The organism is Arthrobacter pasteuri (assembly GCF_054510955.1).
On sequence record NZ_JBTNDO010000002.1, the window covers coordinates 57,672 to 285,350 of the forward strand.

General features: G+C 67.6%; 212 protein-coding genes, 1 tRNA gene and 3 pseudogenes (1 of these 216 cut by a window edge). 103 read left to right on the forward strand and 113 right to left on the reverse strand.

Annotated elements, in window-relative coordinates; genetic code table 11:
* On the forward strand, positions 1-319 hold the 3' portion of the coding sequence (locus ACX80H_RS11315; RefSeq protein ID WP_459313460.1) for a hypothetical protein. It extends 443 nt beyond the left edge of the window; only the last 319 of its 762 coding nucleotides appear in the window; the start codon falls outside the window, past its left edge; the stop codon is at positions 317-319.
* Between the two features lie 52 nt (positions 320-371).
* On the opposite strand, the gene phoH2 is transcribed toward ACX80H_RS11315, so the two are convergent.
* On the reverse strand, positions 372-1,754 hold the full coding sequence (phoH2, locus tag ACX80H_RS11320; protein WP_459313461.1) for an RNA 5'-3' helicase PhoH2: 1,383 nt from the start codon (positions 1,752-1,754) through the stop codon (positions 372-374).
* Between the two features lie 236 nt (positions 1,755-1,990).
* Positions 1,991-2,758 (reverse strand): isoprenyl transferase, encoded by a 768-nt coding sequence (locus tag ACX80H_RS11325; protein ID WP_459313462.1) that lies wholly within the window; start codon positions 2,756-2,758, stop codon positions 1,991-1,993.
* Between the two features lie 372 nt (positions 2,759-3,130).
* On the opposite strand from ACX80H_RS11325, the gene trhA reads away from it, so the two are divergent.
* The gene (gene trhA / locus ACX80H_RS11330) at positions 3,131-3,772 is read left to right on the forward strand and encodes a PAQR family membrane homeostasis protein TrhA (RefSeq protein WP_459313828.1); all 642 of its coding nucleotides are present in this window, start codon (positions 3,131-3,133) and stop codon (positions 3,770-3,772) included.
* Between the two features lie 147 nt (positions 3,773-3,919).
* On the opposite strand, the gene ACX80H_RS11335 is transcribed toward trhA, so the two are convergent.
* Both ACX80H_RS11335 and mca read right to left on the reverse strand, forming a co-directional pair.
* Positions 3,920-4,285, reverse strand: a complete 366-nt coding sequence (locus ACX80H_RS11335) for a hypothetical protein (RefSeq protein WP_459313463.1) — start codon at positions 4,283-4,285, stop codon at positions 3,920-3,922.
* A 65-nt stretch (positions 4,286-4,350) separates the two neighbouring features.
* Positions 4,351-5,268 (reverse strand): mycothiol conjugate amidase Mca, encoded by a 918-nt coding sequence (mca, locus tag ACX80H_RS11340; protein WP_459313464.1) that lies wholly within the window; start codon positions 5,266-5,268, stop codon positions 4,351-4,353.
* 73 nt (positions 5,269-5,341) lie between these two features.
* Here mca and ACX80H_RS11345 point away from each other — a divergent pair, with 73 nt between their 5' ends.
* Both ACX80H_RS11345 and greA read left to right on the forward strand, forming a co-directional pair.
* Positions 5,342-5,776 carry a DUF4307 domain-containing protein gene (locus ACX80H_RS11345; RefSeq protein ID WP_459313465.1) on the forward strand — a complete coding sequence of 145 codons (435 nt, stop codon included), beginning with the start codon at positions 5,342-5,344 and terminating at the stop codon, positions 5,774-5,776.
* 205 nt (positions 5,777-5,981) lie between these two features.
* Positions 5,982-6,473, forward strand: coding sequence for a transcription elongation factor GreA (greA, locus tag ACX80H_RS11350; protein ID WP_459313466.1), 492 nt, complete (start codon positions 5,982-5,984; stop codon positions 6,471-6,473).
* A 3-nt stretch (positions 6,474-6,476) separates the two neighbouring features.
* On the opposite strand, the gene ACX80H_RS11355 is transcribed toward greA, so the two are convergent.
* Genes ACX80H_RS11355 through ACX80H_RS11370 form a run of 4 tightly spaced genes read right to left on the reverse strand, consistent with a single transcriptional unit; the run spans position 6,477 to position 10,673 of the window.
* Complete coding sequence (locus ACX80H_RS11355; protein ID WP_459313467.1) at positions 6,477-7,076, reverse strand: rhomboid family intramembrane serine protease; 600 nt, start codon at positions 7,074-7,076, stop codon at positions 6,477-6,479.
* Between the two features lie 10 nt (positions 7,077-7,086).
* The gene (gene ilvA / locus ACX80H_RS11360) at positions 7,087-8,373 is read right to left on the reverse strand and encodes a threonine ammonia-lyase (RefSeq protein ID WP_459313829.1); all 1,287 of its coding nucleotides are present in this window, start codon (positions 8,371-8,373) and stop codon (positions 7,087-7,089) included.
* A gap of 23 nt (positions 8,374-8,396) precedes the next feature.
* Positions 8,397-9,722 (reverse strand): AI-2E family transporter, encoded by a 1,326-nt coding sequence (locus tag ACX80H_RS11365; RefSeq protein ID WP_459313468.1) that lies wholly within the window; start codon positions 9,720-9,722, stop codon positions 8,397-8,399.
* A gap of 33 nt (positions 9,723-9,755) precedes the next feature.
* Positions 9,756-10,673 carry an aldose 1-epimerase family protein gene (locus tag ACX80H_RS11370; RefSeq protein ID WP_459313469.1) on the reverse strand — a complete coding sequence of 306 codons (918 nt, stop codon included), beginning with the start codon at positions 10,671-10,673 and terminating at the stop codon, positions 9,756-9,758.
* A gap of 139 nt (positions 10,674-10,812) precedes the next feature.
* Between ACX80H_RS11370 and ACX80H_RS11375 the strand changes: the two genes are divergently transcribed.
* The 3 genes from ACX80H_RS11375 to galK are packed head-to-tail and all read left to right on the forward strand — an operon-like array spanning position 10,813 to position 13,888.
* Positions 10,813-11,613, forward strand: a complete 801-nt coding sequence (locus tag ACX80H_RS11375; RefSeq protein ID WP_459313470.1) for a DeoR/GlpR family DNA-binding transcription regulator — start codon at positions 10,813-10,815, stop codon at positions 11,611-11,613.
* Positions 11,610-12,737 (forward strand): galactose-1-phosphate uridylyltransferase, encoded by a 1,128-nt coding sequence (gene galT, locus ACX80H_RS11380; RefSeq protein WP_459313471.1) that lies wholly within the window; start codon positions 11,610-11,612, stop codon positions 12,735-12,737. Before ACX80H_RS11375 ends, galT begins: the two co-directional genes overlap by 4 nt.
* Positions 12,734-13,888 carry a galactokinase gene (gene galK / locus ACX80H_RS11385; protein ID WP_459313472.1) on the forward strand — a complete coding sequence of 385 codons (1,155 nt, stop codon included), beginning with the start codon at positions 12,734-12,736 and terminating at the stop codon, positions 13,886-13,888. Before galT ends, galK begins: the two co-directional genes overlap by 4 nt.
* A gap of 124 nt (positions 13,889-14,012) precedes the next feature.
* Here the strand turns inward: galK and ACX80H_RS11390 are convergent, their stop codons facing one another.
* Positions 14,013-14,867, reverse strand: coding sequence for a Bax inhibitor-1/YccA family protein (locus ACX80H_RS11390; RefSeq protein WP_459313473.1), 855 nt, complete (start codon positions 14,865-14,867; stop codon positions 14,013-14,015).
* 294 nt (positions 14,868-15,161) lie between these two features.
* Here ACX80H_RS11390 and ACX80H_RS11395 point away from each other — a divergent pair, with 294 nt between their 5' ends.
* The 5 genes from ACX80H_RS11395 (at position 15,162) to ACX80H_RS11415 (ending at position 20,218) form a co-directional block, all read left to right on the forward strand.
* Positions 15,162-16,502 (forward strand): branched-chain amino acid ABC transporter permease, encoded by a 1,341-nt coding sequence (locus tag ACX80H_RS11395; RefSeq protein ID WP_459313474.1) that lies wholly within the window; start codon positions 15,162-15,164, stop codon positions 16,500-16,502.
* A 9-nt stretch (positions 16,503-16,511) separates the two neighbouring features.
* Positions 16,512-17,492, forward strand: coding sequence for a branched-chain amino acid ABC transporter permease (locus tag ACX80H_RS11400; protein ID WP_459313475.1), 981 nt, complete (start codon positions 16,512-16,514; stop codon positions 17,490-17,492).
* 164 nt (positions 17,493-17,656) lie between these two features.
* Positions 17,657-18,640, forward strand: coding sequence for an ABC transporter ATP-binding protein (locus ACX80H_RS11405; protein WP_459313830.1), 984 nt, complete (start codon positions 17,657-17,659; stop codon positions 18,638-18,640).
* Positions 18,637-19,380 carry an ABC transporter ATP-binding protein gene (locus ACX80H_RS11410; protein WP_459313476.1) on the forward strand — a complete coding sequence of 248 codons (744 nt, stop codon included), beginning with the start codon at positions 18,637-18,639 and terminating at the stop codon, positions 19,378-19,380. The genes ACX80H_RS11405 and ACX80H_RS11410 overlap by 4 nt, the downstream gene beginning before the upstream one ends.
* Before the next feature lie 130 nt (positions 19,381-19,510).
* The gene (locus tag ACX80H_RS11415) at positions 19,511-20,218 is read left to right on the forward strand and encodes a hypothetical protein (RefSeq protein WP_459313477.1); all 708 of its coding nucleotides are present in this window, start codon (positions 19,511-19,513) and stop codon (positions 20,216-20,218) included.
* Positions 20,219-20,395: 177 nt separating this feature from the next.
* Here ACX80H_RS11415 and ACX80H_RS11420 read toward each other — a convergent pair whose 3' ends face one another.
* From ACX80H_RS11420 to ACX80H_RS11510, 19 genes are all read right to left on the reverse strand, one after another.
* Positions 20,396-21,793 carry an ABC transporter substrate-binding protein gene (locus ACX80H_RS11420; RefSeq protein WP_459313478.1) on the reverse strand — a complete coding sequence of 466 codons (1,398 nt, stop codon included), beginning with the start codon at positions 21,791-21,793 and terminating at the stop codon, positions 20,396-20,398.
* 234 nt (positions 21,794-22,027) lie between these two features.
* Positions 22,028-22,100, reverse strand: a tRNA-Leu gene (locus ACX80H_RS11425).
* Positions 22,101-22,232: 132 nt separating this feature from the next.
* Positions 22,233-23,672, reverse strand: coding sequence for an NAD(P)/FAD-dependent oxidoreductase (locus ACX80H_RS11430; RefSeq protein ID WP_459313479.1), 1,440 nt, complete (start codon positions 23,670-23,672; stop codon positions 22,233-22,235).
* A gap of 63 nt (positions 23,673-23,735) precedes the next feature.
* Positions 23,736-25,133 carry a S8 family serine peptidase gene (locus tag ACX80H_RS11435; protein ID WP_459313480.1) on the reverse strand — a complete coding sequence of 466 codons (1,398 nt, stop codon included), beginning with the start codon at positions 25,131-25,133 and terminating at the stop codon, positions 23,736-23,738.
* Between the two features lie 4 nt (positions 25,134-25,137).
* Positions 25,138-26,082 (reverse strand): Ppx/GppA phosphatase family protein, encoded by a 945-nt coding sequence (locus ACX80H_RS11440; RefSeq protein WP_459313481.1) that lies wholly within the window; start codon positions 26,080-26,082, stop codon positions 25,138-25,140.
* Positions 26,082-26,774, reverse strand: a complete 693-nt coding sequence (locus ACX80H_RS11445) for a DUF501 domain-containing protein (RefSeq protein ID WP_459313831.1) — start codon at positions 26,772-26,774, stop codon at positions 26,082-26,084. The genes ACX80H_RS11440 and ACX80H_RS11445 overlap by 1 nt, the downstream gene beginning before the upstream one ends.
* A gap of 151 nt (positions 26,775-26,925) precedes the next feature.
* Positions 26,926-27,795: an FtsB family cell division protein gene (locus ACX80H_RS11450; RefSeq protein ID WP_459313482.1), complete on the reverse strand. Its 870-nt coding sequence runs from the start codon at positions 27,793-27,795 to the stop codon at positions 26,926-26,928.
* 97 nt (positions 27,796-27,892) lie between these two features.
* The gene (gene eno, locus ACX80H_RS11455; RefSeq protein WP_459313483.1) at positions 27,893-29,173 is read right to left on the reverse strand and encodes a phosphopyruvate hydratase; all 1,281 of its coding nucleotides are present in this window, start codon (positions 29,171-29,173) and stop codon (positions 27,893-27,895) included.
* A gap of 115 nt (positions 29,174-29,288) precedes the next feature.
* Positions 29,289-30,062, reverse strand: coding sequence for a MazG nucleotide pyrophosphohydrolase domain-containing protein (locus ACX80H_RS11460; RefSeq protein WP_459313484.1), 774 nt, complete (start codon positions 30,060-30,062; stop codon positions 29,289-29,291).
* Positions 30,062-31,216, reverse strand: a complete 1,155-nt coding sequence (locus tag ACX80H_RS11465) for an adenosine deaminase (protein WP_459313485.1) — start codon at positions 31,214-31,216, stop codon at positions 30,062-30,064. Before ACX80H_RS11465 ends, ACX80H_RS11460 begins: the two co-directional genes overlap by 1 nt.
* A gap of 24 nt (positions 31,217-31,240) precedes the next feature.
* Complete coding sequence (locus ACX80H_RS11470; protein ID WP_459313486.1) at positions 31,241-31,924, reverse strand: DedA family protein; 684 nt, start codon at positions 31,922-31,924, stop codon at positions 31,241-31,243.
* A 251-nt stretch (positions 31,925-32,175) separates the two neighbouring features.
* Positions 32,176-33,462 carry a thymidine phosphorylase gene (locus ACX80H_RS11475; RefSeq protein ID WP_459313487.1) on the reverse strand — a complete coding sequence of 429 codons (1,287 nt, stop codon included), beginning with the start codon at positions 33,460-33,462 and terminating at the stop codon, positions 32,176-32,178.
* An 85-nt stretch (positions 33,463-33,547) separates the two neighbouring features.
* Complete coding sequence (locus ACX80H_RS11480) at positions 33,548-33,943, reverse strand: cytidine deaminase (protein ID WP_459313488.1); 396 nt, start codon at positions 33,941-33,943, stop codon at positions 33,548-33,550.
* 7 nt (positions 33,944-33,950) lie between these two features.
* Positions 33,951-35,234: an ABC transporter permease gene (locus ACX80H_RS11485; RefSeq protein WP_459313489.1), complete on the reverse strand. Its 1,284-nt coding sequence runs from the start codon at positions 35,232-35,234 to the stop codon at positions 33,951-33,953.
* Positions 35,231-36,619 carry an ABC transporter permease gene (locus tag ACX80H_RS11490; RefSeq protein ID WP_459313490.1) on the reverse strand — a complete coding sequence of 463 codons (1,389 nt, stop codon included), beginning with the start codon at positions 36,617-36,619 and terminating at the stop codon, positions 35,231-35,233. Before ACX80H_RS11490 ends, ACX80H_RS11485 begins: the two co-directional genes overlap by 4 nt.
* A complete protein-coding gene (locus ACX80H_RS11495) occupies positions 36,616-38,160 on the reverse strand; it encodes an ABC transporter ATP-binding protein (RefSeq protein WP_459313491.1) in 1,545 nt (514 codons plus the stop codon). Before ACX80H_RS11495 ends, ACX80H_RS11490 begins: the two co-directional genes overlap by 4 nt.
* Before the next feature lie 150 nt (positions 38,161-38,310).
* Positions 38,311-39,423: a BMP family lipoprotein gene (locus ACX80H_RS11500; RefSeq protein WP_459313492.1), complete on the reverse strand. Its 1,113-nt coding sequence runs from the start codon at positions 39,421-39,423 to the stop codon at positions 38,311-38,313.
* Between the two features lie 260 nt (positions 39,424-39,683).
* Complete coding sequence (locus ACX80H_RS11505) at positions 39,684-40,889, reverse strand: amidohydrolase (RefSeq protein WP_459313493.1); 1,206 nt, start codon at positions 40,887-40,889, stop codon at positions 39,684-39,686.
* A 75-nt stretch (positions 40,890-40,964) separates the two neighbouring features.
* On the reverse strand, positions 40,965-42,104 hold the full coding sequence (locus ACX80H_RS11510; RefSeq protein WP_459313494.1) for a mannose-1-phosphate guanylyltransferase: 1,140 nt from the start codon (positions 42,102-42,104) through the stop codon (positions 40,965-40,967).
* Positions 42,105-42,485: 381 nt separating this feature from the next.
* Here ACX80H_RS11510 and sdhC point away from each other — a divergent pair, with 381 nt between their 5' ends.
* The 4 genes from sdhC to ACX80H_RS11530 all read left to right on the forward strand — a co-directional run bounded on the left by sdhC (position 42,486) and on the right by ACX80H_RS11530 (position 45,992).
* On the forward strand, positions 42,486-42,869 hold the full coding sequence (gene sdhC / locus ACX80H_RS11515; protein ID WP_459313495.1) for a succinate dehydrogenase, cytochrome b556 subunit: 384 nt from the start codon (positions 42,486-42,488) through the stop codon (positions 42,867-42,869).
* 4 nt (positions 42,870-42,873) lie between these two features.
* Positions 42,874-43,341, forward strand: a complete 468-nt coding sequence (locus ACX80H_RS11520; RefSeq protein ID WP_459313496.1) for a succinate dehydrogenase hydrophobic membrane anchor subunit — start codon at positions 42,874-42,876, stop codon at positions 43,339-43,341.
* Positions 43,342-43,428: 87 nt separating this feature from the next.
* A complete protein-coding gene (gene sdhA, locus ACX80H_RS11525) occupies positions 43,429-45,207 on the forward strand; it encodes a succinate dehydrogenase flavoprotein subunit (protein WP_459313497.1) in 1,779 nt (592 codons plus the stop codon).
* The gene (locus tag ACX80H_RS11530) at positions 45,207-45,992 is read left to right on the forward strand and encodes a succinate dehydrogenase iron-sulfur subunit (RefSeq protein WP_459313498.1); all 786 of its coding nucleotides are present in this window, start codon (positions 45,207-45,209) and stop codon (positions 45,990-45,992) included. The genes sdhA and ACX80H_RS11530 overlap by 1 nt, the downstream gene beginning before the upstream one ends.
* A gap of 128 nt (positions 45,993-46,120) precedes the next feature.
* Here ACX80H_RS11530 and ACX80H_RS11535 read toward each other — a convergent pair whose 3' ends face one another.
* The 5 genes from ACX80H_RS11535 to ACX80H_RS11555 form a co-directional block, all read right to left on the reverse strand.
* The gene (locus ACX80H_RS11535; RefSeq protein WP_459313499.1) at positions 46,121-47,224 is read right to left on the reverse strand and encodes a YihY/virulence factor BrkB family protein; all 1,104 of its coding nucleotides are present in this window, start codon (positions 47,222-47,224) and stop codon (positions 46,121-46,123) included.
* Entirely contained in the window at positions 47,184-47,711 is a 528-nt protein-coding gene (locus ACX80H_RS11540; protein WP_459313500.1) for a 2'-5' RNA ligase family protein, read from the reverse strand. The genes ACX80H_RS11535 and ACX80H_RS11540 overlap by 41 nt, the downstream gene beginning before the upstream one ends.
* A gap of 75 nt (positions 47,712-47,786) precedes the next feature.
* Positions 47,787-48,827 (reverse strand): tryptophan--tRNA ligase, encoded by a 1,041-nt coding sequence (gene trpS / locus ACX80H_RS11545; protein ID WP_459313501.1) that lies wholly within the window; start codon positions 48,825-48,827, stop codon positions 47,787-47,789.
* Between the two features lie 17 nt (positions 48,828-48,844).
* Complete coding sequence (locus ACX80H_RS11550) at positions 48,845-49,678, reverse strand: exodeoxyribonuclease III (protein ID WP_459313502.1); 834 nt, start codon at positions 49,676-49,678, stop codon at positions 48,845-48,847.
* Between the two features lie 43 nt (positions 49,679-49,721).
* Positions 49,722-50,207: a hypothetical protein gene (locus tag ACX80H_RS11555; RefSeq protein WP_459313503.1), complete on the reverse strand. Its 486-nt coding sequence runs from the start codon at positions 50,205-50,207 to the stop codon at positions 49,722-49,724.
* A gap of 169 nt (positions 50,208-50,376) precedes the next feature.
* Between ACX80H_RS11555 and ACX80H_RS11560 the strand changes: the two genes are divergently transcribed.
* Together ACX80H_RS11560 and ACX80H_RS11565 are read left to right on the forward strand one after the other, a co-directional pair.
* On the forward strand, positions 50,377-51,153 hold the full coding sequence (locus ACX80H_RS11560; RefSeq protein ID WP_459313504.1) for a hypothetical protein: 777 nt from the start codon (positions 50,377-50,379) through the stop codon (positions 51,151-51,153).
* A gap of 10 nt (positions 51,154-51,163) precedes the next feature.
* Positions 51,164-51,886, forward strand: a complete 723-nt coding sequence (locus ACX80H_RS11565) for a class F sortase (protein ID WP_459313505.1) — start codon at positions 51,164-51,166, stop codon at positions 51,884-51,886.
* Between the two features lie 3 nt (positions 51,887-51,889).
* On the opposite strand, the gene ACX80H_RS11570 is transcribed toward ACX80H_RS11565, so the two are convergent.
* The 6 genes from ACX80H_RS11570 to glyA all read right to left on the reverse strand — a co-directional run bounded on the left by ACX80H_RS11570 (position 51,890) and on the right by glyA (position 56,945).
* The gene (locus tag ACX80H_RS11570; RefSeq protein ID WP_459313506.1) at positions 51,890-52,723 is read right to left on the reverse strand and encodes an ABC transporter permease; all 834 of its coding nucleotides are present in this window, start codon (positions 52,721-52,723) and stop codon (positions 51,890-51,892) included.
* Complete coding sequence (locus ACX80H_RS11575; protein WP_459313832.1) at positions 52,720-53,538, reverse strand: ABC transporter permease; 819 nt, start codon at positions 53,536-53,538, stop codon at positions 52,720-52,722. The genes ACX80H_RS11570 and ACX80H_RS11575 overlap by 4 nt, the downstream gene beginning before the upstream one ends.
* A gap of 43 nt (positions 53,539-53,581) precedes the next feature.
* Entirely contained in the window at positions 53,582-54,523 is a 942-nt protein-coding gene (locus tag ACX80H_RS11580) for an ABC transporter ATP-binding protein (RefSeq protein WP_459313507.1), read from the reverse strand.
* Between the two features lie 64 nt (positions 54,524-54,587).
* A complete protein-coding gene (locus ACX80H_RS11585) occupies positions 54,588-55,475 on the reverse strand; it encodes a bifunctional methylenetetrahydrofolate dehydrogenase/methenyltetrahydrofolate cyclohydrolase (protein ID WP_459313833.1) in 888 nt (295 codons plus the stop codon).
* Entirely contained in the window at positions 55,456-55,632 is a 177-nt protein-coding gene (locus ACX80H_RS11590) for a hypothetical protein (protein ID WP_459313508.1), read from the reverse strand. Before ACX80H_RS11590 ends, ACX80H_RS11585 begins: the two co-directional genes overlap by 20 nt.
* Positions 55,633-55,637: 5 nt before the next feature.
* Positions 55,638-56,945 carry a serine hydroxymethyltransferase gene (glyA, locus tag ACX80H_RS11595; RefSeq protein ID WP_459313509.1) on the reverse strand — a complete coding sequence of 436 codons (1,308 nt, stop codon included), beginning with the start codon at positions 56,943-56,945 and terminating at the stop codon, positions 55,638-55,640.
* A 395-nt stretch (positions 56,946-57,340) separates the two neighbouring features.
* On the opposite strand from glyA, the gene ACX80H_RS11600 reads away from it, so the two are divergent.
* The 8 genes from ACX80H_RS11600 to ACX80H_RS11635 all read left to right on the forward strand — a co-directional run bounded on the left by ACX80H_RS11600 (position 57,341) and on the right by ACX80H_RS11635 (position 66,625).
* Entirely contained in the window at positions 57,341-58,546 is a 1,206-nt protein-coding gene (locus ACX80H_RS11600) for an NAD(P)-binding domain-containing protein (protein ID WP_459313510.1), read from the forward strand.
* The gene (gene purU / locus ACX80H_RS11605) at positions 58,543-59,403 is read left to right on the forward strand and encodes a formyltetrahydrofolate deformylase (protein ID WP_459313511.1); all 861 of its coding nucleotides are present in this window, start codon (positions 58,543-58,545) and stop codon (positions 59,401-59,403) included. Before ACX80H_RS11600 ends, purU begins: the two co-directional genes overlap by 4 nt.
* 62 nt (positions 59,404-59,465) lie before the next feature.
* Positions 59,466-59,987, forward strand: a complete 522-nt coding sequence (locus tag ACX80H_RS11610) for a gamma carbonic anhydrase family protein (RefSeq protein WP_459313512.1) — start codon at positions 59,466-59,468, stop codon at positions 59,985-59,987.
* Between the two features lie 32 nt (positions 59,988-60,019).
* Complete coding sequence (locus ACX80H_RS11615) at positions 60,020-61,243, forward strand: ROK family transcriptional regulator (protein WP_459313513.1); 1,224 nt, start codon at positions 60,020-60,022, stop codon at positions 61,241-61,243.
* 125 nt (positions 61,244-61,368) lie between these two features.
* A complete protein-coding gene (gene mmsA, locus ACX80H_RS11620) occupies positions 61,369-62,907 on the forward strand; it encodes a multiple monosaccharide ABC transporter ATP-binding protein (protein WP_459313514.1) in 1,539 nt (512 codons plus the stop codon).
* Between the two features lie 24 nt (positions 62,908-62,931).
* A complete protein-coding gene (gene mmsB, locus ACX80H_RS11625) occupies positions 62,932-64,233 on the forward strand; it encodes a multiple monosaccharide ABC transporter permease (RefSeq protein ID WP_459313515.1) in 1,302 nt (433 codons plus the stop codon).
* Positions 64,234-64,301: 68 nt separating this feature from the next.
* A complete protein-coding gene (locus ACX80H_RS11630) occupies positions 64,302-65,399 on the forward strand; it encodes a substrate-binding domain-containing protein (RefSeq protein WP_459313516.1) in 1,098 nt (365 codons plus the stop codon).
* A 140-nt stretch (positions 65,400-65,539) separates the two neighbouring features.
* The gene (locus ACX80H_RS11635) at positions 65,540-66,625 is read left to right on the forward strand and encodes a Gfo/Idh/MocA family protein (RefSeq protein ID WP_459313517.1); all 1,086 of its coding nucleotides are present in this window, start codon (positions 65,540-65,542) and stop codon (positions 66,623-66,625) included.
* A 127-nt stretch (positions 66,626-66,752) separates the two neighbouring features.
* Here the strand turns inward: ACX80H_RS11635 and ACX80H_RS11640 are convergent, their stop codons facing one another.
* From ACX80H_RS11640 to purH, 4 genes are all read right to left on the reverse strand, one after another.
* A complete protein-coding gene (locus ACX80H_RS11640) occupies positions 66,753-68,963 on the reverse strand; it encodes a hypothetical protein (RefSeq protein WP_459313518.1) in 2,211 nt (736 codons plus the stop codon).
* A gap of 87 nt (positions 68,964-69,050) precedes the next feature.
* Positions 69,051-70,127, reverse strand: coding sequence for a hypothetical protein (locus ACX80H_RS11645; RefSeq protein ID WP_459313519.1), 1,077 nt, complete (start codon positions 70,125-70,127; stop codon positions 69,051-69,053).
* A 167-nt stretch (positions 70,128-70,294) separates the two neighbouring features.
* Complete coding sequence (locus ACX80H_RS11650; protein ID WP_459313520.1) at positions 70,295-72,517, reverse strand: NADP-dependent isocitrate dehydrogenase; 2,223 nt, start codon at positions 72,515-72,517, stop codon at positions 70,295-70,297.
* 179 nt (positions 72,518-72,696) lie between these two features.
* The gene (purH, locus tag ACX80H_RS11655) at positions 72,697-74,301 is read right to left on the reverse strand and encodes a bifunctional phosphoribosylaminoimidazolecarboxamide formyltransferase/IMP cyclohydrolase (RefSeq protein ID WP_459313521.1); all 1,605 of its coding nucleotides are present in this window, start codon (positions 74,299-74,301) and stop codon (positions 72,697-72,699) included.
* Between the two features lie 150 nt (positions 74,302-74,451).
* Between purH and ACX80H_RS11660 the strand changes: the two genes are divergently transcribed.
* Complete coding sequence (locus tag ACX80H_RS11660) at positions 74,452-75,804, forward strand: MFS transporter (protein ID WP_459313522.1); 1,353 nt, start codon at positions 74,452-74,454, stop codon at positions 75,802-75,804.
* Positions 75,805-75,892: 88 nt separating this feature from the next.
* Here the strand turns inward: ACX80H_RS11660 and ACX80H_RS11665 are convergent, their stop codons facing one another.
* From ACX80H_RS11665 to purN, 3 genes are all read right to left on the reverse strand, one after another.
* Positions 75,893-76,489 carry a DUF6318 family protein gene (locus tag ACX80H_RS11665; RefSeq protein WP_459313523.1) on the reverse strand — a complete coding sequence of 199 codons (597 nt, stop codon included), beginning with the start codon at positions 76,487-76,489 and terminating at the stop codon, positions 75,893-75,895.
* 77 nt (positions 76,490-76,566) lie between these two features.
* A complete protein-coding gene (gene corA, locus ACX80H_RS11670) occupies positions 76,567-77,580 on the reverse strand; it encodes a magnesium/cobalt transporter CorA (protein WP_459313524.1) in 1,014 nt (337 codons plus the stop codon).
* Position 77,581: 1 nt separating this feature from the next.
* Positions 77,582-78,160, reverse strand: a complete 579-nt coding sequence (gene purN, locus ACX80H_RS11675; protein WP_459313525.1) for a phosphoribosylglycinamide formyltransferase — start codon at positions 78,158-78,160, stop codon at positions 77,582-77,584.
* 56 nt (positions 78,161-78,216) lie between these two features.
* On the opposite strand from purN, the gene ACX80H_RS11680 reads away from it, so the two are divergent.
* A complete protein-coding gene (locus ACX80H_RS11680; protein ID WP_459313526.1) occupies positions 78,217-78,672 on the forward strand; it encodes a hypothetical protein in 456 nt (151 codons plus the stop codon).
* Between the two features lie 51 nt (positions 78,673-78,723).
* Here ACX80H_RS11680 and ACX80H_RS11685 read toward each other — a convergent pair whose 3' ends face one another.
* Positions 78,724-80,004, reverse strand: a complete 1,281-nt coding sequence (locus ACX80H_RS11685) for a cell division protein PerM (protein ID WP_459313527.1) — start codon at positions 80,002-80,004, stop codon at positions 78,724-78,726.
* 80 nt (positions 80,005-80,084) lie between these two features.
* Positions 80,085-80,855, reverse strand: a complete 771-nt coding sequence (locus ACX80H_RS11690; RefSeq protein ID WP_459313528.1) for a TSUP family transporter — start codon at positions 80,853-80,855, stop codon at positions 80,085-80,087.
* A gap of 55 nt (positions 80,856-80,910) precedes the next feature.
* Between ACX80H_RS11690 and ACX80H_RS11695 the strand changes: the two genes are divergently transcribed.
* The 4 genes from ACX80H_RS11695 to ACX80H_RS11710 all read left to right on the forward strand — a co-directional run bounded on the left by ACX80H_RS11695 (position 80,911) and on the right by ACX80H_RS11710 (position 85,016).
* On the forward strand, positions 80,911-81,546 hold the full coding sequence (locus ACX80H_RS11695; protein ID WP_459313529.1) for a DUF1684 domain-containing protein: 636 nt from the start codon (positions 80,911-80,913) through the stop codon (positions 81,544-81,546).
* 46 nt (positions 81,547-81,592) lie between these two features.
* On the forward strand, positions 81,593-82,342 hold the full coding sequence (locus tag ACX80H_RS11700) for a potassium channel family protein (RefSeq protein WP_459313530.1): 750 nt from the start codon (positions 81,593-81,595) through the stop codon (positions 82,340-82,342).
* A 199-nt stretch (positions 82,343-82,541) separates the two neighbouring features.
* Complete coding sequence (locus ACX80H_RS11705; RefSeq protein WP_459313531.1) at positions 82,542-84,173, forward strand: stealth family protein; 1,632 nt, start codon at positions 82,542-82,544, stop codon at positions 84,171-84,173.
* Positions 84,174-84,215: 42 nt separating this feature from the next.
* Positions 84,216-85,016, forward strand: a complete 801-nt coding sequence (locus tag ACX80H_RS11710) for an MSMEG_6728 family protein (protein WP_459313532.1) — start codon at positions 84,216-84,218, stop codon at positions 85,014-85,016.
* A 12-nt stretch (positions 85,017-85,028) separates the two neighbouring features.
* Here ACX80H_RS11710 and ACX80H_RS11715 read toward each other — a convergent pair whose 3' ends face one another.
* A complete protein-coding gene (locus ACX80H_RS11715) occupies positions 85,029-85,967 on the reverse strand; it encodes a metallophosphoesterase (protein WP_459313533.1) in 939 nt (312 codons plus the stop codon).
* A gap of 264 nt (positions 85,968-86,231) precedes the next feature.
* On the opposite strand from ACX80H_RS11715, the gene ACX80H_RS11720 reads away from it, so the two are divergent.
* Together ACX80H_RS11720 and ACX80H_RS11725 are read left to right on the forward strand one after the other, a co-directional pair.
* Positions 86,232-86,642: a hypothetical protein gene (locus ACX80H_RS11720; protein WP_459313534.1), complete on the forward strand. Its 411-nt coding sequence runs from the start codon at positions 86,232-86,234 to the stop codon at positions 86,640-86,642.
* A 67-nt stretch (positions 86,643-86,709) separates the two neighbouring features.
* Entirely contained in the window at positions 86,710-87,465 is a 756-nt protein-coding gene (locus ACX80H_RS11725; protein WP_459313535.1) for an SOS response-associated peptidase, read from the forward strand.
* Positions 87,466-87,570: 105 nt separating this feature from the next.
* Here ACX80H_RS11725 and ACX80H_RS11730 read toward each other — a convergent pair whose 3' ends face one another.
* Positions 87,571-87,852 (reverse strand): hypothetical protein, encoded by a 282-nt coding sequence (locus tag ACX80H_RS11730; protein ID WP_459313536.1) that lies wholly within the window; start codon positions 87,850-87,852, stop codon positions 87,571-87,573.
* 181 nt (positions 87,853-88,033) lie between these two features.
* On the opposite strand from ACX80H_RS11730, the gene ACX80H_RS11735 reads away from it, so the two are divergent.
* Together ACX80H_RS11735 and ACX80H_RS11740 are read left to right on the forward strand one after the other, a co-directional pair.
* Positions 88,034-88,777, forward strand: coding sequence for an MBL fold metallo-hydrolase (locus tag ACX80H_RS11735; RefSeq protein ID WP_459313537.1), 744 nt, complete (start codon positions 88,034-88,036; stop codon positions 88,775-88,777).
* Between the two features lie 79 nt (positions 88,778-88,856).
* The gene (locus ACX80H_RS11740) at positions 88,857-90,086 is read left to right on the forward strand and encodes a phospholipase D-like domain-containing protein (protein WP_459313538.1); all 1,230 of its coding nucleotides are present in this window, start codon (positions 88,857-88,859) and stop codon (positions 90,084-90,086) included.
* Here ACX80H_RS11740 and ACX80H_RS11745 read toward each other — a convergent pair.
* The 6 genes from ACX80H_RS11745 to ACX80H_RS11770 are packed head-to-tail and all read right to left on the reverse strand — an operon-like array spanning position 90,055 to position 97,753.
* Positions 90,055-90,810: a GntR family transcriptional regulator gene (locus ACX80H_RS11745; protein ID WP_459313539.1), complete on the reverse strand. Its 756-nt coding sequence runs from the start codon at positions 90,808-90,810 to the stop codon at positions 90,055-90,057. The genes ACX80H_RS11740 and ACX80H_RS11745 overlap by 32 nt on opposite strands.
* A complete protein-coding gene (locus ACX80H_RS11750) occupies positions 90,776-92,431 on the reverse strand; it encodes a dipeptide ABC transporter ATP-binding protein (RefSeq protein ID WP_459313540.1) in 1,656 nt (551 codons plus the stop codon). The genes ACX80H_RS11745 and ACX80H_RS11750 overlap by 35 nt, the downstream gene beginning before the upstream one ends.
* Complete coding sequence (locus ACX80H_RS11755; protein WP_459313541.1) at positions 92,415-94,223, reverse strand: gamma-glutamyltransferase family protein; 1,809 nt, start codon at positions 94,221-94,223, stop codon at positions 92,415-92,417. Before ACX80H_RS11755 ends, ACX80H_RS11750 begins: the two co-directional genes overlap by 17 nt.
* Positions 94,220-95,119: an ABC transporter permease gene (locus ACX80H_RS11760; protein WP_459313542.1), complete on the reverse strand. Its 900-nt coding sequence runs from the start codon at positions 95,117-95,119 to the stop codon at positions 94,220-94,222. The genes ACX80H_RS11755 and ACX80H_RS11760 overlap by 4 nt, the downstream gene beginning before the upstream one ends.
* Entirely contained in the window at positions 95,119-96,072 is a 954-nt protein-coding gene (locus tag ACX80H_RS11765; protein WP_459313543.1) for an ABC transporter permease, read from the reverse strand. The genes ACX80H_RS11760 and ACX80H_RS11765 overlap by 1 nt, the downstream gene beginning before the upstream one ends.
* A 1-nt stretch (position 96,073) precedes the next feature.
* On the reverse strand, positions 96,074-97,753 hold the full coding sequence (locus ACX80H_RS11770) for an ABC transporter substrate-binding protein (protein ID WP_459313544.1): 1,680 nt from the start codon (positions 97,751-97,753) through the stop codon (positions 96,074-96,076).
* 127 nt (positions 97,754-97,880) lie between these two features.
* Here ACX80H_RS11770 and ACX80H_RS11775 point away from each other — a divergent pair, with 127 nt between their 5' ends.
* The 3 genes from ACX80H_RS11775 (at position 97,881) to ACX80H_RS11785 (ending at position 100,720) form a co-directional block, all read left to right on the forward strand.
* Entirely contained in the window at positions 97,881-98,600 is a 720-nt protein-coding gene (locus ACX80H_RS11775; protein ID WP_459313545.1) for a YoaK family protein, read from the forward strand.
* Positions 98,601-98,604: 4 nt separating this feature from the next.
* Complete coding sequence (locus ACX80H_RS11780; protein ID WP_459313546.1) at positions 98,605-100,086, forward strand: CPBP family glutamic-type intramembrane protease; 1,482 nt, start codon at positions 98,605-98,607, stop codon at positions 100,084-100,086.
* A gap of 175 nt (positions 100,087-100,261) precedes the next feature.
* Entirely contained in the window at positions 100,262-100,720 is a 459-nt protein-coding gene (locus tag ACX80H_RS11785; RefSeq protein ID WP_459313547.1) for a Fur family transcriptional regulator, read from the forward strand.
* Between the two features lie 387 nt (positions 100,721-101,107).
* Here the strand turns inward: ACX80H_RS11785 and ACX80H_RS11790 are convergent, their stop codons facing one another.
* Positions 101,108-101,779, reverse strand: coding sequence for a pentapeptide repeat-containing protein (locus tag ACX80H_RS11790; protein ID WP_459313548.1), 672 nt, complete (start codon positions 101,777-101,779; stop codon positions 101,108-101,110).
* A 166-nt stretch (positions 101,780-101,945) separates the two neighbouring features.
* Between ACX80H_RS11790 and ACX80H_RS11795 the strand changes: the two genes are divergently transcribed.
* The 3 genes from ACX80H_RS11795 to ACX80H_RS11805 all read left to right on the forward strand — a co-directional run bounded on the left by ACX80H_RS11795 (position 101,946) and on the right by ACX80H_RS11805 (position 104,598).
* Positions 101,946-102,413: a hypothetical protein gene (locus tag ACX80H_RS11795; protein ID WP_459313549.1), complete on the forward strand. Its 468-nt coding sequence runs from the start codon at positions 101,946-101,948 to the stop codon at positions 102,411-102,413.
* Between the two features lie 48 nt (positions 102,414-102,461).
* Positions 102,462-104,276, forward strand: a complete 1,815-nt coding sequence (glsA, locus tag ACX80H_RS11800; RefSeq protein ID WP_459313550.1) for a glutaminase A — start codon at positions 102,462-102,464, stop codon at positions 104,274-104,276.
* A 106-nt stretch (positions 104,277-104,382) separates the two neighbouring features.
* A complete protein-coding gene (locus ACX80H_RS11805) occupies positions 104,383-104,598 on the forward strand; it encodes an AsnC family protein (protein ID WP_301229453.1) in 216 nt (71 codons plus the stop codon).
* A gap of 78 nt (positions 104,599-104,676) precedes the next feature.
* Here the strand turns inward: ACX80H_RS11805 and ACX80H_RS11810 are convergent, their stop codons facing one another.
* Positions 104,677-104,994, reverse strand: a complete 318-nt coding sequence (locus ACX80H_RS11810) for an efflux permease Rv1217c-related protein (RefSeq protein ID WP_459313551.1) — start codon at positions 104,992-104,994, stop codon at positions 104,677-104,679.
* Positions 104,995-105,065: 71 nt separating this feature from the next.
* Between ACX80H_RS11810 and ACX80H_RS16480 the strand changes: the two are divergent.
* Positions 105,066-105,152 (forward strand): annotated as a pseudogene (locus ACX80H_RS16480) (hypothetical protein); the annotation flags it as partial.
* Positions 105,153-105,200: 48 nt separating this feature from the next.
* On the opposite strand, the pseudogene ACX80H_RS11815 reads toward ACX80H_RS16480, so the two are convergent.
* A pseudogene (locus tag ACX80H_RS11815) lies at positions 105,201-105,311 on the reverse strand (ABC transporter); the annotation flags it as partial.
* Between the two features lie 584 nt (positions 105,312-105,895).
* On the opposite strand from ACX80H_RS11815, the gene ACX80H_RS11820 reads away from it, so the two are divergent.
* Positions 105,896-108,130 (forward strand): DNRLRE domain-containing protein, encoded by a 2,235-nt coding sequence (locus tag ACX80H_RS11820; RefSeq protein WP_459313552.1) that lies wholly within the window; start codon positions 105,896-105,898, stop codon positions 108,128-108,130.
* 325 nt (positions 108,131-108,455) lie between these two features.
* On the opposite strand, the gene ACX80H_RS11825 is transcribed toward ACX80H_RS11820, so the two are convergent.
* Positions 108,456-108,677, reverse strand: a complete 222-nt coding sequence (locus ACX80H_RS11825) for a hypothetical protein (protein WP_459313553.1) — start codon at positions 108,675-108,677, stop codon at positions 108,456-108,458.
* Between the two features lie 68 nt (positions 108,678-108,745).
* Here ACX80H_RS11825 and ACX80H_RS11830 point away from each other — a divergent pair, with 68 nt between their 5' ends.
* Positions 108,746-109,591 (forward strand): SDR family oxidoreductase, encoded by an 846-nt coding sequence (locus tag ACX80H_RS11830; protein WP_459313554.1) that lies wholly within the window; start codon positions 108,746-108,748, stop codon positions 109,589-109,591.
* A gap of 27 nt (positions 109,592-109,618) precedes the next feature.
* On the opposite strand, the gene ACX80H_RS11835 is transcribed toward ACX80H_RS11830, so the two are convergent.
* Positions 109,619-110,878: a glycosyltransferase 87 family protein gene (locus ACX80H_RS11835; protein ID WP_459313555.1), complete on the reverse strand. Its 1,260-nt coding sequence runs from the start codon at positions 110,876-110,878 to the stop codon at positions 109,619-109,621.
* A gap of 61 nt (positions 110,879-110,939) precedes the next feature.
* A pseudogene (locus tag ACX80H_RS11840) lies at positions 110,940-111,577 on the reverse strand (TetR/AcrR family transcriptional regulator).
* Between ACX80H_RS11840 and ACX80H_RS11845 the strand changes: the two are divergent.
* Positions 111,578-111,991 (forward strand): Rossmann-fold NAD(P)-binding domain-containing protein, encoded by a 414-nt coding sequence (locus tag ACX80H_RS11845; RefSeq protein ID WP_459313556.1) that lies wholly within the window; start codon positions 111,578-111,580, stop codon positions 111,989-111,991.
* Here the strand turns inward: ACX80H_RS11845 and ACX80H_RS11850 are convergent.
* Together ACX80H_RS11850 and ACX80H_RS11855 are read right to left on the reverse strand one after the other, a co-directional pair.
* Entirely contained in the window at positions 111,988-112,974 is a 987-nt protein-coding gene (locus ACX80H_RS11850; RefSeq protein WP_459313557.1) for a D-2-hydroxyacid dehydrogenase, read from the reverse strand. The genes ACX80H_RS11845 and ACX80H_RS11850 overlap by 4 nt on opposite strands.
* Entirely contained in the window at positions 112,967-114,274 is a 1,308-nt protein-coding gene (locus tag ACX80H_RS11855; protein ID WP_459313558.1) for an AI-2E family transporter, read from the reverse strand. Before ACX80H_RS11855 ends, ACX80H_RS11850 begins: the two co-directional genes overlap by 8 nt.
* 271 nt (positions 114,275-114,545) lie before the next feature.
* Between ACX80H_RS11855 and ACX80H_RS11860 the strand changes: the two genes are divergently transcribed.
* From ACX80H_RS11860 to ACX80H_RS11895, 8 genes are all read left to right on the forward strand, one after another.
* Positions 114,546-115,187: a ScbR family autoregulator-binding transcription factor gene (locus tag ACX80H_RS11860; RefSeq protein ID WP_459313559.1), complete on the forward strand. Its 642-nt coding sequence runs from the start codon at positions 114,546-114,548 to the stop codon at positions 115,185-115,187.
* Between the two features lie 253 nt (positions 115,188-115,440).
* The gene (locus ACX80H_RS11865; protein ID WP_459313560.1) at positions 115,441-116,415 is read left to right on the forward strand and encodes an aldo/keto reductase; all 975 of its coding nucleotides are present in this window, start codon (positions 115,441-115,443) and stop codon (positions 116,413-116,415) included.
* A gap of 37 nt (positions 116,416-116,452) precedes the next feature.
* Positions 116,453-116,584, forward strand: a complete 132-nt coding sequence (locus tag ACX80H_RS11870; protein ID WP_459313561.1) for a hypothetical protein — start codon at positions 116,453-116,455, stop codon at positions 116,582-116,584.
* Positions 116,585-116,692: 108 nt separating this feature from the next.
* Positions 116,693-118,000 (forward strand): ABC transporter substrate-binding protein, encoded by a 1,308-nt coding sequence (locus ACX80H_RS11875; protein WP_459313562.1) that lies wholly within the window; start codon positions 116,693-116,695, stop codon positions 117,998-118,000.
* Positions 118,000-118,968, forward strand: coding sequence for a carbohydrate ABC transporter permease (locus tag ACX80H_RS11880; RefSeq protein WP_459313563.1), 969 nt, complete (start codon positions 118,000-118,002; stop codon positions 118,966-118,968). The genes ACX80H_RS11875 and ACX80H_RS11880 overlap by 1 nt, the downstream gene beginning before the upstream one ends.
* A 32-nt stretch (positions 118,969-119,000) precedes the next feature.
* Positions 119,001-119,876: a carbohydrate ABC transporter permease gene (locus ACX80H_RS11885; RefSeq protein ID WP_459313564.1), complete on the forward strand. Its 876-nt coding sequence runs from the start codon at positions 119,001-119,003 to the stop codon at positions 119,874-119,876.
* Between the two features lie 85 nt (positions 119,877-119,961).
* A complete protein-coding gene (locus ACX80H_RS11890; RefSeq protein ID WP_459313565.1) occupies positions 119,962-120,405 on the forward strand; it encodes a hypothetical protein in 444 nt (147 codons plus the stop codon).
* A gap of 137 nt (positions 120,406-120,542) precedes the next feature.
* A complete protein-coding gene (locus ACX80H_RS11895) occupies positions 120,543-120,776 on the forward strand; it encodes a hypothetical protein (RefSeq protein WP_459313566.1) in 234 nt (77 codons plus the stop codon).
* Positions 120,777-120,786: 10 nt separating this feature from the next.
* Here ACX80H_RS11895 and ACX80H_RS11900 read toward each other — a convergent pair whose 3' ends face one another.
* Positions 120,787-120,942: a hypothetical protein gene (locus ACX80H_RS11900; RefSeq protein ID WP_459313567.1), complete on the reverse strand. Its 156-nt coding sequence runs from the start codon at positions 120,940-120,942 to the stop codon at positions 120,787-120,789.
* Between the two features lie 129 nt (positions 120,943-121,071).
* Positions 121,072-121,881, reverse strand: coding sequence for a hemerythrin domain-containing protein (locus ACX80H_RS11905; protein WP_459313568.1), 810 nt, complete (start codon positions 121,879-121,881; stop codon positions 121,072-121,074).
* A 150-nt stretch (positions 121,882-122,031) separates the two neighbouring features.
* On the opposite strand from ACX80H_RS11905, the gene ACX80H_RS11910 reads away from it, so the two are divergent.
* The gene (locus tag ACX80H_RS11910) at positions 122,032-122,925 is read left to right on the forward strand and encodes a transposase (protein ID WP_459313569.1); all 894 of its coding nucleotides are present in this window, start codon (positions 122,032-122,034) and stop codon (positions 122,923-122,925) included.
* A 38-nt stretch (positions 122,926-122,963) separates the two neighbouring features.
* Positions 122,964-123,170, forward strand: a complete 207-nt coding sequence (locus ACX80H_RS11915; RefSeq protein ID WP_459313570.1) for an ANTAR domain-containing protein — start codon at positions 122,964-122,966, stop codon at positions 123,168-123,170.
* A 168-nt stretch (positions 123,171-123,338) separates the two neighbouring features.
* Here the strand turns inward: ACX80H_RS11915 and ACX80H_RS11920 are convergent, their stop codons facing one another.
* Both ACX80H_RS11920 and ACX80H_RS11925 read right to left on the reverse strand, forming a co-directional pair.
* Complete coding sequence (locus ACX80H_RS11920; protein ID WP_459313571.1) at positions 123,339-124,358, reverse strand: LLM class flavin-dependent oxidoreductase; 1,020 nt, start codon at positions 124,356-124,358, stop codon at positions 123,339-123,341.
* 57 nt (positions 124,359-124,415) lie between these two features.
* Entirely contained in the window at positions 124,416-125,114 is a 699-nt protein-coding gene (locus ACX80H_RS11925; RefSeq protein WP_459313834.1) for an ABC transporter permease, read from the reverse strand.
* Between the two features lie 166 nt (positions 125,115-125,280).
* On the opposite strand from ACX80H_RS11925, the gene ACX80H_RS11930 reads away from it, so the two are divergent.
* Positions 125,281-125,697, forward strand: a complete 417-nt coding sequence (locus ACX80H_RS11930) for a VOC family protein (RefSeq protein ID WP_459313572.1) — start codon at positions 125,281-125,283, stop codon at positions 125,695-125,697.
* Between the two features lie 192 nt (positions 125,698-125,889).
* Positions 125,890-127,266, forward strand: a complete 1,377-nt coding sequence (locus ACX80H_RS11935; protein WP_459313835.1) for an HNH endonuclease — start codon at positions 125,890-125,892, stop codon at positions 127,264-127,266.
* Between the two features lie 227 nt (positions 127,267-127,493).
* Here the strand turns inward: ACX80H_RS11935 and ACX80H_RS11940 are convergent, their stop codons facing one another.
* The 4 genes from ACX80H_RS11940 to ACX80H_RS11955 are packed head-to-tail and all read right to left on the reverse strand — an operon-like array spanning position 127,494 to position 131,093.
* A complete protein-coding gene (locus ACX80H_RS11940) occupies positions 127,494-127,889 on the reverse strand; it encodes a universal stress protein (RefSeq protein ID WP_459313573.1) in 396 nt (131 codons plus the stop codon).
* Positions 127,886-129,547, reverse strand: a complete 1,662-nt coding sequence (locus ACX80H_RS11945; RefSeq protein WP_459313836.1) for a tripartite tricarboxylate transporter permease — start codon at positions 129,545-129,547, stop codon at positions 127,886-127,888. Before ACX80H_RS11945 ends, ACX80H_RS11940 begins: the two co-directional genes overlap by 4 nt.
* Complete coding sequence (locus tag ACX80H_RS11950; protein WP_459313574.1) at positions 129,540-130,082, reverse strand: tripartite tricarboxylate transporter TctB family protein; 543 nt, start codon at positions 130,080-130,082, stop codon at positions 129,540-129,542. Before ACX80H_RS11950 ends, ACX80H_RS11945 begins: the two co-directional genes overlap by 8 nt.
* A gap of 3 nt (positions 130,083-130,085) precedes the next feature.
* Positions 130,086-131,093 carry a Bug family tripartite tricarboxylate transporter substrate binding protein gene (locus ACX80H_RS11955; protein WP_459313575.1) on the reverse strand — a complete coding sequence of 336 codons (1,008 nt, stop codon included), beginning with the start codon at positions 131,091-131,093 and terminating at the stop codon, positions 130,086-130,088.
* 191 nt (positions 131,094-131,284) lie between these two features.
* Here ACX80H_RS11955 and ACX80H_RS11960 point away from each other — a divergent pair, with 191 nt between their 5' ends.
* From ACX80H_RS11960 to ACX80H_RS11985, 6 genes are all read left to right on the forward strand, one after another.
* Positions 131,285-132,874 carry an ATP-binding protein gene (locus ACX80H_RS11960; protein ID WP_459313576.1) on the forward strand — a complete coding sequence of 530 codons (1,590 nt, stop codon included), beginning with the start codon at positions 131,285-131,287 and terminating at the stop codon, positions 132,872-132,874.
* Between the two features lie 28 nt (positions 132,875-132,902).
* Positions 132,903-133,679, forward strand: coding sequence for a response regulator (locus tag ACX80H_RS11965; RefSeq protein ID WP_459313577.1), 777 nt, complete (start codon positions 132,903-132,905; stop codon positions 133,677-133,679).
* Positions 133,680-133,904: 225 nt separating this feature from the next.
* Positions 133,905-135,974, forward strand: a complete 2,070-nt coding sequence (locus ACX80H_RS11970; RefSeq protein WP_459313578.1) for a glycosyltransferase — start codon at positions 133,905-133,907, stop codon at positions 135,972-135,974.
* Positions 135,971-138,550, forward strand: a complete 2,580-nt coding sequence (opgC, locus tag ACX80H_RS11975; RefSeq protein ID WP_459313579.1) for an OpgC domain-containing protein — start codon at positions 135,971-135,973, stop codon at positions 138,548-138,550. Before ACX80H_RS11970 ends, opgC begins: the two co-directional genes overlap by 4 nt.
* 297 nt (positions 138,551-138,847) lie before the next feature.
* Positions 138,848-139,642, forward strand: a complete 795-nt coding sequence (locus tag ACX80H_RS11980; protein WP_459313837.1) for an HAD family hydrolase — start codon at positions 138,848-138,850, stop codon at positions 139,640-139,642.
* A complete protein-coding gene (locus tag ACX80H_RS11985; RefSeq protein ID WP_459313580.1) occupies positions 139,639-142,119 on the forward strand; it encodes a glycoside hydrolase family 65 protein in 2,481 nt (826 codons plus the stop codon). The genes ACX80H_RS11980 and ACX80H_RS11985 overlap by 4 nt, the downstream gene beginning before the upstream one ends.
* 40 nt (positions 142,120-142,159) lie before the next feature.
* Here the strand turns inward: ACX80H_RS11985 and ACX80H_RS11990 are convergent, their stop codons facing one another.
* A complete protein-coding gene (locus ACX80H_RS11990; RefSeq protein ID WP_459313581.1) occupies positions 142,160-142,888 on the reverse strand; it encodes a DnaJ family domain-containing protein in 729 nt (242 codons plus the stop codon).
* A 216-nt stretch (positions 142,889-143,104) separates the two neighbouring features.
* Entirely contained in the window at positions 143,105-144,763 is a 1,659-nt protein-coding gene (locus ACX80H_RS11995) for a glycoside hydrolase family 13 protein (protein ID WP_459313838.1), read from the reverse strand.
* A gap of 203 nt (positions 144,764-144,966) precedes the next feature.
* Here ACX80H_RS11995 and ACX80H_RS12000 point away from each other — a divergent pair, with 203 nt between their 5' ends.
* Together ACX80H_RS12000 and ACX80H_RS12005 are read left to right on the forward strand one after the other, a co-directional pair.
* Positions 144,967-146,136: an ROK family protein gene (locus ACX80H_RS12000; protein WP_459313582.1), complete on the forward strand. Its 1,170-nt coding sequence runs from the start codon at positions 144,967-144,969 to the stop codon at positions 146,134-146,136.
* Between the two features lie 49 nt (positions 146,137-146,185).
* On the forward strand, positions 146,186-146,851 hold the full coding sequence (locus tag ACX80H_RS12005; protein WP_459313583.1) for an SDR family NAD(P)-dependent oxidoreductase: 666 nt from the start codon (positions 146,186-146,188) through the stop codon (positions 146,849-146,851).
* A gap of 120 nt (positions 146,852-146,971) precedes the next feature.
* Here the strand turns inward: ACX80H_RS12005 and ACX80H_RS12010 are convergent, their stop codons facing one another.
* The 3 genes from ACX80H_RS12010 to ACX80H_RS12020 are packed head-to-tail and all read right to left on the reverse strand — an operon-like array spanning position 146,972 to position 150,049.
* Positions 146,972-147,808: a carbohydrate ABC transporter permease gene (locus ACX80H_RS12010; protein WP_459313584.1), complete on the reverse strand. Its 837-nt coding sequence runs from the start codon at positions 147,806-147,808 to the stop codon at positions 146,972-146,974.
* Positions 147,802-148,764: a carbohydrate ABC transporter permease gene (locus ACX80H_RS12015; protein ID WP_459313585.1), complete on the reverse strand. Its 963-nt coding sequence runs from the start codon at positions 148,762-148,764 to the stop codon at positions 147,802-147,804. The genes ACX80H_RS12010 and ACX80H_RS12015 overlap by 7 nt, the downstream gene beginning before the upstream one ends.
* Positions 148,733-150,049 carry an ABC transporter substrate-binding protein gene (locus ACX80H_RS12020; RefSeq protein WP_459313586.1) on the reverse strand — a complete coding sequence of 439 codons (1,317 nt, stop codon included), beginning with the start codon at positions 150,047-150,049 and terminating at the stop codon, positions 148,733-148,735. The genes ACX80H_RS12015 and ACX80H_RS12020 overlap by 32 nt, the downstream gene beginning before the upstream one ends.
* Before the next feature lie 270 nt (positions 150,050-150,319).
* On the opposite strand from ACX80H_RS12020, the gene ACX80H_RS12025 reads away from it, so the two are divergent.
* From ACX80H_RS12025 to ACX80H_RS12035, 3 genes are all read left to right on the forward strand, one after another.
* On the forward strand, positions 150,320-151,315 hold the full coding sequence (locus ACX80H_RS12025; RefSeq protein WP_459313587.1) for an SIS domain-containing protein: 996 nt from the start codon (positions 150,320-150,322) through the stop codon (positions 151,313-151,315).
* Between the two features lie 79 nt (positions 151,316-151,394).
* Positions 151,395-152,324: a PfkB family carbohydrate kinase gene (locus ACX80H_RS12030; protein WP_459313588.1), complete on the forward strand. Its 930-nt coding sequence runs from the start codon at positions 151,395-151,397 to the stop codon at positions 152,322-152,324.
* Between the two features lie 3 nt (positions 152,325-152,327).
* The gene (locus ACX80H_RS12035) at positions 152,328-153,449 is read left to right on the forward strand and encodes a LacI family DNA-binding transcriptional regulator (RefSeq protein ID WP_459313589.1); all 1,122 of its coding nucleotides are present in this window, start codon (positions 152,328-152,330) and stop codon (positions 153,447-153,449) included.
* A gap of 40 nt (positions 153,450-153,489) precedes the next feature.
* On the opposite strand, the gene ACX80H_RS12040 is transcribed toward ACX80H_RS12035, so the two are convergent.
* The 5 genes from ACX80H_RS12040 to ACX80H_RS12060 are packed head-to-tail and all read right to left on the reverse strand — an operon-like array spanning position 153,490 to position 158,149.
* A complete protein-coding gene (locus ACX80H_RS12040) occupies positions 153,490-154,611 on the reverse strand; it encodes an NAD(P)/FAD-dependent oxidoreductase (RefSeq protein WP_459313590.1) in 1,122 nt (373 codons plus the stop codon).
* Positions 154,598-155,695: a Gfo/Idh/MocA family protein gene (locus tag ACX80H_RS12045; RefSeq protein WP_459313591.1), complete on the reverse strand. Its 1,098-nt coding sequence runs from the start codon at positions 155,693-155,695 to the stop codon at positions 154,598-154,600. The genes ACX80H_RS12040 and ACX80H_RS12045 overlap by 14 nt, the downstream gene beginning before the upstream one ends.
* Positions 155,695-156,462 carry an amino acid ABC transporter ATP-binding protein gene (locus tag ACX80H_RS12050; protein WP_459313592.1) on the reverse strand — a complete coding sequence of 256 codons (768 nt, stop codon included), beginning with the start codon at positions 156,460-156,462 and terminating at the stop codon, positions 155,695-155,697. The genes ACX80H_RS12045 and ACX80H_RS12050 overlap by 1 nt, the downstream gene beginning before the upstream one ends.
* Positions 156,459-157,247, reverse strand: coding sequence for an amino acid ABC transporter permease (locus ACX80H_RS12055; RefSeq protein WP_459313593.1), 789 nt, complete (start codon positions 157,245-157,247; stop codon positions 156,459-156,461). Before ACX80H_RS12055 ends, ACX80H_RS12050 begins: the two co-directional genes overlap by 4 nt.
* Positions 157,248-157,291: 44 nt before the next feature.
* Positions 157,292-158,149, reverse strand: coding sequence for an ABC transporter substrate-binding protein (locus ACX80H_RS12060; protein WP_459313594.1), 858 nt, complete (start codon positions 158,147-158,149; stop codon positions 157,292-157,294).
* Between the two features lie 178 nt (positions 158,150-158,327).
* Here ACX80H_RS12060 and ACX80H_RS12065 point away from each other — a divergent pair, with 178 nt between their 5' ends.
* The 5 genes from ACX80H_RS12065 to ACX80H_RS12085 all read left to right on the forward strand — a co-directional run bounded on the left by ACX80H_RS12065 (position 158,328) and on the right by ACX80H_RS12085 (position 163,705).
* Positions 158,328-159,413, forward strand: coding sequence for a LacI family DNA-binding transcriptional regulator (locus ACX80H_RS12065; RefSeq protein WP_459313595.1), 1,086 nt, complete (start codon positions 158,328-158,330; stop codon positions 159,411-159,413).
* A 95-nt stretch (positions 159,414-159,508) separates the two neighbouring features.
* A complete protein-coding gene (locus ACX80H_RS12070; protein WP_459313596.1) occupies positions 159,509-160,354 on the forward strand; it encodes an NAD(P)-dependent oxidoreductase in 846 nt (281 codons plus the stop codon).
* Between the two features lie 177 nt (positions 160,355-160,531).
* Positions 160,532-160,981 carry a hypothetical protein gene (locus tag ACX80H_RS12075; protein ID WP_459313597.1) on the forward strand — a complete coding sequence of 150 codons (450 nt, stop codon included), beginning with the start codon at positions 160,532-160,534 and terminating at the stop codon, positions 160,979-160,981.
* Between the two features lie 141 nt (positions 160,982-161,122).
* The gene (locus tag ACX80H_RS12080; protein ID WP_459313598.1) at positions 161,123-162,349 is read left to right on the forward strand and encodes a helix-turn-helix domain-containing protein; all 1,227 of its coding nucleotides are present in this window, start codon (positions 161,123-161,125) and stop codon (positions 162,347-162,349) included.
* 201 nt (positions 162,350-162,550) lie between these two features.
* Complete coding sequence (locus tag ACX80H_RS12085) at positions 162,551-163,705, forward strand: ScyD/ScyE family protein (RefSeq protein WP_459313599.1); 1,155 nt, start codon at positions 162,551-162,553, stop codon at positions 163,703-163,705.
* 72 nt (positions 163,706-163,777) lie between these two features.
* Here ACX80H_RS12085 and ACX80H_RS12090 read toward each other — a convergent pair whose 3' ends face one another.
* From ACX80H_RS12090 to ACX80H_RS12100, 3 genes are all read right to left on the reverse strand, one after another.
* Positions 163,778-164,464 carry an SRPBCC family protein gene (locus ACX80H_RS12090; protein WP_459313600.1) on the reverse strand — a complete coding sequence of 229 codons (687 nt, stop codon included), beginning with the start codon at positions 164,462-164,464 and terminating at the stop codon, positions 163,778-163,780.
* A complete protein-coding gene (locus ACX80H_RS12095) occupies positions 164,461-165,117 on the reverse strand; it encodes an ArsR/SmtB family transcription factor (RefSeq protein WP_459313601.1) in 657 nt (218 codons plus the stop codon). The genes ACX80H_RS12090 and ACX80H_RS12095 overlap by 4 nt, the downstream gene beginning before the upstream one ends.
* Before the next feature lie 129 nt (positions 165,118-165,246).
* Complete coding sequence (locus tag ACX80H_RS12100) at positions 165,247-165,690, reverse strand: PGPGW domain-containing protein (protein ID WP_459313602.1); 444 nt, start codon at positions 165,688-165,690, stop codon at positions 165,247-165,249.
* A gap of 250 nt (positions 165,691-165,940) precedes the next feature.
* Between ACX80H_RS12100 and ACX80H_RS12105 the strand changes: the two genes are divergently transcribed.
* The 4 genes from ACX80H_RS12105 (at position 165,941) to ACX80H_RS12120 (ending at position 169,481) form a co-directional block, all read left to right on the forward strand.
* Positions 165,941-166,201 (forward strand): GlsB/YeaQ/YmgE family stress response membrane protein, encoded by a 261-nt coding sequence (locus ACX80H_RS12105; RefSeq protein ID WP_133082632.1) that lies wholly within the window; start codon positions 165,941-165,943, stop codon positions 166,199-166,201.
* A gap of 208 nt (positions 166,202-166,409) precedes the next feature.
* Positions 166,410-167,624 carry a LolA family protein gene (locus tag ACX80H_RS12110; RefSeq protein ID WP_459313603.1) on the forward strand — a complete coding sequence of 405 codons (1,215 nt, stop codon included), beginning with the start codon at positions 166,410-166,412 and terminating at the stop codon, positions 167,622-167,624.
* Entirely contained in the window at positions 167,621-168,634 is a 1,014-nt protein-coding gene (locus ACX80H_RS12115) for an ABC transporter ATP-binding protein (RefSeq protein WP_459313604.1), read from the forward strand. Before ACX80H_RS12110 ends, ACX80H_RS12115 begins: the two co-directional genes overlap by 4 nt.
* Positions 168,624-169,481, forward strand: a complete 858-nt coding sequence (locus ACX80H_RS12120; protein ID WP_459313605.1) for an ABC transporter permease — start codon at positions 168,624-168,626, stop codon at positions 169,479-169,481. The genes ACX80H_RS12115 and ACX80H_RS12120 overlap by 11 nt, the downstream gene beginning before the upstream one ends.
* A 5-nt stretch (positions 169,482-169,486) precedes the next feature.
* Here the strand turns inward: ACX80H_RS12120 and ACX80H_RS12125 are convergent, their stop codons facing one another.
* Entirely contained in the window at positions 169,487-170,503 is a 1,017-nt protein-coding gene (locus tag ACX80H_RS12125; RefSeq protein WP_459313606.1) for an exonuclease domain-containing protein, read from the reverse strand.
* 240 nt (positions 170,504-170,743) lie between these two features.
* Between ACX80H_RS12125 and ACX80H_RS12130 the strand changes: the two genes are divergently transcribed.
* Entirely contained in the window at positions 170,744-171,568 is an 825-nt protein-coding gene (locus tag ACX80H_RS12130) for a nuclease-related domain-containing protein (protein WP_459313607.1), read from the forward strand.
* Positions 171,569-171,619: 51 nt separating this feature from the next.
* A complete protein-coding gene (locus ACX80H_RS12135) occupies positions 171,620-172,822 on the forward strand; it encodes a hypothetical protein (protein ID WP_459313608.1) in 1,203 nt (400 codons plus the stop codon).
* A 33-nt stretch (positions 172,823-172,855) separates the two neighbouring features.
* Here the strand turns inward: ACX80H_RS12135 and ACX80H_RS12140 are convergent, their stop codons facing one another.
* The 3 genes from ACX80H_RS12140 to ACX80H_RS12150 all read right to left on the reverse strand — a co-directional run bounded on the left by ACX80H_RS12140 (position 172,856) and on the right by ACX80H_RS12150 (position 175,819).
* Positions 172,856-173,083: a hypothetical protein gene (locus ACX80H_RS12140; RefSeq protein WP_459313609.1), complete on the reverse strand. Its 228-nt coding sequence runs from the start codon at positions 173,081-173,083 to the stop codon at positions 172,856-172,858.
* Positions 173,084-173,180: 97 nt separating this feature from the next.
* The gene (locus ACX80H_RS12145; RefSeq protein ID WP_459313610.1) at positions 173,181-174,590 is read right to left on the reverse strand and encodes an amidase; all 1,410 of its coding nucleotides are present in this window, start codon (positions 174,588-174,590) and stop codon (positions 173,181-173,183) included.
* Entirely contained in the window at positions 174,587-175,819 is a 1,233-nt protein-coding gene (locus ACX80H_RS12150) for an amidohydrolase (RefSeq protein ID WP_459313611.1), read from the reverse strand. The genes ACX80H_RS12145 and ACX80H_RS12150 overlap by 4 nt, the downstream gene beginning before the upstream one ends.
* A gap of 172 nt (positions 175,820-175,991) precedes the next feature.
* Here ACX80H_RS12150 and ACX80H_RS12155 point away from each other — a divergent pair, with 172 nt between their 5' ends.
* The 6 genes from ACX80H_RS12155 (at position 175,992) to ACX80H_RS12180 (ending at position 180,651) form a co-directional block, all read left to right on the forward strand.
* A complete protein-coding gene (locus tag ACX80H_RS12155) occupies positions 175,992-177,119 on the forward strand; it encodes a hypothetical protein (protein WP_459313612.1) in 1,128 nt (375 codons plus the stop codon).
* A 131-nt stretch (positions 177,120-177,250) separates the two neighbouring features.
* Positions 177,251-177,829: a GNAT family N-acetyltransferase gene (locus ACX80H_RS12160; protein ID WP_459313613.1), complete on the forward strand. Its 579-nt coding sequence runs from the start codon at positions 177,251-177,253 to the stop codon at positions 177,827-177,829.
* A 113-nt stretch (positions 177,830-177,942) separates the two neighbouring features.
* A complete protein-coding gene (locus ACX80H_RS12165) occupies positions 177,943-178,416 on the forward strand; it encodes a cupin domain-containing protein (RefSeq protein WP_459313614.1) in 474 nt (157 codons plus the stop codon).
* Positions 178,417-178,458: 42 nt separating this feature from the next.
* Positions 178,459-179,388 carry an NmrA family NAD(P)-binding protein gene (locus ACX80H_RS12170; protein ID WP_459313615.1) on the forward strand — a complete coding sequence of 310 codons (930 nt, stop codon included), beginning with the start codon at positions 178,459-178,461 and terminating at the stop codon, positions 179,386-179,388.
* 161 nt (positions 179,389-179,549) lie between these two features.
* A complete protein-coding gene (locus ACX80H_RS12175; RefSeq protein ID WP_459313616.1) occupies positions 179,550-179,963 on the forward strand; it encodes an excalibur calcium-binding domain-containing protein in 414 nt (137 codons plus the stop codon).
* A gap of 34 nt (positions 179,964-179,997) precedes the next feature.
* Positions 179,998-180,651, forward strand: a complete 654-nt coding sequence (locus tag ACX80H_RS12180; RefSeq protein WP_525929880.1) for a class F sortase — start codon at positions 179,998-180,000, stop codon at positions 180,649-180,651.
* Between the two features lie 74 nt (positions 180,652-180,725).
* On the opposite strand, the gene ACX80H_RS12185 is transcribed toward ACX80H_RS12180, so the two are convergent.
* On the reverse strand, positions 180,726-182,204 hold the full coding sequence (locus tag ACX80H_RS12185; protein WP_459313617.1) for an amidohydrolase: 1,479 nt from the start codon (positions 182,202-182,204) through the stop codon (positions 180,726-180,728).
* Positions 182,205-182,212: 8 nt separating this feature from the next.
* Positions 182,213-182,827, reverse strand: a complete 615-nt coding sequence (locus tag ACX80H_RS12190) for an FMN-binding negative transcriptional regulator (RefSeq protein WP_459313618.1) — start codon at positions 182,825-182,827, stop codon at positions 182,213-182,215.
* Between the two features lie 155 nt (positions 182,828-182,982).
* Here ACX80H_RS12190 and ACX80H_RS12195 point away from each other — a divergent pair, with 155 nt between their 5' ends.
* A complete protein-coding gene (locus ACX80H_RS12195) occupies positions 182,983-184,080 on the forward strand; it encodes a PQQ-dependent sugar dehydrogenase (protein ID WP_459313619.1) in 1,098 nt (365 codons plus the stop codon).
* A gap of 93 nt (positions 184,081-184,173) precedes the next feature.
* On the opposite strand, the gene ACX80H_RS12200 is transcribed toward ACX80H_RS12195, so the two are convergent.
* Positions 184,174-185,541 (reverse strand): GmrSD restriction endonuclease domain-containing protein, encoded by a 1,368-nt coding sequence (locus tag ACX80H_RS12200; RefSeq protein ID WP_459313620.1) that lies wholly within the window; start codon positions 185,539-185,541, stop codon positions 184,174-184,176.
* A gap of 692 nt (positions 185,542-186,233) precedes the next feature.
* Here ACX80H_RS12200 and ACX80H_RS12205 point away from each other — a divergent pair.
* From ACX80H_RS12205 to ACX80H_RS12215, 3 genes are all read left to right on the forward strand, one after another.
* On the forward strand, positions 186,234-187,292 hold the full coding sequence (locus ACX80H_RS12205) for a thermonuclease family protein (RefSeq protein WP_459313621.1): 1,059 nt from the start codon (positions 186,234-186,236) through the stop codon (positions 187,290-187,292).
* Between the two features lie 301 nt (positions 187,293-187,593).
* The gene (locus tag ACX80H_RS12210) at positions 187,594-188,361 is read left to right on the forward strand and encodes a VldE C-terminal domain-containing protein (protein WP_459313622.1); all 768 of its coding nucleotides are present in this window, start codon (positions 187,594-187,596) and stop codon (positions 188,359-188,361) included.
* Positions 188,362-188,570: 209 nt separating this feature from the next.
* Positions 188,571-189,854, forward strand: coding sequence for a hypothetical protein (locus tag ACX80H_RS12215; RefSeq protein WP_459313623.1), 1,284 nt, complete (start codon positions 188,571-188,573; stop codon positions 189,852-189,854).
* On the opposite strand, the gene ACX80H_RS12220 is transcribed toward ACX80H_RS12215, so the two are convergent.
* Complete coding sequence (locus ACX80H_RS12220; protein WP_459313624.1) at positions 189,829-190,929, reverse strand: type I restriction endonuclease; 1,101 nt, start codon at positions 190,927-190,929, stop codon at positions 189,829-189,831. The genes ACX80H_RS12215 and ACX80H_RS12220 overlap by 26 nt on opposite strands.
* Positions 190,930-191,094: 165 nt before the next feature.
* Entirely contained in the window at positions 191,095-191,679 is a 585-nt protein-coding gene (locus tag ACX80H_RS12225; protein ID WP_459313625.1) for a hypothetical protein, read from the reverse strand.
* A gap of 408 nt (positions 191,680-192,087) precedes the next feature.
* On the opposite strand from ACX80H_RS12225, the gene ACX80H_RS12230 reads away from it, so the two are divergent.
* Positions 192,088-192,813: a hemerythrin domain-containing protein gene (locus tag ACX80H_RS12230; protein ID WP_459313626.1), complete on the forward strand. Its 726-nt coding sequence runs from the start codon at positions 192,088-192,090 to the stop codon at positions 192,811-192,813.
* Positions 192,814-192,870: 57 nt separating this feature from the next.
* The gene (locus ACX80H_RS12235; protein WP_459313627.1) at positions 192,871-193,569 is read left to right on the forward strand and encodes a phosphoribosyltransferase; all 699 of its coding nucleotides are present in this window, start codon (positions 192,871-192,873) and stop codon (positions 193,567-193,569) included.
* Between the two features lie 48 nt (positions 193,570-193,617).
* On the opposite strand, the gene ACX80H_RS12240 is transcribed toward ACX80H_RS12235, so the two are convergent.
* The 5 genes from ACX80H_RS12240 to ACX80H_RS12260 all read right to left on the reverse strand — a co-directional run bounded on the left by ACX80H_RS12240 (position 193,618) and on the right by ACX80H_RS12260 (position 197,731).
* Positions 193,618-194,211, reverse strand: coding sequence for a hypothetical protein (locus ACX80H_RS12240; RefSeq protein WP_459313628.1), 594 nt, complete (start codon positions 194,209-194,211; stop codon positions 193,618-193,620).
* 173 nt (positions 194,212-194,384) lie between these two features.
* Positions 194,385-195,380 carry a dihydroxyacetone kinase subunit DhaK gene (gene dhaK, locus ACX80H_RS12245; protein ID WP_459313629.1) on the reverse strand — a complete coding sequence of 332 codons (996 nt, stop codon included), beginning with the start codon at positions 195,378-195,380 and terminating at the stop codon, positions 194,385-194,387.
* A 49-nt stretch (positions 195,381-195,429) separates the two neighbouring features.
* Complete coding sequence (dhaL, locus tag ACX80H_RS12250) at positions 195,430-196,062, reverse strand: dihydroxyacetone kinase subunit DhaL (protein WP_459313630.1); 633 nt, start codon at positions 196,060-196,062, stop codon at positions 195,430-195,432.
* Positions 196,059-196,865 carry an HAD-IA family hydrolase gene (locus ACX80H_RS12255; protein ID WP_459313631.1) on the reverse strand — a complete coding sequence of 269 codons (807 nt, stop codon included), beginning with the start codon at positions 196,863-196,865 and terminating at the stop codon, positions 196,059-196,061. Before ACX80H_RS12255 ends, dhaL begins: the two co-directional genes overlap by 4 nt.
* Positions 196,866-196,867: 2 nt before the next feature.
* Positions 196,868-197,731 (reverse strand): class II fructose-bisphosphate aldolase, encoded by an 864-nt coding sequence (locus ACX80H_RS12260; protein ID WP_459313632.1) that lies wholly within the window; start codon positions 197,729-197,731, stop codon positions 196,868-196,870.
* A 173-nt stretch (positions 197,732-197,904) separates the two neighbouring features.
* Here ACX80H_RS12260 and ACX80H_RS12265 point away from each other — a divergent pair, with 173 nt between their 5' ends.
* The gene (locus ACX80H_RS12265; RefSeq protein WP_459313633.1) at positions 197,905-198,324 is read left to right on the forward strand and encodes a GlcG/HbpS family heme-binding protein; all 420 of its coding nucleotides are present in this window, start codon (positions 197,905-197,907) and stop codon (positions 198,322-198,324) included.
* Between the two features lie 27 nt (positions 198,325-198,351).
* Here ACX80H_RS12265 and ACX80H_RS12270 read toward each other — a convergent pair whose 3' ends face one another.
* Positions 198,352-198,852 carry an SRPBCC family protein gene (locus ACX80H_RS12270; RefSeq protein ID WP_459313634.1) on the reverse strand — a complete coding sequence of 167 codons (501 nt, stop codon included), beginning with the start codon at positions 198,850-198,852 and terminating at the stop codon, positions 198,352-198,354.
* Positions 198,853-198,954: 102 nt separating this feature from the next.
* On the opposite strand from ACX80H_RS12270, the gene ACX80H_RS12275 reads away from it, so the two are divergent.
* Complete coding sequence (locus ACX80H_RS12275) at positions 198,955-199,746, forward strand: alpha/beta fold hydrolase (protein WP_459313635.1); 792 nt, start codon at positions 198,955-198,957, stop codon at positions 199,744-199,746.
* Between the two features lie 669 nt (positions 199,747-200,415).
* On the opposite strand, the gene ACX80H_RS12280 is transcribed toward ACX80H_RS12275, so the two are convergent.
* From ACX80H_RS12280 to ACX80H_RS12300, 5 genes are all read right to left on the reverse strand, one after another.
* Positions 200,416-200,724 (reverse strand): hypothetical protein, encoded by a 309-nt coding sequence (locus ACX80H_RS12280; protein WP_459313636.1) that lies wholly within the window; start codon positions 200,722-200,724, stop codon positions 200,416-200,418.
* A gap of 299 nt (positions 200,725-201,023) precedes the next feature.
* Positions 201,024-203,276: a hypothetical protein gene (locus tag ACX80H_RS12285; RefSeq protein WP_459313637.1), complete on the reverse strand. Its 2,253-nt coding sequence runs from the start codon at positions 203,274-203,276 to the stop codon at positions 201,024-201,026.
* 227 nt (positions 203,277-203,503) lie between these two features.
* Positions 203,504-205,333 (reverse strand): hybrid sensor histidine kinase/response regulator transcription factor, encoded by a 1,830-nt coding sequence (locus tag ACX80H_RS12290; RefSeq protein WP_459313638.1) that lies wholly within the window; start codon positions 205,331-205,333, stop codon positions 203,504-203,506.
* Positions 205,334-205,790: 457 nt separating this feature from the next.
* Positions 205,791-205,946 carry a hypothetical protein gene (locus ACX80H_RS12295; protein ID WP_459313639.1) on the reverse strand — a complete coding sequence of 52 codons (156 nt, stop codon included), beginning with the start codon at positions 205,944-205,946 and terminating at the stop codon, positions 205,791-205,793.
* A gap of 64 nt (positions 205,947-206,010) precedes the next feature.
* On the reverse strand, positions 206,011-206,748 hold the full coding sequence (locus ACX80H_RS12300; protein WP_459313640.1) for a DUF8548 family protein: 738 nt from the start codon (positions 206,746-206,748) through the stop codon (positions 206,011-206,013).
* Positions 206,749-207,064: 316 nt separating this feature from the next.
* Between ACX80H_RS12300 and ACX80H_RS12305 the strand changes: the two genes are divergently transcribed.
* Positions 207,065-208,858, forward strand: a complete 1,794-nt coding sequence (locus tag ACX80H_RS12305) for a DUF262 domain-containing protein (RefSeq protein WP_459313641.1) — start codon at positions 207,065-207,067, stop codon at positions 208,856-208,858.
* 837 nt (positions 208,859-209,695) lie between these two features.
* Positions 209,696-209,980, forward strand: a complete 285-nt coding sequence (locus ACX80H_RS12310) for a hypothetical protein (protein ID WP_459313642.1) — start codon at positions 209,696-209,698, stop codon at positions 209,978-209,980.
* A gap of 514 nt (positions 209,981-210,494) precedes the next feature.
* Here the strand turns inward: ACX80H_RS12310 and ACX80H_RS12315 are convergent.
* From ACX80H_RS12315 to ACX80H_RS12330, 4 genes are read right to left on the reverse strand one after another with little or no spacing between them, the layout of a single operon-like run.
* Positions 210,495-211,526 carry a PD-(D/E)XK motif protein gene (locus ACX80H_RS12315; protein ID WP_459313643.1) on the reverse strand — a complete coding sequence of 344 codons (1,032 nt, stop codon included), beginning with the start codon at positions 211,524-211,526 and terminating at the stop codon, positions 210,495-210,497.
* The gene (locus tag ACX80H_RS12320; protein ID WP_459313644.1) at positions 211,489-213,729 is read right to left on the reverse strand and encodes a Z1 domain-containing protein; all 2,241 of its coding nucleotides are present in this window, start codon (positions 213,727-213,729) and stop codon (positions 211,489-211,491) included. The genes ACX80H_RS12315 and ACX80H_RS12320 overlap by 38 nt, the downstream gene beginning before the upstream one ends.
* On the reverse strand, positions 213,726-215,303 hold the full coding sequence (locus tag ACX80H_RS12325) for an ATP-binding protein (protein ID WP_459313645.1): 1,578 nt from the start codon (positions 215,301-215,303) through the stop codon (positions 213,726-213,728). Before ACX80H_RS12325 ends, ACX80H_RS12320 begins: the two co-directional genes overlap by 4 nt.
* Positions 215,300-216,682, reverse strand: coding sequence for a DNA cytosine methyltransferase (locus tag ACX80H_RS12330; protein WP_459313646.1), 1,383 nt, complete (start codon positions 216,680-216,682; stop codon positions 215,300-215,302). The genes ACX80H_RS12325 and ACX80H_RS12330 overlap by 4 nt, the downstream gene beginning before the upstream one ends.
* 417 nt (positions 216,683-217,099) lie before the next feature.
* Here ACX80H_RS12330 and ACX80H_RS12335 point away from each other — a divergent pair, with 417 nt between their 5' ends.
* Positions 217,100-217,369, forward strand: coding sequence for a 2-keto-3-deoxygluconate permease (locus tag ACX80H_RS12335; protein ID WP_459313647.1), 270 nt, complete (start codon positions 217,100-217,102; stop codon positions 217,367-217,369).
* 343 nt (positions 217,370-217,712) lie between these two features.
* Here ACX80H_RS12335 and ACX80H_RS12340 read toward each other — a convergent pair whose 3' ends face one another.
* Positions 217,713-218,543 carry a glycosyltransferase family 8 protein gene (locus ACX80H_RS12340; RefSeq protein WP_459313648.1) on the reverse strand — a complete coding sequence of 277 codons (831 nt, stop codon included), beginning with the start codon at positions 218,541-218,543 and terminating at the stop codon, positions 217,713-217,715.
* Positions 218,544-218,588: 45 nt separating this feature from the next.
* Complete coding sequence (locus ACX80H_RS12345; protein WP_459313649.1) at positions 218,589-219,971, reverse strand: D-arabinono-1,4-lactone oxidase; 1,383 nt, start codon at positions 219,969-219,971, stop codon at positions 218,589-218,591.
* 184 nt (positions 219,972-220,155) lie between these two features.
* Between ACX80H_RS12345 and ACX80H_RS12350 the strand changes: the two genes are divergently transcribed.
* The gene (locus ACX80H_RS12350; RefSeq protein WP_459313650.1) at positions 220,156-221,055 is read left to right on the forward strand and encodes a 2-hydroxyacid dehydrogenase; all 900 of its coding nucleotides are present in this window, start codon (positions 220,156-220,158) and stop codon (positions 221,053-221,055) included.
* Positions 221,056-221,059: 4 nt separating this feature from the next.
* On the opposite strand, the gene ACX80H_RS12355 is transcribed toward ACX80H_RS12350, so the two are convergent.
* Both ACX80H_RS12355 and ACX80H_RS12360 read right to left on the reverse strand, forming a co-directional pair.
* Positions 221,060-222,085: a glycosyltransferase gene (locus tag ACX80H_RS12355; RefSeq protein ID WP_459313651.1), complete on the reverse strand. Its 1,026-nt coding sequence runs from the start codon at positions 222,083-222,085 to the stop codon at positions 221,060-221,062.
* Entirely contained in the window at positions 222,079-222,891 is an 813-nt protein-coding gene (locus ACX80H_RS12360) for a glycosyltransferase (protein WP_459313652.1), read from the reverse strand. Before ACX80H_RS12360 ends, ACX80H_RS12355 begins: the two co-directional genes overlap by 7 nt.
* 251 nt (positions 222,892-223,142) lie before the next feature.
* On the opposite strand from ACX80H_RS12360, the gene ACX80H_RS12365 reads away from it, so the two are divergent.
* The 5 genes from ACX80H_RS12365 to ACX80H_RS12385 are packed head-to-tail and all read left to right on the forward strand — an operon-like array spanning position 223,143 to position 227,628.
* The gene (locus tag ACX80H_RS12365; RefSeq protein WP_459313653.1) at positions 223,143-224,228 is read left to right on the forward strand and encodes a 2-keto-3-deoxygluconate permease; all 1,086 of its coding nucleotides are present in this window, start codon (positions 223,143-223,145) and stop codon (positions 224,226-224,228) included.
* Entirely contained in the window at positions 224,225-225,523 is a 1,299-nt protein-coding gene (locus ACX80H_RS12370) for a four-carbon acid sugar kinase family protein (RefSeq protein ID WP_459313654.1), read from the forward strand. Before ACX80H_RS12365 ends, ACX80H_RS12370 begins: the two co-directional genes overlap by 4 nt.
* Positions 225,520-226,545 (forward strand): 4-hydroxythreonine-4-phosphate dehydrogenase PdxA, encoded by a 1,026-nt coding sequence (gene pdxA / locus ACX80H_RS12375; RefSeq protein ID WP_459313655.1) that lies wholly within the window; start codon positions 225,520-225,522, stop codon positions 226,543-226,545. The genes ACX80H_RS12370 and pdxA overlap by 4 nt, the downstream gene beginning before the upstream one ends.
* Before the next feature lie 28 nt (positions 226,546-226,573).
* Positions 226,574-226,711 carry a hypothetical protein gene (locus ACX80H_RS12380; RefSeq protein WP_459313656.1) on the forward strand — a complete coding sequence of 46 codons (138 nt, stop codon included), beginning with the start codon at positions 226,574-226,576 and terminating at the stop codon, positions 226,709-226,711.
* Between the two features lie 35 nt (positions 226,712-226,746).
* Positions 226,747-227,628: a GntR family transcriptional regulator gene (locus ACX80H_RS12385; protein WP_459313657.1), complete on the forward strand. Its 882-nt coding sequence runs from the start codon at positions 226,747-226,749 to the stop codon at positions 227,626-227,628.
* Positions 227,629-227,679: the final 51 nt, after the last annotated feature.

Here is a 227,679-nt window from a genome sequence, read left to right on the forward strand (position 1 = left end):
GAACCGCGTCGAGGTGGAGGACCTCGCAGAGGAGACGTTCGCCGGCAGGCCCGTCCTCGCCGCCACCGTCCGCCCCAACGCGTCCTATACACCCACCGCGCCGGGCCGGCCGCTGGTGTGCGACGGACGGACCCGCGTGGTCATCGATGCGGGCACGGCGGTGTGCGTGTCGACGACGGCCCTCGACGGCCCGTCACGTGGTGCCGGGCACGACCTCTCCATCCTCGGCGTGGACGAGTACCTCACCGATGACTACTTCCGGGCTGCTCCTCCGGAACTGAGCGACGTCAGCAGGCACGTGCCCTGGGTCGTCGGCTGACCCTTCCGGGCACCAGCCGGAGGCCCCGCCGGAGCGGGGCCTCCGACGCCTCCTACAGCTCCGTCCCCTCCAGCAACTCCGTGACGAGGGCCGCTATGGGCGAGCGCTCCGAGCGGGTCAGCGTGACGTGGCCGAAGAGGGGGTGCCCCTTCAGGATCTCGACCACGGCCGCGATGCCGTCGTGGCGCCCCACGCGCAGGTTGTCCCGCTGGGCGACGTCGTGCGTGAGGACGATCCTGGAGTTCTGCCCGATGCGGCTCATGACGGTCAGGAGCACGTTCTTCTCGAGGGACTGCGCTTCGTCGACGATCACGAAGGAGTCGTGCAGGCTGCGCCCGCGGATATGGGTGAGCGGCAGTACCTCCAGCATGCCGCGGTCCATGACCTCCTCCATGACTTCCTGCGACACGAGGGCTCCGAGCGTGTCGAAGACCGCCTGGGCCCACGGGTTCATCTTCTCGTTCTCGCCCCCGGGCAGGTAGCCGAGTTCCTGGCCGCCCACGGCGTAGAGGGGGCGGAAGACGACGACCTTGCGGTGCTCACGCCGCTCGAGGACCGCCTCGAGGCCGGCGCACAGTGCCAGGGCCGACTTGCCGGTTCCCGCCCGCCCGCCGAGGGACACGATCCCCACGTCGGGGTCCATGAGGAGGTCGATCGCGAGCCGCTGCTCCGCCGAACGCCCGTGCAGTCCGAAGACATCGCGGTCGCCGCGCACCAGCCGGATCTGCTTGTCGGCGCCGACCCGGCCCAGCGCCGACCCCCGCGGGGAGAGCAGAATGACGCCCGTGTTGACGGGCTGCTCCGCCCCGGCCGGGGAGAAGACCGCCTGGTGGTCGTACAGGGCGTTGACCTCCTCGGTCGTGGCATCGAGCTCCGCCACTCCCGTCCAGCCCGAGTCCTTGACGAACTCGTTGCGGTACTCGTCGGCCTGCAGGCCCATCGCGGAAGCCTTCACGCGCATCGGCAGGTCCTTCGAGACGACCGTGACGTCGCATCCCTCGACGGCGAGGTTCTTGGCGACCGCAAGGATCCGGGAGTCGTTGTCTCCGCTCCGGAACCCCACGGGGAGCACCTCGGGCGACACGTGGTTCAGCTCGACACGCAGCGACCCGCCCTCGTCCCCGAGGGGAACGGCCCTGTCGAGTCCACCGTTCTCGACCCTGAGGTCGTCCAGCAGCCGGAGTGCCTTCCGCGCGAAGTAGCCGAGCTCCGGGTCGTGGCGCTTGCCCTCGAGTTCGGAGATGACGACGACGGGAAGGACCACTTCGTGTTCCGCGAAACGCAGGATGGCGCGGGGATCGGACAACAGCACCGAGGTGTCGATGACGTAGCTGCGGCGGGCCGCCGCTGCGTCGTGGTCCTCAGCCGACGCGGCACCAGCTGCGTCGGGGGTACCGGTGGTGGCGTCCTGCCGGGAGGTGTTCGTTGTAGCCACGTGGACTCCGCTCCGGGGTGAGCACACCCCGAATTCGTAGGGTTGGGGTGGATCGCTCCGGCCTGGAGGCCGGGCGCGGCCTCCCCGACTCGTATGAGATGCCTGTCAGCACCGTCGGCGTCATCAGCGGCCTTCCATCGACGGATTCGGACTCCCGTCGATGGATCGACCCTACGCCGTCGTGGGGCGCGACGCAGTCCTTTTTCCCGGCGTTATTGTTACGAACTGGTGAACTCTCAGGACCCGAACCGCCGCTGCCTGCGGCCGAAGTCGCGGAGGGCCCGCAGGAAGTCGACGCGCCTGAAATCGGGCCACAGGGCCTCGCAGAAATAGAACTCGCTGTACGCGCTCTGCCACATGAGGAAACCGGACAGCCGCTGCTCGCCGGAGGTCCGGATGACCAGGTCTGGGTCCTGCTGGCCGCGGGTGTAGAGGAAGGACGAGATGTGCCGGTCCGTCAGTTCCTCGGCCAGGGTCTCGAGCGACATGCCCTTCCCCGCGGCGTCGCGCATCAGTTCCTTGACGGCGTCGACGATCTCCCGCCGCCCCCCGTAGCCCACTGCCACGTTGACGTGGAGCCCGTCGATTTTCTCCGTGGACGCCGCGAGGCTGGTGAGCTTCTTGCTCAGGTCCCGCGGCAGCAGGTCGAGGGCGCCCACGGGCTGGACCCGCACCCGGTTGCTCTCGCCCAGCCTGTCCAGGGTGTTGGCGATGATGTCGAGGAGCTGGTCGATCTCCTCCTGGGGCCGGCCCATGTTGTCCGTGGACAGCATGTAGAGCGTCACGACGTCGACGCCGAGTTCCTCGCACCAGCCGAGGAACTCGTGGATCTTGTCGGCGCCCGCCTGGTGCCCGTGGCTCGTGGGCGCGCCCGCGAGCTTCGCCCAGCGACGGTTGCCGTCCACCATGACGCCGATGTGGTGCGGGATGCGCTCGGGCGCGAGATTCCGCTGCAACCTGCGCTCGTAGAAGCTGTAGCCGACTTCGGGGAACTTCCACGTCACGCCCGGCTGCCCTCCCCTGGTCCAGCTCCGGCCCCGCCGGAGGAATTCTCGATGCGGAACGCCTGCGCCCCGGATGCCTCTTCCTACCGTACCGGCAGTTGCCTGACAACAGGCTCTATTGACGGTACCGACCATCGTTCTCGGCCGCGTCGCAGCCCAGGCCCCGGCCCCGTCGGCGACCCCGCCTCCGGCGCTGTGAGCTCCCTCATCCTTCGCGGGAATCCGGCGGTGACCCTGGGGCGTCTGGGCTAGAATCCGGGCATGACCTCGCGCCATCCGATCCCCGGTCCGGGCCCCTCGGAACCCGCCGGCGGCCGTGACGGGACACTCGGGGATGCCGTCGGGTCGGTGGCGGGACCTCTGGCGGATGCGATGGCGACCAAGCCGCTGTGGCGCGGCTGGATCCACGCCGTCGCCACTCCGCTCGCGGTCGCTGCGGGGATCGTCCTGGTCGTCCTGGCACCGACTCCGGGACTCAGGATCGCGTCCGCCATCTACGCCCTGACCGGCGTCCTGCTCTTCGGCGTGAGCGCGGTCTACCACCGGGGCAACTGGAGCCCCCGCGTGAAGGTGGTCCTGAAGCGTCTGGATCACACGAACATCATGCTGGTCATCGCGGGTTCCTACACTCCGCTGGCGTGGGCCCTGCTGGAGCGCGGCAGGGCGGAGATCCTCCTCTGGATCATCTGGGGCGGGGCGATCGCCGGCGTGCTGTTCCGGAACCTGTGGGTCGACGCCCCGCGCTGGCTCTACGTACCGATCTACGTGGCACTGGGGCTCGGCTCCGTGTTCTACATGCCCGACTTCTTCAGGGCGAACGCCCTCGCCGCGACACTGATCTGCGTCGGCGGGATCTTCTACATCGCCGGCGCGGTGTTCTACGGGATCAAGCGTCCCAACTTCTCGCTGCGCGTGTTCGGCTTCCACGAGCTCTTCCACGCCTTCACGGTGGCCGCATTCGCCGCGCACTTCGTCGCGATCATGCTGGCCGTCCTTCATCCGGTCCACGCCTAGCGGCAGTAAGCCCTACCGGCCGGTCCCTGACCAGCGCCGCCTTCGCAGCCGACGGCCGCCCGACCGGCTGCTATCCCCTCCGTCGGCGGAATCGACGCCCCGGACCCGGGACCGGCTACGCTCCCCTGGGTCCGGGACTGCGTCCGATCAGCGGTTGTCCGGTCCGTGCTTTCCGCCGGGCATGGGCAGATCGCCTCCGTCCGGGTCCTGCGGGCGGCGCTGCCCGGCATCGCGGGCTCCTGCCGGCGGAACCGGCCCGCCGTCCGCGGCGCCGCGCTGCGCCCGGGTCTCCTGCACCTCGGCGGCGTAGCGGACCCTGCGGATGCGCTTGGTCATGTCCCGGATCAGGAAGATCACCACCACGACGACGAACAGTGTCGCCAGGAAGCCCAGGGTCCCGGGCGTCACGGACGACGGATCAAGGTCCGGACGCAGCGTCGGATCTCCCGACGGCGTCACAGTTGCAGCCAGGTTGAGGGTAAGCACCACGCATGCACCACTTTCGAAGCTCACGGCGGATTCCGATGGCCCGCCGCCTGTAATTCTACGCGGCATAGAAATCCCGCGGAGACCAGGGATCAGGGCGTGATGCCCGTGAAGAAGTCGTCCTCGGGCAGTGGCGACTCGACCCGCGACGTGATCAGGGAGTAGTCCTCCCACGGCCACACCTTCTGCTGCAGCTCGACGGACACGGCAAAGAAGAAGCCTTCGGGGTCGACCTGCGTCCGGTGCGCGAGGAGGGCCCGCTCACGGTGCCCGAAGTAGTCCCCGCAGTCGATCTGCGTGGTGGTGGGGTGGGCCGGGGGCGGGGGCTGGTGGCCTTCGGCGTCCGCCTCGAGCCACTGTGCCAGCCGCTCGGCGTAGGGAGACTGCAGGCCGGCCTCCTCGAGGGCGAAGTGCAGCGCGCGGAAGCGCTCCGGGTTGAACGCACGGTCGTAGTAGAGCTTCGACACGCTCCACGCCTCACCCGTTCCCGGATACCGCTCCGGGTCCGCTGCGGCGTCGAACGCTTCGACGGCGATGCGGTGCGCCATGATGTGGTCCGGGTGCGGGTACCCGCCGTTCTCGTCGTAGCTGACAATCACGTGCGGGCGGAACTCCCGCACGAGTTTCACGAGGGGGGCGGCCGCCCGCTCGAGGGGCTGGAGGGCGAAGCAGCCGAAGGGGAGATCCGGGAGCGGGTCGCCCTCGGGCAACCCGGAATCGGTGAAGCCGAGCCACCTCTGCTGCACCCCGAGTTCGGCGACCGCACGCCCCATCTCGATCCTTCGCAGACCCGGGAGGTCGCGCTTCGCATGGGAGTCGTCGTCCATGGCCGCGTTGAGGATGTCGCCGCGCTCACCTCCGGTGCAGGTCGCGACCATAACCTCTGCTCCCGCTGCGACATAGCTGGCCATGGTGGCAGCGCCCTTGCTCGACTCGTCGTCGGGGTGGGCGTGGACCGCGAGGAGGCGGAAGCCCTCACGGGACACACGGGGATGATCCTGGTTCGGCAACACGTGCTCCTGGCTCTGCGGGGAAGGACGGCGGCCGGAGGAGGCCGCGGCGGGCGGACGGTAAAATATCAGCGTGAGCTCCGCCTATACGCCAACACCAAGAGTAGCCAATCGCTACGGCGCCCCAAAGCCGAAGAAGCCGATCGGCCGGGTGCGGATGCTGCTGGTCGCAGTGCTCCTCGCTGCCGTGGCGGCGGTGGCAGCCGTCGCCCTGACCTCGGGAAGCCCCGACGTCTCCTCCAAGGACGTCGGGTTCTCGCTCACCTCCGACGGCCGGGCGAGCGTCGACTTCGAGGTGACGAAGGACCGCACGGCCACTGCCCAGTGTGCCGTGCAGGCGCTGAGCGAGAACTATGCGGTGGTCGGCTGGAAGGTCGTGACCATCGGACCGAACAGTGCCGGTGAAGGCGCGAACGACGGCGGCACCACGGCGCACCGCGCCGACATGCATACCGATTCGCCCGCCGTATCGGGTGGTGTGAACGCCTGCTGGATCGTCGAGGACTGAGCGGGGCCCGCGGAGGCTTCTTGGGTTATGGCCCTCCCCCCTCTAGACTTGGGGGATACGTATCGCCCCGCTTCACCGGCGACCGGCCTACCGGTCCCACGAGGCGGGGTGTTTGCTTGCCGGTGACAATGGCCCCGCCATTGCCCGGTCGAGTGACCATGAGCCCCGCCGTAGCCGGCGGCGGCCGTACCTAAGGAGTTATCCCGTGTCCACTAACAGTGCACCTGTCGCCTGGCTCACACAGGAGTCCTACAACCGGCTCAAGAGCGAGCTGGAGCACCTGTCGGGTCCCGGCCGCACCGAGATCGTCGCCCGTATCGAGCAGGCCCGCTCCGAGGGCGATCTCAAGGAGAACGGCGGGTACCACGCCGCCAAGGAGGAGCAGGGCAAGGCCGAGGCCCGTATCCGCCAGCTCACCCACCTGCTGAACAACGCGCACGTCGGTGAGGCTCCGGCGGACAACGGCGTCGTCGAGCCCGGCATGATGGTCTCCGCGAAGATCGCGGGCGACGTGGAGAACTTCCTGCTCGGCAGCCGCGAGGTCGCGGGCGATACGGACATCGACGTCTACAGCGAGAAGTCCCCGCTGGGCGCTGCCATCCAGGGCAAGAAGGCCGGCGACACCGTCACCTATGCCGCACCCAACGGCAAGCAGATCACCGTCGAGATCATCTCGGCCACGCCGTACGCCGGCTGAGCGCTAGGCGCCGAACCGGAAGCGGTCCGTCCCTCCGGGGACGGGCCGCTTCCGTTTGAGCAGGAAGGCGGCCAGGATCCCGCCGAGCGCCCCGAAGAGGTGTGCCTGCCAGGAGATGGAGGAACCGACGATCGGCAGGATCCCCCACAGGATGGACCCGTAGCCGGCGAACAGGACGACTGCGAGCAGGATCTGCTTCCAGTCCCGGTTGTAGAAGCCGCGGGTGATCAGGTAGGTGAAGAGGCCGAAGACCACGCCCGAGGCGCCGATGGTCAGTCCGCCGCCGAACAGCCAGGTCCCCAGGCCCGAGGCGACCCAGCTCGTGCCGACGGCCACCAGGAAGCGCCGTGCTCCCTCCAGAAAGGCGAGGAACCCGAGGACGAGCAGGGGCAGCGTGTTGCTGGCCAGGTGTCCGATCCCTCCGTGCAGGAGGGGGGCGAACACGACGCCGTCGAGCCCGTCCAGGCGTCGCGGCGCAATCCCGAACGTCCGGACGAGGACGTTCCCGAGGACGAGGTTCAGCAGGAACATCGCCCACATCAGGGCGACGATGCCGACGACGGTGGCGAGGCCCGCCTGCGCCCGGCGTGCGAGGGCCGTCACGGTGCGCTCCTCAGCCCTGGATGACCACCGGCTGGAAGCCCTCGGCGCGCAGGCTGCTGAGGACCTGCTCGCAGTGCTCGTGGCCCTTGGTCTCCATGTTGATGGTGATGGCGACGTCGCCCATGCTGATCGACCCGCCCACTCTCGTGTGGTCCACGCCGGTGACGTTCGCGTCGGATTCCGCGATGATCCGCGAGATGGTGGCGAGTGAACCGGGCCGGTCGTCGAGCAGCATGCGCACCACGAGGTAGCGGCCGGCTGCGGCGAGGCCGCGCTGGATGACCTTGAGCATGAGCATCGGATCGATGTTGCCGCCCGAGAGCACCACGACGGTGTTGCCCGGGTTCGCCCCGTTCTCCGTCAGCTTCCCGTCGAGGAGGGCCGCGACTCCCACGGCCCCGGCTGGTTCCACGACCATCTTCGAGCGCTCCAGCAGGAAGATGAGCGCCCGTGCGAGGGAATCCTCGCTGACGGTCACGACGTCGTCCACGAGTTCGCGGATGATCGAGAACGGCAGCTGGCCGGGGCGCCCGACGGCGATGCCGTCCGCGATGGTCGAGACCTTCGTCAGCGGTACGAGGGCGTCGGCGGCAAGGGACGGCGGGTACGCGGCGGCGTTCTCCGCCTGCACCCCGATGATGCGGATCTCCCGTCCAAGCTCCTTGGCCCGGGCCTTGACGGCCACGGCCACGCCCGCGAGGAGCCCGCCTCCACCCACTCCCATGAGGATGGTGTCGACATCCGGGACCTGCTCGAGGATCTCGAGGCCGATGGTTCCCTGGCCCGCCACCACGTCCACGTTGTCGAAGGGGTGGACGAACACCGCACCGGTCTCGTCGGCGTACCTCTTCGCCTCGGCGAGTGCCTCGTCGACGTTGTGGCCGTGCAGTACGACTTCTGCGCCGTGCCCGCGCGTCGCCGCGAGCTTGGGCAGCGCGACACCCAGGGGCATGTAGATGCGGGCGGCGATGCCGAGCCGGGCCGCGGCCACGGCCACGCCCTGCGCGTGGTTGCCTGCCGACGCCGCGACGACCCCGCGGGCACGCTCGGCCTCGCTGAGCTTCGCCATCCGGTTGTACGCGCCGCGGACCTTGAAGGACCCGGCGCGCTGCAGGTTCTCGCACTTGAAGGAGACCGTCGAGCCGGTGAGCCGCCCGAGGGCGCGCGACTGCTCGATGGGCGTGCGGGCGATGACGCCCTCGAGCGTCCGATGCGCGGCCTCGACGTCGGCGAGGGTCACCGGAAGATCGGTCGCGGGAGGAAAGTCCGGCACGGTGGTGGTCGCGGGATCGGTCATGGGGTTCGCTACGGATTGCTCGGTCACGGGGTGGTCTCTTCCTGAAGGGCTGGCGCCGGCTGCGCGGGGTAGGGGTCCGGGGTGCTGGCCGGCAACGCAGGATGTCCCGCAGCCGCCGGCCCGCTAATGCCGGGCCCTCCCTGATCGAACCGGTGCTCCTGCGCGACGACCGGGTCGTATTCCCAGGCCCGTTGCGCGATGTAGCGCACGGAGGTGTTGAGGACCGCCAGGAGCGGGACGGAGAAGAGGGCACCGGGGATGCCTGCGACCAGTGTTCCGCCGGCGACCGCGAGGACGACGGCGAGCGGGTGCAGAGCGACGGCCGGTCCCATGATGAGCGGCTGGAGGACGTGGCCCTCGAGCTGCTGGACCAGCAGCACGATCGCGAGCATCACGAGGGCGTTGACCCACCCGTTGGCGACGAGCGCGAGCAGGACCGCGACGGACCCCGTGGCCAGCGCGCCGACGATCGGGATGAAGGACCCGATGAAGACGAGGACGCCGAGGGGCAGGGCGAGCGGGACGCCGATGACCGCGGCGCCGACACCGATGCCGACGGCGTCGACGGCCGCGACGAGCATCTGCACGCGGACGTAGCTGGCCATCGACATCCAGCCCCTGCGGCCGGCGCCGTCCAGCGCCGCACGGGCCGGTAGCGGCGCGAGCCCGACGACGAAGCGCCAGATGCGTCCGCCGTCGAGCAGGAAGAAGATCAGGGCGAACACGGTGAGCAGGGTTCCGGCGCCCACATGGCCCGCCGTCGTCCCGAAGGACAGCGCTCCATTGAGGATCGAGGCGCTGTTGTTCTGGACCGCGTCCCCGATGTCCTGGAGGTACTGGTCGATCTGGGTCGCGGTGAGCTGCAGCGGCCCCTGGGCCAGCCAGTCGAGCATTTCCTGGATCCCGGCGCGGGCCTCTCTCCAGAGGCTGGACAGGCCGAGCGCGAGCTGGCTGCCGACCAGGAGGAGGGCGGCCGTGATGAGGCCGAAGAACCCGACGAGCGTAGCGGCGACCGCCAGCCCGTTCGGCACCCGCCGGCGTCGGAGCGCGTTCTTGACCGGCAGGAGCAGGGCGGCGAGCAGCCCGGCGACCATGAGCGGGATGACGAGGAGGGAGACCTGGCTGAGCAGGTAGATCAGCACGCCCCCCACGACGACGACGAGCCCCAGCCGCCAGGACCAGGACGCAGCGACGCGCAGCGCGAAGGGGACGTCGGAACGGTCATCGGATCGCGGCGGCTGCCGGGGGGCGGCGGGCTGCTGTGGCAACGGCTCCGGCAGCGCGGCGGCCCCGCGGCTCACGGCACGCTGGAGGGCGCGCTGGGGTTTCGCTCCGCGGAGACGCTGCATGGACCAATCTTTCCATAGAAGACTGGAGGGCCCCTATCCGAGGGCCGGCAGTATGCCCCACCTGGCGGAGAAGGAAGCCCCCGGTTCGAGCCAGCGGAGCCCCTCCCCCGAGTTGAGGGCGTTGGCGGGCGCGGTCATGGGTTCGATGGCCACCGCCCTGCTCACGCCGGGGTAACTCGTGCTCACGTAGACATGCGCGTACGCGAAGGGTTCCTCGGCCCAGAGGGTGACGCGTCGGCCGTCCGGCGCCGACAGGACATGCTCGTGCCGACCCTCGACGACCCCGAGCCCGGTGAACGCCGCATCCAGCCGGAGGTCGCCGATCAGCCGGCCGTTCCGGAGATCGTCCGGCCCGGACACCGGACGCTTGCCGGTGGGGATCGACCGGTCGTCCGACTCGAACACCTCGTCCGCGAGGACTCTCAGGGTGAGATCCTCGGTGGGGACGCCGGAGATCTTGAGGTACGGATGTGCACCCAGCGCGAAGGGAGCGGCCTCCGACGAGAGGTTCGTGAGCTCCTGGGTGACGGTGAGCTGCTCCTCGGTGAGGCTGTAGGTGGCCCGATGCAGCAGGTGGAAGGGGTACCCGTGCTGCGGGAACACCTCGGCCTCGAGGACGACGTGGGACGGTCCGGTGTCGACGGCCCGGTACCCGGTGTTGCGGAGGAGTCCGTGGCTGGCGTTGCCCTTGGACGGCTCGGTGATGTCGAGCTGCTGCTCCTTGCCGTGCAGGGTCCAGCGGCCGCCCGCCACGCGGTTGGGCCAGGGCGCCAGGAGGATGCCTCCGCCACCCGCAGGGATGTCGCCGTCCCCCCAGGTCTCGGTGAGGGCGACGCCGTCGCACTCGTAGGACCTCAGGGCCGCGGCGAGGCTGGCGACGACGACGGTCGAGGAATCGGCCCTCAGGGTGAAGTTGGTGCCACTAGCCGGACGGGGAGTCGACGGAGTCATGGAGCGATGCTACCGCCGCCGGTGCGCGGTCCTGGCCGTTCCGTTCCTGCGACGGTACCTCTATGATAGGTTTTGTTCGTTTTAGTGCGGACTCGTTCAGTTGGTGCAGCCTATCGCGTCCCGTCCCGTCAGGAGGATCATGCTCGCAGCAGAGCGCCACGCGGCCATCCTCGAGCGCCTCGTGCAGCAGTCCGCGGTCCGGGTCAGCGATGTGGCACTCGCGCTGGGGGTCTCGGAGATGACCGTGCGCCGCGACATCGACGTCCTCGAATCCCGGGGCGCCCTGGTGCGCGTGCACGGCGGAGCCGTGCGTCCGGGCAGTTTGAGTTCGGTGGAGCCCGGCTTCGACGCCAACCGGAGCCGGGGCGGCCGGGCGAAGCAGGGAATCGCGGCCGCGGCCGTCTCCCTCCTGGTTCCCGGCATGACGGTCTCCATCACGGGTGGCACCACGACCTACGCCCTGGCGCCCCTCCTGACGCGCGTGCGGGGATTGACCGTCATCACCAACTCCCTCCCCCTGGCGGACGAACTCCACCGCCTGAACGCCGCGTCGGCACCCGACGGCGCACCCCGGGTGCTGCTGTCGGGCGGTGAGCTCACGCCGTCGAAGGCGCTCGTCGGGCCCCTCGCCACGAGCACCATCGCCTCCCTCCGGGCGGACCTGTGCTTCATGGGTGCACACGGAGTGGATGCGGCCGCCGGGATTACCACTCCGAACCTGGCGGAAGCCGACACGAACCAGGCCTTCGCCCGCACCTGCGGCAAGCTCGTCATCCTCGCCGACGCGACGAAGATCGGCGTCGTGAGCCTCGCCCGGGTCGCCACGCTCGACGCCGCCGCAGCCCTTGTCACCGACGAGCAGCCCGACGCCCGGTACGCCGCGCTCACCCGCATCCTCCGCGACCCCGTCCCCGACCCCCACCTGGAAGAGCGCCCATGACCTTCATCACCCCGACCCGCCTGTCCGACGGGCGCGAGCTGATCTACTTCGACGCGAGCGAAGGCGGCGCGGCGCGGCACCGCGACGCAGCGGCGACCGCCGACGCCCGCGGCCTGCCGCCTCGCGGGCCGGCCGGTACGGCGCGGTACGACGCGCTGACCGGCGAGTGGATCGCCGTCGCGGCGCACCGCCAGTCGCGCACGCACCTTCCCCCTGCGGACCAGTGCCCGCTGTGCCCCACGACGCCCGCCAACCTCTCCGAGATCCCCGCGGCGGACTACGAGGTCGTGGTGTTCGAGAACCGCTTCTCCTCGTTCGGCCCGGATCTGGGCGACCTCCCCGGCGATCCGTCCTGGGGTACGACGGCGACGGCGTACGGGCGGTGCGAGGTGGTCGCATTCGACTCCGCCCACGAGGGCTCCTTCGGCTCCCTCAGCCCCCAGCGGGCCCGGACCGTCGTCGACGCCTGGGCCCAGCGCACCGAGGCCCTGTCCGCGATGCCCGGCATCAAGCAGGTCTTCTGCTTCGAGAACCGGGGCGCCGATATCGGCGTCACCCTGCTGCACCCGCACGGGCAGATCTACGCGTATCCGTTCATCCCGCCGCGCGCTGCGGTGCTCGCGGCGAGGGCGGCCGCGTTCTTCGAGGCCTCCGGGGGACAACAGACGCTGATGGGCCATGCCCTCTCCTCGGAGCGGAGTTCCGGTGAGCGCATGGTGATCGAGGGCGAGCACTTCAGCGCCTTCGTCCCCTTCGCGGCCCGCTGGCCCCTCGAGGTGCACCTGGTCCCCCACCGCCAGGTGGCCGACCTCGCCGGCCTGACGGACGCGGAACGCGACGAGCTCACCACCGTCTACCTCGATCTCCTCGGCAGGCTCGATGCCCTCTACCCGACTCCCACGCCGTACATCGCGGCCTGGCAGCAGGCTCCCGTCGATGACGTCCTGCGACCGGCGAGCTACCTGCACCTCCAGCTGACATCACCACGCAGGGCAGCCGACAAGCTGAAGTTCCTGGCCGGCTCGGAGGCCGCCATGGGGGCCTTCATCAACGACACCACCCCGGAGAAGGTCGCGGAGGCACTCCGCAACGCAACTCCCGCAGCCCGGAAGGACCCCGCATGACCACCCCCCTCGACCTCGCAGCCGCCTTCACCGATCGCTTCGGCAGCGAACCGGACGGCCTGTGGTCCGCCCCGGGACGCGTGAACGTCATCGGCGAGCACACCGACTACAACGGCGGCTTCGTCCTGCCGTTCGCCATCCGCCACTCGACGACGGTCGCCGCGGCCGTCCGTCCCGACCGGACCGTCCGGGTCGCGTCCACCTTCGCACCCGACGACGATCCCGTGACGGCGGACCTGGACGCCCTCGAGGAAGGAAGCGTGCAGGGCTGGGCGGCCTATCCCCTCGGCGTCCTCTGGGCCATGGAGCAGTCGGGGTACCGCTGCCCCGGGATGGACATCCTCGTCGATTCGTCCGTGCCCGTCGGTGCGGGCCTCTCCTCGTCCGCGGCCCTCGAATGCTCGGTCGCCGTCGCCGTGAACGAGCTCTCGGAGGCGGGCGTGTCCCGGCGGGAACTCGCGGCGATCGGGCAGCTCGCGGAGAACCGCATGGTCGGGGCGCCCACCGGCATCATGGACCAGTCGGCGTCCCTGCTCGGTGAGCCCGGGCACGCCGTGTTCCTCGACTGCCGGTCCGGTGATTCCCAGCTCGTCCCCCTCGACCTGGAGGCCGCCGGCCTGGAGCTGATGGTCATCGACACCCGCGTCAGCCACTCCCACGCGACCGGCGGGTATGCGGCGCGGCGCCGCTCCTGCGAACTCGGCGCCGAGCTGATGGGCGTGCCCTCGCTGCGCGACCTGTCGGTCGAGGACCTCGCCACAGCTGCCGGTGTGCTCGACGAGGAGACGTTCCGGCGCGTACGGCACGTCGTGACGGAGAACGCGCGCGTCGAGGACACCGTGCAGGTCCTCACGGCCAAGGGACCGGCGGACCTCGGATCCCTTCTCGTCGCCAGCCACGCATCGATGCGCGACGACTTCGAGATCTCCTGCGCCGAACTGGATACGGCGGTGGAGGCGGCGCTCGGCGCCGGCGCCCTCGGTGCCCGCATGACCGGCGGCGGTTTCGGCGGATCCGCCATCGCCCTGGCGCGGGTCGGCGACGTGCCTGCCATCCGCGAGGCCGTGCAGGACGCGTTCTCCGCCGCCGGATTCCGCGCACCGGTCATCTTCAGCGTCCTGCCCGGAGCGGGTGCAGCCCGGGTCGCCTGAGGACCACCCCACGCCGCATGACGGCCGGCGCCACATGCACGAAGGGCCCGCAACCCAGGTGGTTGCGGGCCCTTCGTTCTGCTCGGGGTTCGGGTCGGCTCCGGAAGGAACCGGTCCGGTTGTTCTAGTCGTCGCCGCGAAGGATCGCGAGCAGGCGGAGGATCTCGACGTAGAGCCAGACGAGCGTGACGGTGAGACCGAAGGCTGCCGTCCAGGAGTACTTCTGCGGAGCACCGTGGCGGACGCCGTCGCTGATCGACGTGAAGTCGATGATCAGCGAGAAGGCAGCCAGCCCGATGGCGAGGAGCCCGATGACCACTCCGAAGGGGATGTTGGTGCCGGGGATGTCCGCACTGCGGACTCCGAACATGCCGTCCGTGACACCGAACACCATGAGCCCGAGGTTGAGCAGGGAGAAGGCCGCGTAGCTGATGATCGCGATCATGAAGAACTTCATGGCCTTCGGGGTGGCCCGTACCTTGCCGCTCTTGAACAGGGCGAGGGTGACACCGAAGACGACGAGCGTTCCGGTCAGTGCCTGCAGGGCGATCCCCGGGAACATGGCCTCGAAGAACATGGTCAGGCCGCCGAGGAACAGGCCCTCGAGCCCGGCGTAGGCCAAGATCAGTGCGGGTGACGGCTCGCGCTTGAAGGAGTTGACGAGACCGAGCACGAAACCGCCGAGCGCGCCGACCACCATCAGGGGGACTGCGAGGCCCGGAACGAGGAATGCCGGAATCGCGGCGCCCAGCAGCACGACGCCCAGGCACAGCAGGGTCTTGACGATGACATCGTCGAAGGTCATGCGTCCCGTCTGCGCAGGCCCTGCGGACGGCTGGTTGTACATGTGCTCCAGCTGCTGCTGGTTGGCGAGAGTCTGGCCCGCGTATGTCGCTGTGCCGAATCCCGCCGCCTGGTTGCCCCGGGTAGCGGAACGGAAGTTCTGTCCGTTGAATACCGGATTACCGCCAAGTGCCATTTCTGTTAGTCCTCCATTTAGGGGGCCGAGTGTCCTACAACCCTATCAATTCCAACGCTTGGAGCGGGGTTTTGTTCCCGTACGGGCTCCGGCCGCACGTGACCCGGGAGCGGAATTACAACACCAAGGCGGCTGGGTAAAACTTTCGTTACCGAATTGCTACCTCCGGCGGATGCTTTTGCGAAATGCCGAAACATGCCGCTAGTAACATGAGCCCCACGCCCGTGACACTCGTCACAACTGTTGATCCCGGCGCCCGCCGCCGGGCCTGCCCCCACCGTGGAGGTTCCCATCTTGTTTCCCCTATTGACGCCTGCGCGGATCAGGAGACCCCTGCTGCTGGTGCTCGGCCTCCTGGCCACCGTGCTGCTCGGTGCCCCCGCGGCGCACGCGTCCCCCCAGCCGCCCGTCCCTGGAATCCACCAGCTCCAGGCCGCCTCGAGCATCCAGGCCCAGGAGTTCGACTATTCGATCGGCGGCGTGCTCCGCGGTGTCGACGGCCCCATCGCCGACGTGACGGTCACGGCGACAGGCAACGGCTTCGAGGGTGAGACCACCTCGGGCCCCAACGGCGCCTGGAGCATCGACGTCCCCGAGCAGGGCACCTACGAGGTGGCGATCGACGAGCAGACGCTCCCCGAGGGCGTCGCCCTCGCGGAAGGCCAGCAGAATCCGCGCGACGTGACGTTCGCCAACACGTCCAGCGCGACCACGCTCTTCCTCTTCGGCGAGGGCATCGTGTCCCAGCAGGCATCCTTCCTGGACACGCTCGCGGAGCGCGCACTCGCAGGATTCAGCTTCGGCCTGCTCCTGGCGCTGAGTGCCGTCGGCCTCTCCCTCATCTTTGGCACCACGGGCCTCACCAACTTCGCGCACGGCGAGATGGTGACCATCGGCGCCGTCCTGGCCTTCGCCTTCGCGGGCGCCGGACTCCCGATCGCGGTCTCGATCGTGCTCGCCGTCCTCGGTGGCGGCCTCCTCGGCTACGTGCAGGACGCCGGGCTGTGGAAGCCCCTGCGGCGCCGCGGCACGGGCCTTGTGCCGATGATGATTGTGAGCATCGGCTTCGCCCTCGCGCTGCGCTACATCATCCAGTTCTTCTTCGGCGGCGCGACGCAGCAGCTGCCCGGTTCGCAGAGCGCGATCATCGAGATCGGTTCCGTCTCGATCTCCCGCAACAACCTGACGTCGCTGATCGTGAGCCTCGTGATCATCCTGGTGGTCGCCTTCCTGCTCCTGCGCACGCGGATCGGCAAGGCCACCCGCGCCGTCGCCGACAACCCCGCACTCGCCGCCGCCTCCGGCATCGACGTGGACCGGGTCATCCGCATCGTCTGGGTCATCGGCGGCATGCTCGCCGCCCTGGGCGGCATCCTCTGGGCCTACTACCGCCCCGGCGTGTCGTACAACATGGGTCAGCAGATCCTGCTGCTCATCTTCGCCGGCGTCACGCTCGGCGGCCTGGGCACCGTGTTCGGCGCACTCGTCGGATCCATCATCGTCGGGCTCTTCGTGGAGATCTCCACGATCTGGCTCGAGGCAGACCTCAAATACGTGGGAGCGCTGCTGATCATGATTCTCGTGCTCCTGTTCCGGCCGCAGGGTATCCTCGGCCGCCGTGAGCGCATAGGTTAGGGGCTCGTCATGGACTTCGGAAACATCCTCATCAACGCATTCGGTGAACTGATCAGCCCGACGACGGCGGCCTACGCCCTCGCCGCCCTCGGCCTCGCCGTCCACTTCGGCTACTCGGGCCTCCTGAACTTCGGGCAGGCAGGCTTCATGGCCGTCGGAGCGTACGGCTACGCCATCTCCACCCTCAGTTTCAACGCCCCGCTGCCCGTCGCCGTCCTCGTGGCGCTGCTGTCCTCGGTGGTCTTCGCGATCGTGCTGGGCATCCCCACCCTCCGCCTCCGGGCCGACTACCTGGCCATCGTGACGATCGCTGCGGCAGAGATCGTCCGCTACATCGTGACGACCAACGGCCTCACGAACGTCACGGGTTCCGCGAACGGCCTCGCGGCCTTCGAGGGCGGTTTCTACGGGCTCAACCCGTTCCCTCCGGGCAGGTACAACATCGGCCCCCTGGGCATGAACGAACGCGACTTCTGGATCCGCATCGTCGGCTGGTCGGTCGTCATCATCGCGTGCCTCGTCGTCTGGCTCCTGATGCGCAGCCCCTGGGGCCGCGTGCTCAAGGGCATCCGCGAGGACGAGAACGCCGTGCGCTCGCTCGGCAAGAACGTCTACGCCTACAAGATGCAGGCCCTCGTGATCGGCGGTGTGCTCGGCTCCCTCGCGGGCATCATCTTCACGCTGCCCCGCGGTGCCGTGCAGCCTGCCAACTACGCGACCGAGCTGACGTTCTTCCTCTACACCTGCCTCCTCCTCGGCGGCCTGGCCACTGTCCTCGGACCGGTCATCGGGGCGATGATCTTCTGGGTGGTGCTCTCACTGACGCAGGGACTCCTGTACGGCGCGATCGAGGTCGGCGCCATCACGTTCCTGTCGAACTCGCAGGCGGGCCAGCTGCGCTACATCCTCGTGGGTGTGGCACTGATGCTGCTCATGGTCTTCAGGCCGCAGGGCGTCCTGGGTAACAAGAAGGAGTTGGCGTTCGCATGACCTCCAGCCACAGCGACAACACAGCCGGCACCGGCGGCACACCGGGCACCGGCGGTGCCCACGCGGCACAGACCCCGGTCGACGCCGCAGGAGGAGCCGCCCCCAGGGACACGGCTTCGCGCGACGCGGGATCGAGCGACACGGTCTCCCCCGGACGCGACCACATGACGGACTCCGAGCCCATCACGACCGACACGGTGGGACCGGGATGCCGCAAGCGCGACCCCATCGTCGTCGCCCGCAACGTCACGCGAAGCTTCGGCGGCATCAACGCCGTCGACGTCGAGCACCTCGAGATCCCCCGGCACAAGATCACCGCGCTGATCGGCCCCAACGGAGCCGGCAAGACCACGCTGTTCAACCTGCTGACCGGTTTCGACGTGCCCAACAGCGGGGACTGGGAATTCGACGGCAAGCCCCTCGCCAAGGTCGCCTCGCACAAGGTGGCGCGCATGGGTATGGTCCGCACGTTCCAGCTCACCAAGGTCATGGGCAAGCTCACCGTCATGGAGAACATGCGGCTGGGCGCCACGGACCAGCCCGGCGAGAGCCTGGCCCGCGCCCTCTTCAAGGGCATCTGGGGCGGGCGCGAGCGGGAGATCACCCAGCAGGCAGAGGTGCTGCTGGCGAAGTTCAAGCTCGACACCAAGCGCGACGACTACGCCGCCTCGCTCTCGGGCGGGCAGCGCAAGCTCCTCGAGATGGCTCGGGCACTCATGGTCCGGCCTCGGCTCGTGATGCTCGACGAGCCGATGGCGGGGGTCAACCCGGCGCTGACGCAGTCGCTTCTCGACCACATCAAGAACCTCAAGGCCGAGGGCATGACCGTCCTCTTCGTCGAGCACGACATGCACATGGTCCGCCACATCGCCGACTGGGTGGTGGTCATGGCGGAGGGCAAGGTCGTCGCGGAGGGACCACCGGACATCGTCATGAAGGACCAGGCCGTCATCGACGCCTACCTGGGCGCCCACCACGACGTCGACCTCGGGGACGAGACCGGGATCGAGCGCCTCGAGGAGGAGCTCGCCCATGACGACGCGTCGGTCGTCGGCACCGAGAACGAGGGCATCCTTGGCCACGGCGTCACCGAGGTCGGGGGCTCCCATGCCGCCGGCCGCCACCACAAGGATGAGGAGACGAAGTGAGAGAGGAATTCGAGGGAGACTCGGTGGTCAAGGTCACCGACCTCGTCGCGGGCTACATCCCCGGCGTGAACATCCTGAACGGCTGCAGCATCGAGGCCCGCCGTGGTGAACTCATCGGCATCATCGGCCCCAACGGAGCCGGCAAGTCGACGCTCCTGAAGGCGATGTTCGGCCTCGTCAAGGTCCACTCGGGGACCGTCGTGGTGCGCGGCCAGGACCTCACGGGCCTGAAGGCGAACCGGCTCGTGAGTCGCGGCGTCGGCTTCGTGCCGCAGAACAACAACGTCTTCAGCACGCTGACCATCGAGGAGAACCTCCAGATGGGCATGTACCAGCGGCCCAAGGACTTCAAGGAGCGCTTCGACTTCGTGACCAGCCTCTTCCCCGAACTGGGGAAGCGGAAGGCGCAGCGGGCGGGCTCGCTGTCCGGCGGTGAGCGCCAGATGGTCGCCATGGGCCGCGCGCTGATGATGGACCCCGCGGTGCTGCTGCTGGACGAGCCGTCCGCAGGGCTCTCCCCCGTGAAGCAGGACGAGACGTTCCTCCGCGTCCATGAGATCAACAGGGCCGGTGTCTCCGTGATCATGGTGGAGCAGAACGCCCGCCGCTGCCTGCAGATCTGCGACCGCGCGTACGTGCTCGACCAGGGCAAGGACGCGTACACGGGCACCGGGCGCGAGCTCATGAAGGACCCGAAGGTCATCCAGCTCTACCTCGGCACCCTCGCCGACACCGCCTGAGGCATCCGGACGGACCGTAGGCGCAGAATGCAAGGTGTGGGCGGAACCGGCAACGGTTCCGCCCACTTCCTTCTGATGGCCGCTACGTTGGGGAGGGCAGACGGAGCGAGGACCACGGGAGGACCGGCACATGGCAGGAGCGAGCGATGCGATCGGCAAGGGCTTCGAGATGGTGTTCCGCGGCATCAAGCACCTGCGGCGGCACCGCCCCATCCACTCCCGGGGGTTGAGGCTCGACGGTACGGCCGTGGTGCATGCCCACGGACTGAGGAGCGGGATCGCCTGGATCGACCGGCCGGGCGGGACTCCCGCCACCGCACGGGTCTCACGCTCCGTGGGCACCCCGGACGGGCTGCCCGACGTCGTGGGGCTCGCGGTGCGGATCCACCACCCCGGCTCCGGTCCCCTGGCGTCCACGTTCTCGGACATCCTGCTGTCCTCCACGGGCTGGTCCTTCCCGGGTCGCTTCGCCCTGGTTCCCCGGCTCCGTGCCTCGCGGGCTCCCCTGACCACGATGATGCCGTACCGCGGCAAGGACGGTCCCGTACTGCTCGGGGCGCGGACGCTCTCCCCTTCCGGGCTGCCGTCCTCCCTCGGGGGCTTCGAGCGGGTCCTGGGGACCTCTCCGTGGCAGCTCGGCCTGTACTTCGCCACTCCCCGGGGGGCCTGGCAGCACTTCGGCACCCTCACCCTGCGCCTGGACCCCGAGGGAGAGGAGAAGGACCTGCGCTTCGACGCCGTCCTGCACCCCCTGGCCGGCGCCCGGATCTACGACTGGACGCGCAGGGTCCGCGAGCCCTCCTACGCCGTGTCCAGGCGTCGGCCGGGCGACGCCTGAGCGCAGTCCCGGCCGTCCGGACCTCCAGGACAGCACGAACCGCCGGAACAGAACGTACCTCCGGGGACAGCACAAACGGGGACAGCACAAAGCCCCGGCCGCGCCTTCCATCGGAAGGGCGGCCGGGGCCTTGAACCACTGCGTGAAGCACTACCGGAGCTGGGCTCCGACGAGTCCCTAGAGCTCTCCGACCTCGGAACGGCTCGGCTGGGGCTTGTTGTCGGCGTCGTACTTGTAGATACCGATGGCGGCTTCGGTGGGATCACCGTTCTCGTCGAAGGACACGGGACCGGAGATGCCGTCGTAGTCGATGTCCTCGCCGTCGCGCAGCAGCGTGACGCAGCCTGCGAAGTCGAAGCACTTGGTGCCGTCCTTCGAGACCGACTCGAGCTGCTTGGCGATCTCCGTACCCTCGACGCTTCCCGCTGCCTCGGAGGCGAGCGAGATGAGGTTCACGGCGTCGTAGCTCTCGCCGGCGTAGGCGTAGCTGGTCAGATTCGGGTCGACGGTGGCGAGGGCTTCCTGGAAGCCGGTGCCGGTGAAGGGGCCGGGGATGGTGCCCTGCGCTCCTTCGAGGGTTCCGGGATCGAGGTCCGCGCTGTAGTCCGAGGTGTTGCCGTCGACCATGAACAGGGTGCTCGCGTCGATGCCCTTCGCGACCAGCAGCGGGACGATGCTCTTGGCCTCGTCGAAGCTGATGAGGACGATCGCGTCCGGCTTCGCGGCGGCGATGGCATCGACCTGGCTCGAGAACTGCGAGTCGCCGGTGTTGAACATCTCGTTGGCGACGACCTGGCCGCCCGCGGCTTCCACCGTTTCCTGGATATTGCTCTGCAGGCCGGTGCCGTAGGAGTCGTTCAGCGTGATCATGCCGACGGTCTGCGCGCCACACGTCATGATGTAGTTGCCCAGCGTGCGGCCCTGGAGGACGTCCGAGGGGGCTGTGCGCCAGTACAGGCCCTTGTCGTCCCAGGTCGTGAACTCGGGTGATGTGTTGGCGGGGGAGAACTGCACGACGCCTGCGCCGGTGATCTGGTTGATGACGGTCTTCGAGACACCGGACGATGCGGCGCCGATGATCGCGTTGACGTCCTGCGACAGCAGGTCGGACACCGACTGCGTCGCGATGTCCGTGGTGGTGTCGCCGGAGTCGCGGTGGGTGATCGAGACGTCCTGGCCGAGGACACCACCGGCTGCATTGACTTCCTCGACGGCGAGGTTGACGCCCGCGATCTCGGGCGGGCCGAGGAACGCGAGGGTTCCGGTGGTCGGCAGGATGGAACCGAGCTTCAGCGGTGCGGGGCTCGTGGTCTTGCTGGCGGGGACGGCGGCGGGATCACCCTTCTCGCCCTGCTCCTCGCCGGCGCCCCCCTCGCTCTCGGGGCATGCCAGAGCCGACGTGGCAGCGGCAGCAGTGGTCTCGGTGTCGCCGCTGTCGCTCTCGGAACCCGTGGTTCCGCCGCCGCCGCAGCCGGAGGCAAAGAGCGCGATCCCCAGACTCAGGGCAGCGACCTTTCCCGCGCGCGTGGCATTGTCCCCGATGCCGAGCAGCGCGGAGTTGCGTGTTGCAGTCATGAATTAGTCTCCTCGACCGAAAGGCTCTTGCTGCCTTTGATGCGATCACCAGGTGTTCCTGGCTTATGGAAAAGCTAATCGATAAATGTGTCTCAGATAAGGGAATCCGGTTACATCCTTGTAACACTCGTCACAGCCGTAACCGGGCACTCTTGACAGCAGGCTCTACTCAGTGGGCTGTCCATCCCCATCTGAAACGGCCGCACGGTAGCGGCACCACGTCGCGGAGGGAGGTGCCCCAGCAGGGACTCGAACCCTGACTGAACAGATTTTAAGTCTGCTGCCTCTGCCATTGGGCTACTGGGGCCGGCCAGCCTGTCCAGCGTACCGCGCACGGACCGGACCCGTTCACCGAGGGGCAGACGAAGAACGACGGCGACCCCGGGAGGTCGCCGTCGTTCGTCGGCTCGGTCGCTGTACGACCGATTTCAGCCTGGTCTCAGGCCGTCGTCTTCGCTGCTGCGGCCTGCCCTGCCGGCGTCGGCGGCTTGCTCTGCAGCGCGGTGTCCTTCTTCGGCGGCGGGGTCGCCGCTTCGCGGAACTGGCGCTGCGGGTTCTGCAGGTCCGAGAGCGGAGCGAGGTCGCGACCGAAGAGGAAGCTCATGCTCCAGTTGACGATCACGCGGGCCTTGCGCTCGTACATCGGCATCGCGAAGCCGTGGTAGCCACGGTGGGCAAGCCAGGCCGGGAAGCCCTTCATGCCGAAGCCCATGATGTTCGCGACACCCTTGAACTGGCCGAAGCCGGCCACGGCGCCGAGGTTGGTGTGACGGTATTCCTTGACCTCACCCACGCCGTAGCCGGCGGCGAGGATGTTGGCGGCGAGGAGCTTGGCCTGCCGCACGGCATGCTGGGCGTTGGGGACGCAGAAGCCTCCGACTCCACCACCGGTCAGGTCGGGGACGGCGGCGACGTCGCCCGCGGTCCAGGCGTTCTGGAGCGGTCCGTCGTCGCCCGTGATCCGGAGCTCGGCGTTGGCGCGCAGGCGACCGCGCTCGTCGACCGGGAAGTCCGTGGAACGGACCACCGGGTTGGCCTGGACGCCCGCGGTCCAGATCAGGGTGTCGGTCTCGAACTCGTCGGCCGGCGTCTTGTCCGGCATGTTGATGAGTTTCAGCGTGCCGTCGACGGCGCTGGACAGCGACGTGTTGAGCAGGACCTCGATCTGGCGTGAACGGAGGTGTCCGACGACCCACTCGGCCTGCTCGGCCGTGACCTCGGGCATGATGCGTCCCATGGCTTCGACGAGGACGAAGCGCAGGTCGGAACGGCTCAGGCGGGGGTTTGCCTTGACGGAGTCGCGGGCGGCGTCCTCCATCTCGGTGATGGTCTCGATACCGGCGAATCCGCCGCCGACGACGACGAAGGTCAGGGCGCGGTCGCGCTCGGGGCCCTCGGGCATGACGGAGGCCGTCTCGATCCGCTCGAGCATCTTGTTGCGGAGGGCCACCGCTTCCTCGATGGTCTTCAGACCGATGCCCTGGTCCTTGAGGCCCTCGATGGGGAAGGTGCGCGTGATGGAACCGGCGGCGACGACGACGTCGCTGTAGCCGAGCTCGAAGGACTCACCACCGCCCGTGGGCTCGATGGTGGCGGTCCGGCCGGCGTGGTTGATCGACGTGACCTTGCCGGAGATCAGCTCGGTCTTCCGCAGGTGCTTGCGGTGCGACACGATCGCGTGGCGTGCCTCGATGCTTCCGGCGGCGACCTCGGGGAGGAAGGGCTGGTAGGTCATGTAGGGCAGGGGATCCACCAGCGTGACGATTCCGCCGTGGTCCTTGACCTTCTTCTGCAGCCTGTGCGCGACGTACAGGCCTACGTAACCGCCGCCGACGACAAGGATGCGCGGGCGGTCAGAGAAATGTGGGTTCGATGCCATTCCTCGATGCTACCGGACTTTGTGAAAATCTTCACTAGCTCCGCGGAGGAGCCGGAGCCTTGATCACCACCGGTCGCGCCCGCCTCCCGGGACGTGCTCGACCCGTCCCGCGTCGACCTCGGAAGGCACCGGCGTACGCCTCCTGACGCGGGCCACATGCAGGGCCCCGCCCAGGAGCACCGCAAGCATCAGCCCGCTGAATCCGAGCACCACGACCGCGGGCACGTCGTGCACGGACGTGAGCGGATCCTCGGCCTGCGGCGCCGGCGGAACCGGGATCACCTCGGCCGGCGGGTGGCTCGGCAGGGCCGGAGCGGAGGCCGGGGTCTGCCCGCCGCGCCGGTAGGTCTGGATCCACTGGGCCATGCTGCCCAGCCGGTTCTCCGCGGGTACCGCGAGGTCGGCATCGACGGCGGCGGCGACGTCGAGTACCCCGTAGCCGTAGAGCGTGTCGAAACCGGGCTGTCCGGCGTCACGCGCGGTGTCCACGATGCGGTTGACGACCTGCGCGGCCGACAGCTCCGGATAGCGGGCGCGGATCAGGGCTGCGACGCCGGAGACCAGCGGTGCCGCGCCGGACGTGCCCGACCAGTCCGCGTAGAAGCCGCCGGGCAGTCCCCCCACGAGGTCCTCGGACGGCGCGGCGACCGCGATGCTGATGCCCTCGGAGGACGCTTCGGCGCTTGCCAGGCCCGAGCGGTCGAGCCCTGCGACGGCGAGGACGCCGGGTATCGTGGCCGGCGCCCCGACCTGGGTCAGTCCGCCGGCCCGGTTGCCGGCCGCGGCGACGATGACGACGTCGTTCTGCTCCGCGTAGAGGAAGGCCTGGTCCCAGCTCTCGGGCCAGGCCGTGCTCGTGCTCCCCAGCGACATGTTGATGACGTCCGCACCGTTGTCGACGGCCCAGCGGACCGCAGAGGGGACCTGCTCGTCGACCGACACGCCGGCCGGATTGGGACCGCTGTTCTGGCCCTCGATCCAGAGGGAGACGGCGAGCAGATCGGCCTTCGGTGCGACCCCGACGATGCCGTCCGGACCCTCCCCGTACTGGCTGAAGGGCTCCGGGGGCTGCGAAGGCCCCCTCCCGGGAACGGAGGGCCCCGGCGGAGCCGGGTCGGTGTGGCCGCGCCCTGCCAGGAGGGTACTGACCAGTGTTCCGTGGGCCGGCACTTCCCCGATGCCGCGCTGTCCGCCGGGATCGCCCGCACCCGAGGCGTCCGTGCCGCCGATCACGGCTCCGGCGAGGTCGGGGTGGGTCGCGTCGATCCCGCTGTCGATCACCGCCACCGTGACGCCCTCGCCCTGCGTACTCTGCCAGGCTTCCTCGATGCCGTAGTCCTCGAGCCAGTACTCCTTGCCACGGATGTCGTCCGCGGCGGCGGGGATGGCCGGCAGGAGGACGGCGAGGCACGCGACGACGGCAGCCCCCGCACGGACGGCGAGGCGCGCTCGGGTGAGCATCAGCTCACCGTTCCCGCTCCGCAACGCTCAGGGCTATCCCGTCGAGGATGTCGTGCTCGCTCGTGATCGCTGTGGTGACGCGGCCGTCCGTGACCGCCGCGATGCGCTCGAGGATCGATTTCCAGATCAGGGCGCCCGCCCCGATGACGTCGACGCGGCCGGGATGCATGTAGGGCAGGGCGGCCCGGGCCGTCCGCGGCAGGTGCAGGAGGTCCGATGCCGCCGCCGAGAGGACGGGAATGGGCAGCTCTGCACCGTGGATGCGATCGGCCTGGTAGGCCGGGAGCCCGAGTGCATGGGCGGTGACGGTGGTGATGCTTCCCGCGACGCCGACGATCTTCGTGATCCTGTCCAGGGGCACCTCGGCCGCGGCTTCGTCCATCATCCGGCCGACCTCGGCCTCCATCGCCTCGATCTGCCCGGCGGTGGGCGGATCGTCCATGAGGAACCGCTCGGTGTAGCGCACGCAGCCCATGTCCGTGCTCCGTGCAGCGATCAGGCCGTCCGCGGTGCCCGCGACGAACTCCGTGCTTCCGCCGCCGAGGTCGATGACCAGGACGGTCTCGTCGCGGTCCGTCTCCAGGACGCTCACGGCGCCGTCGAAGGACAGTCGCGCCTCCTCGGCGCCGGAGACGACCTCGGGCTCCACGCCCAGCCGGGCCCGGATGCCGTCGACGAAGTCCTGGCGGTTCTCGGCATCGCGCGACGCCGAGGTCGCCACGAACCGCACGGGCGGGTTGCCGTGCTTCTCGATGAGCGCTGCGTACTCTTCGGTCGCGGCGAACGTCCGGGCGAGCGCCGCCTCCGACAGGCGTCCGGTCGCGTCCACTCCCTCGCCGAGCCGCACCACGCGCATGAGCCGTTCGACGTCGGTCAGGACACCGTCCTCGATGTCGGCGATCAGCAGCCGGATGGAATTGGTGCCGCAGTCGATGGCAGCTGTGCGCATTACTTCTCCTCGTCGGACGCGGTGGATTCGGACGCGTCGGGTCCCAGAGAGGTTACCTGCGCCCCGCCGGTTCCGGCATCCCGGCGTCGTGCCGCCCGCTTGGCCTCGAGTTCCTCGGGGCTCAGGCCCTGGGTCCTGGTGTGCCGGCTGAGGTCGGCGTGCGGTGCCTGGCCCGTCGTGTCCCAGGCGCCCTCGCAGTAGCAGCGCTCGGGCGACCACCATTGCGCTATGCGTCCGATGGCCTCGTCGCCCAGCGGATTCACGCCCGGCCCCGCCGCGAGGGCGTGCCCGACCAGGACGTGCAGGCACTTCACGCGGGTCGGCATGCCTCCCGCCGAGACGCCGGCGATCTCCGGCACGGCTCCCGTGCCGGCGCGTTCGCCCACCGCATCCCGCGCGGCGAGGTAGGCCTCGTGGGCGGCGCGGTACCTCCCGGCGAGCGCCGCGTCGGTGGTCAGGCGATCGCTCATCTCGGTCATGACGCCCTCGGCCTCGAGCCGTGACACCGCGGCGGTGATCACCGGGTGGCTGAGGTAGTAGGTCGTCGGGAACGGGATGCCGTTGGAGAGGCGCGGAGCGGTGGTGGCGACGAGCGGGTTCCCGCAGACGCACCGCGCACCGATCTCGACGACGTCCCGCACGGGCCGGCCGAGCTGGCGGCTGAGGACGTCGAGGTCGCGTCCGTTCGGGATCCGAGGGTCCCGGTCGGGGTGATCGTACTGATCGTGCTGATCGTGCTGGTCGTGCTGGTCGTGCTGGGTCACGCTGTTCCTTCCTGGGACGCCGCTCCGGGCGTCCGGTTCGCGGCGGGCGGTCGCATTCCCTGCGGCGGCGCCCCGCCGCTTAATCTGTCGCTGCGCGGGCGACCGAGCTCCAGAGCGAGTCGACCCAGGGCAGGTCGGCGGGTTCGGTGACCGATCCCTCGCCGGTGCTCTCCTCGATCCCGTCGCCTCCCTTGACGAGGTAGCGGGTCTCCCCCGGCATGACAAGGAAGATGCGCTCGCGTGCCTGCTGCCGGACGAAGGCCGGGTCATCCCAGCGGGCGAGCTCCGACTGGTAGTCCGCCTGCTCCTGCTGCTGCCGGGCGATGTCCGCGCGCAGGGCATCGAGTTCCGCCTGCTGCTGCAGGTAGCGGCTCACCGACGGCGCCAGCAGCACGATCACGGCGATGAGCACGACGGCGAGGGCGAGCAGGCGGCCCGAGAAGGACTTCGCCGGGATGGGCGTGGCCTCCTCGGCCGGCTCGATCACCGATTCGGCACGCTTGGAACCGAGCCGTCCACGCCGGATGCTTCCCGCGAGCTGCGACCGCTCCGCGGCACGTGCCTCCGAGGGGGATGCCGGCGTCGACCGTCCGGACGCCGGGCGCGCTGTCCGCGGCGGCGTCGATCCTGCCGTCCCTGACGCTGCGCGCGGGTCCCTCGTCCCGGAAGGGCCCAGGGAGCGCGGGTCCTTCGTCGCGGAAGGGCCGGCCGCGCGGGGCGGGGACGGCTTGCGCTGGCCGGACCCGGCAGGGCGGGGCTGCGCGGGACGGGACGGGGCGGGGACGTGACCCGCTCCGCGGGTGCCCACGGTCGAACCGGTATCGGTCGGGGAACTGCCGGCCCGGGAGCCGGCAGGGGTCTGGCCCTTGGCCGCTCCGGGGGCCGGCCGTTCCTCCGCCGCAGGCGAAGGACGGCCGGCTCGCGGCACGTTAGGGCGGCGGGCAGTCATGAAGCTCCTCGTCAATGCTGTCGCGTCTGGTCGCGTCGGATTTCTTCCGAAACCCGTCTAACGAGGGTAACTGCCCGCCCGATCAACTGCTGACGTACTACGCCGTGAAACGCGGGAAGGCGCTGCGACCGGCGTAGCGTGCGGCGTCGTCGAGCTCCTCCTCGATGCGCAGCAGCTGGTTGTACTTGGCGACGCGCTCGCTGCGGGCAGGAGCACCGGTCTTGATCTGGCCGGCATTCGTGGCCACGCAGATATCGGCGATGGTGGTGTCCTCGGTCTCTCCGGAGCGGTGCGAGGTGATCGTCGTGTACCCGGCGCGCTGCGCCATCGAGATGGCATCGAGCGTCTCGGTCAGGGTGCCGATCTGGTTGACCTTCACCAGCAGCGAGTTCGCCGTCTGGCTGGAGATGCCCCTGGCCAGGCGCGTGGGGTTCGTGACGAACAGGTCGTCGCCGACGAGCTGGACCTTGTCGCCGATCGCGTCCGTGAGGTGCTTCCAGCCCTCCCAGTCGTCCTCGTCGAGGGGGTCCTCGATGGAGACCAGCGGGTAGTCGCGGACGAGCTCCTCGAAGTAGGCGCTCATCTCCTGGGTGCTGAGCGTGCGGCCCTCGAAGTGGTAAGAGCCGTCCTTGTAGAACTCCGACGCGGCGACGTCGAGAGCGAACGCGATGTCAGTGCCGGGCGTGTAGCCGGCGCGCTCGACGGCGGTGGTGATCAGGTCGAGTGCGTCGCGGTTGGAGGGCAGGTTCGGGGCGAAGCCGCCCTCGTCGCCGAGGCCGGTGGCCAGGCCCTTCTCCTTCAGCACGGACTTGAGCTCGTGGTAGACCTCGACGCCCCAGCGGAGGCCCTCGGAGTAGGACTGTGCGCCGAGCGGCACGATCATGAACTCCTGGATGTCGACGTCGGAGTCCGCGTGCGAACCGCCGTTGAGGATGTTCATGAGCGGCACCGGCAGGACGTGGGCGTTAGGGCCGCCCAGGTAGCGGTAGAGCGGCAGCGCGGCGGATTCGGCGGCCGCACGGGCGATCGCGAGCGAGACGCCGAGCATCGCGTTGGCGCCCAGGTTCGACTTGTTCTCGGTGCCGTCCAGGTCGATCATCGCCTGGTCGATGGCGCGCTGGTCCGCGGCGTCGAAGCCGAGGAGGGCCGGCTGGATCTGCTCGATGACGGCTTCGACTGCCTGGAGGACGCCCTTGCCGAGGTACCGGTCCTTCTCACCGTCGCGGCGCTCGTTGGCCTCGAATGCCCCCGTGGAGGCACCGGAGGGGACGGCCGCGCGGCCGAAGGTGTCGTCGTCGAGCAGGACCTCGACCTCGACCGTGGGGTTGCCGCGGGAATCGAGGATTTCCCTCGCGTGGATGGCATCGATGATGGCCATGGATTTGCTCCTCTTCGTTGGAGTGTAGGGGTTCACATCTTGTTGGGACGTCTTTGTCAGAGCAACGGAGGTGTTGCTCCCAGCCTAGTTCACGCGCGTCCGGACGTGCGCTGGATCACCCGGTTGTGACGCCGGCGTCCGGATCCCGTCGGCCGCCGAGGTCCCGCTGGTAGTCCCGCTGGTAGTCCAACACCGTACGGCGGAGGGCACGCTCGGGGTCCACCCCGGAAGCCAGCGCACGCCGGGTCAGCTGCAGCAGCTCCCTGCCGAACCGCGCTTCTTCGTCCGCAGTTCCCTCGGCGTCGCCTGTCTCGGCGGCGACGGGGGCGCCGGCGGGCTCGGCCGGGCCGCCCTCCCCCGCGCGCTTGAGGGTCTTGGCGGCCAGGGCGAGCGCGGGCAGGTGAGGCGGTATCCCCTCGAAGGGTGAGGTGCGCCCTGGACGCTCCTGCGCCTTCACCGCATGCCAGGTGGCCACGATCTCCTCCACCGAGGCGGGGAAGCTCCCCCGGAGGGCGCCGTCGGGCGAGAAGACGTGTGGATTGCGGCGGACCAGCTTGGCGGTCAGCCCGTCCGCCACCTCGGCGAGTCCGAAGGATCCGCGCTCCACCTGCAGCTGCGCGTGGAGCACCACCTGGAACAGGACGTCCCCGAGCTCGCCCCGCAGCGCGTCGACGAGGCCGGCGCCGGGGTGGTCCGTCCTCGCGATGTCGTCGACGGCCTCGTAGAGCTCGTAGGTCTCCTCCACGAGGTATTCGAGCAGGGCCGCGTGGTCCAGCGCCGCGGTCCAGGGACAGTGCCGGCGGAGGAGGCCGACGACCTCGACGAGGCGCTCGACCGCCGCGCCCGGGGGCCGGCCGGGTGCGGAGGGCCGCTGGGCGGGAGCGTCCACTAGGACGCCTGGCGGGCGACCCTGTCGAAGGTGGACGTGATGTGCTCGGCCAGGGCTTCGCGGTCCTCGAGCGGCAGGAAGGCGGCGTCGACCGCGTTGAGGGTGAGCTCGAGCAGGTCTCCGAGGTCGTAGCCGAACGTGTCGACGAGCAGCTCGAACTCGTCCGTCAGGGTCACACCGCTCATGAGCCGGTTGTCGGTGTTGACGGTGACCTTGAACCCCAGCTGGTACAGCAGGTCGAAGGGGTGGGCGTCGATGGTGTTCCCGAAGGACTCGATCGCCCCGGTCTGGAGGTTCGACGACGGGCACAGCTCGAGCGGGATGCCGCGGTCACGGACCCACGAGGCGATGCGGCCGAGGTTCGCGATGCCGATCTCCTCGCCGTCGGGAGATTCCTCGTCGGCGGACTCCTCGATCTCGATGTCCTCGGCGATGCGCACGCCGTGGCCGAGACGCAGGGCCCGGCCGGCGACGAGCGCGTCCTGGATGCTGTCCAGGCCGGCGGCCTCGCCCGCGTGGATCGTCACGGGGAACTGCTCGGAGGCGAGATAGGTGAACGCCTCCGTGAAGCGTGAGGGAGGGAAGCCGTTCTCCGCTCCGGCGATGTCGAAACCGACCGCGCCCCGGTCGCGGTGGCGTACGGCGAGCTCGGCGATCTCCTGGCCGCGGTCGGCGTGACGCATGGCGGTGATGAGCTGTCCCACCTGGACCACGCGGCCGGCGGCGATGGCCGCGGCAGCGCCCGCGTCGAGTCCCTCCTGCACGGCCTCGACGGCTTCGTCGAGCGACAGGCCCTTCTGCGTGTGCTGCTCCGGGGCCCAGCGGACCTCCCCGTACACGACGCCGTCGAGCGCGAGGTCCTCGACGAATTCCCTGGCGACCCGGATCAGGCCCTCGCGCGTCTGCATGACGGCGATGGTGTGGTCGAAGGTCTCGAGGTACCGCTCGAGCGAGGCGGAGTCCGCGGACTCGCGGAACCAGGCTCCGAGCGACTCGGGGTCGGACGCCGGCAGTTCGTGCCCGATCGCGGCCGCGAGTTCGAGGATGGTGGCCGGCCGCAGGCCGCCGTCGAGGTGGTCGTGGAGGGAGATCTTCGGCAGGGTCTGGATGTCGATGGCAGCGTCTGAAACGAGGTCGTTCGGGATCTGGGTCACGCTGCCAAGCCTACGCGATGCGCTTCAGGAGGGGTTCGTCCCGCGGGCCGGTTCGAGCTCGTCCCGGAGCTGCACGGCATGAGCCTCGAGCGGGGTGGATCCCCGGACGAAAGCGGTTCCACGGTCCACGAGAATGCCGATGCCGACCGCGATCCCGACGGCCACCGCGACGCCCAGCAGGTGGTTGTGCTGGAACCAGGTACCGGCGACAGCGCCGATGCCCACCGAGTAACCGGCCCACACCGTTCCGGAGAGTGCCGTCAGGGCGACGAAGCGGCGCCGGGGGTAGCCGGTGGCACCGGCGGTGAGGTTGACGGCCACGCGGCCGATCGGGATGAAACGGGCCACGAGGATGAGCGATGCCGCCCGTTTCGCGAGCTCGTCGCCTGCCCGTCCGAACGACCGCTGCATCCGGGGACGCCGCATCCACCGGAAGCGCGTGGTGCCGATACCCCTGCCGATGCCGTAGGCGATGTTGTCGCCGAGGAAGGCGCCGAGTGCCGCGACCAGGATCAGCAGCCAGGGGTTCAGCACACCCTGGGTGAGGACGAGGGACGCGAGGCCGACGACGACGGACTCGCTGGGGAACGGCGGGAAGAAACCGTCCACCACACAGCACAGGAGGACGAGGAGGTATACCCAGGGCTGCCCGGCGGCAGCGAGCACGAGGTCGCTGATGCCGTCGAGTGCACTGGTGATCGCGTCCATCCTGGGCTCCTCCGCCGTCGCTCCGTGCGCGCGGGCCACCGGGGTGGCGGGGGCCGGCACGGAGCCGGACGCGGGTGCTGCGGTTCGGATCGAGCCGCGATGCGCTGCCCAGCGTCTGCGTCCGACGCTACCGGCCGCCTGCACGGGAATCGTCGGCCCTGCGGGCGATCTGCGTCGCGGCCGGCGTCACCCCCAGGGATGAGGCCGGCCGCGGATCCCCTAGGGGTCGCCCCTGGGAAGGGCAGTGGCGCCTAGGCGATGCGGTCGATGATGAGCTGCTGCGCCGGGCGTGAGCCCTCGGGAGCGATGACGACGGCGTCTGCCAGGGCCTCCCGTGCGCGGTCGAACCTGTCCGGGGTATCGGTCAGCAGCGTCATCAGCGGCTCGCCCGCCCGCACCAGGGCGCCGGGCTTCGCATGCATCCGCACGCCGGCTCCCGCCTGCACCTGGTCCTCCTTGCGGGCGCGGCCCGCGCCGAGGCGCCACGCGGCGACACCGACCGAGAGGGCGTCGAGTCCCACGAGCACGCCGTCGGCCGGCGCGAGGAGGACCTCCGACTCCTGTGCGACGGGCAACGTGGCGCGGGGGTCCCCGCCCTGCGCCACGATCATCCGGTTCCACGCGTCCATCGCGCGGCCGTCCTTCAGGGCGGCAGCAGGGTCGGCGTCGTGCACGCCCGCACAGGCGAGCATCTCCTCCGCGAGACGGACGGTGAGCTCGACGACATCGGCCGGCCCGCCGCCCGCGAGGACCTCCACGGATTCCTCGACCTCGATCGCGTTGCCCGCCGTGAGGCCGAGCGGAGTGCTCATGTCGGTGAGCAGGGCCACGGTGTTCACGCCGGCGTCCTTGCCGAGCGCGACCATGGTCTCGGCGAGCTCCCGCGCCTGGTCGACATCCTTCATGAACGCGCCGCTGCCCACCTTCACGTCCAGGACGAGCGACCCGGTTCCCTCGGCGATCTTCTTGCTCATGATCGAGGACGCGATGAGCGGGATGGCCTCCACCGTGCCGGTCACGTCCCGCAGCGCGTAGAGCTTCTTGTCGGCGGGAGCCAATCCCGTGCCGGCGGCGCAGATCACGGCGCCGACCTCGGCGAGCTGGCGCAGCATGTCCTCGTTGCTGAGGTGCGCCTGCCAGCCCGGGATGGACTCCAGCTTGTCCAGCGTGCCCCCGGTGTGCCCGAGGCCGCGCCCGGAGAGCTGCGGCACGGCGACGCCGAACACGGCGACGAGCGGGGCCAGCGGCAGGGTGATCTTGTCCCCGACGCCGCCGGTGGAATGCTTGTCGCTCGTCGGACGCCCGAGGGACGAGAAGTCCATGCGCTCGCCGGATGCGATCATCGCGGCCGTCCAGCGGGAGATCTCCGCGCGGTCCATGCCGTTGAGCAGGATCGCCATGTTGAGGGCGGCCATCTGCTCGTCGGCGATGACGCCGCGCGTGTAGGCGTCGATGGTCCAGTCGATCTGCTCGGGCGAGAGGGTTCCCCTGTCGCGCTTGGTCCGGATGATGTCGACGGCGTCGAAGGCTTCGGTCATGGAGGATCCTCGGGTTGTTCGGATGGGGTGTCCGGATCCTTGGAGGAACCGGCCGGGAAGGCGCGGCGGGATGGGCCGCGCCGCGTCAGGTGAGGTGCTGCGGACCGAAGGCGTCCGGCAGGACCTCGTCCATCGTGCGGATGCCGCTGACGGTCATCAGCACCATGTCCGGCGCCCGGAACTCGTACAGCAGCTGGCGGCACCGGCCGCACGGCATGAGGGCGTTGCCCTCACCGTCGACGCAGGCGAAGGCACGGATGCGCCCGCCTCCGCTCATCGCCAGGGCGCTCACGAGGGCGCACTCGGCGCACAGCGTCAGCCCGTAGGAGGCGTTCTCGACGTTGCAGCCGGAGATGATCCGGCCGTCGTCGATCAGCGCCGCCGCCCCGACGGGGAACCTCGAATAGGGCACGTAGGCCTTGGTCATGGCCTCCCTCGCCGTGGCGGTGAGGTCGTCCCAGGGGATGTCGTTCTCGCTCATGGTGGTCCTAACCCTTGATGTACGGGATGCCGCTGGCTCCCGGCGCCCTCGACCTGCCCACGAGGCCGGCGACCGCGAAGACCGTCACCACGTAGGGCAGCATGCGCAGGAACTGGTCCGGCACCGGCGTCCCGAGGAGGCTCAGCACGTTCGAGAGGTTCGTCGCGAAGCCGAACAGCAGTGCCGCGAAGAACGCCCCGATGGGATTCCAGCGGCCGAAGATGAGTGCCGCCAGCGCGATGTAGCCCTGGCCCGCCGTCATGTCCCGGCCGAAGCCGGAGACGGCCACGAGCGTGAAGAAGGATCCCCCGACGCCCGCCACGACTCCGGCGAGGAGCACGTTCAGGAAGCGCATCCGGTTGACGTTCACGCCGAGGGTGTCCGCGGCCTTCGGGTGCTCGCCGACCGCACGGGTCCGCAGCCCCCAGCGCGAGTGGTACAGGGCCACGTAGATGACGGCGACCGCGATGTACATGAGGTAGCCCACGATGGTCTGCTGGAAGAGGATCGGGCCGATCACCGGGATGTCCGCGAGGAGCGGGATCTCGATCACGGGCAGGCGTGGCGGCGAGTTCCAGCGCTCGGCGTCCTCGCTGAGGACGGCGGAGAACAGGAAGCCCGTGAGGCCGGAGACCAGCACGTTGAGCACGACGCCGACGATCACCTGGTTCACGACGTAGCGGATGCTGAAGACGGCGAGGACGAGCGACACCAGGACACCCGCGACGGCGGCGGCGAGCAGGCCGACGAAGGCGCTGCCGGACAGCGACGCCGCGACGGCCGCGGCGAAGGCGCCGAAGAGGAGCTGGCCCTCGATGGCGATGTTGACGACGCCGGACCGCTCACAGAGGACGCCCGAGAGCGAACCGAAGATCAGCGGCACCGCCAGCGTGACGGAGCCCGCGAGCAGCCCGTAGAGGGCGACGTTCGGAGTGCGGGCGCTGCCCACGACCCAGGTCAGGAACGCGATGAGGAACAGGATCGCGAAGACGGCCGGCACCCAGGTGGGGACCTTCCGCCGGGCGCGGGTGCGCAGGATCGCGAGGACGGCGAGGGCGGTCATGGCGAGCGCCGCGAGCCACCCGATCAGCGGCGCGGACACCACGATCGACGGCAGGACGACCGGATCGTTCTCCTCGGACAGCCGGAAGGTGACGTCGTTGCCCGGTGCGCCGAGCGCGAACACGAGGAGTGCGAAGAGGGCGACTACGGAGAGGATGATCGGGGTCTTCCAGCTCCGCACGGTGGCGTCGCCGGTGCCGCGGGCGGGCGCGGTGGTTGCTGTGCTCATGCTGCTGCTCCGGTCGAGGCTGGCGTGCGGGTCGTGGTGCCGCCCTTGCCGGCGCGCGGGGCTCCGGGCGCCGGCAGGCGGAACAGCGCGCGGACGAGCGGTGGCGCTGCGATGAAGAGGACGATGAGCGACTGGACCACGAGGACGATGTCGATGCTCGTGCCCGTGGAGGCCTGCATGGCGACGCCCCCGGCGCGGAACGCGCCGAACAGGACGCCTGCCGCGAACGTGCCCCAGGGCGAGGAACGCCCGAGGAGCGCGACCGTGATGGCGTCGAAGCCGAAGCTCGCGGCAACGCCCGAGGTGAGGACCTTCTCGGTGCCCGACACCTGGGCGACCCCGGCGAGTCCGGCGAGCGCCCCGGCGATGGCCATGGCGAGGATGTAGCCCTTGCTGACGTTCACGCCCGCGGTGCGGGCCGCACTGGCGTTGGCGCCGACGGCCCGGAGTTCGAAGCCCACCGTCGAGCGGTTCAGCAGCCACCACACGAGGACGGTGGCCAGGACGGCGACGACGAAGCCCCAGTGCAGGCGGAAGCCGGACCCCAACAGCGGCGGATACAGGGCCGTCGCGTCGAGCTGGGGGCTGATCGGGTTCGTGGAACCCGGGCGCTGGAACGCCGGGGTGCTCAGGAAGTACAGCACCAGGTTCGTCGCGATGTAGTTGAACATGATCGTGAGGATGACCTCGTGGGCGCCGGTGCGGGCCTTGAGGAGTCCTACGAGTCCGGCCCACACGGCACCGCCCACCATGCCCGCGAGGATCACGAGCAGCAGGTGGATGCCGGCCGGGAGGTGCAGCGTGAAGCCGACCCAGCCGGCGAAGGTGGCACCGATCAGGATCTGACCCTGCGCACCGATGTTGAACAGGCCCGCACGGAAGGCCAGTGCCACGCCGAGCCCCGCGCAGATGAGCGGGGTCGCGACGGTCAGGGTCTGCGTCAGGGGGTAGATCATCTGCGAGAAGGAGTCCCCGCGGATGTTGAAGACGGAGCCCTGGAAGAGCGCGATGTACGCGCCCGACGCCGCCGTCCACGCAGCACCGAGCGTGTCCTGGGGGCGGCCGAAGAAGTACGACGACGCCCGCGCCACGTTCGGGTCGGTCAGGGCGATGAGCAGTCCGCCGAGGATCAGGGACAGCACCACGGACAGGAAGGCGACGAGCGCGTTCCCCGTCATGATGCGCTGCAGGAGCGTCGATTCCGGCGCGGGGCCGGCGGCGGCAGGGGCCGGAACGGCGGGCGGCGGGAGCTCCCCTCCGGCTGTCTCCACCGCGTTCTCGAGGCGTACCTCGTCCTGGCGCGCGGCGTCCTTCGCCTGCCGACGGGTCAGCGGAGCTGCGCCGTCGGGAGCCGGGGGTCCCGGCCGGTCGTCCTGCGGGGTCACAGGTTTCCTCCTTGAACGTCGTGGGCCTGCGCCAGCGCTTCGTCGGCGGGCATGCCGGCCATCATGAGGCCGAGGACATCACGGGAGACCGTGCCGGGCACGATGCCCATGAGGCGCCCGCGGTAGAGCACTGCGATGCGGTCGGCCAGTTCCAGGACCTCGTCGAGTTCCGTGGAGACGATGATGACCGGCGTTCCGCCGTCGCGCTCGGCGACGATGCGGCGGTGCAGGAATTCGATGGAGCCGACATCGACGCCGCGCGTGGGCTGCGACGCGATGAACAGCTTGAGCGGCCGCGAGAACTCGCGGGCCATGACGACCTTCTGCTGGTTGCCGCCCGACAGTGTGCCGGCGGCTGCGGAGGCCGACTGCGTGCGCACGTCGTACTCGGCGATCTTCTCGTCGGCGTTCTTCCCGATGGCCGCCGGGGACATCGAGAGGCCCCGGGCGAAGGGGGCGTTGTCGTAGCGGTTCAGGATGAGGTTCTCGGCCACGGAGAACGTGCCGACGAGGCCCTCGACGCTGCGGTCCTCGGGGACGAACCCGACACCGGCGCGGATGACGTCCTTGACCTTGCGGCCGACCAGCTCGTTCCCGCCCAGGGTGATCGATCCGGTCACGTGGTCCTGCAGTCCCATGATGGCTTCGGTGAGTTCGGTCTGCCCGTTGCCCTGCACGCCGGCGATGGCGAGGATCTCGCCTTCCGCGACGTCGAAACTCAGGCCGTCGACCACGCGCTGGCCGTTGTCCGCCTGCACTGTGAGGTCGCGGACCCGAAAGGTGACCTCACCGGGCGTCGCGGGCTTCTTGTCGAGCGTGAGGCTGACCGAGCGCCCCACCATGAGGGACGCGAGTTCGGTGGTGGAAGCGCCGGGATCGGCGGTCCCTACGACCTTGCCGCGGCGGATCACGGTGATGACGTCGGAGACGGCCTTGACCTCGCGCAGCTTGTGCGAGATGAAGACGATGGACTTGCCGTCCGCCGTGAGCTGCTCCATGATCCCGAGCAGTTCGTCGGTCTCCTTGGGCGTCAGCACGGCCGTCGGCTCGTCGAGGATCAGCACCTCGGCGTCGCGCACGAGGGCCTTGATGATCTCGACGCGCTGCTGCACACCGACCGGGAGGTCCTCGACCACGGCGTCGGGGTCGACGTCGAACCCGTACTGGTTCGAGATGCGGCGGATGCGGGTGCGGGTCTCCTGCAGGTTCAGCATGCCGCCCGCCTTCGTGGCTTCATTGCCGAGGGCGACGTTCTCCGCGACGGTGAAGACCGGCACGAGCATGAAGTGCTGGTGCACCATGCCGATCCCGGCGGCCATCGCGTCCCCCGGGCCCCGGAAGGTCACGGGCTTGTCGTTGACGCGGATCTCACCCTCGGTGGGGTCGTACAGTCCGTACAGCACGTTCATGAGGGTGGACTTGCCTGCCCCGTTCTCACCGAGCAGGCTGTGGACCTGTCCCGGTTCGACGACGAGGTCGATGGAGTCGTTGGCAACGAGCGATCCGAAGCGCTTCGTGATGCCGATCAGTTCGAGTTTCACAACCCAGCCTGTTCTGTTCTGTTGTCTTCGGTGGAAGTCCCCCGAAAGGATACCGGCTGCGGCTTCGGGGCACGCACCCGGAACGAACGCGAACCGCCTTCCTCCCGCGGGGATCCGCGGGAGGAAGGCGGTTCGGTGGTGCTGCCGCGCCTACTTGGGGCTGGCCGCGGACTCGACCGCGATCTCGCCGGCGATGATCTGTTCCTTCAGCTCGTCGAGCGTGCTCTGCAGGTCGGCGGGGACGTTGGCCTCCTGGTCGTGGAACGGAGCCAGTGCGACGCCGCCGTTCTCCAGGGTGCCGACGTACGGGGTGTTGTCGAAGGTTCCCTCGACGTCGGTGCTGATGACGTCCTCCACGGCGTCGCCCATGAGCTTCATGACGGAGGTGAGGATGAACTCCTCACCCTTGCCGGCGGTCTCGTATCCGTCGGAGTCGACCCAGATCGCCTTGACGTCCTTGCCCCCGGCATTCGCCTCGATGACGGCGTCGAGCGTTCCGGACCCGACCGGGCCGGCGACCGGCATGATGATGTCGGCGCCCTCGTTGATGAAGTTCTGGGTGTTGGTCTTGCCGGCGGCTGCGTCCTCGAAGTTGCCGACGAAGGTGCCGTTCTGGCTCTCCTTGTCCCAGCCGAGGAGCTGGACGTCGCCGCCGGTCTCCTCGTTGAAGTAGGCGACGCCCTCGGCGAAGCCGTCCATGAAGATGGTGACGGTCGGGATGTTGATGCCGCCGTAGGTGGCCACCTTGCCGGTCTCGCTGGTGGCCGCCGCTGCGTAGCCGGCGAGGAACGCGGCCTGGGCCGTGTCGTAGATGATCGGCTTGACGTTCGGCAGGTCGATCGAGTTGTCGTCGACGATCGCGAACTTGGCCTCCGTGTTCGCTTCCGCGGCGGCCTTCGTGGTGTCGGCGAGCAGGAAGCCGACGGTGATCGTCATGTTGCAGCCGCCCTTGACCATCGTGTCGACGTTCGGGCCGAAGTCGGTCTCGGCCTGCGACTCGGCCTGGTTGATCTTGATGCCGAGGTCCGCCTCGGCCTTCTTCAGGCCCTCGTAGCTGGACTGGTTGAACGAGCGGTCGTCGAATCCACCGGAGTCGGAGACGATGCAGCCCAGGTAGTCGCTGTTCGCCTCGGCGCTCGCGCCACTTCCGGCCGAATCCTCGGCCGGCGGCGCACCGCAGCCGGAGAGGACGAGAGCCGATACGCCGAGAACGGCGGCGGACAGGCCTGTTCCGCGCGAAAATTTGCGCAGTGAGTTCTTCAAAATGCCTCCAGGAGAGAAATGCGCCACGGGGACGAATGCCAGTGAGTGTCCGCCACGGGTCAGAGGGACCCGCGGCTCTGTTTTCACTGGAAGACCGTGGCGCCGCGACACCGTCGGTGCAGCACGTATGCGAACATCCTAGAGGTTAGGTGACGGGGAGCACTACACGGAGGTCCGGCCCGGCCCGATCGTTCGGATTCCGTTATCCTCGGGCGCACCCTCCCTGCGCCGCACCACCCTTTGGCAGCGGGCGGGCGGGCTCAGTGGTGGCGGCCGAGCAGGGCCTGCAGTGCGGCGGCTGCCATCACGCGGATCCCGCTCTCGATGGCGCGCTCGTCCGGCGCGTAGTCGCCGCGGTGGAGGTCGTACGTCTCCCCGCCGGGCGTGCGCGTCCCGAGCCGCATCATGGCGCCGGGCACCTCCTGCGTCATCCAGGCGAAGTCCTCGCCGCCCATCGACTGCGGGGTCAGGACCACGGCCTCCGACCCGAGTTCGGCGCGTGCGGCCGCCTCGAGGAGTCCCGTCTCGGCTTCCTGGTTCACCACCGGCGGCACCCCCCGGATGTGCTCCAGCTTCACGTCGACGCCGAAGGGGGCCGCGACCTCGCGCACGGCGCGGTCGAGCATCTCACCCGCCGATTCCCAGGCCTCCCCGTCCAGGCAGCGGAGTGTCCCCGACATGAAGCCATGGGCGGGGATGGCGTTGGGCGCGGAGCCGGAATGGATCTGCCCCCACACCACGGACACCGCGCTGCGGACGTCGATACGGCGTGAGAGGACGGCCGGGACGTTCACGGCGATGGAGGCGAGCGCGAACACGAGGTCCTCGGTCAGGTGCGGGCGCGAGGTATGGCCACCACGTCCGCTGAGCTCGACCCGGATGGTGTCCGATGCCGAGGTGATGGCTCCGATGCGCGTGCCGACCAGCCCGACGTCGATCCTCGGATCGCAGTGCAGCGCCAGGATCCTCGGGATGCCGGTCAGGACCCCCTGCGCGATGACGTCGATGGCGCCGCCCGGCATCATCTCCTCGGCGGGCTGGAAGATGATCCGCACCGTTCCGGGAAGCGTCAGGTCGGCGTTCAGGTCCGCGAGCACGAGCGCGACGCCGAGCATGACGGTCGTGTGGATGTCGTGTCCGCACGCGTGGGTGATGCCCGTCGACTCCGACGCGTAGGGAAGCCCCGTCTCCTCGATGATGGGCAGGGCGTCGATGTCGGCGCGCAGGCCGATCCGGAGGGGCCCTTGGCCGATGTCCACGAACGCACCGGTACCCTCGAGGCGCTTGGGGGCGAGGCCTGCACGCTCGAGCCTGTCGACGATCAGGTCCGTGGTGCGGTGTTCCTTGTAGGACAGTTCCGGGTGCCGGTGGATCTCGCGCCGGATCCCGGTCAGCTCGCCGAGCAGCGGCGCGAGGGCCACCCCGATACGGGAGACCGGCGGACTCTGGTTGCTGGACGTTTCCACTCCCTCAGCGTACCGACCGCGGGCCCGTCGCCTTTCCACCGCTTCTCCGACACGTCATTGTGCTGGCGATGCGCGCTAGAGGACGTCGGTGTCGCCGCTGGCGCGCAGCCGTTCCACGGCCTTCTTGACTTCCTGGGCGTGCTCCTTGGTCGTGACGAGCAGTGCGTCCGGGGTGTCGACGATGACGACGTCGTCGATGCCGATCAGTGCGATGACCCGCTTGGTGTCGGAGACGACGATGCCGGAGGCGTTCTCGGAAAACACGCGGGCGCCCTCCCCCATCACCTTGAGTTCGTTGTTCTCCTCCGCCGGGTTCAGGCGGCCGATGGCGGCGAAGTCCCCGACGTCGTCCCAGCTGAAGTCGCCGGGGATCATCGCGACGTCGCCGGACGCCGCAGCGGGTTCCGCGACGGCGTAGTCGATGGCGATCTTGGGCAGGGTGGGCCAGACGCGGCGGGCGACCTCGACGCGGTGGGGGGTGTCCCAGGCCTCCGCGATCTCCGTGAGGCCGCCGTAGAGCTCGGGCTCATTGATGGACAGGTGCTTCAGCATCAGGTCGACCGGGGCGACGAACATCCCGGCGTTCCACGAGTAGCTGCCGCCCTGGAGGTAACTGTCGGCGACCTCCTGCGAGGGCTTCTCCACGAACTCGACGACGGCGCGGGCGCTGGGCGCCCCGTAGACCGCGAGGGACTCGCCCGCACGGATGTAGCCGAATCCCGTGGAGGCGTGCGTCGGCTTGATGCCGATGGTCACGATGTAGCCCTGCGCGGCCGTGTGGATGGCCTCGCGCACCACGTCCTGGAACACCTCGACCGGCGCGATCACGTGGTCCGCGGCGAAGGACCCCATGATGATGCTCGGGTCCCGCTGGTGCAGAATCGCGGCGGCGAGTCCGATCGCGGCCCCGGAATCCTTCGGCTCGGCCTCGAGCACCAGGTTCAGGTCCTCGATCTCGGGAAGCTGCGCGAGGACGGCGCGCCTGTGCACGATGCCGGTGACGACCATGATGCGGCCGTCGCACAGCGGACGGAGGCGTTCGTAGGTCGCACGGATCAGGGTACTGCCCGAACCGGTGAGGTCGTGCAGGAACTTCGGCGCGGCCGCGCGCGAGAGGGGCCAGAGGCGCGTGCCCGTGCCTCCGGCGGGGATGACGGCATGGAAACGGTCCAGCACGTTGTCAGGGGTCCGGGCAGCCGCCCTCTCGGTACTCATCGCACCACGGTAACCGACGAGCGGTAGGAGACGGCATGCCCCGCACGCCCCGGATCCGCCCGGACCGGCGTCCTGCCCCGGCGCTCCCCTGCTGCCGCAGGTAGTGCGCCTCCCGGATTTCCCCGGCCTGCGGCCCGTTCCGGCCCGGAATCAGGGACATCCGCGAGTGTCGAGGCGGGTAGTCGCGGGAATCGACGCGGGTACCGACAGGGGCATCGAGCCTGGTGGGGGCGGGGTGTCGGAGGTCACATGTGAGGCGCCCCTAAATTGAACCGGAAGTGTCACCGGCCTAGATTATTCTTATCGGAAGAGTGCTGTCGCACCGGCGTAATCCCTGCGTATAACGCGCTAACGCCCATGCGATGCAGGGAGGTAATTTCAATGCCGAAGACACTGACACCAGCAGGCACCCTCTACCGTGGCCGGGAAGGCCAATGGTCCTGGGTGGCCCACCGCATCACCGGGGTAGTGATTTTCTTCTTCCTCCTCGTGCACGTCCTGGACACGTCCCTCGTCCGCGTTTCGCCCGAAGCCTACGACGCCGTCATCGCGTCGTACAAGAACCCGATCATGGGTCTCGGGGAACTCGGGCTCGTCGCCGCCATCATGTTCCACGCCTTCAACGGGATCCGCCTGATCCTTGTGGACTTCTGGAAGGACGGCCCCAAGTACCACCGCCAGATGCTCTGGGGCGTCGTAGGCCTCTGGGCTGTCGTCATGATCGCCTTCTCGATCCGCCATCTCTCGCACGTCTTCGGAGGTTAACACCATGGCTACCCCAACCATCGACAGCCCCCGTTCCGGTCGTGTCACCCCGGGCTACTCGCGCACGCCGGGATCGCGCGGCAACTTCGAGATGGTCGCGTGGCTGTTCATGCGCCTCTCGGGTGCCATCCTCCTGGTGATGATCACCGTCCACCTGTACGTGAACCTCGTCGCCGGGGACGGCATCAGCGGGGTGGACTTCGGCTTCGTCGCCGGCAAGTGGGCCAATCCGGTCTGGCAGGTCTGGGACCTGGTACTGCTGTGGCTGTCCATGCTCCACGGCACCAACGGCGTCCGCGTGATCATCAACGACTACGCCGACAAGAACAGCACGCGCATGTGGCTCAAGGGAGTCCTCTACGCGGCGACCGTCGTCATCGTGGTCCTCGGCACCCTCGTGATCTTCACCTTCGATCCGTGCCCCGTCATCGACGGAGTCGCGCACGTGGCGGATTACTGCCCCGCACCGTAAGCCCTGCCGGACTTCGGCAGTTCCCGCATGACCGGCCCCGCGGGGCCCCTTCATGCACGACCGGTTTCAACAGAAAGAGCGACCAGCATGCAGGTCCACAAGTACGACGTCGTCATCGTCGGCGCCGGTGGCGCAGGAATGCGCGCAGCCATCGAGTCAGGGCAGCGTGCCCACACCGCCGTCCTGACGAAGCTCTACCCCACCCGTTCGCACACGGGCGCGGCTCAGGGTGGCATGTGCGCTGCACTCGCCAACGTCGAAGAGGACAACTGGGAGTGGCACACCTTCGACACCGTCAAGGGTGGTGACTACCTCGTCGACCAGGACGCCGCCGAGGTCATGGCCAAGGAGGCCATCGAGGCGGTCCTCGACCTCGAGCGGATGGGCCTGCCGTTCAACCGCACCCCTGAGGGGCGCATCGACCAGCGGCGCTTCGGCGGCCACACCCGCGACCACGGCAAGGCACCTGTCCGCCGGTCCTGCTACGCAGCGGACCGCACCGGCCACATGATCCTGCAGACGCTGTACCAAAACTGCGTCAAGCACAACGTGGAGTTCTACAACGAGTACTACGTGCTCGACCTGCTGATGGTGGACCAGGAAGTCACCGTCGACGGCGTGACCCGCATCCAGAAGCGCGTGGCCGGCGTCGTCTCCTACGACCTCGCCTCGGGTGAACTGCACATTTTCCAGGCGAAGTCCGTCGTGTTCGCCTCGGGCGGTGTCGGCAAGGTCTACAAGACGACCTCGAACGCCCACACGCTGACGGGCGACGGCATGGGCATCGCCTTCCGCCGCGGCATCCCCCTCGAGGACATGGAGTTCTTCCAGTTCCACCCGACCGGCCTCGCCGGCCTGGGCATCCTGCTGTCCGAGGCGGCGCGCGGCGAAGGCGCGATCCTCCGGAACTCGGAGGGAGAGCGCTTCATGGAGCGCTACGCCCCCACTATCAAGGACCTCGCACCGCGTGACATCGTGGCGCGTTCCATGGCGAACGAGGTGCGGGAGGGCCGTGGCGCCGGGCCGAACAAGGACTACGTCCTCCTCGACCTGACGCACCTCGAGCCCGCGCACATCGACGCGAAGCTCCCGGACATCACCGAGTTCGCCCGCACCTACCTCGGTGTGGAGCCCTACACGGAGCCCGTCCCCGTCTTCCCGACGGCGCACTACGCCATGGGCGGCATCCCGACCAACATCAAGGCCGAGGTCCTGGCGGACAACGACACCGTCGTCCCCGGGCTGTACGCTGCAGGCGAGGTCGCGTGCGTCTCCGTGCACGGATCGAACCGCCTGGGCACCAACTCGCTCCTCGACATCAACGTCTTCGGCAAGCGCGCCGGCATCGCCGCCGCGCAGTACGCCCTGACGGCCGACTTCGTCGAGATCCCCGAGAACCCCGCGGCCGAGACCGAACTGCTCCTCAACCGGGCACGCAGCTCGGAAGGCGGAGAGCGCGTCGCGCAGATCCGCAAGGAGCTCCAGGACGTCATGGACGCGAATGTCCAGGTGTTCCGCACCGAGCAGACACTGCTCGAGGCGCTGCGCGTGATCGATACGCTGGAGGAGCGGTACACCCGCATCACCGTCCAGGACAAGGGCAAGCGATTCAACCTCGACCTGCTCGAGGCCGTCGAACTCGGATTCCTCCTCGACATGGCAAAGGTCATGACCGCGGCGGCCCTGCACCGTAAGGAATCCCGTGGGGGGCACTTCCGCGAGGACTATCCTGATCGGGACGACGAGAATTTCATGACCCATTCCATGGCCTACAAGGACCCGAGCGCCACCCTGACGAGCGGCGTCCGCCTTGAGACCAAACCGGTTATCTTCACCCGATACCAGCCCATGGAGCGTAAGTACTGATGAGCACCGAAACGATGGAGAAGGAGCCGGCCTCCAAGGTCGAGCTCAGCAAGGACGTAGCCGGGGGGGAGATCCCCACCTTCGACGTCACCCTCAAGGTACGGCGCTACAACCCGGAGGTCTCGGACGAGGCCCACTGGGACGAGTGGCAGCTGACCATGTACGGCACGGACCGCGTGCTGGACGCCCTGCACAAGGTCAAGTGGGAGCATGACGGCTCGGTCTCCTTCCGCCGGTCCTGCGCCCACGGTGTGTGCGGCTCCGATGCCATGCGCATCAACGGCCGCAACCGCCTGGCCTGCAAGACGCTGCTGAAGGATCTCGACACGTCCAAGCCCATCCTCGTGGAGCCCATCAAGGGCCTGCCGGTGGAGAAGGACCTGATCGTGGACATGGAGCCGTTCTTCCAGTCCTACCGCGAGATCATGCCGTTCCTGATCAGCAAGGGCCACGAGCCCGCGAAGGAGCGCCTGCAGTCCTCGGAGGAGCGCGACCGCTACGACGACACCACCAAGTGCATCCTGTGCGCCGCGTGCACGTCCTCCTGCCCCGTGTTCTGGACCGACGGCCAGTACTTCGGACCCGCCGCGATCGTGAACGCGCACCGCTTCATCTTCGACTCGCGCGACGATGCCGGTGACATGCGCCTCGAGATCCTCAATGACAAGGAAGGCGTCTGGCGCTGCCGGACCACCTTCAACTGCTCGGAGGCCTGCCCGCGAGGCATCCAGGTCACCAAGGCCATCTCCGAGGTCAAGCAGGCCATCCTGACCCGCAAGGTCTGATCGGCAGGAAACACCTCGCCGGACCAGCGTCCGGCCTTGCAAGGGCGGTCCGTCGTACGACGGACCGCCCTTGCTGTTCCTGGCACGCCTGCACGTCGTCGCCACGAGTGATCCGCAGCACGGGCAGGTCAGGTGGGAGGGTTGCCGGTGCCGGGCTTCCGGCGGCGCCGCTGGCGCAGGGTGCCGCCTTTCGCCTCATGGTCGCGCTCGGCCCGCCCGGCGGCGTCCGCGGACCCGATGGCGCACCAGGCCGTTGCCAGCAGGTAGATCTGGCTGAGCAGGAAGAACCAGATGAACAGAGCGAGGATCACGGCGAAGGACAGCAGGAGCGGATTGTTGCTGAAGCTGCCGAGGATCTGGGCCGAGAAGGTGCGCAGCAGGGTGGTTCCCAGTCCTGCGATGACCGCCCCCTGCAGCAGGACGGAGCGCGGCATCTCGATGGCTGAGGCAGAGTGGAACAGGACCACGGCCACGAGGATGTCGAGCAGGATCATGACGGCGAAACCTGCTCCCTGCGTCAGGATCTGACTCATGGCGGTCAAATGGAGGACCGAGAGGAGTGCGCCGAGGGTATTGGTGGCGATCACTCCGAGTCCCGTGGTCACGATCATGATGACTCCGAGCAGCGCGAGGGTTCCGAGATCCTTCACCCAGAGGACCACTGGATGGACCGCTACGGGCTGCAGCGCGAAGATGCCGCGCATCGCCTGCCGGACCCCGCCGATCCAGGCGAGGGCGGTCACGAGCATGACCGCAGAGGAGACTACGATCGCCCGGCCCAGGCCGCTGGTGGCTTCGAAGAGACGGTCGGACGTCACCAGCCCTCCCTCACCGTCCGCCGTGTCGATCAAGCCGGGCACCCCTCGGTCGAGTGCGCCCACCGAGAGCTCGCGCAGATCGTCATCGCCGGCGAGGACGATGCCGAGACCGGCGAATGCGACGACGAGCAGCGCCGCGATAGCGAAGAACAGGCGGTAGGCCAGCCCCGCCGCCATCAGAGGGCCGCGCCGCTCGACGTAGAGCAGGAACACCCGCACGGGTCGCAGCGTGTAGAACCGGCACAGGGCCAGCTCGAGGCGCGCGAGCAGGAGCTTCGTGCCGCTGGCCCCGGATCGGGTCAGGCGGCCCAACCGCACCTGCGCGTCGATGACCTTGCGGCGGAGGTCGGGCAGGCTGGCCGGGGACGGCTGCTCAACCTGCGGCGGCTTCGGAGCCGTCAGCGATCTGGCCAAAGTGCAGCTCCTCCCTCAGCTTCCAGAGCCCCGACGGCACGTGCTCGTACAGGCCCATGGACCGCACCTCGAACGAGGCCTCGAACGTGTGGAGCTCTTCGACCGCCGCGTCCATTCCGGCCTCGGAGACATCGTGCGCCACGGTGACGTGCGGATGGAAGGGGAAATCCAGGTCACGTTCGAGGGGGCCCCGCTGGAGCTTCGCGTGCAGGTCGACGCACTCGTCGAAGCCCTCGACGAGGTTCAGGAACACCACCGGTGACACCGGGCGGAAGGACCCGGTGCTGCGCAGGCGCACCTCGAAGGGCCGTTGCTGCCGGGCGACGGCCCGCACATGGTCGAGGGCCGCGTCCCAGTCCGACGCCGGCGTCGTCGTGATGAGGGTGATGTGGGGCGGGACGACCGCCGCCAGGGGGTCACCGAAGGACGCCCTCCACGCCTCCAGATCGCTGGCGAGGGGTTCCGGTATGGGTATGGTGATCCCCACGCAGCTTCCGCTCAGGCCGGAACGGGACGGCGCTGGTGCCGCTCCGCTGGTCTGACCGGTGGGTGCACACATGGGTCAGCGGGCTCCCGCGGCAGGGAGGAAACCCACGCGGGCATAGACGTCGGCGAGGGTGGGAGCCGCCAGCTCGCGCGCCTTCGCGGCGCCCTTCGCCAGCAGGCGGTCGAGCTCGGCGGGGTCGGACAGCAGTTCCTCCGCGCGGTTCCGGACCGGCGTGAGGGCCTCCACGACGACGTCGGCGAGATCCACCTTCAGGTGCCCGTACATGCGGCCCGCGTAGTCCGCCTCGAGTTCGGCGATGCCCTTGCCGGACAGGGCCGAGTAGATCACCAGCAGGTTCGAGATGCCCGGCTTCTCCGCCGTGTCGAAGCGGATCTCCGTGCCGGCGTCGGTGACCGCGGACTTGATGCGCTTGGCCGTGACCTTGGGGTCATCGAGCAGGTTGATCAGCCCGGCAGCCGACGAGGCGGATTTCGACATCTTCGCCGTCGGGTTCTGCAGGTCGTAGATCTTGGCGGACTCCTTCTGGATGAAGGGTTTCGGCACCACGAAGGTCTCGCCGAAACGCGAGTTGAAGCGCTGGGCCAGGTCACGGCTCAGTTCGACGTGCTGCCGCTGGTCCTCGCCGACGGGGACGCCGTCGGGCTGGTAGAGGAGGATGTCCGCGGCCTGGAGGACCGGGTAGGTGAAGAGGCCCACGCTGGCGGCGTCCGCGCCCTGCTTCGTCGCCTTGTCCTTGAACTGGGTCATGCGCGATGCTTCGCCGAAGCCGGTGAGGCAGTTGAGCACCCACGCGAGCTGGGCGTGCTCCGGGACGTGGGACTGCACGAAGAGGGTCGCCCTGTCGGGGTCGACGCCGCCCGCGATGTACTGGGCGGCCGTGATCCGCGTGCGGTGGGCCAGTTCCTGCGGGTCCTGGGGCACGGTGATCGCGTGCAGGTCCGGGATGAAGAAGACGGCGTCGTACGTGTCCTGCAGGCGTACCCAGTGCACCAGGGCGCCGAGGTAGTTGCCGAGGTGCAGGGAACCGGCGGACGGCTGCATCCCGGAGAGGATGCGCTGGCGCCGGTTCGAGCCCGGAGTCGGGGGAATTGTCATGGAAGCTGTCCTGCACTCTAGATCTGGTAGTCGACGACGAGCGGCGCATGGTCCGAGAACCGCGTGTCCCAGCTCGGCGCCCTGTCGACGTCGGCGGTCACCGCACTCTTCGCGAGGGCCTGCGTGGCCATCTGGTAGTCGATGCGCCAGCCGGTGTCGTTGTCGAACGCCTTGCCCCGCCAGGACCACCAGGTGTAGGGGCCGTCGATGTCGCCGGCGAGGAGGCGGGCCACGTCCAGGAAGCCGCACTCATCGGAGAAGAACCGGTCGAAATACGCCCGCTCCTCGGGCAGGAAGCCGGCGTTCGTGACGTTGCCCTTCCAGTTCCGGATATCGAGCTGGGTGTGGCCGACGTTCAGGTCGCCCACCACGACGGCGTGGTCTGCGCCGTCCCGGAGCTGCGGCAGCCGCGTGATCATGGCGTCGAGGAAGCGGTACTTGTCGTCCTGCTTCGGGGTGCCGACGTCGCCCGAATGGACGTACGCACTCACAACCGTCAGGGTCGAGCCGTCCACGGTGAAGTCGGCTTCCACCCAGCGGCCGGCCGTATCGAAGTAGCTGTCACCGATGGTCGTGCGCGTCGCCGCGGGCTCCTGGCGGGAGGCGATCGCCACACCCGCCCGGCCCTTCGCTTCCGCCTCGGTGTGCAGGATGTGCCAGCCATTGCCCAGCAGGCTGCGGACGACGGCATCGGGCGCCCGGACCTCCTGCAGGCAAAGGATGTCGACGTCCCGACCGTCCAGCCATTCCTGCATGCCGCGCTTGTAGGCGGCGCGGATTCCGTTGACGTTGACGGACGCGATGCGCAGCGATTTCTGCGGAGGATTCGATGCCGGACTCACTCGATCCACCTTACCCCGGAGGGTTTTCCGATTCATCCCGGGCGCGGGCGCGTCAGTCGACGACGGTGCCCTCGACGGGGCCTTCCGTCGAGCCCTTCATCATCGAGCGGGCGTTGTGCGAGGTGATCTCGATGGTCTCGAGTGCGCGCTCCACCATGCCCTCGTCCTTGCCGAGGTACTCCCGGACCACGCCGACCTGCACCTGAACGATCTTGAAGCTGTGGTCGAGCTTCATGTCCCGGGCGCGGTCGGCGGCGACGGGCGCGGTGGAGGACGGACCCGGCCCGCCGAACCCGCTGCCCTGAAGACGTGCGGCGGCCTTCCGGGCCGCCGAGCGGAGGCTGAAGACCACGAAGCTGAAGACCAGGAGCCAGCCGAGGGAGATGATCACCACCAGCCAGCCGACGACGTCGTTCTGGTTCGCCGCGAAGACGACGGCGACCAGGAACACGACGAGCATGATGGCCATCCCGGCGCTGCCCATGCGCATGCTCAGACCCCGGCCCGCCGGCCGCCCGTTACTTCCTAATGACTGCATCCGACCATTCTCCCGTATGACCCGGACTACCTCCGTTCCTTCCACCGCGGGCGAACTTCCAGGCTTCTCAAAAATTCCTTCCATCTTCTCCCATCCGTGACAGGGCTCACCCCGAAGTACTGTCACGCGCCCCACACGGCGCATCATTCGCACAATGGAGGAGTTTCCAATGAACAAGAAGATGCGTTTCCTCGCAGTACCGGCCCTCGCCATCAGCGCCGTCGCCCTCGCCGGCTCCCCCGCCATGGCAGCCGACGGCTCCTACTCATCCACCCTGGGCCAGCTCAACGGCACCACCGGTACCGGCACGATCACCGTCGACGTCACGGGCGACAAGGCCATGGTCAACCTCCAGGTGTCGGGCCTCGCCCAGACCTTCATGGACGCTCCGTACCCGCACGTCCAGCACATCCACGGCGGCGCCAAGGGTGTCTGCCCGACCCCCGCCGATGACGCCAATGGCGACGGCATCATCAACGTCGCCGAGGGTGTTCCGGGTTACGGCGATATCCAGACCACGCTCACCACCTCCGGTGCGACGACCCCTGCCGAGGGCCTGAACCTCCAGCTCGGCGGCCAGGGCGGAACCTACTCCATCCAGCGTGAAATCACCCTGGATGCCGCTACCAAGGCCTCCCTCGAAGCCGGCACCGCCGTCGTCGTCGTACACGGCCTGGATCCCGCCACCGCCGGTGTCTCCGAGGAAGTCTTCGCCGGCCCGTCGGAGATCGCTCCCGACCTGCCCCTCGGCGCGACCTCGCCCGCACTGTGTGGCACCCTCGTCGCGACGCAGATGGGCGCCATGCCGTCCGGCGGAGCCGACACCGGTGTCGCCATGGAGACCGGCTCCAACACGGCAGGCATGGTCGCCCTCGGCGGCGGCCTCGTCCTGGCAGCTGCAGCCGGTGGAACCTACGCAGTGCGCCGCCGCGCAACCAACGCATAATACTGATCCCATGATCAGTGAAGTAACCGGCCACCGCTGGGGCCTCACGGCTCCGGCGGTGGCCGCCCTTTTCCTCCTTGCCGGCTGCGGGGCATCCCCGTCGGCGACGCCGGACTCGTCGGCCGCTGCCGGCGCCAGTACCTCGGCCGCGGCCCCGACTTCTTCTGCCACCGCGGCCCCATCCTCTTCTGCCGCCGCCGCAGCCCCGACCACGGCTGCGCCGTCGGCGTCCGCCGCAACCCCCTCCACTCCCGCGGCCCCGGCACAGCCGGCAGTGCTTCCCGCATCGGCACCGGTCACGCTGGAGATTCCATCGATCGGCGTACGCACCGACCTGATCAGCCTGGGCCTGCGCGAGAACCGGAGCCTCGAGGTCCCGCCGGACGACCCCGGCGCACCCGCTAGCTGGTTCAACCAGTCCCCCACCCCGGGTGACCGCGGACCGGCCGTGATGCTCGGCCATGTCAATGCCACCGACGGCGGCAAGGGCGTCTTCGCCGACCTCCGCGCCCTCAAGGCCGGCGACCGCATGAATGTGACCCGCGAGGACGGCACGACGGCGGTGTTCGAGTTCCAGCGCGGCGAGGCCTACCGGAAAGACGGGTTCCCCACCCTGAGGGTGTACGGGAACACGCCCGGATCGGAACTGCGCCTCATCACCTGCGACGGCTACAACCCGGACACGGGGCTGTTCGACGACAACTACGTGGTCTACGCGACCCTGGTGCCCTGAGGCCTACCTGAGGAACAGCTTCCGCAAGCGCAGGGTCGTCAGCAGCATCCCTACAGCGATCATCACCAGGAAATAGCTGAGGTGGAGGGCGGCAGCCGGCGTGAACGAGGCGATGCTGATCTGGCGCAGCAGCTCGACCCCGTGCCACAGGGGCAGTGCCTGGATGAACCACTGGATGCCCTGCGGATAGACGCTGAGGGGGTAGAAGGTGGCGGAGAACAGGAACATCGGCAGCAGCACGAAGTTGACCCACTCCATCTGCTGGAACGTCTTCATGAAGCTCGTGATCCCCATGCCGAAGGACGCGAAGCCGAACGCGATCACCACCGACGCCGGGATAACGAGCAGGGCCACCGGGGTGGTGATGAGCCCCATCAGCGCCATCACCGCCGTGAAGCCCGTGGCGTACAGGGCGCCGCGCAGCAGTGCCAGGAAGATCTCCCCGATGGCGACGTCCAACGGGCCGAGCGAGGTGTAGAGCATGCCCTGGTACAGCTTCGCGAAGTTCATCTTGAAGAACACGTTCCACGTGCTGTCGTACACGGCGCCGTTCATGGCCGACACGGCGAGCAGTGCGGGAGCGATATAGGCCGCGTAGCTGATCTCCTCGCCGTTCGGTCCCGTGACCGTGCCGACCAGCGCACCGAGTCCCACTCCCATGGAGAGGAGATAGAGGACCGGTTCGAAGAACCCGGACACCATGATCAGCCAGTTGCTGCTGCGGGTGGCGAGGAGTCCGCGCGCTATGACGGCCTTCGCGTTGCGCGAGTACAGCGCGGCCATCGGGCGCTTCGATCCGCTGAGTGCGTAGTCCTTCGCGGTCAGCTGCGCGCTCATCGGCCCAGCCTCCTCGCGTAGACGGTGCGGGCCCTGCGCAGGCCGACGACGGCGAGGACCACCAGGAACAGCACGTGGACGACGGCGAGCACCGGCGGGACGTCGTGCCCGTAGGTCAGCGCGCGGCCGAGTTCGGTCCCGTGCCACAGCGGTGAGATCCAGCCGATCCAGCGCAGGAACAGCGGAAGGGTATCGAGCGGGAAGAAGGTCCCCGAGAAGAGGAACAGGGGCGTCACGAGAAAGCGCATCACGAGCGCGAACTGCCCCCTGTCCTCCTCGATGCCGGCCGAATAGGCCATCAGCGGGAGGCCGAAGGCGAGTCCGCTGAGCACGGCCACCGGGACCGCGACCACGCCGGTGGGCGACGGGGATGCGCCGAATGCCGCGACGATGAGGAAGTAGATCAGGGTGGTGGCCGTCAGCCGCACGGTGATGGCGAGGATGTGCCCGTGGACGATCTGGTCGGTGCCCAGCGGCGAGGCATGGGGGCCGTAGTAGACCCGCCGCCACTTGAAGCCGTCCATCACGGGGTAGGTGAACTCGGTCGCGGCGGTCATGATGGTCGCCGATGCCAGCAGGGCCGGGGCGATGAACGCGAGGTAGCTGACGCCGCCGAAGGCATCGGCGGAGTTCCGGTCGACGAGCGTGGCGAGGCCCACCCCCATGGCGAAGAGGTACATGACCGGAGTGCCGACGCTGGAGGCGAGCAGCGTCCAGCGGTAGCTGTTCATGGAGCGCAGGACGTGCTCGGCGTAGTACCAGGAGCCGAACCTCCGGGCGCGCCGTGCGGACACCTCGGGCCGGTGGGCGGACATGCGGTACGGCGGGGCGGACTCCTGCACCGGGGTGCCGGGATCGTCAGTCAACGAGGCTCCGTCCGGTCAGGCGCAGGAAGACGTCCTCGAGGGATGACCGCCGCACGAGGGACGTGACCGGCCGGAGCCCGCGGGAGTTGACCTCTTCCAGTGCAGCCTCACCGTCGTGCGCGTAGATCAGGACGCGGTCGGGCAGCGGTTCGAGGCGCTCCCCGATACCCTGCAGCTCGGCCGCGACGGTGGTGTTGCGCTCGGATCCGAAGCGGAGCTCGAGCACCTCGCGTGTCGAGTGTTCGCGGATGAGCTGGGCCGGCGACCCCTCGGCCATGATCCGGCCCTTGTCGACGACGACGAGGCGGTCGCAGAGCTGCTCCGCCTCGTCCATGTAGTGCGTCGTGAGGATGAGCGTCACGCCCGATTCCTTGAGGCGGAACAGGCGGTCCCACAGGATGTGGCGGGCCTGCGGATCGAGCCCGGTGGTGGGCTCGTCGAGCAGCAGGATCTTCGGCTCGTTGATGAGCGAGCGCGCGATGGTCAGGCGCCGCTTCATGCCGCCCGAGAGCGCATCCACCTTCGCCGCCGCCTTATCCGTGAGCTGCGCGAACTCGAGCAGCTCATCGGCCTTGGGCTTCAAATAGCTCATCGGCAGGCCGAAGTAGCGCCCGTAGACGAGGAGGTTGTCCCGCACCCGGAGCTCCTCGTCGAGGTTGTCCTGCTGCGGAACGACACCGAGGTGCGCACGCACCTCGGGGCCGTGCTGCTCCGGGTCGAGGCCCATGATGGTGAGCTCTCCGGAGGTGCGCTGCGAGACGCCACCGATCATGCGCATGGTCGTCGACTTGCCGGCGCCGTTCGGGCCCAGGAGTCCGAAGGACTCACCCGCCGGCACCTCGAAGGAGATTCCGTCGACAGCCCGGAAATCACCGTAGTGCTTGCTCAGCTGCCGGGCGGAGATCACCGGCGGTCCGGCGGGAAGTGTCGACACCCGCCCAGCCTAGGCGAGAACTCCCGGTGGGAGAATCCACCGGGAGCCCTCGGACACGGTCCGGCTAGGCGCGCTCCGCCTGGCGCTCGGCCGCCTCGACCACGTTGGCCAGGAGCATCGCGCGCGTCATCGGCCCCACTCCCCCGGGGTTGGGCGAGATCCAGCTCGCCACCGACGCGGCGCCCGGGTCGACGTCGCCCGTGAGCTTTGCCTTCCCGGTGTCCGGATTCTCGACCCGGCTCACGCCGACGTCGAGCACGATCGCACCGGGCTTGAGCTGCTCGCCCTTGATCATGTGCGCGATGCCGGCCGCGGCGACGACGACGTCGGCCCGGCCGAGGTGCTCGGCGAGGTCGACGGTCCCGGTGTGCGCGAGGGTCACGGTCGCGTTGATCTGCTTGCGCGTCAGCAGCAGGCTCAGCGGGCGTCCGACCGTCACGCCTCGTCCCACGACGAGCACGTTCCGGCCCTTGAGGTCGACATCGTGCCGGAGCAGGAGCTCCACGATGCCGTGCGGGGTGCAGGGCAGGGGCGAATCCATCGGCGCATTGACGTTCAGGACCAGCTTGCCCAGGTTGGTGGGGTGCAGGCCGTCGGCGTCCTTCGCCGGGTCGATGCGACCCAGGATGGCGTTCGTGTCGATATGCGCTGGAAGCGGGAGCTGCACGATGTACCCCGTGGTGGTGGCGTCGTCGTTCAGCTCGTCGAGGACCGCTTCGAGCTCCTCCTGCGTAATCGTGTCCGGAAGGTCCCGGCGCACGGACGTGATGCCGACCTCCGCGCAGTCGCGGTGCTTGCCGGCGACGTAGGAATGGCTGCCGGGATCGTCCCCGACGAGGACCGTCCCGAGGCCCGGTGTCACGCCCCGCTCGCGCAGTGCCGTCACACGTTCGGCGAGTTCGGCCTTGATCTGCGCGGCGGTTGCCTTCCCGTCAAGAATGCGGGCTGTCATCGTGCTCATGCGATTCGTCCTTCTCGGAGTGCTTGTCCAGTTGCTCGAGCAGGAATGCCTTGCCGCGGTCGCAGCAGCCGGTGAAGCAGCACTCCTCGGTGGGGATGTCGAAGCCGGTCGACGCCGCAGCCTTCGATCGAAGGGCGCCTGGCGGCAACGGCCCTACCACTCCTCCTGGCCCGGGTAGAGCGGGAAGTTCGTGGCGAGCGCGGACACGCGGGCGCGTAGCGCCTCCACATCGGGCGCCGGCTTGAGCGCTGCCGCGATGATCTCGCCGACCTCCGTGAACTCGGCGGCGCCGAAACCGCGGGTGGCGAGCGCCGGGGTGCCGATACGGAGGCCGGAGGTGACCATCGGCGGACGGGGGTCGAACGGCACGGCATTGCGGTTGACCGTGATCCCCACGGAGTGCAGGACGTCCTCGGCCTGCTGGCCGTCCAGCGACGAGTGGCGCAGGTCCACGAGGACGAGGTGCACGTCGGTGCCCCCGGTGAGGACCGAGACACCGTGCTCGGCAACGTCGGACGCGGTGAGGCGATCCGCGATGATGCGGGCACCCTCGAGGACGCGCTCCTGGCGTTCCTTGAACTCTGGCGACCCGGCGATCTTGAACGCCGTGGCCTTGCCCGCGATGACGTGCATCAGGGGGCCGCCCTGCTGGCCCGGGAAGACGCTCGAGTTGAGCTTCTTGGCCCACTCCTGCTTGGCGAGGATGACGCCCGATCGGGGTCCTGCGAGGGTCTTGTGCACGGTGGACGTGACGACGTCGGAGTGGGGCACGGGGCTGGGGTGGACGCCTGCGGCGACGAGGCCCGCGAAGTGGGCCATGTCCGTCCACAGCAGGGCGCCGACCTCGTCGGCGATGGACCGGAAGGCCGCGAAATCGAGCTGGCGCGGGTAGGCGGACCAGCCGGCGATGATGACCTGCGGCTTCTCGGCCAGGGCCTGCTCGCGCACGCGCTCCATGTCCAGGCGGTGCGTGTCCTCCTCGACGCCGTAGGCGGCGACCTCGTACAGCTTGCCGGAGAAGTTGAGCTTCATGCCGTGCGTCAGGTGTCCACCGTGCGCGAGGGACAGACCCATGATCTTGTCGCCCGGCTTGATCATGGCGGCGAGCGCCGCGGCGTTGGCCTGGGCGCCGGAGTGGGGCTGGACGTTCGCGAATTCGGCGCCGAACAGGGCCTTGACGCGCTCGATCGCGAGGTTCTCCGCGACGTCGACATGTTCGCACCCGCCGTAGTACCGGCGTCCGGGGTAGCCCTCGGCGTACTTGTTGGTCAGCACGCTGCCCTGCGCCTCGAGGACGGCGCGGGGTGCGAAGTTCTCCGAGGCGATCATCTCGAGGGTGTCGCGCTGCCGTGCGAGTTCGTCCCGGAGGACGGCGGCGATCTCCGGGTCCACCTCGGACAGCGGGGCGTTGGTGACGGAATCTGCGGCAGCGTGGGATGGAGCCATGGGCGACGTTGTCATCGGTTGATCCTTCTCTGGGTCTCGCGTCGAGGTCAGCTTGAGTCGCGGGCAGGATGCGGATCGACTGTCCGCGCCCGGCCGCTCGTGAAACGTGACCCGCGGCCCAGGCGTGCGATCCGTGGTCTGCACCGGAAGCACAGGACGTCTCGAAGGAGAGTCCTGGCCCCACGCCGCTTCCTGGTGGTTGCCCACCCTACGCCAGTCGCGACGCTCCCATGCTAGCCGTACCGCTGGCCGGGCCGCCACCGACGCCGCGGCACCCGGACCCGTGGACATCCCCGCCCTCCCCGGGCACCGGAGGACGGGACCGACGGAATACGGCGTTCCCCCGGGGTGTTCGGAACAGGTGGGCCGGAGCTCCGAGAGTCGGGATCAGGGCCGGGAGAGGTCGGGAGATGCGCGGGTCGTCAGCAGGGCAGACCGGACAGGTGCTGGACGGACCGGTCCGCCGGGTTCGCGCCGTCGTGATCGGCGCCGGCCAGGCGGGGCTGAGCAGCGCGTACCACCTGAGGCGCCGGGGGCTCGAGCCGCACCGCGACTTCGTGGTCCTCGATGCGAATCCCGCCCCCGGGGGTGCCTGGCTGCACCGGTGGCCCGCCCTCACCTTCGACGCCGCCCACGCACTGCACGACCTCCCGGGCTTCCCGCTCGGTACGCCGGACCCCAAGGAGCCCGCGTCCTCCGTGGTGAACCGCTACTACGGGGCCTTCGAACGGGAGTTCGACCTCCCGGTGGTCCGCCCGGTCTCCGTGGTCCGCGTCGACTCCGGACCTGAGGCACCCGGATCCGACGGAGCGCCGGACGGCGACGACATAGACGGGGACGACCTGCACGACGGGGACCGCGGCCCCCTGCACGTGACCACCACGGGAGGCACCTGGGTGGCGGACGTCGTCATCAACGCGACCGGGACGTGGGACCGCCCGTACTGGCCCTACTACCGCGGCCGCGACGTCTTCGCGGGCCGCCAGCTGCACACACGGAACTACCGCTCGGCCGACGAGTTCACGGACCAGAGCGTCCTCGTCGTCGGCGGCGGTACGTCCGCGGTGCAGTTCCTGCTCCAGCTCCACGCAGCGGGCGCCCGGCCCCTCTGGTCGACCCGGCGTCCTCCGGAATTCACCCGCCGGCCGTTCGACCCCGAATGGGGCAGGGAGGTCGAGGCGGAGGTGAATGCCCGGACGAGTGCGGGACTCCCGCCGGCCAGCGTTGTGTCGGTCACCGGCCTGTCCCTGACCGCGCAGTACCAGGCGGGCATCGACGCCGGCATCCTGGTGTCGCGGGGCCCCCTTGCCGAACTGCGCGAGCGGTCCGCGGTCTTCGCCGACGGCTCCGAGGAGCCTGTCGACGCGGTCCTGTGGGCCACCGGCTTCCGCGCAGCCCTGGACCATCTGGCTCCGTTGCACCTCCGCGAGCCGGGCGGCGGTATCCGCATGGACGGCGTGCGGGTGCTGAAGGAGCCGCGCCTCCTGCTCGTGGGCTACGGCGCGTCCGCCTCGACGCTCGGCGCATCCCGGGCCGGCCGCGCCGCCGCAACCGCAGCCCTCGGCAGACTCCGGAGCATCGCGGACAGCGGTGCTACCGGTAATCTTGCCGGGTGACTTCCCCCGATGCTCCCCGCTCCTATTCCCTGACGCTGTCCTGCCCCGACCGGCCCGGCATCGTCCACGGCGTGAGCGGAGCACTCGTCGCGGTGGGGGCCAACATCACCGAATCGCAGCAGTACGGCAGCCCGGACACGGGCTCGTTCTTCATGCGCGTGGCGCTGAGCACGGCCTCCCCGAAGCAGGCCCTGCACTCGGCACTCGAGCCCGTCGCTGCAGAGTATGGGATGGAGTGGTCGCTGGTCGAGTCCGAGCGTCGCACCCGGACGCTCATCATGGTCTCGAAGGCCGCGCACTGCCTCAACGACCTCCTGTTCCAGCACCGTTCGGGCACACTCGCCATCGACATCCCCGTCATCGTCTCCAACCATCGCGACCTCGAGGACCTCGCCGCCTTCTACGGCATCGAGTTCCACCACATCCCCGTGACCCCCGAGACCAAGGACGAAGCCGAGGAGGCGCTGCGCGCCCTCATGGACCAGCACGACATCGAACTGGTGGTGCTCGCCCGCTACATGCAGGTCCTCAGCGACACCCTGTGCGAGGACCTGCGGGGCCGGGCCATCAACATCCACCACTCGTTCCTGCCGTCCTTCAAGGGCGCCCGGCCGTACCACCAGGCCCACGCGCGTGGGGTCAAGCTGATCGGCGCGACCGCCCACTACGTCACGGCGGCCCTCGACGAGGGGCCGATCATCGAGCAGGAAGTCATCCGCGTGGACCACGCGCGCACCGCCGAGCAGCTGGCGTCGATCGGACGCGAGCTCGAGGGACGCGCCCTGGTGCAGGCCGTGCAGTGGTACGCGGAGCGCCGCGTCCTCCTCGACGGGCGTCGCACCATCGTCTTCAACTGACCGGTCCTCACCTTTCTGCACCGATCGCTCCCCTCCGACAGGGCGTCGCCTAGGCTGGCGCCATGGCACACCTGATCCCCTTCCGGGGCAATTCCCCTGACGTCAGCGATTCCGCATTCACGGCTCCGACGGCCTCCCTCATCGGTGAGTTGGTGCTGGGGCCCTTCGCCAGCGTCTTCTACGGCGCCACGGTCCGCGCGGACACCGCTCCCATCACCATCGGCGAGGGCACCAACCTGCAGGACAACGTGGTGGTGCACGCGGACCCGGGCCATCCGGCGAGGATCGGCGATCGCGTGAGCGTGGGGCACGGCGCCGTCGTCCACGGGTGCACCATCGAGGACGACTGCCTCATCGGCATGGGCGCGACGGTGCTCAACGGCGCCGTCATCGGTTCCGGCTCCCTCGTCGCCGCGGGCGCCGTGGTCCTCGAGGGCATGGTCGTCCCTCCCCGCTCACTCGTGGCGGGAGTACCCGCGAAAGTGCGCCGGGAACTGGATGACGACGAGGTCGCGGCGGTGAAGGCGAATGCCGATCGCTATCGGACCCTCGCGCAGGAACATCGTCAAGCGTTAACTTCTTGACTACAAGGGAGCCCTGCGGCACCCTAGAGATCATGCCCGCAGACTCCACCTCGACGGCGAGGACACGCTTGAGCGCCGCGCTCCCGAAGCCGGGTTCTCAATCCGCCCTGCGCGAGCAGAACCAGCAGCGGGTCATCGCGGCACTCATGAGCGGCGGCCCTCAGACGCAGGCCGAACTGTCACGGCAGACCGGGCTGTCGACCGCCACGGTCTCCAACATCGTCAAGGTCATGGCCGCCACGGGCATCGTCAGCACGGCGCCGACCACGAGCTCGGGCCGGCGCGCCCTCTCGGTGATCCTCAATGACAACGGACAGGTCGCGGCCGGCATCGATATCGGCCGCCGGCACCTCCGTGTCGTCCTCGCGAGCCCCAACTACCGGGTCGTCCAGGAGGCCTCCGTCGCCCTCCCCCTGGGACACAGTGCCGTCGAGGGACTGACAGCGGCCTCGGACCTCCTCGACAGGCTGCTCGAGAACGGCGGCATCAGCCGGCACGCCCTCCTGGGCGCCGGCATCGGCATCCCGGGCCCCATCGATCGACGGACCGGGACGGTGGTCCAGGGTGCCATCCTGCCCGAGTGGGTGGGCATCAACATCCACGAGACCTTCAGTGAACGGCTCCAGGTACCCGTCTTCATCGACAACGACGCCAATCTGGGGGCGCTGGCGCAGGTGACGTGGGGTCCGCACAGCTCGGTCGACAACCTGATGTTCATGAAGGTGGGCTCCGGCATCGGGTCCGGCCTCGTGCTCAACGGCGCGCTCTACTACGGGAACGTCGGCGTCACCGGGGAACTGGGCCACACGACCATCAACGAGCACGGAGTGGTCTGCCGGTGCGGAAACCGGGGCTGCCTCGAGACGGTCGCGTCGACGTCGACGATGATCGAGCTGCTCAGCCGCGGCAGCAGCGAGACCATCGACACCCAGCGCATCATCGACCGGGCCCTCGCCGGCGACAAAGCTACCCTGCGCGTGATCGACGACGCCGGCGTCGCAATCGGCCGGGCGCTGGCCCACATGGCCAACCTCATCAACCCGGAGACCATCGTCATCGGGGGCCCGCTCACCAACCTCGGGGACATCCTCCTCGAGCCCGTCCGCCGCGGATTGGCCCGCCACGCAGTGCCCATCATCGGCGAGACGACGAACGTCTGCATGTCATCCCTCGGCGACCGCGCGGAGGCCCTGGGCGCCGCCGCCGTCGTCCTCGCCCAGCCCGGGCTGTCGCCACGGCTGGCGAGTTCCGCATAACGTTCACGTCTCTATTTCGTGCGCTTTGCGTTCAACAGTTGACGACAAGGCGATAAAGCGTGTTCAATTCTTTCGGGCCGTGGTTGGGCCTGCACCAAGACAATGCCGTCACCGCGGGAGGCCCCATGAATAACCACACCATCCTTGAGATGCGTTCCATCACCAAGGAATTCCCGGGAGTCAAAGCCCTCTCCGACGTGTCCCTCGAAGTCCAGGCGGGCGAGATCCACGCCATCTGTGGGGAGAACGGCGCCGGCAAGTCCACGCTCATGAAGGTCCTCTCGGGGCTCTACCCGCACGGTGACTACACCGGCCAGATCTTTTTCCAGGGCAAGGAGGTCCAGTTCAAGGACATCCGGTCCAGCGAAGCGGCGGGCATCGTGATCATCCACCAGGAACTCGCGCTCATCCCGGAACTCTCGATCGCGGAGAACATCTTCCTGGGCAACGAGCCCACCCGCTTCGGCGTCATCGACTGGGACTACGTCAACCGCACCACGCTGGAACTGATGGCCCGCGTGGGCCTCACCGAGGACCCGGTCACGAAGGTCAAGGACATCGGCGTCGGGAAGCAGCAGCTCGTCGAGATCGCCAAGGCGCTCAACAAGTCCGTGAAGCTGCTGATCCTCGACGAGCCGACGGCGGCCCTCAACGAATCCGACTCCCAGCATCTGCTGGACCTCATGGCGGGTCTGCGCTCCAAGGGCATATCGTGCATCATGATCTCGCACAAGCTCAACGAGATCGAGCAGATCGCCGACTCGATCACCATCATCCGCGACGGCAAGTCGATCGAGACGCTCCACGTCAAAAACGACGGCGTCGACGAGGACCGCATCATCCGCGGCATGGTGGGCCGGTCGCTCGAATCCCGGTTCCCCGAGCACACGCCGTCGATCGGTGAGACGTTCTTCGAGGTCCGCAACTGGACGGTCGGCCACCCCAATGTGTCCGACCGCCTCGTCTGCAAGAACGCGAACTTCCATGTGCGCCGGGGCGAGATCGTCGGTTTCGCCGGGCTCATGGGGGCCGGGCGGACGGAGCTCGCGCGTTCCGTGTTCGGCCGGTCCTACGGCAACTTTAAGTCGGGGCAGATCCTCATCAACGGCAAGGAGGTCACGCTTCGCTCGGTGCCCCAGGCGATCAGTGCCGGCCTCGCCTACGTGACTGAGGACCGGAAGTCGCTCGGGCTGAACCTGCTCGATGACATCAAGACCACCACGGTGTCCGCCGACCTGAAGAAGATCACCCGCGGACTCGTCGTCGACAAGGACGAGGAGTTCCGCATCGCGGAGGACTACCGGATGTCGCTGCGCACCAAGACGCCGAGCGTCAACGAGGGCGTCGCGAAGCTCTCCGGCGGCAACCAGCAGAAGGTGGTCCTCGCCAAGTGGATGTTCACCGATCCCGAACTCCTGATCCTCGACGAGCCCACGCGCGGCATCGACGTGGGCGCGAAGTACGAGATCTACGGCATCATCCAGAAGCTCGCAGACCAGGGGAAGGGCGTCATCGTCATCTCCTCGGAACTGCCGGAACTGCTCGGCCTCTCGGATCGGATCTACACGATCTTCGAGGGCGCGATCACGGGAGAACTCACCCGCGACGACGCGAATCAGGAATCACTGATGAAACTCATGACCGCCAGCAGGAAATCTGCCTGACCGTAGCTCCCTAGGAAAGACACCATGAATTCCCTCAAACAAATCTTCGGCGGAGACACCCGCCAGTTCGGGATGATCTTCGCCCTGGTCGCGCTCGTCGTGTTCTTCCAGTGGCGCACGGGCGGCAAGACGCTCACATCCGTGAACATGATGAACCTCTTCAACGGCAACTCCTACATCCTGATCCTGGCCATCGGCATGGTGCTCGTGATCATCGCCGGCCACATCGACCTCTCGGTCGGTTCCGTCGCGGCGTTCGTCGGCATCGTCGTCGCGATCGCCATGCGGGACTGGGGCATCCCGTGGTACCTCGGAGCGCTGCTCGGACTCGCCCTGGGTGCGCTCATCGGGGCCTGGCACGGTTTCTGGGTGGCCTACGTGGGCATTCCGGCCTTCATCGTCACCCTGGCCGGCATGCTCCTGTTCCGCGGCGCCAACCAGTCCGTCGGCAACTCCCTCACCGTCCCGGTGCCCGAAGGGTTCCGCTACCTCGGCGCAGGCTACCTCCCCGAGGTCGGCCCCAACACCGGCTACAACAACATCACCCTGCTGATGGGCCTGGCCCTGGTGGCGTTCGTGATCTACAGCGAATTCCGCAACCGCCGGAAGCTCGCCAAGATCCACGCCGACCTGCCCCCCACCTGGGTCCCTCTCGTCAAGGTCGTCCTGCTCTCCGCCGTCATCCTCTACGCGACGTACCTGTTCGCGACGGGCCGTCCCGGCACCTCGTTCCCGGTTCCCGGGTTGATCCTCGGCGTCCTCGTCATCATCTACGCGTTCATCTCGAACAAGACGATCCTCGGCCGCCACGTCTACGCCGTCGGTGGCAACCGCCACGCGGCCGAGCTGTCCGGCGTGCAGAGCAAGCGCGTGAACTTCATGGTCATGATGAACATGTCCATCCTCGCCGCCCTCGCGGGCATGATCTTCGTCGGCCGCTCGACCGCGTCGGGCCCCTCCGACGGCGTCGGCTGGGAGCTCGATGCCATCGCGGCCGTCTTCATCGGTGGCGCCGCGGTCACCGGTGGCGTCGGCACAGTCGTCGGATCGATCATCGGCGGCCTCGTCATGGCCGTCCTCAACAACGGTCTCCAGCTGCTCGGCGCCGGCGCCGATGACACCCAGATCATCAAGGGAGTCGTCCTGCTCGTCGCCGTCGCCTTCGATGTCTACAACAAGAGCCAGGGCAAGCCGTCCATCATCGGCCTGCTCACCAGGAACTTCGGCGGAGGCAGCGGCGGCGGCAAGACGTCCGCCCCCACCCCGCAGCCCGCTCCCACCGAGCAGGCCGTCGGGACGAAGGAAGTCATCTCCCACGAAGTCTGACCGCCGGGACACCCCGACTCAGACGCTCCACCCACTCCCAGAGCAAGAGCTACAGAAAGAGAACGAGAATGCGTAAGTTCGCAAAGTCCTTCGCAGCCATCGCTGCGATATCAGCGCTGGCGTTGACAGGATGCGGTCGCGAGGAGACAACCCCTGCAACCGAGGGCGGCGACGCTGCCACCTCCGGTTTCGAGGCAGGATCCGCCATCGGCGTCGCACTCCCGCAGAAGACCTCGGAGAACTGGGTACTCGCCGAGACCCTCTTCAACGACGGCCTGACCGAGGCCGGCTACGAGCCGGATGTGCAGTTCGCCAACGGCGGCGTCTCCGAGCAGCAGAACCAGATCAGCTCGATGATCACCAACGGCGTGAAGGTCCTCGTCGTCGGAGCCATCGACAGCGCACAGCTCGGCACCCAGCTGCAGCAGGCCGCCGACGCCGGCATCACGATCATCGCCTACGACCGCCTCCTGACCAACACGGAGAACGTCGACTACTACGTCGCCTACGACAACTTCCAGGTCGGCGAGCTCCAGGGCCAGGCACTGCTCGACGGACTGAAGGCCGCCAAGCCCGAGGGCCCGTACAACGTCGAGCTGTTCGCCGGATCGCCCGACGACGCCAACGCGAAGGTCTTCTTCGACGGCGCCATGAGCATCCTCCAGCCCGAGATCGACAACGGCAACCTCGTCGTCGTCTCCGGGCAGGAGACCTTCGACCAGGCTGTCACCCAGGGCTGGAAGGCCGAGAACGCCCAGAAGCGCATGGACACCCTGCTCTCCGGCAACTACAGCTCCACCGAGCTCGACGGCGTCCTCTCCCCCAACGACACGCTCGCCCGTGCGATCCTGACCTCCGTCGAGGGTGCCGGCAAGACCATCCCGGTCGTCACCGGCCAGGACTCCGAGGTCGAGTCGGTGAAGCTCATCATGGAGGGCAAGCAGTACTCCACGATCAACAAGGACACGCGTGCCCTCGTGGAGCACGTCATCGAGATGGTCGGCAACCTCCAGGCCGGCGAGGAGCCCGAGATCAACGATCCCGACTCCTACGACAACGGGACCAAGACCGTCCCCGCCTACCTCCTCGAGCCGCAGATCGTGACCAAGGAGAACGCAGCCGAAGCGTACAAGAACGACCCCACGCTGTCCGCCCTCACCAAGTAGCACCAGTCCGGACTTCTCCGGCAGCAGCACCGACAAGCGCCCCGGCTCCGGCCGGGGCGCTTCTTCGTGCAGCCGCAGGGGTGAGGGCAAAGCTCGTACACGCGATGGACGCGGAGCCGCCCAGCGGCAAGGATGGGTTCATGAACCCCCAGAACCGCATCGCCGTTCCCCCCTGTGCCGAAGCAGGAGCTCCCAGTCCGATCGTCGCCACAGGCCGTCCGCTGAAGTGGGGAGTCATCGCCACCGGTGGCATCGCCGCAAAGGTCACGCAGGACATCGCGCTGCTCGAGGACGCCGTCCTCCACGCGGTCAGTTCACGTAGCGCGGAAAGTGCCGCCGCCTTCGCCGAGCGCTTCGGGTTCGCCACGAGCTACGGGAACAACGACGGCGTAACGGGTTACCAGCAACTCGTGGACGATCCCGAGGTCGACGTCGTCTACATCACCACGCCGCACGCCCAGCACTACGACGTGGCGAAGGCCGCACTGGCCGCCGGCAAGCACGTGCTGTGCGAGAAGCCGTTCACCATCAACGCCGCCGAGGCGGAGGAACTGGCGGGACTGGCGGCCGAGCGCGGGCTGTTCCTCATGGAAGCGGTGTGGACGCGCTTCCTGCCGAGCATCAACCGTGCATGGGAGATCATCCACTCCGGCGAGCTGGGAGACATCCGGTGGGTGCAGGGCGACCTCGGATTCCCTGCGCCGGAGGATCCCGCCAGCCGCCTCTGGGACCCGAAGGCCGGTGGCGGGGCCTTGATGGACCTCACCGTCTACCCGCTCACCTGGGCACTCGGATCCCTCGGCTTCCCGGACTCCGTCGTCGCCGTCGGAACGCTGAACAGCGACGGCGTGGACGTGCAGAACGCAGTCACCCTGAGCTACGGGAACGGCGCGTACGCCCAGCTGTCGTCGTCGCTCATCGCCTCATGCCCGGGCCAGGCCACTGTCAGCGGTTCGAAGGGCTGGCTGAAGACCGGAGGCGGCAACCTCCACAATCCGAAGGAATTGACCATCAGGATCGGCCAGGGCGACGCGCGGGTGGAGCAGTTCGAGCAGGTCGGTGCGGGGTACACGTACGAATTGCGCGAGGTCACGCGCTGCATCCAGCAGGGACTGACAGAGAGCCCCACCATGCCCATCGCGGACACCGTGAGGACCATGCGGCTGCTCGACGGCGTGCGGGGGCAGATCGGCCTGCGCTACGCGAACGACGACGCCGCCGCCTGACCGCTTCCCCTCCACCTCCCACGCTCCTCCCCCGTCAGGTCCGGTTTCATCCCGTGCTGAAGGACGGGTTCCCCGCGGTTTCTACCGCAGGAGACCCGTCCTTCTCCGTCTCCGGGAGGCTACCGGGCTAGGCGACTGCCTTCGGCCGGCGAGCGACCTGCAGGCCAGCCGCTCCAGCGAGAACCAGGAGTACACCGGACAGCAGGAGCTCCTGCTGATCGGAACCGGTGGAGGCGAGAGCCTTCGGCGTCGACGACCCGGAGGCAGCAGCAACCGCTGCGGGAGCGGCCACCTGCGCCGTCGCGATAGCGAGCGAGACGGTGCCGGCGCTGATGTCGGTGCTGGCACCGGTGCTCACGCCTGGGTTGCCGGCCGGGTTGATACCGGCGGGGTTGCCGATGGGCGTGCCCGCCGAGTCGCCCTTGTCCGAGCCACCGGTGTTGGATCCATCGGTGACCGCCCCGCTGTCACTGTCTGACGCCGGCGCCTCAAGACCGGGCGTGGTCGGCGTCGCAGGCGTCGCAGGATCGGTCGGCGTCGCAGGCGTCGCAGGATCGGTCGGCGTCGCAGGCGTCGCAGGATCGGTCGGCGTCGCAGGAGTTGTCGCGCCTGAGGCACAGTCAGTGCTGGTGCCGCCGATCAGGGCGACTCCGTTGCAGCCGGCATTCACCGGAACCACGACCTCGGGCGTGACCACGTTCCCGTCCAGGATGCCGCTGTCCAGCGAGCCACCCTCAATGGAACCTTCGGTGTCGCCATCGGTCGAACCACCCGTGCTGCCACCGGAGGTTTCCCCGGCTGCACCCGTAGTGCAATCCGACGCACTGTCACCGATCAGGGCAACGGTGTTGCAGCCGACATTCACCGGAACCACGACCTCGGGCGAGACCACGTTCCCGTCCAGGATGCCGCCGTCGAGGACGCCGCCGTCAGTGGAACCTTCAGTGTCGCCGTCGGTCGAACCACCCGTGCTGCCACCGGTCGTTCCGCCGGCCGCACCCGTCGTGCAATCCGACCCGCTGTCACCGATCAGGGTCACGGTGTTGCAGCCGACGTTCACCGGAACCACGGCCTCGGGCGAGACCACGTTCCCATTCAGGATGCCGCCGTCCAGCAAGCCACCCTCAGTGGAACCTTCAGTGTCGCCGTCGGTCGAACCACCCGTGCTGCCACCGGTCGTTCCGCCGGCCGCACCCGTCGTGCAATCCGACGCACTGTCACCGATCAGGGCGACGGTGTTGCAGCCGACATTCACCGGAACCACGGCCTCGGGCGAGACCACATTCCCGTTGAGGATTCCACCGTCGAGGACGCCACCCTCGGCGGACCCATCAGTGGAGCCTGCGGTCGAACCACCCGTGCTGCCGCCGGAGGTTCCCCCAGCCGCACCCGAGCCGCCCGTCGAGGACGAATCCCCCACCACCGACACCGAGTTACCGGACACGTTCACCGGAACCACGACCTCGGGCGAGACCACGTTCCCGTTGAGGATGCCGCCGTCCAGCAAGCCACCGTCGGTGGAACCTCCGGTGCCGCCGTCGGTCGAACCACCTGTGCTGTCACCGGAGGTTCCCCCGGTCGTACCCGAATCACCCGTCGAGGACGAATCCCCCACCACCGACACCGAGTTACCGGACACGTTCACCGGAACCACGGCCTCGGGCGAGACCACGTTCCCGTTGAGGATGCCGCCGTCCAGCAAGCCGCCGTCGGTGGAACCTCCGGTGCCGCCGTCGGTCGAACCACCTGCGCTGCCACCGGAGGTTCCCCCGGTCGTACCCGAATCACCCGTCGAGGACGAACCCCCCACCACAGACACCGAGTTACCGGACACGTTCACCGGAACCACGACCTCGGGCGAGACCACATTCCCGTTAAGGACTCCGCCGTCGCTCGATGCCGGCGCGGTGCCGCTCGGATCAATGGCCGTCGTACCCGTAGTACCCGATGATCCGGTAGAGGACGAGTCCCCTATCACCGACACGGAGTTGCCCGTGACATTCACCGGTACGGCGATCTGCGGTGCGACCTGACCAGCATTCGCCACTCCGCCGTCCAGCAGTCCGAGGTTGGTGGAACCGCCCAGCAGCTCGTTGCCGGAATCACCTCCGATGCCGAGATCGAGCGAAGCGTCGACGGAGACAACGGTCTCCTCGATGATCGACCCGCTCGTCGTTCCGGACGGAAGGGGCGCGGTGATGACGGCACCGAGGCCTGAAGCAGCCTCTGCATCCGATGTCGTCGACAGGTCCGCAGCTGTCGCCGCTCCTGCTCCGAGGACCACGAAGCCCCCGGCTAGGAGGACCCCGTAGAGCCCTCGCTGCACGCATGTACGCATGATGTTCTCCTGTAGATCAAAGTGGGTTGGAGGTGCCCTAGGCACCATGAGCCGTCAGCCACGCACGATGGCGCGGCGGGGCAACCACTAATCAGGAGACGAGCCGGGATCGAACGCCGGGCCCGCGGGCAGGCCGGCCGACGCCCCACGCAGACGTGGGCCGACAAGCGCCAGGAAGACAAGGAGGGCCGCGCCGCTGATGGCGGCGAAGGGGCCCGCCGTCCCGGCACCCGTGATCGACGACAGGGCGCCGGCCCACGAGGACGGGGGCGCCGAAGGGAGTTCAGGAAGATCGTGCGCCATCCGGTCGATGCCTGCCAGAACAGCCGGCACGACGACGTCGACCGAGGCGCCGGCAGAGGCCACGGTCGCCTGCACCGCGAATCCAGGACCGGAGCTCCGCGTTGCAACGCCCTCGCCGGCGTCAGTCACTACCGCGCCGGAGGGCGCCGGGATCACGAGACCGGCAGGCGTTCCGTCGGCAGCAGTCGGGTCTCCAGCGGCCGCAGGAGAAGCCGCTGCGGGAGCCGAATCAGCGGGCGCACCGGCGCCCGGCACGGTGGGAAGGACGTCGGCCGTCGGCGACGGGAGGGGCGCGACCGGAACGGCTGCGTCGATCCCGGGGACGGGTACCACGACGCCGATCCCGGGGCCGGGTACCACGACGTCGACCACCGGATCGATGACATCCACGACAGGAGCGACCACCTCGAGCACCGGTTCGGTGACGCCACCGACCGTCCCGTCGACGGCATCGACGATCGGCGCGGTAACCTCGGTGACCGCCCCGGCGGGTATCACCGACTGCACGATGGGCACCCCGGCGACCACCTCGTCGACGAGGGATGTCACCGGGGCAAGGAGAGTCCCGGTCGGCTGGGAGGTGAGCTGAGGCACCTGAACCGCGAGGTCGGAAACCAGGGAGGCGGTGCCGGAAAGGCTGCTGGAAGTACCCGCCGCAGGTGACGTCTCGGCCGTCACCGCCTGAAGAGGGTCCGCAACGGCGGACACCGCCGACGGCACCGGAGAGCTGACGCTCTCGACAGCACCTGTCACCGAGCCGAGCAGCCCGGCATCGGAAGGGACTTCGGCGGCCGACGCTCCACTGGCGCCCAGAGCCATCCAGCCCAGCGCTCCGGCTCCTGAGAGGAGGGACAGGCGCACGGAAGTAGCGAGAGACCGACGCTTCCGCATCTTCATCGCACGTACCCCCCCAGGCTGAGACCTGAGGCAACCATAAACCGGCGTGGGGCGGAATGTAAATGGCATCACCTTAAATTCATCAGCCGGTGGCCCATAAGGGTCCACCGGCTGATGAAAGCGGGAAGCGCCTACTTGGCGAGGATCGCGAGGACCTCGGACAGCTTCGCCGACGGACGCATCACCTGGGTGACCTTGGTGACGTCGGGGTGGTAGTAACCGCCGATGTCGACGGGCGAACCCTGCACGGCCAGCAACTCGGACACGATGGTGTCCTCGTTCCCGGTCAGGGCCTCGGCGACATGGAAGAAGCTTTCGGCGAGCTCGACGTCCTGCTCCTGCTTGGCGAGCTCCTCCGCCCAGTAGCGGGCGAGGAAGTAGTGGCTGCCGCGGTTGTCGATCTCCCCGACGCGACGGCTGGGCGACTTGTTCTCGAGCAGGAACGTTCCCGTGGCGCGGTCGAGCGTGTCGGCGAGGATCTGCGCGCGGGCGTTCCCGGTCGACGTCGCCAGGTGTTCGAAGCTCACGGCGAGGGCGAGGAATTCACCCAGGCTGTCCCAGCGCAGGTGGTTCTCCTTCACGAGCTGCTGCACGTGCTTGGGAGCGGAGCCACCGGCACCCGTCTCGAAGAGTCCGCCACCGTTCATCAGCGGCACCACCGAGAGCATCTTGGCGCTGGTACCGAGTTCGAGGATGGGGAACAGGTCGGTCAGGTAGTCACGCAGCACGTTGCCGGTCACCGAGATGGTGTCGTCGCCCTCGCGGATGCGCTTCAGGGTGAAGGCCGTGGCGTCGACAGGCGTCATGATCTCGAGCGAGACGTCGTCGGTGCCGTGCTCGGCCAGGTACTCCTTGACCTTGGCGATCAGGTTCGCGTCGTGGGCCCGGCCCTCGTCGAGCCAGAAGACGGCCGGCGTCGCCGAGGCGCGGGCGCGGTTGACCGCGAGCTTCACCCAGTCGAGGATGGCGGCGTCCTTGGTCTGGCAGGCGCGCCAGATGTCACCGGGTGCGACGTCGTGCTCGATCAGCACGGTGCCATCGGCATCGACTACCTGCACCGTGCCGGCGGCGGAGATCTCGAAGGTCTTGTCGTGGCTGCCGTACTCCTCGGCCGCCTGCGCCATGAGTCCCACGTTGGGCACCGTGCCCATGGTCGTCGGGTCGAACGCGCCGTTGGCACGGCAGTCGTCGAGGACGACCTGGTAGATCCCGGCGTAGCTGCTGTCGGGGATGACGGCGAGCGTGTCGGCTTCCTTGCCGTCCGGGCCCCACATGTGGCCGGACGAGCGGATCATCGCGGGCATCGACGCGTCGACGATGACGTCGCTCGGAACGTGCAGGTTGGTGATGCCCTTGTCGGAGTCCACCATGGCGATCGCGGGGCCGTCCTCCATGCCCTTCGTGATGGCCTGCTGCACTCCCTCGCGGACGTCCTCGGGAAGCTTGTCGAGACCGCCGAGGATCGAGGCCAGCCCGTTGTTGGGGCTCAGGCCGGCGGCGGTCAGCTGCTCGCCGTACGTCTCGAAGAGCTCGGGGAGGAAGGCACGGACCACGTGTCCGAAGATGATGGGATCGGAGACCTTCATCATGGTGGCCTTCAGGTGGGCCGAGAAGAGCACGCCCTCCTCCTTGGCCCGGGCGACAGAAGCCTTCAGGAACTCGTTGAGCGCATCGGCGCGCATCACCGTTCCGTCGACGACCTCACCGGCGAGGACCGGGAACGAGTCCTTGAGGACGCTCACCGAACCGTCGGCGGCGACGTGCTGGATCGAGATGGTGCCGTCTGCGGGGATCACGACGGACTGCTCGTTGGAGCGGAAATCGTCGCTGCTCATGTGCGCGACGTTCGTCTTCGACTCCGGCGTCCAGGCACCCATGCTGTGCGGGTTCTGGCGCGCATAGTTCTTGACCGACGCGGGAGCACGGCGGTCCGAGTTGCCCTCGCGGAGGACGGGGTTGACGGCGCTGCCCTTGACCTTGTCGTAGCGGGCGCGGATGTCCTTCTCCTCGTCCGTGGACGGGTGGTCAGGATAATCCGGCAGGGCGTAGCCCTGGCCCTGGAGTTCGGCGATGGCCGCCTTGAGCTGCGGGATGGAGGCGCTGATGTTGGGCAGCTTGATGATGTTGGCTTCCGGCGTCTTCGCCAGGGCGCCGAGTTCGGCGAGCGCGTCCGCTTGTCGCTGGTCCTCGGTGAGGTGGTCGTTGAAGAGCGCGATGATGCGTCCCGACAGCGAGATGTCCCGGGTCTCCACCTCGACACCCGCCGTGGACGCGAACGCCTCGATGATCGGCAGGAACGAATAGGTAGCCAGCATCGGCGCTTCGTCGGTGTGGGTGTAGATGATCTTGGCCATGGGTTGGCGTCTCCCTGGTGCTCTGACGTTATGCGGTCGGTTGGGCGTTGCCCATCGGCTCTAACTTACCGAGGTCTCCGGGCTTCGCCTAACGGCGGGCAGGCAGGGAACGACGGCGTTGACGGGCGGGTTTTGCAGGACGCCGGCCGTACGGGCCGCCCGGCGTCCTGCGGGAATCATCAGTGGAAGAAGTGGCGGGCCCCGGTGAGGTACAGCGTCACGCCTGCCGCGTTCGCGGCGTCGATCACTTCCTGGTCGCGCACCGAACCGCCCGGCTGGACGACGGCGCGGACACCGGCGTCGACCAGGATCTGGAGTCCGTCGGCGAAGGGGAAGAAGGCATCCGACGCCGCGACGGAGCCCCGCGCGCGCTCGGAGTCGGCGAGGGTGTTGGCCCGCTCGACGGCGAGGCGGCAGGAGTCGACGCGGTTCACCTGGCCCATGCCGACGCCCACGGACGCACCGTCGCGGGCCAGCAGGATGGCGTTGGACTTCGCAGCGCGGCACGCCTTCCAGGCGAAGCTGAGGTCGGCGAGCATGGCGTCGTCGGCCGCATCTCCCGCCGCCAGCGTCCAGCCGGCGGGGTCGTCGCCGTCGGCATCGAGCCTGTCGGCGACCTGCATGAGCACACCCCCGGACACCTGGCGGAATTCCACGGGGTTCCGCCCGTAGCCCTCGGGCAGGGTCAGCAGGCGGATGTTCTTCTTCTGCGAGAGGATCTCGACCGCCTCGGCCGAGAACGACGGCGCGATCACGACCTCTGTGAAGATGTCCTTCACCGTCGAGGCCATGCCGGCGGTGACCTCCCGGTTCGCGGCGATGACGCCGCCGAACGCTGACACGGGGTCGCAGGCGTGGGCCTTGGCGTGGGCGTCCGCGATGGGATCCTCCGCCTCCGCGGAACCGATGGCGACGCCGCAGGGGTTGGCGTGCTTGATGATCGCGACGGCGGGCTCGTCGAAGTCGAAGGCTGCGCGGAGGGCAGCGTCGGCGTCGACGAAGTTGTTGTAGCTCATCATTTTGCCGTGGAGCTGGTCCGCCTGGGCGATGCCCGGCGTCGCGCCCTTCTCCACGTACAGCGCGGCCTGCTGGTGGGGGTTCTCGCCGTAGCGCAGCACCTCGGAGCGCTCGAGTGCCAGGCCCGCGTAGCCGGGCCAGGCGAAGGCGTCGTCGTCCGTCTCGAACTGCTCGGCCGTCCAGGACGCCACCGCGGTGTCGTAGGCGGCGGTGTGCGCGAAGGCGAGCGCAGCCAGCCGGCGTCGTGCCTTCAGGTCGAACCCGCCTTCCGCGGCAGCCGTGACCACGTCGGGGTACGCGGCGGGATCGACGACGACGGCGACCGACGGGTGGTTCTTGGCCGCGGACCGGACCATCGCGGGGCCGCCGATGTCGATCTGCTCGACGACGGCGTCGGGCTCCGCGCCCGACCGCACGGTCTCGACGAAGGGGTAGAGGTTCACGACCACGAGGTCGAAGGCCTCGATCTCGAGTTCGGCGAGCTGGTCGATGTGCTCCTGGCGGCGGCGGTCGGCGAGGATTCCCGCGTGGACCTTGGGGTGAAGGGTCTTCACGCGGCCGTCGAGGGTCTCGGAGAACCCTGTCACCTCGGAGACCTCGGTCACCGGCACGCCCGCGGCGGCGATCCGCTGCGCGGTCGAACCCGTCGAGACGATGGAGACGCCCACACGGTGCAGGCCCTGCGCCAGCTCCTCCAGGCCGGTCTTGTCGAACACCGAGATGAGTGCTCGACGGATGGGGACACGGTCAAGGTGGGTGAGGCTCACGCAGATCTCCGTCAGTTCGCTTCGCTGGGGGTCGCCCCAAGTCTATAGGTGCGGGGTTTGTCGCCGAAGAGATGACGAACGAGCGGACCTGGGACAGGGGCGCGCTGGCGGTACAGTTCTCGCAGTACCCGGCCCCTCTCCGAAGGCATCATGAGCATCAATACCCAGCTCCCCACCGGCGACCAGGTGGTTCAGGACCTCCCCTGGCGATGGAAGGTCCAGGGGAGGATCTTCCTCATCGGCGGCCTCGGCTTCATGTTCGACGCCTGGGACGTCACCCTCAACGCCTACCTGATCCCGCTGCTGATCGGCGACTGGGGGCTGTCCCCCGGACAGGCGGGGTGGATCGCGACGTCGAACCTGATCGGCATGGCCGTGGGCGCCTTCGCCTGGGGGTCCGTCGCGGACATCATCGGGCGCAAGACGGCGTTCACCCTCACCCTGCTCGTCTTCTCGGTCTTCACGGTGCTCGGGGCGTTCTCGCCCGACATCGTCTGGTTCTGCGTCTTCCGCTTCCTCGCCGGTTTCGGCCTCGGCGGATGCATCCCCGTGGACTACGCGCTCGTGGGCGAGTTCACGCCGCGCCGGCAGCGTGGCCGGGTCCTCACGGCGATGGACGCCTGGTGGCCGGTGGGCGCCTTCCTGTGCGGGGCGGTCACGACGGCGATCGTCGCGCAGTTCGGCGACTGGCGGTACGCGATGCTCGTGATGGTGCTTCCCGCACTCCTCGTGTTCTGGGTGCGGCGCGGGGTCCCCGAGTCGCCGCTCTACCTCGTCCAGCGCGGCCGGCGGGAGGAGGCCCGGGCCGTCATCGACGACCTCGTGGCCAGGACCGGCGGCAAGCAGCGCGCCTGGCGGCTGCCGGATCCGGAGGAGACACCACGGCTGTCGCTCGGCAGCATCTCGGGACAGCTCACCGGGCTGTGGCGCTACAACTGGCGCATCACCCTGACCGCCTGGACCCTGTTCCTGACCATCCTCCTCGTGTACTACGGGGCGCTCACCTGGATGCCCCGCATCCTCATCGCCTCCGGCTACGCGCAGTCGGTCGCGTTCATCACCACGACGTTCATGACCGGCGTCGGCTTCCTCGGCGTGATCGCCGCGGCGCTCCTCGTGGAGCGCGTGGGCCGCAAGTGGCTCCTGGCCATCACGGGTCCGGGGTCCGCGGCGATCCTCGTCGTCTTCGCGCTCACGCTCGACCTGCCGGCCGTCGCGACGGCCTGGCTGCTGGGCTTCGGCTTCGTGGTGCAGGTGGCCATCCCCGTCCTGTACACCTACGTCTCGGAGCTGTACCCGACGGAACTGCGGGGCAGCGGCTTCGGCTGGGCGTCGACCATCTCGCGGATCGGCGCGGGCCTCGTGCCGCTGATCTTCGGCACCCTCCTGTGGCCTGCCCTCGGGCTCCCACTCACCTTCGCCCTGACCGGTGCGCTCGTGGTCCTCGCCGTCGTCTTCATGGCCTTCAACGCGCCGGAGACACGGAGCGCCAAGCTGCGCTGATCCGTACGACGGAAGCCGACCCGTACGACGAAGGAGGTGCCACCGCGGTGGCACCTCTTTCGTCATTCGGCCGGGATCGGGCCGGGCATCAGGCCTCGGGCAGTTCCGCGTCCGGGGTCTCCTCGAGCGCAGTGATCTTCCAGCCCCCGTCGGCGTAACGGATCGTGGCGCTGTAGATGGTGCCCTTCGGGGAGAAGGGCCGCTGCTCGCTGATGGAACCGTCCTTGGAGAACTCGGTGTACGCATCGGGATTGACCGGGATCAGGGCGGTGACGTCGACACCCTCGGCCACCTCCTCGGTGGTGAGGTGGACGTTCTCCACCTTCGGCTGGCCGCCGAGCACCCAGCCGCCGTCGTCGTACACGGCCTGCAGCCGTTCCGCTTCGGCCTGCTCGCTCGCGGCCCCGTCGAGGACCTCGAGCATCGCGGGCGCATCCCCGGTCTGGAGGACGTAGGCCTTCAGGTCGAAGTAGTAGTAGAGGAACGCGCGGGCCCCTTCAGGGCTGACCTCGCCGACGAGGTCGTTGCTCGGGGGCCGCTTGATGTTGACGGCGGCCGACGACGAGCTCGCGGGCGAGGGCGCAGCGGGCGAGGGCGCAGCTGCCGGGGATTCGGAAGTGCCGGCACAGGCGGTGAGCGCCAGCAGGGCGAGAGCGGCGGTGGCCGCGATGCGGAGAGAGTTCATGAGGGTCCCAACGGTCGAGAGCAGAGGTGGCCGGAGGCCTCCCCCACCTTACCGGTGCCCCAGGCAACGGAAGCGTCCTAGAGCCAGTCGTTGCGCTTGAAGACCGCGTAGAGGCCCAGGCCCATCCCGGCCATCAGGAGGAGGGCGAACGGGTACCCGAGGCTCCAGTGCAGCTCGGGCATCACATCGAAGTTCATGCCGTAGATCGAGGCGATCAGGGTCGGTGCGAAGAGGATCGCCGCCCACGAGGAGATGCGCTTCACCTCCTCGCCCTGCGTCAGCGAGGTCTCCGTGAGGCGCGTCATCTCCTCGTTCTGGCGCTGCGCCACGAGCGTGGTGTGGACGGTCAGGGCGTTCTGCAGGAGCGCGCGGAACGTGTTGACGCGCTCGACGACGCGGATCACGTGGTCCTGGACGTCGCGGAGGCTGCGGGCCAGTTCGGGATCCATCCGGTACTTCTCCGACCCGAGCAGCAGCGCCTCCATCATGGCCTGCAGGGGCTGGGCGGCGCGCTGGAACTCCATGACCTCGCGGTGCAACTCGTAGATCCTGCGCGACACGTCGGGCGCTCCCCCGAACAGCTCGTCCTCGATCTCGTCGATGTCGTTCTCGAGCCCCTTGACCACCGGTCCGTACTCGTCGACCACCTGGTCGAGCAGCGCGTACAGGACGGCCTGCGGCCCGGTGTGGAGCAGCTCGGGATCGGCCTCGAGCCTCCTCCGCACGATGCCGAGGTCCGGCGACTCGGCATGCCGGATCGTCACGACGAAATCGCTTCCGATGAAGATGTGCAGCTCGCCGAACTCCACCTTCTCCTCGGCGTCGAGGTAGCGGGCGGGGCGCAGCACCACGAAGAGCGTGTCCCCGTAGCGTTCGAGCTTGGCGCGCTGGTGCCCGTTGGTGGCGTCCTCCACGGCGAGGGGGTGCAGCCCGAACTCCTCCTCGACGGCGTGGATCTCCTCGCGTGCGGGGCGGTACAGGCCGATCCAGCCCATGCCGCCGCTCTCGCGCATGATCTCGAAGGTCTGGTCGAGCGTCTCGGGGATGCGCTTCTGCCCGCCGACGTAGACGGCGTTCGCGACGAGGGGCATATCAGGCCGCGCCGGTTCCGGAGGCGGCGAGCGATCCGAGCGTCGCGATCAGCAGCCTGCGCTCCTCGACCTTGATGCGCTCGTGCAGGGTCTCCTCCGTGTCGTCCGGCAGGACGGCGACGGGAGCCTGGGCGAGGATGGGGCCGGTGTCCACGCCGGCATCTGCGATCATGACGGTGCAGCCGGTCACCTTCACGCCGTAGGCCAGTGCGTCGCGGACGCCGTGCGCGCCGGGGAAGCTGGGCAGCAGCGCCGGGTGGGTGTTCAGGTAGCGGTTCGGGAACCGGTCGAGGAAGTGCTGGTCGACGATCCGCATGAACCCGGAGGACACCACGTAGTCCGGCTCGTGCGCGGCGACGGCGTCGGTGAGGGCCCGGTTCCAGTCCGCCCGGTCGTCGTACTGCCGGAAGTCGACCTCGAAGGACGCGATCCCCGCGTTCCGCGCCCGCTCCACCCCGCCGGTCCCGGGCCGGTCGGCGCCGACAGCGGCGATGGTCACGGGGAGGCTGCCGTCGGCGACGGCGTCGATCACGGCCTGGAGGTTCGATCCGCTTCCGGAGACGAGGACTACGATGCGCATGGCTCAACCTTAGGGTCATCCCTCGCCTAGGGTTGAACCATGCAGAGGGAGGAACAATGAGGGAGCAGGGTACCGGGTCGGGTGGGTCGCGCAGTCCGGGGACCGGACAAAAGGGCCCCGATGACGCCGCGAGCGCGCGGGCCGCGTCCGCAGGACTGTGGCTGCGCCTGTTCCTGCTGACGTTCTTCGGAGGAGTGCTGGCGAGCAGCCTCATGCTGCCGTGGAAGGTTTTCGGGCTCGTGCTGGCGCTGTTCGCCCTGGCCGCCGGCGTCGTCGCCCTCGTCAAGGCGATCGGCGCGAAGCTGTCCCCGCTCGTGGTGTTCTCGACATCCCTGGGCCTGGCTGCCGCCCTGTTCCTCGCGGCCGGCACGGGCGCCTCGGTGCTCCTGTGGCCCATCACGCAGAACTACGAGGACTGCATGTCCCGTGCCCTGACGCTGCAGGCGCGGGACGACTGCCAGGAGGGCCTGCAGAAGCTCGAGGGCTTCGGGTTGGGCAGCGCGGGCCGGTAACAGGGGTAGCACCGGTTACCGCCGGCACCTCGCGCCCGCCGACGGGCGGGATCAGCGGCGCCGGGGCTCCCGCTCGAGCAGCGGCCCGACGGCGTGGCCCAGGACAGCGCCGACGGCCACCTCCAGTGCAAGCCACAGACCGACCGCCAGCGGATTCGGCCCGAGGTCGGTGAAGCGCCCGAGACCGAGCGAGGCACGGGAGATGACGGCGACGACGACGCCGCCCAGTCCCGCGGCGATACCGATGAGCACCGCGAGAGCCAGGGTGGAGGCCGTCGAGGTCAGCCACCGGTGGCTGCTGCGGAGGACGAGCCACTCGTCGAAGTGGTTCTCCCCGTCCCGGAAGAACCACCATCCTGCGAGGAGGCCGGCGAGGACCGGGATGGCCAGCGCGGCGTAGCCGTACTCGAGCGTCCCTGCCGGCAGGGCCCCCAGGATGGGCAGCGCCGGCAGCGGACCCACCGTGCTGGCGAGCGGCGTCAGCGAACTGCCCGTGCCGAGGGCGAATCCCGCTCCGGTGGACCAGGCCATGGTCCAGACCGCGAGGTTGGGCAGGAGCCCGAGCTGGAACAGGGTCACCATCGTGGCACCTGCGAGCCCGCCGTCGATCCGCTCGTAGATCGCCGCGATACCCGCCCAGTTCAGCCCGATCGCGACGGCGAGCAGCACTGCCGACAGGCATGCGGCGACCATCACCGCGAGGAATCCGGAGCGGAGGATCGACCAGGCGTAGGACCCTGCCCACCGCGAGTGCTGGCTCGTGCGGCCGACCCACGCGGCGAAGTCGACGCCGACGAGCCTGCTCCAGGCCCCCGCTTCACGGTAGGCACCGGTGATCAGGCCGATGGCCGCGGACACCGGCGGGATCAGGGCCCCGGCGGCCAGCGGAGCGGACGCATCCGGAGTGGTGGACGCGTAGGCCACGGCCGCACCGATCGCGGCATAGGCCACCATGGCCCCGAGGAACGCCTGCCACAACTGGTCGGTGTAGGAGGCCCGGGCGAGCCGGCGTCCTGCCCGCCAGGCGAGCAGCAGCGGCACCAGGATCAGTCCGAGCGGAAGGACGTGGAGCAGGCCCGACACGGCGTCGGCCCCCGCCACGCCTGCCGGGAACTGGAGGACGAGCGGCACTCCGTGCATGACGAGCCAGGCCTGGCCTGCCAGGCGCGCGGCGGACTCCGGTGCGCGGTCCGCGAACCCGCCGGTCAGCCATACCGCGGCTACCGGGACGGCTACGAGCAGTGCCGAGATCACGGCGGACTGGCCGAGCTCGAGCACCCCCTGCAGCCACAGGGGCATGGGAAGGGCACGGGGTTTGGTGGGGAGTTTCATCCCTTCCATGGTGCCATCGGCAGCCGCCGCCGGAGCCGAGCGACGCGGGGCCGGAGCCGGTCCTTGCGCCGTGGTGCCCGTCACCCGAGCATGTCGGCGAGGCCCTTGACGACGGCGAGACCGGCGCCGATGAACGCGATCACGACGACGAAGAGCCGCGCCTGGTCGTCCCGGACGAACCGCGCGAGCTTCTCACCCAGAAAGATGCCCGCCACGATGGCGACGCCGATCGCGATCCACATCCACGGCGCCAGGACCGGGGCCTGCGACGGGTCGAGGAGCAGTTTCGCGACCAGCGTGACGGTGCCGATGCAGACGAAGAAGGGCTGGAGCGTGGCCGCGAACGGCCGCTGCGGCCACCGCGCCAGCAGGGCGTAGGCGCTTACGGCGGGGCCGCCCACACCTGCCATGGAGTTCGTGACCCCGGCCGTGAAACCCGCCACGGCCTTCGGCACGTTGCCGCGCACCACGACGTCGGACCGCTGGAGCACCAGGGAGATGGTGAGCGCCACGAGCACGACGGCCCCGACGGTGACCGACAGGGGCGCTGATGGGACGGCCACGGCGAGGACCGAGCCGGGGATCGACCCGAACAGGGAGGGGACCACGAGCCAGCGGAACATGCTCCAGTCGATGTCCTTCCAGACACGGCCCACGATGATGGTCGACGAGACGACACCGCAGATGTTCACGAGGAGGACCCCTGCGTGCGGTCCGAGGATGATCACGAGGAATGGGGCGATCAGCAGGGCGAAGCCGAGGCCCGCGATGCGCTGCGCGACGGCCCCGACGAGGATGGAGGCCAGCACGATGCAGAAGATGCCGAAAGTCACCCCAGCTACACTACGCATCCCCGCCTCCCTCCCTGCCCTGCGCGGACGGCTGCACCGGCGGTAGCCTGAAGCCATGACGGCCCTCACCACCGCCCTCGCTACGGCAGACTGGCGCCAGTGCGTCTTCGGCCTGTACAGCGCCGTCCGCGAGCGTGCCGTGTCCGAATCGCCCGAAGCCGCCCACTCCCTGTGGCGGGCGGGCCGCGACGAGCTGTTTCGCGACCATCCGGCGTCCGCCCTGCGGGGAGATGCCAGGGCATCCTTCGCGCGACTGGCGATCGCACCCTACGATCCGGCGTTCCGCTTCGAAGCGGTCCTGGATGACGACGGAGCCGGCGAGGTGATGGACGTGGAGACCGGCACCGACGGCGTCGTGCCGTTCCGCCGCCTCGGCACCCTCCTGCTGCCAGGGCTCGGTCAGCTCGCGCTGTGGAAGCTCGGCTCCTACGGGGGCGGGCTCTTCCTGCCGCTGCGGGACGGAACTGCAGGACGAGCCGGCGGCACCTATGGCGGTGGGCGCTACGTTCTGGACACCATCAAGGGCGCACACCTCGGGGAGGGACGGGCTGCCGGCAGCCTGGTGGTCGACCTCAACTTCGCCTACAACCCGTCGTGCGCCTACGACGAGGAGTGGGCCTGTCCCCTGCCGGGTCCGGACAACCGGCTCGTGGACGACGTCCCGGTCGGCGAGCTCTACCGTGAGTACTGACCGCACAGGCACCCAGGAATGGGCGCCGAACGATGAGCAGGGTCCCATGAAGCAGCTCCAGTGGCAGCGCCGCACGGAGGTACCGCTGATCATTGCGGCTTTCGTCTACCTCGTCGCCTACTCGGTTCAGGTCACGATGCAGCCCGAGCCCGCCGTGGGCCGTGCCCTCGAGGGCATCATCTGGGGGGTCTGGGCCCTCTTCCTCGTCGACTACCTCGTGAGCCTCCTCTCCGCACCGGCGCGCGGCCGCTGGTTCGTCCGGCACCTGCACGAACTCGTCATCCTGCTGCTGCCCATGCTGCGGCCCCTGCGGCTGCTGCGGCTCCTCCCGCTGCTGCGCATCCTCAACCGCTCCGGCGGCAACGCCCTGCGGGGGCACATCGTCCTGTACGTCATCGGCGCCATGACGGTGCTCGGGTATGCGGGCGGGCTCGCGGTGCTCGACGTCGAGCAGGACGCCCCGGGTGCGAACATCCTCACCCTTCCGGACGCCCTCTGGTGGGCACTGACCACCGTGACCTCGGTCGGCTACGGCGACTACTACCCGGTGACGGGTGCAGGGCGGTTCGTGGCGGCCGGTCTCATGATCGGCGGCATCGGCGTGCTGAGCGCCGTGACGGCGGCGTTCGCCTCCTGGCTGGTCGAGAACGTCGCTACGGCACGCGCTGCCGAGGCGAAGACCGCGGAATCGGACACCCAGGTGCAGGACCAGCTGAAGAGCGTGAGCCTGCAGATCGACACCCTCACGCGACAGCTGGCCCACGGTTCCCATCCGGGGCACCCGGGACAGGAGTAGCAGCCAGGCGGGATTTCGCCCGGCGTTCACCGGCCCTCCATCCGGTGGTGGCCTCGACGCTGCTCGAAGGAACCAGGATTGGGGAGGGTGTGCGTCCGGCGTGCCGCAAACCCTAACCCGTCGGCCGGAGGTCTGGACTGCGTCCTCCGGAGGCGGTATCGTTCGTCTTCGCGTTCCCGGCGTCCCTGCAGGCCCTATCATGGGGAACAAACCCATCCACTTTCCGGAGGCTCCGATTACAGACCTGGTTACCCAACACGACATTTATTTCGGCGCACCTGAGCCGGAGAATGAAGCCGAGATCCTTGAATCGGCCTCTCGCGCCGCGGTAGCCCGTCTCGAAGGCCGTTCCGACATCACGACCGTCAAGGGGCGCTTCACCCTCATCAACTCCGACCGCACGCCGCACCAGGCGATGGTGGAGGACCTGCTGTTCATCCGCTCCGTCCTGGACACCGCAGGCATCGGGTTCCTCCTCGTCCGCGGCAACGACCAGCGTCCCGTCATCGCCGTCGACCTCAATGACCGTGAAGCCCTCCGCGCCGCGCTCGTCGAGGCGTGCCGCGACGAGCCCTTCTACTCCCGCACGGTCGACACGAAGCGCCGGACCACGCTGCTGGTCAGCGATGGAGACCTGTCCCACAGCGGCAAGGCCCGCATCTTCCGCCTGTTCCGCCCCCGCATCGAACCCGTGGGCGGCCTCGCCTACGGGCCGTCGGCCGGTGTGCAGATCGAACTCTGGGCGCTCGGCGGGACGACGATCGAACTGCCCGTGGAGAACTCCCTGACCCGGCGTGTGCTGCCGGCGGCCGAAGTGGTGCGCGGGAAGGTGGAGCGCCATGGCCTCACCTGGCCCACGATCGACAACATGTTCGCCGACCATGCCACCGACATCGACTTCGAGATCGACCTCGTCTTCTCGTGGGTGGACGGCAGCAGCCCCGAGTACCGAGCCGCCCGTGCCGCCCGGATGCAGGGCGTGGTGGTGGGCGAGGGCGACGACCACGAAGCCCGCTTCCGCCAGATCAACGAACTCAAGTACGCGCTGCGCTCGGTCTACATGTTCGCGCCGTGGATCCGCCGGATCTTCATCGCCACCGACTCCAAGCGGCCGGCGTGGCTCGCCGACCACCCGTCCGTGACGCTCGTACCGTCCGAGGATCATTTCCGGGACCCCTCCGTCCTGCCCACGCACAACTCGCAGGCCGTCGAGGCCCAGCTCCAGCACATCCCCGGACTGTCCGAATACTTCCTCTACTCGAACGACGACATGTTCTTCGGGCGTCCCGTGGCACCGGACATGTTCTTCTCCCCCGGCGGGATCACCAAGTTCATCGAGGCGGACACCCGCATCGGGCTGGGCGAGAACGACGCCGAGCGCAGCGGTTTCGAGAACGCGGCGCGCGTCAACCGGCGCCTGCTGCATGCGCGCTTCGGCCGCATCACCACGCGACACCTCGAACACACCGCGGCGCCCCTGCGGAAGAGCGTCCTGCTCGAGATGGAGGCGGAGTTCGCCGCCGATTTCGCCGCCACCGCTGCATCCCGCTTCCGTGCCAAGGACAACATCTCGGTCACCAACTCGCTGTACCACTACTACGCCCTGCTGACGGGCCGCGCGGTGACGCAGGAGATGGCGAGGGTGAAGTACGTGGACACGACCATGCGCTCCGGACTCAAGAGCCTCGACAAGCTGCTCGACAAGCGGAACCACGACTTCTTCTGCCTGAACGACGGCAGCTTCCCCGAGGTACCGGCAGAGGAACGCGCGCACCTGGTGACCGAATTCCTCGAGAAGTACTTCCCGGTCAAGGCCCCCTGGGAGATCTGAGCCTCCCGGGCCGGCTACGGCGGTGCGTGCAAGACTGGCCGCATGCAGACCTTCCTGCCCTACCCCGACTTCGCGGCGAGTGCCGCGGCCCTGGACCAGGCGAGGCTCGGCAAGCAGCGGGTGGAGACCCTGCAGGCTCTGCGCGCCCTCGTGATCCCCGACTACGGCTGGCGGCAGCACCCGGCGATCCGCATGTGGATGGGCTACGTCCCGGCCCTCACCGTCTACGGGCTGGCGATGGTCGCCGAATGGGTCTCACGCGGCCATGCGGACTCGACGCACCGGCAGATCCTGGAGTTCGCCCCGCACGTCCTCGACGATCCCGCCGTGCCGATGCCGCCCTGGCTCGGGGATCCGGCATTCCACCTGAGCCACCAGTCCAACCTGATCCAGAAGGCGCCGGAGATCTACCGGAGCAGGTTCCCGGGCGTCCCCGAGGACCTGCCGTACAACTGGCCCTCCCCCGAGCAGGAGCGCATCCCCGCGGAGCCGGAGGGACCACGCCTGTGGGTCTGGCGGGCGGCGTCGCATCCACCGGAGGGTGACGCCACGCTGCTCATGCCGCCCGAGCCGCCCAGCGGGCGCGCGGCCCCGAAGTGGGAGCGGCAGCTCCACACCTTCGAGGAGGCCATCGAGGACGGGGACGCCGTGGCGATCGCCGATCCCGACGGCGAGCACTTCCGCACCGGGCGGGTGGGCCCGGTGCTCATGCACGAGGACGGACTGCTGCGGCAGGCCCGGCTGCACGGCTGGCTGCGGCGCTCCGATTTCGACCCGCCCGCGCTCCTGCAGGACCCGAGGACGCTCTTCCCCGTCGGCCTCCCCGGCTCACTGGTGTCCTGACGCCCGCTCCCCTTACCCGTGGCCTCCGGCCGACGTGAGCCGGCGGCGGGCCCTGCTTCCGTCGTCGATGGTCACGCCGTGGGCCTCGAGCCGGCGCCGGGCCTCCTCGCGGGGGACCACCTCTCCGACCGACCCGTACCGGCCGGAGGGGACCACCGAGTGGACGATGGTCTCCTCGTACACGTGCACGAGGTTGTAGGACTGGGCGCCGTCCTGTCCGCGGGTGCCGCCCGCCTCGAACAGGAGGTCCTGCGTGTAGCAGGTGGCGCTCGCCACCGACACGGGGACGCCGGCGAACATCGCCGTCGTCGAGTAGTGGAGGTGGCCGGCGAGGATCGTCCTCACGTCGGAGCCGCGGACGACGTCGGCGAGCGAGCGCTGGTCACGCAGTTCCACCAGCGCGGCGAGCTCCTGGACGCTGGGGACGGGAGGGTGGTGCAGGGCGAGGATGGTCCCGTGGGGCGCCGGGACTGCAAGCTCATGGGCGAGCCAGTTGAGCTGGCCGGTCGTGAACTCGCCGTGGTGGTGCCCGGGGACCGTGGAGTCCATGGCGATGATGCGCAGGCCGTCGATGAAGTGGACAACGTCCACCGGCGCGTCGGGCCGGGCAGAGGAGGGCTGTCCATCGAGGAGGCCTGCCCGGAAGGCGGCGCGGTCGTCGTGGTTGCCCATGGCCCAGATGACGCGGGCCCCGAGCCGGGCGGCTGCCGGGTCGACGATGGTCCGCAGCTTCGCGTATGCCCCCGGCTCCCCCTTGTCCGCGAGGTCCCCGGTGAAGACGATCGCCTGCGGCTGCGCGCCCGACGCCTCGAGGTCGTCGAACAGCTCCCGGAGGCGCTGCTCGCTGTCCACCGCCCCGTACAGCGGGCCGTCGCCGCCGACGAGGTGCGTGTCGCTCAGATGCAGGAGGAAGTGCTGTGGCCGGGGGTGTTCTGCTGTCCGGGGGTGCATGGGAACCTACTCCGCTAGCTGGTGGTCAGGCTCCCCCATTCCAGCAGAGGCACCTGCCGATCACCTGAACCCGCCCCGGCAGGTCGGCGAACATCAGGGAAACTTCTGCCGGTCCGGCCCGCGGGACGCCCTCCTCCTCGGGGCGTGACCCCGGCCGGGGCGGCTTGCCAAGGGCCGCCGAGGCGAACAGGCGCGCTGGCGGGGCGGCAGCACGCGCCGTAGGCTTCCAGTCGAAGCACCAACCGCGCAGCGAAAGGAAGCATCATGGCATTCCGGCCCAGCCACATCCCCCTCCGCCTCACCACGGGGGCCTTCATCCTGAACTCCGGACTCGGGAAGACCAACCTGGACGAGGGGTCCGCGGGATACATGCAGGCCATGGCGTCCAAGGCCTTCCCGCAGATCGGCCAGCTCCAGGCGCAGCAGTTCGGCAAGGCGCTGGCGGCCTCCGAGATCGCCATCGGCTCGGCGCTGCTCGCCCCGTTCATCCCGAGCAGGCTGGCCGGCCTCGCCCTGCTCGCCTTCTCGACGGGGATGATGACCATGTACCTCAGGACTCCGGAACTCACGCAGGAGGACGGTGTCCGCCCGACACAGGACGGTACGTCCGTGGCGAAGGACGTCTGGCTCGTGGGCGTCGCCCTGTCGCTCCTGCTCGACAGCAAGAAGAAGTAGGCCGTCGTGGCCCTGCCGCCGGCGGGGCCACGCCACTCCCTTCCGCTGGAAGACAGGAGATCTGGATATGTGCGGACGCTTCGTCATCGCGGGGAACAAGGCCGACCTCATCGACGCGTTCGATGTCGACGAGTCGCTGGTGGACGAGGTCGAACCCTCGTGGAACGTCGCACCCACGAACACCGTCCAGCTCGTCGTCGAGCGGCTCGATCCGGACACCGGGGAGCTCACGCGGCGGCTGGAACCCGCACGCTGGGGCCTGATCCCCTCCTGGGCGAAGTCCGCTGCTGTGGGTGCGCGCATGATCAACGCCCGCAGCGAGACGGTCCTGGAGAAGCCGTCCTTCCGGGCGGCCGCGCTCAAGCGCCGCGGGATCGTCCCGGCGGACGGGTACTACGAGTGGCGGAAGAACGCCGACGGCTCCAAGACTCCCCTCTACCTGCACGACCCCGACGGTGCCGCCCTCGGCTTCGCCGGACTGTACGAGTTCTGGCGTGATCCGGCGACGGCGTCGGATGAGCACCCGCAGGGGTCCTGGGTGGTGAGCTGCACCATCATCACCCGCCCGGCGAGCGATGCCCTCGGCGAGATCCACGACCGCACACCCGTGATCGTGCCGCCCGTGCTGCGCGGCGACTGGCTCGACCCGCGCAACGACTCCCGCCCCGCCGTGCAGGAACTGCTCGACGCCATCCCCGATCCGCACCTCGTCCCCCGCCGCGTGGGGACCCGTGTCGGCTCGGTGCGGAACAACGGCCCGGAGCTCATCGAGCCCCTCCCGGGCGACGTGACGGCCGACGGCGAGCAGCAGATGCTGCTCTAGCTCCGGGCGGATCAGTTCCGGCCGATCAGTTCCGGCGGATCGAGTCGGGCACCGCCGGCTCGGCTCCGCGTCCAGTTCGTTCCGGGTCTCGCTCGGGGCGGCGTGTCAGGTCGGCTCGGCTCCGGGTCCGGTCCTTTCCGTGCTGAAGGTCGCCCGGGGAGCCGGCGGTAAGTCGGGGATGTACTCGTTGACGGCGAGCGCGAGGATGTCCCGTTCGAACGGCGGGAGCAACCGGGAGCTGTAGAGGTAGGCGTCGATCTCCGCCTCCCCCGCGTTGCCGCCGAGGCTGAAGTACCGCAGCCAGAGGTCGTAGAGGGTCAGGTCCGTCGAACGGAAGGCAGCGCACGTACCGCTCCGCTGCTCGTGTTCACCCATGCCCGTCGTCATCTCCGTGCCTTCCGGGAACGCTCCGGACGCGCGTCCGAAGCGGCACCGTCGTCGTCTGTCCGGCTCCCAAGCTAGCGACGCGCGCGGAATAAGGGAAGCCCGCGGGGCCGCCCTGGTGATCCCTTGTTGCGGCGCTCCACCGCGCCTAGGGTCGGACGCAGGTGACGACGGAGGGAGAGGCATGATCAGGACGGATATCGCCCCGGGGATCCACTACCTGGAGCATGCGCGGACCAACGTCTACCTGGTGGAGGACGACGACGGCGTCCTGCTGGTGGACACCGGCCTGCCCCGCTCGAAGGCCCTGCTGCTGCAGGCACTCTCACGCATCGGGCGGTCCGTCCAGGACATCCGCGCCGTCGTCCTGACCCACGGTCATTTCGACCACGTGGGCACGGCGGAGCACCTCCGGACGAAGTACGGGATCCCGGTGTACTGCCACCCCGACGACGCCTTCATCGCCGCCCACCCGTACAGCTACGAGCACGAGCGTTCCCCGTTCCTGTACCCGGTGCGGTATCCGCGCGCCGTCCCCGGCCTGCTGCGTATGAGCGCCGCGGGAGCCCTTGCCGTCAAGGGAGTTCCGGACACCCTCCCGCTCACTCCCGAGGCAGCCGCGGCCCTGCCCGGTTCCCCGCTCCTGGTACCGACCCCCGGTCACACGAAGGGCCACTGCGCCCTGCACTTCCCCGACCGCGAGTCCGTGATCAGCGGGGACGCGCTGGTGACGCTCGACCCCTACACCGGCCATCCCGGCCCGCAGGTCGTCGCGCGCGCGGCGACCGCCGACACCGCGACCGCCCTGCGCTCCCTCGAGGGGCTGCGCTCCACCCGGGCCCGGACCGTCCTGCCGGGACACGGCTTCCCCTGGAGCGCCGGCGTGGACTCCGCGGTGGCGCAGGCTATCGCAGTCGGCGGCCATTAGGCGCACTCCCCGGAACGACACCCGGCGCAGCCGGGGGCGATACGCTGGGCACATGGGCTGGCTGAAGCATCACACGGTTATGGGATTCGCCCGGGGCACGGTCAAGCGTGCAGCGATCGCGCTCTTCTCGGCCCAGGCTGTGGTCATCGCAGGGCTCGTCGGCGTCGACACGTACCAGAAGCGTCAGCGCACCAAGCGGGACGGCTTCCCCCAGCCGGGAACCTTCAGGACGACGATCGCCGCTACGGAGACCACGGTCTACACCTATGGCGAGGACCTCTACGACGCCATGATCGCGGCGATCGACAGGGCCGAACACCAGGTCCTGCTCGAGACCTACATCTGGAAGGGCGACGACATCGGCACCCGGTTCCGGGACGCCGTGAACCGTGCTGCGGAGCGCGGCGTGAAGGTCTTCGTCATCTACGACGGTTTCGCCAACCTCGTGGTCAACCCCTTCTTCTACAAGTTCCACCCGCTCGTCAACACCTACCGCTTCCCGGTGGTCCGCCCGTCGATCGTCTTCACGAACATCCGCGGGACGGGCTTCGACCACCGCAAGGTGCTCGTGGTCGACGACGAGGTCGGGTTCGTCGGCGGATACAACATCGGCTCGGACTACGCGACGAAATGGCGCGATACCCACCTCGAGATCCGTGGGCCGTCGGTCTGGGAGCTCCGGGAGGCGTTCGTCAGTTTCTGGAACATCCGTGCCATCCCGCGCCGGCCCGAACTCCCCGACCTCAGCGCTTCCTTCTGGGAACCGCGCATCCGGGCGGTGAACAACATCCCGGCCAACCTCGTGTTCCCGATCCGCGGCGTCTACCTCGACGCGATCAACCGGGCCGAGCGGCACATCTTCATCACCATGGCGTATTTCATCCCCGACCGGCAGATCCTCGACGCCCTCCTGCGGGCGAGCCGCCGCGGCGTCGACGTGCGCGTGATCCTGCCCGAGGACTCGAACCATGTGGTCTCCGACTGGCTGTCCCGCGGCTTCTACTCGGCGCTGATCGGAGCCGGGGCCCGGATCCTGCTCTACCAGAACTCGATGATCCACGCGAAGACGGCGACGATCGACGGCGAGTGGAGCACTATCGGCACCGCCAACATCGACCGCCTCAGCCTCACCGGGAACTACGAGATCAACCTGGAGATCTTCGACCGCGCACTCGCGGCGACCATGGAGGAGATCTTCGCGGTGGACTCCTCCAACTGCCGGCAGCTGACGCGGGAGGAATGGGAGAGCCGGCATGTTGTGGCCCGGGTCAGCGAACTCATCCTTGCTCCCTTGCGCCCGTTCCTGTAGTCCCGGCCGCCGCCCGGTTCAAACCGGAGAACCGCTCCAGGTAGCCGTGCTGGGATGATTCCACGTGCCCGGCCATGAGCCGCTCCGCCTCGGCCTCGTTCCCTGCGTCGATCGCCGCGAGAATTCCCCGGTGCTCGCTCCAGGACTGCTTCCCGCGGTTGTCGACGTCGACTGCGTAGAGCCACTCGATCTTCCCCGAGATCTGGCGTAGCAGGGCGGTCAGCGACGCGCTTCCGCTGAGCTCGGCGACCCCGAGGTGGAAGCGGATGTTCAGTTCGGGCAGGTCCGCGAGGGCGTCGGCCGCCACGGCGCGGTCGCCGTCGTCGAGGATGTCCGCCAGCGCCCGCCTCGCGGAGAACCACTCGGTGCTCGGGGCATCGGCCGCGAACTGCGCTGCCGCCCGGCGTGCCGCGCGGCGTGCGATCGTCGCTTCGATGACGCGCCGGACGGCGAAGAGGTCCTCGGCGTCGTCGAGCGGGATCTCTGCCACCGTGGACCCGGCGTAGGGCTTCGATTCGACGAAGCCCTCCGCCTCCAGGGCGCGCAACGCCTCCCGCACGGGCACCCGTGACACCCCGTACTTGGCGGCCAGCGCGGCCTCCGTGACCCGGACGCCCGGACGCAGTGCGCCGAAGATGATGTCGCGGCGGATGGCGTCGAGGACGCGCTGCGGCGCTACGGCGTCCTGCTCAGGCCGCAAACGCCGCGCCCGGGATGGCTCCAAGAAGCTCCTTCGTGTAGTCCGCCCGCGGCCGGTTGAACACGTCGTCCACCGGGCCGCTCTCGACGACGTCGCCCGACTTCATGACCACCACGTCGGTAGCGATCTGCCGCACCACGGAGAGGTCGTGCGTGATGAAGAGGTAGGTGAGTCCGAGCCTATCCTGCAGATCGGCGAGGAGCGCCAGGATCTGGTCCTGCACGAGGACGTCCAGCGCCGAGACCGCCTCGTCGCAGATGAGCAGTTCGGGCTCCAGGGCGAGCGCCCGGGCGATGGCGACCCGCTGCCGCTGACCGCCGGAGAGCTCGTTGGGCCGGCGCTGGGCGACGGCGCGCGGCAGGGCCACCTGGTCGAGGAGCTCGGCGACCCGTTCCCGGCGGCTTCCGCGGTCGCCGACACCGAAGATCCGCAGCGGCTCGTCGATCAGGCGCTCGATGCTGTAGGTGGGATCGAGGGAACCATAGGGGTCCTGGAAGACGGGCTGCACCTTGCGGCGGAGCGCCCGGCGCTGTGCACCGCGGGTGGTCGTGAGTGATTCGCCGTCGATGAGGGCCTCCCCCGACGATGCCGTCTCCAGACCGAGGATGATGCGCGCTACCGTCGTCTTCCCGGAGCCGGACTCGCCGACCACCGCCGTCGTGGTTCCGCGCGCCACCTCGAAGGACACGTTGTTGACCGCGCGCACGGTGCTGCCGCGCTGGCCGCGGAGGGCGAACTCCTTGACGAGCCTGTCGACCACCAGGATCGACGGCGCCTTCCCCGCCAGCGACGGGACGTCGACCAGCGGCTCGGCGTCGAGCACCGCCGCCACCGAGGGTGCCGCCGCGACGAGCTGCTTCGTGTACTCCTCCTGCGGGTCCAGGAGGATCTGGCGTGGAGTCCCCACCTCGACGATCCGGCCCTCGGACATCACGATGATGCGATCCGTGCGGTCCGCGGCGAGCCCCAGGTCGTGCGTGATGAACAGCAGGGACGTTCCACGGGCGTCGACGAGCGACTGCAGGTGATTGAGGATCTGGCGCTGCACGGTGACATCGAGCGCTGAGGTGGGCTCGTCCGCGATCAGCAGTTCCGGCTCTCCCGCCAGGGCGATGGCGATGAGTACGCGCTGGCGCATGCCGCCCGAGAACTCGTGCGGGTACTGCCCGTAGCGGCGCCCGGCGTCCGGGATGCCTGCCTCGGTGAGCAGGGCGATCGCCCGCCTCCTCACCTCCGCGCGGTCCGGTCTCTCCACGTCACGCCGGCTGGCCACGATCGCGTCGGCGACCTGAGGACCGATCTTCATGGCGGGGTTCAGGTTCGACATCGGATCCTGCGGCACAAGACCCACGCGCTGGCCGCGGATGTTCCGCAGGACCGGTTCGGTCGCGGTGGCGAGGTCCACGACGTCCCCCCGGGTGCGGCCTGCGCCGAGCACGATCGACCCGGAGGTGATCTGCCCGCTCCCGGGCAGCAGCCGGAGGATCGCCCCGATGGCCGTCGATTTTCCGGAGCCGGACTGGCCCACGATCGCCACGCGTTCACCGCGCCGCATCGAGAAGCCGACCCGGTGCAGGACGGGCGTCCCGCCGAAGGCGACCTCCAGTCCGGTGACTTCGAGAATGTTCTCAGCGTCCTGCAGCATAGCCCTGCGCTCCTCGAGGGTTGGCGGCGGCGGAGAGCACACCGGTTTCGTGGTCCTTGCTGACGGAGGAGAGCCGGCCGAGCGCCCAGTCCCCTGCCCGGGTGACGGCATGGCCCCGGCGTTCGAGGTCCGTGATGACGTCCTCACCCAGCCGGTCCTCGACGACGGCACCGCCCGGTTCCCAGGTGCGCGGCCAGAAGGAGCCGGGGACGGACGTGGTGTGGAGGGACGGTGCGTCGATGGCCTGCTGCGGCGTGTAGCCTCCGACGATGGTGCGGAGGATGTAGAGCAGCTGCCACTGGTCCTGCTGGTCGCCACCGGGTGATCCGAGGGCGACGACGGGCTTGCCGTCCTTGAGGATGAGCGTCGGGGTGAGCGTGGTGCGGGGCCGCTTGCCCGGCTGCAGGGTGGACGGCGCCCCGTCCTCCAGCCAGGTCATCTGCAGTCGGGAGCCGAGGCAGAACCCGAGTTCCGGGACGGCAGGTGAGGACTGCAGCCAGCCACCGCTCGGCGTCGCGGAGACCATGTTGCCGGAGGAATCGACGACGTCGATGTGGCACGTGTCCCCGCGCGTCTCCCCGCTGCGCGAGACCGTGGGCTCGCCGACCCCGGCGAAACCGCTGCCGCCGGCGAGGGCCGGGGGCGTGTACTCGATGCGCAGCGGCGGGGTGAACGGCGGAAGGCCGGGTACGCTCCCGGGCCGGAACTCGAGCGACGCCTCGTCGCCGATGAGGGCACGCCGCTCGGCGGCGTACTCCGGGGAGAGCAGGTGGTCCATGGGGACGTCGGCGTCGCCGTAGTAGGCCTCGCGGTCGGCGATGGCGAGCTTCTGCGCCTCGAGGATCGTGTGCGCGCCGATCGCCGTGGACGGGTCGAGCCGCTCGTCGTCGAACCCGTCGAGGATGGCGAGGGTCTGCAGCAGGGCGGGCCCCTGGCCCCATGGGCCGGTCTTGGCAATGGTGTAGCTCCGGAACTCGAGGGTGGTCGCTTCCTCGTAGGAGGCTTCGAACCCTGCGAAATCCTCGAGCGTGATCACGCCGGCGTGGTCCAGTCCGGAGGAGTGCCGGTGGGGCGTCCGGACGAACTCCACGGCGGACTGCGCTACGAGCCCTGTGCGCCACTCGAGGCGGGCCGCGTCGATGCGCTCGGCCCGCGTGGCGCCGCCGGCCGCCGCACCCACGAGGGACCTGAGGACGCGGGCGTAGGCCTCGTTCCGGATGACCTCGCCCTCGCGCGGCGGCCGGCCGTCCGGCATCCAGAGGGCGGCCGACGTCGGCCAGTGCTCGGTGAAGAGGTCCGCCACGGCCGCGATGGTCGCCCCCACGCGCCCCACGACGGGGTGGCCGTCGCGGGCGTACCCGATCGCGAAGTCCAGTACGTCCTCGAGCTCCCACGTGCCGTGGTCGCGCAGCAGGATCAGCCAGGCGTCGACGGCAGCAGGCACTGCCGCGGCGAGGGCCCCTGCACCCGGGACGAGTTCGAGGCCCTCCTCCAGGTAGTGCTCACGGGTTGCGGCGGCCGGTGCAGGGCCCTGCCCCATGAGAACCATGGGCCGGCCCGGCTCCTCGGCCGTGGCGAAGACGCCCGTCATGTCTCCACCGGGTCCGTTGAGGTGCGGCTCGACGACGTGCAGGACGAACGCCCCGGCAACGGCGGCGTCGAACGCATTGCCGCCACGCTCCAGCACGGACTGGGCGGAGGCCGTGGCGAGCCAGTGCGTCGATGCACTCATGCCGAAGGTGCCCTGGAGGGTCGGTCTGGTGGTGAAGGAGGGAGGGGGCGTGTACGTCATCGTTGTCCCTTTCGGGTGGAGTTCGTCGGGTCGAAGGCGTCACGCAGGGCGTCCCCGAACAGGTTGAAGGCCAAGCAGATCACGGCGATCGCGATGCCGGGAAAGATCGCCGCGCTGGGTGCACGGAAAATGTACTGCTGGGCGTCGGAGAGCATGATCCCGAGGCTCGGTGTGGGCGGCTGGATGCCGAGCCCGAGGAAGGACAGCAGCGCCTCGCCGATCACCGCGACGGGCATGATGACGGTCGCCTGCACGATGATGGCCGACGTGGCGTTCGGCAGCACGTGCCGCATCATGATCCATCCCGGTGAGGCGTCCATGGTGCGGGCGCCGAGCACGAAGTCGCTCTCCTTGATGCGCAGCGTCTCGCCGCGGACCACCCGGATCATGGTGGGGATCTGGGCTATGCCGAGCGCGACGGCCGCGTTGCCGAGGCTCGGCCCGCTGATCGCGGCGAGCCCGACGGCGATGATGAGGAAGGGGAAGGCGAGGGTGACGTCCGTCAGGCGGGAGATGACGGCATCGAACCCGCGGGAATAGCCCGCCAGCAGGCCGAGCGGCGTCCCGATCACGACCGCGAGGAGCACGGAGAGCACGCCGACCTGCAGCGAGGTCTGGATGCCGAACAGCAGGCGCGAGAGGACGTCCCGCCCGAGGTCGTCGGTTCCCAGGGGGAAGCCCTCGGTGAAGGGTCGCTGGAACGGGGTGTCGAAGTGCACCTCCGTGGGTGGGTAGGGTGCCAGGATCGGGGCGAGGAGCGCTGCCAGGACGACGGCGACGAGCATCACGCCGCCGGTGATCCCCAGCGGGTTGGAGCGGAGCGAGGACAGGATACGGCCACGGCCGGAGCCGAGCCCGGCGCCGCCCGCTCCCGGGGTCAGTGTTTCGACGGCCATCAGTTGGCTCCTCCGACGCGGATCTTGGGGTTGACCACCGAGTACAGGATGTCCACGGCGAGGTTGATGAGGATGTAGCTGACGGTGATGATGAGCACCACCGCCTGGATGACGGGATAGTCGCGGGTGAAGACGGCGTCGAGGGTGAGCTTGCCGAAGCCCGGCAGCGCGAAGATGCGCTCGGTGACCACGGCGCCCGAGATGAGGCCGCCGAGTTGCAGGCCCACGATGGTGACGACGACGATGAGCGAGTTCCGCAGCCCGTAGCGCACCAGCACCCGGCCCCGACCGAGGCCCTTGGCGCGGGCGGTCCGCACGTAGTCGGTGGTCATGGTCTCGATCATCGACGCACGGGTCTGCCGCATGATGACCGCGGCGAGGCCCGTGCCGAGAATGAGGGCCGGCAGCGTGAGGTAGTAGACCCCGCGGAACGGGTCCGAGAGGACGTCCACGTACCCCGAGGCGGGGAACCACCCGAGCGTCACCGCCAGGTAGAGGATGGCGAGGATGCCGAGCCAGAAGTTGGGGACCGAGAGCCCGATGAGGGCGAAGGCGTTCGCCGCCCACTCGGGCCAGCGTCCGCGGAACCGCTCCGCGATCACGCCGAAGAGGATCCCGACGACGATCGCCACGACGATCGCGTAGGCGGAGAGCCAGAGCGTGACCGGCAGTGTGGTGGCGATCAGTTCGGTCACGGGGGTACCCGTGCGGGTGGATTCGCCGAAGTCGCCACGGAACATGTTGCGGACGAAGGCGAAGTACTGGGTCACGAGTGGCTGGTCCAGGCCCAGTTCGGTGCGCACCGCGGCGAGCTGTTCCGGCGTCGCCTCCTCCCCCGCCATGGCGAGGGCCGGATCACCCGGGAGCTGACGCACGCCGATGAACACGACGATGGAGGCGAGGACAAGTGTGACGATCGACTGCCACAGCCGGGTGAAGAGGTAGCGGCCCATGTCAGTTCTCCGTCTCGATGAATGCGGCGTTGCTGAGGTGGACGACGCCGTCGGCGAAGGTCTCCACGCCCGCGATGTCGGTGCTGTAGGCGGTGAGGTTGCGCTGCCGGTACAGGTAGATCAGGGGGTTGTCCTGCTGGACCAGTTCCACGGCCTCTCCGTAGAGGGCTGCGCGGTCGTCGACGTCGTTGATCTGGGCCGCACCGGTGAGCAGCCGGTCCACCTCCGGGTTGCTGTATCCGGAGTAATTGTTGCCGCCGCCGGTCGAGAGGAAGTTGAACATGTTGCCGTGCGGGTCGATACGCCCGGACCAGCCGAGCTGCAATGCCTCGAAATCACCCCTGGACTGGACGTCGAGGAGGGTGGAGTACTCCACCGGCACCACGGTGAGGTCGAACCCGCCGTCGGCGGCCGCAGCCTGCAGCGCCTGGCCGTACCGCAGGGTGTCGGGGGTGTTCGTCACCTGCATACGGATGGGGTACGGCACCTCGACGCCGGCGTCCTCGAGCAACTTCTTCGCGCCCTCCGGGTCGAAGGGCGGGCAGTCCTCGCTCAGCTCGGAGGCGTAGGGGCTGTCCGGTGAGATGGGCGAGCACGCCGGCTCGAACCAGCTGTTGAACACCGTGTTCACCAGTGCCTCGCGGTCGATCGACATGGACAGCGCCATGCGGATCGCCTTCTCCCGCGCGATCGGGGTGTCGATGACCCCCGGCGGTTCGCCGGTACCCTCCGTATTGCCGACGTTCACGGTGAGTCCCTGGTACCCCAGCGATCCGACCTGCAGCACGCCCACGCCGTCCTCCTTGAGCAGGGCGTCGACATCCTGCGGGGAGATGGTGTCCGCCACCTGCACATCGCCGGAGCGGAGGTTGGCGGCACGGATGTTGGCGTCGGTGATGATGCGGTAGGTGATGGTGTCGAGGTGCACGGTGTCCGCGTCGTAGAAGAGCGGATCGCGCTCGACCGTGATGGAGGTCTGCGGCACGCGGTCGACGAACTTGAAGGGCCCGACACAGACGGGGCTGTTGCCGAAGTCCGCGCCCTTCTCCTCGATGGCCTTGGGTGAGAGCATCATCCCGGCGCGATCGGCGAGCGCGGCGGCGAGCGGCGCGAAGGGCTTCTCGTAGCTGATCTGGACGCGGTCAGGACTCACGGCCCGGATCCCGGCGATGGGTCCGAGTTCGCTCTTGCGCGTGGACCCCTCGAGCGTCAGGTGGCGTTCGAGGGTCGCGCGGACGGCGTCCGCGTCGAACGGAATACCGTCCGCGAAGACGGCGTCGGTGCGCACGGGGATGGTGACGGTGAGGCCGTCGTCGGAGATCTCCGGCAGTGCCGTAGCCAGTTGCGGGACGATCTCACCCTCGGCGTCGATGTCGTAGAGCTTCTGGCACATGGTCTGCATGACGTAGCGCGTGTAGAGGGACGACGACGTCGTCGGGTCGAGGCGGTCCGGCTCGGCGGACAGCGCCATCACGAGGTCACCTCCCTCGCGGATCGTGGCATCCCCGATCGGCACGCTCGTGATGTCCTCGCGGACGGGAGTGGCCGGCAACGCCTGGATCGGCTGGCACGCCGTCAGGGCCGTCACTGCGACAGCGGCAACGGCCAGCAGGCCGATCGGCCTGCGGGGTCGGATGCGGGATGCCGGGTTCTGAGGGGGGTGGGGCTGGGGGTGCTGCATGGGTTCCTCACGAAGGGACGGGATGGAACTACGTTCTGCACGGCGGCTGTCGGATTGAATACAATCACCCGTACGAAGATAAGCTTCGTATACATTCGTTTCGAGGTTGTTACCGGAGGAAAACATCGTGAAGAACCGCGTGGCGACGGACCGGCTCCATCTCTGGCTCATGCTCGGCCTGACATTCTCGACCGGCGTGATCGACGCCGTCGGCTACCTCGGCCTCGACCGGGTGTTCACGGGCAACATGACGGGCAACGTCGTCCTTCTCGGCATGGCCTTCACGGGCGGCACCGGCCTGCCCGTCCTCCGGCCCGCGCTCGCCCTCGCCTTCTTCATGGTCGGCGCGGCGCTCGCCGGCCGTGTCCTGCGGAAGGGTCCGGAGGGGTGGTCGGGCCGCACGTCGGCCACGCTCCTCACGGTGACCCTCGGACTGACCGCGCTCGCGGTGTACGTCGCGCTCGTCGACGTGCAAGCCGAGGAGGTGCTCGGCAGCATCACCACCTCGGTGCTCGCGACCGTGATGGGCATCCAGGCTGCGACGGCGAAACGACTGAAGGTCGCCGAGATCACCACCGTCGTCGTCACGTCCACCATCACGGGCCTCGCCTCGGACTCCCGGCTCGCCGGCGGCAAGAGCCCCTTCTGGGCGCGCCGCTTCTCCGCCATCGCGCTCATCCTGGCGGGGGCCGTCGTCGGTGCCCTCACACTGAAGGTGGACCTCTGGCTCGGGGTGGCCGTCTCCGCGCTGCTCTCCGCCGCCGCGACCCTCCTGGGCCACCTCCGCCACCGTCGGGACCGCAGGGAAGCAGTCGCAGGAAGCGCCAAGGAATCCGCACTACGGTAGAAGCATGCAACAGGTAGACCAGCAGTTCGCATTCCACCGCCTGGCCCGCTCGTCGCCGCAGTACCGGTGGTGGAAACCGCTCCTCACGGCGCTGCTCGGACTCGCCCTCTACCTGGTCTTCACGGTGGTCCTGCTGATCGCCGGAGCGATCGCAGCGTTCATCACATCGGCGGACGTCTCGCAGTACCTGGACGCGGCAGCGGCGATCGACATGAGCGACCCCGTGATCTTCGCCTTCACCCTGGTCTCCCTGATCATCATGATCCCGGCGCTCGCGCTCGCCGTGCTGATCACGGGACCGCGGCCCGTCGGCCTGCTCTCGTCCGTGGCCGGCCGCATCCGCTGGCGCTGGCTGGGCCTGTGCGCCGCCGCGGCGCTGGCCGTGTTCCTGGTGAGCCTGGGCATCTCCACCGTTCTCGGCTTCCTCTTCCCGGAGGAGGCTGCCGCGGCGCCCGTGCAGCAGGAGACGTCCACCCTGCTCGTCCTGCTGGCCCTCTCCATCCTTGCCGTCCCGTTCCAGGCCGCGGCCGAGGAGTACGTGTTCCGCGGCTTCCTGATGCAGGCCGTCGGCGGCTGGCTCCGCCACCCCGCCTTCGCGATCCTGCTGCCCGTGCCGCTGTTCGTCGTCGGCCACCTCTACGATCCGCTCGGCCAGGCCGACGTGGCGATCTTCGCCGTCTTCGCCGGCTGGATCAGCTGGCGCACCGGCGGTCTGGAAGCGGCCATCGCGGTGCATGCGATCAACAACATGACCATCTTCGTGCTCGGCGCCTTCGGGCTGGTCGACGTGAACTCCACGGAGGGGTCCGTGAGCGGGCTCCTCGTGTCCGTGGCGACCATGGCGGTGACCGCCGGCGTCATCGTCCGCCTCGCGAACCGCCGCGGCATCGACCGGACCCGCACCGTCGTTCCGCAAGCCCCGCTCGAGCACGCCCATCCTTCGTACGCCCTTCCGGCGGCGGGCGGGAGTGCGACCTTCGGGTACCAGGTAGCGCCGGTCCGCGACCCCTGGGCACAGCACACGCCCCAGCAACTGCCCCAGGGACAGCCGGGCGACTACGATCCCTCCCAGTACGACCCCTCCCGGTACGGAACGCGGCCCGGAGCGCCATCCGCGGTGCGGTCCACAGTGCCGTCCGGAGCGCCGTCAGAGGTGCGGCCCGCGGCGCCGGCCCGACCTCCGGCCGTGCAGCCGGAGTCCGAGATGCCGCCCGGCCCGCCCCGACAGACAGCCCCGGCCGTCTCTCCGCTGCCCGCTTCCGCGACGGCACCACCTGCACCCCTGCCGACCTCTGCTGCACCCGCCGGCTCGACGCCTGCACGATCAGCCACTCCGCCGGAGGAGCCTGCGCACCCAGCACGGGACCGCGATGACCGGCACCCGTCCGGCCCCGCCCACCCCTGGGGGCCGGGCCACCCGACAGGTCCGTCCCACCCCGCCGGACCGGGTCACCCCGGCTCGGGAGCGTACGCGGCAGAACGGTAAGCAGAACGGTAGACGGTATACGACGAGGACCAGCACCCGGCGGTGTGATCGGCCTCCTGATGCGGACCGTATCGGCCTCCTGATGCGCACCGATCGGCACCGGCGTCCGGCCCATGAGAGCAATCTGACATCCGTCTAGTTTTGAGTCAACCAAAACACGGCGTAGGCTGGTGGCATGGCCACTGATCCGCCGTCCAGTTCGAATTCGCTGCGCGAGTCGATCCGGGCGTCGGGACTGAAGGTCACCGCGCAGCGTCTCGCCGTCCTCGAGTCGCTGCAGCAGAATCCGCACTCCAGCGTGGAGCAAGTGACGGCGAAGGTACGCGCGGCCCTGAGTGGTTCGTCCAGCCAGGCCGTGTACGGAATCCTCGCCGCCTTCACGGGCGCTGGACTCGTGCGGCGTTTCGATCCCCCGGGTTCGCCTGCGCTGTTCGAGTGCAGGGTGGGTGACAATCACCACCACCTGGTCTGTATCCGGTGTGGCGCGATCAGTGACGTGGACTGCGTCATCGGTGAGGCTCCCTGCCTCGCACCATCGGACACCACCGGCTTCGCGGTCCTCACGGCGGACGTCACCTTCAACGGCGTCTGCCGGAAGTGCCAGGACGCATCTGCGGTCGAAACCACCGCCTGACCCCGTCGGGCGGTCCGGGCCCTGGAGTACCAGGGCGTCCGCTCCGTGCTGTCCGGCACCAGGCGCGGCAGCCGCATGCGCTCCGCGCGCCATCCCCGGTGCATTACCGCACCCCACCTATCAAGGAGCATCATGACACTGCGCGAATACGCGACATCGACCCTGCGAACGACGGGCGCCGGCTCGAGCCGGCCCACCCGACCGGCTCCGCTGGGCGGCCGGTATGTAACGACCGACCGGCATCGGCCGGTTATGGAAGGGACCTACGTGACGATGGGTTCACCCGCCCGGCCCGCGACCCGCGGGACCTACGTCACGACGTTGCACCCGTCTCCCCTCCAGGGCGGTCGGTACACGTTCTCCGAGTGATGCCGCTGGCCGGCGGCGTCAGCCCTCGACGCGCAGGCCTATGCTGTCGGCGAGGAAAGGGGCCAGCAGCTGCAGCTGGTACTCGTCGATCGTGGCGCCGCGCAGGCCGTCGAGGCCGCTGACGCCCCGGAAGCTGCTGGTGCGAAGGTCGGCGTCCTTCAGCTGGGCGCCGTCGAGCGTGAGTGTGCCGACCGTGCAGTCCTGCAGGGCCAGCCGGGTTGCCCGCACACCCGTGAGGTCCAGTTCTCCGATGATGCACCCGCTCACGAGCACATCCGTCAGCTGGGCGCTGCCGAGATTCACGTAGTCGAGCTTGCCCCCGTCGAGGTGCACGCCGTCGAGCCGGCTGTCGTAGAGCTCCGCCGAACCCCACCGCGTGCTGCGCAGCGACGTCTCACGCCAGCTGCTCCGCGGCGCGCGGAACACCGGGGCGAAGAGGTCCTCGAAGGCGCATTCGATGAACCGCGCACCGCGCAGCTCGGTGTCGTTGAGTGACACGCCCTGCAGCATGCATTCCTGGAGCGTGATCCCGGCGAGCTCCTCACCATCGAAGGAGGCGCGTTCATACAGCTCCCCTTCCCGGTGGTCGCCGTCGAGCAGGTGCGGCTCGTCGACCCGGGTGACGTCCCGCGGTGCCCTCAGGGAGAGTCGCGGGGCGTTCGTGGCGCTCGCCGGCGCTTTCCTGGCCATGGTCCCTCCGTCGTGACATCGCGTCGTACATCCGTCATCGATGCGGCTGCACCGGCTCGCCAGTCTAGCTGCGCCGTCCGGTGCGGCCGGCGCCCGGACCGCCGGGGAGGGCGCGTACAGGCGCCGCCCGTGTTTTACTGGCATTCGTTCTTCCAGGGGGAAACCGATGGGCAGCGACCGCATGCAGAACACGCACGACCCGCGCTACGACGGGATCTACCAGCGCGGGGCCGCCCCGGACGCCGCGTCCCGGGCGGTGTTCCCCGCGCCGCACCCACCAGCACTGCCCTGGCCGGCAGAGGACGCCGCTACCCCCGCGGTGATCCGCGAAATGGGCTCCGAAGCACCCGGGCAACCAGAGCCCGGCACGCGGCCCCGCAATCCCTTCGATGTCTGGGTCTGGGTCGTCGCGGCGGTGCTCGTGGCCCTCGGGGTGTATTTCCTCTCGGCCCCGCTGATCCACGAGCAGCAGTACGCGGAGCAGTTCGCCCTGGGACAGATGGCCACGCCCTACAGCAATCCGTGGTTCATCTACACGCTCGCGGCCGCCCCGCCCCTGATCCTCGTCGGCGTCGCCACGGCCGTCGTCCAGCTCTTCGTGCTCTCCATCCGCCACACGCTGCGTACCCGCTGACGGTCCGTGCACGGGGAGGCGGGCTGCCGCCCCCGTAGGGTGGACAGCATGGAATCGCCGATCGAAAGCTACCTCAGGACCATCCACCGTGAGATCTCCGATCTGCGGGACGGGAAGCCCTACAGCACCATCCCCGCGATGGCGAACGTCGATCCGGACAACTTCGGCATCTGCCTGACCACCGTCGACGGGTACATGTACGAGATCGGTGACACCCGGGAGGAGTTCACGATCCAGTCGATTTCCAAGCCGTTCACCTATGGACTGGCCCTGTCGGATCTGGGGATGGAGGCGGTCGACGCGAAGGTCGACGTGGAGCCCTCGGGCGACTCCTTCAACGAGATCTCGCTGGCACCGGGCAGCGGGCGCCCCTCGAACGCGATGATCAACGCCGGCGCCCTGACGGCGACCTCGCTCGTCCAGTCCCGGGGCGGCAACACGCGCTTCCGGCGCATCGTGAACACGTACTCGCAGTTCGCGGGCCGGCAGCTGGGCGTCAACCAGGAGATCTTCCGGTCCGAACTCGAGCACGGCCACCGCAACCGTGCCCTGGCCTACTTGCTGCGGTCCTTCGACATCATCAAGGACGACCCGACCCCCGTCATCGAGGACTACTTCCGGCAGTGCTCCGTGATGGTGAACTGCATCGACCTCTCCGTCATGGCGGCGACGCTCGCGAACTCCGGGCGGAACCCGCTCACGGGTGTCGAGGCGATGGACCTGCTGGCCGTCGAGAGGGTCCTGTCCGTGATGACCACCTGCGGCATGTACGACGACGCCGGATCGTGGATCAGCACCGTGGGCATGCCGGCCAAGAGTGGGGTGGGCGGCGGGACCATCGCCGTCCTGCCGGGCCAGGTGGGCCTCGCCGTGTACTCGCCACCGCTCGACGAACACGGCAGCAGCGTGCGGGGCATGGCCACGAGCCAGCGGCTGTCCCGCGACATGGAACTGCACTTCGTGCGTGCGGCGCGGGCCGGGCGGTCCGCCATCCGGGCCACCTACGACATCACGGCCGCACCCTCGGGCATCCGCCGGACCGACGAGGCGATGGAGGTCCTCCGTGACCAGGGGCACCGCGCCATGGTGATCGAACTGAACGGGGACCTCCTGTTCGCCGGCACCGAGTCGATGGTGCGTGCGCTCAGCAGCCTGGACGACGACGTCGACTTCGTCATCCTGGACCTGCGCCGGGTGGACGAGGTGGCCGACGTCTCCCTGCGCCTGCTGGGCCAGTGCCGCGAGAACCTGGCGAAGGTGGACCGCGAGCTGGTCCTGATCGACGGCGAGGGCACCCTGGCGGAGACGTTCCGGGACGTCGATCGACCCGTGCCCACCTTCGATACGCGCACCGCCGCCGTCGAATGGTGCGAGAACGAACTCATCACGCGGTACGGCGGGGACCTCATCCTCCCGTCGGAGGTGGAGGTGGCGCAGTGCCCTGCGCTGAGCCCCCTCAGTGACGAGGATGTCGAGGCACTCACGCGCCGGATGGAGGACCGGACCTACGAAAAGGGCCATGTGGTGCGCCGGGTCGGGCAGTCCTTCGGGGGCGTCTTCTTCATCCTCTCGGGCAAGATCGTGACCTCCGTCCCCGGGCCCTCCGGTGAGCGCCTCAAGCTGACCACCCTCAGTGCCGGGATGACCTTCGGTGAACTGGCGCTGGGCAGCGACAACCGGCAGGAGACCACGGTGAAGGCGCTGGAGAAGGTGCACGTGAAGGTGCTGACCGCACAGGCCATCCGGACCGTCGAGAAGGAGGACCCGCGGCTCGCCGTCGAACTCTGGAAGGCCCTGACCCGTGACGCCTACACGCGCGTGGACCTGTACCTGCGGGAGACCGCGGTGCGGATCCGCGACTAGAGCGGACGGCTCCGACCCCGGACGCGACTAAGGGGTCGCAGTGCACAGAAGCCGGACCGGACCACGAGCCCTTGCCTCTCCCCCGAGTGTCAACTAGTGTTGACGAATGGAGGTGAAGGGATTGAAGACACTCGTTGGATCGATGGATGGTAAGGGACCCGCTGAATCCCTGCAGATCATTGCTGAACTGCACCGGGAGGTAGGGCGTGCAGAGGCCGGCCTCGTCCGGAGCGCCCGTCAGGCCGGATTGTCATGGGAGGCCATCGCCCAGTGCCTCGGGGTGAGCAAGCAGGCAGTCCACCGGAAGTACGGCAAGCAGTAGCGCGAGGCCCAGGGCCACTCGGTCCGCAGGAGATTCACCGCCCCGGGACCTCTTGGCGACCTTTGCCTCCTGCCGCCCTCATGCCGTCGTGATCTCCCGCCGCTTCATGCCGAGGAGGGCCGTGAGAGCGGCAAGGACAGCGATGCCGAGCATCCACCACGCACCGGTCCAGTCCGTCGTCGTACCGTTCGGCACAGGGGTGTGGGAGAACGGGAAGATGTTCCGGACATTTTGGTCCAGGCCCATCATTCCATCGAAGATGCCGAGAACGACGCCGGCTCCCAGGAGTGCCCAGCCCATCGCGATGGTGGCCGAGGGGCGGAGGACGAACACCAGCGCGGGGACGGCGAGGTAGATGAGTGCTGCGGGAAGCTGGGCCGCGGCCGTCTCCCACACGGCCCCCCCCCTCCACGGAGGTGTCGTGCGAGACGGTCAGGGAGACCCAGGCGCCGAATGCCGTCAGGACCATGACCAGCACCACCGAGGCCGCTCCCAGCACCAGGGCGATCCTCCAGCTACGCCAGGAGGAGGCGGGCGGCACCGCGGAACTACTGCTTGCCGCCCCCGTCGGCCGGATGCGATGGCTGGCGAGCTACCTTGGTTTCGCCGCCGGAGAGATTGGGCCACAGCCGCACGTCACCGGGGACGTAGGCCAGGCGGCGGTGCACTTGCACTGGCTGCGCCCATGGGTCGAGACCGAAGACGCGGGCCGTCATTCTGGAGCGCCCATTCCGTCCTTGCCACGCCCAGCAGGATTCGGGGGGTACTCGGCATGGACCATCCAAGCCGAACGAACGCGCGCATGTCCTCATCAGGTCTGGCTCGACCAACCTGCATGCCGGGATAGCGATGGATGAGGAGCAGGTGAATAACCTCGAGGCGGATCGGGGTGCGCTGACCGACTTCTTGCAGGTCGTCACCCATAACAGCGAGGACAGGGTGGGCGGAAGCCCGTAGCCCCTCGGCTCGTGACGTACAGCAGGCGGCCACGCGTACGGGGGCCGCCCTTTCGTTTGTCAAAGGCGGACGCAGTATCTTCACAATATTGGCTTTCCTGGCCGTCTGAGTATCTCTTCACTCCAGGACCACGGGTAACACTGGTCACATCTCAACTACCTAGTTCTGAAAGCCCGGCGCTGCGGTCTCATCCACTCGTGGAACAACGCTCCGGGGCCCGTCATGGTGCTGTGTCGTCTGGGGAGGCGTCAGCTTGTTCGCGTGGCCTTCTCAGCCATGCCCATCAGAGAGTGAACGTCATCAAAAAATCAACAAGCGCTCTACTTGATCGGTCCTCTTCATGAGGAAGTTATTGACCGCGGTCGCCCTGTCGACGTTGGTTACCACAGGGTGCTCAGCACCAACATTTGAAGGGACTCGTGCAGCGGTAAGCGCACCAGTCTCCATCGCTCCGGTAGCGGACACGTACGTTCAGGCTGATTTCCCGACCACGAACTACGGCAACAGCGTCCGTTGGAGCACAGAGGGCCGCAACTCCATGCGGCGCAACGCCCTCCTCAAGTTCGATGTGGTCGTACCGGCAGGAGAGCGGATCGTATCCGCCAAGCTCCGGGCCTATTCAGAGGCGAGCGCAACAGCCACTGAGTTCGTCAACGTGTACAAGACGACCGGCGACTGGACAGAGACGGGTGTTACATGGAACAACGCACCCGCCCGTGGGACGTGGCTGGGCAAGACCGGTGGTTTCGCAGGTAGCTCGTGGGTGGAGTGGGACGTGACAGCCGCTACGGTGGCTGGAGCGAACAACTTCAAGCTCGAATCGGGCGCCCAGAAGTGGATCGGGTTCAAATCCGACGAGTCCCCTGACCCCGCTCTCCGCCCGAAGCTCGTCATCACCACACAGCCGACCGGGACCACCCCGACAACGCCTCCTCCTCCCCTAACGGGTGATGGTACGACAGCTGCTTCCACCCAGAACTGGGGTCCTGTGGTAGCTGGGGACGAGTTCAACTACACAGGAGCGCCTGACGCCGCTAAATGGAGTGTCTACAACTCGGCTGGTCACGCAGGTAAGGGGTTCCGCAGCCCAGCGCAGGTCACCGTCGACGGGACGAAGGCAGTCCTTACTGGCACCCCGGATGGTACGACAGCCGGGATGAGCGCGAAGTTCGCCAACCAGATGTACGGGCGTTGGGAAGTCAGGGCCGCAGGCTCAGGCGACGACGAGTACCACATGGTCAGCATCCTCTGGCCTGACAGTGGGAACTGGCCGTGCGACGGTGAGGTTGATTTCGCTGAGACAACCGGCGACTGGAACGTCATCAAGTTCTTCAACCACTACTCGTGCGACAACCTGCAGACCTCAGGGTCGAAGGCCCTCGATGTTAGACAGTTCCACAACTACGCGGTCGACTGGTCCCCAGCCGGGATCGTCGGATACGTGGATGGTGTGAAGTGGTTCGAGGACAACGCGCCCGGCCACCAGCCTCCCGGCCCGATGCACCAGACCCTGCAGCTTGACTGGTTCCCGAACAGCTCCGCTAACGGTGCAGGTGAAATGCGGGTCGATTGGGTCCGCGTCCACAACCCCGCAACCATCACGCAGCCGACTCCTACGCCTACCCCGACGCCGCCTCCTTCGACAGGAGGGTCGTTCGACTTCGCCGCCGTGGGGGACATGAATCCGTCAGGCAACACATCAACGACCTCAGCTTCGGGCAAGAACGCCAGCAGCATCAAGGCGGGACTGGCCGATGGGACGCTCGACAACTTCATCGGTATCGGTGACTTCCAGTACAGCGCCGGCAACTGCACGAACAGCAGCTACACGGGTGACACGTTCGCCAAGTGGGAAGCCGCAGGATGGGGTCCCGTAAAGGCGAAGACCCTGTGGACGGCTGGACCGAACCACGACCACCAGCCCGGACGTAACGCCGAGTTCGACAAGTGGATGGACGGTGCGTGTGGAAGCACCGCCAAGTCGGCCACCAGCACTGACCCGACCCGCACGAACGCTAAAGGCTCAGGCACGGCGGCAGGTTTTCAGGCCGCTCACGAGTGGTACTCCGTAGACAAGGGCAACTGGCACATCCTGTTCGCCCCCACCGGAGCATGGCGCTACAACGCCATACGTGCTCAGGCGATGACAGCCGAGATTGACTCCAACCTTGCAGCCGCCAAGGCTCGGGGGAAGCACCTGGCAGTCGTCTACCACGACCCGTACTTCACGTCGAACACGTCCTCACACAGCCGCTTCACGGAGGCCAAGCCTTGGATCGACGTGTTCCACAAGAACAGGGTGAAGGTCCTGCTCTCGGGTAGCCAGCACAACTACGAGCGCACGTGCCCGGTCGACAACGCTGACCAGTGCACCACCGATGGGATGCAGCAGTTTCAGGTATCCACGGGCGGTATCGGCCTGAGGGCATTCACGTCCAGCCCGGCGTACGTCCAGAAGCGTTTCAGCGATACGTGGGGTCACCTGCGTATGAGCCTGAACGATAACGGCTCGTACACATGGCGGTTCGTAGGCGTACATGGCGGCACAGGAACCGATAGCGGTTCCCGCCGGTAGTCCAACTACCTGTGGGGGCTGTCGTGTGGTGACCCCCACAGTCCCATATCTGAAAGGAGGCGAATCGTGAGCGTCACCATGTTTGCGGCTGGTATCACCGAATCGACCGCCTCGACGGCGCCGGTCCAGATCCAGCAGCCTTACGGTCGCAGGCCCTGTCTTGCCACCCTGTCGCGTAAGCAGAGGCGTCGACCCATGACGAAAGAGTCGGTTTCAAGACACTTCTGTGTGAGGCATCGTGGCGCCATGATTATATTGGGTGCCGCTCCGCCGGTCACGCTACCGGGGATGAGACCCTAAAGGCCGGAGGCCAAGCCGATCAAGGCTAAGGGCTCGAGTGCGACCAGCTCGCCGAACGCACCAGGGCCGGTAGAACCTGCGCGAGAATCTCCTCGCCTACATCAACGCGTTCTCCGACAACATCCGCGACATCTTCACCAAGTACAAAATCGAGGACCGCATCGAAGAACTGGAGGAAAGGAATCTCCTCCTGCTTGACCTTCAACGGTTTGCTGAGGTCTATCTCCACCCCGCACGGCAGGACCACGCAAGGCACCTAGACTGGCGTTTGGCCCGGCCACTAGGACGGGCCGGTGGAGTGAGGACGGACATGCGATGACGGTGCTGATAGCGGGCTGCGGAGACCTCGGAACCGAGGTCGGGCTGCGCCTGGCGGCCCGCGGCGAGAGGGTGATCGGCTGGCGCCGGTCCCCCGACCGCATCCCCGCAGGGATCGACGGTGTCGCCGCCGACCTGACGCGGACGCTCCCGCCGGTCCCGCAGGACACCGACGTCGTCGTGATCGCCACCGCCGCCGGGGACCGCAGCGAGGCTGCCTACCGCAGCGCCTACGTGGACGCGACCGGGAACGTGCTGGATGCCCTCGAGCGCGACGGCGTGCGGCCGCGCCGCATCCTCTTCGTGTCCTCCACCGCGGTGTACGGGGATTTCGACGGCGGCTGGGTCGCCGAGGAGTCACCGGCGGAGAGCCCCGCCCCGACCGCCCGCCTCGTCCGCGAGGCCGAGCAGGTGATCCTCCGCCGCTCGGACCGCGGCACGGTCCTTCGACTGTCCGGCATCTACGGGCCGGGCCGTACGCGCCTGATCGACCAGGTGAAGGGCGGCACGGCGGTCCTGCCCGCCGTGCCGCAGTGGACCAACAGGATCCACCGCGACGACGCCGCTGCGGCGATCGTGCACCTGACCACGGAACTCGACGCTCCCGCGCCGATCTACGTCGGCAGCGACGAACAGCCCGTGGACCTCGGCGAGGTGCTGCAGTTCCTCGCCGCAGAACTCGGCCTGCCGGAGCCGCCACCCGGCGAGACATCGTCCACCCGCGGTGGCGCGCGGCGCATGGACAGCAGCCTCCTGCGGTCCACCGGTTTCTCCTTCGCCTACCCGACGTACCGGGAGGGCTACCGGGCCGTCCTCGCGGGGCAGGGCGTCAGGCACCCCTAGCGACGCCGCAGGACAGCGGGCCCTGACTCAGGCGCCCTGCGGCGAGCCGGCGTCCGCGGAGACGCGGGCCCTCGCCGTCAGGCGCCCCAGCCGTACCAGCGACCAGACGAAGATGCTGACCACGAGCAGGTTGCGGAGGGTGAGCAGGACGGCGACGGCGGGATTGAGCTCGTAGCGCAGGGCGTCGTAGAAGACCGGATAGACGAGCGTGGTCAGGCCTGCGGTCACCAGCATCGCGATCGCCGGGTAACGCCACTCGGCCGCGCGGTCGAGCACGAGTCCGGCGGCGATCACGGCAGCGATCCACAGCATGAACTGCGGCGAGCCGACCTTGTTGAAGACCACGAGCGTGCTCACGAGGGCCAGTGACCCGGTGGCGAGCAGCGCGCCGGGCCGGGCGCCGCGGTGCAGCGCGATCGCGAGGAACGCGGCGACCAGGACAACGGTCAGGGCGAGCAACGGCGTCATCAGGTCCCCGACCAGCCCGCTCAGCGCACCCCGCACCTCCATGGTGTTGATGACCTCGTCCTCGAAGAAGTAGGCGCCCGACGTCCCGGTGATCGCCTGCCACACCCCGGGAGTGCTCAGCGGAGCCTCCAGCTGCATGCCGCGCGCGCCCTGGGCGCTGAGGAACCCGGCGAGGTTGCGGATGTCCCCGAAGACGGCGACGACGCCTGTGATACCTGCGGTGAGCGCGACGCCGGCGCCGAGGATGCGGAGCCGCCCCCGACGGAGGACGACGAGCGACGCGAGCACGACGGCGGCAGGCCACACCTTCATCCACGTCGCCGCGCTGAGCACGAGCGATGCCACGAACGGGCGGGCGGCGACGATGAGCAGTGCGACCACCACCAGGGGTGCGGTCAGGCCGTCGATCCTGCCGACCGCCACCGGCCCGAGGAGCGCCGTGGCCGCAAGCCACCAGTAGGCGGCGGTGAACGACGACGGCGTGCGCTGCCGCATCAGCGCCGCGGTGCCGACGGCATTGAGGCCGGCGAAGAGGAGGAACCAGGCGAGCTGGTAGAGATAAGGGCCGAGGACCGTCGCCACGACCATCGGTGCGAGGGCTCCGACGGGGTACACCCAGGCGGTGTCGATGCCCTGCCACACGCCGTCGTCCAGCCCCTGGTACGCCCACTCGCGGTAGAAGCGGATGTCGCTGAGCACTCCGCCGCCGAGGATGAACGGCAGCAGGCGTGCGAGGAACCCCGCATGGAGGAGGGCGAAGAAAAGCCAGACCGAGCGCGCACTGTTGCGGGTCTCCGGATGGGGCAGGCGGATGCGCACGGGAGCTCCTGGTCGGCGGGTGGCGGCAGCGGCAAGTCTCTCATTTCCGGCCGCGCCTCCGCTAATCCCCGGGGCGGACACCCGCGCCCGGCCGAAGACCCAGCTGGTCGGCAAGGCGCTGGACGGTGTAGTCGAAGAGGACGTCAGGACGTGCGAACGTCGTCGGCCCGTACTGCCCGAACACCTCGAAGGACACGGCGCCGAACAGTGCGGACCAGGCCTGCACGGTCCCCGCGATGAGGTCGTCCGGAGCGGCCAGGGCCAGCTCGTCCCGGATGGCCTGGTAGTCGGCAGCGAGCTCCGGGGGCGCCCCAGCAGGTCCGCCCTGGAGGTCGCCTGCACGCCAGGCGTCGTCCAGGATGCGCGCGAGCAGCGTGACGACGCGGGTCCCCTGGGCGTGGTCCTCTCCGCCGGAGCCGCGTAGCCGGGGACGGGACTGCCGTAGAGGAGCGCATAGCGCGACGGTTCGCGGACGGCCCAGCGGCGGACGGCGCCGGCGAGGGCGGCGAAGCGTTCTATGGCGTCACTGCCCGCTGCCCCGACGGCGGCATCGACTTCGTCGCCGAGCTCGGTGTAGGCGTCGACCACCAGGAGCGTGAGCAGCTCATCGCGGTTGGCGACGTAGCGGTAGACCGCCACCGGGCGCACGCTTGGACCGCAGAGCACTGCTTCCATTCTTCCTCCCGAAAGGCACATCATGTGTCCCTACATCGTCACCGGAGCAGGACCCCCGATGCCCCGCACTCGTTCACCTATGTCCCGGATCTTGCGGCCGCCATGATCGCGGCTGCGGACCTGCCGCGTGCACGGAACCGGGTGCTGCATGCCCCGACCCTTCCCGCACTCACCCAGCGCGCGCTCGCCGAGGCGGTCGCGGCCACCGCCGGGGTCGGTACACCCCGGCTGACCGGTATACCGGGCCGGCTGGTGCGTGCACTCGGCCTCGTGGTGCCGTCGATGCGGGAGCTGGGCGAGCTGTCCTACCAGTTCGACCGACCGTTCGTCCTCGACTCCTCGGCGTCCGAGCGGGCGCTGGGCCTGTCGCCCACTCCACTGGATACCGCCGTCGCGGAGACTGTGCAGTGGTGGCGCAGTGAACCGGCCGCCGCCTAGGAGACCTGCCCGGCCGGCCGGGACGGCACGTACCCCAGGGCCTTGTCGACGACGCCGGGCAGCGGCCGCCCCTCCACCCAGAGCAGGAAGTTGCGCTCGAACTGCACCGCGAGGTCGTCCAGCCAGGAATCGGCGTTGCTCGCCATGTGCGGGGTGACGAGCACCGTCGGCAGGGACCACAGCGGATGGGCCGGGGGCAGCGGCTCGACGGCGAAGGTGTCGAGGACGGCGCCCGCCAGCGTCCCGGTGCGCAGGCCGTCCACGAGGGCCGCCTCATCCACGAGCCGGCCGCGGCCCACGTTGATGAGGACGGCGGACGGCTTCATCGCACCGATCACGGCGGCGCTCACGAGGTTCTCGGTGGCAGGAGTCAGCGGCGCCACGAGGACGACCCAGTCGAAGCCGCCGACCACGGAGGCCAGATCGGCGGAAGCGTGCACGGAGCCGAAGTCGTCGTCGTGCTCCTTTGCCGTCCGCCCGGCCCCCTCGACCTGCACCCCCACGGCCTTCAGGAGCCGTGCGGTATGCCTGCCGATGCTGCCCGTCCCCACCACCAGGGCCCGGGAGCCAGCGATGTTGCGGCCCTCGCGCCACACCCACCGGGCGTCCCGCTGCTGGTCGTGCAGCGGACCGAAGCCCTTCGCGGCGTACAGCATGGCGCCGAGGACATACTCCGCCATGGGCTGGTCGAAGATGCCGTGCGCGTTGGTCACCACGACGTCGGACGCCACGAGTCCGGGGAAGAGGAGCTTGTCCACCCCGGCTGCGGCCACGTGCAGCCAGCGCAGGGAACCGGCCGCATGCCAGGCGGCGGGCAGGGCCCCGGAGAAGTAGTCCCAGAGGTAGAGCACGTCGGCGCCGTCCAGGGCCCTGGCAAGGGTCGGCGCCTGCGCCACCCGCACATCCGCGAGCTCCGCGACGCGGTCGAGTCCCCGCACCGGCCGGTCGCCCTCGAGCACCGCCACCACGGGCCGCCTAGTCATCGGCCGGCTCCGATCGGTGCCCCACGGCACCGCTGGTCGGCAGGGCGGCGTCCGGCATGCGTGCGGCCGCCGCGTCCTCCGCCGGGTTCGCGGGGACCGCATCGGGATTCCCGGAGGCGACGCCGGTCTCCGGCCGGTTCTCGATGGACAGATCGCGCAGGTACCGGAGCACCACGATGCCGACTGCGGTCGTCGGCACGGCGAGGAACGCCCCGATGATGCCGAACAGCGTGCCGCCCGCCGTGACGGACGCCAGCACGACTGCCGGGTGGATCTCGAGTGTCCGGCCCACGAGCAGGGGCTGGATGAAGTTGCTCTCGAGCTGCTGCACGAGCACGACCAGCCCGAGCACGATGAGGGCGGTGAGCCAGCCGTAGGCGAGGAAGGCCACGAGGGTCGCGACGAGGCCGGAGACGATGGCACCGACCACCGGGATGAACGCGGAGAAGAACACGAGCACGGCCAGCGGGATGGCGAGCGGGATGTGCAGCAGGACGAGGCCCAGCCCGATGAACACGGCGTCCACCAGCGCGACGGTGGCCTGCGCGAAGATGTAGGAGGACAGCGTCCTCCAGGAGCCGCTCGCGATCATGGAAGCATGCGCGTAGGCCGTGGAGTTGGTCCAGCGGGACGCCCACGGCAGGAAGCGGTCCCCGTCCTTGAGGCAGAAGAACGTGAAGACGAGTGCCAGCAGCACGACGACGGTCCCCGAGGTCAGTTCGCTCAGTCCCGTGGTGATGCCGGTGACGACGTTCCCGACATTCGCCTGCAGCTGTCCCAGGGCGGTGTCGACGATGCCGTCGAGGTTCGCCGCGTCCAGGTTCAGCGGCGGGCGGGCGATGAAGTCGATGAGGTCCGCAACGTTGTCCCGGGCCAAGCCCGAGAGATCGGTGATTCCGCTCGCAATGGACGGAACGGTCAGCGCACCGATCCCGAGAACGGTGCCGATGAACCCGAACAGCGTCACGAGCGCGGCAAGGACCTTCGGGAGGCCTCTGCGGAGGAACCGGTTGACCGGCCAGAGGACCGAGGCCAGCAGCAGCGCGAACAGGGTCGGCAGGATGATCGACCACAGCACTCCGGTGAGATACCAGAGGATCACGAGGCCCGCGAGGACGACGATGCTGCGTCCTGTCCACACGGCACTGACCCGGAGCCCGTCGGAGAAGGCATGGGGCCGGAAGCGACGGGCCACCGAGGAGCCGTGCGATTCCGCCGCGGCGCTCGGCGCGGCGCGCGGCCTCCACCGCCGGGGGCGGACTGCGGCTGGAGACGTGTCAGGAGAGTTCGCGCGTGTCACGTAGCCATCCTGCCCTAGTCCGCGACACCCGGCGCCTGCAGGGACGACGGGGACGGCGCTTGCGCGCCCCGCCTGACGGGACGGACGGCGGAGAGCGCTCCCGCCCTCCGGCGCGCTCCGTCCGACACCGGGACCGCCTGTCGCACAATGGGGACATGAGGCGAGCAGCACTCCCCGACCGGCCCTCCCCCGCACCGGGCACCTTCGGGATCCCGTCCCGGCGATCCCGCACCTGTACCGACACGCGCAGTCCGTCGGGCAGGGGCTCGTAGTGGCGCCGCAGGAACGTGCCGTTGCCACACGGTCGGCGATCATCCGTGCCGCTGCCGGGGTATTCGAGGAGCACGGCTACGGCGGCACCTCCATTGCAGCGGTGGCCGCGCGCGCCGGGGTCACCAAGGGGGCGCTGTACTTCCACTTCGCGGCGAAGGAGGACCTCGCCGTGGCCGTGATCGAGGAGCAGCACGCCATCGCCTCGGCTGAGGGCGCCCGGGTGCATGCCCTGGGCCGGCCCGCCCTGGAGACGATGATCCTGATCGGTCGCGTTTTCGCGGTGCAGCTCGTCGAGCAGTCGGTCATGCGCGCAGGGGTGCGCCTGACCTTCGAGGCGTCGGCCTTCGGGCATGATGTCCATCAGCCGTACCTCGACTGGACCTCCCGGTTCAGTGAGTTCGCGCGCACGGCCATCCGGGACGGCGACCTACGTCCCGACCTCGACGCTGACGCGTTCGCCCGCCTGCTCGTAGGCGCGTATACGGGAGTGCAGATGGTCTCGAACATCCTGACCGGCAGGGAGGACGTCCTCGACCGGCTCGGGGACCTGTGGGAGATGCTGCTGCCGGGGATCGTGGCCAAGGATCTGCAGGACGACGTTCCGCGATACGTGGCCCTCTTCCGCAAGGGCCTTGAATAAACCGGCCGTACGGTTTTTTTCGGTGACCGTCAAGACTAGGCTTGTTCGTGGCAGCGCAGGGGCTCCGTGGGGGAGGTCCCTGCCAGACCCGACGTGGTCCTGCCTGCGGGCTCCCCGCGAGTGCGAATGGCATCCTCGGGGCGCCCGCCTTTACCGCCACAGGCACGAGAGCGTTGGATGAAGCATCCGGTCCATTCACCGAGGGTGCCGCATTAGGGTGGAGGAAAACCTCCGACCCCAGCAAAGGGAACCCATGCGCTACGTGAAACTCGGCTCCACAGGCCTCGACATCTCACCGCTCGCCCTCGGATGCATGAGCTACGGCACCCCCGACCGTGGGAACCACGCATGGACCCTGCCCGAGGAGGAGAGCCGCCCCCTCATCCGGGCCGCCGTCGACGCCGGCATCAACTTCTTCGACACCGCGAACGTCTACTCGGACGGATCGAGCGAGGAGATCGTCGGACGCGCCCTGGCGGAGTTCACGCGGCGCGAGGAGACCGTGATCGCGACGAAGGTCCACGGCCGGATGCACGAGGGGCCGAACGGCGCCGGACTGTCCCGGAAAGTGATCCTGGCGGAGCTGGAAAACAGCCTTCGGCGCCTCGGGACGGACTACGTGGACCTGTACCAGATCCACCGCTTCGACCCTGAGACACCCCTGGAGGAGACCCTCGAAGCGCTGCACGACGCCGTGAAGGCGGGCAAGGTCCGCTACCTCGGTGCGTCGTCGATGTATGCCTGGCAGTTCTCGAAGGCGCTCTACCTGCAGCGCATCAACGGCTGGACCCGCTTCGTCACGATGCAGGACCACTACAACCTCATCAACCGTGAGGAAGAGCGCGAGATGTACGGGCTGTGCGCGGACCAGGGCATCGGCGTGCTGCCGTGGAGCCCGCTCGCCCGCGGAAAGCTCGCCCGGCCGTGGGACGAGACGACGTCGCGCTCCGAGTCGGACGTCTTCGGCAAGACCCTCTACGGCACCCAGGATTCCGACCGGCGCGTCTCGGACGCCGTCGGGGCGGTCGCGGAGGCACGCGGTGTGCCCCGCGCCCAGGTGGCCCTCGCCTGGGTGTCGCGCAATCCCGTGGTGTCCGCGCCGATCGTCGGCGTCGGCAAGCCGCGCCACCTCGAGGACGCCCTGGCCTCGCTGGACCTCGAACTGACGAAGGACGAGGTCCGTGCCCTGGAGGAGCACTACGTCCCCCACGCGCTCGTGGGCTTCTGACCGCCGTCCGGAACCGTATGCGGGCTGGCGCCGGCAAGTGGACTCCGCGGGGACTCCCGCCGACCTCGCCGTGCTGTCGGTGGACCCCTCCGGACTGAACCCGGCCGGCCTGCACATGGTCGGGACGGACCTGATCGTCGTGGGCGGACGCGTGGTCTTCGAGCGGTGAGCGATACCGCTGCAGGCGTTATAGCGCAGTCCGATCCGGGCAGCAACAGCCTGTGCAGCATCGGAACCGTGTTGTAGGTTGTGTTCACCCTGACCCGGAAGGTACACCATGACCATCTCCAGACGGCAGATTCTCGGCGGCGCAGGATTCCTGGCAGCAGCCGCAGCCCTCAATGGCTGTTCCGGGTTCTCGGGCGGAGGAAACACCAACGACGAGGGAGGCGGGGAGAACACCCTCACCTTCACCACCTGGGGTAGCCCTGCCGAGGAGGAAGGCTTCAAGCGGGGCATCGCGGCCTTCGAGGCCGCGAATTCCGGGACCAAGGTGGAACTCAACCTCGTCCCCTATGAACAGATCTTCCAGAACATCGACGCGCAATTGCAGTCGAACACCGCTCCTGACCTCTTCCGGGTGGACTACGGAACCATCGGTGCCTACAGCAGCCAGGACCAGCTCCTGGACCTGAGCAGCTACTTCGATACCGCCGCCGGCGAAGAATTCCTGCCCGCGATGTGGCGGGCGGTCCAGTTCGACGGCAAGCCCTTCGGTGTCCCCCACCAGACCGACACCTCCGCGCTCGTGTTCCGGACGGACCTCTTCGAGCAGGCAGGGATCACGAATGTCCCGGACAGTCTCGAGGCAGCTTGGACGTGGGACGAATTCCGCCAGGTGGCCGAGCAGCTGCGGGGATCCCTCCCCGATGATCTGTACCCGTTCGTGTACAACTGGCAGTTGGGCGGGTCCACCCGCTGGCTGAGTTGGCTGTTCCAGGCGGGCGGACGTCTCTTCGACGAGGACCTCACGGGTTCCGCCATCGAATCCGATGCCGGGGCCAAGGCCCTCGCCTTCACCCAGGATTTCTTCACGGACGGCCTCGTGCCACCGAGCAGCTCGGTGAAGTCCTCGACGTACGCCGACGGTGCATTCTCCGCCGGGAGCACCGCCATGGCGTTCGTAGGGAATTTCGTGCTGCCGAGCCTCGACGAAGCCATCACCGACTTCGAGTGGAGCGCCACCTACCTGCCGCGGGACGTGCGGGGCGCGTGCGACCTCGGCGGAAACGCCCTCGTGGCCACGAAGAACGCCCGCAACCCGGAGCTGGCGGCGGAATTCCTGAAATTCATGACGCAGCCGGACCAGATGTCCGACTTCTGTGCCCGCGCCATGGAGCTGCCGACGCTCACCAGCCTCGTCGATACCGATCTGGACTACCAGACGCGCCCGGACATCGCCGGGATCTTCGTGGAACAGGCCACCACCCTCGAGCCCACCGACGTCGAGCAGCTGACCTCGCCCGCCATGGCGACGATCAACCCCAAGCTCCGTGACCAGCTCGAGGCCGCCTTCACCCAGGGTCAGCCGGTGGAGCAGACCCTGGCGAACATCGCCGCGGCCGTCGACGAGGCCGCCGGCTGATGTCCTCCGACACCTCGGCGCACGAGGAGTCGCCCGATACCACCGACCCGCCGCCCTCCCCTGCCATCACCTACGCCATGGGGTCGCCAAGGGCTGCCCGCCGACAACGCTCGACGACGGCGTCATACGTCTTTCTCGGGCCCAACCTGATCTTCCTCGGCATCTTCCTGTTCCTGCCGTTGGGCTGGGCATTCCTCATCAGCTTCCAGGAGTCGAACGGCTTCGGCGCGAGTGGCTGGGTGGGCCTCGAGAACTACCAGCGCCTCGTCACGGACCCCACGTTCTGGCAGTCCGCCCTCAACACGGCGGTGTTCACGCTCGTCACGGTGCCGCTGAGCCTGGCCCTCGGTCTCGGCCTCGCGGTGCTGATGAACTCCGTCCTCCCGGGGCGGAAGCTCTTCCGCACCCTCGTCTACCTGCCCATGGTCATCTCGGGCGTCGCCACGGCACTGATGGGTGTACTGCTGTTCGACGAGGCGACCGGCATCATCAACAAACTCCTGCGCGAGGGCGGCGTCGGCGGGATCCCCTGGCAGTCGCAGGGCTGGGCTGCGTTCGTCTCCATCATCCTGGTGACTCTCTGGATCAGGGTGGGGTTCAACATGGTGATCTACCTCGCTGGGCTGCAGGGCATCTCCCCCGAGCTCTACGAGGCGGCGCGCCTCGAGGGCGCGAGCAGCTGGCAGCAGTTCCGCTACCTCACGGTGCCGCTCGTCGGTCCATCGACGTTCTTCCTGCTGATCATGGACGTCATCTACTCGTTCCAGGTGTTCGACACCATCTTCGTGATGACGGGTGGCGGGCCCGGACGTTCGACCTCGGTGCTCGTCACCTACGCCTACGAGAACGGCTTCGTCACCCGCGACCAGAGCTATGCGGCGGCGATCGGCATCGTCATCTTCCTGCTCACCCTTCTCTTCACGGCACTCCAGTGGCGCGGTAACCGCTCGCGCGACAACGTCGGATAGAGCCCTCCCTGCGCATCAGGACAGGAGTCCCCATGGCACACCCCCTACCCCTCCGGGACGGTCCCGCCCCCAGGGCCAGGCGCGTCCCCCCGGCCCGACGCGCCGCCGCCGCCGCGCGGCTGGTGACGGCGGCCGTCGTCGGGCTCATCATGATGTTCCCCCTGTACTGGATGGTGACGCTCGCGTTCTCGCCCAACGCGGACGTCTTCAGCCGCGAGCTGCGCATCTGGCCGTCGGCCTGGACACTGGACAACTTCCGCACGGTCTTCGGCAGCTTCCCCACCGCTACGTGGTTCGGCAACTCCGTGGTGATCACCGCGATCGTCACGGTCCTCACCGTCTCGGTGAACCTGTTGGCGGGGTATGCCTTCGCCAAGCTCGACTTCCGCGGCAAGGGCGCCATCTTCCTCCTGGTCCTGAGCACCATGATGATCCCCGTGCAGGTGCTGATGGTGGCGCAGTTCCGTCTCGTCACGCTGCTCGGCATCTACGGCACGTTCTGGGCCGTGATCCTGCCCTCGGCGGCATCCGCCTTCGGGATCTTCCTCGCCCGCCAGTTCATCATCGCGATCCCCGACGAACTGGTCGAAGCCGCGAAGGTGGACGGCGCCGGCGCCCTCCGGATCTTCTTCCAGATCATCCTGCCGCTGTGCAAGCCGCTGATCGCCGTCCTCGTCCTGCTCACCGTCATGTACCAGTGGAACGACTTCGCATGGCCCCTGATCGCACTGAAGGACAGTCAGCTCTTCACGCTACCGATCGGCCTGCTCTACCTCCGCGGTCAGTACGGGGCGGATTACGGTGCCATCATGGCGCTGGCGCTCATCTCCATCACGCCGATCATCATCATGTTCCTCGCATTCCAGAAATACTTCGTCCAGGGACTCGCGCGGAGCGGCATCCGCTGAAGCGCACCGCTGGAGGAGTCGGTGGCCCGGCCCCGGTCCGCGCCTTCGCTAGGCTGGGAGGGACGTTCCCCAGCCGAGGAGATCCATGCGCCGCCTGCCCAGTACCCATGCCCTGGCTGCCGGACTGTGCGCGGCGGTCCTCGCGTTGGCCGGCTGCACCGGCGGCCCGGCGCTCGGTCTCCTCGAGAAGGAACAGACCGAGCAGGACGTCCTGACCATCCAGACGGACCTCGACGGCATCGACCTCGCAAGCACCCGCTTCCTGGCTGAACGCGACGGCGTCGAGTACTTCGCCGTCAGGCCGGTGGAGGGGAACGGGACCGGGGACACGGTCTGCCTGCTGGTCGAGGAGGGTCTCGGCGTCGGCCTCGAGTGCGCCCCGCTCGAACGCGGAACGGCCGGTGCCACGATCCGCGATAGCAGGGTCACGGCCGTGCTGCTCCCGGACGACATGGACCGCGACGCGCTGACCGATGAGGGCTTCGAACTGCTGCACCCGAACCTGGCGGTCCGCCCGGCCGTGGGCTAGGCCCTTCGAACGCACCCGCGCGGTCGTCGACGCCCTCTCCGCACGGGTCCGGCGGTCCGCCCTGGAAGTGGTGGACACCGCGGTCCCGGCCGCGCCTAGCATGGAAGGAACAGGCGGATGCGGATCGAGGAGGAGCCATGGCAGTTGCAGGGGACGACGGCGGCGAGATGATCGTCGGTGACGTGACGCATACGGGCGGCCGCGCGGTGGCGGTCGGGCTCTCCTCCTCGGCGGACGGCCAGGGCCGGCCACTGATCAGCATCGGGTGGGTGGAGCAGGGCGAGCGCCTCGAAGTCAGCGTGGAGGAGGCCGTGGCGCTGAGGGACGAGCTGACGCGCATCATCGACGACGCGGACGGCCGGGAGGCCTGAACGCGGTCTGCTAAGCCTGGATCTGGGTCTGCCCCACGGTGATCCTATGGTTCTGCTCGCACTGGAAGACGGCGAGGGTTCCAGCAGGGACCGGCCCCTCGGCGGGCCATTGGTCCTCGCCCAGTTCGATCAGGGCAGAACCACAACTCGGGCATCGTGCTTCCATCGCGTGCGTCCTTTCAGATCCCCGGGTCCGTCGACGGACCCGGCCACTGGACCAGTACACACCGCCCGCTGCGCGAACGCCACCGGAGCGGAGCGGCTCCGTGCTCTGGACGGCGTGCACGCCGGGGGGCTAGGCCGACCGGCGGAGCGCGCGCCGGGCCGCGGCGACGGCCAGGCCGGCCCCCGCAGCGGACACGACGACGGTCCCCCAGGGGAACGGGGGCTTGCGGGCGATGTACCGCGTGGAGAGGTCCTCCCCGGAGCGCATGACCGGCAGAAGTTCGACGGCGTGCGATGCCCGGGCCAGCCCCGAGCTGACCCGGTGGAGCGCGGGGACGAGCCGGTCGGGAGCGCCGAGGAGTGCGGTGTCCACGATGTCGCGTCCCCGGTCCAGGACCGACAGCGGCAGGGCGGCGACGACATTTCCGGGCGGGCGGCGCGCCACGACGGGGTGGGCGCGGGTCGGGGCGACCCGCCGAACCAGCTCCCAGAGTACGCCCAGCACCTGAAGTTCCCGGCGCGAGACCCTGGACTGGAGCCGGGGGAACAGGGCGTCTTCCTCGTCGCGCACGTCGTCGTCGAGTACCTCCGTGAGCCGCCCGAGGACGTCAGCCCGTTCCGGGGAGCCGTCCTCGAGCCCTTCGAGCTTTCTCACCAGTTCGTTCACTTCCTGGTGCTCGCGCTCGACCTCCAGGGTGAGTTCACCGCCGTCGGGCAGCACCCTGCGCAGGACGGGCCACAGGACGGATTCCTCCGCGAAGGCGTGCGGGAACACGAGGCGGTAGATATCGAGCAGCACGCGGGCCTGGTCCTCGCCGCTTGTACCGCGCAGCCTCTCGAGCAGAGAGTTGAGCTTCACATGGTCCCGCTTCTGCCGCACGAGGACGCTGAGCGGTCCGCCGAGCTGGTCGGTGGTCTGGTCTGCAACCGAGGTGTACACGGGTTCTCCTGGGACGGGGTGCGGTGGGGCGGCAGGCTTCCCCTCCATCTGTACGCCCGTGCAGTTACCGGATACAGACGCGCCCTCCCCTGTCACTGCCCGGCGCCGGTGCCTATAATCGGGCGAGCCTCGCGGAAGGACGCAGACGACATGGACCTGATGGAACAGGCGGCCGCCCTCTACGCCCTGCCGCTCGATCGCTTCACGGAGGAGCGGAACGCGGCCGCGAAGAAGGCGACGCAGGAGGGCGACAGGGAACTCGCTGCCACGCTGCGCAAGCTGCCCAAGCCCGCGTCCGCCGCATGGCTCGTCAACGTGCTCGTCGACCGCCGCCGTGAGGAGGTCGAACAGGTGCTCGAACTCGGCGCCTCCCTCAAGGAGGCGCAGGAAAGCCTCGACCGCGCACAACTGCACGCGCTGGGCCAGCAGCGCCAGCGCCTCCTGGCCGCCGTCGCCCGCCAGTCCCTCGACGCCGCCGCGGACCTGGGGCACGACGTCGGGCCCGCCGCCCTGCCCGGCGTGGAGCAGACCCTGCGCGCCGCCCTCGCCGACCCGGCCGCAGCGGCAGCAGTGCTCACCGGTAGGCTCGTCCGAACGCTCGAGGCCACCGGCTGGGATCCCGTGGACCTCGAGGGCGCCGTCGCCGGCCCCTTCGCTCCCCCTCCCGACGGCGGAGGGACCGCAGGAGCGGACGATGACGACGACGCACAGGACACCCGCCCGGGGCGACGCACGGTGTCCGCCGCCCGGCGCAGGGACGCCGAAACGCGGCTCTCCGCGGCGCGGGACGCACGCGCCGCGGCCGAGGAGGCGGCCGCGGACCTGCTACGGAAGTCGCAGCGCCTCACCGTCCGGCGGGACGGGCTGACCGCTTCCATAGAGGACCTCGAGGAGCGCCTGGAAGCGCTCCGGCGGGAGCTCGCCGACCTCGACGCCGAGGCTGCAGCCCTCGACCGGAAAGTGTCCGATGCAACCCGCTCGGTCGCTGAGGCGAAGGACGAGGAGGACTCCGCGGAATCCGACGCTGCAAGCCTCGACGACTGAGGAATTCCGACTCCGCGACCGCGCCCGCGGCGTAGTCCATGAGGGACATCAGCCGTATCCGCCTGGCCGAGGGCCTGCAGATGCGCGACCGCATCGGCATGGCGAAGGGCATCCTCATGGCGCAACTCGGCGTCGACGACCACAGTGCCTTCCGCGAGCTGGTGACGCGTGCCGAACGGGCCAGGCGTTCGGTTGCGGACGTCGCGTTGGAGCTGACCGGAGGGTCGACGACGACGGCTTCCTGAGGCCGGTCCATCCGTCCCTGCGCCGCTGTCCCGTTTCGTCCGGCGTCGCGTGCTCCCCGCCGCACGGTCCCTCGGCTGGGCGCTCCCGGCGCCGCTGTCCGGGCTTCGCCCGGCTTCACCATCGCCCGGCGGGTGCTGGAAGCACGGCGGTCCCGGCACCCGCCGTCGTCAGCGCAGACCTGCGGCGGGGCCGACGAGCGAGACGATGTTCCCGAGGAGCGCCGCGTTGAAGTCGACGCCGAGCTGGTTCGGGATGGTCACCAAAAGCGTGTCGGCGGCCTGCACGGCGGCATCGGCCGCGAGCTGCTCCGCGATGACGTCCGGAGGTCCGATGTAGCTGCGGCCGAACCGGGACCGGGCGCCGTCCAGGATCCCGACCTGGTCGGTCGACTCGCGCTGTGCCCGGAGGCCGAAATAGTACTCGTCGGTCTCGCTCACGATGGGCAGGATGCTGCGGCTCACCGAGACCCTCGGCGACCAGGCGTGTCCGGCCCCGGCCCACGCCTTGCGGAACATCTCGATCTGCTCGGCCTGGAGCTCGTCGAACGGTACTCCCGTGTCCTCCGTCAGCAGCGTGGAGCTCATCAGATTCATGCCCTGCTCCCCCGCCCACTGCGCGGTGGCCCTCGTGCCGGAGCCCCACCAGATGCGCTCGGGCAGTCCCTGCGAGAGGGGGTCGATCGCCAGTTTCCCGGTGCTGCCGGTCATGCGCGGGTTGGCGTCGGCGATGCCCGAGCCTGCGATCGCCCGTCGGAACAGCGCGGTCTTGTCGCGCGCCAGATCGGCGTCGGTGGAGCCCTCCTCCGGGAGGTAACCGAACGTGCGCGAACCGTCGAGCGCGGTTTCCGGTGATCCCCGGCTGATCCCGAGCTGCAGGCGCCCATTGCTGATGAGGTCGGTGACAGCGGCTTCCTCCGCCATGTAGAGCGGATTCTCGTAGCGCATGTCGATCACGCCGGTACCGAGCTCGATGGTCTTCGTCCGTGCGGCCATCGCGGCCAGCAGCGGGAAGGGCGCCGAGTACTGCGGCGCGAAGTGGTGGACGCGCATGTACGCGCCGTCGACACCGAGTTCTTCCGCGGCGACCGCGAGCTCGACGGCCTGCACCAGGGACTCGCGTGCATCAGGCACCAGCGAACCACGGACGTCCTGGTAGTGGCCGAATGACAGGAAACCGATCTTCTTCATGCCGGGTGAAGCGCTGGAGAGCGCCCCGGCATTCCCACCTTCGACGTCGGCCCCCGCCTAGCCCAGCGGGTCCGGCCGCACGCCCGCGGGGGCAAGTCCGCGCACCAGCACGACGGCGGTCAGCGCACCGGCCGCCATAATCGAGGCGAGGACGACGATCTGGAAGCGGCCTGCCTCGAGCGGGGAGATCCCGCCGAAGATGGCCCCGACGAAGGCGCCCGGAAGCGTGACGAGGCCCGTGGTCTTCGTCTGGTCGGTGGACGGGATGAGCGCCGCATGGACGGCCGCCCGCGCCATGTCCAGGGTGGCCTGCCGTGGACGGGCCCCCAGCGCCAGCCAGCCCTCCACCTCGTCCCAGCGGTCCAGGGTCGATTCCCGCAGACGGCGCCCGGCGAGCGTCGCGATGGACATCGTGTTGCCGATGACGATTCCGCCGAGGGCCAGCAGGTAGCGCGGTTCCGCGAGGATCGCTCCAGTGGCGAACACGACGACGAGGGCCACGACCACGCCCAGCCCCATGCCGAGGACCACCAGCGCGGCGCGGGGACCCGTGAACCCGATGCGCCGGGTCGCTGTCACCACGGCGACGGCGAACATCACGAGGAGCGCGCAGGCCACCCAGAGCGGACTCGTGATGACTCCTCCCAGGATGAGGCTGATCAGCCCGAGCTGCACCGCCCCGCGCAGGACGGCGAGTGCGGGAGCGAACCGCTGGGGCGACCGCGACCAGGTGAGGACGCCCACGGTGACCACCATCAGGAGCACGACGGCGCCCGCGGTCGGGGCGAGGGCGGCGAGGGTGTCCTGGAAGGCAGTCACCCGGCCAGCCTAGCGAGCCGGCACGACGGCCCGGGACGGGGTCCGGATACCCGTGGCGCTGAGGGCGGAACCACGGGCCGGCGGGCTGTGCGAGACTTCGGCCATGACGATCCCCATCAAGGCCTACGCCCACGTCCGACTCACTGTCACCGATATCGAAGCCTCCCGTGCGTTCTACGACTCGCTGTTCGGGCTTCCGGTCGCCTTCGAGGTACCGGAAGGGGCGGACGAAGCGACACGCGAGCAGCTCGGTTTCCTGCACGACGGGGTCATCTACCAGCTCGGGAACAGCCTGCTCGGGCTCCGGCCGGTGGCCGACGACACCTTCAGCGAGGACCGCGTGGGCCTCGACCACCTCTCCTTCAGCGTCGACGGCCGGCAGGTACTCGACGACGCCGCGGCCCTGCTGGACGGCAAGGGCATCGGACACGGCGGCGTGAAGGACATCGGCGCGGGGTACATCCTGGAGTTCCGCGATCCGGACAACATCGCACTCGAACTCTTCGCGGCGAAGGGCTAGCAGTCGGCTCCGAGGCGTCGCGAGGATTCCCTATGGTCCAGTGCCGGCGTAGTCAGCACCACTGACCGTGGCGCGGTGCCGGCCTTGCAGAGACGGCAGTCCGCTTCCATTGCGGGCATTCGGGATGGCGCATTCCTGCCCTTGTTCTGTCGGTGGCGCGCGGGATGATGAGTCATCGAATCGGCGGAACAGCTGACGGATGAGCTCGACGAAGCCCTTGCCGAGCTCTCCTCCCTCGAGGCGGAGAAGGCGCGATTGCAGGCGGGCGTCGTCGTAGCCGTGGACCGGGTCCGGTCCCTCATCGACCGCAGGGCCAGCGCACGTCTCCTGCAGCCGGCGCGGAGCCGCGGCGGCAACCTGGGTGACACGCTGGCCGCGGCCGAGGTGGCCTGTCTCCTCCGCACGTCGGAGCGCAGCGCCTTCCTGCTGGTTCAGCAGGCCCGGGTGCTCTGCACCTACCATCCCGCCACCCTCGCAGCCCTGCGCGACGGCAGAATCTCCTGGAGCCACGCCACTGTCCTGATCCACGAATACTCCGGAGTGCCTGCCGTGACTGCCCTGGCCGCGGAAACCGCCTTGCTGCCCGTTGCGATCCGAACGACGACGACGAGGCTTGCGTACCAGGCGCGAAAGCTCCGGGCCCAGTACCACCCGGACACCATCGACCAGCGTGCACGGTCTGCCGAGACACGGCGCCGGGTGGAGCTGGAACCGGACGACGACGCCATGGCCTGGCTCAGCGTGTACCTGCCCGCTACCTCGGCAACGGCGATCGACGCCCACCTGACCGGGGCGGCCCGGCACCTGCAGGAACCCGGCGAGCGCCGCACACTGGCCCAGCTGCGCACCGACATCCTCGTCGACCTCCTGCTTCCCGGTCCTGGTGCCGGTCCCCGGCCGGCGCGGCCCGACTCGGACGAAGAACTCCGGGGAGCATGCAGGGGTGCACGTACTCGTGCTTCCCTGGCGTCCGGTCAGGGACATCCGCACGCCGCTGATCAGGACGAACATGCAGGCTGGGACGCCGGCGAGAATACCGGCGAGACAACCGGCGTCGCCCGGCTGCGGACCGCGACCCCTCTCCCTGATGGCCTCCGGGCGCACATCAACGTCACCGTGCCGGTCCTGTCGCTGCTCGGTGTCGATGATGCACCCGCCCAGCTGGAGGGCTACGGGCCCATTCCGGCCGAACTCGCGAGGCGCATCGCGGCGCACGCCCCCTCCTTCACGAGGCTCCTGACGCACCCGGAGACCGGCGTCGTCCTGAGCGTCGGACGCACCACCTACGCCGTACCGTCCGACCTCAAGAACTGGCTGCGCGTCCGTGACCGTACCTGTCGACACCCCGGCTGCAACATCCCCGCATCGCGCAGCGAGCTCGACCACACCACGCCGTGGGCGCGCGGAGGCGGGACGGACCACGACAACCTGGCACACCTGTGCCGCAAGCACCACATGTTCAAGAGTGAAGGCCTCTGGCACTACGAACAGGCACACCCCGGAGTGATCACCGCGACGTCCCTTGCGGGCCGGACCTACACCGCTCCAGCCGACGACCAGCCGTTCTAGCTACGGATCAATTGATGGAAGCGGTGCCCGATGCGACCGGTGCCTGATGTGACCGGTGCCCGATGTGATGACCACCCTGTGTTCTCCGCACCACTCCAGCCGGAGCCTGCCTCCAGACACCGCCGGCCCACGCTGCAGTCACCAAAGACCCACCGTCACGCAGAACGACGGCGGGCCACCCCTTCCGGAGTGGCCCGCCGTCGTCGGACACTGCAGTGCAGGAACCGTCAGGGCAGCTTGACCGCCAGGACGTTGCAGCGGGCGGACAGCAGGATGTTCTGCGCCGTCGAGCCCATGATCAGCTTGCCCACCGGCGTCCGGTGCCGCAGGCCGATCACGATCAGCTCGGCGTCCAGTTCCTCCGCCGTGTCCACGACCTCCTCGGCCGCGGTCGCTTCCGAGATGCTGTGCCGCACGGAGTAGCGCACGCCGGTCGCATTGAGCATCTCCTCGAGCTTCGAGACGTCCGCGGAATCGGCGTAGGCCGGGTTGACGAGGCGGTCGGCGCGCGTGGTGTTGATGACCACGAGTTCCGCGTTCCGCCGTCGGGCTTCCTCGACCGCCTCGGTGACGGCAGCATCCCCTAGTGCATTGGGCACGTAGCCCACGACGATGGTGCTCATCGGTCCGTGTCCTCTCGGGTGGGTGGAGTGGCCGTAGGTGCAGTGGCGGTAGGTGCGGTGCCGGTAGGTGCAGTGCCGGTAGGTGCAGCGACGGCTTCAGGGGCCGCTGCGGACCCGCGGACGACGTCGGGCGCATCCGCGTTCTCCGCGACCATCGCCTCGAACTGGCGCTGGCGGCGCTTGAGCAGGAAGGACAGCGCGAAGATGATGATCAGCGCGACGTAGATGATCGCGGCGACCGGCGACTGCACGAGGGCCACGGGATCGCCCTGCGAGATCGCGAGCGACCTGCGGAGCTGGCTCTCGAAGATGGGACCGAGGATCAGGCCCACCACCATCGGCGCGATCGGGTAGCCGAAGCGCCGCATGAAGAATCCGAGGATGCCGACGACCAGCAGGATGATCACGTCGATGGGCGTGAAGTTCACCGAGAATGCACCCAGCACGGCGAACACCAGGATGCCCGCGTACAGGTAGGGCCGTGGAATCTGGAGGATCTTGACCCAGATGCCCACGAGCGGGAGGTTCAGCACGAGCAGCATCAGGTTGCCGACGTAGAGGCTCGCGATGAGCGCCCACACGAGTGCGCTGTTCGATTCGAAGAGCTGCGGTCCCACCGGGATCTGGTACCGCTGGAACGCCACGAGCATCATGGCCGCGGTGGCCGTGGTCGGGATGCCGAGCGTCAGCAGGGGTACCAGGACGCCTGCGGCAGCCGCATTGTTCGCGGCTTCCGGGCCGGCCACGCCTTCGATGGCGCCCTTGCCGAACTGCTTCTTGTTCTCGCCCTTCGCGAGCTTGCGCTCGGATGCGTAGGACAGGAAGGTCGCGACGTCGGCACCACCGGCGGGGATCGTCCCCACCGGGAAACCGATCAGGGTGCCGCGGAGCCAGGGCTTCCAGGAGCGGCGGAGGTCGTCCTTACGGAGCCAGCTCGTCCAGCCACCGGTCACGGGGATGACCTTGATGGGTCCGTGCCGGAGACGGGACGCCACGTACAGTGCCTCACCGACGGCGAAGAGGCCGACGGCGACGAGGACGACGTCGATCCCGTCCGCCAGGAAGGGACTGCCGAAGGTGTAGCGCTGCTGGGCGGTGAGCGAGTCGAAGCCGACGAGCGCGATGAACAGGCCGAGGCCGAGCGACGCGAGACCGCGCAGCACGGACGAACCGAGGAGCGCGCCGACGGTCAGGAAGGCCACGACCATCAGCGCCACGTACTCGACCGGACCGATCTGCACCGCGAACGCCGCGACGTAGGGAGCTACGAAGCTGAGCAGGACGGTGGCGATGGTACCCGCGACGAACGAGCCGACGGCAGCGGTGGCCAGCGCCGCCGCTCCCCTACCGGCCTTTGCCATCTTGTTGCCCTCGAGCGCCGTGACGATCGAGGACGATTCACCGGGCGTGTTGAGCAGGATGGACGTGGTGGACCCGCCGTACATGCCGCCGTAGTAGATGCCGGCGAAGACGATGATCGCGGCCGTCGGCTCGAGGCTGTACGTGATGGGCATGAGCAGCGCGACGGTCATGGCCGGGCCGATGCCGGGCAGGACGCCCACAGCGGTGCCGACGAGCACGCCGCCGAGTGCGAAGAGGAGGTACATGGGCTGCATCGCCGTGGCGAAGCCCTGCATCAGCATGAGGAAGTTATCCACCGAAGACACCGAACCCTTCGAGGAAGCCGGGAGGCAGCGAGACGCCGAGGAGCCCGCCGAAGACGAATTGCAGCACCAGTGCCAGGAGGATGGCCGTGATGAGGTTGCGCCACCACGGGCGGGCACCGAGGGACCAGGCTGCTCCGAAGAACAGGATCGCGGCGGCGAGGGGCCAGCCGAGCGGCACGATGAGGAACGCGTGCAGCAAAACCAGCCCGCCGAGCTTGCCGACCGTCAGCCAGTCGGTGCTTGCGCCCAGGTCCACGTCCTCGCCCTCGTCAGCGGCACCGCGGTGGCCGCGCAGGACCTGGATGACCAGGCCTGCGCCGACGACGACGAGCAGGGCCGACACGGCGAACGGGAAGGCACGCGGCCCGATGTCGCTGGCCGAGGGCGGGGTCTGGATGCCCGCGCCCGCCACGAATCCGACCACGCCGATGCTGACGATGATGAGCGCGAAGATCAGCTCACCGATCGGCCTCCCGGGAGCGGCGGCCGTGCCGCTTCCGGGGACGTTCTGTACTGGGGTGCTCATGGGCTACAGCAGTCCGATGTCGGTGAGCGTGGTCTTGACGCTGGCGATGTCCTCTTCGAGGAAGGTCTGGAACTCCTCACCGGCCAGGAACGCGTCCGCCCAGTTGTTCTCCTCGAGGGTGGCCTTCCAGGTGTCGGTCTCGTGGAGGTCGGTGACGAGCTGCGTGAGCTTCTCGGCCTGCGCTTCGTCGATGCTGCCGGGGGCGACGACGCCGCGCCAGTTGGTCAGCACGAGGTCGATGCCCTCGTCCGTGAGGGTCGGGGTGTCGGGCAGCTGCGGGGCCGCCTCATCGCCGGAGACCGCGAGGGCGCGCAGCTTGCCGGACTCGACCTGCTCCGCGTACTCGCCGACGCCGGAGATCCCGGCGTTGACCTTGTTGCCGAGGAGTGCCGCGAGGGATTCGCCGCCGCCGGAGTAGGGGATGTAGTTGAGGTTGTCGGGCGCGATGCCGGCTTCCTTGAGGATGGATCCGGCGAGGATGTGGTCGGCGCCGCCGGCGGAACCGCCGGTGATGGAGACGCCCTGGCCCTTCGCCTCGATGTCCGACAGCAGGTCGTCGATCGTCTGGTAGGGCGAGTTCGCGGGGACCACGACCACGAGGGGCTCCTCGGTGAGTCGCGCGATCGGCGTCGTGTCCTCGATGCGGTTCGCCGCGTTGTTGGTCTCGACAGCGCCGACCATCACGTACCCCATGACCATCAGGGTGTTGGGGTCGGTCTCGGTGGCGAGTTTCGCGAGGCCGTTGGTGCCGCCGGCTCCGCCGACGTTGACCACGGAGGCGTTGCCCACGAGCTCGTTCTCCTTGAGGTCCGTCTCCATGGCCCGGCCGGTCTGGTCCCAGCCGCCACCCGGATCGGCGGGAACCACGATGTTGAGCTTCTCGATGGTTCCCTCCTCGTCCGAGGAGGTGGTGCTCTGCGTCATGGAACCGCAGGCCGAGAGGGCGAGGGCGGAGACGAGGGCGAGGGTTGTGAGGGTCGAACGGCGCGCCGTTGTGCGATCGAACGTCATGGTGTTCTCTTCCTTGAGATGTGTTGTGAGGTGTGATGCGGGTCACCACTGCTGTCCTCAGGGTAGGAAAGCTGCGAGCGGGCGGTAAAGCATGCGGTCGTAGTGCTCGTATTGGTCTTTGTGGTCACTGGATCCCTGGAGCACGCATGTGACGCGACACGCCGTGTCACACTAAGAGGATGATTCGGACGATGTCGCTTCGATCGCAGCTGTTCCTGCTGCAACTGGCCATCGTGCTCGTCATCGTCGCCGTGGCCGGCTCCACCGCCGTCACGATGCAGCGTCTGCAGATCCGCGAGCAGTACGAGGACCGCATGGTCGGCGTCGCCCAGTCGGTGGCGCAGCTGCCCTCGGTGGTCGAGGCATTCGACCAGGCCGATCCCAGCGCGACCATCCAGCCCATCGCCGACCTCATCCGCCAGTCCACGGGCGTCACCTACGTCGTCGTCACGGACCGCGACGGCATCCGTTACTCCCACCCGAACCCCGAGCAGATCGGCGAGCGCGTCTCCACCGACCCCTCCATCCCGCTCTCGGGCGACATCTTCGTGGGAACCCAGACCGGCACGCTCGGCGAATCCTGGCGCGTGAAGGTGCCGATCTACGACGCCACCGGCGGCATCATCGGCACGGCCTCGGTGGGCACCCTCGAATCGGAGCTCGACGCCGACCTCTACGAGGACCTCCCCCGCCTGCTCGCCTGGCTGATCGTGGCGGCGCTCGTCGGATCGGCGGGGGCCATCTGGATCTCCCGGCTCGTGTGGCGGCGCATCTATCGCCTCGAGCCCGAGCAGATCGCCTCGCTCCTCGAGACCCGCGACGCCATGATCCACGGCATCAGCGAGGGCATGGTCGCCGTCGATGCGAACCACCGCATCGCGCTCCTCAACGACGAGGCGAAGCGGCTGCTGGACCTCGACGAATCCGCCACGGGCCGGCCCGTGGACGACGTCATGGAGCCCGCCCTCGCACGCCTCCTGACCGATCCCGCCGACACCGACGAGACCGTCCTGTCCGGTGAGCGCGTGCTCCTCGCCCGGACGTCCGACGCCCTGGTGGACGGCACGCGCGTGGGCCGCGTCATGATCCTGCGCGACCGCACGGAGCTCTACCAGCTGCTCACGGACCTCGACGGCGAGCGCGACGTCACGCAGGCGCTGCGGGCCCAGGCGCACGAGTTCGCGAACCGCATGCACACCATCTCCGGGCTGCTCGAGCTCGGCCGCACCGAGCAGGCGGTCGACTTCATCTCCCGGTCGGGCCACGGGGGTTCCCTCGTCTCCGGGTCCATCGCCCCCGGCATCCAGGATCCCGACGCCGCCAGCCTGCTCATGACCAAGAGCACCATCGCCGCCGAGAAGGGGATCACGCTGTCCATCGACGACACCTCGGTGCTCGAGCCGGACGGGACCACCGACGTCGTCACCGTCCTCGGCATCCTCATCGACAACGCGATCGAAGCGGTGACGGGCAGCGGGCGCTCCGACGGGCGGGTCGGTGTCCACCTCGATTCCGCCGAGGATGCAATCCGCATCACCGTCTCCGACAACGGTCCCGGCGTCGCCGCCGAGGACGTCGACGCCATCTTCTCATCCGGCTACTCCACCAAGGACGGCGGCCATCCCGGCACGCGCGGTTTCGGGCTGGCGCTCGTGGACCGCATCGCGCGCCGCCGCTCGGGCCAGGTCGTCGTCGACGACTCCGAGCTCGGCGGTGCCGAGTTCACGGTCTGGCTCGCGCCGTCCCTCATCGACGCTCCCCGCCCCCTGCAGGTGCCATGAGCGACGCGACATCCCGAGGAACCGTCCCGTGAATCCTGCAGGTCCTCCCCCGGCGGATCCCCCGCCGATCCCGACCCTGGTCGTGGACGACGATCACCAGGTCGCCGGCATCCATACCGGCTTCCTGCTCGCCCATGGTGCCTTCGACGTCGTCGGAGCCGCCCATACCGGCGCACGGGCGCTCGAACTGGCGGACGAGCTCCGACCGAGGCTCGTCCTGCTGGACATCCACCTCCCTGACATGACGGGCATCGAGGTGCTGCGTGCGCTACGGAACCGGCCGGGCGAGCCGTTCGACGTCATCGCCATCACCGCAGCCCGTGAACTCGACACCGTGCGTGCCGCTGTTGCAGGCGGGGTGCTGCACTACCTCGTGAAGCCTTTCAACGCCGCGGTGCTGAACCAGCGGCTCGACTCCTACGTGGCGTACCGGCGGAACCTCGACGCGCACGCGGCCGACGGCTCCACATCCCTCGACCAGGGCAGGATCGACGAACTGCTGCGGACGACGACGGCGGGAGCCGGGGCCGGCAGCACCACCGCGTCGCCCGGCACGGCGACCCTCACGACGCCGAAGGGCCTCTCGGCTCCGACGCTCGACGCCGTGATGCTCGACCTCCGGAGCCACGGCCGGGGCACCTCGGCGTCCGATGTCGCCGACCGCCTCGGCATGGCCCGGGTCAGCGCCCGGCGGTACCTCGAGTTCCTGGTCTCGCGGGGGCAGGCGCGCATCGTCCCTCAGTACGGATCGGCCGGGCGCCCCGAGAAGTTCTACGTCTGGACGGACGACGCCCGGCGGGCCTGACTCCGGGTGCAGGCTCCCCTCCTGCACACCGCCCTATACCGCACGGACCGCTTCTCCTCCACGCCGGCCGAGTCGTCGAACGGCCGGCACGGGCGGTCGGGTACCTTTGTTCAAGTGCTTCATGGCCCTCTCGGGGCCGGTGGGTGTCTCAGTGCTGCCGACTCACGGCACACAGGCCACGGAAGCAGTGCCGCGCGCACGACGAGCAGGAAGGTGTGCTGGAGCATGGGGCCGTCACCGAGCGATTCTTTCCAGGGCGACCAGGAGACAGCCGAGCAGGACGCGACGTCGGGCGGGCGGATCCTGCTGATCAGGGCCATCGTCCTCGTCACGGCAGTCCTCGGGCTGAACTACATCGTCTGGCGGTGGCTGTTCTCGATCAACTGGGACGCCTGGTGGATCGCCATCCCGCTGGTGCTCGCCGAGACGTACTCGCTCATCGACTCCCTCCTGTTCGGCTTCACGGTGTGGAGGCTGAAGAAGCGCGTGCCGCCGAAGGCTCCCGAGGGGTTCACCGTCGACGTCTTCATCACCACCTACAACGAGCCGCTGGATCTGGTCCTCACCACGGCCCGTGCGGCGAAGGACATCCGCTACCCGCACAAGACGTGGATCCTCGACGACGGCAACCGGGCCGAGGTGCGTGAGGCCGCCGAGGCCGAGGGCATCGGCTGGATCACCCGGTCCGCCGACTGGAAGGACATGCCGCGCCACGCGAAGGCGGGAAACCTCAACAACGCGCTGGCCTCCACGGACGGCGAGTTCCTGCTCATCCTCGACGCGGACCAGATCCCCGACCCGCTGATCCTGGACAGGACCCTCGGCTACTTCACCAACGAGAAGATGGCGCTGGTCCAGACTCCGCAGTGGTTCATCAACGTGCCGGACTCCGATCCGCTGGGCAGCCAGGCGCCCCTGTTCTACGGGCCGATCCAGCAGGGCAAGGACGGCTGGAACGCCGCTTTCTTCTGCGGGTCGAATGCGATCATCCGCCGTGAGGCCCTCATGCAGCTCGGTGTCACCCGGTATGTCACGGAGATCGAGCTCGCGCTCCACAAGGCGCTCAAGACCTCGGACAAGGTACTCGCCAAGGCCAAAAAGGGTCTCGGCCCCGGCAACGACCGCGTGCGCGACGCCCTGGACCTCGTCGCCAAGGATCTCCGCAGGGTCCGGCGCCGGCTGCAGAAGGGCCACGGCATCTCCGAGGTCACCTACGAGTTCCAGCAGCGGGTCGCTACCGTGACCCGGGACCTCGTCGCCGCCGACATCGCCGCGTTCCGCGCCGACCTCTCCTCGCTCGAGGACCTGGACATCGACGGGTTGGAGGCGCACCTCCAGGACGCGTCGGTCAGCACCCCCGGCCTGGCCGTCGTCGACGACGCCGCGCTGGACCAGCTCGCGCAGCGTGCCTGGTCGCCCCTCGCGGCGATCGACACCGTCCGCGTTCTGATCGACTCGGTCAACGCCGATCGCACCGGGGAGGCCCAGGCCGTCATGCCGATGGCCACCATCTCCGTCACCGAGGACATGGCCACCTGCATGCGCCTCCACGGGCTCGGCTGGGAATCGGCCTACCATCACGAGAAGCTGGCCGACGGCCTCGCCCCTGAGGACCTGAACTCCATGCTCACGCAGCGCCTCCGCTGGGCGCAGGGCACCGCACAGGTGATGTTCCGCGAGAACCCGTTCGCCCAGAAGGGCCTCTCCTTCGCGCAGCGCCTCATGTACGCCGCGACCATGTGGAGCTACCTCTCCGGGTTCGCCGCCGTCGTCTACATCGCCGCGCCCATCATCTACCTGATGTTCGGCATCCTCCCGGTCAACTCGATCAGCACCGAGTTCTTCGTCCGGCTGATCCCGTTCCTGCTGGTCAACCAGCTGCTGTTCGCCGTCGTCGGCAAGGGCGTCAAGACCTGGCGCGGCCAGCAGTACTCGCTCGCCCTGTTCCCCGTCTGGATCCGGTCGATCACCTCCGCGTTCGGCAACGTCTATCTCGGCCGGAGCCTCGATTTCGCCGTGACGCCGAAGACCCTGCAGCAGGACGCCCAGCTGCGGTGGGACCTCGTGAAGCCGCAACTTTGGGCCATGGGCCTGCTCGTGGCGGCAGCGATCATCGGCGTGATCCGGATGGCGGTGGGCCAGGCCGACATCCTGGGGACGTCGGTCAACATCGTCTGGGTGGTCTTCGACCTCGTCATCTTCAGCGTCATCGTCGAGGCGGTCCGCTACCGCGGATTCGAGCACTACCAGTCGGACATCGCGGAAGCGAAGGCACAGCGGGAATCCGCCCGATGACCCCGGCCGCACCGCGGACCCGGGCATGGCTGGCCGCCTGGGTCCTGGTGGCGTCGACGCTCGGCCTCGTCGCCGGCGCAGTCCCGGCACAGGGGGCCGGCCTGCCCGCGACCACCACCACCTCCGAATCCCCTCCGGTCGAGGATCCGACCGACCTCACGGAGGGCCGCTACTTCGGCCCCGAACTGGACTGGTCCTCCGACAACGCCCGCGCCTACGCGGACCGCACGGGGATCACGCCGTCGTTCTTCAGCCGTCCGATCCCCTACCCGCTCGACGACGCCGCCGAACGCGACCTCTTCGACCTCGCACGGCAGCAGGCGCCGCTGGGGTCCCTCGCCATGGTCACCCTCGAACCGAGGAAACCGCTGGACGAGCTGACCGACGACGACGCCAGGCACCTCGCTGACACGCTCGAACGCATCAGCAACGAGTTCCGCACCGCGTTCTTCCTCCGCTTCGCGCCCGAGATGAACGGCACCTGGTTCGGCTGGGGGCAGCAGCCCGACGAGTACGTCGATGCGTTCGGAACCGTGGCCGACGCCGTCCACGCCGGGGCGCCCGGCGCCGCCATGGTGTGGTCGCCGTCGTACGCGGCCGGCTATCCGTTCACCGAGGCGTACGGCGCGGTGGAGGGTCGTCAGTCCGGAGCCGTGACGCGCCTGGACACGAACGGCAATGGCCTGATCGACACCGGTGACGACCCCTACGAGCCCTACTACCCCGGCGACGACGCCGTGGACTGGGTGGGCTTGACGATGTACCACTACGGCAGCTACGAGCAGAGGCCCACGAGGAACGCCGACGGGACACGGGAGTACTCCGGCGCGATCAGCACCTCCGTGCTGCCCGAGCCGGACAAGTTCGCCGACCAGCTCGCGGGCACGTACGGTGTGGCCCCCGGCGCTCCGCGCATCGACTTCGCGAAGCAGTACGCGGCGGCGAAGGGCAAGCGGTTCCTCGTCCAGACGGCCGCGCTCTACGACCCCGAGGACGCCGACAGCGCACCCGAAGCGGACATCAAGCGGGCATGGCTCGACCAGCTGTTCGACCCGGCGATCGCCGAGGAGTACCCGGAGATCGGGATGGTGTCCTGGCTCGAGGCGGAGCGCCCCGAGCCCGAAGCACAGGGCCACACCGTCGACTGGAGGCTCGGCGCGGACGACGCGACGACGGCGGCACTGCAGGAGACCCTCGACGCAGCGCCTGGCGTCCGGCTCGGGCCGGTGACCCAGGTGGTCGCCCAGGAGGATGCGAACGAATCGACCCGGCAGGTGTGGCAGGCCGGCGCCCCGGTCAGCGCCGTGATGGGCTACCTCGTCGCGTGCGTCGTCGGGCTCTTCGCCCTGGTCCTCCTGGCCGGACTCGCCAGGCGCGTGGTCCCGCAGTGGCGGTATCCGGACGAGCATGCTCCCCGTGACGGCCGGATCGACCTGCTGCGCGGCTGGATCATCACCTCGGTGATCGTCACCCACATCGAGGTTGCCGGTCCATGGTCCTTCATCTCACGCAACCTCATCGGGACCATCACGGGTGCCGAGCTGTTCGTGATGCTGTCCGGCGTCGTGCTCGGGATGGTGCACCCTCTGGCCGTCAAGCGCCGCGGGGCCGCAGAGGCGGCGAAGGGAACCACCCGGCGGGCGGTCAAGCTCTACGTCACCTCCCTCGCCGTGGTCCTCACCGTCTACCTGCTCTCCCTGGTGCCCTTCATCGACGGGTCCGTCCTCACCACCTTCACGGACCGTGGGACGGGTGGAGCCGGGACCGAGGCCGCCGGCCGCGTGTACGACCTCTACCCGAACGTCCAGCGGCTGCTCGACTACCCGCCGCCCGGGTACGCGGTGCGGGACCTGCTGCTCCTCAACATGGGACCGTGGGCCTTCAACATCATGGGTCTGTACGTAGTACTGACGCTGACGGTTCCGCTGCTGGTCCTGATGCTCCGCAAGAAGCTGTGGTGGCTGCTGCTCGCCATCAGCTGGGCGCTCTACGTCCTCGACGCGGCCTTCTCGCTGCGGGTCTTCAACTCGCAGTTCCAGGACGTCTTCCCACTGCTCACCTGGCAGCTGATCTTCGTCCACGGCGTCACGATCGGCTACCACCGCCGGGCGATCATCGATGCGCTCAGCACCCCACGGGGGAAGAACCTGGTCGGCGTGGCCACCGGCGCGTATGCGCTCGTCCTGGGAGGGCTCTGGCTGAACTACACCCTGGGACTCGGCCTGCCCCTCATCCCGCCCGGCTTCTACGAGACCCTGTACGAATCCGGGTACGTGCGCGTGATCCTGCAGCCCGGCCGGCTCCTGAACCTGGGCTTCTTCATCGTCGCGACGCACGTCATCCTGACGTCGTTCTGGAAACCCATCAACAGGCTGACCGGATGGCTGTACATCCCGCTGGGGCGTGCGAGCCTGTACGTCTTCATCGTCCACGTGTACTTCGTGCTCGCGGTCGCCAACATCTCCGGGCTGGACCGCGCGAGCGCCTGGCAGGGACTCGTCATCCATGCCGTCGTGACCCTCGCCATCTGGCTGATGGTCAAGAGGAAGGTCCTGTTCGGGATCATCCCGAACTGACCCTGTCCCCGGGGTCGCGAGGGTAGCCGCTCGATCAGGACCGGTCCAGCGCGTCGTGGGCCCCGGAACGGCGATTTTGGCGGTAGACTTTAACGGATCCTGCAGCAGCACTGCAGGATCCGGGGCCTTCCAGGCCCGCTCGTCCCAGTTCTGGTCTCGCCGTAGACGACCCCGTCCGGCCAGCTTCCTCGGACACGCTCTCCCGGTGCAGGATCAGTGCTGATCAACGCCGCCGCTGTCGATCCGCACCGTGATGTCCATTCACGGCTCCCGCCACCCCTGAAGGCGATCAGCACCATGAGCTTACACCCCGCCCACGCGCGCCTCTCGTTCCTGAGCGCACTCCTCTTCGACCTCGACGGCGTCCTCACGCCCACGGCCGAGGTGCATATGCATGCCTGGGCTCGGCTGTTCACCGCCTACCTCGAGGCGCAGGGGGTCGAGGAGCCCTACACCGATGCGGACTACTTCACCTACATCGACGGCCGTCCCCGCTACGACGGCGTTCGTGCGTTCCTCGCCTCCCGCGGCATCACGCTGCCCGAGGGCCTGCCCGGGGATCCGCCCGAGGCCGAGACTGTCTGCGGACTCGGCAACCGCAAGAACGAGGCCTTCAACGAGACCCTCCAGGTGGAGGGAGTGAAGCCCTATCCCGGCTCCCTCGCATTCCTCGATGCCGCCGTCGCCGCCGGTGTCCAGGTCGCCGTGGTCACCAGCTCGCGCAACGGTGTTCCCGTCCTCGGAGCGGCCGGACTCCGCGACCGCTTCGAGGTCGTCGTCGACGGCGTCCTCGCAGCCGACCGCGGTATCGCCGGCAAGCCCGCGCCCGACACCTACCTCCACGCCGCCGAACTGCTCGGCCTCCCCGCCTCGGCGTGCGCCGTGGTCGAGGATGCCCACTCCGGGGTCGCCGCAGGGCGTGCCGGCGCCTTCGGTCTCGTGGTCGGCGTCGACCGGGGTGTCGGTGCCGATACCCTCCTCGCGCATGGCGCGGACGTCGTCGTCGACGACCTCGCCGAACTGATCCCCTTCCTCCCTGCCCGACCGGCCGGTCCGGGCGCGCACCTCGTATCCCAGGACCTCCCCTCATGAACCTCATCTCCTCCGATCCCCTGGACCGCAACCACTTCCCGGTCGACGAGTGGGCGCTCGTCGAGACGGATTTCGACGTCTCCCTCCAGGGGCGCACCGAGACCCTCTTCACCGTCGGCAACGGCTACCTCGGCCTCCGCGGCAACGTGGATGAAGGCCGGGACGGGCACGACTACGGCACCTTCATCAACGGCTTCCACGAGACGTGGCCCATCCAGCACGCGGAGGAGGCCTTCGGCTTCGCCAGGGTCGGGCAGACGATCGTCAACGTCCCCGATGCGAGGATCATCCGCCTGTACGTCGACGACGAACCGTTCGTCCTGACGGAGGCCGACATCCTGCGCTACTCGCGGCGCCTCGATTTCGCCGACGGCGTCCTGGTGCGGGAGCTCGAGTGGCGCACGCCCTCCGGCAAGCGCGTCCTCGTGCGGACGCGCCGTCTCGTCTCGTTCTCGGACCGCCACCTGGCGGTCGTCGACTACGAGGTGGAGATGCTCGACGCCGAAGCGTCCATCCTCATCTCCAGCCAGATCCTCAACCGCCAGGACGGCATCGACGAGGATCAGGTGCTCCCTGCGGCCGACAGCGCGGCGTTCGACCCGCGCAAGGCGGATTCGTTCAAGGAACGGGTACTCCAGCCGCGCCTCAAGCGCGTCGACGGGTCGCGCTACCTGCTCGGCTACCGCACCACCAACTCGTCGATGACCATCGCGTGCGGCGTCGAACACGACCTGGTCACCGACAACGAGTGGGATCAGCGGTCCCATCTCGAGGACGACCTCGCCAAGCACGTCTACCGTGTGAAGGCGAAGCCCGGTCAGCCCATCCGGCTCGTCAAGACCATCACTTATCACACCTCCCGTGGCGTGCCCGTCCGTGAGCTCGCAGACCGCTGCGGCCGCACGTTGGACCGCGCCCTCGAGGTCCCCGTCGAGGAGCAGTACCAGAAGCAGCGGGAATGGCTGGCCGACTACTGGTCGCGCTCCGACGTCGAGGTGGAGGGTCAGCCCGTCACCCAGCAGGCCGTGCGCTGGAACCTCTTCCAGCTGGCCCAGTCCACTGCCCGCACCGACGGCGGCGGCATCGCGGCGAAGGGCGTTTCCGGCTCCGGGTACGGGGGCCACTACTTCTGGGACAGCGAGGTCTATGTCCTCCCCTTCCTCAGCTACACCGCTCCCCTCGTCGCACGGAATGCCCTCCGCTTCCGCCAGGCCATGCTCGAACCGGCGCGTGCCCGCGCCGTCGAACTGAACCAGCGCGGGGCGCTGTTCCCCTGGCGCACGATCAACGGGCAGGAGTCGTCGGCCTACTACGCAGCCAGCACCGCCCAGTACCACATCGACGCCGACATCTCCTATGCGCTCATGCAGTACGTCGCGGCGACCGGGGACAAGGACTTCCTCGTCCGCGGGGCGATCGACATCCTCGTCGAGACGGCACGGATGTGGGCCGACCTGGGATTCTGGCGCAGCAACGGCGACGACTACTTCCACATCCACGGGGTCACGGGACCCGACGAGTACACGACCGTCGTCAACGACAACCTGTATACGAACGTCATGGCGCGCGCCAACCTGAAGTCGGCAACGCGCGCCGTCGAGTCGCTGCGGACCGCTGATCCTGTCGCCTATGAGCGGATGGCCTCGCGCCTGAAGCTCAACGAGGACGAGATCTACGAATGGGCGCTCGCCGCCGAGAAGATGTACATCCCCTTCGACAAGCGGGCGGGCATCCATCCGCAGGACGCCGCGTTCCTGGAGAAGGAACTGTGGGACCTCGAGCACACCCCCGCGAGCAAGCGCCCCCTGCTGCTGCACTACCACCCGCTGGTGATCTACCGCTTCCAGGTCCTCAAGCAGGCCGACGTCGTCCTCGCCCTCCTCCTGCAGGGCCATGAGTTCACGCCGGAGCAGAAGCGCGCCGACTTCGAGTACTACGAAGCCCTGACGACCGGGGACTCCACCCTGTCCGCGGTGGTCCAGTCGATCATCGCGGCCGAGGTCGGGTACCAGGACCTGGCGATGAAGTATTTCCTGTCCGCCCTGTTCGTGGACCTCGCCGATCTCCACCGCAACACGTCGGACGGCATCCACGTCGCCTCGACCGGTGGGGTGTGGAGTGCCCTCACCTACGGGTTCGGTGGCATGCGCGACCATGGTGGCGACATCACCTTCGACCCGCGCCTTCCCGAGGCCTGGACCCGCATGAGCTTCCGGGTGACGTTGCAGGGTACGCGGGTGCGTGCCGACGTGACCCAGCATGCGATGACCCTGACGGTTGAAGCAGGCGTGAGTGCGACGGTCACCGTCCGCGGCGAGAGGGTGTACGTAGGGGCGGACCATCCCGTCACTGTCCCGCTCGACCACCAGGGCCCGCGCCTGACCGGCACTCCGAGCACACGTGACATCGAAGGGACCCGTCGGGCGGACGGCACGCTGGTGACGGCGTCGATGCCCACCATCTCGCTGCGCTCCTAGCAGGGCGCCGGGGCCGGATCGGTCCCGCTGCGGGCGTCGCTCAGGTGCCGCCGCGCCAGATGCGCCGCCAGAAGGAGGTCTTCGGCGGTTCGGGCGGCGCGGCGGCCTCCGCCGCACGCCGGGCAGCAACCCGGCGCTCACGCCACCGCTCCACCTCCGCGTCGACATCACGCAGCTTGGTGATGACCGGAGGGCCGCCGAGGAGCTGGCGCCTCGCGTCGATCACGCGGTAGTTGAAGTCCTCGAGGACCTCGCGCACCTGTTTCTCGGTGTACTGGCGGTCGAGGCGGTCGTCGAGCTCCGCGTCCTCCGTGCGCAGCAGGATGGCCCGCGGGCCGAGTCCGGTGATGTTCTCGCGCTGGATCAGGCCCTTGACCCACCAGTCGGGATCGTGACTCTCCCCCAGCCCCGGGATGGGCTTGCCCGCGAGCGCGAGGTCGTCGAAGTCGCCGCGTGCCACGGCCCGGTCCACGATCAGCCGTGCGCGTTTGACCTCGTCCTCGCCCTCACGCAGGGGGGCCATCTCGCCGGAGGCGGAGCCGCCGTCGTCGTTCTGCCGTTCCAGCTCGGCCATCGCGTCGCCGGCGTCCCCCCGGGCAGCGCGGAACTGGGCCGCCTTCCGCAGCCGCTCCTCGTGCTCCTGGGACCTGCTGATGTCGCTGCCCTCCGGGTCGATCGTGCCGGTTTCTCCAGTATTCCGACGTCCCGCCGATCCTCGCAACCAGTTCTCCTGCGGACGAACGGGCTCGCGTTTCGTCGTCGTGCGCACCGCGGCGCTACCTCTGCCGGTCTGCACACCCGGCGCGGCGGCCCGCACCCGGGGTACTCCCGCCACGGGTCCGGGCACCCGCGCCGCAGGCACCACCGACGACGACGACGGCGGGCCACCAACGAACCCCGGGCACCCGTGCCGCTGGCACCATCGGTCACCGGAGAAGGCCCGCCGGAAGAAGCTGCCGCAGAAAAGCTTCCGGGACCGAAGCCGCTAGGCGATCCAGGCCGTCGTGTCCGCCGGCAGCTTGCCGTCCACCAGCGGCGAGCTGCTCAGCAGCACCGAACCCGCAGGCAGATCGGCGGGCTCCGAACCGAAGTTGGTGACGCAGTGCCAGCCGCCGGGACGCGTGAAGTGCAGGACCTCGGGCGACGGCTCCTCGATCCACTCGAAGTCCTCCTCCCCCTGCAGTTCGCGGCGCAGCTGGAGCGCCCGGCGGTAGAAGCTGAGGGTGGAGCCGGGATCGCCCTCCTGCACCTCGACCGCGTACTCGCCGAACCACTCGGGCTGCGGAAGGTGCGCGCCGGCGAAGCCGAAGCCGAAGGACTCGCCGTCCCTGGTCCAGGGCAGCGGCACGCGGCAGCCGTCACGGCCCACGTCCACGCCCGTGTTGCGGAAGAACGTGGGGTCCTGGCGGTCCTCGTCGGCGATGTCGGCGACCTCGTGCAGGCCGAGCTCCTCCCCCTGGTACAGGTAGGCGGATCCGGGCAGCGCCAGCATGAGCTGCGTGACGGCGCGGGCACGGCGCTCCCCCAGCTCGCGGTCCAGCTCGGGTTCGGTGCCGCCGCTCAGCAGCCATGCCGAGCCGTCCTGGCTGTCAGTGCCGCCCTGGCCGGGCTTGCTCACGCTGTCCGGCCCTGCCGGCGGCAGGCCGTACCGCGTGGCATGCCGGACGACGTCGTGGTTGGAGAAGACCCAGGTCGACGAAGCACCGGAGGTCTTCGCCTCGACGAGGTTCTTGGTGATGGTGTCGCGGAACTCGCGGGGATCCCAGTCCGCCTTCAGCAGGTCGAAGTTGAACGCCTGGCCGAGTCCCTCGGGGCTGGCGTAGCGGGCGCGGCGGTCGGCATGCACCCAGGCCTCGGCGACGGCGGTGCGCGGCGGGGTGTACTCGTTGAACACCGTGCGCCACTCGGCGAAGACCTCGTGCACCTCGTCCCGATCCCAGAAGGGGTGCTTGCCGTCGTGGTTCCCGCCCTCGGGGCTGAGGTCCGCCTTGGACGGCAGCGGCTCGCTCATGTCCTTCGTCAGGGCGTGCGCCACGTCCACGCGGAAGCCGTCGACGCCGCGGTCGGACCAGAAGCGCAGCGTCGCCAGGAAGTCGTCGCGGACCTCGCGGTTGTCCCAGTTCAGGTCGGGCTGCTCCCGGGCGAAGATGTGCATGTACCACTGGCCGTCCTCGACCCGCTCCCACGCCGGCCCGCCGAACACGGAGTCCCAGTCCGACGGCGGCTCCTCGCCATCAGGACCCTTGCCGTCACGGAAGATGTAGCGGTCGCGGGCCGCGGATCCCTTCGGCGAGGCCAGCGCCTCCTGGAACCAGGCGTGCCGGTTGGAGGTGTGGTTGGGCACGATGTCGGCGATGAGCTTGATGCCGGCCTGGTGCAGTGCGGCGATCATCTCATCGAAGTCCTCGAGGGTGCCGAGCTTGGGATCGACGTCGCGGTAGTCGTCGACGTCGTACCCGCCGTCCGCGAGCGCGGAGGGATAGAAGGGGCTCAGCCAGACGGCGTCGACGCCGAGGGATTTGAGGTACGGGATCCGTGAGGTGATGCCCTTGAGGTCACCGATGCCGTCGCCGTTGGAATCGGCGAAGCTGCGCGGATAGACCTGGTAGACGGCGGCCTGGCGCCACCAGTCCGGGTCCTGCATGCGCTTCGCGAGCGCCTCGGTGGACAGCTCCGTAGCGGCATCGACGGCGGATTCAACGTCGGGATTAACGGTGGATGTCACGGGTGTCGTCCCTCTGTGATGTGGAAGTGTGGGCACTGGGGTTGCCGGCGCGGCCCTGGTGAAAGAGTCGGCCAGCAAGGCACCCAGGCTTTATTTTTACGATAGAAATAAGAGGCGTGTCAATGGACGGAAAAGCCGAAGGGGGACTTGCGATGGAGGCAGTCCGGTCGCTAGCGCTCCACAGCCCGGCCCGCGCGCTGGCACGGGAAGTCCTCGTCCGCGGCCCCATCTCCCGCGCCGACCTCGCTGCCCGCCTGGGCCTGTCCATCGCCAGCCTGACACGCCTGAGCAAGCCGCTCCTGGACGCCGGTGTGCTCCGCGAATCCGAGGAGCACCTGCCCGCGGCGATCGGCCGGCCGACGCGCCCGCTCGAGATCAGCCCGGACGCGCACCGGTTCGTCGGCATCAAGCTCACCGGCCGCAGCGCGGCGGCCGTGGCAACGAACCTCAGGTCCGACGTCGTCGACACGAGCGAGCGATTCCTCCCCGGCCAGGACGTGGACGACGTCGTGGGTGCGATCGTCGACGCCATCACCGACCTCGGCCCCCTCGACGCCTTCAGCGGCGTGGGCATCAGCATCGGCGGCAAGGTCGGTTCCGGTGCCCGGGTGATCCGTGCCCCCTTTCTCGGCTGGCGCGACGTACCCCTCGCCGACCTCCTGCATCAGCGGACCGGCCTGCCGGTCGTGGTCGAGAACGACGTCGTCGCCCTCACCATCGCGGAACAGTGGTTCGGCGCCGGGCGCGGCGAGAAGGACTTCGCCGTCCTGACGATCGGCGTCGGGGTCGGGTACGGCCTCGTCATCAACGACTCCGTCATCGCACCGCCGGACGCCGGACTCGGACTCGTGGGCCACTACCCGTTGGAGGCCTCGGGGCCGGAATGCCCCGAAGGCCACGAAGGCTGCGCCTCTGCGATCCTGACCATCCCGGCCATCTGCTCGCAGTTCACCGCGGCGACGGGCGAGCAACGGTCCTACGAGGACATCCTCAGGCTCGCAGCGGAGGGACACCCCGCTGCGAGCGGGATCGTCGAGGCGGCCGGTTGGAGGCTCGGCCTGCTGGTGTCCGCCGTCGCAAACCTGACCATGGTGGACCTCGTCATCCTGTCGGGAGAGGGCATGGACCTCGCGGAGGTCGCCGCCACTCCCCTGCAGGACTCGGTCACCTACCACCGCGACCCAGAGGCAGCGCCGCTCCGTTTGAGGCGGCAGCCCACGGACTTCGCGCAGTGGGCCCGCGGCGCCGCCGCTGTCGCCATCCAGCGCACCATCCTCGGGACCCTCGGGTGAGGACTTGGGGTCACGGAATTATTCAGCCGGCTGATCAATTGCACCGGGTATGACTACTCTCGCAATCATCGGAGCAGGACGCGGCCTCGGAGCCGCAGTGGCACGGCGTTTCGGGGCGGAGGGGTTCTCCGTGGCCCTCATCTCCCGGAGCCAGGGGAAAGTGGACGCCCTCGCGGAGGACCTCGGCAGGGAAGGCATTCATGCCCGGGGCTTCGCCGCAGACGTCCGGAACCCCGAGTCCATCGCAGCCGCCCTCGAAGCCGCGACCGAGACGCTCGGACCGATCGAGGTGCTGCAGTACAGTCCTCTCCCCCAGAAGGACTTCATGCGGCCCGTCCTCGAGACGACGCCGGCGGACCTCAAGGGTCCGGTGGAGTTCTCGATCTACGGGTCCGTGGCCGCAGTGCACCAGGTGCTGCCCGGGATGCGGTTCCTCGGCAAGGACCGCGGCACCATCCTCTTCGTCAACGGCGGTTCCGCAGTCAAGCCCGGCCGCGCTGTCACCGGTACCTCGGTAGCCTTCGCGGGCCAGGCCGCCTACGCCCAGCTGCTGCACGAGGTGCTCGCCGAGGAGGGCATCCACGTAGCGCAGCTCATCATCGGCGGCCGCATCGTCGAGGGCGATCCGGACAAGGACCCCCATGTGCTCGCCGGCGTCCTGTGGGATCTCCACGCCCGGCGGGACACCTTCCGGCGGCAGATCAGCGCGGATTGATGCCGCACCTGCCACGAGATCCGGCAGCGACGCGGGGTCCTCGACTTCCGGACTGAGCAGCACCCGGCAGCGTGCCGCCCGGGCCCGGAAGGCACGGGACGGCACAGAAGGACGCCGACGCTACTTCCCGACGCCGTCGGCCAGCCCCCGTACGAAGTACTTCTGCGTGAGGAAGAAGAGCAGGATGACCGGCACGGCGGCGATCGTCATGCCGGCGAAGACCACGGGGTATTCGGTCCCGTGCTTGCTCATCAGGTTCGTCAGCCCGATGGGCAGCGTCTGCAGGTCTCCGCCGCTCGTGAAGACCATCGCGAACAGGTATTCGTTCCAGGTGAACAGGATGTTCAGGATGACGCTGGAGACGAGGATCGGCTTGCACATGGGCAGGATGATGCTCCAGAACGCCCTCGCCTTGCTGGCCCCGTCAACGGCCGCCGCCTCGTCGATCTCGAGCGGGAGGTCGACCATGTAGGCGCGGATCAGGAAGGTGGTGAAGGGGATGCGGAACGCCACGTAGAGGATCAGCAGCGCCCAGAACGTGTTGTAGAGCCCGAGCGCCTGGAACATCTTGACGAGCGGGATCAGCGAGACGGCGGGGGCGAGCATGAGGCCACCGAGGATCAGGGCCAGCACGGTGCGGCTGAAGGGGATTTGCATCCGGGTGAGCCCGTACGCGGCCCACGCACTGATGAAGACCGTCGCGATGGTCGCCGTGACGGTGACCAGGATGCTCGTCACCAGGTAGCTGCTGACGCCGCGGTTCCACGCCTTCACGTAGTTGTCCCAGCTGAGCTGGAGCGGCAGCGCGAAGGGGTTCCCGAAGAGCTCGCTGTTGGTCTTGAATCCGTTCAGGACCATCCACAGCAGGGGATAGATCACGACGACGGCGAGGGCCAGCAGGAACGACGCCACGAAGGTGCGCGCGACGACGCCCAGAAGGCTTGTCCGGGTTACCATTCCACTCTCCTCTTTCGCGTGATGGCCAGCTGCAGGAGCGCGACGCCCAGCGTCAGGAGGAAGATCACCGTGGCGATAGCGGCCGCGTAGCCGAAGTCGTTGCGGCCGAAGCCCATCCGGTAGAGCCAGCTGACCAGGACCTGGCTCGAATTGTTGGGACCTCCGCTGGTCATGACCATGACCTCGTTGAACACCTGGAAAGCGCCCGAGAGCGTCACGATGATCATCAGGCCCGTCATCTCGCGGGTGAGCGGGACCGTGACCTGGAGGAACCTGCGGACGGGGCCGACGCCGTCGAGCGAGGCGGCGTCGTAGAGGTCCTGGGGGATGCGCTGGATGGCGATCGCGAAGAGCAGTGTGGAGTAGCCGAAGCCCTGCCACTGGCTCATGGCGATCACGGCCCAGATGGCCGTGCCCTCCTGCCCCAGCCAGGCCTGCGTCAGGGAGTCGAGTCCGACGCCCCGCAGGGCCGCATTCAGGATGCCGAGTTCCGGCTCGTAGATGAAGTAGAACAGCAGTCCCGCGACCGTCAGGGAGATCGCGGACGGAACGAAGTAGATGGCCCGCAGGGCACGCCGCCACCGCTCGGACCGCAATCCCTCCACCAGCGCGGCGAGGAGCAGCGCGCCGAAGACCTGGCAGACCAGCGAGACCGCGGCGTAGGCGGAGTTGTTCAGCAGGGCGTGCCAGAACACCGGATCGCCGGCCAGCTTCTCGTAGTTGGCCATCCCGACGAAGGAGGACCCCCCTCCGTAGATGTCCCACTCCATGACGCTGTACTGCAGGTTCTGGAGCAGTGGGAGGTAGACGAACACGCCCAGGATCAGGAGAGCCGGAGCCACCCAGGCCCAGCCCCGCGTCCTGCGGTGCCGCCGCACCCCTGCTTCCCCGGTCCGGGGCAGCAGGGGTGCGGCGGGTTCGGTCCTACTTGGCGCTGTCTGAAGCGGCGCGGACACTGCTCAGAACCTCTTCGGGAGTCTCGGATCCGGACACCAGCGCCTCGCCGCCGGCGAGCCAGGCGTCCGCGACGTCGGGAACCGTGACGGCGTCGAGCCACCCGAGCAGGTAGCTGGCTTCGTTGAGCTTCTCGACGCCCTCGACGACGGCGGGGCTCGCCGTCGATTCGGAGACGGCGCCCACGATGGTGCTCGGCTGGCTGAAGGGCGCCCCGGCGAGCTTCTCCGCGTTGGCCTTGGTCGTCACGAACTTGAGGAAGTCGACGGCGAGCGCCTGGCGCGGGGACCTGGCGTTGACCATCATGCCCTCGGGAGATCCCTCCAGTGCGGCGGGGTCACCCTCGGCACCTTCGGGAGCCGGCAGGGCGAAGATCCCGAAGTCCTCTGCGGTGATCTTCGAGGATTCCGTGACGACCGAATCGAACTCCAGGATCTCCTGGAAGTACATGGCCGCCTGGCCGGCGGACTGGGCCTGCTGGGCGGTCGAGTACAGCACGCCGTTGGAGTCCGATCCCGTCGCGGTGCAGTCCTGCACCACGGTCTGGAACTCCTCGAGCGACTTCGCGTAGCCCGGGTGGTCCCAGGAGGCGGTCGCAGGGACGAAGTCCTTCTCCAGGACGTCCTGCGGCACGTTGTAGGCGAAGAGCTGCTGGAGGAAGTGCAGTCCGGGCCAGCCGTCCTTGTTGCCGAACGCCAGCGGCTCCACGCCCTGCGCCTCGAGCTTCGGGCAGGCGGCGATCAGTTCCTCGAACGTGGTGGGAACGGCGACGCCGGCCTTGTCGAACAGGGCCTTGTTGTAGCCCATGAACTTGCCGTTGTTGTACAGGGGGACGGCGTAGTACTTGCCGTCCTGGGCGAAGGCGTCCAGCGATGCCGCCCCGAACGTGCCTCCCCATTCCGACTCGGGGGCGAGGACCGCGCTGAGGTCTGCGGCCAGGCCGCCCTCGATGAACTTGTCGGCGTAGTCGCCGGTCCACGAGAAGTAGATGTCGGGCAGGGCCGAGGAGGCGACGAGGGTCTTCGTCTTGTCCTTGATGCTCTGGTCCGTCTCCTGGATGATCTCGAAGTCCACGTCCGGGTGCAGGGCCGTGTACTCGGCGGCGAGGTCCTCGAAGTAGGGGGACAGCGGTTCTCCGCCGAACTTCGTCAGGATCGACAGGGTTCCCTCGTATTCGGGCGGGGCCGTGAGGTCGGCTGCCTCGACCTCGGCTCCGCCTCCGCACGCCGTCAGGCTCACCAGTGCCGCGGCGGTGACCGCGCATACCCTCAGTCGGACGTTCTTCATGGCCGATCCTCCTTCATTGACCGGGACCTGCCCGGAAGCCTCCGCTGCGGATCGATGACTGCCCGGTGGGCCGGTCCATCTCCGCGTGGTGCGGATCACAGTAGCGCAAGATTGATACCGGTACCAGAGGGCGGTCAATTATTTCGACGCAGCAAGTGGAAGGTGGTGAGGAGCAGAGCTGATGGTTGACGCTGCAGATTTCACCGTGCAACGATGTGCCGGTGATACCGGTATCAACCCGGGCACCTCGCCTCTTCCGAAGGGATCATCATGCTGAAGTTCGATGAGGACCAGTTCCTCACCCGCGCCCGGAGCTTCCTGGGCCTCCAGCCGCGCATAGAAGAAATCGTCGCCGGCCTCTCCGACGTCGACGCCGTCTTCCTCATCGGGTCGGGAGGAACCTACGCCGCGATGTGGCCCTACGAGCACCTCCTGCGCCGCAACACCAGGATCCCGGTCCGCTCCGCCATTGCGGCGGAACTGGTCCTCTCGGGCGACGCCCTGCTCACCGAGCGGGCGGTCGCCGTCTTCGCCTCGGCCTCGGGCACCACCGAGGACGTCATCCAGGCCATCGAGTACTGCCGCGCCCGCGGTGTCCGCACCGTCGGATTCACCGGGATCGCCGACAGCCCGATAGCACAGGCCGTGGACCACGCACTCATCACCGAGCCCGATGCCTGGCCGTTCGACCTGGGTCTGCTGCTCTTCAGCACACGGTTCCTGTCCGAACGCGGCGAATTCGCCGGCTACGACAAGCTCGTCGACCAGCTGCCGGCCGTCCCGGCGGCCCTCGTCGAGGTGGCCCGCCAGGCGGAGCCCCTGGCCGAGGCATTCGCGGCACGGCACAAGGACACGGACTTCCACTTCGTCGTGGGCAGTGGCAACCTCTGGGGCCACGCCTACCTGTACTCCATGTGCATCCTGGAGGAGATGCAGTGGCTGCGCACCACCCGCGTGCACGGAGCGGAGTTCTTCCACGGTTCCCTCGAGCTGATCGAGCCCGACACCAGCGTCCTGCTCTTCGTCGGCGAGGACGAGACCCGCCCTCTCATGGAGCGCGTCGCGAGGTTCTCGGAGAAGTACTCGCAGGCGACCACCGTCCTCGATACCGCGGACTACGCACTGGAGGGGGTCGACGACGAATTCCGCGGCCTGCTCGGCCCGCTGGTGATGGACACGATCACCAGCCGGATCAGCAAGCACCTCGAGAAGCAGCGCGACCACTCGCTCGACCTGCGCCGGTACTACCGGGTCGTCGAGTACTGAGCCCACCGGACGGCGAGTCCCTCGTTCCCGGCCGGGTGCCCGTCACCCGGCCGGGACTCCTTCGAGCAGCAAGGCACCCATGCGCGTTCTCGGCTATGGCGACAATATCGTCGACCGCTTCATCGACCGCCGCACCTCCTACCCGGGCGGCAACAGCGTCAACTTCTCCGTCTTCGCGCGCCGCCTCGGTGCCGATGCTGCATACCTCGGCGTCTTCGGGAACGACCGCTTCGGCGACCTGCTGAAGCAATCCCTCCTCGCGGAGTCCGTCGACATCTCACGCTCGGTCACGAGGAACGGACCGAGCGGCTGGACGAACATCCGCCTCGAGGCCGGCGAGCGCCAGTTCCTGGACTGGAACGGTGGCGGGATCACCCTCGCCGAGCCGCTGCGGCCGTCCGCCGAGGACCTCGCGTACCTGGCCGGGTTCGACGTCGTGCACTCCAGCGTCTATTCCGGCATCGAGGAGCACCTGCCCGCCCTCCGGGCCGCTGTCCCCCGCGTGAGCTTCGACTTCTCCGCGGACGACGACCGGCGGTCCGACGCCTACCTCGCCGCGGTGTGCCCCTCCGTGGACCTGGCGCAGTTCTCCTCCGCGGACCTCGACGAGCGGGAGACCCGCGATCTCCTCTCGACGGCGATCCGCCACGGCGCCGGCGCCGCCCTGGCGACCCGCGGCACCGAGGGCGCCCTGTTCCTCGACGGCGGCACGTTCTACGAGGACGGCGCGCAGTACGTCCCGCCGTCGTCCGTCGTCGACACGATGGGCTGCGGGGACGCGTACCTGACGGCATTCCTCCTTCGGCTGCTGCAGGCCGGCTGGTCGCGGAACCGGCACGCGGATGCCGTCGACGTCGCAGCCTCGATGCACGCGGCCGCCCGCTATTCCGCGCAGCAGTGCACGGTCGAGGGGGCTTTCGGGCACGGCTGGCCGTTCTCCGACGCGGACCCCGAGGAGGCCCGGGCCGCGCTGATCGGGCCGAGCGTCCCGCTGCCTCGTTACCATTAGCCCATGGCGTCCGAGCATCCCCCCATCAGCGCCCCCACCATCTCAGACGTCGCAGCGGAAGCGGGTGTCGGGCGCGCGACGGCGGCGCGCACCCTGGGCGGCTACGGCTCGGTCAGCGCCGTCGCCCGCGAGCGGGTCCTGGCCGCCGCCGAGCGCCTCGGCTACCGGTCGAACATCCTCGCGCGCAGCATGACCACGGGCGTCACCAATTCCCTCGGGATCGTCGTGGCCGACATCGGGAACACGTTCTTCTCCGGCCTCATCCGCGGAGCGTCGGACGCGGCGAGCGCGAGGAACCTCGACGTGATCGTCATCAGCACCTACGAGGACCTGGCGGCCGAGCGCCACGCCGTCGGCGTCCTCCTCGACAAGCAGGTGGACGGCATCGTGGTGTCCTCGGCCGCGGTCGGCGCGCCCGAGGCCGAGCACCTCACCGAGGCGACCCGACGGGGTACCCCCGTGGTCCTGATCGACCGGCTGGTCCCGGGGCTGCACCTCGACGCGGTCGTCGTCGACAACCGGGCGGAGGCCCGGCGCGTGACGCGGACGCTCATCGAGGCGGGCCATCGGCGGATCGGGTTCCTGTGGGGCCCGACGACCGACGCCGGGATCGATACGCTCGACGATCTCCTGACCGTCAACACCCGCAGCCTGTGGAGCGACGCTGAGCGGCTGCGCGGATACCTGGACGCGCTGCGCGACGCGGGTATCCCCTACTCGCCCGCCCTGATCACCACCGGAGCGAAGACGGAGGCCTCGGCGGCGCAGGCTGCCTCCGCGATGCTGCGGTCGGACGATCCTCCCACCGCCCTCTTCGCGACCGAGGCTGAAGCACTCATCGGCGCCCTTCATGCCGTCCAGGACCTGGACCTCTCCTACCCGGGGGACGTGTCCCTCGTGGGCTTCGACGACACGTCCTGGGCGACGGTCATGCAGCCGCCGCTGACGATGATCGCCCAGCCGGTGGACGAGATGGGGCGGCTGGCGGTGGAACAGGTCGCGTCCCGCATCGGCTCATCGGAGTACGAGCCCCGGCTGCACATGCTCCCCGCGGAACTCATGGTCCGCTCGTCCATCGGCCCGCCCTCCCGCATAAAGCAGGCCGCGCCGGTGGGGAAGGCCTGAGCCCTCCCCGCCGGCGCACCTCGCGTCGCGGACGTCCCGGTCAGGTGAAACGTCCGGGCCGGAAGGTCTCCAGCATCGGGTGCCTGCGGCCGGTGACGATCTCGTTCGCCAGCAGCTCGCCTCCGATGAGCCCGAGGGTGGCGCCGGAGTGGGTGAACGCGACGAAGCATCCGGGCACGGTCTCCAGTTCACCGAACACGGGTTCGCCGTCGCCCGGGATGGGCTTGCGGCCGATCTTCCAGGACGCCGCCGTGAGCTGGGGCTCGCCCTCAAGCAGCTTGGCGGCCTCGTCGGCGAGCTCGTTCACGACCTCCTCCGGGATGGAGTACGTCCCGTCGGCGTTCTGCGTGATGCTCTCCTCGTACCAGTCGTGGTCGAGCGCGAAGGTGTTGCCCGGGTTGGGGCGCACGGCCGCCCTCGGGGTGTTCATCACCGTCCTCGCGGGGTGTTCCACGGGAGCGGTGGTCACGAGCATCGACACCGGTGAGGCGTCGGCGATCTCCACGCCCAGGTCGGCGACGACGGCGGGAGTCTGGGGTCCGCAGGCCACGACGACGTCGTCGGCCGGGAAGGACCCGGCGTTCGGGGTCTCGATGCCGGCCGCGCGTCCGTCCTCGACGAGGACGTGAGCTGTACCGGCGTGGGTCACGAGTTCGCCACCGCGGGCACGGAACTCCTCCATCAGGAAATCGATCAGGTGCGGCAGGCTCACCCAGCCCTCACCCGGGTTGAAGATCGACACGGTGCCGACCGCGTCCTCGCTGATACCCGGCGTGTGGTTGTTCACGCTGGCCGGAGACACCAGGACGGAGTCGTAGGCGTGGGCCTTCTCGTATTCGTGGCGCGCCACCGTGTCCTGGTCCGAGCCGGCGTCGGCCCAGTGGAGGCCGCCGTCGAAGCGCAGCCAGTCGCGGGACGGGTCCGCGGCGAACAGCGTCCGGTACCGGTCGATGCCGCACACGCGCAGCTGGTGGTACGGCGAGGTCCGCTCCCCCGCGCTGTTCAGCCAGGACAGGGACCTGCCCGAGGCGCCGCTGGCGAGCTCCGCCTCGGTGACCAGGACGACCGATGCCCCCTCACGCAGGAGGTGCACCGCCGTCGAGACCCCGAGGATCCCGCCGCCGAGGACTGCGACGCGTCGTGTTGGTTCAGCCGTGCTCATGGGTTTTTTCCTTCGTGATAGATGCAGGTGATGGAGCCGGGTATCGGCTCCGGGAGTGCAGGTTCTCGATGATCCGCAGGACGTCGATGGAGTCCTGCGGGTCGACGGGCAGTGGGCCCTCGCCGCGCAGTGCGCGTGCCAGGAGGTCGTAGAAGGCGGGATAGTCCCCGCGCTCGGCGGGGACGCCGCGCTCCGAGGTCCCGTCCGAGACGGTGCCCCAGGCCTCCTCCGGTTCGACGCCGTACTCCTCCGCGGCGGGATCGGCGCCTGCTGTCAGGGCGGGCTCCTGGCGGTCGAGCCCCTTCTTCGTGTACGCGCCGGAGGACCCGGAGACGGAGAAGCGGGCGCCGGGCAGCGCCGCGAACCCGCTCATCCACAGTCGCGAACGGACTCCCGAGGCGTGGCGCAGGGAGACGAAGCTGTCCTGGTCCGCGGCCGCATCCGCTGTCCTGCGGTCCAGTTCGCCATAGGCCTCCTGCACCGGGCCGAACAGGCGGATGGCCTGGTCGATGAGGTGGGCTCCGAGGTCGTGAAGGATGCCACCGCCCTCGGCGACGGTCGTGGTGTCACGCCAGTTGCCGAAGCCCCCCGGCCGCCACCATTCGAAGCGGCTCTCGAACGTGTGGACGTCCCCCAGCTCGCCCGATGCGAGGAGCTTCCCGAGCGTCAGGAAGTCCGCGTCCCACCGGCGGTTCTGGAAGACGGTCAGCAGCACGCCGGCCTCGGCCGCCTCCTGCAGGAGGAGCGTTCCCTCGGAACTCGTGGGGACGAACGGCTTGTCGGCGACGACGTGGATGCCCCGCGCGAAGGCCCGCCGCGCCTGCTCGGCGTGCGTTCCCGGCGGAGTGCCGAGCACGACGACGTCCAGCTCGACCTCCCCGGCGTCGATCAGTGCGAACAGCTCGGCTGGGGTGCCGACGATCCGGGCGGAGGGGTAGCTCTCACGGGCGTCCTGCGTACGCTGCGGATCGGCGGTGACGATCACGTCGAGGGTGAAGTCGGCATTCGCGGCGACGAGCGGGGCGTGGAAGACCTTACCGGAGATCCCGAATCCGAGGATGGCTGTGCGGAAGGGGCCGCGCATCAGAGCACCTCCGAGAGGAAACGCTGCAGACGGGCGCTGCGGGGGTTGTCGAAGATGTCCTCCGGGCGGCCGGCCTCGACGACCTCGCCCTCGTCCATGAAGACCACCTGGTCGGCGACCCTCCGGGCGAAGCCCATCTCGTGCGTCACCACCGCCATGGTCATGCCGCGTTCGCACAGTCCGGCCATGAGGGTGAGGACTCCCTTGACGAGTTCCGGGTCGAGGGCGGACGTGGCTTCGTCGAAGAGCATGACCTCCGGTTCCATCGCCAGCGCACGGGCGATGGCCACCCGCTGCTGCTGTCCGCCGGACAAATCGCGCGGCCGGTGGTCGGCGCGCTCCCCCAGCCCCACCTCGGTGAGGCGCCGTCGGGCGCGCTCGGTCGCCTCGCTCTTCGACATCCCCTTGACCTTCCAGAGGGCGAGGGCGACGTTCTCCAGGGCGGTGTGGTCGGGGAAGAGGTTGAAGTGCTGGAACACCATGCCGATCCTGCGGCGCAGGACGTCCGGCCGGACGCGCAGGGCGTCCTCGCCGTCGAGCAGGACGTCGCCCGAGCTGGGCTCGTGCAGCCGGTTGATGCCCCGCAGCAGGGTCGACTTGCCGGACCCGGACGGACCGATGATGCAGGTGGTGGTGCCGGGAGCGATCTCGAGGCTGACGTTGCGGAGGACCGGGACGTCGCCGTACGCCATGCACAGGTTCTTCAGCTGGAGGCTGGAACCGCGGAAGGTGAGCTGGTCGGCGGAGGTGCTGGTGGTGCTGCTCATGTGTTGCTCCCTGTGGTGAGCGGGCTGACCGCATCGAGTTCTGTGACTTCCTTGAGCCCGCTCGTCGGAGCCGTGGGCCGGCGGCGGCCGGTGCGGAAGCGCTGGTCGAAGTAGTTCACGAGGTGCGTGAGCGGGACGGTGACGACGAGGTAGAAGATGCCCGCCAGCACGAGCGGGGAGAGGTTCCCCGTGTTGACCGCGGCGTCCTGGCCGACGCGGAAGAGCTCGCGCTCGGAGACGAGCAGTCCCAGGAAGTAGACCAGGGACGAGTCCTTGACGATCGCGATGAACTGGTTCACGAGTGCGGGCAGCACCCGCCGGACGCCCTGCGGGATGACCACGAGTGCCATGGCCCGTCCGTAGTTCATCCCGAGGGCGCGGCAGGCCTCCAACTGGCCCTTGTCAACGCTCTGGATGCCGGCGCGGAAGATCTCTCCGATGTAGGCGCTGGCGATGAGGCTGAGCGCGATGATGCCCAGCGGGTACGGTGACGGCCCGAAGATGCTCTGGCTGACCTTCGCGAAGCCCTGCCCGATCAGGAGGATGGTCAGGATCGCGGGGAGCCCCCGGAACAGGTCGGTGTAGATCCGCGCGGGGATGCGGAGCCAGCGTGAGGTGGAGATGCCCATCACGGCGACCATCATCCCGAGGACGAGGCCGATGACGGTCGAGGCGGCGGAGATCACGAGCGTGTTCACGAGGCCCACCGTCAGGAGCTGTGGTGCGACGGTGAGCATCGAGTCGACGTCGAAGAAGGTCTTGACGAGGTTGTCGAGGAAGTCCATGAGGGGCTCTCAGTTCGTTGGGTGCGACGCCGGGAAGGCGCCGGCTACTTGCTCGTAGGAGCCGGGGTCGCCGTCTGCTCGGCGCTCGGCAGGTACTGCTCGGGCATCGGGGAGCCGGGGAACCACTTCTCGTAGAGTTCCTTCCACGTGCCGTCCTCCATGGCGTCGCCGAGGGCTTCGTTGAGCGCGGCCTTGAACTCTTCCTTGTCCTTGGCGATGGCGAAGCCTGCCGGTGCGTCGAAGGACGGGATGTCCGCTGCGGACACCAGGCCGAACTTCTCCATGTAGTCCTGGGCGGCCTCGTAGTCGAGGAAGTGCGCGTCGACGGCACTGCTGTTCACTGCGGCGATCGCGGTGTTGTTGTCGGGGAACCGGACCAGGTCCGAATCCGTGTAGTGCTTCACCGCGTAGGCCTCCTGCAGCGTTCCCTGCACGACGCCGATGCGGTGGCCGGCGACGTCCTGCTCGTTGCCGATGCCCGAGTCCTCGCGGGTGATGAGGGTCAGGTACCCGGCGAGATAGCCGTCGCTGAAGTCGACGGTCTGCTGGCGTTCCTCGGTGATCCCGATCGCTGCCACTCCCACGTCGAACTGCTCATTGGCGACGGCGGAAAGCAGGCCGGAGAAGTCCTGGCCGGTGAAGACGACGTCGTCGACCCCGATGCGGGAGGCGACGTCGGTGAACAGTTCGACGTCGAAGCCCGTGAACTCCCCCGACTCGTCGGTGAAGGTGTACGGCTTCGAGTCCCCGAGGCTCGCCACGCGGATGGTGCCGGGCTCGATCAGGCCGTAAGGGTTCTCCTCCCCGCCCGAGGCGGCGGTGCCGCCGCAGCCGCTCAACGTGAGGGTTGCTGCGAGTGCGGCCGCAGCCAGGGCGAGGGGGCGGGAGATGGTGCGCATCATGTCCGGGTACTCCAAAGGTCTCTGGTGGGGGTGGTGGCCCATGCTCACGGTCGGCAATGCCTCGGCCTTGCTTGTTGAGTCCGGTCTCACCTGACTAGAATGAGACCGGACTCACACGGGTTGGTGAAGAACGTACCCCGCGCTCCGACGTAGGTCAACTCTTTTCGGAAAGGGCTTCATGGAATCTTCTTCAGCGTCCCGCTACACGACCGTTGCCGATGTGGCACGCCTCGCCCAGGTGTCGAAAGCCCAGGCGGCCCGCGCCCTCGGAGGCTACGGCGCCGTCAGCGACGAGGTGCGCTCCCGCGTCCTGGCCGCCGCCGAGACACTGCAGTACCACCCGAACGAGCTCGCCCGGAGCATGAACACGGGCCGCTCCAAGACGATCGGCGTCGTCGTCGGGGACATCGAGAACCCCTACTTCAGCCTCGCGATGCGTGGCATCTACGACACCTCGAAGGCCGGCGGCTTCGACGTCATCCTGATCAACACCGGTGAGGACCTCGCCACGGAGATCGACGCGGTCAACGTCCTCCTGGACAAGCGGGTGGACGGGATGATCGTCGCGCCCGTCACCGGGTCCTCCAGCACGCACCTCAACCGCGTGGTCGAGTCGGGACGCCCGGTGGTCCTGCTGGACCGGAAGCTGCCGAGCCTGCCGGTGGACTCCGTCGTCGCCGAGATGCGGCAGGTGTCCTACGAAGCCGCGCGCCATCTCCTCGACGAGGGGCACACGCGGGTCGGCTACATCTCCTCCCTCGACGTGGGCGGTGTCGAGTTCACGATGGACCTGGACCTCGGCACGAATCCCGTCACCGAGAGGATCGCGGGCATCCGCCGGGCCTTCGACGAGGCCGGCGTGGCACTGCCGGCCGACCTGATCCGCCTCGGGGCAGGCAGGCAGCACAGCATCGGTGACCTGGTCCAGGCATTGGTCACGGGCCCGGATCCGGCCACCGCCATCGTCGCCTCCGACAGCGTGATCGCCCTCGAGGCCCTCGCGGAGCTCCAGCGCGCCGGCGTCCGCATACCCGACGACGTCTCGTTCCTCATGTTCGACGAGCTGCCCTGGGCCGGCCTGATGACGCCGCCCATCACGGTGGTCGCCCAGCCCGTGTACGACCAGGGGGTCGCTGCCGCGGAGATGCTGCTCCGGCGCATCGGCGGGGACCGCACCGAGCCCGAGCACCTGGCCCTGCCGTCCCGGCTCATCCGCCGGGAATCCGTCGCGCCGGTCGGCTCTGCACTTGGTGCCTCGGCCTGACGCCGGGGAAGCGCGGATTCGGGGCACGCTCGGGAAAGGCCGATACTGACAGAACGACCACCACCCGTCACCACCCGTCAACACCCGGAGGATTCATGAAGATCGCACTGCTCGGCGTCGGACGCATGGGCCACGAACTCGGCGTGCACCTGCTCGCAGCCGGCCACGAACTCACGGCCTGGAACCGGACGGCCGGCGCCGTCGAGCGCCTCCGCGAGGCCGGGGCCGCACAGGCGGATTCACCCGAGGACGCCGTCCGCGACGCCGACGTCGTCCTGACGGTGCTCTTCGGACCCGACACCGTGCGCGAGGTGGTGCTGTCCGGGCTGGAACTGCCCGCCGAAGCCGTCTGGTTCGACGTCACGACCGTCTCCCCCGACGACGCCCGCGAGTTCGCCGAGTACGCCGCCGCCGCCGGGGTCCGCTATGTCCACGGACCCGTCATCGGGAGTCTCGCCCCGGCACGCGCGGGCCGGCTGGGCGTCCTGCTCGGCGGCGCGCCGAAGGATGTCGACGTCGTCGAACCCCTTGCCGCCCTGTGGGGGGACAGCGAGCGCGTACGCCGCGTCGCGACGCCGTCGGATGCGGCCGCCGGAAAGCTGCTCGCCAACCTCGCGCTCGGCGTCACCCTGCAGGGCCTCGTCGAGGCGCTGCGCCTGGGCAAGGCGAACGGGCTCGACGCGGAAGCCGTCCTCGACCTGCTCGAGGGGACGGGCCTCGGGGCCATCGCGGGCATGAAGGGCCCGGTCATCACCGGAGGCACGTTCGGGGACACCCAGTTCTCCGCGGACCTGCTCGCCAAGGACGTGCGACTGATGCTGCGGTCCACTCCCGATCCCCTCCCCGCGGTCACGGCGGCCCTGCAGTCGCTCACCGAGGCGCAGCGCGCGGGAGCGGGCGACGACGACATCGCCGTGATTGCGAAGCCGGAATTGCGCTAGTCGCTCGCGCGTCATCACACGCCCGCGGCGGCTCCTTCCTTGAGGCGGCGAGGCTGTCCGCCGTGCCGCGGGCATCGGCCTTGTGCCTTTCCTCGCTGCGAGAACACATTCGAGCCAGCATCCGGGTGCCGCGAATTGCTTGTCTGAGCGGCGGTCCATCCGGGTACGGTACGAAGTATGGCTACCCTCGATACTCCCGGTCCCGACGCAACCCACCAGCGCCCCGAGGGCGTTTCCGACATCACGGTCGAAGCACTCGGAAAACTGTCCGAAGCACTCGAGGTCGTGGAACACGCGCGGGGGCTCCTCTACGGGTTCCACCGGCTCACCGGCACCGCCGATCTCAACCTCTCCGACGCCGAAGAACTGTTCCGCAAGGCCGGCCACACCGACATAGCCGACAGGCTCGCCAGCGACATCATCGGCCGCAACGTGATCGAAGGGCGGTGGACGTTCCAGATCATGGAGGACTACGACGACCACTACTACTCCGAGTTCAAGGCCTTCGAGAAGGAAGCCCGCGACGCCCTGGCCGAGGGGAAGCGCCACCTCTTCGAAGCGGAGATGAAGGAAGACCGCCGCACCAAGGGCAAGGAGCACCACGAGGCCCTGCCACCCGAGGCCTGAGCGCCGCCGCTGCTGCTCCTTTCCAGCGTTTTTCCTGCGTTTTCCGGAATGTCCGGAGCATCTGTTAGACAAGGGAAGTCACGAATTGAATCCTGCGTGGAGTGCGGATCGCTGTGACCACGTATCTGGGGGCACAAGTACATGCAATTCGGGGACATGCTGCGCCAGGCGCGCAGCGCCAAGGGGCTGACCCAGGAGGAACTGGGAGCAGGGGTGTATTCCACCCACTACATCTCCCTCCTCGAGCGCGGACAGCGCCAACCGACTCCCGAGATGGTGCAGCATTTCGCGGCGCGCCTCGGGATGGACGCACAGACGCTCAGCTGGTGGGTCGAGCCGCCGGCCGCCGAGAATCCCCCCGCCCTGGCAGCCGCGATGTTCGCAGCCAACTATGCACGGGACATGCACGACGACGCCCTCGCGGCGTCCGAGGCCGAATACGCCGCGAGCATCGCGTTCGAGCAGCGCAACGCCGCGGCGTGGTGGGACATGTCGATGCTGCAGGCGCAGTCACTGATCGCACTGCGCCGGTTGGAGGACGCGGAGGCCGTCCTGCTACGGATGGAGAACTCGTCGCTGCTGATTGCGACACCCGAACTCCGTTCCGTCGTCCAGGGCCGCCTGTCCACGATCGCGCGGAGCAGGGGGCACCTGATCGAGGCTGTCGATCTCGCCCGGCAATCCGTCGAGTCCGTAGAGCATCTCGCCGAGCAGTCGCCGGCCCGCCTCCAGGCCGCGTTCATCCTCATCGCCGCACTGTCCGTGAAGGGCGACCTCGAGGAGGCGTGGGAGGTGACCCAAACCCTCAGTATCTGTGAAGGCGCGCCATCCGTACCGTCACTCCTGGTAGCACGGGGGGCCTGGGCGGTCGGGAACGTCGCCTTCCGCCGAGGCGAGGTCGACGTCGCACGTGAGCAGCACGCACTTGCCGCCAGGCTCCTGCTTCCGCAGACGGACCTGACCGCCTGGGCGGAGTTCCACAAAGCGAGTGCCACCTTCAAGCTGCAGGCCGGCATCGTCGACGATTCCGTCCGAGAATCGCTGGGCAAGGCGGAACAGGGTCTGGACCTCATCGGTAAGGCCGGCCAGCACCTCGAACTGGCCATCGCCAAGGCCTATTTCGCAATCCTCACAGAGGATCTGGACACGGCGGGCGAACTCCTCGAAGGGGTCGCGGACCAGCGCAACCTCCTCGAGTTCGAGTTCACGGTAGATCTCGAAACTTGCCTCGGGCAGTACCACGCGGCAAGGAAGTCCGCCGAACGGGCCGCGCACCACCTGTCCGAAGCGGCCCGCCTCTACTCCGAGGCCGGAGCGGACGAGAAGGCCCGCGAGCTGATGGACCAGGTGAGGGCGCTGTCCGGCTGAGTGCCCTCCTGACTGACCGGTGTCAGACAAGGTCTTTTTTCGGCACACCGTAGACAGTCGCCCGGGGCAGTCCTAGCATTTCACCAGCACGGGGACTCCTGGGGGACAGGGCCGTGCGCGTAGTCCAGCGGCCTTGCCGCTGCTCGGTGCTGGGGCCGGTCAGAGAGTCTCGACGATCCCTCGCACCCAAGGACGAACTTCATGAAGGGTACAAGCACGCCCATCGTGGTGGCCGCGCTCGCGGTCGCCCTCATCTCACCAGCCGGCGCCGCAACCGCGACGCCCGGCTCCTCGCATCACAGCTGGACAGTCACCGCCGGTGAGCCGGACACACTGGCGACCGGCCTTGTCGGCCCGCTTCGCGTCGCCGTGGGCCGGGGTAATACGGCCTACGTTTCACAGAATTTCGGCGGACAGCTCACCAGTGTGGATCGGAAGGGGGTCCTGGCCACGCTCATCGACAAGCCCGGTATCGAGATCGGCGGCGTGTCCGCCCATCACGGCGAGGTGTATTTCACCGAAAGTGCCGGCGGTGGGCCCCAGGGTGAGGGCCCGCTGATCGCCAACGTCAGCGTTCTCGAGAAAGGTGCCATCCGCGTGCTCGCCGATCTCGCCGCGCTCGAGACCGCCAACAACTACGACGCAGCCAACGCCTATGGCTTCCAAAACCTCGACCACGCATGCGCAGGACAGATCGCGCCGGAGCTCGCGCCCATTGTGCTGCCCCATGGGGGCGAGACCTACTCGCACCCCTATGCAACAGCGGTATCGAACTCCGGGCGCTACGTGTACGTCGCCGACGCCGGCGCCAACGCTGTGTTCACCATCGATACGCGGAGCAACACCGTGAGCGCGGCCGTCCTCGAACCTGTGCCGACGCTGATCACTCCGGAGCTCTTCGCCTCTGCCGCAGAACAGGGGTTCAAGCTGCCCGACTGCGTCATCGGGTCCACCTTCAACAGCGAACCCGTCCCCACGGACATCGAACTCGGCCCGGACGGCATGCTCTACCTGACGTCGCTGCCGGGAGCCCCCGAGGATCCCACGCTCGGGTCGGTACGCCGGCTCGACCCGGCCACCGGCAGCATCGAGGTCATCGCGTCCGGCCTCACGACACCGACCGGGCTGGCGCTGGACCGGCGGGGCAACATCTTCGTCGCCGAGCTCTTCGCCGGCAGGATCTCGGTCATCGCCGCGGGGACTTCCGAGGCAGTCCCCCTCCTGGAGGCTGTCCTCCCTGCCGACGTCGAGATAGACGGCAAGTACCTGTACGCCACGACGAACGCACTACCGAGCGAAACGGAACCGCCGAACGGCATGCTGGTCCGCTCACGCCTGGACTACAGCAGGCAGTAGTCGGCACAACGACGACGCCGTGTCCCGAGGAGGGGCACGGCGTCGTCACGCCTGACCGAACCGGGGATGTGCTCAGGCGTAGATGCTCTTGAAGTAGCGCCCCCACGGTTCGGCCTCGTCGCGGCCGGTGCCGGAGAAGTCGTGCGCCGTCATGCCAACCGTGGCGCCCCACGCGTTCCGGCCGAAGAACCGGTACAGGGCGTCGCCGGTGCGCAGGCCGAGGAAGTGCTCCGTCAGGTAGTCGAGCTCGGCGTCGAGCGGTGCGCCGTCGGGTCCGATCACCGTGACGTGCTCCCCCTGCACCGCGCCGTCGAGCTCCAGAGCGCTGATGAGGCGCGTGAAGCCGTCGGGTACGGCGGAGGAGTCGGGTGCCTGGATGTCCGTGAACGTGACGGGTTTGCCGTCGAAGTAGCGCAGGTACTGGTCGAGGGTGTGGAGGTAGAAGCGCGTGTGCTGCGAGGCGCCGTCGTACTGCTGGTCCCAGTCGTCCACGAAGATGCCGCTGTGCACGTAGTGGAGCTTGGTCCTCTCGTCGCCCAGCGGTTCGAGGACGTGCTCGAGCTGGTTGAACCAGCCGTCCTCGCCGTCCATGCGATTGATGAGGTGGTGCGGCCTCTCCTCCACGGGGAAGGAGGAGGGCCAGTCATCGGTGGGGAACATCCACGCAGGCGTGCCCGTGGTGACTGCTTCCCAGACCCGTTTAGGAGTCCCGCCCACGATGGTGTCCACGACGATCTCGAAGGATCCGTTCTGGTTCATTGCTTCTCCTCAAGAGCTAGCCCGGCGACCGGGCTGATAGCTGGGGTATCCATCAGCGCCGGGCCGTTCGCCCGCGCGTTTTTCAGCCTCGGGTGGAGCGCGACGACGACCCTGTGGCGCCGACCGCCCCCGCCTGGCTGGTGGTATCGAGCCGCAAGCTGCCCGACGGTAATGCCGAGCTCCTCCGCGAAGGCCGCACGGTCGGCGGCGGAGGCGAAGGTCACCTCGCCATCGATCGCGAAGGTCGGCAGGGTCTTCCCCGCCGTCGCGGCACCAGCGATCAACCGGCCCACCTCCTCGACGAGGCGCGCTGCGAGCGCCAGCAGCCAGAACGCAGAGAACCGGTCGGTGAACCGCTGTGGATCAGGTGCGACCGAGGCCAGGGCCGACGGCGAGATCACGAACGCTGCCGCAGTCGCCTGCAGCACCCGCTCGGTCATGTTCCCGCGCCGCCGCTCCTCGACCAGCTCGACCAGGCCGACGGCTTCGAGCGCGCGCAGGTGGTAGTTGACCTTCTGCCGTGGCAGGTCGGTCAGGGACGCGAGTGACGACGCCGAGCCGGGCTCGCGGAGCAGGTCGAGTAGCCGCGACCGGGTCGGGTCCAGGGACACGACGGCGGCGGCAGGGTCCTCGATGACGCGGATGTCGTCCATGTGCCCACTGTCCCGCCGACAATTATTTTTGTCAATACTGTTTTTACTGTCCGTCCGCGGCGGGGTTCGCGGCGCCCTTCTGCCGCTGCCGCCAGGTACTCCGCGACCACCGGAATCTGATGGAAGCGGTCAGGTCTGCGGCCGGAACCGCCGGATGCTGTAGACGATGAAGGCGGCGGCCATGAGCCCGGAGACGATGAGCCCCAAACCCGCGCTCCAGCCGCCGGGCAGCCACCAGCGGTCATCGAGCGGCCACCAGCCGGGAACGGCGGGGCGCACAGTCCACAGGACACCGAGCAGGACGAGAATGAGGGCGCCGGTGAAGCTGAGCACTATGTTCCGCGTGCTCTTCACTCCCTGGGTGGCCGCTGCGAAGGCCTTCCGCTTGACGGGCTGGAGCCAGCGCCGCGCCCACTCGTACTGCTGGGCGAGAACGGCAAGGCCCGCCACGAGAGCCAGCAGCCCGGGGCCGGGGAGCACGAGGGCGGCGAGGCCGATCAGCACGAGCAGCCACCCCACGACGAGGCCGATGATGCGGCTGGCCCCGCGGGGCCGGGTTCGTCCGGCGAACACTGCACCGTGAGTCCTGCGTTGTCGAGGGGGCCGCGCCATCAGAGATTCCTCAGTAGGCTTCGCATTCCTCTATCGTTGAACTGATCAGTGCTGGTGGCAACACCCGTCTGCTTCCGGGCGGGGCGTTTGCATCACGGCAAAAGCACGGCATTGCACGTTACTGGGCACGGCACGGAGCATTGCTGACGTGTCGGTACTCAGCAGTATCAAGGACTTCCCGCACACGCGGGCACAGAAAAGGAGATTGACCATGATCGGATTCATCCTCGCCGGCCTCATCATCGGCGCCCTCGCACGGCTCATCAAGCCGGGCAAGCAGAACCTCGGCCTGCTCGCCACGCTGCTGCTGGGCCTCGTCGGTTCCGTCATCGGCGGCGCCATCGCGAGTCTGCTGGGCACCGGCAACATGTGGGAACTGAACATCCTCGGGTTCATCGTGTCCGTCATCGCGGCGGTACTGCTGATCGGCGTCGCGGAGAGCGTTGCGGGCCGCCGCCACGTCCGGCGCTAGGACCTACCAGCACCACGGAGGGGCGGCTTCGGCCGCCCCTTCTGCGTGTCAGGACCCGCGCCCGACGTCGTCGTTCCCTGCCCTCCTCCGTGTCCGGCACGCCCCGCCCCTCCCGCTCGTTCACCCGGTATACACGCCTCACCCCTCCCAGCTCGCAGGTGTAGCGTTGACGTCAGATGGGGCGAAGATTCGTTCGGAAGGCTCAATCATGAACAAGAACTGGCGCTGGCTCCCCGCCGGCATCGTTCCGGTGGTCATCGTCGCTGCTGCCGTGAGCGGTTCGGCCGTCGCCGAGGCCCAGCCGCAACTCCCTGCCAGGACTGCGCAGGAGCTGCTCGAGTTCGTGGCCACCAGCACCGATGACGCCTACTCCGGCACCGTCGAGCAGTCCTCAAACCTCGGCCTGCCGGACCTGAGCCTCGCCTCTCCCCCGGGCCGTACCCCCAGCTCGGACCCCACCGCCATGGTCCTCGAACTCCTGACCGGCGAGCACTCCGCCCAGGTCTATGTCGACGGGCCGGACAAGGCCAAGGTCCAGGTGCTCGACCAGCTGGCCCAGCGCAGCGTCGTCATCAATGAGACCGACGCCTGGTACTACGACTCCAGCGCCAATGAAGCCGCCCACGCCGTCCTGCCCGACAAGGACGCCGCGAAGGCCGAACTCGAGGCGAAGCTGCAGGAGGAGGTTGCCGAACACCCCGAGCTGCAGGACATCCCGCGGACGCCGGCGGAACTCGCGCAGGCCTTCCTTGCGACGATCGATCCCAGCACCGAGGTGACCGTCGACGGCACCAGCCGCGTCGCGGGCCGCAGCGCGTACGAACTCCTGCTGACCCCCGAGGACGCAGCGACCCTGATCGGGTCCATCGCCGTGAGTATCGATTCCGAGACCGGGGTCCCGCTCAGCGTCACCGTGCAGGCCAGGGGCCAGGACGAGGCCGCGTTCGAGGCCGGCTTCAGCGCCGTGGACTTCAGCACGCCCGATGCCAGCATCTTCGAGTTCGCCCCGCCGGAGGGTGCCACCGTCACGGAGGCGCCCACCGCCGACGAGGCGAAGGCCCGCGTCGACGAGGCGAAAGCGCGCGTCGACGGCAAGGACCAGCCCGCCCCCTCCGAGGAGCCGGTGGTGATCGGCGAGGGCTGGAGCACCATCGTGGAACTGCCGGCCGGCAGCGCCGCGCAGCTCGGGCTGAACCTCGGCACCGGCGAGGCGGCCGGCATGGGCGACATCATGGAGGTCAAGCCCGGCATGGATCCCGAGGAGGTCGCCGGCGCGCAGGCCATGCTGGAGCAGGCACTCACCGAGGTCGACGGCGGCCGCGCCCTGCAGACGTCGCTCGTCTCGGTGCTGATCACCGATGACGGACGTATCCTCGCAGGAGCCGTCGGCGCCGACCAGCTCGTCGCCGCCTCCCGCCGGTGACCGCGACTGCCCGTCCGACCCGCACGCCGAGTGCGGGCCCGCGGGTCAGCGCGGGTCCGCGGTCGCCCGCAGGTGAGTTCGCGATCGAGACGCACGGACTGACCAAGGCTTTCGGTCGGCAGAAAGCGGTGGACGGCGTCGACCTCGCAGTACCCCGCGGCACGGTCTTCGGATTCCTCGGCCCCAACGGGTCGGGGAAGACCACCACCATCCGGATGCTCCTCGGCCTCGCGTCGGCCTCCAGCGGTGACATCCGGCTGCTCGACGGCGACATGCCGAAGGACGCCCGGACGGTCCTGCCACGGGTGGGCGCCCTCGTCGAGGGTCCCGCCATCTACCCGTTCCTCTCGGGGCGGGCGAATCTCCAGCGGTTCGACGCCGCCGACCGCCACACCTCCCCCGCCACCCGGAACAAGCGCGTCGACGCCGCCCTCGAGCGCGTGGGCCTCGGCCATGCGGCGCGGAAGCGGGCGCATGCCTATTCGCTCGGCATGAAGCAGCGCCTCGGCATCGCCAACGCGCTGCTCGCCCCGCGGGACCTGCTGATCCTCGACGAACCCACCAATGGCCTCGACCCCCAGGGCACGCGCGAGGTCCGCAACCTCATCCGTTCCCTGTCCGACGACGGCACCACCGTCTTCGTCTCCAGCCACCTGCTCGCCGAGGTGGAGCAGATGTGCACCGGAATCGCCATCATGAGCGCCGGCCGCCTGGTCGCGCAGGGCACCCTCGACGAACTCCGCGCCGAGGGCACCGCCCACGTCCGCGTCACGACGCCCGACCATGCCGACGCCCACCGCGTCCTCACCGGGCTCGGCCTCACCCCCGAGCGCCACGGGCGCGACGACGTCCTCACCGCAGAGCTCTCCATTCCCGGCCTCCTGCCGGAGACCGTCAACGCGGCCCTGGTGCGTGCGGACGTCCGGGTGCGAGGGTTCGAGGCCAGCGGCGCCTCCCTCGAGGACCGCTTCGTCGCCCTGACCGGAGAGGGGTTCGACATTGCCGGCTGAATCAGTCGAGACCCGCCCCCGCACGGGAGGCCTCGGACTCACGCTCGTGCTCTCCGAGATCAGCGTCCTGTTCCGCAGACTGCGCACCTGGGCGATGATCGGCGCACTGGCGCTCATCCCGATCCTCATCGCCGTCGTCGTCCGGGTGTCCTCGGACGAGTCGGCGAGCGGCCGCGGTCCGGCGTTCCTCAACAGCATCACCCAGAACGGGTTGTTCGTGTCGCTGACGGCCCTCACCGTCGCCATTCCCCTGTTCCTGCCGCTGACCATCGGCGTCGTCGCGGGCGACACGATCGCCGGCGAGGCGAACCTCGGCACGCTGCGCTACCTGCTGGTGGCCCCGGCCGGGCGCATCCGGCTGCTCCTCGTGAAGTACGCGGGGGCGGCGCTGTTCTGCTTCGTGGCGACGCTGACCGTCGTCGTCACCGGCGCCATCATCGGGGCGCTGCTGTTCCCGATCGGGCCCGTGACGCTGCTGTCCGGCGACACCGTCGGCATCCCCGGCTACTTCGGGCGGCTGCTGCTCCTGGCGCTCTACGTGACGGTGTCCCTGATGGGCCTGAGCGCCATCGGCCTGTTCATCTCGACGCTCACGACCATCCCGGTCGGCGCCATGGCCGCGACGGCCGCGCTGGCCGCGGTCTCGCAGATCCTCGGCGCCCTGCCGCAGCTCGAGTGGCTGCACCCGTGGCTGTTCACGAACTACTGGCTGGGCTTCGGAGACCTGCTGCGGCAGCCGATCGTGTGGAACTCGTTCGCCGACAACGCGCTGCTGCAGGCCGGGTACATCGCCGTCTTCGGGACGCTGGCCTACGGGCGGTTCAGCACCAAGGACATCCTAAGCTGAGCCTCCTACCCCACCCGGCGCCGTCCGACCCAGGCGAGCAGGCCGGTAACCGCCGACTCGAGCGTTCCCAGAACATCTGCCGGCGTCTCCTCGATAGAGTCCTCGGGCCGATCCAGGCCGAGCCACTCGCGCAGCTCGCACTCGCTGACGGCACGGATAGCTTGACCCGCACCGATGTACTGGAGCGCCTTCCGCTCCTTGTTGCTACCCGAGGTGAGGAAGACCGTGCGCCGGCTGGCATCCTCCTGACCGACGACGAGCATCGTGGTCTTCTTCGTGACGTTGTTGGCCGGGGTTGCGCCGAAGGCGGCGACCCGGCCCATTGCTTCCTCGCGCGTCATCGTAGCGAGGTCCCCGGTGAACACCACGATCTGGCCATGGAGGGGGTTCGACGGGTCCGCCTGACCATCGGCCTGAGGAAGCTCGGCGCGCGTCGGAGTTCTTGTGTAGCGGTGGGAACCGGTCGACGACGTCGGCTTACTCGCCGGCCAGAGCAGGTCCAGCGAGTGGAGAGCATGCTTCTGCGCAATGGCGACGACGGCGGCCGCGCAGATCTCGGCGTCGCTTCCGGCATCGTGGTGCTGGAAGGCCCCCAGACCCAGGGCCTTCGCGACGTGCGGCAGCCTGTTCGAGTCGAGGTCGAGCAGACGCTGCGCGAGCTTCACGGAGCAGTGAAACGTGGTGTCCGGTACCGCCAGCCCTGACTCCGCGCAGGCGCTGCGCAGCACCGAACGGTCGAAGGACGCATTGTGGGCGACGAATGGATCGTCCCCGGCAAAGGCCAGGATGCGCTGCAGGCTCTCGGCCCACAAGGGCGCTCTCCGCACATCGGCAGGGCGGATTCCATGGACGGAGATGTTCATCGAGGAGAATTCGCTGACGGAGTGCGGGGGCTTGATCAGCCATGACGCGGTATCGATGACGACGCCGTTCCGTACCTTCGCCAGACCGACGGCGCAGACCGAGCCGCGCTTGCTGTTGGCCGTCTCGAAGTCGATCGCGGTGAAGTTGAGTCCGTGCACTGTTCCCCCTGAGCCTTCGCCGCTCGTCCACGGCCCTGCCCAGCCTATCGGCCCGCACCAGATGGGCCATTTCCCGGCCTTCCCTGCAGTGCGTAAATCCTGCGGCAATCCTGTCTCCAACCGGGCGGTCGAACCGGCGTGCCGCTGCGCTTCGCCCGGTAGATTCGACCTACCCGGGCGAGGCTCAGCTCGCCCGGGCTTCAGGTCCAGGGGGACTCGTATGGCGTCGGGAAGCGGAACATGAGCGCGGCTGTCCCGCTCGACGGCGACGAGGCGTACGTCGAGCCCGAGACGCTCGGGCTGCTCAAGCGGCGCGTCCCCGGCCAGTCCGTCATGGAAGAGCTGCTCGACGGCCACGGTACGAAGGACGCGCGCGGACTCCTGGCACGGTTCTTCGGTGCCCACCCGCTGAGTGCCGGCAGCCGCCCCTGGTACTGGGGAGCACTCGGCGAGCGTGCGGTGGGTCGCACCCTCGCCTCGCTGGGACCGGAGTGGACCGTCCTGCACGCCGTTCCGGTTGGTGAGAAGTCGTCAGACATCGACCACGTGATCATCGGTCCGACAGGCGTCCTCACGATCAACGCGAAGCGGCATCCCGGCCAGAACGTCTGGACCGCGAAGGGCACCTTTTTGGTCGCCGGAACGCGGTACCCCTACGTCCGGAACTCCGAGCACGAGGCAGCCCGGGCAGGGAAGCTGCTCTCCGCCGCTGTCCGGCAGAATGTTCCCGCGTCAGCTGCGATCGTCGTCGTCGGTGCTCGCCAGGTCACCGTGAAGGAGAAGCACCGGGCCGTGGCGGTTCTGCGCCAGGACCAGCTCTTGCGGTGGATCACGCGGCGTCCGGTCATCTACACCGAGCAGCAGGTCGCGCTCCTGTCGGCGGCTGCGGCGCAGCCCTCGACCTGGCGGCGCTCCGCGCCCGTGCTGCGTGACCCGGCCGACGTCGTCGGGCCTTTCGAAGCCCTGCACCGGTTGGTGGAACAGGCACGACGACGGCGGATCGGCTGGCTCCTCGCGGTGCCAGCGACGTTCTTCGCGTCGGCCGCGGGCGTCCTGCCCTTCTAAACCGCCTCTCTCCGCCCCGAGCCCCACCTACTCCCTGTACGGAAGATTCCCATGCTCCACTTCCCCTCGAAGAACAGCGCCGCCCACGTAGCGGACCCCGCCGACGTGAACCGCCTGCACCAACTACTGGGCAACCACGTCTGGGCGTTCAGCAATTGTCGGGTCGATGCGCCAGGCCTGCCGGTCGCCGAGGTGGACTGGCTCTTCTACAACTCGATCAATGGGACCTTCATCCTGAGCGAATGGAAGCGATTCCCGGCGCCCGTAATCCAAATAACGGACACTGGTGAACCGTGGGTTCTGGCAAACGGGTCCCTCGTGCCTAATCCGGTCGAACAGGTCGGTAAGCAACTCGACGCCGTCCGCCGGGCTCTCCGGCTGAGCATCTGCAAGAAACACTTCCCGTCGGCCGACCAGCATTCCATCAACCTGTATCCGAGCGTCTACTCGCCTCAGGTCAGTGAGGCGACACGGCGGGAGCGGTTGCGCTACGGCGTGGTGCATGGGTCGCTCGACAAGGTCGCCCTCATGGTCGAGCGCAGGGCCGTCACGGCTCCCCTGATTGCTGCCGGCGGCACCGCGCAGGTTGATCTCGCCGAAGCACTGGCAGAGCTGTTCCGGTGCTCGATCAGCCAGACGGTGCGCAGGAAAATTGCGCCGCCGGTTCCCGTTGCACCGAACCCGCAAGTGAGGATTGCGGCCATTCACCGCGAACTCGCCGCGCTCCATCTAGAACTCGCCGCACTCGTCGACCCCGGACCCGCCTCGGCAGCGACGCCGGTCACGCTCGCACCCGAACTTGTGGCCAAGCTGCCGGCAACAGCGCCGGTGGCTGCGTCCAAGCCTTCGACAGTTGCGCCTCTAACTGCACCCGAGTCACCGCCAGTAGCGCTGGCCGCTGCACCCGTCTCTCAGAAAACCGCGCCAATTGTCGTCGGACTGGCCAAGAAGACCTCGCCGATCAACGGACACCTGCAGCATCACGTCATCAAGCACGTTCCGTCGAAAGCGGCTGGGCCAGATCATGTGCGGGCTGCCTTCCTCGCAGCACTGCAGGACGGACAACTACGCAAGAGCGGCGTACACGTCGGGCAATTCGGCTCCCTCGTGGGGCAGCGTCTCGAGGGGAATCGCAACCTTGCAAGCCTTGCGCTGGGAAGTCTCGCGAAGTGGTGCCTGGCGCAGGCGACTGCAGCCGGGATAGCAGCTGTGAAGGATACCGCTGATCCATCCATTGTGAGGGTGAAGGGGTAGTGCGACCCCTACCGGGTTCACCTGGTGTCCGGCCTACTTCTTCCGCATCTTCTTGACCGCATTGGCGACCTGGCGGTACGCCCGTTTTGCTTCAGGGCTTGTTGCGACCTGATAGGCCTTTCTACCACCCTCGATCACCTTCTTGGCTTTGGCCTGAGCCTCGGGATCGTTGGCGATCGAGTACGCCTTAGCGCCGGCCGCCTTGGCTTTTCCAGCACCATTCTTCAGAAACGCCGAGGCCTTGTCCCTTCTGCCCGCCATGATGTGCTCCTCACGCTGGTGCTGTGTCCAGTGACACTAGCACTGTCGGACACCAGGCGATTCGGCTGGCCGATCCCGCTGCACCGGCTGCCACGCGCTACAGCTCAGGCGCCCGTTTTGCCCACCCCGTCGACTGCTCGAACGCATACGCGACCTGCAGCAGCTCGATGTCCTTTCCGTGCGGCATCACCAACTGCAGCCCCACCGGCAGGCCGTCGTCGCTGAAGCCTGCAGGCACCGACATCGCGGGCAGACCCGTCGCCGAGATCAGGGTGGCCGACCGCATCCAGTCGAGGTACGTCTCGAACTCCACCCCGTTGACCGACGTTGGAAACCGCTGCGAGGCCTCGAACGGCAGCACCTGCGCGGCCGGACTGGCGAAGACGTCGTACTTCCCGAAGTAGCGCCGCACACCGGCGTCGAGACGCGTACGGGCGACAGCCGCGTCGACCATGTCCTGCGCCGTCAACTGCAGTCCCTGTTCCACGTTCCAGCGGATCTCGGGCTTGATGGAATCGCCGTGCTTCTTCACGAGCTCGCCGAGGCCGAGCACGAAATCGAAGGCACGCGTCGTCCCGAACACCTGATCGGCACCCCGGAGGTCGGGCGCTGCTTCCTCGACGATGGCACCGAGGTCGGCAAAGACCTGCAGTTGGCTCTCGAGGACCCGCAGCACCTCGTGATCCACCGGCACGCCGAGCCCGAAGTCGGGCGACCAGCCGATCCGCAACCCGGTGAGGTCCCGCTGGAGCGGGGCCGTGAACGAACCGGAGACGGGGTAGGGGTACGGAACAGCGGGGTCGGCGCCGGCGATCGCTGCCATGCCCAGCGCGATGTCAGCGACGTCGCGTGCCATCAGCCCGTTGCGGTTCAGCCACGCCCAGGCGTTGCGGGTTGGTAGGGACGGAACGACGCCGATGGAGGGCCGATAGCCAACGATGTTGCAGAACGACGCCGGGTTGCGAAGCGAGCCCCCCATATCGCTACCGTCGCCCAACGGCTGGATCCCGGCCGCGATCGAAGCCGCCACTCCCCCACTGCTACCGCCGGCACTCCGCGAGGTGTCATAGGGGTTGACCGTCGTGCCGAACAGTTCGTTGAAGGTGTGCGCGCCGGCGGCGAACTCCGGCACGTTGGTCTTGCCCGTCGTCACGACGCCGGCTTTTTTGAGGCGGCCGATGATCAGGTCGTCGAACGTCGGCACGAAGTCCTTCAACGCTTCCGAGCCCTGCGTTGTGCGTAGCCCCTTCGTGTTGTGGGTGTCCTTGTGCGTCATCGGCAGTCCGTGCAGCGGCGGAAGGTCCGCGCTCGACATCGTCAGCTCGTCAGCAGCCTCTGCGAGCGCTGCGGCCCCCTCCCGGTCCTCGGTGATGACGGCGTTGATCGAACGGTTGACGGTATCGATGCGGTCGAAGTGGGCGTCGAGCGCCTCGCGGGCGGACACCTTCCGACGGCGGATGGCTCCGGTCAGTTCGACGGCGGACAGTTCGTGAAGCTCGGTCCTCACGCCGTTCCGACCTTCGACAGCAGCGCCGTCATCGCTGCCCGGACACCGGTGGTCAGCGTCGGCTCGATCATCGGTGCGAAGAACGGCGAGTGGTTTCCCGGCACCGGCTCGTCGCCGTCGAGCAGTTCCTGCGGATGCCCGCCGAAGAACCAGTAGACGCTCGGGACGCCGATGGCCTCGGCCAGGAGACCGAAGTCCTCGCTGCCCATCACCGGCGGTGCCTCGATGACGGCGCTCTCTCCTAGCACCTCGCCCAGCACAGCCATCAGATCCTCGGTCGAGGAGGGGTCGTTGTAGCACTGGGGGAAGCTGGAGATCTCCTCGATGGTCGGCTCCGGGGCACCCGACGCCGCAGCCTCCGCGCTGATGATGCGCCGCAGCGAGCCGAGGACGCGCTCGCGCACATCGACGTCGAACGTGCGCACATTGAGCGTGAACTCCGCTGAGGCCGGGATGATGTTCTCCTTCAGACCGCCGTGGAACGTGCCGATCGTGACGACCGCCGACTTCATCGGGTGTACCTCGCGGGAGACGATCGTCTGGATGCGCACCACCATGTGGGCGCCGAGGACGATCGGGTCGATCGACTGCTCCGGCTGCGAGCCGTGCGCCTGCTTGCCGTGGACCGTCACCCTCCAGGAGTCGGCCATCGCCATGGCCGTGCCCTTGCTGATGTTCACCGTGCCGGCGAGCCCAGGCCAGACGTGCTGCCCGTAGATGATCGACGGCATCGGCGCCTTGTCCCACAGCCCGTCCTCCACCATGGCCTCGGCGCCCTCGCCGATCTCCTCGCCCGGCTGGAAGATGAACACCACCGTGCCGGCCCAGGCGTGGCGATTTTCGGTCAGCAGCTGTGCGGCGGTCAGCCCCACGCTGATATGGGTGTCGTGCCCGCAGCCGTGCATGACCTGCACCGCCGTCCCGTCGGCGAGCGTACCCGTCGTCGTGCTCGCGTACTCCAGCCCGGTGCTTTCCTCGATGGGCAGTCCGTCCGTGTCGGCGCGGTAGCCGACCACCGGTCCGTCGCCATTGCGCAGGATCCCGACGACGCCGGTGCCGCCGCACATGAACGTCTCGAGTCCGAGGTGGGTGAGCTTCTCGAGGATGAACGCGGCCGTGTGGGTCTCCTGCATGGAGAGCTCGGGGTGCGCGTGCAGGTGCCGGTAGAGCTCGTGCATCGCGGTGGTGTGCGCGTCGGAGAGCTCGAAGACGGCGGTGTTGATAGTCATGGTGTCCTTTCGGGAGGCAGTCCTGGTCCCGAGTACATCAGGTGCGGCGGTCGGAGTGCGAGGGAAACGCTTCGCGGGCTGTTCACCTCCGTGCCCAGCGGAGGCCACCCGCCCGTGGCTCCCGCTCGTCAGCGTGGAACAGACACCACCGCTGCGAACGAGGAGCCATCCCGTGAAAGCAATCGCCCGCGCCATCACCCTGTTGCTGTCTGCCGTCCTGGTCACCGGCGCGGCGAAACCCGCCGTCGAGGACTTCCCCGCGACGATCGACGGCGGCGCCTGGCCGGCCGGGCACGTGCAGGGCATCGCCGTCGACACCGCGAACGAGTTCGTCTATTACTCCTTCACCTCGATGCTCGTGAAGACGAACCTCGATGGGACCGTGCTCGGCACGGTCACCGGGTTCACCGGGCACCTCGGCGATCTCGACTTCAACGAGAAGGACGGCCGCGTCTACGGTTCGCTGGAGTACAAGGCGGCCGAGTCCTTCTACATCGCCATCTTCGACGTCGACCGCATCACGGGTATGGACATGGACGCCGAGACGGACGGCATCGTCACGGCTGTCTACCTTGACGAGGTGGTGCAGGACTTCACTGCGGACATAGACGGCAACGGCGTGTTCGACGGCAACATCGCAGACACTCCGGACCACCGCTACGGGAGCAGCGGGATCGACGGCGTCACCTTCGGCCCCGCGTTCGGGCGGAAGAACGGCAAGCAGTTGCTCACGGTCGCCTACGGGGTCTACTCGAACACCGAGCGCGACGACAACGACCACCAGGTGCTCCTGCAGTACGACGTCACGCGCTGGAAGAAGTACGAGCAGCCGCTCACCCAGGACGCTCCGCACACCAGCGGCCCGGCGACGACCGACGGCAAGTACTTCGTCTACACGGGCAACACCACCTACGGCGTGCAGAACCTCAACTACGACGCCTTCACCCACACCTGGCTCCTCGGCGTCTACAAGGGCGTCAAGGAGCAGTTCCCGAACTACTCGCTCTACGCCATCGACGGTTCTTCACGTCCCACGCAAGGCGTGATCGAGGGCCAGCCGACGCGCGAGGAAGGCCTGCTCCTCCCCCTCCTTCAGCAAGGCCTCTCCCACGAGCCCACTGGGATCCGGGGCTGGAACTTCACCGCCGACGTCGGACTCGAGTCCCTCGGCAACGGCTACTTCTACATCGCCACCCAGGGCCGGGTCGTCGACGACGGCGTCACGAAGCAGACCGCCGTGCTGGACCTGTACCGGTGGACCGGGGCGGCGTCGTCGCCCTTCGAACTCGTGGGGCGGTAGCTCGCACCCGGCACAGGACCAGGCCGGCGCCTGTGCCGCGCCTGCTGCTCGTAAGGGGTGGCTCCGCCGTGGATAGGGTGGGGGCACCGCTCGGAGACGCCTGGGCGCGGACGACCAACACCTGAGGAAGAATGAACGCCGACTACGACTTCACCCGTCTGCCGATGATCGAGACCCCGCGCCTGCGACTCGAGCCTCAGGGTCTGGAGCATTTCGACGGCGTGTGGTCGAACGTGAATGACCCGGAGTCACAACGCCTGACGGGCACGCATGCGCAATTCACCCAAGACCAGATCCGCGCGTGGCTGGAGAAGGTGCCGGAGAGCGAGGACCGCGCCGACTGGGCCGTCGTGCGGCGCGACACGGGCCAGTACCTCGGTGAGGTGGTCCTGAACGACCTCGATGAGGCGAATGCGTCGATGGGTTACCGCATCGCCCTCAGCGGGGATGGCGCGACCGGCAACGGCTACGGCACCGAAGCCGGGCGTGCCGTCATCGCTCATGCCTTCGACGAGATGGGCCTGCACCGGGTCGGGTTGGAGGTCTACGCCTTCAACCTGCGGGCCGTTCGGTCCTACCGGAAGATCGGTTTCGTGGAGGAGGGGACGATGCGCGACGCGCTGCACTGGAACGGCAAATGGGTGGACGCCGTGATGATGTCGATCCTCAGCACCGACCCCCGGCACCGACCGGAGCCGGGGTCGGGCTGATATCGCGTTTTTGACACCGCACAGCCTGTCCTGACCCGCAGCGTTTGGCAACCGGTCAGGCCGCCGAAGTGCCGACTTGGCGACCCCGGGCGAAGATGGGACAGAATGCGTTCATGGACATCACCGACAACGGACCGAACCCGAACGCCTTCGACATCGAGACTGCGACGACGGAGAACGCCGCCTATCGCCGCGTCGCCTGGACAGGCAAGCACCTGCAGGTCACGCTCATGTCGATCGAGCCCGGCGGCGCTATCGGCCTCGAGGTGCACCACGGCACCGACCAGTTCCTGCGTATCGATGCCGGGAGAGGCCGCGTGAAGATGGGTCCCTCGAAGGACGACCTCTCCTTCCAGCGCGACGTCGAGGACGGCTGGAGCATCCAGGTGCCCGCCGGCACCTGGCACGACGTCGAGAATACGGGAGACGAAGCGCTGCGTCTCTACACGATCTACGCCCCCACGCACCACGCGCAGGGCATCGTGCAGGAGACACCGGCGGACGCCGAGAAGGACGAGGAGCAGGGCCGCGACGAACCGCCGTCGTGGGTCGAGGAAGTCGACGACAAGGGCGAAGAGAGCGCCTGAGTCGCTGCACCGCGCCGACAACCATCTAGAAGAGGGCCCACCATGACCAGCACCGTTCTCGTCGCAGGCGCCACTGGCGACCTCGGGTCCCGGATCGTCCGCGAACTGCTTGGCGATAGCGCGCACCCGGACACCCTCGTCCGGGTGCTGACCCGCCCCGGCAGCGGGACAGCTCGGGCCATGTACGCCGGGACGCACCGGGTGGAGATCCACGAGGCTGCCTATACGGACGAGCCCGCCCTCGTTGCTGCGTTGTCGGGCGTTGACGCCGTCATCTCGGCTGTCAGCGGTACGGACACCGTCATCCTCGACGCCCAGCGGGCTCTCCTGGGGGCTGCCGTGAAAGCGGACGTGAAGCGGTTCATCCCGTCGGACTACTCGGCGGACTACCGCCGGGTGACTCCCGGCAGCAATCGCAACTTCGAGCTCCGGCGCGAATTCGCCGCCACGCTCGACGCCGCGCCACTTCGCGTCACGTCCGTCCTGAACGGCGCTTTCACCGACATGCTCACGGGGCAAGCTCCGATGATCCTCTTCGGGCGGCGCCGCGTCCTGTTCTGGTCCTCCCCCGACCAGGTCCTCGACTTCACCACCAAGGACGACGTCGCCCGTGTCGTCGCGCTCGTGGCCCTCGATGCGGACGCTCCCCGCGTCGTCGAGATCGCCGGGGACCGCGTCACCGCCCGGAGCATCGCCCATACCCTCAGCGGCCTCACCGGTACACCCTTCAGCACCCAGTGGGCCGGCACCACGGGAATCCTGTCGACCATGAGCAAGATCGGTCGGGCCCTGTCGAAGGACAAGAACGCGACGTTCCCTGCCTGGCAGGGCATGCAGTACTTCGTCAGCATGTTCAGCGGCGAGGCCCAACTCCACCACGTCGACAACGAACGCTACGGTCCGCACGACTGGACCTCGGTGCGTGAGGTGATTCAGGCGCACCTCCGAAGGACGGCCGTCGAGTCGACGTAGACGGCGGGTCGCGCGGCCGCTTTCGGGTGTCGAAGCAGCCGACCGCTGAGCTGTCACGCTTTCAGACAGAGGCCCCTTGAGATAGTTCGTGTGCTATATCTTTTCCTGTCATCTGCTCCGGCGATGTCCGGAGCATTTACTTCACTTGCGAAGGGGCAATCATGAAGAAGAGCACCGCGACGATCACCCTGGGCGCTGCAGCAGCGTTCACCGCACTGTCTGCCGCACCGGCCCAGGCCTTCCCGTACTCGAACTGTGACGAGGCTGCGGCCGCAGCCGTCTACAACATCCCGGTCAGTTCGCCCGCCTACACCGCGGCCCTCGACGTCGACGGCGACGGTATCGCCTGCGAGAGCGACCTCTATGTCTACCGTCCCGAGTTCGTTCCGGGCGGCACCACGGAAATCCGTGGTGCGGAACCCCAGGTCGGCCAGATGCCGTTGGGCGGCGCGGACACCGGTGTCGCCCAGGAACCCGCGGACGATACCGTGCCGTTGGCCCTCGGCGCCGGCGTCGTGCTCGCGGCAGTAGCGGGCGCAACCTTCGTCGTCCGTCGTCGCGAGGCCAAAATCTGAGCCGGCAGTCCCTCCGATCCGAACCAACCCACCGGTGACCAGCCCGTCCGGTGATCGCCGCAGGAACTTCCTGGTTCCTGCGGCGATCGCCGCTGCGCTTCTGGCAGGCTGCGCCGGCGAACCCGCGGCCGCGCCCCCATCCCAGCAGCCTCTTCCGTCTGTCAGCCCGGGTCCTGTCCCGAGTCCTACGGTTCCGGACGCAGACATCACGGGTTCCCCTCCGGCGGTCCTGCCGGCATCACGCCCGGTATCCCTCGACATCCCGTCGACGGGCAGGACGTCCCAACTCATGTCCCTCGGCCTGCGGGAGGACCGCACCCTCGAGGTGCCTCCGGGCGACCCTGGGGCGCCCGCCGGCTGGTACAACCTCTCCCCGACGCCCGGCGAGCGCGGGCCGGCAGTCCTCCTCGGGCATGTGAACGCCACCGACGGCGGGCCCGGCGTCTTCGCGAAGCTTCGGGACCTGGGCGTCGGCGACACCATCGATGTCACGCGCGAGGACGGCACGACGGCGACCTTCGAGTTCCAGCGCGGCGAGCAGTACGCCAAGGACGCCTTCCCCACGCAGACGGTGTACGGCAACACCGAGGGCGCTGAACTGCGCCTGATCACCTGCGACGGGTTCGATCCCGAGACGGGCCAGTTCGACGACAACTACGTGGTCTACGCGACACTCGTCTCCGGATAAGCAGGTCACCGCCGGCTGCAGCGGGCGGCACCACGTGCACTGAGGCCTGCACCCCGGAAACAGATCCCCGGCTTTCAGTCGAGGGTGAAGTGCGTCCAGCGACCGCCGAGCATCGTTGCTGACACCCGGAAATTCCGCAATTGCTGGTCGCTGGCAACGAGCGGGTCCCGCTCGGTGATCACCAGGTCCGCGACCGAGCCCGCTTCGAGCGTCGCACGCCCGTCGGTGGACGCTGCGAGGGCCACCGAGGACAGAACGCGTTGCTCCGGGTGCCATGCTTCCCGACCGTCACGCGCACGGGACACGGCGGCGGCCATCGAGACCCATGGATCGAGCTGGGCGACGGGCGCGTCCGAGCCGAGGGTGATCCTCGCTCCTGCTGCTACCAGGCTCGCGAAGGCGAAGGCCCTGTGCGTCCGCCCGGGCCAGTAGCGGTCCGCGACGTCACGGTCATCCATCGCGTGCTCCGGTTGGACGCTCGCCGTGATCCCCAGCCGCGCGAATCGCCGGAAGTCCTTCTCATGGACGAGCTGAGCATGTTCGATGCTGCCGCCACAGCCGACTTCCTCGAACGCGTCGAGCGCGAGAGAGTTCGCGGCATCGCCGATGGCATGGACCGCGGGGACGAGCCCGGCCGACGACGCGCGGCGGAGATAGCCGACGAGGTCGTTCCCGTCCACGATGGAGATCCCGTGCCCTTCGTCTGCGCCCTCGAGCCCGGGATATGGGTCGTGGCAGAACGCGGTCCGGGTGTTCAAAGAGCCGTCGGTGATGATCTTGAACGGTCCCATCGTGACCAAGCCATCGGTACCGTCGATGACGTCGCCTGTGCGCAACCCCCTCGCGATGACGGCGTCGAGATCCTGCGGATACACACCGGCCCGCACCCTCAGGCCGCGAGTGCCGCTAGCGACACGGTGGGTCCATCGGTCGAGGGAGAGCGTCATTTCGAGGTCGACGATGCCGACAACACCCCGGGCGGCCGCAGCGTCGACCGCATCGGCGACCCAGGCGTCGAGGTGCTGGTCGGGAACCGCGCTGATGCGTGTGTTGACGTCGAAGGCGGCCTGTTCGCGCAGCAACCCCGTGGGATGGCCGGCGCGACCGTGCTGGGCGAGAGCCCGGGAATTGAGCCACGCGGCATGGAGGTCCTTGCTCACCAGGACAACGGGCACGTCGGCGCTGACGGCGTCGAGCAGCCCTGCTGACGGTGCATCCGGCCACAGTCCGTCCTGGAAGCCGTAGCCGATCAGGGGCTGCCCGGCGGGAGGTGGTGCCGCACGCAGGCGTTCGGCCACGAGCATCGCCACCTCGGCGGCAGATGCCGCCGAGGACAGGTCGAGGCGCTGTCGCATGAGGGCCCACTGGCTCATGTGCACGTGTGAGTCCCACAGGCCCGGTGTCACCCATCGTCCGCCGGCATCCACGACCTGGGCTGCACCGGAACGAATGGATTCACCGATAGCCGTGATCATCCCGTTCTCGACCAGGATGTCGAGCGGATCCCCCGCCGTCCCGACCAGCCGGGCGGAGCGGAGCAGGACGTCACTCATCTCGCTCCTCATCCCTGGACCCGCCGCATCTCCCGGGCGAGGGCCGATTGGGGGTAGTGCTCGCCGTGCTCGAGCTCGTCGATGATGCGCTCCCTCACTGCGGGCGCCTTGTCCTGGCTGAGCTTCAGCCTGGCGTCGAAGCGGGTCACGCGCAGGCGGATGCCTACTGTTCCCTGGGCGACGCGGCGCGATCCCTCGGGATCCAGGGTCAGTGAGCTGGGCTCCGGCATGACGCGTTCGAAGTGGTCGACGAGCTTTCCCAGCACCAGGAAGTTCTCCTCGTCGGACAGGATCTCTGGCGTCGCGTACAGGTGGGCCGTGACGTGGTTCCACGTCGGGATGATCTGGTCGCTGGGGTACCAGCCCGGCGAGATGTAGCCATGCGGTCCCTGGACGATCAGCAGCACCTCGTGGTCGCCGAGTTCATGCAGCCGCTCGTCGGGGCGACCGACATGACTGACGATGCTGATGGTGTCATCAGCAGTCTCTTCAAGGACGACCGGGTAGTGGGACGCAACGAGACCGCCGGCGGGTGAGGACACGATGGTCGCCCACGGATTCTCCCGGACGAGTCGCTTGACCTCGCCGACATCGGACAGGACGAAAGAGGGCGTGTGGCGCATGCTCGTCACTCTGCCACGATTGTTCCTGGCCTTCGAGGACAACCAGGAATGCGCCGTCGCGGGCAGCGCGTCGGGGTGCCGGGCACTTCCGGACAACTGGATCGTTCAGCATGACATCGGGCTTTGCTGAGCGACCCCACTGAAAAGAGCCGAGCATGCTGAGACAGATCCCCCACGCCGGTTTCGTCGGTCTCGTCGTCGCCACCCTGGTTACCGGCTGCACGACGAGCAGCGGTGCCGACCCGTCCGGGAACTCCACCGATGGAACGTCGGGACCCGACGTCGGCGTGAACGCAGCGGCCGGCGCACGGGATATCACCACAGGTCTGGCCCTGCCGTGGTCCATGGCGTTCCTCGACGGCACCCTCCTCATCAGCGAGCGGGACACCGCACGGATCTTCGAACTCGATGATGCAGGCAATCGACGGGAGGTCGGCACGGTCGAAGGCGTGAGACACGGCGGAGAGGGTGGCTTGCTCGGTCTCGCCGTCGACGACCAGGACCGCCTGTATGCCTACTCGACCGGTACGGACGGGAACCGGATACAGCGCTTGACGCTCGACGGCGGTCCCGGTTCCCTGACCCTGGGGGACGCGGAGACCCTCGTCGACGAGCTGCCCTCGAACAGGATCCACAACGGCGGCCGCATCGCCTTCGGGCCGGACGGCATGCTGTATGCCGGGGTGGGCGACGCCGGCGAACCGGACAGGGCGCAGGACCTCGACTCCCTGGGGGGAAAGATCCTCCGCATGACGCCGGACGGCGAGGTCCCCGCGGACAACCCCTACCCCGGATCCCTCGTCTTCAGCTATGGTCACCGCAACGTTCAGGGTCTTGCCTGGGCGGCGGACGGCACCATGTTCGCCAGTGAGTTCGGGCAGAACACGTGGGACGAACTGAACGTCATCGAGGCCGGTGAGAACTACGGCTGGCCGGTCGTCGAGGGCATCGCCGAGGAAGAGGGATTCGTCGATCCGGTCCAGCAGTGGAGCCCGTCCGAGGCGAGTCCGAGCGGGATCACGGTGGTCGAGGACACGGTCTTCATCGCCAATCTGCGCGGTGCGAGGCTGCGTGCCGTACCCGTGGGCGATCCCACCACCGGCACCGAGTACCTAGTGGGTGAGTACGGCCGGCTCCGGGCGGTGATCGAGTCGCCGGACGGACGCCTGTGGGTGCTCACCAACAACACCAATGGACGGAGCGAGCCGCGTCCGGGTGACGACCGCATCGTCAGCATCGATATCCCGGCCTGACCTAGCGGGTTGCATCGCGCTAAGACGCCACAACGACGGCGGGGCAGCCACTGTTCGTGACTGCCCCGCCGTTGTTCCCTCTCATGGGTCCTACTAGCTGTCGCAGCCGATTCCGTCGCCATCACGGTCGAACTTCGGCTGGAAGCCAGGTGAGCCTGCGACGATCGGGGCCGCACCGGCGGCACGGACTTCCGAGCAGTTGGCGTAGACCGGCGCCGGCGCCGGTGCCGGTGCCGGAGCTACAGGAGCAGGTGCTACCGGCGCGGGTGCCACGGGTACGGGCTCGACGACCGGAGGTGCGACAGGAGCCGGTTCAACGACAGGTGGGGCGACAGGCTCCGGCACGACGGGCGCGGGCGCCTCGGTCTCCACCGGTGCAGGGGGCTGGGTGACGGACGGCGCCATCTGGTTGGTCGGGGCGAGGATGCCGTTGCAGTCGGACAGGATCCGGGCCATGGCGTCGTGCTCGGCCTGCGTCACCCACAGGGTGTAGGTCGCCTTGACCGAGACCTGCCGAGCGACATACTCGCAGCGGTAGGACGTGTCCGGCGGCAGCCAGGTGGCGGCGTCGCCGTCGCCCTTCTGCTGGTTCGTGGGCCCGTCGGTGGCCTGCAGGTTCAGCGGGTCGTTCGCGAAGGCGACGCGCTGGTCGAAGGTCAACTGCTGCGCACCCTTCTGCCACGCGTCGGACAGGGCGACGACGTGGTCTATCTGCACGTCGCTGCTCGTCGCCTCTCCGCGCAGGAACGGGATGACGGTCCCGGTGTAGGGATCATCGAGCACCCCGGACTGCACCTTGCAGGGCACCGAGTTCACATAGGCGATCTCCGTCAGGTCGCGATTCAGCATGTCGTTGCGGGTGTCGCAGCCGTTGTGGTCGACGTCGGCCCATGCCTGCCCGAACTTCTCGCGGTCATAGCCTGTCTTCGGCGCACGCCCCTTGATGGGCAGGGTCTCCAGCACCACGAGGGCCGTGGTGTTGGCGGCCGGCTGGCTCGACGGCGCACGTGGCGTCCCGGCCGCGTCCTCGACGGCATCGGAGTCGAGTGGAGCGACGTCCGACGGCGTTGCACTGGGCTTGGGCGATGGTGTCGGTTTTGCGGTAGGCGTTGGCGTTGCAGAAGCGGTTGTTGTCGGGGACGGCGCGCTCGTGCTGGGTTCGCTGGCGGGCTCGGCCTGTTCGGTTGCCTGTTCGGCGACGGCTGTGGGGACGGTGTCGTCCGTGGGTGCGATGGAGCCGCCGATGAGGAGGGCGACGACGGCAGCTCCCGCAGTGATGGCCCCGGCCTTGCGTCCGGCCAGGCGTGCCCACGACGGGCGGTTGGTCAGGAGCGTGTAGAGCCCCGTAAAGAGTGCGAATGTCGCCGCCATGATGAGCGCCCCGCTGAGGCCATTGGTGATGAGGCCGATGACGACGAGGAACAGGGCGAGACCGGCGATGATAGCCGTCGAGCGCCGCACCTCCAGCTTGATCGTCGATGACGAATTTTGGGCAGGCGGACGGAATGAAGAATTGATGGAGAGCCCCCGGGGTTGATGCAGTGTCTTGGGGAAGTTTACGTGTAGACATCACAAGGATCTGAACTGCCTGCGATGGTCGATCGACCAGTCCGTATGTGACGCCACGCAAGCTCAGCTTTCGCTCAGGATCGGCAGAGCTGGGTGCCTTCCTCGACTTGGATGGTCGGATTGGTTCAAGGGGCTGGGCCGACTGACAGGCACCAATCCTTGATCAACTCGGGGATCCATCGATCCGACGAAGCTAACCGCTCGGCCGCGCAGAATCTGTCACGCTCTGTGGCTCAATTCGTAGAGGTATGGATCTGTGCTAAGTCTTTGATGTCATCCTTCACGGGAACGCGCTTGTTCCGAAGAACCTGCATCAGGCCTGGAAGGCACATCCGCATTAGGTGGCACTCCCTTCGAGCGGTAGCGGCAGATGCTCCCATCTGACCCACCCGCTCCAGCACCGTATTCGTACCCGTAGAAAAAGGCCGATGAATCCTGCTCGTTTCCGCCGCCTCGCACCGGCGACCATCCTCACCGCGGCGGTCCTCGCCTCGACCCTGACGGGCTGCACCGCCCCTGACCAGTCGAGTGCAGCGGCAGGCAGTACGACAATCGAGTACCAGCCAGGCACCGTGGTGCGGGTCGTGGACGGCGACACCCTCGTCATCAATTTCGACAACGCGGACCAGACCGTACGTCTGCTGAACGTGGATACGCCTGAGACGAAGCACCCCGACAAGCCCGTCGAGTGCCTCGGCCCGGAGGCCACACAAAAGCTCGAATCGCTGACTCCGCCCGGAACGAAGGTTGCGTTGGACTTCGACGTCGAGCGGACGGACAAATACGACCGCGTGCTCGCCGCAGTGTTTCTCGAGGACCAAACCCTGGTCAATGCGGAGCTCGCGCGGGTGGGCCTGGGCGTACCCGTTCTCATCGAGCCGAACAAGAAGTACTACGACGAGGTGCAAGCGGCTTACAACGAGGCCACGATTCAGGGCGTCGGACTACTCGACTCCGCCGCGGGCTGCACCCTTCCGGCGGAGGTGACTGATGCCATGGAAACCCTCGCCGCGGCAACCGAGGCACCGGTTGGGGAGACGGGAGCAGCGGCCGCTGCAACTGCCGCTGGCATCCTCGCCGCCCTGACCACTGCGAAGGCCGCACGGGAAGCCCTTGAGGCAGGCAAGGACACCGTCCGCGTTCTTGCACTCGGAGCCGATCGCACAGCCGCGATGATGCGCGACCTCGACAAGCAGATCGCGCGGGGCGAGCAGTCTCTGACAACCGCCAACACCAAAGCCACAGCTCTCAAAGAAGCCGAGGCCACCGCCGAACGCAAACGCGTCGAAGCGGAAAAGGCAGCCCAAGCCGCAGCGGCCGAAGCAGAAGCCGCCAGGGCTGCGGAAGCTGCTCGGGTCGAGGCCGAACGAATTCAGGCTGAAGCCGTAGAAGCCGCACGCGTCGAGGCCGAGCGTATCCAGGCAGAAGCAAACGCTCGTGCTGAGGCGAGCCGTCTGGCCGCCGAAGCGGCAGCAGCCGCAGAGCAGGAGCGGATTCGGAACCTTCCGCCCGTACCGGAGCCCTATATCCCGCCCGCTGCGCCCTACGTCCCACCTGCTCCCCCGGCAGCTCAGGATCCTTATCCGGGCTACACCGGTCCTCGTTGTTATGCACCCGGTGGCAAGACCTACCGCCCCTGCTGAGTCCGATAACCCGATCGGTTCGTCGGACGGGCTCCCAGCCCTTGGAGCCGCAACCGACTGTGCTGGGATCGCCAGACCGATGCAGGGCGACCGCTGCGTCGGCCCACCGAGGGAACTACTGACGCTGACCGTCGATTAACTCTCTGAATGGCATGTTGCACTTCTCCGAGAGGGGAACGCGCCCCAACGGGGAAGGATCGGTCGTCGTGAGCAAGTCCGCCGCGGTAGTCAATTGCAGACGTGAATCGACCGGTGAACCTACGCCTTTCATCGCCCGACCGAGTTCTCCCGGGCAGCGCACTTGACCGGCAGCACAGCTTCCAGGAATCGACGCCGTCCGGCCCGTGTGTTCCTCACTGTCCTCCTGCTCGGCGCGCTCGCTGCGGTGCTGTCGGTCATAGGGCCCAGCCTCCTCAGCAGCCTGCGCTCCGGCAGCGAGTCGCTCCTGATAGGTCCGGAGTGCGTCGTACAGACGCAGGACGGTGAGATCGGGCTCGGTCGCGAGGAGGCGAAGATGGCGACGACGGCGGTGGCGCTCCGAGCACGCGGCGCGGAGTCTGCGGACACCGCGGGTATCGACAAGGCCGTCCTGCAAGTCCTGGCGGAGGGACCGTCCGGCGATGCAGGGCCGGCGCTGAGCTGCAGGGGTTCGGTCGATGACGCTTTGAAAATAGAGGAGATGACTGCCTCCGGCCTGACTCCCCGCGCTGAGCAGGTGCGGACGGAGATGATGGAGGTGTTCGGCGACCAGAGCCTCGGAGGCTTTGCGCCGGGCAGCGTAGGGCAGGGACACGGAGAGGAATCCACGCACTACGACGGGCGGGCCATCGATGTGTTCTTCCGTCCGGTGACCGAGGAGAACCGGCGCGAGGGGTGGATGCTGTCCCACTGGCTGGTGGCCCATGCCGAGGACCTGGACATCCAGTACGTCATTTTCGACGACCAGTTTTGGAGTGCGCGCATCGCTCAAGGGCAGTGGCACCCCTACGACGCGCCGGCTCCGGCCAATGAGATCCTGCGGCACCTGGATCACGTGCACGTCGATGTGCTGCGTGGCGGCGACGAATAGTTATCGACGCCTGGAGCAGGTGGAACGTGTTCTCGCACAGTGCAGGACTGCCCTCAACTCTCCGGAGTAGGAACTGCGGGAGGGACTGACGGTTGTGGGGCGCCTTGCCCCCTCCCAGCGGCGGCCCGTCAAATCGACATGGCCTGCTATCCCGCAGGCGTGTCAGTTTATCGACAGGTTAAAAGGCGTGCTTCTGCTTAGATGAAGGCATGGAGCTAGAGAACCAAGAACTCGGACTGGTCATAACTGGAAACGAAGTCGCCGTCGCCGGCAGCGCGGATATCGTGCAGAGGTTCATGCAGGAACTGGCTATTCGTCCCGAGTTGGCACAGAAGGCCAAGCGAGCGACTATAGACGCCGTCGCAGCCGCTGCCGGCCTCAGTGCCCTTACTGGGTCCTCCGCCGTTGGTACCACTTTCACACTGACTACAGACTCCGCTCAACTCCTTGCGAAATACAAGAAATTCAATCCTGACGGTCCCGTAGCCGGAATCATCCGAGGAGCGAAGGGCCGTATCGCGTCTACAGCGAAGTTCGAGCCGACTCAGCTAAATCCCATGGCTATGTCCAATGTAGCTGCGCTCAGCGCAGCCGCCGCACTGAAAGCTGCTCTCGCTGACCTCGAACAACTCGTCGAAGCCATGGACGTCAAGCTCGACAGACTGTTGTCGGATAACAGGGCGCAGGCGCTGGGAGACGTGCAGGGTGTCACGCTCGTATTGGAGAAGGCGTACGCGCTATACGAAGAGACTGGCCGGGTGAGCGAGACGACCTGGGCACAGGTGTCCGGCCACAGCACATCGTTGGCTCAGTCAACCTCCTACGCGCTCAATCAGCTTGACGTGATTGTTGATTCGTTAACCACCGGCAGTACAGCCGAGCGAGCGGACGCAATCAAGCTCGCAAGTCGTACAGAAATCCAGTCGTGGCTGGTCCTTCTAGCTGCGTGCCAGGCTAACCAAGACCGATTTGATGCTCTGGAGATCGCTCATGTGGCAAAGTCTGAGCCCCACGAGATCGAGCACCACGTTCGAGCCATTGAGCATGCGACAGCGCGCCGCCATGGATTCACTGCTGAGCGCCTCCAAAAACTCAATGACACCGTCAGCAGCACCGCAACCATAAATGACTTCTCTAGGGTCGTTAGTCCTCTCCGGAGCAAGTCCACGTTGGACGCTGCCGAAGCTATTCAGCAGACCGTTGCCAAGTTTGCAACCATCTACGGGCTTGAGGATCTCGTCTATGAAGCTGTCGAACGCGAGTCGTGGCGGAAATCCTTCACTGACCTCACAGCTCAAACTCGACAGCTTGTTGGTACTGCCGCGAGCTCTGTACCTGGGGCCGTGGGCAAGGCGAAACCCCAGGTACAGAAGCTGCGGGACATTGAATTCTCACGTCCAAAGTGGATCAAGCGGACGAAGGATGAACAGCGCAAAGAACTCGATGCAGCGGAAGAACAGCAGGCAATCAGCCAGCCGCGAGATACGCTCTGACGCTGGATCGGAGGGTATCTCCGTGCTCGTAGATCTCATCAAGCGAGCTGATGGGGATGCGCTGCTCAGCCTTCTGGTCGTCGAAGACGCCTAGGTACTTCTGAACCCTGTTGAAGTGCAATCGGGCAATCGGCTTCCGGTTGTTGTCATCGAGCAGCACTGCGAAGTAGGACTTCGCGTCGCGGTGGACAACGCGTAGGGGCTTAACCTCGTTGCAGACGATGGCCCGGATTATCTGGAAGCCCTCCATCTCCTCCAGCGTCGTCTCCACTCCTGTTTCAGCTAGGTCATCTTCCACGGCCTGCTCACTCGTGACGGTCGCGGCGATCACCGAGTCACTGGCCATCGGGAAATTGGGGGCGCCGAGAGCCGCTTTCAGCCGTTCGTTCACTTGCTCGTTGAGGAACTGCTTCGTCGCTTTCGTCACCAGCGGAGTAAATTGCTCGCGCACCTTCTGCGTGTATGCGCCGCTGTCATACACCCGCATGGTGAGGGCCTTGATCCACTCAGCGTCCGGCTCCTTGAACTGTGATGCCAACGTTCGCTTGATCTGACCGATGTACTTCAACTCGCCTGCGGCGTTGATGATCGAGTCGAGATCGAAAACGTCCTTCGTAAGCTTCATCAGCTCAGGAATCAGTGTCTCGTCGATGTCATTGAGGTCCAGCACCAGAAAGGGCTTGGCGTCCATGCGGTTCGGCGCGTCGAGGTCCGTGAAGAACTCGTACACTTCGCCGTTCGTCAGAATGGCGATCCGCGCATTGGTGACAGCGAAGTATCGATACAGCTGGGACGCATGCTCGATTTTCAGCGGTTCCTTTGACTTCTTGCACTCGATAAGGATCTGCACAGTACCGCCGTGCATGATCGCGTAGTCAATCTTCTCGCCCTTCTTCACACCAACATCGGCAGTGAACTCCGGCACCACCTCCAGAGGATTGAAGACGTCGTACCCGAGGATGGTCGAGATGAACGGCATGATGAAAGCGTTTTTCGTTGCCTCTTCAGTTTCGATCTGAGACCTCTGCTGCCGCACCTTCGCGGCCAGCGCTGTCAATCGTTCTGCAAATTCCACAAATCCCCCTGCGTTGAATGGTTGCTTCACCCTAATACTGCGCAGGGACCTTTTGCCTCAAATGACGTGTGAGGCACGAAACGGCGGACCGTGCATGCAAAGGCGATCGGCCCGGTGTCGAGTGTTACAGATGAGAACGCGGGGACATATAGCTTCCGACCCGCATCATCCTCGGTTCGTCCGGCTGGACCGCGCGTCAGTACCGCTACCCCCTACGGTGAGCGCCGTAGCGCCGCCACTCCCTGATGAAATCTGCCGCTTGATCTGCTCCAACTCCTCCTTGAGCAAATCGACAGTTGCGCGGTACTTCCTGAAGTCCGCCTTCCGGCGCTGCGCGGTAAGGAAGCTAGTACCAACGGCAAGAATGACCAGCGGGAATGACACCAGCAATGCCCACCCAGAAGTGGCAAGGAAGTCCAGCGCGATGGGAAGTGCCTGTTGGAATGAGCGGAAGTCATTCACCCCTCCCACTACTCCTTCCATAACGGAGTCAAGTGGCACCAGAAACTCCCCCACGAGGGGCGTTTCGGAGAGCGACGGAGCGCTCAACGGTGCCCCTCCATCCGGGGACCACCGCGAATCGCTGAAGGTACTCAAGACGTAGATTCCGGCCGCTGCGTTGAACGCGGCGAAGATCAGAACCGCGCCAAGCACAATCCAGTGCAGGCTGCGCGGACGCCACAACCCGAACGCCAACACAATGGCGGCGGCTGCAATCCATGAGAAGGCGCGAAGTGCGTCGGGGCTCATGCTGCCCAGTAAATCCAAGGAGTACCCCCATAGAAGAATTGAATGCGTGTCAGGAGCCCGAGCGCTGACACACCGCCGTAAGGCTATATGTCCTCATCGGTCGGGATGGTCAGCGACACCGTGGCCCAGTGGTTCGTCATGGCGTTGACGGGTTCGACACATCCGCTCAGACACCCGTCATCGGGGATCGGCGTGATTTGTCAGAGGTCTAGTGCTGCAGAAACGGGCCGACCGTCCGAATGCGACCGGCCCGCTGTCGTGCACTGTGCTTTTGAAGCGTACGTATCGAAACCTCCGCTGGGTCCATGAGCGGCGAGTGTTGAAGAGCCATTGTCGAGAGCGGGGGCGAAGCCTATGCTTCAGCCGGGGAGGAGCTTGGTCTCGACCAATTCCATGAGGGGCAATCCCATGACTGACTTCTTCACTATGAGACCCGGCGAGACCGCAGCGCCAGTGCCATCAGGGCCCATTCTCTGCAACGGATCGGCGAGCATGCGGCGTATCCACCGCTTCTTCCTGTGGGCGTACGACGAGGCGCCCGGGCTGGTGAGATCCGCCGAGCCAGGCGACACTGACCGCGCCGCATACGTCGGCGAAGTACTGGGGAACTTCGACAAGGTGCTCCATGTGCATCACGAAGGCGAGGACCTCCTCATGTACCCGCGGCTGGCCGAAAGAGCACCGGGGTGCGCGCTGCACGTCGAGCTGATGCTCGAGCAGCACAGGCAGGTCACCCAACGGCTCGAGAGCATCGAGCCGGTTCGCCTGCGCTGGATGGAGACAGCCGACGCAAGCGTCAGAGCAGACCTCGCTGATCGGTACGAGGAGCTGTCGACCGTCCTCCAGGTGCACCTGCGCCGTGAGGTCACCGAGGTGATGCCCGCTGTGGACAGAGTGATGACCGAGAAGGAGGGGAAGGAGATCGGGAAGCACGGGGTGGAGACGTTCGACAAGAAGTTCCTGGTCGGATACCTCGGGATGGTACTGGCCACAAATCCGCCCGGCGAGCGCGAGGAGTTCTTCAAGGAGATTCCGCCGCCGGTCCGTCTCGCCTACCGCCTCGTAGGGCGCAGGCTCTATCGGAAGCAGTACGCCACGCTCTTCCCGGGACGTGTCATTCCCGACACGCTGTGAACCACGGTGAAGGGTGCAGACGCCGGATAAAAGCACCAACCACCCGAGGAGTGCAGCGTGCCGAGCAAAAAGTCCAGAACCTTCGTGGACAGGGCCGACGCCGGACGGCGGTTGGGGCGAAGGCTGGCAGGGCTACGGGGTCAGGACCTGGTGGTGCTCGGTCTGCCCCGTGGCGGTGTTCCGGTTGCCTTCGAGGTGGCGAAAGCCCTTGGCGCGCCGCTGGATGTGATCGTGGTGCGGAAGCTGGGGGTTCCCTTCCGGCCAGAGCTTGCCATGGGCGCCATTGGGGAGGGCGGCACCCGGGTCCTCGATGCGCACATCCTTTCGCAGGCTGCTGTCACGGAGGAGGACCTGCAAACGATCGAGACGAAAGAACGTCAGCTCCTCGAGGAGCGCCGGACCCGGTACCGACGGGGAAGAATCCGGACAGATGTCCGCGAGCGAATCGTCGTCGTCGTGGACGACGGCATGGCCACCGGTTCCACTGCGCGCGTAGCGTGCCAAGTAGCCAAGCAACTCGGCGCGGCACGGGTGATCCTGGCGGTACCAGTCGCGCCGGCATCGACTGTGGCCTCGTTCACGGAGGCGGACGAAATCGTGAGCCTGGTTTCACCGCGGAGATTCGAGGCCGTGGGCAGCTACTACAACGACTTCTCAGCCACCGAGGACGACGAAGTGGTCAAGCTGCTCGACACCGCGGCCCGCTCCCGGAGTGGCCCCGACGGTGGTTGTTCTGATCCGCGGGAGGGGCAGTAGCAGGCCGAAGCCACCGGCAACCGGGCCGGCCTGAACACACAATCAGGCTTAGGCCTCCGGGCTCGTCGGACGGTGAGCCCGTGCATCCACGGAACGTGCCGGATGGATGGGGTATCCGGCCGCGATCTGACGCTTGACCTGCTCGAGCTCGTCCTTGAGCGCATCGACAGTGGCACGATACTTCGTGAATTCAGCCTTCCGACGTCGAGCCTTAGCGAAGCTGACACACGCGGCGAGGATGACCAGGGGGAATGACACCAGCAAGGCCCAGCCGGAGGTGGCAAGGAAGTCCAGCGCTATGGGGAGGGCCTGCTGGAACGCCCGGAAGTCGTTCACCCCGCCGACTACTCCTTCCAGCGCGGAGTCCAGTGGCACCAGGAACTCACCCACCATCGGTGTCTCGGAGAGCGACGGAGCACTCAGGGGTGCATTTCCTTCCGGCGACCACCTCGGCTCACTGAAGTGGTTCAGCACGTAGATCCCAGCAGCCGCGTTGAGTGCGGCGAAGAGCAGAACGGCACCGACCGCGATCCAGTGGAAGCTGCGTCGAAGCAGGACACCCGCCACCAACGCGACGACGGCAGGTGCTATCCAGGTGAGGATGTGCAGGGCGCCGAGGCTCATGCCGCCGAGTGGATCCAAGGAGTGCCCCCATAGAGATGGTTCGATGCCCGCTCCAACCGTCAGACCCTGGGAGCTCGTCGTCAGGTTACATCTTCTCATCGGTCGTGATGGTCAATGACACCTTGAATGCCTGCTGAAAACGGCGGGCCGCCCACCGAGAGGTGAGCGACCCGCCGTCGTACGCCGTGAATCTAGAACACGCGGATCGGGATCTCCGCCGGATCCATGAGCAGTGACTCGATCTCGTCGTCGAGCCTCACCAGCGTGATGGATGCGCCGGCCATGTCCAGGGACGTGCAGTACTCCCCCACATAGCTGCGGCCCACGCTGATGCCCTGCTCCGCGAGGCGCTTGTGCGCCTGCCCGTACAGCAGGTACAGCTCGCTGATCGGGGTACCACCGAGGCCGTTGACCATGAGGGCCACGCGGTCGCCGTCGCCGAACGGCAGGTCCTTCACCACCGGGCCGAGGAGTTCCTCGACGATCTCGTTGGCGGTCATCATCTTCGCCCGACGACGCCCGGGCTCGCCGTGGATGCCGACGCCCATCTCGATCTCGTCCTCGCCGAGCTCGAACAGCGGGCTGCCCTTCGCCGGCGGGGTGCACGCGGTCAGCGCAACCCCCATGGTGCGGGTCACGGAATTCACCTTCTCGCCGATACGGATGACCTCGTCGAGGTCGGCCCCACGGTCGGCAGCCGCAGCCACGGCCTTGATGACGAAGAAGTTGCCGGCCACGCCACGGCGGCCGATCGTGTAGGTCGAGTCCTCCACGGAGACGTCGTCGTTGATGAACAGCGTCTTCACCTCGATTCCCTCGGCCGAGGACATCTCCTGCGCCATCTCGAACACCATCTTGTCGCCCGTGTAGTTGTTAACCAGCAACAGCACGCCCTTGGGCGAGGCCATGAGCTTGGTCGTCTCGTACACGTAGTCGAACGGAGGCGCAGCGAAGACGTCACCCGGGCACGCGGCGTCGAGCATGCCCTTCCCCACGATCATGACGTGCGCCGGCTCGTGCCCCGACCCGGAGCCCTGCACGATCGACACCTTGTTCTGGTCCGGACCGTCGGCGCGCATGATCAGGTTGTACTCCGGCACGTACTTCAGCGTGTCCGGGTTCGCGAGCGCCAGGCCTTCGAGCATCTCCGGGACGAACTGCTGCGGATCATTGACGAACTTCTTCATGAGGGCTCCACGTCGTTGTGAGTAGGGATGAGTTGGGCTAGCAGTACGTTCAGGGCCAGTCGGCGACGATGCGCTCCGCGATGATCGCGACCGCCACCGCCCCGGCGTCCGGGGACCCGATGCTGCGTTCCCCGCTGTAGCTGGCGCGGCCGCGTCGAGCCTCGAGGGTCGACGTCGCATCCGCGCACTCGCGGACCTTCGCCGCGAAGGCCGCACGGCACTCCTCGGGCGATGCGCCCGCCGCCAGCTGCCGTTCGAGCTCGTCGGTTGCCGGGATCAGGGCATCGAGAAGGGTCTTGTCACCGAGGTCCGCATTGCCGCGGGCTTTGATGCCGTCGGTGGCTCCACGCAGCATGGCGACGACGGCAGTGCCGTCGATCGTGTCCGTCGTCTTCGCTGCCGCAGAGGCCCGCAGGAACGCCGTCCCCCACAGCGGCCCGGACGTCCCGCCGATCCTGCTGGAGATGGCGAGCGCGATCTGCTGCAGGAAGGTGGCGACGTCGTCCCGCTTGAACGAGTCCCAGTCCGCCAGGACCTTCTCGAAGCCACGGGCGAGGGAGTAGCCGAGGTCGCCGTCGCCCACGACGGCGTCGAGGTCACCGAACTCCTTCTCCTTATCGACGGCGGTCTGCGCCAGGGAGTGGACGACGTACTCGACGTCGGCGAGGTCGGTGGCGCTCATGGGTTCTCCGTTTCGGTGGTCGCGGAATTAGGGGCGGGTGTGGACAGCAGTTTCTGCAGAGTTGCGAGGGTGACGATGCCGGACGGGCCAGCGCCGTACGGGTCGGCGAGGACCTCCGCCTGCTCTCCGTCGGGATCCCCGAGGGAGCTGACCACGAGGGACGCCCCCGTGAAGTCCTCCTCGTGGGTGAAGCCACTGACGGTCACCACAGTGCGCAGTCCGGCCCCGACCGCGGCCCGGAGCCCGTTGCCGCTGTCCTCGACGACGATCGCGTCATCCGCCGACACCCCAAGCTCGGACAGTGCCAGCAGGTAGATGTCCGGCGCCGGTTTCTTGGCGGGCACCACGTCACCGGCGAAGACGGAGAAGTGCGCGGCCAGATCATCCCCGACGGCGTGCGTGAGGACAGCGCGAACCGCGGGCTCCGCAGAGGTGGAGGCAACGGCGAGCGTCCACCCGGCGTCGTGCGCTTCCTGCACAATGCGCGCGATGCCCGGCCGCGCCGGCATGACGCCGCTCTCGACGAGTCCCTTGTAGACCTCGGTCTTCCGCTTGTGCCAGGAGAGGATCGCCGCATCAATGGCGGCGCCGTCATTCAGGCCCAGCTTTAGCGCTAGCGCCGGTGTGAGGATGCTGCGCATGCGCTCCTTGCCGCCGCCGATCTTCACCTTCTCGGCGTACTCCTCGACGCTCCACTGCACGGGGACACCGAAGTCTGTGAAGGTCTGGTTGAAGGCGGGGAGGTGGCCGTATTGTTCGGTGTCGGCGAGCACGCCGTCGCAGTCGAAGATCAGGGCCGGCATGGTCAGAGGCCGCCCTTGCCCGCGCTGCCGAACTGGGCGCAGAGGTCTGTGACCATCGCGACGACGTCGGCCCGCGTGTGCTTGAACAGCGATGGCGGATCCCACTTGCTGTTCTGTTCGGCCTGCTTGAGGAACGCCAGGCTGGACTGCATGTACGTCTCCTTGAGCGCCGTGGAGATGTTGACCTTCGCGCAGCCGCGGGCGATGAGGTCGGCGAACTGCTCGGCGCTCAGACCGCTGCCGCCGTGCAGGGCGATGGGCACGTTCCGCGCCTCGACGATCTGCGTGACGCGTTCGACGTCGAGCACGGGTGCCGCCTTGTAGCTGCCGTGGGCGTTGCCGATCGAGGGGGCGAAGACGTCGATCCCGGTGGCGTCGATGAACGCGAGCGCCACCTCGAGGCTCTGCTGCTTGGAGACCTCGTCGGAGCCGTGATCGTCCTCGACGCCGGTGATGGCCTCGATCTCGCCCTCCACCTGGGCGCCGTAGCTGCGGGCCTCCGCGACCACCTCGATGGTCTGCCGCTGGTTCTCCTCGACCGGGAGGTTGGACGCGTCGAAGAGCACCGAGTTCCAGCCGGCCTTGAGGCATTCGGTGACGACATCGCGGTCCGGGCAGTGGTCCAGGTGCAGGGTGACGGGCACCTCGATCCCCCGCGTCATCGACTGCCACATGTCGAAGAGCACGCGGGACCCGATGCTCCGCACGGTCTTGACCGAGGTCTGCAGGATCACTGGCGAATTGGCCTCCACGGCACCGGCAAGGACGCCCTCCATGGTCAGGTCATTGAAGATGTTGATGGCGGGCACACCGTAGCGTGCCTCGAATGCCGGGTCGACGATGTCCTTCAGCGGTACAACGGCCATGGTGATTCCTCCTGGTCAGGCTTACCCCCACGCTAGGTGGGCGAGGCCGCGCTGGGTATGGGGGTTCTCCCGCCCTACCCCTGGGGGTAATCACCACCTCGCCAGGCGCCGACGTCGATGGTTGAGTGGGGCGCGGCCGTTCCGGCCAACACTTCGACGACGAAGGACACTCCATGCCCCAGGGATCAGTGCTCGAGACCATCACCTCCGAGGAAGCCCGCCGCGTCATCGACGCCGCCGCGGCGAAAGCCACCGAGATCGGCCAGCCGATGGACATCGCCGTGGTCGACGCCGGCGGGAACCTGAAGGCGCACGTGCGGATGGACGGCGCGAACATCGGCAGCATCACCATCGCCATCAACAAGGCCTACACGTCCATAGCGTTCCAGTGCGAGACCGGCGACCTGCAGGGCGTCACCCGGCAGGACGGTCCCATCTACGGGCTGAGCGACGCCCACGGCGGCCGCCTCGCGGTATTCCCCGGTGGCATCCCGCTGGTACGTGACGGCAGCATCATGGGAGCCATCGGCGTCTCCACCGGCACCATCGAGCAGGACCAGGAAGTGGCCTCGGCGGGCGCGGCCGCCTACTGAGGCGCGTCCTGCTGCAGGGACAACGCGCTAGGACCGGTCATCCTCACGCGACGTGCCAGACTCGGCGATCCGCTTGATGGCGGCGAGCGTCTTCGGGATGCCCTCGAGCGCCTGCCGGGTCCGATCGATGATCTGCGCGGGTGCATCATCCCCGAACTTCTCCTCGAACATGGCGATGCCGCCCGGCAAGAAATCCCACGATTCGGTCAGAGTTGTCTCGGTGCCGGCCGGCGTCAGCGTGTAGCCCCAGCGGACTCGATCGCCGCCGACCACCCACGCGAACTCACGGCCGCGTTCTGCGGCCACGACCTGGGACCGGGTCTCCCAGGTGCGGTGCGGAAGCTCGTTGCGCCCTGTGAACCAGGCGCCGACTTGGCCCGCGTCGGCGTCGTCCTCCCACCAGCACCGCGTACACACCGGGCTCCACTCGCCGGTGCGGATGACGTCGGAGACCAGATCGTAGATGCTGTCCGCCGACGCCTGGATCGTGACGGACTCCTGGTGGTGGCGGATCTCTGTCTGGCTCATGCGCCCATTCTCACAGAGGAATCCCCTCGTCCTGCAGGGATCGGCTGCAGCAATCTGTGCCCGCATAGACTGGGGTCTCGCGCTGGCTACGGAAGGCCCCACATGTTGAGCATCGAACGAACCGGCACCGGAAAGCCACTCGTCCTCGTGCATGGGCTCGGCTCGAGCGTCCGCACCTGGGACCTCGTCCTCCCCCTGCTGCAGGAACAGCGCGAGGTCATTGCCATCGACCTCCCCGGGTTCGGCGGCAGCAAGCCGCTCGAGGGCGAGGTGACGATCGCGACCCTCACGGACGCCGTCGAGCAGTTCCTCGAGCAGGAGAACGTGCGCGACGCGGATATCGTCGGCAGCTCGATGGGTGCGCGGATCGTGGTCGAGCTGGCGCGGCGGGGTCACGCCGGCAACGTCGTCGCCCTCGATCCCGGAGGATTCTGGAACGACACGCAGGTGCGCATCTTCAACGGCAGCATTACCGCGTCCATCGCGCTGGTACGGCGCCTCCAGCCCGTCCTGCCGTTCCTCGTCCAGCAGGCTGCGGGCCGGACGGCGCTGCTCGCCCAGTTCTCCGTGGCCCCCTGGAAGCTCGACCCGGACCTCGTCCTGACGGAGCTCCGCGGATTCGCCACCTCGCCCAGTCTCGACGAAGCGCGTAAGTCGCTCGCGCACGGACCCCGCCAGGCAGGCGCGCCACGGGGGACGATCAAGGGCACGCTGGCGTTCGGCTGGGGCCGGTCGGACAGGGTCACCCCGCTCAGTGAGGCCGCCGTCGCCATGTCTCTTTATCCGGACGCCACCCTGCACGTCTTCGAGGACTGCGGGCACTTCCCGCACTGGGACCAGCCGCAGGAGACAGCCCAGTTCATCCTCGATTCCACCGCCGCTGCGTCGTCGTAACTGTCCTTCGAGCTTGCTTCGCTGAGAAATCCATTTGCGTCTCGCACGGCGGCCTGTGCCGGGGTGGGGCCTTCACGCAAGCGGTACGACGCCTGGCCTCCGGATTGGCCGATAGGCTGCGCCGTTCCGTTTCGGCTGGTGACTGTACTGTCCTACCTCCTCTTGGCAAGGCTCTCAAGGCCAACTTTCGCGGCATATCCTCGCTCCGCTTGCGGTATTCCATGGTCCGACCTCTCCACCTTTCCCCACCTTGCTAATTCACTCTGCGTCCAAGTGACGACGGCGTTGCCCAAGAAACGTGAGGGCAATAAGGAAAGCGGGACACCAGGTGGGCACGATGATGGCACCAGAGGACGTGGCTGAGTTGTACGGCGTTACAAGCCAGGAGTTGCTCCGAGCGGATGGTCGCCGGTCTAGCCTCCGCACGAGCGCCCGACCGGGTCGGTGGTCGACCGTTCATGACGCCACAGAAGGTGCGCTTCGCGATGACGTCGATAATCGAACTCGACACGACATCGGCGAGCTCTGCAAAGAACTCGGCCTCTCCCGCCAGAAGTTCACTGATGTCTCCTCGGGGAGGGCTGCGATCGAACGGGTTGGGACGACGAAGCTGCCCGAGTGCGGTACGCCGACCGGCTCTGCCGCTCATTCCAAAAGTTCGAAGCCGCGCTAGCGTGCGTACTGCTCATGCACCTGCTTCACCAAGCGAACGAAGGCCACTAGCTTTTCATCGTCGTTGGGCTTCGCTGGTATCTTCCCGAGTTCGGCAGCGAGCTTGTAAAAACCAGCACCTTCATCGTTGGACCCTCGGTGGGTGACCAGCGCCGAGAGCATTACTCCGTGCTGATTATTGGTCTCTCGGGAGATCTCCCCTAGGAGCCGACCGACCGCGGCTCGATCGGACTCCTGCCCAAAGTTGAACGGCCGATGTCCCGTCTCCTCCGTGATTGCCCGATTCAGCGACGTATAGTCCGTCATGTCCTTGCTCCTGGCAACAGACACGAGGAATCGTTCAGCAGCCTCCCGTAAGTCCGCCCACTCATCATCAGTCCGACCATACAAGCTGCCTACCAATGGTCCTCCATCTCTCCTGGACTTGGGTCTAATCCCATTAATCGGTCATTGCGGTGGGCGCTGTCGGCAGGCGACGCCAATGCACCCATGTCGGAGTCCTATCAGCGATCGGGTCTCGTGCCGTCATACCCAGCGCCGTCGCCTCCGACCCTCCTTACAGAGCGTGCGACTACTGCCTAAGGATGGTCCCGCATTGAAGTTACTTACAATAGGACGACGTCGAATTCATCGGCTACCTCGGAGATGAGGGAGGCAACATCGTTCATGAAGGCGTTCCGATCAGGCGATGCACTCACTGTAGGGATTGGGGCGCCTTTGTCGTACACCTCGTGTGCGATGAGTCGAGCTCGCTCGAATGTCGATCCATGACCGCGTAGAGCGTATGCGTCCATCCAACCGGCGCGGACGTCTTCCTTCAGCCGCTGTCGAGTGAGATCCATCAGCTTCTTAGTCACCGCGTTCTGGACCTCATCAATGATTGCCTGACGTTCGTCGTCACTGGGCTCTCCTCCCTGCCATCGGACGGGTTGCTGCAGCATAAGGTAGACCTGCCGTTGCAGGGCGTTACGTAGGTCAGCTACCGGCTTTAGATCGTCGTATTCGTCAGTTTGTCCGTCGGCAAGCCGCCGGCTGAGAGCTTTGACTCGGGTCCAGTGCTCCTTCGGAGCGTCGGGATTTACGTCCAAACCCAGCAATCCCCTCCAGCGGCGGTGGAAGTTTTTCGCAGCCTCGGTGACGGCCAGGGACAGGTTCATCCGGTCGAAGACCGGGCGGCTTGGGCCTGCCTCCGTAGCCGCCGCAGGGTTGCTCAAGAGGTCGATGAGTCCGTTGAATTGCGCGATCGATCGCGCTCCGACCTTCTTTTTTCGGTTGAGTGGCTCATGTATTCCGCCGACAAAGAAGCGGGCTCGGTCGAGGCGTGCGCGCAAGACACGTTCGGCTGCTGGGCCGAGGTCGTCACCGATTGACCCGAGCACGTTCTCGACCGAGGCGAGGACGTGTTCCTCTTGAGCCGAGAAGGTCGGCAAGTTGTCGCCCTTCACTTGATCGAAATGTGTGAAGAGGTAGTGCAGTTTCGTGGCGTTGCCGGATAGGGCAAGGCTCTTCAGAGCGGCGACCGGCGCAGCTTGCATTGGCTGGGCCGCGTTATCGACGAGAAGGATCGCGTCGGCCTCCTCGAGTTGAAGAACGATGTGAGTCGAAAGGGTTGCTGCAGATTTTGGCGTGTGTCCCAGGCCCTCGCCATCGATGAGCACCAGCTTCGGGGGTTGCTCAGCCCAATCAGGATGGAAGGGCCCACTGACCCTGATTCCGTTAACAAGAGGGGTAAGTAGTCGACCGAACAGCGGGGCGTAGTTGCTTGAGAACCGTGTGACGATTTTGATGAAGGCCTCACGATCCTCAGTCATCCAAGACCAGTTCACTGGCCAACCTTGCCGACTTTTCTTGAGGTGTCCGACGTTAAGGGTGACAAAGCGCTTCTCGATCTCGTCGATGAGGGAGTCCACAATGCTGTGGAACTCATCCGTCTGCCGGAGCTCTGAGTCGAGGTTTTCTTCCAGGTACTCGGCGATGACCCGCTCATCTTCCTTGCCGGCTTGGAGCTCGTCGCGGATTGTTTGGGCATGACGGTCCACCACCGTCCGCACTGACCTCACAGCATTAAGGACTACTTGGTTGGTGGTATCCAGATCAACATGCCCGTAGTCCTCGGGGTCGATGTCCAGCAAGTCCAGGTCGTCATCGTCGTCGACGTCGTCATTGTCGGTCTCCAGCACTGAGGTGCGTCCGAGGATGTAGCTGAAACGGAAGCGCTGATTGACGTGGTCTAGGAGCCGCCGGGTGATTTCGTGATCGTTTTTGCCATTGAACGCGGCGAGGGCGGCGTCCGACACGTTCTCTGTGAGGTAATCGATTACCTCGTCGCGAGGCGTGAACGTTACAGCTGCCGTGTACTCACCACCCATGGTCGTGATGATTTCGGTATCGGCAACGGTGGTCTTCGCCGTCGACGTGGAAGGAAATCGCTCAGTCTCTGGATCCGTTCCCAGAAGCTGACGAACTACCGTGGTCTTTCCTGCTCCAGTGGTTCCAAGAAGCAGGACCTTCCGGTACCCCTCCTCTTTCGACGGCAAGGGGATCATCGATTCCCGCAGAGCGGCGAAGTCTGTCTGCGTTGCTTCAACCCCGTCATAGAAAATATCCAGTACTCGTTCATCTGCTTGGCCTGCAGCACGACTGCGAGCAGACGGTTCCCATAGCTCAGGAGTCTGAAGAAGATCATTCAGCTGCGCCACTAGGGCAGTAGCCTCATCAAGGTCCCCTGTCCCGAGGCCCCTGCGAACACGACGGCCCGGCTTTCCAGTTCCCTGATCAAGCCTCACCGGATGCCTAAAGATGACGGAGTACCCTCCCCTGCCCTGGCTCCGGCTAAGTGTTGCAGTGTAAAACTTCATGACTTCCCCCTGATGCTCTGCGTGATTTCTGTTGTTCCTAGTTGTTCCTGATGCTGAGTATGGCCGGAGAGAGGAACTTGTGTCAAGCATTCTGGTACAACCTGGAACAACGAAAGTTTGGCGGGGGGCGGAACCGGTTGTTGAAGGGCGTCTACCCTACATTCACCCCAGATCGATAGGGACTCGTGGAGTGCAACGCGCCTTTCGTCTTGCGACTTATGGGAGGCCTACTTGGACTTCGCGGCCACCTGATGCCGGTGCCGCAGCCCCACCAGCATCGTGCGGTTACGTGCCCCGGTCTTCCGCAGCATGGCGCTCACGTGCTTCTCGACCGTCTTCACCGAGATAGCGAGCCGCGTCGCGATCTGCTTGTCCGCCAGCCCCTCGGCCAGGAGGTCACGCACCTCGAGTTCGCGGGCCGTCAGTGATATCGCCTCGCTTGTGTCCGCCGCGCGATTCTCCGTGAGCCGCGTGAACATTGCCCCGTCCAGCAGAGCGTCGCCGCGGGCGGCGGCGACGACGACGCGCGCCACCTCCGCCGGCGTGGAAGAAAGTGAAAGGAAGCCCCGCACGCCCGACGACGCGGCGGCCGCCAGCAGTTCGTCCGCGAAATGGTCGACGACGGCAACCACCGGCCGCTCGACGGTGTCCGTTTCCATTACCCGGGCTTCCGCGTACCGGGACAGCAGGTGCTCGTCCAGGACGATCATGTCCGGCTGCAGCAGGGACACCGACTCGACGAGGTCCTCGAGCGTCCCGAACTCGCCGAGTACCTGCACCGACGGCTCGGATGTCTCGAGCAGCCGAACGAGCCCGGCCCGGAGAAGTGGTTGGGTGCAGGCGACGAGGACCTTCCACCGCTCGCGGGAGGCGTCACCGTTCGAGGAGTAGGGCACCTGCGCTCGGATGCTCGTCCCCCAGCCCAGCGTGGACTCCATGTGGAGCTCGCCGCGCAGGTAGTGGGCCCGGGCTGCCATGCCGTGCAGACCGAGCCGGCTCCCCTTCAGGTCCGTGTTCTCCTGGCCCTCGAACCCGCGGCCGTTGTCCTCGACGACGGCCGTGATGCCGGTGGTGTCGTAGAAGATGCCCACCCGGCACGCGGTCGCGCAGGCATGCGCCACCGCGTTGGCCACGGCTTCCTGGATGATCATGAAGAGTTGATGGGCGACGACAGGCGCCAGTTCGTGAGGATCGCCGGTCACGAGGAGCGTCATGTCCATCGGACCATTCGCGCTCACCCGGTCGAGTTCCTGGCGGACCGCTTCCTCCAGTGAGCGGTCGGCCAGGCTGGAGGGACCGAGTCCCAGAACAGTACGGCGGGTCTCGAAGAGCGCCTCGTGGGCGAGTACCCGGGCGGAGTCGATGTGCTGGGTGGAGGGTGAGCCGCCCGGCGTCGCCTTGTCCGCGCGGTCGAGGTGCAGCAGGAGCGAGCCCAGGGACCGGCCGATCGTTTCGTGGACCTCCCGCACGGCACGCTCGCGTTCACCTGCGATGGCAGCCTCACGTTCCTTTGCAGCGGCGGCCTGGTGGAGCCGCGAGTTCATGATGGCGATGGCGGCGTGGTTCGCGAAGAGTTCCACGAGGGACGCATCGCCGAGGCTGAAGACGCGGCCTGGACCGTCACTGAAGATGGCGAACGTGCCAATGATGCTGCCGGCCCAGGTGATGGGGACGCCGATGACGGCACTTCCCCACCGAGGGTCCGCCGGGTCGATGTGGCCCATCGGCACAGACGCGTAGCGGTCGAGGATGACAGTGCCGCGGGTCTTGACGATCTGCCCCGTGAGGCCTTCAGTCAGGGGGAAGGTCTGGCCCTCGCGGCAGCCGACGCCCTGATCGACTTCCTTGCGGTAGTAGCCCTCGGTCTCGTGGACGATCGAGATGGAGCCGCTCTCACAATCGAGGAGGGCGGCGGCGTGCCCGAGGACGCGTTCGAGGAGTGGCACCAGTTCGAACTGCCCGGCGAGGTCGCCGGCAAGTTCGGTGATGCGGTCGAGCTGGGAGGGCGGAGGGTTCTGCTGATTTTGGGTGTTGCTGGGCGTGGGAAGCTGCTGCATGTACGGCACCTGTCTCCTGCAACCGGGCGCGACGCTGCGCACGGGCCTTCAGGATAGCGGGCCACGTCACGAGTCAATCGGACCCAGACGATCAGTACTAAAGCATCGACCGAAGGGAATCGGTCGACCGGTCAGTCAGCACGCAGTCCCAGCAGGCAGAACCGCTTTGTCCTCAACGACGCAGGTTTGCGAAAGGAAGTTGACCATAGAAGTTGAAGAACTCGGTCAGGAGTTCGTCCTCCACCTCTCGGGCTGAAGCATCGCGTACCTCCACCCAAGCGACCCTCAGTCTCTCAGAATCCGACAGCTGCCAGAGGTATCGCCCGCCCCAATGCCCGACCGGGCGCCCTTCGCCGAAGCGCGCAAGCTCCGTAACGCGCTTCTGCAATCCCCGGCCGGCGCTGACGCCACTATCCGCTTTACCGATATAGAGGGCATCGCTGGGACATATCAGGCGCTAAGCGACGATGCCGACGTCGACAGTGGGGTCCTTTCCCTTGAACCAGCCTCCCCCACTTCTCTCGAGTGCCTGATGATCAACGCCGAGCCCTCGAAGTACGACGTAGACACCGGCAGCACGAGGGATGCGTTCGATCGGCAGATTCTCGAACACTCGGAATCCGTCAAACCCCCGGCTCAGCAGGTCGGTCGCGCCAAACGGCTCCCCGGCACCTGGCTCAACTACCACTTCTCAGTCCCCTCCCGCGCCGAGACATCTTCAGCCAGATCGCGTGGTCGATCGACCATGCGGTGAGATCCAGCTCCCGTGCAACATCTCTAAGCAGGATCCTTGCCTCCTGCACCGGGACGCGTCGACCGAGGACATTACCTATCCACTTGAGGACATGGCGGTCTGGCTTCACCTGCTGATCGTCGCCGGCAAGCATCCAGAGGTAACTTGTTCGTACCCCCTGAGTTCCAGCACCTGGAACCTGCCGCAGCTGCTCCTCGACGCGGGCAGTCCGTCCGGCGTCTGCGAGTAGTTCTGCGACATCGCCGAGGATCTCAACCCGGTTGGTGACCAGGATATCGGCGATGCTGCGGCTGGCGGCACTCTTCAGGATCCCGCCCCGCGATGAGGTCCTGTTGCGGCTACCGAGCGCTTCCGCGAATTCCTCATCCGATAAGTTCTCGATCGAGGCGGCAAATTGTGTCAGAGATTGCTCGCCCTCCCGCGGGCTGATCTGTTCTTGCAATGGTTCGCCCTTGATCAGTACCGGGGTCAGGTTCTCCTCTGTCGCGTACCTGCGCACCAACGGAACGACGACCGCCTTGTACCGAAGCCCTATCGAATAGGTTGCGTCAAGAACGCAGAGCGAAAGGTGGGCCCACCGCGCGTGACGAGGTTGCGGTGAAAGAGCGGCTACCGCATCGGTCAACTTTGCCAACTCGACGTCGAGTTGCTGCAGGTACATTTTTCCCCCAGATCTTTTTGCAATGTCAGCGAAGCCTAACCGACCAGTCCGTATCCCTAGCAACTCGACGACCTCTACAGTAAGAACTCACCCGCGTCGCAGCGCATCGCCGTTGCGAGTGGCGGCTCGCCAGCGCCATCAAGATTGCAGCTTGCGATGAACCGAGATACGGGTCTTAAGTGAGGGCCGCAGTTTCCGTCGCACTGCCAATGCAGTTTATGTGGAAGCTCCTCTACGATGACTGTAGCGGCTGCAGCGGTGAGGATACCCGCATGCCGGACGAGCACAATTGGGGCGAGAGAAGGAAGACTGACCGATGGCGACTGAACAGAAGTTGGAGGCTGACCCGGTCACGCTAAACGTGCGGCTCGGCGATGACGTACAGCTGTACTGCCCGCTGTTCCAACGCCGGTATGTATGGGGCAAAGCACAGATCGACCGGTTGTGGGAAGACATCGATACCATCCGCGATGAAACCTACCCCCGGCGCTTTCTCGGTGCCCTCGTTTTCAATGAAGACCTGCCCGCCACTGCCACGCAGGCCGGACGGTACTGGATCATCGACGGCCAGCAGCGCCTCACCACCATGGTTCTCACCCTTGTAGCACTTGCAGCGCACGCCCAACATTTCGGCGACGGTGGGAAGGAGATCGCTCAGGACGTGTTTGACCAGTACTTAGTAAGCCGAAAAAAGAACAGCAAGAACCAGCCCAAGCTCTGCCCTACCCTCACCGACACACGGCAGTTTCACGACATCATGCGCTCCGCCTTTGGCTACGAGTTTGACCTAGAAATCGACATGGCCAGGGAGGCTGGAGATCCCGACGGAGACATGACCAAGGCGTATCAGATTATCCTCAAACACATCGTCAAGCGGACCTCAAGGCCCCAAGACGATGTAGAACTGGACAACGATGAGGCCGTAAGAAACATCGAGGAGCTTCGCGATGTTCTGCTGGAGTGCTTGGAGTTCGTAGAGATTCGCCTTGGGTCCAGCCATGATCCTAATGAAGTGTTCGACCGCCTAAACAACGAGGGGGTGAAACTGGGCATAATTGATCTCGTTCGAAATGACGTTCTCAAGAGGTTGGACAAGGACGGCAAACAGGCGCTGAAGCTCTACCAAAACGAATGGAAGCCATTCGAGGAAGCCTTCTCGGACAATGCCGCCAAGACCGGGTACTTCTTTCCCTTCGCTTTGACTGTCGATTCGACGGTAACCAAGGCCTCAACTTTCGCTGCCCTGTCCAAGCGATGGGCCGCATTGCTTGAAGATAGAGGCCTGGATGCTCGCGGTGAACTCCTTGAAATCATGAGCGACCTGCGTTCACACCAGGCCTCGTTCAACGCCATCCACTCAGGCCGTCTCGATCAAGTTGAGCCCGAACTTACGGAGTACGTGCGCCGCCTCGTCGCTCTGAACCGACCTGGTTCAACATATCCCTACGTAATGCAGTTGCTCACCAGCACCAGCAGCGGCGAGTCCAACACAGCTAACGCGATCAAATGCTTGCACATTCTGGAGTCATTCTTGGTTCGCCGCGGGCTCCAGGGCATTGAACCGACCGGTCTGCACGCTATATTCAAGAAGCTTTGGGAAAAAGCCGGTTCCGATCCGGCCGCGGTCAGATCAAATATTGTCTCATCGACCGTCAGTTTTCCTGACGACTCAGCGGTCGCCTCGGCAATCACCGCCGGAGATCTCTATCATAGGAAGATCAAGAATTATGTCATTCTTGAGTACGAGCGAGCCTTCACTAGTGGAGATATTCTGGAAACCTTTCCGCCAGTGACTGTAGATCACCTCATGCCCCAGAACCACACCGACGACTGGAAGAAGGTTGTGTCCGCCGAAGACCACAAGAGGCTGATCAATACCTGGGGCAACTTGGTTCCGCTCTCCCCCGGCGCTAACTCGACCAAGGGCTGTAAATCTTGGGCCGAAGCGCGCAACCTACTCCAGTCCGAGACTGTCTTCTCCACGACGAAGCAGGTGTACATGCACCGAGAAAGCTGGGACGCGGACGCGATAGAACACCGGTCCAAGGAAATTAAGGCCTGGGCTCTTGAGCGTTGGCCATATTTCGGGGAGCTACTTACTGGGCCCTAAGCGTGACGGCGGAGATCTGCTTGTTCGCCAGCCGGTCGAGCCCATCGAGTACTTCCAACGCTCTGACGCTCAGGTAGCCGACCCTTCGTCCACCTGAGTTGCCGCCCGTGCGATCTTACGGAAGATCGACCCATCCCTCAGTTCGAGGTGGCGGATGAGCTCGGCAGGATGAGGAACTGTGTGCCGGTGACGATGGTCTTCCAGCTCTCCTGAGTGGCAACGCCCTCCCCGGAGCACGATACCCTCGCACGGATGCTGGCGGCCCAGCCCGGACTCGAGTCGACAGACAGTTCGCCCCGGCGGCCGGGAGAACGGACCGCCATGCTGTGCAGCCGGACTTGACTGCTTTGGGCGCTTCCCTATGTTGCCCTCGATGTGCGGCGCTCACAGCTGCGCCCGTTGTCTTCGACTACGACGGTCAAGCTTGCTTCATCGTAGGAGAACTCCTACTCGGCACGGGGAAGCGCTGGTATGAGCGACAACATTGGCACGGCTTCCCGGGGCAGCTTCGAGAGTTGGTGCGCCGCGACGGGCGCCAGTTCGTCACGGCTGCCGGGGACGAGGAGCGTCAAGTCATTGGCTTAGTTGCTGTGACGTGACCCACCGCCGGTGAGGCGGCTCTCGAAAAGCGTTTCGTGGGCAAGGAAGCGGCCGAAGTCGATGTGCTGAGTGGAGGCAAAGCCACTCCACGTAGCCTTTTCGGCGGGGTCGAGATGCAACAGTAGCGATCCTAATGCCGGGCGATCGCTTCTTGGAGATCCGATACTGCCTGCTCGCGCTCACCGGCAACGGCAGCTTCCCGCTCCTTCGACGGCCGCCCAATTAAGGCTGAATTTCATGATGACGATGGCCGCATGGTTGGCGAAAAGTTTCACAAGGGAGATGTATATCGCGGTGAGGGAAAAGCCACGACCGTTGCTGAAGATGGCGAAGGTGCCGATGGGTACGCCGATGACGGGCCTTCCCACTGATATCGGTTGGATCTACGCGCTAGATGGTATGGAAGGCGTAGCGGTTAACAACGTCGGTCCCTCGCCAGGCAATAATCTGGCCAGTCAGACCTTCAGTCAGCGGGGAGGGCTGGTGGCAGCCGACGCCCTGGTCCACTCCCTTGCGGTATAACTCCTCCGCTTGGTGCATGATCAAAATAGAACTCCTTTCGCAGTCGAGGAGTGTGCCGGCGTGTTCACGCAGTCACTTGAAGAGCGGGACTAGTTTAGGAAAGGCCTGTTAGGGTCTCCGGTGACCTCGGTGATGCGGGCAAGCTCGGAGAGCGAGGTCTTTCTCGGGCAGATCTGCGACTCGTTTCGCGTGGGAAACTGCAGCATGTACAGGACCTGTCTCCTGCAACCCGGCGCAGACCTCAAGAATAGCAGGCACAATTCCACTGATAGTGAATGCAACTGACCCCGCAACCAGAGACACCATCAGTAAGCGCCCCAGGGATTTCTCAACTCGGGCTAGCAGCACCTGTCGCAAGCGTTACTAAGTCGGTCGATAAGACTTTGACAATCATGACTCGATGCTACTCACGCTTCTTGCCACACGCGACACACAACTGCTTACGCGGACATTGATAGTCTATTCTCGCAGAGTCTTGCCCACGATGCCTGTTCACTTCAAGACTAACAACCACTCAACGGACGAACTTGAGCGAACTCGGAATGGGATCGCTGGCCCCAGCGGGAACCAGTCGATCCAAATCAGCACGGAAGCGTACGCCACTAATGCCGGCCCCGTGAGGAACCGAGACACGAGGAATGGAGCGGGAGTCAAATAGCAGGAGTGGCTCCACTCCGATAGGAGCGAACGCGAAATCCTGAACTGATTCAATGTCACCTGCTACAGTTTCCAAAGCGATTCGATGAACCCGAGCAGCGAGGGTACGAGGAAGCTTATCTATTAGCTTCTCCAGCAGATCCATCACAGTATCTCCACTGGAGTCACTCGTTACTGTTATGGAAGCGATCCAAGTCGGCTTCTCGCCGCTGTAATCGAGTTGATCCAGGTTAAATTCATGGATGCGGCCGCGGCCGGCCGTGGTTTTCACCTCGATACGAGAGTGGGGCAAAGAGAAATCAAAACGATCGGCAGAACTGCCATGCCAAGCCGCGGCGAGCACAGCAGGCTCAACTGCGGACGCAATCATCCAGAGCTCACCCCATAAACCTGTAACCACAGATGCAGAAGCTAACTGCCGCGGTGCGACCAGCGCGACGAGACCATCGAGAAATTGAACGACGTCGGCGGCGGATGGGGTGTCCGCAAGAGTTGCGAGCAAGGTTGCAGTGACGGTCGCGAAGGAAGACGCCAGATCTGCATTGTTTGGGCGAAGAGCGACCATCGCAAACCGTCGTTCGACTGCTTCACCGGTTTCCGTATCAACAATGGAGAAACCGTCTCCACTCAGAACGCGAATTGATTTGAAGCGTCGCTCTTCGACTGAGGTTGACGACCCCACCTCCAAGAGCAAGAAAAGCTCACGACTTTCAGACACGGCAATATAGGTTCCACGCCGTCCAGGCACTCGCTTGGCGTCGAGTGAGCCGGCGGGAAGGGCACGATATCCTAAAACCTCAAACGCATCGAGAATGAATTCGGAGGTGGCGGCAATGTCAGTCAAGGCAGACTCAGTCAAGATCCACGAAGAGATCGCGAGAGATGCCATTAGGCACCCTGACCGCAAGCCATGGCACGGACGAGTAGTCTTCACCACTTGGCGCAGGGTCACTCAAACGCATCGTGCGCAATTGGATAGTCAACTCCGATTGAGAGCGAAACGCGTCATCACCAGAGTAAATTACATCCCTACCGGTCGCCCCAGTCGGGTTCATTCCCGTGTGGATGTTTTCTCTGACTACACTGAGCTTCCTACCAGCGCCTTCTGGTAAGTCTAGATTACGCATAAATACAAACGCCGCAGTTGTGGGATCTCCGTCCTGAGGGTACCGCACGACACGCGCTAGTTGCATGGTCAAAGCTGATAACAGCAGTGAGTCCTCAATAGTGGCAACACGCACACGCATTAGAAAATCCAGAGCCACTTCCAATGAAACCCCCGTGCTTGCCAGATTATGCCCGCTAGCTCGACGGTCTACTGCCCCAAACAAGGCTGCAGCGTCAACGGAAGTCTCCCGCAAACGACTCTGCGCTTCAGCGAACAATGCATGATTTGCCAATCGGACGTCAGACCCGACGTGCATAGACTTTGGCCAAGCCCAAGTTCGCCGAGCACGCCTGCGAACCACTCGGCGGCCGATGACACCCGTGCGAGTCGGTCTCGTGAACTGAGAATGAAGAATGAAGTCCCTCTTCCACTTCGCAAGGGGCTCGCCTTCATGTGCAAGAAGGCTCGAACGCAAAAACTCCTCATCGCCAACATAATCGACGAACGCTTGCTTCGCCGCGCCCAGCAGGTAGACGCGGCAATAATTGATATAAGAACTACGATACCCGAAGAACCGCGCGCGCTGCTGTAAAACATCTGCATTATCAGATAAGGGACGAGGCATGTAAGTAACGGTCAAACCTTCCACCGTGAATCCTCGATCAAGCTTCATGCCGCCAATCAGCAACCAGTTGTACGCAGATTTCCATTTGATGCTCTTTTCGGCTTGCGAGGTCGAGTTAACCTCCACCACACGTAACTCTTCTGTCCGCTCAGGAATGTTCGCGATCAGGCGATCAAAAGCTTCGAGATCTACAACGGTTCGAGCCAGTTCAAAGTAAGCAGGTCGGAAACCTTCGAGCACTTCCTCAGCATACTCGCCACCGGCTTCAATTCCCGCCTGCCAGTCTTCGAGAAGCGCACGGATCCACTGTCGATACACCTGGTGGGGACCAGTGTTCTGATGCGCCTGCACCATCATCGAGCGGTTTTCTTCAACACCCTTGAGATTAGCATCTGCAATACCCAGCAGGAAAAGACGAAGTGCGTTTTGCAATCCCTCAGGTGGCTCAACGAGTGGACTGTTAGGATTGAAGATCTCGGAGTCAGGCACGGTCTTAACTAACTCATCAACCCGCTCCTGAAAGAACGCCTTGCCGCCTGTGTAGTCAGATCCGCTTGACAAAACTTTTGCATAATCTGGATTCAGTCGGTCCGCAGTGGCAAGTAGTAGATTTGCTTGCGGAGTGGCCGTGTACTGGACGAAGGAGTGATGCGGGAGTGCCCCTCGAAGTGAAAGAACTGCAGCGTAGGTCGCACTCTCATCCTTTCCGCCAGTCTGACGATTTCGATGAGCTTTCGTATTCGGCGTCGCTTGATCGCTCTCATCGTCGATGATAAGTACGGGAACGCCCTCGAGATCCAACTTCCCCAGAGCCTTCGCGGCATTGTTGATGCGGCCGGCGTGTTTGAGCACTGACACGACAAGCGCCGGCTTTTCCTCCTGCGTCAGTCCATCACGCCGCCGCTTCCAACTTTTCAACGCAGATCTCATTTTCGGAAGCGCTGGACCTTCCAAATCTGGGTTCTCGAAAATTTCCGTCCAACCACGCTGAAGTTCGTCGAGCCCAAGGTCCTTCTCCAGCCTGTGTTGACTCTGCTGCTTCAAGTTGTTAGTTGTGCCCGCAAGAAGCAAGACCACACCGTAACCGTTATCACGAGCGAGGGAGGCAAGCGTAGTGAATGACAGGGTCTTTCCAGACTGAACGTATCCGACAACGAGCACGACGGCATCACCATTCGTCGCGGTGGGAGGCGCACAATGGCCGAGAATCGACTTCGCCTCCGCCAGGACCGTGTCCATATCAATAGGCTTGCTGCCACTCGAGCGGGACTCGACGAACTGACGTGTACGGTCCCCGATTTCAGGTATCCAACGGATTGATGAATCACCCATAGTCGACGGAACGATGGTAACGCTCAAAGTTTCTCCTTAGATTTCGACACAATAGAGAAGGTTTCTCGCGCCAATTCATTGATGCGACGAATGATGCTTTGCGACTTCGCGCCGTTTCTCGTGCCGAGAGCGAGCGCAAGCCCGATGGTGCTTGCGAAGGTAATGATCGTCTCCGCATTTTCGTTACTAGCCCCAAGAAACTTGCGGCTAAACGGGTGCGCCAGGCTAACGGTCACCGTGACTAGCATCTCATTTCCGCTTCCTCGGGAAGTCGGCGCTGGAATACTGGCACCAACAGCAATCCAATCTGCCACACCGTCCTCCAAAGTCGCTTCGACATCGACCACCCACACTTCGTCTTCGAGTTCCACGCGAACGCGTCTTGATATAGGTGCTCGAACTCCAACTGTCGCCGCTACCGCTGGGAGAGCTTCTTCTGGATCACGGTCGGCGAGAATTCGAGTCGCGACTGCATCAAAGTAGTCTTCCACCGAGCCTGCAACGTTCGAAATTGCATCCTCAATTGGTTTCCGATTATCAGCAATCGGCTGGAGACGGTAGTCGGACGCCTGAGCGAGCAAATCGAGATCCCCCTTGGTTAACTCCACCTCCAGGTATTTTAGAAAGACGTCCTCATACTCGTCCCACCGAAACCCATCCTTCGTATGACTTACTTCGAACCCTTCTAAAGTAAGTTCTCCATATAGGCGCTGGTAGGTGTGAGTTGTTGAACGTCCAAAAATCTCGACGGGCCGGTAAGTATCATCAGCACTTCCAACAATGAGTCGGCCCCGTCGCAGCAGGGCAAAGCCTGCTTCAGCCGTTGATCCTTTGGCTCGAAGCCCAGCGAAGCCGTAGACCCTATGTGCATTGTCAATCTCAAAGGAAACTGGCTTGACCCAGCGGACAGCTTCGCCCCCTCGGCTCCCTGCGCGAGCCGCCACAAGTGGCACCACTTCTTGGAAAGACAACCGTTCTCCTCGAAAGACAAGTTCGAGCATGCCGGCGCGCAAAAAGTCACGGTAGATGCTCGCGAGGTGACTTTTAATCTTCAGCAGAGTTTTTGTTTGCGGAAGATGGTTCAATCGGTAGAGTTCGACCGTCGTGAAGTGCGACGCCGAATCAGCCGGCCCTTCCCTCACGACTATTGTGCTGCGATTATTTTCCTGAATCTCGTCCAAGTCGAAATGTACGACGCGCTCGATAGGTTCTCCGGCGATGGATGTTGTGACTTTCCATTCTTTGGCGAACCAGGTCGCTGCGCTTTTCATGCCCATCCCGAATTCAGACAGACCCGTGCGGTCAGGCGGTACTTGAGCAGCTCTAAATGCTCTGGGGAAATCTGAAAATGCAATGCCGGCCGCGTTATCGCGGATGGTGATCCTCCCGCCGCCCTCAGAGTCCAATTCGATCACCACGCGAATGGGATTGACTTGATCTACTAGGCGATTTTGCATGGCACTTTGGATAGAATTATCGACGAATTCAGCGAGTGCAAACCATGGTTTGTAGTTAAGGTGGCGCAGCACTCCAAGAATGTTGACTTCTGGTCTTATATCAATTTCCGCGTCCGTGGTCTTGGACCTGGCCCATGTGGTCATGCTGCCTGCGAACTGCTTAGCAATTCATCTCGCCAACTGTGACCAGAAGTGATGAAATCCTGAAGCAGTGGCTCGGCTATCGCACGTACAACGCGCGCGTTCACTGCGTTGCCGAGCGCCTTATACGCATCAAGATCATTTGGCGGTAGCGTGATTTCGCCGAGGCTCTGCAATGATGCGCACTCCGTGGGCGTCATATAGCGGCGTTTCCCGGCAATCTCCGCTCCGAGAATGGGCACCTGAGTCTGAGTCATCGCGATGAGGCTCGGGGAAGTCGAAGTGCGCTTCACTCGAATACCCGAGGCTCGTACCTGAAGAACGTACTTGTCAATTCTTCGGACGCCCCCTTGCACGTTCCACTCAAATTTCTGCAAGCTGGAAGGAAGTCTCCATGGTTTCCATTTAGCAAGCCACGGTTCTATCCAAGTTCTGTTCTTCATGTAGAACTCACGGTTCTGTCGAAGGAAGGTCTGCTTCCATCCTGGAAATTCGTAGTCACCGCTGCGGCGAGAATGACTTGGAATAAGGTCGTACTGCTTCTCAGCGGTTACATCTTCGAGGCTGAAACCAAAACTCCCAAGGTACGGGCGAAGCCCATCGGCGCCTCTTTCATCCCATAGGGCCGGGGGAGTCGCATCCCTGTAAGGATATGTAGCGCCGAACTCCATGGACCAAATGGGAAATGACGGGAGCTTTACATGATCAGGCGAGCGTTGCAGAAAGTCGTCCCACATATCGATCGCTTTCAATGTCTGCGCAGGCACAACTCGGGTCGGTTCTGCATTCATATCAATTACAGAAGTGATGTCGGTCAGATCTTTGCGCGCCTGAGGCCAAATGAAGTTATCCAGACCATCTAACGAGCCGACAAAATATGCGCGCTCCCGTATTTGCGGTATGCCGAATTCATGAGGGGAGAATCGATGCACTTTGACTGTGTAACCAATTTCCTCAAGTTTCTCCAGAATCATCTTAGAGGTTTTCCCACCGTGATGCCTGAGGATGTTCGGCACGTTCTCAAGAATAAACTTCTTGGGACGCTTCTCCCTCAAAATTTCGAATACCTTAAAAAATAGTTGCCCTTGCAACGTGTGCTCAAATCCTAGTTGCTCGCCGGCCTTAGAAAAAGGCTGGCAGGGAAACCCAGCCGTAAGAACGTCGTGGTCAGCAATCTCACGTTCAATAATTGCAGAATTGGCGAGCATGTTGACGTCAGTCCAGGCGGTGAGATCAAAGTTCTCTTTATATAGTGTATTTAGCGTCGGATCCCATTCTGCCGCAAAGACCGCCTCCCCCCCGAGTTCACGGAGAGCAACATGGAAGCCGCCTAGACCTGCAAATAGGTCAATGAAGCGAAAACTTGCTGCGCTAGAAGACACTTGAATTCCTCTCTTTCGTCTCTGTTCAACCTACCCGTCCGGACTGACATTGGTGTTGAGGTAGGGCCGTCCGGCGCGTCTCCAGGTCACCTCAAACATGTGGCCTTGAGGAGTCGTTCGGTGGGCTCGACCCGTCCTTGTTAGGTCCGGATGAGTGCGCGTGCGTGGATGATGCAACGAGCACCATGTCCCATGCTCGGCCTAGTCGCACCTGCCCTGCCGAAGGACCTTGATTGTCTGGCGACAGAGTCGATGGCGTTGACGCAATGCGGATACCGGGTCATCCGGCTCTTCAACCAATAGCGCGTCCTTCGGCCGAAGCAGCAGGTGAGTAGGACTTCGCTCCGACAATAGGGCTAGATCGCCAAGGGCATCTTCGGATTCGACGCGAATACCGAGCTTGCCGAAGCCCGTTTCTTGCTACTGCTACAGCTACTCCTCGGCTTGATCGTCGGGACATTCGCCCCCGGCTTCCTCGAACTCGGCAGCTTCACCGCCGCCCTGTTTGCCGACTCGGCCCTGCCCCTCATCACCGTCCTGATCTTCGCCACCAGCATGCAGATCACCGCCAAAGCCTCCGGTCCCGTGCTTGCGACCACCGGCGTGGTCCTGCTGTTCAAGATCATCATCCCCGCCGCCCTCGTCTCGGGACTCGGTCTGCTCGTCGGGATCGACGGCGGCCTCTAGCTCGCTCTCAACGGTCGCTACGGTGACTACCGCGACCGCGGCGCCGACATAGCCTCGGCCATCAACGACGGCCCTTCTGCTCGATTGCGAACCTCACAAACGACGCCGGTGACAAACTCGCGTCGCTGTCGCACGTATGAAGCGGTGGCCGCAGCGGTTGACGACCTGTCCGGGCTGAGCGTGATGAACGACGCGTTCAGCGTGGTGCGGCCGTAGGGACGGTGAATGGGCCGAAGCAGTGAAGCGGACGGATATCCTGGCGGCGCGGAATGCGGCGGGTGGCGGGTACCGGCTGACCTCCAAGGGGGTAGCGGGTCGGGACCGAGCACCTTCGTCGGCGGGGTTAGGAGTTGACGGGCGCGCTCAGGGTGTTGGCCATCTCCCACCAGAGCCGGTTCACCTCGGCGTACCGGTCGGCGGGGTCGAGCGGCTTAGCCCACGGCTTGTCGATGATGTAGTGGATGTTCTTCACTGACGCCGGATCCCAGACACTCGCGTGCTGATGCGGCAGGGTCTTCAGCGCGTTGTACACGTAAGGCAGCGGACGCCAACGGGCGCGGTAGTACTCGTTGAGGAAGTCCTGTTCGGCGAACGGGTAGTGCGACAGGTCGTCCACGCCTGCCAGCCGCCTCACCATGTCGGCGAAGACCGCCTCGTCGGGCGACAACACGAGGAAGCCGCCGTTCAGGTAGTTGTCCGTCGCATCCGGTTCGGTGACGTGGTCCCCGCCCCGGCAGTGCGTGTAGAAGCAGGTCTCGGGTGTCCAGCTCGGCGGGTAGCTCGCGATCCGGTTGGGGTTGCACCGGCAGGCGTGGCAGGCGGCGATGGCGCCGTCGGCCAGTTCCAGCGAGAACAGCTCGTCCATGTTCCGGGTCACCAGCATGTCGGCGTCCAGGAAGACGATGCGCTCGAACTCCGTGAGGCCCCAGACGGCCAGCTTGGTCCACACCTCCGCGAACCGGGCGTTGGCATAGCTGTCCGCCGACCCCCCAGCCGGACGCAACGGTGCCACGTCGCGCAGGAGGCACCCGTCGTCCTGCAGGAGGCGCCGGGCCTGCTCGTCGATCCCCTCGGTCACCATGACCACGAGGGGGGCGGTGCTGCCGGAGGCCGCGAGCGACGCCCGCAGGGTCCGGACCCCGATCAGGTAGTCGGGTTGAGTCAGCAAGGTCACCCAGGCATTCATCGGTGGTGCTCCTGTCCTAGTGGCGGGGTCGAGTCAGTCGAGTAGCGCAACGGTGAATGCATTCGCAAACCGGTGCTCCGGGTCCAGCGCCTCGCGCACCCGGCGGAACGCTTCCCACTGGGGGTAGAGCGCCGGCCAGTCGTAGAGGGACTCGTCGAAGTACTTGCCCCAGTGGGGACGGCCACCCTCCTCGGCCAGGGCCCGTTCCACTGCTCGAAGGAAGCTGCTCCCCTCCTCGGACAGCGAACCATCCGCCGCGTAGTAGACCACAAAGCCGAAGTAGCAGGTGTCCTGGCCGTTGGATGGGCTCAGCCATCCCTCGGACGCGCCGGTGCAGCGCAGGATCACCGGGTAGTGCATGCGGGGGCGGGTCTCCGCATGCCAGTCCTTGATCTTCCTGATCACCGCTCCGGCCTGCGCGAGCGGGATCCCGATCTCCACGTTGATCTGGGGGGTCGCGATCCCCTTGCAGAACACCTGGTAGATGTCACCCGTGACGTCGGTGAAGTCCCGGAAGCGCGACACCGTTCGGAGCGACTTGCCGTTGTCGGCGACGCCCTTGCTGTCGTCGCGGAGGTGCTGCAGCGTTGCCTCGATCGTGCTGTTCATGGACGTATCGGTCGTCGCGTACTCCACGAGCTGACTGCCGCCGGCGCGGTAGCGGGACACCTCGTGGTCGGACGCCTCGTTGGCGGTCCACACCTGGACCTGGTTCTCCTGGGGGAACCACCACGCCTTGACCAGGATGTTCTCCCGGTTCCAGGTCTCGAGGTCCGTCTCGAGGGTGCCGGCGTCGACGGCCTTCTTCACGCAGGTGTAGATCATCGACTCCCGTGCACGCAGCGTCACGGCGGTGATCACGCCCAGTGAGCCGAGGCCGAGCTGGACGGCGGGGAAGTCCGGGTGGTCATGGTCGAACTCCGCGACCGTGCCGTCGGCCAGCACCATGCGGATGGCCAGCGCGGCGCCGGCGATCGAGCTCTGCTGCAGGCCCTGGCCGTGGGTTCCGGTGGACAGGGCGCCGGCCAGCGTCTGCTCGGCGATCACCCCGGGTGAGGCGTCCAGCATCTGCCCTCGCGCGGTGAGGAACGCGTACACCTCGGCCAGGGAGGTCGAGCCGGCGAAGGTCGCGGTGTCCTCGGTGCTGGAGATCAGGCCGCTGAGCCTGCTCAGGTCCAGGAGCGTACCGGCTCCGTCCGCGACCTCGATCATCCTGCCGGGCGACATCCGGCTCCCGATCATCCGGACCCGGCCGTCACTGGTGGACAGGAAGTCGCACAGCTCCGCCTCGGTGGCCGGCGCGACGACCGAGCCGGGCAGGCCCAGCCGGGAGTTCCTGGCCCAGTTGCGGAGCCGGATGTCCTCGCCGGTGAGCTCCGGCTCCTGGTGGGGGTAGGTGAGCTGTGTGATGGCCATGACGAGTCTCCTGTAGAAGTTCGGTTCTGCCTTCGAAGCCGCACTGACGGGCGCGGCTGATCCATCGGGCACGGGTGCTTCCGGCCACCATGGATGAATTTCTCAGTTCTGTAGAAGTCCTGCTGACACCATAGCCCTGCCTCGTCAAGGGAATGTTTACACTGACAAAATGACTGTCGTATGTGTGCCCGATCCGAATGCCCGCGATCTCCTCGGAGCCCTCCCCGACGAGGTCGAGGTGATCGTCTGGAACGGCGAGGGCGAGAAGCCCGAGCACTTGGCGGAGACCGTCTTCTGGGTGCCGCAGGTCGAGGACTCCACCAACCTCGCCGAGAAGTTCGCCGCCATGCCGAAGCTCGAGGTCACCCAGCTGACGAGTGCCGGCGTGGAGGACATCCTCGAGCACGTCCCGGACGGTGTGACCCTGTGCAGCGCGCGTGGCGTGCACGGCCCGGCTGTCGCCGAACTGGTCCTGGCCGTCGTCCTTGCCACGCTGCGTCGGCTTCCCCACTTCGGTGAAGCGCAGCGACAGGCCCGGTGGGACCCGATGGAGGCCGACGACCTGCGCGACAAGCGCGTGCTGATCATCGGCGCCGGTGACCTCGGAGAGCAGACCGCCCGCCGCCTGCGGAGCTTCGACGCCGTTCCCGTGCTCGTGGCGCACACGGCACGGGACGGCATCCACGCGACGTCGGAGCTGCCGGACCTGCTGCCCGAGGCCGACGTGGTGGTGCTGACCGTTCCGCTCACGGAGGCCACGACAGGTCTCGTCGACGCGGAGTTCCTGTCCCGGATGCCCGACGGCGCCCTGCTGGTCAACGTGGCGCGCGGCAAGGTCGTGGACACCCCGGCACTGCTCGCGGAACTTACGTCCGGGCGGCTGCGCGCCGCCCTGGACGTGATGGAGCCGGAGCCCCTGCCTGCCGACCACCCGCTGTGGAACGCGCCGAACCTGATCATCACCCCGCATGCCGCCGGCTCGATCGCGCAGTCCGGCCCACGAGCCTTCGCGCTGGTCAACGCGCAGGTGCGCCGTTACGTGGCCGGCGAGGACCTCGTCAACGTCGTGAAGGGAGCCGACTGAATCCTCACGCATACGCTGTGAAGTTCGGGCCGAGAGTGTCGAGCCAGGCGGCCGGATGCACGGCCACGGCGTCTGCGCCGGGCCTGGCCCATGCGGCCGCGACCGCCTCCTCCAGCGCCGCTCCGGTCCGGGCGAACGGGTAGCGGTCGAGCACCCAGCGGCGGTTCTCTGCGCGCACCGGCGCCAGGGCGTCGAGGTCCTGGATCAGGTCTGCCACCCGGTCGCGGATCAGCAGCGGTCGCTGGTCCGGGACCCGCCACGCGCCGGGTGCCTCGAACAGCTCGTGCCCGCCGCCGCCGTCGTACCCGACCACGAGGCAGCCCGAGGCCAGCGCCTCGGCGACCGGCAGACCGTAGCTCTCGGTGTGCCCGAGGGCGACGAAGACCGCCGAGCCCGCCAGGGTAGCGGCCACCTCCGCCCGCGGGGCCTGGACCAGTTCCACCAGCTCCACCCCCGAGAGCCGTGGCTCGTCGGCCAGCAGCCGCTTCAGCAGCGAGGCCTCCCGCGGCCGCTTCTTGGGGAACCAGCTCACCCGAAGCTGCCCGGCGGCGCCGGGGGCGAACAGCTCGCCGTCGACCGGGTTGGGCACCACGCTCACCGGCAGACCGGGCAGCGCGGCGGACAGCACGTCGCGGCTCTCCCCGGACACCACCCAGATGGCGGGCGCCGGTGACCACCCGGGGAAATCCTCGCCCGGCGCGCCGGCCGCGAAGGTGTAGAAGTGGTTCTGGTTGAAGATGACCTTGCGCGCTCCGGGTGCCGGATCGCGGCCCTGGACGGTCGGTGTCTCCGGCAGCACCAGGATGTCGTCGGCGCCGATCGCAGTGGTGGCGCCGAACAGCATTGGCACGTCGTCGGGAATCCAGTCGGTGCGGTCGTCCGCGTCGGGCAGCCACAACCAGGCCTCGTGGCCGCGCTTCCGCAGCAGCCGGACGTGCTGGGTCATCACGTGCACGCCGCCACTGTGGTGGCGCGTGGCGAAACCGGCGTAGAGGATCCGCCCCGGAGACCGCCCGGGAATGCTCACCATGCCGGAGCCGTCAGGTACCAGGACGCGCCGCTCCCGGTGTTGTGGGCGGGGAACGAGTCCGGGCCGAGCCCGACGTCCGCCCGCCACGCGTCGCCCCACTTGGCGTCCAGTCCGTGGAGGATCTCCGCCCGGTTGCCCTCGGAGCTCTGACCGGTCCGGTTCATCGTCTGCCGCCGCAGGTGCGAGACGTAGGCGCCCTCCGTGACCACGCACCGCAGGCCGGCCGCCCGCACGCGGATGGCCAGGTCGATGTCCGCGCCGTAGCCGTGCCGGGGGAAGGTGACCTCGTCCAGACCCCCCAGTTCGACGACGGAGGGCACGGCGAACGCTATGGCGGTGCCGTCACAGAAGTCGACGTCGCGCAGCACGTCGCGCGGGACGTACTCCGCGGCGGTACCCGGGATCGCCGAGGCCCGCTGGTGGAGCCAGAAATCGTCGTAGCAGGCCGCCGCGAGCGCGATGTCGTCCGCTGTGGAGAAGGGCGCGAGCAATCCGTCGAGGAACCCGGGCGACAGCCGGATGTCGTTGTTCAGCACCACGCAGACCGCATGTCCGTCGCGCGACGCCGTCTGCAGAGCCCAGTTGGCGGCGCCGATCCATCGCAGGTTGCGCCCCGGGCGGTGGACCTCGATGTTCCCCTCGGGGAGCACGTAGTCACCGGCGTTGTCGACCACGACGATGCGCAGGGCCGGGTGGAGGTTGCTCCCGTCGCGGACCAAATCATGCACCACCGCATCGGTCAGTTCCGGCGAACCGAACGCGGGGATGACCACGAGTGCCGAGGCGGCGGTCGTCGCGGGTGTCACTGCTCGGCGCGGGCGGCGCGGCCCCCGCGGTGGCCGTTCAGCGTAATGATCAACATCGGTTCCCGTCGGGTCAGGTGGACGTGTGCCACGGCAGTGAAGACTACTGAGTAGTTCTGCCAGGCCGGGCGAAAGGATGGCTCTTTCTTGTGTGATGTGTCCCACGCGGCCTACAGTAGATACATCGTGTCCGTACTAGTTGTACGTACTCCCCCGTTCACATACCGACCTCCCGTACAGAGAGAAGATTCGCCATGGCAGCCGAATCGCTTCCGAAATCCCGCATCCCCCTGTTCGACGGCATGAACCGCATCCCCGGCGGCCTCATGCTCATCCCCCTGATCCTCGGCTCCATCGTCGGGACCTTCGCCCCCGGCTTCCTGGAACTCGGCAGCTTCACCACCGCCCTGTTCGCCGAGTCGGCCCTACCCCTCATCGCCGTGCTGATCTTCGCCACCGGCATGCAGATCACCGCCAAGGCCTCCGGCCCCGTCCTCGCGACCACCGGCGTCATCCTGCTGTTCAAGACGATCATCCCCGCCGCCCTCGTCGCAGGCCTCGGCCTCGTCGTCGGCGTCGAGGGCATCCTCGGCATCTCGATCCTCGCCCTGCTGGCCAGCTTCGACAACAGCAACGGCGGCCTCTGGCTCGCCTTCACCGGCCGCTACGGCGACTACCGCGACCGCGGCGCCTACATGGCCTCGGCCATCAATGACGGCCCCTTCTTCACCCTGCTCTTCCTCGGCATGTCGGGCCTCGGCAACATCCCATTCCTCACTCTGCTCGCCGCCGCCATCCCCCTGATCCTCGGCTTCATCGTCGGCAACCTCGACGCGAAGTGGACCGAGGTCATGCGGCCCGTTCCAAACATCGTCATCCCGTTCTTCGCCTTCGCCCTCGGCACCGGCATCGACCTCCGCAACGTCATCGCCGGCGGCATCGGCGGCATCTTCGTCGGCATCGCCGCCACCCTGATCACCGGCGCCCTCGTCTACATCGGCTACCGCTTCGTCCTGCGCCGCGGCGCCAAGTCCGGCATCGGCATCGCCTCGGCGACCACGGCCGGCAACTCGATCGCGACCCCGGCGATCGTCGCAGCCGCGGACCCGAGCTTCTCCCCGTTCGTGGAGGTGGCGACGGCGCAGGTCGCCTCGGCCGTGCTGGTCACCGCAATCTTCGCCCCGCTCCTCGCCACCTGGGTGCTCAAGCGCCAAGGCGGACTGGATACGGACGACGCCGTCGCGGTCACCCCTACGTCCGCCTCCGAACTCCCGCCCGCCGGTGATCCGTCCGCACCGGTCACCCGACCGCGCCGGACGCAGGAAGACGACCGACCGTGACACCTTCCGCACCCATCGTCGGCATCGCGGCCGACGACGTCACCGGCGCCACTGACTCCGTGGTCCAGTTCTCCCGCACCGGCTGGTCCTCCCGGCTGCTGTTGGGGGAACTGCTCCCGGACTCGGTGGCACCGGGCAGTGCCCTGGCCGTGAACACCGACGCCCGCGCGATGGAAACCGCCACCGCCCGTCAGGCCACGGCGAGCGCCATCAGGAACCTCGTCACCGCCGGGGCCGACCGCCTGTACCTGAAGATCGATTCCACCATGCGCGGCAGCGTCCCGGCGCAGGTGGCCGGGGCCCTCGACGCATGGCAGGAGCGGCACCCCGGCTGCTTCGCCGTCGTGTGCCCGGCCTATCCGGCCATGGGGCGCACCGTCGAGGACGGTCTGCTGCGCGTCCACGGCGGACCGGTCGAGGACTCCCCCGCGGGCCGCGATCCGGTCACGCCGGTTCCGACGAGCGAGTTCTCGCAACTCCTGCCCGGCACGACGACGGTCAGCCTCAGCGGCTCCGCCGAGCGGGATGCGCAGGCGCTCCGGATCGCGGCGGGCGACGGCGTCGTGGTCGTCAATGCGACGTCCGACGACGACCTCCGCGCCCTTGCGGCAGCACTCGTCGTCGCCGGTCCGGCGGCGATCCCCGCCGGGTCGGCCGGCCTCGCCGCTGCGCTGGCAACAGCCTGGGCGGAGTCGGGAGCCGTGCGCACCTCCCCGGAACCGGCCCCGGCCGCTCAGGGGCAGCGGATCGTCGTCGTCGTCAGTTCGCTGCACGACGTCGCCCGCGCCCAGACCGACCACCTGCGCTCCCAGCTGGACCCGGCCGACCTCCGCATCCTGCAGCCCGACGAGTCGCTGCTCGACCAGCCGAACCGGCTCGCCCAATGGGCCGCCGGAGAGCTCGAGCTCCCGGAGTCCCTCCCGCGGGTGGTGGTCATCATCTCCCCCGAGGCGGTCGGCGGCTCCGCGACCCTTGGCGGTGCAGCCATCGCCCGCAGCCTTGCGTCCGTGGTGCAGCAGACCCTGTCCCGCGCATCCGTCGGCGCCCTCGTGCTCGTCGGCGGCGACGGAGCCCGCGCCGTCCTCGACGCCACCCGCGCCCTGGCGCTGCGCATCACCGGCGCCATCCAGGAGGGCATCCCGGTCGGCGTCGTCGAAGGCGGCACCGCGGCTGGGAAGATCGTCGTAACGAAAGCCGGCGGCTTCGGGGCCGTCCCCGCCCTGCTCGACACCGTCACCGAACTCACCCGAACCCTCACACCCACCCTCGCCCACTCCACGGAGGCATCCTCATGAGCATCCCCACCCTCGCCGTCACCCTCGGCGACGTCGCCGGCATCGGACCGGAGATCACCGCGAAGTCCCTCCTCGGGCACGACGACGTCCGGCAGGAGTGCGTGCCCGTCGTCATCGGCGACGAAGCCGCCATGCGCCAGGGCGTCACCAACGTGGGCGGCGATCCGGACAAGGTCCGCGTGCTGTCCTCGATCGAGGGCGCGACGAACGAGCCCGGCATCATCGAGCTCCTGCAGACCGGACCGTCATTGGCCGACGTGAAGCTCGGCGAGCTGAGCCCTGCCGCGGGCGATGGCTCCTACCGCTTCGTCGTCGAGGCCTGCCGCCTGGCCCGCGAGGGCAAGGTGCAGGGCATCGTCACGGCGCCGCTCAACAAGGCCGCGATGCACGCCGGTGGGCACAAGTGGCCCGGCCACACGGAGCTGCTTGCGCACGAGTTCGGCGTGGAGAACTTCAGCCTCGTCCTCTCCGCGGGCGACCTCTACTTCTTCCACCTCACCACCCACGTCTCCCTGCGGCAGGCCATCGAGGACGTCACGCCCGAGCGCACCACCAACGTCATCGAGCTCGTCAGTGCCTTCACGAGGGCGCTCGGCAATCCGGACGAGCCCATCGGCCTCGCCGGTCTCAACCCGCACGCCGGCGAGAACCGGCTCTTCGGTGACGAGGACGCCGACATCCTCGCCCCCGCCGTCGCCGCCGCCCGCGAGAACGGCATCAACGTGCACGGGCCCATCCCCGCGGACGCGCTCATCCCCGCCGCGGTCAAGGGCAAATGGAACATGGTCATCGCCTGCTACCACGATCAGGGCCACGCACCCTTCAAAGCGGTGTACGGCGACGACGGCGTGAACATCACCGTCGGTCTGCCCGTCGTCCGCGTCTCGGTGGACCACGGCACGGCGTTCGACATCGCCGGGCAGGGCATCGCCCGCGAGGCGAGCCTCGTGCTGTCGATGCGCCGGGCCGCCGCGCTGGCGCCGGGCTGGGACCACGTATGGCGGACCGCCCAGAAGAAGTAGCTGGCTCCGGACATCTAGGATCGAGACCATGACTAGCGACGAAGACCTCGACCCTCCCGTCCCCCGGTTCCTCGAGGGCATCGAGCTCAAGCGGGTCCACGACGGCAAGGTTCTCGAGGAGCACGACGACGACGGCTCGTCGCCCTCGGACAGCCCGGGCGAGTAGCTCCTCGACGACGATCCTGAACCGGAGCAGACCTCATGGCTGGAACAGAAACCCCTGGCGCTCCCGAGCGCACGCTCGACGCCGGGAGCAGCGAGCCGCTGCACCTGCAGCTCCGTGGTCACCTGCGGGCGCAGATCATGAACCACTCGCTACCGCCGGGGACGTCGCTGCCCAGCGAGGCGCAGCTGCAGGTGCGGTACGGCGTGTCCCGGTCCGTGGTGCGTCAGGCCCTCGGCGCCCTGGCGGATGAAGGGCTGATCGAGCGCGGCCGTGGCCGCGGCAGTACGGTCGCGCCCCGGCGCGAGCATCACCGCCTGGTGCACCGCACCTCGGGGCTCTCGGCGCAGATCGGGAGCACCGGGGCGACGGTGGGTACGAAGGTGCTCTCGCTGGTGGTGCAGGACGCCGATGCGTCGACGGCGGTCCTCGGGACGCCACAGGTCCTCGCCCTCGAGCGGGTGAGGACGGCCGACGGTGTGCCGATCGCCGTCATCCATACCTGGCTACCTGCGCCGGCATTCTCCTCGTTGGCCGCCGAGGATCTCCGGGACGCCTCGCTCCACGCCGTGCTCGGGGACAAGTTCGGCGTGCAGATCGCGTCCGGGAAGCGGCAGATCAGGGCAGTGCCCGGTGATCGGGACCTGCTGGGGCTGCTGCACCTGGACACGGGGTCGCCGGTCCTGCTGCTGGAGGGCACCAGCTACGACCAGGACGGGCGGCCTGTGGAGGTCTTCTCGACCTGGCACCACCCCGACCACGTGGTGTTCGACATCGACGTACAGGGAGAGCCCGGCGGAGCGCCGGCGTCGGCTACCGCGAGCTTTCCTGATTCTCTTTCCGACCGCGCGCGCCGTGTCAGCGAAGATCTCCTACGCCTTGCGGACGACTTGTCGGCTTCCGAGGATCACCGCATCTAATAGGGTCAAGTGAAGCGCAACCGCCGGCAGCGCAGACCAAGCGGAACCAGC

What these genes read in the sequence shown, in the direction of transcription:
- ACX80H_RS11665 (WP_459313523.1), bottom strand. Translation starts at nt 76,489, where the DNA reads ATGAACTCTCTCCGCATCGCGGCCACCGCCGCTCTCGCCCTGCTGGCG.
- ACX80H_RS11735 (WP_459313537.1), top strand. Translation starts at nt 88,034, where the DNA reads ATGATCAGGACGGATATCGCCCCGGGGATCCACTACCTGGAGCATGCG.
- ACX80H_RS11375 (WP_459313470.1), top strand. Translation starts at nt 10,813, where the DNA reads ATGCTCGCAGCAGAGCGCCACGCGGCCATCCTCGAGCGCCTCGTGCAG.
- ACX80H_RS11370 (WP_459313469.1), bottom strand. Translation starts at nt 10,673, where the DNA reads ATGACTCCGTCGACTCCCCGTCCGGCTAGTGGCACCAACTTCACCCTG.
- ACX80H_RS11450 (WP_459313482.1), bottom strand. Translation starts at nt 27,795, where the DNA reads ATGACTGCCCGCCGCCCTAACGTGCCGCGAGCCGGCCGTCCTTCGCCT.
- ACX80H_RS12035 (WP_459313589.1), top strand. Translation starts at nt 152,328, where the DNA reads ATGGCGTCCGAGCATCCCCCCATCAGCGCCCCCACCATCTCAGACGTC.
- ACX80H_RS12160 (WP_459313613.1), top strand. Translation starts at nt 177,251, where the DNA reads ATGAACGCCGACTACGACTTCACCCGTCTGCCGATGATCGAGACCCCG.
- ACX80H_RS11805 (WP_301229453.1), top strand. Translation starts at nt 104,383, where the DNA reads ATGGAGGTGAAGGGATTGAAGACACTCGTTGGATCGATGGATGGTAAG.
- ACX80H_RS11885 (WP_459313564.1), top strand. Translation starts at nt 119,001, where the DNA reads ATGGCACACCCCCTACCCCTCCGGGACGGTCCCGCCCCCAGGGCCAGG.
- ACX80H_RS12260 (WP_459313632.1), bottom strand. Translation starts at nt 197,731, where the DNA reads ATGGCCGTTGTACCGCTGAAGGACATCGTCGACCCGGCATTCGAGGCA.
- ACX80H_RS12040 (WP_459313590.1), bottom strand. Translation starts at nt 154,611, where the DNA reads ATGAGCACGGCTGAACCAACACGACGCGTCGCAGTCCTCGGCGGCGGG.
- ACX80H_RS11895 (WP_459313566.1), top strand. Translation starts at nt 120,543, where the DNA reads ATGGCAGTTGCAGGGGACGACGGCGGCGAGATGATCGTCGGTGACGTG.
- ACX80H_RS12090 (WP_459313600.1), bottom strand. Translation starts at nt 164,464, where the DNA reads ATGAACCAGAACGGATCCTTCGAGATCGTCGTGGACACCATCGTGGGC.
- ACX80H_RS11530 (WP_459313498.1), top strand. Translation starts at nt 45,207, where the DNA reads ATGAGCACCGAAACGATGGAGAAGGAGCCGGCCTCCAAGGTCGAGCTC.
- ACX80H_RS12030 (WP_459313588.1), top strand. Translation starts at nt 151,395, where the DNA reads ATGCGCGTTCTCGGCTATGGCGACAATATCGTCGACCGCTTCATCGAC.
- ACX80H_RS11660 (WP_459313522.1), top strand. Translation starts at nt 74,452, where the DNA reads ATGAGCATCAATACCCAGCTCCCCACCGGCGACCAGGTGGTTCAGGAC.
- ACX80H_RS11790 (WP_459313548.1), bottom strand. Translation starts at nt 101,779, where the DNA reads ATGGCCAGGAAAGCGCCGGCGAGCGCCACGAACGCCCCGCGACTCTCC.
- ACX80H_RS12110 (WP_459313603.1), top strand. Translation starts at nt 166,410, where the DNA reads ATGAACAAGAACTGGCGCTGGCTCCCCGCCGGCATCGTTCCGGTGGTC.
- ACX80H_RS11415 (WP_459313477.1), top strand. Translation starts at nt 19,511, where the DNA reads ATGGCAGGAGCGAGCGATGCGATCGGCAAGGGCTTCGAGATGGTGTTC.
- ACX80H_RS11405 (WP_459313830.1), top strand. Translation starts at nt 17,657, where the DNA reads ATGACGGACTCCGAGCCCATCACGACCGACACGGTGGGACCGGGATGC.
- ACX80H_RS11705 (WP_459313531.1), top strand. Translation starts at nt 82,542, where the DNA reads ATGGGGAACAAACCCATCCACTTTCCGGAGGCTCCGATTACAGACCTG.
- ACX80H_RS11900 (WP_459313567.1), bottom strand. Translation starts at nt 120,942, where the DNA reads ATGGAAGCACGATGCCCGAGTTGTGGTTCTGCCCTGATCGAACTGGGC.
- ACX80H_RS12325 (WP_459313645.1), bottom strand. Translation starts at nt 215,303, where the DNA reads ATGACCACATGGGCCAGGTCCAAGACCACGGACGCGGAAATTGATATA.
- ACX80H_RS11650 (WP_459313520.1), bottom strand. Translation starts at nt 72,517, where the DNA reads ATGGCCAAGATCATCTACACCCACACCGACGAAGCGCCGATGCTGGCT.
- ACX80H_RS12070 (WP_459313596.1), top strand. Translation starts at nt 159,509, where the DNA reads ATGAAGATCGCACTGCTCGGCGTCGGACGCATGGGCCACGAACTCGGC.
- ACX80H_RS11630 (WP_459313516.1), top strand. Translation starts at nt 64,302, where the DNA reads ATGCGTAAGTTCGCAAAGTCCTTCGCAGCCATCGCTGCGATATCAGCG.
- ACX80H_RS12190 (WP_459313618.1), bottom strand. Translation starts at nt 182,827, where the DNA reads ATGCGCCACACGCCCTCTTTCGTCCTGTCCGATGTCGGCGAGGTCAAG.
- ACX80H_RS12140 (WP_459313609.1), bottom strand. Translation starts at nt 173,083, where the DNA reads ATGGCGGGCAGAAGGGACAAGGCCTCGGCGTTTCTGAAGAATGGTGCT.
- ACX80H_RS11875 (WP_459313562.1), top strand. Translation starts at nt 116,693, where the DNA reads ATGACCATCTCCAGACGGCAGATTCTCGGCGGCGCAGGATTCCTGGCA.
- ACX80H_RS11390 (WP_459313473.1), bottom strand. Translation starts at nt 14,867, where the DNA reads ATGGCACTTGGCGGTAATCCGGTATTCAACGGACAGAACTTCCGTTCC.
- ACX80H_RS12095 (WP_459313601.1), bottom strand. Translation starts at nt 165,117, where the DNA reads ATGGACGACATCCGCGTCATCGAGGACCCTGCCGCCGCCGTCGTGTCC.
- ACX80H_RS12255 (WP_459313631.1), bottom strand. Translation starts at nt 196,865, where the DNA reads ATGCCGGCCCTGATCTTCGACTGCGACGGCGTGCTCGCCGACACCGAA.
- ACX80H_RS11780 (WP_459313546.1), top strand. Translation starts at nt 98,605, where the DNA reads ATGCAACAGGTAGACCAGCAGTTCGCATTCCACCGCCTGGCCCGCTCG.
- ACX80H_RS12005 (WP_459313583.1), top strand. Translation starts at nt 146,186, where the DNA reads ATGACTACTCTCGCAATCATCGGAGCAGGACGCGGCCTCGGAGCCGCA.
- ACX80H_RS12130 (WP_459313607.1), top strand. Translation starts at nt 170,744, where the DNA reads ATGAGCGCGGCTGTCCCGCTCGACGGCGACGAGGCGTACGTCGAGCCC.
- ACX80H_RS11940 (WP_459313573.1), bottom strand. Translation starts at nt 127,889, where the DNA reads ATGAGCACCATCGTCGTGGGCTACGTGCCCAATGCACTAGGGGATGCT.
- ACX80H_RS11865 (WP_459313560.1), top strand. Translation starts at nt 115,441, where the DNA reads ATGCGCTACGTGAAACTCGGCTCCACAGGCCTCGACATCTCACCGCTC.
- ACX80H_RS12025 (WP_459313587.1), top strand. Translation starts at nt 150,320, where the DNA reads ATGCTGAAGTTCGATGAGGACCAGTTCCTCACCCGCGCCCGGAGCTTC.
- ACX80H_RS12065 (WP_459313595.1), top strand. Translation starts at nt 158,328, where the DNA reads ATGGAATCTTCTTCAGCGTCCCGCTACACGACCGTTGCCGATGTGGCA.
- ACX80H_RS11740 (WP_459313538.1), top strand. Translation starts at nt 88,857, where the DNA reads ATGGGATTCGCCCGGGGCACGGTCAAGCGTGCAGCGATCGCGCTCTTC.
- ACX80H_RS11685 (WP_459313527.1), bottom strand. Translation starts at nt 80,004, where the DNA reads ATGAAACTCCCCACCAAACCCCGTGCCCTTCCCATGCCCCTGTGGCTG.
- ACX80H_RS11880 (WP_459313563.1), top strand. Translation starts at nt 118,000, where the DNA reads ATGTCCTCCGACACCTCGGCGCACGAGGAGTCGCCCGATACCACCGAC.
- ACX80H_RS12195 (WP_459313619.1), top strand. Translation starts at nt 182,983, where the DNA reads ATGCTGAGACAGATCCCCCACGCCGGTTTCGTCGGTCTCGTCGTCGCC.
- ACX80H_RS11710 (WP_459313532.1), top strand. Translation starts at nt 84,216, where the DNA reads ATGCAGACCTTCCTGCCCTACCCCGACTTCGCGGCGAGTGCCGCGGCC.
- ACX80H_RS12380 (WP_459313656.1), top strand. Translation starts at nt 226,574, where the DNA reads ATGACTAGCGACGAAGACCTCGACCCTCCCGTCCCCCGGTTCCTCGAG.
- ACX80H_RS11440 (WP_459313481.1), bottom strand. Translation starts at nt 26,082, where the DNA reads ATGCGCACAGCTGCCATCGACTGCGGCACCAATTCCATCCGGCTGCTG.
- ACX80H_RS12085 (WP_459313599.1), top strand. Translation starts at nt 162,551, where the DNA reads ATGAAGGGTACAAGCACGCCCATCGTGGTGGCCGCGCTCGCGGTCGCC.
- dhaK (WP_459313629.1), bottom strand. Translation starts at nt 195,380, where the DNA reads ATGAAGAAGTTCGTCAATGATCCGCAGCAGTTCGTCCCGGAGATGCTC.
- ACX80H_RS12265 (WP_459313633.1), top strand. Translation starts at nt 197,905, where the DNA reads ATGCCCCAGGGATCAGTGCTCGAGACCATCACCTCCGAGGAAGCCCGC.
- ACX80H_RS12215 (WP_459313623.1), top strand. Translation starts at nt 188,571, where the DNA reads ATGGAGCTAGAGAACCAAGAACTCGGACTGGTCATAACTGGAAACGAA.
- ACX80H_RS12310 (WP_459313642.1), top strand. Translation starts at nt 209,696, where the DNA reads ATGATGACGATGGCCGCATGGTTGGCGAAAAGTTTCACAAGGGAGATG.
- ACX80H_RS12080 (WP_459313598.1), top strand. Translation starts at nt 161,123, where the DNA reads ATGCAATTCGGGGACATGCTGCGCCAGGCGCGCAGCGCCAAGGGGCTG.
- ACX80H_RS11795 (WP_459313549.1), top strand. Translation starts at nt 101,946, where the DNA reads ATGGGCAGCGACCGCATGCAGAACACGCACGACCCGCGCTACGACGGG.
- ACX80H_RS12225 (WP_459313625.1), bottom strand. Translation starts at nt 191,679, where the DNA reads ATGAGCCCCGACGCACTTCGCGCCTTCTCATGGATTGCAGCCGCCGCC.
- ACX80H_RS11510 (WP_459313494.1), bottom strand. Translation starts at nt 42,104, where the DNA reads ATGAGTACCGAGAGGGCGGCTGCCCGGACCCCTGACAACGTGCTGGAC.
- ACX80H_RS12010 (WP_459313584.1), bottom strand. Translation starts at nt 147,808, where the DNA reads ATGGTAACCCGGACAAGCCTTCTGGGCGTCGTCGCGCGCACCTTCGTG.
- sdhA (WP_459313497.1), top strand. Translation starts at nt 43,429, where the DNA reads ATGCAGGTCCACAAGTACGACGTCGTCATCGTCGGCGCCGGTGGCGCA.
- ACX80H_RS11570 (WP_459313506.1), bottom strand. Translation starts at nt 52,723, where the DNA reads ATGAGCGCGCAGCTGACCGCGAAGGACTACGCACTCAGCGGATCGAAG.
- ACX80H_RS12045 (WP_459313591.1), bottom strand. Translation starts at nt 155,695, where the DNA reads ATGCGCGGCCCCTTCCGCACAGCCATCCTCGGATTCGGGATCTCCGGT.
- ACX80H_RS11400 (WP_459313475.1), top strand. Translation starts at nt 16,512, where the DNA reads ATGGACTTCGGAAACATCCTCATCAACGCATTCGGTGAACTGATCAGC.
- ACX80H_RS12385 (WP_459313657.1), top strand. Translation starts at nt 226,747, where the DNA reads ATGGCTGGAACAGAAACCCCTGGCGCTCCCGAGCGCACGCTCGACGCC.
- ACX80H_RS11750 (WP_459313540.1), bottom strand. Translation starts at nt 92,431, where the DNA reads ATGCTGCAGGACGCTGAGAACATTCTCGAAGTCACCGGACTGGAGGTC.
- ACX80H_RS12345 (WP_459313649.1), bottom strand. Translation starts at nt 219,971, where the DNA reads ATGGCCATCACACAGCTCACCTACCCCCACCAGGAGCCGGAGCTCACC.
- ACX80H_RS11420 (WP_459313478.1), bottom strand. Translation starts at nt 21,793, where the DNA reads ATGACTGCAACACGCAACTCCGCGCTGCTCGGCATCGGGGACAATGCC.
- ACX80H_RS11955 (WP_459313575.1), bottom strand. Translation starts at nt 131,093, where the DNA reads ATGACGTTCGATCGCACAACGGCGCGCCGTTCGACCCTCACAACCCTC.
- mmsB (WP_459313515.1), top strand. Translation starts at nt 62,932, where the DNA reads ATGAATTCCCTCAAACAAATCTTCGGCGGAGACACCCGCCAGTTCGGG.
- pdxA (WP_459313655.1), top strand. Translation starts at nt 225,520, where the DNA reads ATGAGCATCCCCACCCTCGCCGTCACCCTCGGCGACGTCGCCGGCATC.
- ACX80H_RS11925 (WP_459313834.1), bottom strand. Translation starts at nt 125,114, where the DNA reads ATGGTGGTCACCGTGGGCGTCCTCACCTGGTCGCGGTCGCCCCAGCGG.
- ACX80H_RS12285 (WP_459313637.1), bottom strand. Translation starts at nt 203,276, where the DNA reads ATGAAGTTTTACACTGCAACACTTAGCCGGAGCCAGGGCAGGGGAGGG.
- ACX80H_RS12105 (WP_133082632.1), top strand. Translation starts at nt 165,941, where the DNA reads ATGATCGGATTCATCCTCGCCGGCCTCATCATCGGCGCCCTCGCACGG.
- sdhC (WP_459313495.1), top strand. Translation starts at nt 42,486, where the DNA reads ATGCCGAAGACACTGACACCAGCAGGCACCCTCTACCGTGGCCGGGAA.
- ACX80H_RS11725 (WP_459313535.1), top strand. Translation starts at nt 86,710, where the DNA reads ATGTGCGGACGCTTCGTCATCGCGGGGAACAAGGCCGACCTCATCGAC.
- ACX80H_RS12165 (WP_459313614.1), top strand. Translation starts at nt 177,943, where the DNA reads ATGGACATCACCGACAACGGACCGAACCCGAACGCCTTCGACATCGAG.
- ilvA (WP_459313829.1), bottom strand. Translation starts at nt 8,373, where the DNA reads ATGACCGATCCCGCGACCACCACCGTGCCGGACTTTCCTCCCGCGACC.
- ACX80H_RS11820 (WP_459313552.1), top strand. Translation starts at nt 105,896, where the DNA reads ATGAGGAAGTTATTGACCGCGGTCGCCCTGTCGACGTTGGTTACCACA.
- ACX80H_RS11850 (WP_459313557.1), bottom strand. Translation starts at nt 112,974, where the DNA reads ATGACTAGGCGGCCCGTGGTGGCGGTGCTCGAGGGCGACCGGCCGGTG.
- ACX80H_RS12075 (WP_459313597.1), top strand. Translation starts at nt 160,532, where the DNA reads ATGGCTACCCTCGATACTCCCGGTCCCGACGCAACCCACCAGCGCCCC.
- ACX80H_RS11760 (WP_459313542.1), bottom strand. Translation starts at nt 95,119, where the DNA reads ATGGCCGTCGAAACACTGACCCCGGGAGCGGGCGGCGCCGGGCTCGGC.
- ACX80H_RS11960 (WP_459313576.1), top strand. Translation starts at nt 131,285, where the DNA reads ATGTCGCTTCGATCGCAGCTGTTCCTGCTGCAACTGGCCATCGTGCTC.
- ACX80H_RS11930 (WP_459313572.1), top strand. Translation starts at nt 125,281, where the DNA reads ATGACGATCCCCATCAAGGCCTACGCCCACGTCCGACTCACTGTCACC.
- eno (WP_459313483.1), bottom strand. Translation starts at nt 29,173, where the DNA reads ATGGCCATCATCGATGCCATCCACGCGAGGGAAATCCTCGATTCCCGC.
- ACX80H_RS11475 (WP_459313487.1), bottom strand. Translation starts at nt 33,462, where the DNA reads ATGACCGAAGCCTTCGACGCCGTCGACATCATCCGGACCAAGCGCGAC.
- ACX80H_RS12170 (WP_459313615.1), top strand. Translation starts at nt 178,459, where the DNA reads ATGACCAGCACCGTTCTCGTCGCAGGCGCCACTGGCGACCTCGGGTCC.
- ACX80H_RS12175 (WP_459313616.1), top strand. Translation starts at nt 179,550, where the DNA reads ATGAAGAAGAGCACCGCGACGATCACCCTGGGCGCTGCAGCAGCGTTC.
- ACX80H_RS11680 (WP_459313526.1), top strand. Translation starts at nt 78,217, where the DNA reads ATGAGGGAGCAGGGTACCGGGTCGGGTGGGTCGCGCAGTCCGGGGACC.
- ACX80H_RS12060 (WP_459313594.1), bottom strand. Translation starts at nt 158,149, where the DNA reads ATGATGCGCACCATCTCCCGCCCCCTCGCCCTGGCTGCGGCCGCACTC.
- ACX80H_RS11920 (WP_459313571.1), bottom strand. Translation starts at nt 124,358, where the DNA reads ATGAAGAAGATCGGTTTCCTGTCATTCGGCCACTACCAGGACGTCCGT.
- ACX80H_RS12055 (WP_459313593.1), bottom strand. Translation starts at nt 157,247, where the DNA reads ATGGACTTCCTCGACAACCTCGTCAAGACCTTCTTCGACGTCGACTCG.
- ACX80H_RS11480 (WP_459313488.1), bottom strand. Translation starts at nt 33,943, where the DNA reads ATGAGCGAGAACGACATCCCCTGGGACGACCTCACCGCCACGGCGAGG.
- galT (WP_459313471.1), top strand. Translation starts at nt 11,610, where the DNA reads ATGACCTTCATCACCCCGACCCGCCTGTCCGACGGGCGCGAGCTGATC.
- ACX80H_RS11715 (WP_459313533.1), bottom strand. Translation starts at nt 85,967, where the DNA reads ATGCACCCCCGGACAGCAGAACACCCCCGGCCACAGCACTTCCTCCTG.
- ACX80H_RS11730 (WP_459313536.1), bottom strand. Translation starts at nt 87,852, where the DNA reads ATGACGACGGGCATGGGTGAACACGAGCAGCGGAGCGGTACGTGCGCT.
- ACX80H_RS11575 (WP_459313832.1), bottom strand. Translation starts at nt 53,538, where the DNA reads ATGTCCGCCCACCGGCCCGAGGTGTCCGCACGGCGCGCCCGGAGGTTC.
- opgC (WP_459313579.1), top strand. Translation starts at nt 135,971, where the DNA reads ATGACCCCGGCCGCACCGCGGACCCGGGCATGGCTGGCCGCCTGGGTC.
- trhA (WP_459313828.1), top strand. Translation starts at nt 3,131, where the DNA reads ATGGCGACCAAGCCGCTGTGGCGCGGCTGGATCCACGCCGTCGCCACT.
- ACX80H_RS11470 (WP_459313486.1), bottom strand. Translation starts at nt 31,924, where the DNA reads ATGGACGCGATCACCAGTGCACTCGACGGCATCAGCGACCTCGTGCTC.
- ACX80H_RS11985 (WP_459313580.1), top strand. Translation starts at nt 139,639, where the DNA reads ATGAACCTCATCTCCTCCGATCCCCTGGACCGCAACCACTTCCCGGTC.
- trpS (WP_459313501.1), bottom strand. Translation starts at nt 48,827, where the DNA reads ATGACAATTCCCCCGACTCCGGGCTCGAACCGGCGCCAGCGCATCCTC.
- ACX80H_RS12150 (WP_459313611.1), bottom strand. Translation starts at nt 175,819, where the DNA reads ATGACTATCAACACCGCCGTCTTCGAGCTCTCCGACGCGCACACCACC.
- ACX80H_RS11610 (WP_459313512.1), top strand. Translation starts at nt 59,466, where the DNA reads ATGGCACACCTGATCCCCTTCCGGGGCAATTCCCCTGACGTCAGCGAT.
- ACX80H_RS11565 (WP_459313505.1), top strand. Translation starts at nt 51,164, where the DNA reads ATGATCAGTGAAGTAACCGGCCACCGCTGGGGCCTCACGGCTCCGGCG.
- ACX80H_RS11435 (WP_459313480.1), bottom strand. Translation starts at nt 25,133, where the DNA reads ATGCTCACCCGAGCGCGCCTCGCCGTCCGTGCGGGGGCTGCCGTCGTC.
- ACX80H_RS12000 (WP_459313582.1), top strand. Translation starts at nt 144,967, where the DNA reads ATGGACGGAAAAGCCGAAGGGGGACTTGCGATGGAGGCAGTCCGGTCG.
- corA (WP_459313524.1), bottom strand. Translation starts at nt 77,580, where the DNA reads ATGCCCCTCGTCGCGAACGCCGTCTACGTCGGCGGGCAGAAGCGCATC.
- ACX80H_RS12305 (WP_459313641.1), top strand. Translation starts at nt 207,065, where the DNA reads ATGGCGACTGAACAGAAGTTGGAGGCTGACCCGGTCACGCTAAACGTG.
- ACX80H_RS11430 (WP_459313479.1), bottom strand. Translation starts at nt 23,672, where the DNA reads ATGGCATCGAACCCACATTTCTCTGACCGCCCGCGCATCCTTGTCGTC.
- ACX80H_RS12365 (WP_459313653.1), top strand. Translation starts at nt 223,143, where the DNA reads ATGGCAGCCGAATCGCTTCCGAAATCCCGCATCCCCCTGTTCGACGGC.
- mmsA (WP_459313514.1), top strand. Translation starts at nt 61,369, where the DNA reads ATGAATAACCACACCATCCTTGAGATGCGTTCCATCACCAAGGAATTC.
- ACX80H_RS11980 (WP_459313837.1), top strand. Translation starts at nt 138,848, where the DNA reads ATGAGCTTACACCCCGCCCACGCGCGCCTCTCGTTCCTGAGCGCACTC.
- ACX80H_RS11520 (WP_459313496.1), top strand. Translation starts at nt 42,874, where the DNA reads ATGGCTACCCCAACCATCGACAGCCCCCGTTCCGGTCGTGTCACCCCG.
- ACX80H_RS12185 (WP_459313617.1), bottom strand. Translation starts at nt 182,204, where the DNA reads ATGAGTGACGTCCTGCTCCGCTCCGCCCGGCTGGTCGGGACGGCGGGG.
- ACX80H_RS12135 (WP_459313608.1), top strand. Translation starts at nt 171,620, where the DNA reads ATGCTCCACTTCCCCTCGAAGAACAGCGCCGCCCACGTAGCGGACCCC.
- ACX80H_RS12315 (WP_459313643.1), bottom strand. Translation starts at nt 211,526, where the DNA reads ATGGCATCTCTCGCGATCTCTTCGTGGATCTTGACTGAGTCTGCCTTG.
- ACX80H_RS12300 (WP_459313640.1), bottom strand. Translation starts at nt 206,748, where the DNA reads ATGTACCTGCAGCAACTCGACGTCGAGTTGGCAAAGTTGACCGATGCG.
- ACX80H_RS11720 (WP_459313534.1), top strand. Translation starts at nt 86,232, where the DNA reads ATGGCATTCCGGCCCAGCCACATCCCCCTCCGCCTCACCACGGGGGCC.
- ACX80H_RS11915 (WP_459313570.1), top strand. Translation starts at nt 122,964, where the DNA reads ATGAGGGACATCAGCCGTATCCGCCTGGCCGAGGGCCTGCAGATGCGC.
- dhaL (WP_459313630.1), bottom strand. Translation starts at nt 196,062, where the DNA reads ATGAGCGCCACCGACCTCGCCGACGTCGAGTACGTCGTCCACTCCCTG.
- ACX80H_RS11910 (WP_459313569.1), top strand. Translation starts at nt 122,032, where the DNA reads ATGGACCTGATGGAACAGGCGGCCGCCCTCTACGCCCTGCCGCTCGAT.
- ACX80H_RS11365 (WP_459313468.1), bottom strand. Translation starts at nt 9,722, where the DNA reads ATGCAGCGTCTCCGCGGAGCGAAACCCCAGCGCGCCCTCCAGCGTGCC.
- ACX80H_RS12280 (WP_459313636.1), bottom strand. Translation starts at nt 200,724, where the DNA reads ATGACGGACTATACGTCGCTGAATCGGGCAATCACGGAGGAGACGGGA.
- ACX80H_RS11615 (WP_459313513.1), top strand. Translation starts at nt 60,020, where the DNA reads ATGCCCGCAGACTCCACCTCGACGGCGAGGACACGCTTGAGCGCCGCG.
- ACX80H_RS11560 (WP_459313504.1), top strand. Translation starts at nt 50,377, where the DNA reads ATGAACAAGAAGATGCGTTTCCTCGCAGTACCGGCCCTCGCCATCAGC.
- ACX80H_RS11890 (WP_459313565.1), top strand. Translation starts at nt 119,962, where the DNA reads ATGCGCCGCCTGCCCAGTACCCATGCCCTGGCTGCCGGACTGTGCGCG.
- ACX80H_RS12270 (WP_459313634.1), bottom strand. Translation starts at nt 198,852, where the DNA reads ATGAGCCAGACAGAGATCCGCCACCACCAGGAGTCCGTCACGATCCAG.
- ACX80H_RS11950 (WP_459313574.1), bottom strand. Translation starts at nt 130,082, where the DNA reads ATGAGCACCCCAGTACAGAACGTCCCCGGAAGCGGCACGGCCGCCGCT.
- ACX80H_RS11635 (WP_459313517.1), top strand. Translation starts at nt 65,540, where the DNA reads ATGAACCCCCAGAACCGCATCGCCGTTCCCCCCTGTGCCGAAGCAGGA.
- galK (WP_459313472.1), top strand. Translation starts at nt 12,734, where the DNA reads ATGACCACCCCCCTCGACCTCGCAGCCGCCTTCACCGATCGCTTCGGC.
- ACX80H_RS12290 (WP_459313638.1), bottom strand. Translation starts at nt 205,333, where the DNA reads ATGCAGCAGCTTCCCACGCCCAGCAACACCCAAAATCAGCAGAACCCT.
- glsA (WP_459313550.1), top strand. Translation starts at nt 102,462, where the DNA reads ATGGAATCGCCGATCGAAAGCTACCTCAGGACCATCCACCGTGAGATC.
- ACX80H_RS11785 (WP_459313547.1), top strand. Translation starts at nt 100,262, where the DNA reads ATGGCCACTGATCCGCCGTCCAGTTCGAATTCGCTGCGCGAGTCGATC.
- ACX80H_RS11830 (WP_459313554.1), top strand. Translation starts at nt 108,746, where the DNA reads ATGACGGTGCTGATAGCGGGCTGCGGAGACCTCGGAACCGAGGTCGGG.
- ACX80H_RS11995 (WP_459313838.1), bottom strand. Translation starts at nt 144,763, where the DNA reads ATGCAGGACCCGGACTGGTGGCGCCAGGCCGCCGTCTACCAGGTCTAT.
- ACX80H_RS11770 (WP_459313544.1), bottom strand. Translation starts at nt 97,753, where the DNA reads ATGCAGCACCCCCAGCCCCACCCCCCTCAGAACCCGGCATCCCGCATC.
- ACX80H_RS12230 (WP_459313626.1), top strand. Translation starts at nt 192,088, where the DNA reads ATGACTGACTTCTTCACTATGAGACCCGGCGAGACCGCAGCGCCAGTG.
- ACX80H_RS11640 (WP_459313518.1), bottom strand. Translation starts at nt 68,963, where the DNA reads ATGCGTACATGCGTGCAGCGAGGGCTCTACGGGGTCCTCCTAGCCGGG.
- ACX80H_RS11755 (WP_459313541.1), bottom strand. Translation starts at nt 94,223, where the DNA reads ATGACGTACACGCCCCCTCCCTCCTTCACCACCAGACCGACCCTCCAG.
- ACX80H_RS11695 (WP_459313529.1), top strand. Translation starts at nt 80,911, where the DNA reads ATGACGGCCCTCACCACCGCCCTCGCTACGGCAGACTGGCGCCAGTGC.
- ACX80H_RS11970 (WP_459313578.1), top strand. Translation starts at nt 133,905, where the DNA reads ATGGGGCCGTCACCGAGCGATTCTTTCCAGGGCGACCAGGAGACAGCC.
- purN (WP_459313525.1), bottom strand. Translation starts at nt 78,160, where the DNA reads ATGCGCATCGTAGTCCTCGTCTCCGGAAGCGGATCGAACCTCCAGGCC.
- ACX80H_RS11485 (WP_459313489.1), bottom strand. Translation starts at nt 35,234, where the DNA reads ATGAGCACAGCAACCACCGCGCCCGCCCGCGGCACCGGCGACGCCACC.
- ACX80H_RS12050 (WP_459313592.1), bottom strand. Translation starts at nt 156,462, where the DNA reads ATGAGCAGCACCACCAGCACCTCCGCCGACCAGCTCACCTTCCGCGGT.
- ACX80H_RS12020 (WP_459313586.1), bottom strand. Translation starts at nt 150,049, where the DNA reads ATGAAGAACGTCCGACTGAGGGTATGCGCGGTCACCGCCGCGGCACTG.
- ACX80H_RS12275 (WP_459313635.1), top strand. Translation starts at nt 198,955, where the DNA reads ATGTTGAGCATCGAACGAACCGGCACCGGAAAGCCACTCGTCCTCGTG.
- ACX80H_RS12355 (WP_459313651.1), bottom strand. Translation starts at nt 222,085, where the DNA reads ATGGTGAGCATTCCCGGGCGGTCTCCGGGGCGGATCCTCTACGCCGGT.
- ACX80H_RS11700 (WP_459313530.1), top strand. Translation starts at nt 81,593, where the DNA reads ATGAAGCAGCTCCAGTGGCAGCGCCGCACGGAGGTACCGCTGATCATT.
- ACX80H_RS11690 (WP_459313528.1), bottom strand. Translation starts at nt 80,855, where the DNA reads ATGCGTAGTGTAGCTGGGGTGACTTTCGGCATCTTCTGCATCGTGCTG.
- glyA (WP_459313509.1), bottom strand. Translation starts at nt 56,945, where the DNA reads ATGACAACGTCGCCCATGGCTCCATCCCACGCTGCCGCAGATTCCGTC.
- ACX80H_RS11555 (WP_459313503.1), bottom strand. Translation starts at nt 50,207, where the DNA reads ATGCAGTCATTAGGAAGTAACGGGCGGCCGGCGGGCCGGGGTCTGAGC.
- ACX80H_RS11765 (WP_459313543.1), bottom strand. Translation starts at nt 96,072, where the DNA reads ATGGGCCGCTACCTCTTCACCCGGCTGTGGCAGTCGATCGTCACACTT.
- ACX80H_RS11600 (WP_459313510.1), top strand. Translation starts at nt 57,341, where the DNA reads ATGCGCGGGTCGTCAGCAGGGCAGACCGGACAGGTGCTGGACGGACCG.
- ACX80H_RS11585 (WP_459313833.1), bottom strand. Translation starts at nt 55,475, where the DNA reads ATGACAGCCCGCATTCTTGACGGGAAGGCAACCGCCGCGCAGATCAAG.